The sequence below is a fragment of the Scytonema hofmannii PCC 7110 genome (assembly GCF_000346485.2).
GTDB lineage: Bacteria > Cyanobacteriota > Cyanobacteriia > Cyanobacteriales > Nostocaceae > Scytonema > Scytonema hofmannii.
Genome location: NZ_KQ976354.1, coordinates 10773766 through 11004451 on the forward strand (window position 1 = coordinate 10773766; position 230686 = coordinate 11004451).

General features: G+C 41.3%; 180 protein-coding genes, 2 tRNA genes and 11 pseudogenes (2 of these 193 running past the window's edge). 105 read left to right on the forward strand and 88 right to left on the reverse strand.

Annotation, left to right across the window (positions count from 1 at the left end):
* Nucleotides 1-64: the 5' portion of a hypothetical protein gene (locus tag WA1_RS57780; RefSeq protein ID WP_017744174.1), read on the reverse strand. The gene continues 74 nt to the left of window position 1, outside the view; the window shows 64 of its 138 coding nt (coding positions 1-64); the start codon lies at nt 62-64; its stop codon lies off the left edge, out of view.
* A gap of 132 nt (nt 65-196) precedes the next feature.
* Here WA1_RS57780 and WA1_RS45415 point away from each other — a divergent pair, with 132 nt between their 5' ends.
* A complete protein-coding gene (locus WA1_RS45415; protein ID WP_017744175.1) occupies nt 197-433 on the forward strand; it encodes an AbrB/MazE/SpoVT family DNA-binding domain-containing protein in 237 nt (78 codons plus the stop codon).
* A gap of 201 nt (nt 434-634) precedes the next feature.
* Here WA1_RS45415 and WA1_RS45420 read toward each other — a convergent pair whose 3' ends face one another.
* Nucleotides 635-1597, reverse strand: coding sequence for an ROK family protein (locus WA1_RS45420; RefSeq protein ID WP_017744176.1), 963 nt, complete (start codon nt 1595-1597; stop codon nt 635-637).
* Between the two features lie 65 nt (nt 1598-1662).
* Nucleotides 1663-2406: a Mut7-C RNAse domain-containing protein gene (locus tag WA1_RS45425; protein ID WP_017744177.1), complete on the reverse strand. Its 744-nt coding sequence runs from the start codon at nt 2404-2406 to the stop codon at nt 1663-1665.
* A gap of 946 nt (nt 2407-3352) precedes the next feature.
* Here WA1_RS45425 and WA1_RS45430 point away from each other — a divergent pair.
* The gene (locus WA1_RS45430) at nt 3353-4327 is read left to right on the forward strand and encodes a sucrase ferredoxin (RefSeq protein WP_017744179.1); all 975 of its coding nucleotides are present in this window, start codon (nt 3353-3355) and stop codon (nt 4325-4327) included.
* Nucleotides 4328-4415: 88 nt separating this feature from the next.
* Here WA1_RS45430 and WA1_RS45435 read toward each other — a convergent pair whose 3' ends face one another.
* Both WA1_RS45435 and WA1_RS45440 read right to left on the reverse strand, forming a co-directional pair.
* Nucleotides 4416-6566, reverse strand: coding sequence for a tetratricopeptide repeat protein (locus WA1_RS45435; protein WP_017744180.1), 2151 nt, complete (start codon nt 6564-6566; stop codon nt 4416-4418).
* 105 nt (nt 6567-6671) lie between these two features.
* Complete coding sequence (locus tag WA1_RS45440) at nt 6672-8546, reverse strand: ABC transporter ATP-binding protein (protein ID WP_017744181.1); 1875 nt, start codon at nt 8544-8546, stop codon at nt 6672-6674.
* Between the two features lie 229 nt (nt 8547-8775).
* On the opposite strand from WA1_RS45440, the gene WA1_RS45445 reads away from it, so the two are divergent.
* Nucleotides 8776-9387 carry a hypothetical protein gene (locus tag WA1_RS45445; protein ID WP_017744182.1) on the forward strand — a complete coding sequence of 204 codons (612 nt, stop codon included), beginning with the start codon at nt 8776-8778 and terminating at the stop codon, nt 9385-9387.
* Nucleotides 9388-9415: 28 nt separating this feature from the next.
* Here the strand turns inward: WA1_RS45445 and WA1_RS45450 are convergent, their stop codons facing one another.
* The 3 genes from WA1_RS45450 to WA1_RS45460 form a co-directional block, all read right to left on the reverse strand.
* The gene (locus tag WA1_RS45450) at nt 9416-9763 is read right to left on the reverse strand and encodes a hypothetical protein (RefSeq protein WP_017744183.1); all 348 of its coding nucleotides are present in this window, start codon (nt 9761-9763) and stop codon (nt 9416-9418) included.
* A 192-nt stretch (nt 9764-9955) separates the two neighbouring features.
* A complete protein-coding gene (locus tag WA1_RS45455) occupies nt 9956-10819 on the reverse strand; it encodes a fructosamine kinase family protein (RefSeq protein WP_017744184.1) in 864 nt (287 codons plus the stop codon).
* Nucleotides 10820-10972: 153 nt separating this feature from the next.
* On the reverse strand, nt 10973-12277 hold the full coding sequence (locus WA1_RS45460; RefSeq protein ID WP_017744185.1) for a M16 family metallopeptidase: 1305 nt from the start codon (nt 12275-12277) through the stop codon (nt 10973-10975).
* A gap of 117 nt (nt 12278-12394) precedes the next feature.
* Between WA1_RS45460 and crtD the strand changes: the two genes are divergently transcribed.
* Nucleotides 12395-13915: a C-3',4' desaturase CrtD gene (gene crtD, locus WA1_RS45465; protein ID WP_017744186.1), complete on the forward strand. Its 1521-nt coding sequence runs from the start codon at nt 12395-12397 to the stop codon at nt 13913-13915.
* 285 nt (nt 13916-14200) lie between these two features.
* Here crtD and WA1_RS45470 read toward each other — a convergent pair whose 3' ends face one another.
* The gene (locus tag WA1_RS45470; protein WP_017744188.1) at nt 14201-14713 is read right to left on the reverse strand and encodes a MarR family winged helix-turn-helix transcriptional regulator; all 513 of its coding nucleotides are present in this window, start codon (nt 14711-14713) and stop codon (nt 14201-14203) included.
* Nucleotides 14714-14796: 83 nt separating this feature from the next.
* Here WA1_RS45470 and WA1_RS45475 point away from each other — a divergent pair, with 83 nt between their 5' ends.
* The 6 genes and pseudogenes from WA1_RS45475 to WA1_RS45495 all read left to right on the forward strand — a co-directional run bounded on the left by WA1_RS45475 (nt 14797) and on the right by WA1_RS45495 (nt 19905).
* The gene (locus WA1_RS45475) at nt 14797-15267 is read left to right on the forward strand and encodes a GNAT family N-acetyltransferase (RefSeq protein ID WP_026134732.1); all 471 of its coding nucleotides are present in this window, start codon (nt 14797-14799) and stop codon (nt 15265-15267) included.
* A gap of 187 nt (nt 15268-15454) precedes the next feature.
* Nucleotides 15455-15667: pseudogene (locus WA1_RS54185) on the forward strand (efflux RND transporter periplasmic adaptor subunit); the annotation flags it as partial.
* A 733-nt stretch (nt 15668-16400) separates the two neighbouring features.
* Nucleotides 16401-17657 carry a DUF4912 domain-containing protein gene (locus WA1_RS45480; protein WP_017744191.1) on the forward strand — a complete coding sequence of 419 codons (1257 nt, stop codon included), beginning with the start codon at nt 16401-16403 and terminating at the stop codon, nt 17655-17657.
* 320 nt (nt 17658-17977) lie between these two features.
* A complete protein-coding gene (locus tag WA1_RS45485) occupies nt 17978-18913 on the forward strand; it encodes a phosphodiester glycosidase family protein (RefSeq protein ID WP_017744192.1) in 936 nt (311 codons plus the stop codon).
* A 195-nt stretch (nt 18914-19108) separates the two neighbouring features.
* Nucleotides 19109-19462: a hypothetical protein gene (locus tag WA1_RS45490; RefSeq protein ID WP_017744193.1), complete on the forward strand. Its 354-nt coding sequence runs from the start codon at nt 19109-19111 to the stop codon at nt 19460-19462.
* Nucleotides 19459-19905, forward strand: a complete 447-nt coding sequence (locus tag WA1_RS45495; protein ID WP_017744194.1) for a type II toxin-antitoxin system VapC family toxin — start codon at nt 19459-19461, stop codon at nt 19903-19905. The genes WA1_RS45490 and WA1_RS45495 overlap by 4 nt, the downstream gene beginning before the upstream one ends.
* A gap of 202 nt (nt 19906-20107) precedes the next feature.
* Here the strand turns inward: WA1_RS45495 and WA1_RS45500 are convergent.
* Nucleotides 20108-20399 (reverse strand): annotated as a pseudogene (locus WA1_RS45500) (transposase); the annotation flags it as partial.
* 573 nt (nt 20400-20972) lie between these two features.
* Between WA1_RS45500 and WA1_RS45505 the strand changes: the two are divergent.
* The 17 genes and pseudogenes from WA1_RS45505 (at nt 20973) to WA1_RS60990 (ending at nt 45145) form a co-directional block, all read left to right on the forward strand.
* Nucleotides 20973-21578 (forward strand): Uma2 family endonuclease, encoded by a 606-nt coding sequence (locus tag WA1_RS45505; RefSeq protein WP_033335437.1) that lies wholly within the window; start codon nt 20973-20975, stop codon nt 21576-21578.
* A 270-nt stretch (nt 21579-21848) separates the two neighbouring features.
* Complete coding sequence (locus WA1_RS45510; protein ID WP_017744197.1) at nt 21849-22421, forward strand: helix-turn-helix domain-containing protein; 573 nt, start codon at nt 21849-21851, stop codon at nt 22419-22421.
* Nucleotides 22422-22537: 116 nt separating this feature from the next.
* Nucleotides 22538-22921, forward strand: coding sequence for a C6orf136 family protein (locus tag WA1_RS45515; RefSeq protein ID WP_017744198.1), 384 nt, complete (start codon nt 22538-22540; stop codon nt 22919-22921).
* A 102-nt stretch (nt 22922-23023) separates the two neighbouring features.
* Nucleotides 23024-24199 (forward strand): TRC40/GET3/ArsA family transport-energizing ATPase, encoded by a 1176-nt coding sequence (locus WA1_RS45520; protein ID WP_017744199.1) that lies wholly within the window; start codon nt 23024-23026, stop codon nt 24197-24199.
* A gap of 1084 nt (nt 24200-25283) precedes the next feature.
* Nucleotides 25284-29924, forward strand: a complete 4641-nt coding sequence (locus WA1_RS45525) for a type I polyketide synthase (protein WP_017744200.1) — start codon at nt 25284-25286, stop codon at nt 29922-29924.
* Nucleotides 29925-29945: 21 nt separating this feature from the next.
* The gene (locus WA1_RS45530) at nt 29946-30656 is read left to right on the forward strand and encodes a phthiocerol/phthiodiolone dimycocerosyl transferase family protein (RefSeq protein WP_051077058.1); all 711 of its coding nucleotides are present in this window, start codon (nt 29946-29948) and stop codon (nt 30654-30656) included.
* Nucleotides 30657-30864: 208 nt separating this feature from the next.
* Entirely contained in the window at nt 30865-32997 is a 2133-nt protein-coding gene (locus WA1_RS45535) for an AMP-binding protein (protein WP_017744202.1), read from the forward strand.
* A gap of 34 nt (nt 32998-33031) precedes the next feature.
* The gene (locus WA1_RS45540; RefSeq protein ID WP_066613283.1) at nt 33032-34294 is read left to right on the forward strand and encodes a cytochrome P450; all 1263 of its coding nucleotides are present in this window, start codon (nt 33032-33034) and stop codon (nt 34292-34294) included.
* A 54-nt stretch (nt 34295-34348) separates the two neighbouring features.
* Complete coding sequence (locus WA1_RS45545) at nt 34349-35629, forward strand: cytochrome P450 (protein ID WP_066613286.1); 1281 nt, start codon at nt 34349-34351, stop codon at nt 35627-35629.
* Nucleotides 35630-35703: 74 nt separating this feature from the next.
* Complete coding sequence (locus tag WA1_RS45550; protein WP_017744204.1) at nt 35704-37137, forward strand: pyridoxal phosphate-dependent decarboxylase family protein; 1434 nt, start codon at nt 35704-35706, stop codon at nt 37135-37137.
* 32 nt (nt 37138-37169) lie between these two features.
* Nucleotides 37170-37847, forward strand: coding sequence for a pyridoxal-phosphate dependent enzyme (locus tag WA1_RS45555; RefSeq protein WP_017744205.1), 678 nt, complete (start codon nt 37170-37172; stop codon nt 37845-37847).
* 383 nt (nt 37848-38230) lie between these two features.
* Nucleotides 38231-39529 (forward strand): annotated as a pseudogene (locus tag WA1_RS45560) (GAF domain-containing protein); the annotation flags it as partial.
* A gap of 26 nt (nt 39530-39555) precedes the next feature.
* Nucleotides 39556-42324 carry a GAF domain-containing sensor histidine kinase gene (locus WA1_RS45565; RefSeq protein ID WP_017744207.1) on the forward strand — a complete coding sequence of 923 codons (2769 nt, stop codon included), beginning with the start codon at nt 39556-39558 and terminating at the stop codon, nt 42322-42324.
* Nucleotides 42325-42666: 342 nt separating this feature from the next.
* The gene (locus WA1_RS45570; RefSeq protein ID WP_017750196.1) at nt 42667-43311 is read left to right on the forward strand and encodes an IS607 family transposase; all 645 of its coding nucleotides are present in this window, start codon (nt 42667-42669) and stop codon (nt 43309-43311) included.
* Nucleotides 43312-43315: 4 nt separating this feature from the next.
* Nucleotides 43316-44467: an RNA-guided endonuclease InsQ/TnpB family protein gene (locus WA1_RS45575; protein WP_272819113.1), complete on the forward strand. Its 1152-nt coding sequence runs from the start codon at nt 43316-43318 to the stop codon at nt 44465-44467.
* Nucleotides 44468-44656: 189 nt separating this feature from the next.
* The gene (locus tag WA1_RS45580; protein ID WP_017744208.1) at nt 44657-44956 is read left to right on the forward strand and encodes a hypothetical protein; all 300 of its coding nucleotides are present in this window, start codon (nt 44657-44659) and stop codon (nt 44954-44956) included.
* Complete coding sequence (locus WA1_RS60990) at nt 44957-45145, forward strand: hypothetical protein (RefSeq protein WP_017744209.1); 189 nt, start codon at nt 44957-44959, stop codon at nt 45143-45145.
* A 233-nt stretch (nt 45146-45378) separates the two neighbouring features.
* On the opposite strand, the gene WA1_RS45590 is transcribed toward WA1_RS60990, so the two are convergent.
* Nucleotides 45379-45930 (reverse strand): substrate binding domain-containing protein, encoded by a 552-nt coding sequence (locus tag WA1_RS45590; protein ID WP_081403070.1) that lies wholly within the window; start codon nt 45928-45930, stop codon nt 45379-45381.
* 45 nt (nt 45931-45975) lie between these two features.
* Between WA1_RS45590 and WA1_RS45595 the strand changes: the two genes are divergently transcribed.
* Together WA1_RS45595 and WA1_RS45600 are read left to right on the forward strand one after the other, a co-directional pair.
* Entirely contained in the window at nt 45976-46311 is a 336-nt protein-coding gene (locus WA1_RS45595) for a hypothetical protein (protein ID WP_017744211.1), read from the forward strand.
* Nucleotides 46312-46348: 37 nt separating this feature from the next.
* Nucleotides 46349-46774 (forward strand): type II toxin-antitoxin system VapC family toxin, encoded by a 426-nt coding sequence (locus WA1_RS45600; RefSeq protein ID WP_017744212.1) that lies wholly within the window; start codon nt 46349-46351, stop codon nt 46772-46774.
* Between the two features lie 278 nt (nt 46775-47052).
* On the opposite strand, the gene WA1_RS45605 is transcribed toward WA1_RS45600, so the two are convergent.
* Nucleotides 47053-50982 (reverse strand): calcium-binding protein, encoded by a 3930-nt coding sequence (locus WA1_RS45605; protein WP_017744213.1) that lies wholly within the window; start codon nt 50980-50982, stop codon nt 47053-47055.
* A 201-nt stretch (nt 50983-51183) separates the two neighbouring features.
* On the opposite strand from WA1_RS45605, the pseudogene WA1_RS45615 reads away from it, so the two are divergent.
* Nucleotides 51184-52562: pseudogene (locus tag WA1_RS45615) on the forward strand (IS701 family transposase).
* On the opposite strand, the gene WA1_RS45620 reads toward WA1_RS45615, so the two are convergent.
* The 5 genes and pseudogenes from WA1_RS45620 to WA1_RS45635 all read right to left on the reverse strand — a co-directional run.
* Complete coding sequence (locus WA1_RS45620; RefSeq protein ID WP_148662899.1) at nt 52542-53027, reverse strand: hypothetical protein; 486 nt, start codon at nt 53025-53027, stop codon at nt 52542-52544. The pseudogene WA1_RS45615 and the gene WA1_RS45620 overlap by 21 nt on opposite strands.
* Nucleotides 53028-53624: 597 nt before the next feature.
* Complete coding sequence (locus WA1_RS60995) at nt 53625-53750, reverse strand: hypothetical protein (RefSeq protein ID WP_272819365.1); 126 nt, start codon at nt 53748-53750, stop codon at nt 53625-53627.
* Between the two features lie 391 nt (nt 53751-54141).
* Nucleotides 54142-54681, reverse strand: coding sequence for an N-acetylmuramoyl-L-alanine amidase family protein (locus WA1_RS45625; RefSeq protein ID WP_017744218.1), 540 nt, complete (start codon nt 54679-54681; stop codon nt 54142-54144).
* A gap of 20 nt (nt 54682-54701) precedes the next feature.
* Nucleotides 54702-55442, reverse strand: a complete 741-nt coding sequence (locus tag WA1_RS54190) for a D-Ala-D-Ala carboxypeptidase family metallohydrolase (protein ID WP_017744219.1) — start codon at nt 55440-55442, stop codon at nt 54702-54704.
* A gap of 45 nt (nt 55443-55487) precedes the next feature.
* Nucleotides 55488-55856, reverse strand: a pseudogene (locus WA1_RS45635) (glucosaminidase domain-containing protein); the annotation flags it as partial.
* Between the two features lie 486 nt (nt 55857-56342).
* Between WA1_RS45635 and WA1_RS45640 the strand changes: the two are divergent.
* From WA1_RS45640 to WA1_RS45660, 5 genes are all read left to right on the forward strand, one after another.
* Nucleotides 56343-57671 (forward strand): WD40 repeat domain-containing protein, encoded by a 1329-nt coding sequence (locus WA1_RS45640; RefSeq protein ID WP_272819472.1) that lies wholly within the window; start codon nt 56343-56345, stop codon nt 57669-57671.
* Between the two features lie 74 nt (nt 57672-57745).
* Nucleotides 57746-58387: an IS607 family transposase gene (locus tag WA1_RS45645; protein ID WP_017744221.1), complete on the forward strand. Its 642-nt coding sequence runs from the start codon at nt 57746-57748 to the stop codon at nt 58385-58387.
* Nucleotides 58388-58394: 7 nt separating this feature from the next.
* Complete coding sequence (locus tag WA1_RS45650; RefSeq protein WP_272819366.1) at nt 58395-59528, forward strand: RNA-guided endonuclease InsQ/TnpB family protein; 1134 nt, start codon at nt 58395-58397, stop codon at nt 59526-59528.
* A 5-nt stretch (nt 59529-59533) separates the two neighbouring features.
* Nucleotides 59534-60283: a WD40 repeat domain-containing protein gene (locus WA1_RS45655; RefSeq protein ID WP_026134739.1), complete on the forward strand. Its 750-nt coding sequence runs from the start codon at nt 59534-59536 to the stop codon at nt 60281-60283.
* 109 nt (nt 60284-60392) lie between these two features.
* Nucleotides 60393-62597 (forward strand): carotenoid oxygenase family protein, encoded by a 2205-nt coding sequence (locus tag WA1_RS45660; RefSeq protein WP_017744223.1) that lies wholly within the window; start codon nt 60393-60395, stop codon nt 62595-62597.
* 190 nt (nt 62598-62787) lie between these two features.
* On the opposite strand, the gene dnaN is transcribed toward WA1_RS45660, so the two are convergent.
* The 3 genes from dnaN to WA1_RS54195 form a co-directional block, all read right to left on the reverse strand.
* Nucleotides 62788-63954 (reverse strand): DNA polymerase III subunit beta, encoded by a 1167-nt coding sequence (gene dnaN / locus WA1_RS45665; protein ID WP_026134740.1) that lies wholly within the window; start codon nt 63952-63954, stop codon nt 62788-62790.
* A gap of 503 nt (nt 63955-64457) precedes the next feature.
* Nucleotides 64458-65819 carry a chromosomal replication initiator protein DnaA gene (gene dnaA / locus WA1_RS45670; RefSeq protein ID WP_017744226.1) on the reverse strand — a complete coding sequence of 454 codons (1362 nt, stop codon included), beginning with the start codon at nt 65817-65819 and terminating at the stop codon, nt 64458-64460.
* Nucleotides 65804-66088, reverse strand: a complete 285-nt coding sequence (locus WA1_RS54195) for a hypothetical protein (RefSeq protein WP_201789250.1) — start codon at nt 66086-66088, stop codon at nt 65804-65806. Before WA1_RS54195 ends, dnaA begins: the two co-directional genes overlap by 16 nt.
* On the opposite strand from WA1_RS54195, the gene WA1_RS45675 reads away from it, so the two are divergent.
* Both WA1_RS45675 and def read left to right on the forward strand, forming a co-directional pair.
* Nucleotides 66016-67293 carry an HhoA/HhoB/HtrA family serine endopeptidase gene (locus WA1_RS45675; RefSeq protein ID WP_017744227.1) on the forward strand — a complete coding sequence of 426 codons (1278 nt, stop codon included), beginning with the start codon at nt 66016-66018 and terminating at the stop codon, nt 67291-67293. The genes WA1_RS54195 and WA1_RS45675 overlap by 73 nt on opposite strands.
* Before the next feature lie 141 nt (nt 67294-67434).
* Nucleotides 67435-67995: a peptide deformylase gene (def, locus tag WA1_RS45680; RefSeq protein WP_017744228.1), complete on the forward strand. Its 561-nt coding sequence runs from the start codon at nt 67435-67437 to the stop codon at nt 67993-67995.
* On the opposite strand, the gene WA1_RS45685 is transcribed toward def, so the two are convergent.
* Nucleotides 67953-69341 (reverse strand): glycosyltransferase family 4 protein, encoded by a 1389-nt coding sequence (locus WA1_RS45685; protein ID WP_017744229.1) that lies wholly within the window; start codon nt 69339-69341, stop codon nt 67953-67955. The genes def and WA1_RS45685 overlap by 43 nt on opposite strands.
* A gap of 729 nt (nt 69342-70070) precedes the next feature.
* Here WA1_RS45685 and WA1_RS57785 point away from each other — a divergent pair.
* Both WA1_RS57785 and WA1_RS45690 read left to right on the forward strand, forming a co-directional pair.
* A complete protein-coding gene (locus WA1_RS57785; protein ID WP_158516779.1) occupies nt 70071-70214 on the forward strand; it encodes a hypothetical protein in 144 nt (47 codons plus the stop codon).
* A 98-nt stretch (nt 70215-70312) separates the two neighbouring features.
* On the forward strand, nt 70313-72055 hold the full coding sequence (locus WA1_RS45690) for a putative bifunctional diguanylate cyclase/phosphodiesterase (protein WP_017744230.1): 1743 nt from the start codon (nt 70313-70315) through the stop codon (nt 72053-72055).
* 133 nt (nt 72056-72188) lie between these two features.
* On the opposite strand, the gene WA1_RS45695 is transcribed toward WA1_RS45690, so the two are convergent.
* From WA1_RS45695 to WA1_RS45715, 5 genes are all read right to left on the reverse strand, one after another.
* The gene (locus tag WA1_RS45695) at nt 72189-73385 is read right to left on the reverse strand and encodes an ATP-binding protein (RefSeq protein WP_017744231.1); all 1197 of its coding nucleotides are present in this window, start codon (nt 73383-73385) and stop codon (nt 72189-72191) included.
* Nucleotides 73382-79948 carry a hybrid sensor histidine kinase/response regulator gene (locus WA1_RS45700; protein WP_272819367.1) on the reverse strand — a complete coding sequence of 2189 codons (6567 nt, stop codon included), beginning with the start codon at nt 79946-79948 and terminating at the stop codon, nt 73382-73384. The genes WA1_RS45695 and WA1_RS45700 overlap by 4 nt, the downstream gene beginning before the upstream one ends.
* A 51-nt stretch (nt 79949-79999) precedes the next feature.
* Nucleotides 80000-83488, reverse strand: a complete 3489-nt coding sequence (locus tag WA1_RS45705; protein ID WP_017744233.1) for a response regulator — start codon at nt 83486-83488, stop codon at nt 80000-80002.
* Between the two features lie 102 nt (nt 83489-83590).
* The gene (locus WA1_RS45710) at nt 83591-86590 is read right to left on the reverse strand and encodes a response regulator (protein ID WP_017744234.1); all 3000 of its coding nucleotides are present in this window, start codon (nt 86588-86590) and stop codon (nt 83591-83593) included.
* Nucleotides 86591-87169: 579 nt separating this feature from the next.
* Nucleotides 87170-89836, reverse strand: a complete 2667-nt coding sequence (locus WA1_RS45715; protein WP_017744235.1) for a M1 family metallopeptidase — start codon at nt 89834-89836, stop codon at nt 87170-87172.
* Nucleotides 89837-90269: 433 nt separating this feature from the next.
* Between WA1_RS45715 and WA1_RS45720 the strand changes: the two genes are divergently transcribed.
* Nucleotides 90270-91943 carry a DUF3352 domain-containing protein gene (locus WA1_RS45720; protein ID WP_017744236.1) on the forward strand — a complete coding sequence of 558 codons (1674 nt, stop codon included), beginning with the start codon at nt 90270-90272 and terminating at the stop codon, nt 91941-91943.
* Here the strand turns inward: WA1_RS45720 and WA1_RS59040 are convergent.
* Nucleotides 91920-92087 carry a hypothetical protein gene (locus WA1_RS59040; RefSeq protein WP_201789171.1) on the reverse strand — a complete coding sequence of 56 codons (168 nt, stop codon included), beginning with the start codon at nt 92085-92087 and terminating at the stop codon, nt 91920-91922. The two genes, WA1_RS45720 and WA1_RS59040, sit on opposite strands and share 24 nt — an antisense overlap.
* Before the next feature lie 137 nt (nt 92088-92224).
* On the opposite strand from WA1_RS59040, the gene WA1_RS45725 reads away from it, so the two are divergent.
* The 5 genes from WA1_RS45725 (at nt 92225) to WA1_RS45740 (ending at nt 95242) form a co-directional block, all read left to right on the forward strand.
* The gene (locus tag WA1_RS45725) at nt 92225-92572 is read left to right on the forward strand and encodes a hypothetical protein (RefSeq protein WP_017744237.1); all 348 of its coding nucleotides are present in this window, start codon (nt 92225-92227) and stop codon (nt 92570-92572) included.
* On the forward strand, nt 92569-92976 hold the full coding sequence (locus WA1_RS45730) for an HNH endonuclease (protein WP_017744238.1): 408 nt from the start codon (nt 92569-92571) through the stop codon (nt 92974-92976). Before WA1_RS45725 ends, WA1_RS45730 begins: the two co-directional genes overlap by 4 nt.
* 96 nt (nt 92977-93072) lie before the next feature.
* Nucleotides 93073-93210, forward strand: coding sequence for a hypothetical protein (locus WA1_RS57790; RefSeq protein WP_158516780.1), 138 nt, complete (start codon nt 93073-93075; stop codon nt 93208-93210).
* Nucleotides 93211-93348: 138 nt separating this feature from the next.
* Nucleotides 93349-94269, forward strand: a complete 921-nt coding sequence (locus WA1_RS45735; RefSeq protein ID WP_017744239.1) for a class I SAM-dependent methyltransferase — start codon at nt 93349-93351, stop codon at nt 94267-94269.
* Nucleotides 94262-95242, forward strand: coding sequence for a PrsW family intramembrane metalloprotease (locus tag WA1_RS45740; RefSeq protein ID WP_017744240.1), 981 nt, complete (start codon nt 94262-94264; stop codon nt 95240-95242). The genes WA1_RS45735 and WA1_RS45740 overlap by 8 nt, the downstream gene beginning before the upstream one ends.
* A gap of 7 nt (nt 95243-95249) precedes the next feature.
* Here WA1_RS45740 and WA1_RS45745 read toward each other — a convergent pair whose 3' ends face one another.
* From WA1_RS45745 to psbD, 8 genes are all read right to left on the reverse strand, one after another.
* Nucleotides 95250-96239: a glycosyltransferase family 2 protein gene (locus tag WA1_RS45745; RefSeq protein ID WP_017744241.1), complete on the reverse strand. Its 990-nt coding sequence runs from the start codon at nt 96237-96239 to the stop codon at nt 95250-95252.
* A 914-nt stretch (nt 96240-97153) separates the two neighbouring features.
* The gene (locus WA1_RS45750) at nt 97154-98023 is read right to left on the reverse strand and encodes a 6-carboxytetrahydropterin synthase (RefSeq protein WP_017744242.1); all 870 of its coding nucleotides are present in this window, start codon (nt 98021-98023) and stop codon (nt 97154-97156) included.
* A gap of 179 nt (nt 98024-98202) precedes the next feature.
* Nucleotides 98203-98907 (reverse strand): J domain-containing protein, encoded by a 705-nt coding sequence (locus WA1_RS45755; protein WP_017744243.1) that lies wholly within the window; start codon nt 98905-98907, stop codon nt 98203-98205.
* 54 nt (nt 98908-98961) lie between these two features.
* Nucleotides 98962-99924, reverse strand: a complete 963-nt coding sequence (gene cysK, locus WA1_RS45760; RefSeq protein WP_017744244.1) for a cysteine synthase A — start codon at nt 99922-99924, stop codon at nt 98962-98964.
* A 109-nt stretch (nt 99925-100033) separates the two neighbouring features.
* Nucleotides 100034-100471, reverse strand: a complete 438-nt coding sequence (locus tag WA1_RS45765; RefSeq protein WP_017744245.1) for an RrF2 family transcriptional regulator — start codon at nt 100469-100471, stop codon at nt 100034-100036.
* Nucleotides 100472-100714: 243 nt separating this feature from the next.
* Nucleotides 100715-102496 carry an iron uptake porin gene (locus tag WA1_RS45770; RefSeq protein ID WP_017744246.1) on the reverse strand — a complete coding sequence of 594 codons (1782 nt, stop codon included), beginning with the start codon at nt 102494-102496 and terminating at the stop codon, nt 100715-100717.
* A 391-nt stretch (nt 102497-102887) separates the two neighbouring features.
* Complete coding sequence (locus tag WA1_RS45775; protein ID WP_017744247.1) at nt 102888-103169, reverse strand: 4a-hydroxytetrahydrobiopterin dehydratase; 282 nt, start codon at nt 103167-103169, stop codon at nt 102888-102890.
* An 898-nt stretch (nt 103170-104067) separates the two neighbouring features.
* Nucleotides 104068-105126, reverse strand: coding sequence for a photosystem II D2 protein (photosystem q(a) protein) (gene psbD, locus WA1_RS45780; protein WP_066612834.1), 1059 nt, complete (start codon nt 105124-105126; stop codon nt 104068-104070).
* A gap of 306 nt (nt 105127-105432) precedes the next feature.
* Between psbD and WA1_RS45785 the strand changes: the two genes are divergently transcribed.
* From WA1_RS45785 to WA1_RS45820, 8 genes are all read left to right on the forward strand, one after another.
* Nucleotides 105433-105705 carry a UPF0367 protein family gene (locus WA1_RS45785; protein ID WP_017744249.1) on the forward strand — a complete coding sequence of 91 codons (273 nt, stop codon included), beginning with the start codon at nt 105433-105435 and terminating at the stop codon, nt 105703-105705.
* A 129-nt stretch (nt 105706-105834) separates the two neighbouring features.
* Nucleotides 105835-106512, forward strand: a complete 678-nt coding sequence (locus tag WA1_RS45790) for an energy-coupling factor ABC transporter ATP-binding protein (protein ID WP_026134742.1) — start codon at nt 105835-105837, stop codon at nt 106510-106512.
* A 194-nt stretch (nt 106513-106706) separates the two neighbouring features.
* Nucleotides 106707-107264, forward strand: a complete 558-nt coding sequence (locus tag WA1_RS45795) for an NYN domain-containing protein (protein WP_017744252.1) — start codon at nt 106707-106709, stop codon at nt 107262-107264.
* A 217-nt stretch (nt 107265-107481) separates the two neighbouring features.
* Nucleotides 107482-107553: transfer RNA gene (locus tag WA1_RS45800), tRNA-Asn, on the forward strand.
* Between the two features lie 630 nt (nt 107554-108183).
* Entirely contained in the window at nt 108184-110466 is a 2283-nt protein-coding gene (locus WA1_RS45805; RefSeq protein WP_017744253.1) for a glycoside hydrolase family 65 protein, read from the forward strand.
* Nucleotides 110467-110785: 319 nt separating this feature from the next.
* Nucleotides 110786-111574 carry an ergothioneine biosynthesis protein EgtC gene (egtC, locus tag WA1_RS45810; protein WP_017744254.1) on the forward strand — a complete coding sequence of 263 codons (789 nt, stop codon included), beginning with the start codon at nt 110786-110788 and terminating at the stop codon, nt 111572-111574.
* Complete coding sequence (gene egtB, locus WA1_RS45815; RefSeq protein ID WP_017744255.1) at nt 111549-112844, forward strand: ergothioneine biosynthesis protein EgtB; 1296 nt, start codon at nt 111549-111551, stop codon at nt 112842-112844. Before egtC ends, egtB begins: the two co-directional genes overlap by 26 nt.
* A gap of 129 nt (nt 112845-112973) precedes the next feature.
* Nucleotides 112974-113264, forward strand: coding sequence for an MFS transporter (locus WA1_RS45820; protein ID WP_026134743.1), 291 nt, complete (start codon nt 112974-112976; stop codon nt 113262-113264).
* 270 nt (nt 113265-113534) lie between these two features.
* On the opposite strand, the gene WA1_RS45825 is transcribed toward WA1_RS45820, so the two are convergent.
* The gene (locus WA1_RS45825) at nt 113535-114947 is read right to left on the reverse strand and encodes a site-specific integrase (protein WP_017744257.1); all 1413 of its coding nucleotides are present in this window, start codon (nt 114945-114947) and stop codon (nt 113535-113537) included.
* On the opposite strand from WA1_RS45825, the gene WA1_RS45830 reads away from it, so the two are divergent.
* Together WA1_RS45830 and egtD are read left to right on the forward strand one after the other, a co-directional pair.
* Nucleotides 114942-115619 (forward strand): MFS transporter, encoded by a 678-nt coding sequence (locus WA1_RS45830; protein WP_272819368.1) that lies wholly within the window; start codon nt 114942-114944, stop codon nt 115617-115619. The two genes, WA1_RS45825 and WA1_RS45830, sit on opposite strands and share 6 nt — an antisense overlap.
* Nucleotides 115620-115844: 225 nt before the next feature.
* Entirely contained in the window at nt 115845-116882 is a 1038-nt protein-coding gene (gene egtD, locus WA1_RS45835; RefSeq protein WP_017744258.1) for an L-histidine N(alpha)-methyltransferase, read from the forward strand.
* A gap of 641 nt (nt 116883-117523) precedes the next feature.
* On the opposite strand, the gene WA1_RS45840 is transcribed toward egtD, so the two are convergent.
* From WA1_RS45840 to WA1_RS45870, 7 genes are all read right to left on the reverse strand, one after another.
* Nucleotides 117524-118141 (reverse strand): hypothetical protein, encoded by a 618-nt coding sequence (locus WA1_RS45840; RefSeq protein ID WP_017744259.1) that lies wholly within the window; start codon nt 118139-118141, stop codon nt 117524-117526.
* A 408-nt stretch (nt 118142-118549) separates the two neighbouring features.
* A complete protein-coding gene (locus WA1_RS62015) occupies nt 118550-118651 on the reverse strand; it encodes a DUF6887 family protein (protein WP_419183605.1) in 102 nt (33 codons plus the stop codon).
* Nucleotides 118652-118655: 4 nt separating this feature from the next.
* The gene (locus WA1_RS45845) at nt 118656-119297 is read right to left on the reverse strand and encodes a Uma2 family endonuclease (protein ID WP_017744260.1); all 642 of its coding nucleotides are present in this window, start codon (nt 119295-119297) and stop codon (nt 118656-118658) included.
* Nucleotides 119298-120069: 772 nt separating this feature from the next.
* Nucleotides 120070-120291 carry a type II toxin-antitoxin system HicB family antitoxin gene (locus tag WA1_RS45855; protein ID WP_017744262.1) on the reverse strand — a complete coding sequence of 74 codons (222 nt, stop codon included), beginning with the start codon at nt 120289-120291 and terminating at the stop codon, nt 120070-120072.
* Nucleotides 120291-120482 (reverse strand): type II toxin-antitoxin system HicA family toxin, encoded by a 192-nt coding sequence (locus WA1_RS45860; RefSeq protein WP_017744263.1) that lies wholly within the window; start codon nt 120480-120482, stop codon nt 120291-120293. Before WA1_RS45860 ends, WA1_RS45855 begins: the two co-directional genes overlap by 1 nt.
* Before the next feature lie 129 nt (nt 120483-120611).
* Nucleotides 120612-121220 carry a hypothetical protein gene (locus tag WA1_RS45865; protein WP_017744264.1) on the reverse strand — a complete coding sequence of 203 codons (609 nt, stop codon included), beginning with the start codon at nt 121218-121220 and terminating at the stop codon, nt 120612-120614.
* A gap of 138 nt (nt 121221-121358) precedes the next feature.
* The gene (locus tag WA1_RS45870; RefSeq protein ID WP_017744265.1) at nt 121359-121946 is read right to left on the reverse strand and encodes a thylakoid membrane photosystem I accumulation factor; all 588 of its coding nucleotides are present in this window, start codon (nt 121944-121946) and stop codon (nt 121359-121361) included.
* Nucleotides 121947-122079: 133 nt separating this feature from the next.
* Between WA1_RS45870 and WA1_RS62020 the strand changes: the two genes are divergently transcribed.
* The 4 genes from WA1_RS62020 to WA1_RS45890 all read left to right on the forward strand — a co-directional run bounded on the left by WA1_RS62020 (nt 122080) and on the right by WA1_RS45890 (nt 126735).
* Nucleotides 122080-122304: a hypothetical protein gene (locus tag WA1_RS62020; protein ID WP_017744266.1), complete on the forward strand. Its 225-nt coding sequence runs from the start codon at nt 122080-122082 to the stop codon at nt 122302-122304.
* A gap of 432 nt (nt 122305-122736) precedes the next feature.
* Nucleotides 122737-124074 (forward strand): Mur ligase family protein, encoded by a 1338-nt coding sequence (locus tag WA1_RS45880; protein ID WP_017744267.1) that lies wholly within the window; start codon nt 122737-122739, stop codon nt 124072-124074.
* A gap of 74 nt (nt 124075-124148) precedes the next feature.
* A complete protein-coding gene (locus WA1_RS45885) occupies nt 124149-124967 on the forward strand; it encodes a type 1 glutamine amidotransferase (RefSeq protein WP_017744268.1) in 819 nt (272 codons plus the stop codon).
* Nucleotides 124968-125055: 88 nt separating this feature from the next.
* Nucleotides 125056-126735: a GH3 auxin-responsive promoter family protein gene (locus WA1_RS45890; RefSeq protein ID WP_017744269.1), complete on the forward strand. Its 1680-nt coding sequence runs from the start codon at nt 125056-125058 to the stop codon at nt 126733-126735.
* Nucleotides 126736-126850: 115 nt separating this feature from the next.
* Here WA1_RS45890 and WA1_RS45895 read toward each other — a convergent pair whose 3' ends face one another.
* Nucleotides 126851-128041 carry an MFS transporter gene (locus WA1_RS45895; protein ID WP_066613289.1) on the reverse strand — a complete coding sequence of 397 codons (1191 nt, stop codon included), beginning with the start codon at nt 128039-128041 and terminating at the stop codon, nt 126851-126853.
* Nucleotides 128042-128526: 485 nt separating this feature from the next.
* Between WA1_RS45895 and WA1_RS45900 the strand changes: the two genes are divergently transcribed.
* Both WA1_RS45900 and WA1_RS45905 read left to right on the forward strand, forming a co-directional pair.
* Nucleotides 128527-129807 carry an aminotransferase class I/II-fold pyridoxal phosphate-dependent enzyme gene (locus WA1_RS45900; protein WP_017744271.1) on the forward strand — a complete coding sequence of 427 codons (1281 nt, stop codon included), beginning with the start codon at nt 128527-128529 and terminating at the stop codon, nt 129805-129807.
* 231 nt (nt 129808-130038) lie between these two features.
* Nucleotides 130039-130296 (forward strand): hypothetical protein, encoded by a 258-nt coding sequence (locus WA1_RS45905; protein WP_017744272.1) that lies wholly within the window; start codon nt 130039-130041, stop codon nt 130294-130296.
* A 425-nt stretch (nt 130297-130721) separates the two neighbouring features.
* On the opposite strand, the gene WA1_RS56235 is transcribed toward WA1_RS45905, so the two are convergent.
* The 3 genes from WA1_RS56235 to WA1_RS45915 all read right to left on the reverse strand — a co-directional run bounded on the left by WA1_RS56235 (nt 130722) and on the right by WA1_RS45915 (nt 133483).
* On the reverse strand, nt 130722-130973 hold the full coding sequence (locus WA1_RS56235; protein ID WP_272819369.1) for a hypothetical protein: 252 nt from the start codon (nt 130971-130973) through the stop codon (nt 130722-130724).
* Nucleotides 130974-131079: 106 nt separating this feature from the next.
* Nucleotides 131080-131301, reverse strand: coding sequence for a hypothetical protein (locus tag WA1_RS45910; RefSeq protein ID WP_017744273.1), 222 nt, complete (start codon nt 131299-131301; stop codon nt 131080-131082).
* 637 nt (nt 131302-131938) lie between these two features.
* Complete coding sequence (locus WA1_RS45915) at nt 131939-133483, reverse strand: mercuric reductase (protein ID WP_017744274.1); 1545 nt, start codon at nt 133481-133483, stop codon at nt 131939-131941.
* Nucleotides 133484-133650: 167 nt separating this feature from the next.
* Here WA1_RS45915 and ttcA point away from each other — a divergent pair, with 167 nt between their 5' ends.
* From ttcA to mtnC, 5 genes are all read left to right on the forward strand, one after another.
* Nucleotides 133651-134460, forward strand: coding sequence for a tRNA 2-thiocytidine(32) synthetase TtcA (gene ttcA / locus WA1_RS45920; RefSeq protein WP_017744275.1), 810 nt, complete (start codon nt 133651-133653; stop codon nt 134458-134460).
* Nucleotides 134461-134478: 18 nt separating this feature from the next.
* Nucleotides 134479-134673, forward strand: a complete 195-nt coding sequence (locus WA1_RS45925; protein WP_017744276.1) for a hypothetical protein — start codon at nt 134479-134481, stop codon at nt 134671-134673.
* A gap of 31 nt (nt 134674-134704) precedes the next feature.
* Nucleotides 134705-135049, forward strand: coding sequence for a type II toxin-antitoxin system VapC family toxin (locus WA1_RS45930; RefSeq protein WP_017744277.1), 345 nt, complete (start codon nt 134705-134707; stop codon nt 135047-135049).
* Between the two features lie 44 nt (nt 135050-135093).
* A complete protein-coding gene (locus WA1_RS45935) occupies nt 135094-135612 on the forward strand; it encodes a pentapeptide repeat-containing protein (RefSeq protein ID WP_017744278.1) in 519 nt (172 codons plus the stop codon).
* Nucleotides 135613-135705: 93 nt separating this feature from the next.
* On the forward strand, nt 135706-136410 hold the full coding sequence (gene mtnC, locus WA1_RS45940; protein ID WP_017744279.1) for an acireductone synthase: 705 nt from the start codon (nt 135706-135708) through the stop codon (nt 136408-136410).
* Here the strand turns inward: mtnC and WA1_RS54205 are convergent.
* The 3 genes from WA1_RS54205 to WA1_RS45955 all read right to left on the reverse strand — a co-directional run bounded on the left by WA1_RS54205 (nt 136385) and on the right by WA1_RS45955 (nt 138075).
* Nucleotides 136385-137011, reverse strand: a complete 627-nt coding sequence (locus tag WA1_RS54205; RefSeq protein WP_081403074.1) for a hypothetical protein — start codon at nt 137009-137011, stop codon at nt 136385-136387. The genes mtnC and WA1_RS54205 overlap by 26 nt on opposite strands.
* A gap of 42 nt (nt 137012-137053) precedes the next feature.
* Nucleotides 137054-137383, reverse strand: a complete 330-nt coding sequence (locus WA1_RS45950) for a cell wall anchor protein (RefSeq protein ID WP_148662901.1) — start codon at nt 137381-137383, stop codon at nt 137054-137056.
* A gap of 77 nt (nt 137384-137460) precedes the next feature.
* Nucleotides 137461-138075: a Uma2 family endonuclease gene (locus WA1_RS45955; protein ID WP_017744281.1), complete on the reverse strand. Its 615-nt coding sequence runs from the start codon at nt 138073-138075 to the stop codon at nt 137461-137463.
* A gap of 176 nt (nt 138076-138251) precedes the next feature.
* Between WA1_RS45955 and WA1_RS45960 the strand changes: the two genes are divergently transcribed.
* The 4 genes from WA1_RS45960 to WA1_RS57800 all read left to right on the forward strand — a co-directional run bounded on the left by WA1_RS45960 (nt 138252) and on the right by WA1_RS57800 (nt 141196).
* On the forward strand, nt 138252-139487 hold the full coding sequence (locus WA1_RS45960) for an LL-diaminopimelate aminotransferase (RefSeq protein WP_017744282.1): 1236 nt from the start codon (nt 138252-138254) through the stop codon (nt 139485-139487).
* Between the two features lie 255 nt (nt 139488-139742).
* Complete coding sequence (locus WA1_RS45965; protein ID WP_017744283.1) at nt 139743-140129, forward strand: AAA family ATPase; 387 nt, start codon at nt 139743-139745, stop codon at nt 140127-140129.
* Between the two features lie 129 nt (nt 140130-140258).
* A complete protein-coding gene (locus WA1_RS45970; protein WP_017744284.1) occupies nt 140259-140882 on the forward strand; it encodes a hypothetical protein in 624 nt (207 codons plus the stop codon).
* A 137-nt stretch (nt 140883-141019) separates the two neighbouring features.
* Nucleotides 141020-141196, forward strand: a complete 177-nt coding sequence (locus WA1_RS57800; RefSeq protein ID WP_158516606.1) for a hypothetical protein — start codon at nt 141020-141022, stop codon at nt 141194-141196.
* 203 nt (nt 141197-141399) lie between these two features.
* On the opposite strand, the pseudogene WA1_RS45975 reads toward WA1_RS57800, so the two are convergent.
* From WA1_RS45975 to WA1_RS46005, 7 genes and pseudogenes are all read right to left on the reverse strand, one after another.
* Nucleotides 141400-141831, reverse strand: a pseudogene (locus WA1_RS45975) (IS1634 family transposase); the annotation flags it as partial.
* Nucleotides 141832-142309: 478 nt separating this feature from the next.
* Nucleotides 142310-144127: an aspartate kinase gene (locus tag WA1_RS45980; RefSeq protein ID WP_066613294.1), complete on the reverse strand. Its 1818-nt coding sequence runs from the start codon at nt 144125-144127 to the stop codon at nt 142310-142312.
* A 452-nt stretch (nt 144128-144579) separates the two neighbouring features.
* Nucleotides 144580-145377 (reverse strand): GUN4 domain-containing protein, encoded by a 798-nt coding sequence (locus tag WA1_RS45985; RefSeq protein WP_017744285.1) that lies wholly within the window; start codon nt 145375-145377, stop codon nt 144580-144582.
* Between the two features lie 214 nt (nt 145378-145591).
* Complete coding sequence (locus tag WA1_RS59045; RefSeq protein ID WP_201789173.1) at nt 145592-146275, reverse strand: effector-associated domain EAD1-containing protein; 684 nt, start codon at nt 146273-146275, stop codon at nt 145592-145594.
* An 82-nt stretch (nt 146276-146357) separates the two neighbouring features.
* The gene (locus WA1_RS45995; protein WP_066613295.1) at nt 146358-147659 is read right to left on the reverse strand and encodes a 5'-methylthioadenosine/S-adenosylhomocysteine nucleosidase family protein; all 1302 of its coding nucleotides are present in this window, start codon (nt 147657-147659) and stop codon (nt 146358-146360) included.
* A gap of 219 nt (nt 147660-147878) precedes the next feature.
* A complete protein-coding gene (locus WA1_RS46000; RefSeq protein WP_017744287.1) occupies nt 147879-148271 on the reverse strand; it encodes an S-layer family protein in 393 nt (130 codons plus the stop codon).
* A gap of 55 nt (nt 148272-148326) precedes the next feature.
* Nucleotides 148327-148773, reverse strand: a pseudogene (locus WA1_RS46005) (two-partner secretion domain-containing protein); the annotation flags it as partial.
* Between the two features lie 401 nt (nt 148774-149174).
* Between WA1_RS46005 and WA1_RS46010 the strand changes: the two are divergent.
* The 3 genes from WA1_RS46010 to WA1_RS46020 are packed head-to-tail and all read left to right on the forward strand — an operon-like array spanning nt 149175 to nt 153913.
* Nucleotides 149175-151403, forward strand: coding sequence for a CHAT domain-containing protein (locus tag WA1_RS46010; protein WP_017744289.1), 2229 nt, complete (start codon nt 149175-149177; stop codon nt 151401-151403).
* Complete coding sequence (locus WA1_RS46015; RefSeq protein ID WP_017744290.1) at nt 151403-153655, forward strand: 5'-methylthioadenosine/S-adenosylhomocysteine nucleosidase family protein; 2253 nt, start codon at nt 151403-151405, stop codon at nt 153653-153655. The genes WA1_RS46010 and WA1_RS46015 overlap by 1 nt, the downstream gene beginning before the upstream one ends.
* A gap of 27 nt (nt 153656-153682) precedes the next feature.
* On the forward strand, nt 153683-153913 hold the full coding sequence (locus WA1_RS46020; protein ID WP_017744291.1) for a hypothetical protein: 231 nt from the start codon (nt 153683-153685) through the stop codon (nt 153911-153913).
* Nucleotides 153914-154050: 137 nt separating this feature from the next.
* On the opposite strand, the gene WA1_RS46025 is transcribed toward WA1_RS46020, so the two are convergent.
* On the reverse strand, nt 154051-155031 hold the full coding sequence (locus WA1_RS46025; protein ID WP_066613297.1) for an effector-associated domain EAD1-containing protein: 981 nt from the start codon (nt 155029-155031) through the stop codon (nt 154051-154053).
* 277 nt (nt 155032-155308) lie between these two features.
* Nucleotides 155309-156193 (reverse strand): formylglycine-generating enzyme family protein, encoded by an 885-nt coding sequence (locus tag WA1_RS46030; protein WP_017744293.1) that lies wholly within the window; start codon nt 156191-156193, stop codon nt 155309-155311.
* A 220-nt stretch (nt 156194-156413) separates the two neighbouring features.
* On the opposite strand from WA1_RS46030, the gene WA1_RS46035 reads away from it, so the two are divergent.
* Together WA1_RS46035 and WA1_RS46040 are read left to right on the forward strand one after the other, a co-directional pair.
* Complete coding sequence (locus WA1_RS46035; protein ID WP_017744294.1) at nt 156414-157157, forward strand: CHAT domain-containing protein; 744 nt, start codon at nt 156414-156416, stop codon at nt 157155-157157.
* A 10-nt stretch (nt 157158-157167) separates the two neighbouring features.
* Nucleotides 157168-160035 (forward strand): P-loop NTPase family protein, encoded by a 2868-nt coding sequence (locus tag WA1_RS46040; RefSeq protein WP_017744295.1) that lies wholly within the window; start codon nt 157168-157170, stop codon nt 160033-160035.
* 2 nt (nt 160036-160037) lie between these two features.
* Here the strand turns inward: WA1_RS46040 and WA1_RS46045 are convergent, their stop codons facing one another.
* Both WA1_RS46045 and WA1_RS46050 read right to left on the reverse strand, forming a co-directional pair.
* Nucleotides 160038-161615 carry a mucoidy inhibitor MuiA family protein gene (locus WA1_RS46045; protein WP_017744296.1) on the reverse strand — a complete coding sequence of 526 codons (1578 nt, stop codon included), beginning with the start codon at nt 161613-161615 and terminating at the stop codon, nt 160038-160040.
* Nucleotides 161616-161719: 104 nt separating this feature from the next.
* Nucleotides 161720-164071 carry a mucoidy inhibitor MuiA family protein gene (locus WA1_RS46050; RefSeq protein WP_017744297.1) on the reverse strand — a complete coding sequence of 784 codons (2352 nt, stop codon included), beginning with the start codon at nt 164069-164071 and terminating at the stop codon, nt 161720-161722.
* 505 nt (nt 164072-164576) lie between these two features.
* On the opposite strand from WA1_RS46050, the gene WA1_RS46055 reads away from it, so the two are divergent.
* Nucleotides 164577-167132: a vWA domain-containing protein gene (locus tag WA1_RS46055; protein ID WP_017744298.1), complete on the forward strand. Its 2556-nt coding sequence runs from the start codon at nt 164577-164579 to the stop codon at nt 167130-167132.
* A 128-nt stretch (nt 167133-167260) separates the two neighbouring features.
* Here WA1_RS46055 and WA1_RS46060 read toward each other — a convergent pair whose 3' ends face one another.
* Nucleotides 167261-167494 (reverse strand): bacteriocin, encoded by a 234-nt coding sequence (locus WA1_RS46060; protein ID WP_017744299.1) that lies wholly within the window; start codon nt 167492-167494, stop codon nt 167261-167263.
* A gap of 427 nt (nt 167495-167921) precedes the next feature.
* Here WA1_RS46060 and mltA point away from each other — a divergent pair, with 427 nt between their 5' ends.
* The 5 genes from mltA to WA1_RS46085 all read left to right on the forward strand — a co-directional run bounded on the left by mltA (nt 167922) and on the right by WA1_RS46085 (nt 175322).
* The gene (gene mltA / locus WA1_RS46065) at nt 167922-169175 is read left to right on the forward strand and encodes a murein transglycosylase A (RefSeq protein WP_017744300.1); all 1254 of its coding nucleotides are present in this window, start codon (nt 167922-167924) and stop codon (nt 169173-169175) included.
* 190 nt (nt 169176-169365) lie between these two features.
* Nucleotides 169366-171822 carry a diguanylate cyclase domain-containing protein gene (locus tag WA1_RS46070; RefSeq protein WP_017744301.1) on the forward strand — a complete coding sequence of 819 codons (2457 nt, stop codon included), beginning with the start codon at nt 169366-169368 and terminating at the stop codon, nt 171820-171822.
* A 124-nt stretch (nt 171823-171946) separates the two neighbouring features.
* On the forward strand, nt 171947-173071 hold the full coding sequence (locus tag WA1_RS46075; protein ID WP_017744302.1) for an AAA family ATPase: 1125 nt from the start codon (nt 171947-171949) through the stop codon (nt 173069-173071).
* 5 nt (nt 173072-173076) lie between these two features.
* Complete coding sequence (locus WA1_RS46080; protein ID WP_026134745.1) at nt 173077-173712, forward strand: DUF3226 domain-containing protein; 636 nt, start codon at nt 173077-173079, stop codon at nt 173710-173712.
* Between the two features lie 431 nt (nt 173713-174143).
* Entirely contained in the window at nt 174144-175322 is a 1179-nt protein-coding gene (locus WA1_RS46085; protein WP_017744304.1) for a type I restriction endonuclease, read from the forward strand.
* 174 nt (nt 175323-175496) lie between these two features.
* Here WA1_RS46085 and dpdE read toward each other — a convergent pair whose 3' ends face one another.
* Nucleotides 175497-178832, reverse strand: a complete 3336-nt coding sequence (dpdE, locus tag WA1_RS46090) for a protein DpdE (protein WP_017744305.1) — start codon at nt 178830-178832, stop codon at nt 175497-175499.
* 221 nt (nt 178833-179053) lie between these two features.
* Between dpdE and WA1_RS46095 the strand changes: the two genes are divergently transcribed.
* The 4 genes and pseudogenes from WA1_RS46095 (at nt 179054) to WA1_RS46110 (ending at nt 180515) form a co-directional block, all read left to right on the forward strand.
* The gene (locus WA1_RS46095; RefSeq protein WP_017744306.1) at nt 179054-179689 is read left to right on the forward strand and encodes a DUF938 domain-containing protein; all 636 of its coding nucleotides are present in this window, start codon (nt 179054-179056) and stop codon (nt 179687-179689) included.
* A 119-nt stretch (nt 179690-179808) separates the two neighbouring features.
* Nucleotides 179809-180024: pseudogene (locus WA1_RS46100) on the forward strand (Uma2 family endonuclease); the annotation flags it as partial.
* Between the two features lie 43 nt (nt 180025-180067).
* Nucleotides 180068-180361: a DUF6887 family protein gene (locus WA1_RS46105; protein ID WP_017744308.1), complete on the forward strand. Its 294-nt coding sequence runs from the start codon at nt 180068-180070 to the stop codon at nt 180359-180361.
* Between the two features lie 28 nt (nt 180362-180389).
* Nucleotides 180390-180515 carry a hypothetical protein gene (locus tag WA1_RS46110; protein WP_017744309.1) on the forward strand — a complete coding sequence of 42 codons (126 nt, stop codon included), beginning with the start codon at nt 180390-180392 and terminating at the stop codon, nt 180513-180515.
* Between the two features lie 99 nt (nt 180516-180614).
* Here WA1_RS46110 and WA1_RS46115 read toward each other — a convergent pair whose 3' ends face one another.
* The 3 genes and pseudogenes from WA1_RS46115 to WA1_RS46125 all read right to left on the reverse strand — a co-directional run.
* Complete coding sequence (locus WA1_RS46115; RefSeq protein WP_272819113.1) at nt 180615-181766, reverse strand: RNA-guided endonuclease InsQ/TnpB family protein; 1152 nt, start codon at nt 181764-181766, stop codon at nt 180615-180617.
* 4 nt (nt 181767-181770) lie between these two features.
* Entirely contained in the window at nt 181771-182415 is a 645-nt protein-coding gene (locus WA1_RS46120; RefSeq protein WP_017750196.1) for an IS607 family transposase, read from the reverse strand.
* Nucleotides 182416-183215: 800 nt separating this feature from the next.
* Nucleotides 183216-183767 (reverse strand): annotated as a pseudogene (locus WA1_RS46125) (formylglycine-generating enzyme family protein); the annotation flags it as partial.
* A gap of 413 nt (nt 183768-184180) precedes the next feature.
* On the opposite strand from WA1_RS46125, the gene WA1_RS46130 reads away from it, so the two are divergent.
* Nucleotides 184181-185722 carry an RNA-guided endonuclease InsQ/TnpB family protein gene (locus WA1_RS46130; protein WP_017750194.1) on the forward strand — a complete coding sequence of 514 codons (1542 nt, stop codon included), beginning with the start codon at nt 184181-184183 and terminating at the stop codon, nt 185720-185722.
* Here the strand turns inward: WA1_RS46130 and WA1_RS46135 are convergent.
* Together WA1_RS46135 and WA1_RS46140 are read right to left on the reverse strand one after the other, a co-directional pair.
* A complete protein-coding gene (locus tag WA1_RS46135; RefSeq protein ID WP_066613303.1) occupies nt 185716-187170 on the reverse strand; it encodes a caspase, EACC1-associated type in 1455 nt (484 codons plus the stop codon). The genes WA1_RS46130 and WA1_RS46135 overlap by 7 nt on opposite strands.
* Nucleotides 187171-187212: 42 nt before the next feature.
* Nucleotides 187213-187593, reverse strand: coding sequence for a hypothetical protein (locus WA1_RS46140; protein ID WP_017744848.1), 381 nt, complete (start codon nt 187591-187593; stop codon nt 187213-187215).
* A gap of 273 nt (nt 187594-187866) precedes the next feature.
* On the opposite strand from WA1_RS46140, the gene WA1_RS46145 reads away from it, so the two are divergent.
* The gene (locus WA1_RS46145; RefSeq protein ID WP_017744849.1) at nt 187867-188184 is read left to right on the forward strand and encodes a hypothetical protein; all 318 of its coding nucleotides are present in this window, start codon (nt 187867-187869) and stop codon (nt 188182-188184) included.
* Complete coding sequence (locus WA1_RS46150) at nt 188184-188630, forward strand: type II toxin-antitoxin system VapC family toxin (protein WP_017744850.1); 447 nt, start codon at nt 188184-188186, stop codon at nt 188628-188630. The genes WA1_RS46145 and WA1_RS46150 overlap by 1 nt, the downstream gene beginning before the upstream one ends.
* Before the next feature lie 112 nt (nt 188631-188742).
* On the opposite strand, the gene WA1_RS46155 is transcribed toward WA1_RS46150, so the two are convergent.
* The 3 genes and pseudogenes from WA1_RS46155 to WA1_RS46170 all read right to left on the reverse strand — a co-directional run.
* Nucleotides 188743-190803: a caspase, EACC1-associated type gene (locus WA1_RS46155; RefSeq protein ID WP_017744851.1), complete on the reverse strand. Its 2061-nt coding sequence runs from the start codon at nt 190801-190803 to the stop codon at nt 188743-188745.
* Between the two features lie 238 nt (nt 190804-191041).
* A complete protein-coding gene (locus WA1_RS46160) occupies nt 191042-192880 on the reverse strand; it encodes a bifunctional serine/threonine-protein kinase/formylglycine-generating enzyme family protein (RefSeq protein WP_017744852.1) in 1839 nt (612 codons plus the stop codon).
* Between the two features lie 294 nt (nt 192881-193174).
* Nucleotides 193175-193495: pseudogene (locus WA1_RS46170) on the reverse strand (transposase); the annotation flags it as partial.
* A 136-nt stretch (nt 193496-193631) separates the two neighbouring features.
* On the opposite strand from WA1_RS46170, the gene WA1_RS46175 reads away from it, so the two are divergent.
* A complete protein-coding gene (locus tag WA1_RS46175; RefSeq protein WP_017744855.1) occupies nt 193632-193967 on the forward strand; it encodes a hypothetical protein in 336 nt (111 codons plus the stop codon).
* A gap of 136 nt (nt 193968-194103) precedes the next feature.
* Here the strand turns inward: WA1_RS46175 and WA1_RS46180 are convergent, their stop codons facing one another.
* Nucleotides 194104-194985, reverse strand: a complete 882-nt coding sequence (locus WA1_RS46180; protein ID WP_017744856.1) for an RpnC/YadD family protein — start codon at nt 194983-194985, stop codon at nt 194104-194106.
* 760 nt (nt 194986-195745) lie between these two features.
* Between WA1_RS46180 and WA1_RS46185 the strand changes: the two genes are divergently transcribed.
* Nucleotides 195746-197410, forward strand: a complete 1665-nt coding sequence (locus tag WA1_RS46185) for an MBL fold metallo-hydrolase (RefSeq protein ID WP_017744857.1) — start codon at nt 195746-195748, stop codon at nt 197408-197410.
* Nucleotides 197411-197515: 105 nt separating this feature from the next.
* On the opposite strand, the gene WA1_RS46190 is transcribed toward WA1_RS46185, so the two are convergent.
* From WA1_RS46190 to WA1_RS46225, 8 genes are all read right to left on the reverse strand, one after another.
* Nucleotides 197516-197827 (reverse strand): DUF6679 family protein, encoded by a 312-nt coding sequence (locus tag WA1_RS46190; RefSeq protein WP_017744858.1) that lies wholly within the window; start codon nt 197825-197827, stop codon nt 197516-197518.
* Between the two features lie 566 nt (nt 197828-198393).
* Nucleotides 198394-198615, reverse strand: a complete 222-nt coding sequence (locus tag WA1_RS46195) for a hypothetical protein (protein ID WP_017744860.1) — start codon at nt 198613-198615, stop codon at nt 198394-198396.
* 713 nt (nt 198616-199328) lie between these two features.
* On the reverse strand, nt 199329-200129 hold the full coding sequence (locus tag WA1_RS46200) for a Nif3-like dinuclear metal center hexameric protein (RefSeq protein WP_017744861.1): 801 nt from the start codon (nt 200127-200129) through the stop codon (nt 199329-199331).
* Between the two features lie 89 nt (nt 200130-200218).
* Nucleotides 200219-200632 carry a secondary thiamine-phosphate synthase enzyme YjbQ gene (locus WA1_RS46205; RefSeq protein ID WP_017744862.1) on the reverse strand — a complete coding sequence of 138 codons (414 nt, stop codon included), beginning with the start codon at nt 200630-200632 and terminating at the stop codon, nt 200219-200221.
* Between the two features lie 51 nt (nt 200633-200683).
* Nucleotides 200684-200869, reverse strand: coding sequence for a hypothetical protein (locus WA1_RS57805; protein ID WP_017744863.1), 186 nt, complete (start codon nt 200867-200869; stop codon nt 200684-200686).
* Nucleotides 200866-201159 (reverse strand): hypothetical protein, encoded by a 294-nt coding sequence (locus WA1_RS46215; protein WP_026134819.1) that lies wholly within the window; start codon nt 201157-201159, stop codon nt 200866-200868. Before WA1_RS46215 ends, WA1_RS57805 begins: the two co-directional genes overlap by 4 nt.
* Before the next feature lie 126 nt (nt 201160-201285).
* Entirely contained in the window at nt 201286-202359 is a 1074-nt protein-coding gene (locus WA1_RS46220; RefSeq protein ID WP_017744865.1) for a glycosyltransferase family protein, read from the reverse strand.
* Complete coding sequence (locus WA1_RS46225) at nt 202335-203513, reverse strand: aminotransferase class V-fold PLP-dependent enzyme (protein WP_017744866.1); 1179 nt, start codon at nt 203511-203513, stop codon at nt 202335-202337. Before WA1_RS46225 ends, WA1_RS46220 begins: the two co-directional genes overlap by 25 nt.
* 115 nt (nt 203514-203628) lie before the next feature.
* On the opposite strand from WA1_RS46225, the gene WA1_RS46230 reads away from it, so the two are divergent.
* From WA1_RS46230 to WA1_RS46245, 4 genes are all read left to right on the forward strand, one after another.
* The gene (locus WA1_RS46230; RefSeq protein ID WP_017744867.1) at nt 203629-205170 is read left to right on the forward strand and encodes a TM0106 family RecB-like putative nuclease; all 1542 of its coding nucleotides are present in this window, start codon (nt 203629-203631) and stop codon (nt 205168-205170) included.
* A gap of 265 nt (nt 205171-205435) precedes the next feature.
* Nucleotides 205436-206611 carry an esterase-like activity of phytase family protein gene (locus WA1_RS46235; protein WP_017744868.1) on the forward strand — a complete coding sequence of 392 codons (1176 nt, stop codon included), beginning with the start codon at nt 205436-205438 and terminating at the stop codon, nt 206609-206611.
* Between the two features lie 318 nt (nt 206612-206929).
* Nucleotides 206930-208516 carry a serine/threonine protein kinase gene (locus WA1_RS46240; protein ID WP_017744869.1) on the forward strand — a complete coding sequence of 529 codons (1587 nt, stop codon included), beginning with the start codon at nt 206930-206932 and terminating at the stop codon, nt 208514-208516.
* Nucleotides 208517-208593: 77 nt separating this feature from the next.
* Entirely contained in the window at nt 208594-210087 is a 1494-nt protein-coding gene (locus tag WA1_RS46245; protein WP_017744870.1) for a serine/threonine protein kinase, read from the forward strand.
* Between the two features lie 405 nt (nt 210088-210492).
* Here WA1_RS46245 and WA1_RS46250 read toward each other — a convergent pair.
* From WA1_RS46250 to WA1_RS57810, 3 genes and pseudogenes are all read right to left on the reverse strand, one after another.
* Nucleotides 210493-210795: pseudogene (locus WA1_RS46250) on the reverse strand (DUF1822 family protein); the annotation flags it as partial.
* A 140-nt stretch (nt 210796-210935) separates the two neighbouring features.
* Entirely contained in the window at nt 210936-211562 is a 627-nt protein-coding gene (locus WA1_RS46255; protein ID WP_017744872.1) for a COP23 domain-containing protein, read from the reverse strand.
* A gap of 121 nt (nt 211563-211683) precedes the next feature.
* Nucleotides 211684-211860 carry a hypothetical protein gene (locus WA1_RS57810; RefSeq protein ID WP_017744873.1) on the reverse strand — a complete coding sequence of 59 codons (177 nt, stop codon included), beginning with the start codon at nt 211858-211860 and terminating at the stop codon, nt 211684-211686.
* 297 nt (nt 211861-212157) lie between these two features.
* Between WA1_RS57810 and WA1_RS46260 the strand changes: the two genes are divergently transcribed.
* The 8 genes from WA1_RS46260 to WA1_RS46295 all read left to right on the forward strand — a co-directional run bounded on the left by WA1_RS46260 (nt 212158) and on the right by WA1_RS46295 (nt 222529).
* On the forward strand, nt 212158-212499 hold the full coding sequence (locus WA1_RS46260) for a hypothetical protein (RefSeq protein ID WP_017744874.1): 342 nt from the start codon (nt 212158-212160) through the stop codon (nt 212497-212499).
* A 118-nt stretch (nt 212500-212617) separates the two neighbouring features.
* Complete coding sequence (locus WA1_RS46265) at nt 212618-213304, forward strand: hypothetical protein (RefSeq protein ID WP_017744875.1); 687 nt, start codon at nt 212618-212620, stop codon at nt 213302-213304.
* A 324-nt stretch (nt 213305-213628) separates the two neighbouring features.
* Nucleotides 213629-215077: a DUF4407 domain-containing protein gene (locus WA1_RS46270; RefSeq protein WP_017744876.1), complete on the forward strand. Its 1449-nt coding sequence runs from the start codon at nt 213629-213631 to the stop codon at nt 215075-215077.
* A 561-nt stretch (nt 215078-215638) separates the two neighbouring features.
* A tRNA-Asp gene (locus WA1_RS46275) sits at nt 215639-215712 on the forward strand.
* Nucleotides 215713-215830: 118 nt separating this feature from the next.
* Nucleotides 215831-217276 (forward strand): glutamate--tRNA ligase, encoded by a 1446-nt coding sequence (gene gltX, locus WA1_RS46280; RefSeq protein ID WP_017744877.1) that lies wholly within the window; start codon nt 215831-215833, stop codon nt 217274-217276.
* A 198-nt stretch (nt 217277-217474) separates the two neighbouring features.
* Nucleotides 217475-217996 carry a hypothetical protein gene (locus tag WA1_RS46285; RefSeq protein ID WP_017744878.1) on the forward strand — a complete coding sequence of 174 codons (522 nt, stop codon included), beginning with the start codon at nt 217475-217477 and terminating at the stop codon, nt 217994-217996.
* A gap of 310 nt (nt 217997-218306) precedes the next feature.
* On the forward strand, nt 218307-220193 hold the full coding sequence (gene ftsH2, locus WA1_RS46290) for an ATP-dependent zinc metalloprotease FtsH2 (protein ID WP_017744879.1): 1887 nt from the start codon (nt 218307-218309) through the stop codon (nt 220191-220193).
* A gap of 1094 nt (nt 220194-221287) precedes the next feature.
* Nucleotides 221288-222529: an FG-GAP repeat domain-containing protein gene (locus WA1_RS46295; protein WP_017744880.1), complete on the forward strand. Its 1242-nt coding sequence runs from the start codon at nt 221288-221290 to the stop codon at nt 222527-222529.
* 178 nt (nt 222530-222707) lie between these two features.
* On the opposite strand, the gene WA1_RS46300 is transcribed toward WA1_RS46295, so the two are convergent.
* The 4 genes from WA1_RS46300 to WA1_RS46315 form a co-directional block, all read right to left on the reverse strand.
* A complete protein-coding gene (locus WA1_RS46300; protein ID WP_017744881.1) occupies nt 222708-223340 on the reverse strand; it encodes a Uma2 family endonuclease in 633 nt (210 codons plus the stop codon).
* A 411-nt stretch (nt 223341-223751) separates the two neighbouring features.
* Complete coding sequence (gene coaBC, locus WA1_RS46305; protein WP_017744882.1) at nt 223752-224990, reverse strand: bifunctional phosphopantothenoylcysteine decarboxylase/phosphopantothenate--cysteine ligase CoaBC; 1239 nt, start codon at nt 224988-224990, stop codon at nt 223752-223754.
* 150 nt (nt 224991-225140) lie between these two features.
* Nucleotides 225141-225353 carry a protein IsiD gene (gene isiD, locus WA1_RS46310; protein WP_017744883.1) on the reverse strand — a complete coding sequence of 71 codons (213 nt, stop codon included), beginning with the start codon at nt 225351-225353 and terminating at the stop codon, nt 225141-225143.
* A 207-nt stretch (nt 225354-225560) separates the two neighbouring features.
* On the reverse strand, nt 225561-226217 hold the full coding sequence (locus tag WA1_RS46315; RefSeq protein ID WP_017744884.1) for an alpha/beta hydrolase: 657 nt from the start codon (nt 226215-226217) through the stop codon (nt 225561-225563).
* A gap of 198 nt (nt 226218-226415) precedes the next feature.
* On the opposite strand from WA1_RS46315, the gene purH reads away from it, so the two are divergent.
* The gene (gene purH / locus WA1_RS46320; protein ID WP_017744885.1) at nt 226416-227966 is read left to right on the forward strand and encodes a bifunctional phosphoribosylaminoimidazolecarboxamide formyltransferase/IMP cyclohydrolase; all 1551 of its coding nucleotides are present in this window, start codon (nt 226416-226418) and stop codon (nt 227964-227966) included.
* A 498-nt stretch (nt 227967-228464) separates the two neighbouring features.
* On the opposite strand, the gene WA1_RS46325 is transcribed toward purH, so the two are convergent.
* Nucleotides 228465-229103: a transaldolase family protein gene (locus WA1_RS46325; RefSeq protein WP_017744886.1), complete on the reverse strand. Its 639-nt coding sequence runs from the start codon at nt 229101-229103 to the stop codon at nt 228465-228467.
* A 473-nt stretch (nt 229104-229576) separates the two neighbouring features.
* Here WA1_RS46325 and WA1_RS57815 point away from each other — a divergent pair, with 473 nt between their 5' ends.
* Both WA1_RS57815 and WA1_RS46330 read left to right on the forward strand, forming a co-directional pair.
* The gene (locus tag WA1_RS57815) at nt 229577-229714 is read left to right on the forward strand and encodes a hypothetical protein (protein ID WP_158516782.1); all 138 of its coding nucleotides are present in this window, start codon (nt 229577-229579) and stop codon (nt 229712-229714) included.
* A gap of 65 nt (nt 229715-229779) precedes the next feature.
* Nucleotides 229780-230686, forward strand: the beginning of a protein-coding gene (locus WA1_RS46330; protein ID WP_017744887.1) for a diguanylate cyclase. 1898 nt of this gene lie beyond the right edge of the window; 907 of the gene's 2805 nt are visible here — the first part of the coding sequence; it begins with the start codon at nt 229780-229782; the stop codon falls past the right edge of the window.

Consider the following 230686-nt stretch of genomic DNA (forward strand, 5'->3'; position numbering starts at 1 on the left):
CAAAAAGAGAATTATCTTTATACATTCCGGCAAATTTCATCCAAGGATGTTCGGATTTTGGCATCCTTCAATCGATTGCAGCATGAGCGAGCTTAATTCATATCATATAATTGTAAATGATTTTGCAACATTAGCATCATTTATCCACACTGCTTCCTATAATTAAGGAGATAGCAATAATCAAAGCAAGTTAAAGATGTTTACCCAGAAGCTAACATTGGAAATTCCAGAATCACTATTTGAAGAGTTAAATCACCTGTCTGAGTTAACTGGTCAATCAGTACAATCCTTGGCATTGCAAAGTATCACGAGTAGCTTACCTCGCTTTCGTGACAAAGTACATAACTTAGATGAGCTACTATCACGGGTAACAACGGATAATTTACATGGTGAAATTGATAGTGGAGAACCTGTAGGTCGTGAAGTCAACTGATTCTGAGTTATATATTACTAAGCAAGGCGACATCATTAAAATAGAATAAAACTACTGCTATAGCTAGAATACTCTATGCAAATCACGGTTAAAATTCCTGATGAACTTCAGTAATATCTACCTTTAAATCAGCTTATTGCATTTTCCAAGACGCTTCATTCAGATCCCCGACTTCTTAGAGAAGTCGGGGATCTAGGGAGTTTACAACCCCACCATAGCAAGCGCCACAGCCCCCCATAAAGGCGCATCATCCCCTAGCACAGCCGGAACAATCTCAAAATTTACCTCTGGTAAAGCAGTCTCCCGCGCCACCTTTTGCAAAACAGCCCAAAAATTCTCCCCAGCTTTCGTCACACCACCACCCAACACAAATCGCTGCGGATTCATCAAATTCGCCACATTCCCAATCCCTATACCCAAAGCCCAACTAGCCCTATACAAAAGTTCCCCAGCCAATTCATCCCCAGCCGTCGCCGCCTCACTTACCACCTTCCCCGTAATCAACTCCAAATTATCTCCCACCAACTCCCTCAAAATCTCTCCTCTGCGTCCTCTGCGACTCTGCGGTTCATTCAACAAAGCCTCCCTTGCATCCTGCGCCATATAAGGTCCCGACGCCAACCTTTCCACACACCCCCGCTTCCCACACAAACAAACTGGTCCAGAAGGATCTACAACCATGTGTCCAATTTCACCAGCCATCCCTTCCGCACCCCACCAGGGCTGACCTTTAATTATCCAACCACCGCCCACACCAGTACTGACAGTCATATAAAACAAGCTATCGTATCCCTGACCCGCACCAAAGCGATACTCGCCCAAAGCCGCAACATTAGCATCATTATCCACACTACACGGAACGCCAAATTCTTCCTCTAACAACGTCCTTAAAGGTATAGCCTCCCATCCAGGGACATGATGAGACAACCGCACTATCCCAGTTGTTGCATCCACTGGTCCCCCAAAGCTAACACTGATCGCATCCGGTTTTTTCCCTTGTAGCACCGAAGCAATGAGCGATCGCATAATCTTCAAATCGGTATCAGCATTGGTATTTGTAGGTGACAAGCGGCGTTCATAACCCAACCATTCTTGAGAGCCTGCATTAACAGTCGCTGCTGCTAGCTTTGTACCACCAAAATCAAGGGCTAAGATTAATGTCATGGATAGTGGATATTGGATAGTGGATAGTGGTTAGTGGTTAGTGGTTGGCAATTAACAACTAACCACTAACGATTATGAATAACTGAATCAATAAACTGTTGCAATTTTTCATAATGAGACCCTTTCCAGTACACCTGTTTGCAGTTTTGACAGCGATAAAATTCGTTAACGTACAAACGAATGCTTTCTGGCAATTGGTCAACAATCGCTTCCTTTGGGACAGGTTCAAGCAACCCATTACAGCGCAAACATCTTTGAAAGGGCGATACTAATTGATACAAGTTAAAGCGTTGCATCACTTCCACAATTTGCTGCTGTGGATCGGTGTTTCTCACGTAATATCCATGTAACACAATGCGTCTCATCAACAAACCGCAATCGCGAGTTAACAAAATCCGTTCTTGGGTACTGGAGATCTGAGCTAGTTCTTCGTCTGCGTAATCGTTGCGGTACAAAGTATCAAAGCCCAATAAGCGTAAATATGTTGCCAATTTACCTAAATGAATATCTAAAACAAACCGAATAACAGTTGGGAGTTGAGGTCTTGTTGAAATGTTGGATACAGTGGAACCTTTAGCAGAAATTGGATAGACACTAATTGTATCTCCATTTTGGACTATGTAGGAAAAATCTACATACATACCATTCACTTCAATACAGTCCACTTCTGGATGAGGGACACCTAAAGCTTCAATCATATCTTTTATCGAGGCTCGTTCGGTGAAGGAATGTTCTATGCTAACCTCCCTTTTCTGGGTGGACAAGAAATCATTTAACTCTGCATAAAAGCGGAAAGAAGCTACAGCCATAAGCAATTTAAAGTCATTATTTTAAAATTACTGGGTTACCAACCTAGAGAGCCAGCCACTGACCGAGAGTCTTAGCTTTTTTATCCAAGCAGAGAATATTGAATATATTATATCCAAATAATAAAACTCGCTTTCAGTGGGCTTTTCAGCTAATCAATGCCAGTTCATATTAGATTAACTTGTACGATTCCATTTAAAACTTAAGTAAAGATTAGAAAAATTAGCAAATACTTGCTTTTGTTATTAACTTCAGTTAGAGTCGTAGCAGAACCACTGCTCTGACTGTTGAGATCATTTTCAGACAGTTAGATGGTGTGAAAAAATGACTGAGAGTGTCTCAGACAAAGTATGTCTCAGGATATTGCAATATCTGCCTAACACCAGTCAGAAGGCAAAAGGTTTTGCCTTAAAATTAAGTCAATTATCCTGAAACCGCTAAGTAGAAGTACCTCTTCAGGCATTAAATGCTAATGCTGAAGAAACTGACATTAACGGTCAGTAGTTGCTATTATTTAGTATTAAGCATAGGAAGTGCGATAGTTAGCTAGGTAACCAGCTAACTAATAAAAGTTAGTGTTTTCTTTTTTTTGTCACACAATTGAGAATATTTAGCAATATGTACCTATTAACAGACAGACTAAAACCATTTTTTCTCAAACAATTTCTTAAAGAAAATTGTACAAAAAAAGCTATTTTTGACACTCGACAACTTGTTTTTCAGCAGGACTTACGCAAAAATTGCTAGAAACCTTGATTTATCGAACCGCCAAGACGCCAAGAGCGCCAAGAATTCGTAGAGCGTGCGTAAGTCCTGTTCAGGAAGAATATGGGTATTTTTTGCAATCTCTCTGTTTAAAATATTTCAATTTAACCGTAAAAAACTTCCAATTTCAAAGCAAATACTAATATCCTTAGTCCGTTAAAACACATTAACTAGTAGAGGTAGATGAATACTTTCTTTTGTTCTGATAATTCACGAGAAGTGGGAGAAGATCTTATTGGTAGTGCTAGCAATTACCAAACTTATATATTGGTTGAATGTCCTCCTCCTTGGTCACCAGAAGCAGTAGATTCCAGATGGATTCCTGAGAGTTTACAGATGTTGATTAAGGATATAAAACGACAGAAGCTGCCAATTTCGTTTCTTTTAATTAGCAATAACTCATCACATAAAATTGAACAAACAACCCTTCTGATTTACCAAAAAAAGGAGGGGCTGAGCAATGGGTATCACAAGCAAGAATTTTGTTTGACAAATATTGAACAAGTTGCAACTGTTATCAAAAATTTGCTGAGCGGCAGTATCGATTATGAAGTAGAAACAAGTACAACTAGAGATATACTAATCTGTACCCATGGGAATCGCGATCGCTGTTGTGCTCGATATGGAAATCCTTTTTACTTTCATGCAACAACCTCCGTTTTTAGCTTGGGATTGGACAACACTCGAATCTGGAAATCCAGCCACATTGGCGGACATCGGTTTGCACCAACAGCTATAGACTTCCCTGAAGGAAGATACTATGGTGGTTTAGATCAAGAATCATTTAAGTCAATTTTGACACGTAGTGGTGATATTAATTCCTTGACAAAAGTCTACCGAGGCTGGGGAATTCTACCAAATGCAATTCAGGTTTTAGAGAGAGAACTCATCTTGCGTCACGGATGGGATTGGTTTGACTACAAAGTAACAGGTAAAATTATCCAGCAATATTCAGAGGGAAAAATGGTGCTGGGTGAGATAACTTTTGAAAAACCAGATGGCTCTGTGTGCTGTTATCAAGCTAAGCTTGTAAAAGATGAAACCAAAGCTGTAAAAATTAAAACTTCTTGTAGCTCTCCACAAGAAACAGTTGTTGTCAACTATGCAGTTGATAGTCTCTGGCTTGCTTCTACTAAGCTTGCAACTTGTAGTAAGTAGTTAGTGGTTAGTGGTTAGTGGTTAGTGGTTGTAGAGGTGCTTCAAACAACACATCTGTACCACTAACTATTTAATTCTTACTAAGACATTAAATTTCTAAAGCTTTGAAAAGTGGATGTTCCCGAATCGCATCAAATATTGGATCGGTTTTAGCCTCATTGAGAACTTCTTCTGAATTGAGATTGATAGCTTGTTGTAGGTTTTGAATTACCAGTGGTACATTACCCTCTAAAGCATAACAACAAGCTTTGTTATACCAAACATCATAGAGGTCAGATTTTAGTTGAATAGCTTTATCAAAAGCTGCGTGAGCTTCCTCGTAGCGTTGTAAATTCATTAAAGCAATACCAAAACCCCCCCAAGCGCAGGGATAGTCAGATTTCAGTTCAATGGATTGCTCGTAAGCTAAAAGTGCATCTTCATACTGTTGTAATTTCTCAAGTACAGCGCCGCGCCAAAACCAAAAATTATAAAATTCCGAATAAATTGCAATTGCCTTGTTGAAGGACTCAAGTGCAGCTTCATACTGCTGTTGTAACACTAAAGCCCGCCCCTTCTGAAACCATGAATTGCAATCATCTGGTCTGATGTCAATAACCTTATCATAAGCTGCGATCGCTTCTTCATAATGCTGTAATTTTTCTAAAATCATGCCTTGGTTATACCAAGCTTGATAAAAATCTGGTTCAATTTCAACCACCTTACCATAAGCAGATAGCGCCTCTTTATCCCGTTGCAGTTTTTCCAACAAAACCCCTTTTTCATACCACGTGTTAGCGTCTTTTGGTTGGCGTTTTAGCAAGCGATCGTAGCAGATTATAGTTTGCTCAAATGAAGCCAAAGCCTCATCTTGACGTTGCAATTTTTCTAAAATCAATCCGCGACGATACCAGATATTTGCATCTTCTGGTTGGTACTTAATTTTTTCGTTATAGACAGCCAGAACCTTTTCGTACTGCTGTAATTTATTTTCTAAGACTCTGACTTTGCTCATCCAAGCTGAAGAATTTGGTTGCAATTTTGTTGCTTGCTCATAAGCGCTAACGGCTTGTTCATAGCGATGCAATTTGACTAACACATCACCTTTACCTACCCAAGCATCTGCATAGGTTTTCTGATATTGGATTGCCATGTCAAAATCAGCAAGCGCTTCTTCATAGCGTTTTAAATCTGTTAAAATATAACCTCTATTACTTAAAGCTTCTGGAAAATCTGGGTTGAGTTGCACTGCTTCGGTATAGACAGCCAAAGCTTCTTCTATCTTTCCTAAATCCTTGAACACAATTCCTTGGTAATACCTAACATTCGCATTGTCGGGTTGGATTGCTGCTGCTTTATCGTAAGAATTGAGCGCTTCTTCATATTTTTGCATACAGTACAGTGCATATCCACGCAAAAACCAAGAATCAAAGTCCTTGGATTCCTTTTCAATAGCTTTATCAAAAGCTGCGACTGCCTCTTGATACCGATTGTTAGAAAGAAATTGTTTCCCTTTGTGATATAAATCTTTTTTCTTATCTCGAAATAGCCATAATATAAAGATTAATCCTAAGATAATAAAAAAGGAATATTGGCTAAATATTGCCCCTCCTTCCGATGCCAAATCTGGCGCAACACCAAGCAATCCACTAATTTTATGTGTGATATCCCATAAAAACTTATTAAACGGACGGGCGAACCATAGCAATCCAATCAAAATCCAAATACCATACTTGCCTACTCTGTTTAGTTCAACTTGAATGTTACGGGGTAACCAAGGTTCAATAATGCCATAACCATCAAGAGAGGGAATAGGCAATAAATTAATAAAAACAACATAGACATTCAGGACAATAACATAAGCCAAACAGGTCATTAGATAAAACAAAGACCTGCTGTCATTTTGTAATAATTGAGTATGCCAACCCGAGAGAAAAGGCAGCGATAGTAATACCACAACAAACATATTGGCAATGGGACCCGCCGCCGAAACAGCACTTTGCCACCAACGATTGCGTAATCGATGGTGGTTAATGTAAACTGCACCGCCTGGGAGAGCAATACCACCAAGAAGGAGAAAAAAGAGTGGCATGACTAAGCTTAAACCCGGATCGGTATATTTGAGAGGATTAAGGGTGAGATATCCCTTTTCCTTGACTGAAGTATCTCCACCCCAATATGCCACTACTGCATGACCAAACTCGTGCAAACATAAAGACACCATCCAACAGAAACAGATGAAGACGGCAAACAGCCACATTGATTTTTCTCCAAAAGGGTTGGTTGTTGGTTGTTAGTTGTTAGTTGTTGGTTGTTAGTTGTTAGTTGTCAACCACTAACCACTAACCACTAACTATTAACTAACTCAACTTCCCAACATTTGCAAATTATGGAGAGTTGCGTACATTCCTCCTTGACGCAGTAACTCTTCATGGCTTCCTTGTTCTATGAGTTCTCCTTGCTTCAGTACAAAAATCCGATCCACATTGCGGATGGTAGACAGGCGGTGAGCAATGATAATGGCGGTACGTCCTGACAAAAGCTTGTGTAGCGCTTCCTGAACTAAAGCTTCTGTGACCACATCTAAACTCGCAGTGGCTTCGTCTAAAACCAAAACTTCTGGACTGCGAATTGCTGCACGGGCAAAAGCTAAGAGTTGTTTTTGACCACTTGAAAGATTGGTGCCTCGTTCTCGCAGTTGGGTATCATATCCTTGAGGCAATTGCTCAATAAACGAGGCTACGTTTGTCTTTTCTGCTGCTTGCTGAATTTCCTCAACACTGTAACTGTCTCCCAAGCTAATGTTGCTCTTAACATCACCAGCAAATAAAAAGCCATCTTGCAAAATGACTGCCATGTAACGTCGCAGATCTGCTTGGGGTACTTCTCGAATATCTACACCGTCCACAAAAATACGCCCTTTACTAGGTTCGTAAAGACGACATAAAAGACGAATGATGGAACTTTTCCCCGCACCTGTCGGACCTACCAATGCAATTTTTTCTCCAGGATTGATGGTGAAGTCTAAATCTTTGATGACGTATTCATCATCTTTGTAGGCAAACCAAACATGTTCAAAGCGGATTTCTCCTAGTTTAGGTTGCAAATTAGGAAATGCAAGTTGATCTGTGATTTCGTCAATGTACCCCAATCTGGAATCTAAAATAGAAAATCTGGGATTTGCGCGATCGCGAATTTCTATCGGTTCATTCAAAACTTCGCTGACACGTTCAACTGCAGTAAAACCAGCTTGAATGACAGTAAATTTTTCAGCAAATTGTTGTAGGGGTTGGAACAACCGTTCGGCATACAATATAAAAGCAGATAAAATCCCGAAAGTCAAGTTTTGCTGTAATAGCAAATAACTTCCTACCCATAAAACCACCCCAATGGCAATCAACGCAGTCCATTCAAGTGTTGCTGAAACAGCAGAATCGAAAAAGATACTGTTATCAACTTCACGAATGTAACGGTTGTTTGTCGAGCGAAACAACTCTGCGTTAAATTTTTCCCGCCGAAACAGTTGCACGACATTGATACCAATAATATTTTCTTGTAGCTGAGAATTCAGTGCCGAAATTTCTTCCCTTGTTTTGTAATTGGCTTTCCGGTATTGCTGCTGAAAATAAATAATGACTCCTGATACTGGTACGAGCATCAACAGTAGCAACAAAGCAAGCTGCCAATTGATAGAAAACATAAAACTAATAATCACAAGCATGGAAAATAAATCTGACACAATGCCAATTGCGCCAGTCGCAAATACATCTCCCAACACTTCCACATCGCTGGTGAGTCTGGTAATAATTTTACCTACAGGCGTCCGATCAAAAAAACGCACTGCTAAAGATGTTACGTGATGGAATAAGTCTTTTCGGATTTCTGCCGTGATTTTTTGTCCTACCGTCTGTACTAAATAACCCTGAAAACCAGTTAATGTCAGTCTGATAGCTACTGTTATCAGTAGCACAACTTCGATAATCTGTAGCCCCTGTAACATAGGGCGATTTCTGAAAAACTCGTAGGTATTGGGTTCATTGCGAATGAGAGAAATTGCCTGTCCGATAAGCAGGGGTTGCAAAGCGTTGCTGAGGGCTATAGGTACGAGTAACAGCATTGACAGCGCTAGCAATTTTCCATGACGACGGGCATAAGGTACTAAACGCAAAAATAACCGCCAGTCATTTTCACGCCGACGGTACTTTGTATCAGAATTTGTTAGAGTTGTAGAATTATTCATAATATAGAGATTATATTAATTTTTACAATAATAAAGGTAGTCCCTTATCAATGTAGTGTTTCCATTTCTACCTTGACACCATGCCAGAGATTGAGACCTTGGTTTTTGGTGAGTCCGCTCAGGCGGTGACATCCTTAATAAGGCTGAGTGTTTTTTTACATTGAGGTTAAAGCCTTTGACTGAAAAGGGGAAAACTATTATTACCTATCCTGTCAGTCACAAACAAAAAATGCTACAAAAATCTCTACCTAAGTTTTTAATATTACCTTTTTCCCTTATTTCCTGGTTTTCTTGCGGCATTATCTTTAATTCAACAGCTTCTGCTTTACCAGGACAGTCTACAGAGAATGTTGCTGCTTGGATTAAAGCACATCCCACACTCCGCCCATCAAGCGCAGAGCGATTTTTTGTACAAAAGAGCGACACAGCTGCTCAAAGATTCTCTTTTCAAGCATCAGTGCTAGCAGCTGGGAAAGTGGGATTTACAAGAGACCGTAGTAAAATTCGCAACGAACGGATTGCAATGTTCGATGCTGTTAATGGCATGACATTCGATCGCCTTCAAGAATCTTTACGAGCCATTTATGGGTTAGAAATCTACCAAGACTTCAAAAATGCTCGCGTTGTGTACGAATATCCCAATCAAAGTACAGTTAATGCTTCGCGCTTTGCAAAAACTCCAATCAAAGAAGCTTTGCAGGGACAGTTACGTGTAGGCGATCGCTATGCTTACTGGATAGAAGTCGCGCAACCCAGGGATGGGAAAGCATTTACAGGTCAAATGACCGTTTTACTGAAATCCGATTTAGATAAGTTAGAGTCAGAGTTAAAAGTTCGTTAGTTCTGGTCACTGGTCATTGGTCACAGGTTTAATGTAAACTTTGCCACACACCTGAAAAAATACTTTCAGTTGCGATCGCAATTCTCAGCAAATCTTCCTTTAGCAGTGGCGGCCATTCAACCCCCGCTTTACGCCCTGCTGCAAATAATTGTTGAGTTTTAATAGCCAACTGGTACAAGGCATACACTATCTCCCTGTCCATCATGGTGGCATCCTTCAGACCTTCAAACACCACCTTCATTGCCAGCAAAATTGAGGTGATTTGACCGGGTACTGGAGGCTTTCCCTGTTGGAGACGAGTCAACAGAGCATCTGGGCTATCCTCATTTGTTACCGTTTGGTCAATCAGGAATTTGCGAGCAGTTTCGTAATTCATTTCTTAGGATATCCATTACACCTGTGCTGACCTGTTACTTAACCAAGTTTTTAAACCAGTATATAGTAGTGTACCTCACTCAAATCCTGTGGTCTTGCCATTTCAGCGATCGCATCTTAAATATGTCTGGTTTACTTACCTCAGAAACTGAGAGTGTTTAGGTGCTAACGCTTTTATATTTCTGTAGAAAATCTATCTCAAAATTTCAGCTATCATCCGGTTGGCTTGGGACGAGTAACTACCACCAAATAAAATGAAATGATTGAGGATGTGATACAAATTGTATAAAATTTTTCGCTTCTCGTATCCTTTATCTAGAGACCATACTTCGTTATATCCTTTATAGAAAGCAGCAGGGAAACCGCCAAAAAGTTCCGTCATGGCAATATCGACTTCGCGATCGCCATAATATGTTGCTGGATCGAAAATCACTGGTTCTCCCGATACAGTACACCCAGCATTCCCAGACCACAAATCGCCATGTACGAGTGAAGGTTGGGGTTTATAATTTGCCAATAACTCAGGAATCGCCTCAAGCAACTCTTTTTCTTGAGGAAAATGACCGTGTCGCCGCCGAGCCAATTGAAATTGATAACCCAAGCGATGCTGAGTATAAAATTCTAACCAATCTGCTGTCCAAGTATTAATTTGAGGCGTAGAACCAATAGTATTGTTCATGTCCCAACCAAAACCTTGGTTACTGGTAGATTTATGCATTGCTGCTAGTTTCCGTCCCATTTCTTCCCAAGATTTGGTATTCCCCGAATTCATTTCCAACCATTCCAACACCAAATAGCTGTGGTTTCCAGCGACACCAGAGCATATTGGTTTGGGAACGCGGATTGTTGCTGTTTGATACATTTGCTGTAAGCCTAGGGACTCCGCCTGAAACATATCAAGTTTCAATGCTTGGTTGAGCTTAACAAAGTAGGTGCGCTTACCATCAGAGACTGCATAACCTTGGTTGATGCATCCGCCACTGATTGAGCGTTGCTGTGAAGACTTAAATTGTTCGCCTGTCGCTTGACTAATATAAGCATCTATTTCAGTCCACATAAGAATGGGGAGTGGGGAGTGGGGAGTGGGGAATGGGGAAGGTGGGGCCCCCTCTGGGGATAAGGGGTAATGGGGGTTAAGGGTTAGAGGTTAGGAAAGAGTTTGTAATTTCTTTACTCTTATCCCTACTCCCTACTCCCTACTCCCTACTCCCTAATTTATCGGTTTAAGCACGACAACACCATAAGCATCTGGAGAAAGATAATCTTGGGAAGCTTGCATTAAGTCAGTTGCATCTAGGGTTTGAATGATATTGGGGTAATTAAATGCAGGCTCCAAGTCACCTACCATGGATTGGTAATAGCCGTATAAATTAGCGCGATCGCTTGGCGTTTCATTGCCAAAAATAAACCTGTTAGCAACTTTTGTCCGAATTCGGTCAATTTCCGCTTTTTTTACCATCTCCAATTGTAGATGGCGAATATGTTGGATGATTCCTACTTCTACATCTGGTAAATTTTCTACCGGACAATGAGCCAAAATATAAAAAGTTCCTTGTAACTGTTGGGTAATATTGCTAACAGAAATATGAGAAACCAGTCCTCGTTCTTCTCGTAAATCTTGTACTAGTCTTGATGTCAAACCGTGTCCGAGAATCCCCGCCAAAACATCTAACGCATAAGTACGCTCTAGTTGAGCTAACCCTGGAACCCGCCAAACGATCGCCAATCGTGCTTGTTGAAGACTTTCATCAACAAATTCTCTACGAACAATGTCTGTAAATGGAGGTTCAGGGTTCAATAGGGAGTAGGGAGTAGGGAGTGGGGAGTGGGGTGTAGGGGCGCAATGCCTTGCGCCCGTATAGGAGGAGTATCCTTCAGCAACAATTGCGATTAACTCATCCACAGGCAAATTACCAACAGCCACAGCAGCGATCGATCTTGGCTGATACCAAGTTTTATGAAAATCCCTCATTTGCTGGGGCTGAAGTTGCGAAATGACTGATTCCAGTCCCAAGACTGAACGTCGATAAGGTAGTTTATCAAACGCTGTCTCCATTGAGCGTTGAAAAGTGCGACGACGTGGATTATCTACGGATCGCCGAATTTCTTCTAAAACGACCAATCGCTCTCGTTCAAAGGCTGCATCAGGTATACTAGCATTGAGTACCACATCAATTTGCAGTGGTGCAAGCTCCGCAAAATCTTTCGGAGCAGTGGTTATGTAGTAGTGAGTGTAATCCTGGCTGGTAGCGGCGTTTGTCACAGCGCCTCGCTCTTCAATTCGGCGTTCAAACTCGCCGCTCACCAGTTGCTCGGTTCCCTTAAACACCATATGCTCTAGAAAGTGAGCCACACCATTAATTTCGTCAGATTCTATGGCTGAACCAACATTAATCCACAAGCTCAGGTTTACAGCTTCAATTGGCATCTGCTCGGCAACTATTGTTAAACCGTTGGGCAATTGGTGCAGTTTGGGAGCGTTAAGGCGAGGAAACTTCAGCAGGGTTGATGTCATTGGGACTACTTAAGATGAGCCTGTACTCTTCTATCTTACTAGTCGTCAAATCTACTATTTTTGATACATATTTTATAGTTTATGATAGAAGTATTAAGAAATATGTAGCAGATATCAATGCCCGGTCATATTGTGAGCAATAGCAAATCTCGTGTCGCAGTTATCGGAGCCGGAATAGGCGGGCTAACTGCTGGTGCATTATTGGCACGCAAAGGGTACAGTGTTTTAATTCTGGATCAAGCCCTTGTCCCTGGGGGATGTGCTTCGACCTTCAAACGCAAAGGATTTACCTTTGATGTGGGAGCAACTCAGGTTGCTGGTTTAGAACCGGGAGGAATTCACCACCGCATTTTTTCAGAGTTAGAGATTGACTTACCAGAAGCAACACCCTGCGATCCGGCGTGTGCGGTGTACTTACCCGGTGAGAAAACGCCAATTAATGTTTGGCGCGATCGGTCGAAATGGATTGAAGAACGACAACGGCAATTTCCTGGTAGCGAACGGTTTTGGCAGTTGATGGCTACTTTGTTTAAAGCTAGCTGGAAATTTCAAGGGCGAGATCCAGTATTACCGCCGCGTAATTTATGGGATTTGTGGAATTTGACTAAGGCAGTACGTCCCGATACACTTATAACCGTTCCTTACACGTTATTTACTGTAGGGGATGCTTTGTTTGCATATGGGCTGGGACATGACTACCGATTGAGAACTTTTTTGGATTTGCAACTCAAGTTGTACTCTCAAGTTGATGCTCAAGAGACAGCTTTACTTTATGCAGCAACAGCGTTGAGTGTATCCCAAGAACCCCAAGGGCTTTACCATCTTCATGGAAGCATGCAGGTTTTGAGCGATCGCTTGGTAGAAGCTTTGGAAAGATATGGCGGTCAGTTGCTCATGCGCCACACCGTAGAGCATATTAAAGTCGAGAACGGCAAAGCAACTCATATCGTCATTCGCAATCAAAGAACTGGAGAGGTATGGACAGAACCCGTTGACCATGTTGTTGCTAATGTGACAGTGCAAAACCTGGTGCAGTTGTTAGGAGAAAAAGCGCCCAAAGGATACAAACAACGAGTGGAAAAATTACTCCCTTCATCCGGTGCATTTGTAGTGTATTTGGGTGTTGATGAAAGTGCTATTCCCTCGGAATGTCCTCCCCATCTTCAGTTTTTATACGATTCTAACGGTCCTATTGGTGACAATAATTCCCTATTTGTATCCGTAAGCCGTCCTGGAGATGGTCGCGCCCGAGAAGGACAAGCTACAATTATTGCTTCTTCTTTTGTCGATCCAGAGCAATGGTGGCGTACTGAAGATTACGAAGGTTTAAAACAGCACTATACACGAGATGCGATCGCGCATCTTGCCAAATTCTTCTACTTAAAACCAGAAACGATCGTTCACGTAGAAGCAGCAACTCCTCGTACTTTTGCCCATTACACAGCGAGAGATAAAGGCATTGTTGGCGGTATCGGTCAAAGAATACCCACTTTCGGTCCTTTCGGTTTTGCCAATCGTACACCGATCGAGCATTTATGGCTTGTAGGCGACTCTACCCATCCAGGGGAAGGTACTGCTGGGGTGAGTTACTCGGCGTTAACTGTGGTAAGGCAAATTCTAGCAGAGTCATTAATATGAGCAAGAAGTTTTAATTTGGATTGAGCAACTTTATCATCAAAAAACTTTAGCTTCTAACAAACATAGATGGTAAAGCAAAGCCTAAGTTGAATATTTAGTTCTACGGAGATTAGTTATGAGAATAATACCCAGTAAATTTTTTGATGATTTTCAAACTTACCAAAAACAAGAATGGACACCTTCAGATATTTCTGATGGATTTAGACCTCAAAGAGAACATGATTCCAGGGTGGCAATAATTTCGGTTTAGCCTACGATTTTTTCCGAATTCTGCATTCACTCGTGTTAAGTCAATTCACTGTAACGGTTACCCACTGGACAATTCAGACAGTTTGTTTCATCACATAAGCGGCAGATAGTTAAGGCGTTATCCTTCGTTTTTGTCAGGGAAAATAAGATTTGGTTACTGATGCGGCACAAATGTAGGCGGTCTTTTGAAGATAGAGAAGCGATCGCTTCCTCAATTGCCAAGAGCCGCGCTTGATGGATCTTACTCACCAGAGCTTCCCCTTCTGGGGTCAATTTCAACTCCACAGCTCTGCGATCAACAGAGCAACGTTCACGGAGCATCAATCCTTGTTTCTCCAGTCGCTCTACAAGCCTCACTGCACCTGGATGCGACATCCCAAGGGCGCGGCGCAATTGTTCAATTGGTATCCCAGGTGCATGTCTTACCAAGCAAAGAGCCTCAGCAGTCGGCCCTGCATCATCGATCATTCGCTCCGCTGACTGGGCAACCAAATCCGTCAAGGCAAGGGCTAAAGCCCCCACTAAATTCGCAAGGTTAGAGTTTTCCATAACTCAATTATATGCGTCATGCATATTGACATCAAGCAAATCTGATAGTTATTATATGCGTCATGCATACAATTAAGTTTTCCATGATCCGACCTACAAAACCCGAAGATGCAGCGGCGCTGATTGCCGTAGCCAACACAATCGGTTTCGAGCCGAACGAACTTGAGGAGCTCGGTAAAATGCTAGCTGACTACTTCGGTGGTAACACCGACAGCGATCCCTTCTGGATCACCGACTACGATGACAAAGACGGACCGGTGGGAGTCGCCTACTGTGAGCCTGAACGGATGACCGATCGGACATGGAATCTACAATTGATCGCCATTCGCCCCGATCACCAAGGACAAGGACGCGGTGGAAAATTGGTGCGTTACGTTGAAGAAACTTTGAAGGCGCGTGGTGGACGAATGCTATTGGTGGAAACCTTAGCAAGCTTAGAGCGCACACGGACGTTCTACGCGAAGTGCGGCTACAAGGAGGAGGCTTGCATCCGGGACTTCTACACGGCCGGCGCTGATAAGATTGTGTTTCGTAAAGTCTTGAATGCGGACTAGACTACAATAAGCGGCTTACTATCTGGTTGGGAAATAAAGCCTGATGATTCTCATTCCACTATTTGTCCAATTATTGAAACTATAGTTAGTAAACAGTACGACCAGTTAGCTGCTGTTTACGATCTACGTTGGAAAAGTTATATAGCTAACACACTATCTTTCCTGAAAACCTGGGCAGAGATATCAACAAGCAAGCACAGTTGAACAAAGTTCAAATTTTATTGCTAACCTGCGATCGCATCGTTCAGTTACTCTGCGTCCCAGAATTCAAGGACAGATCAGTCAGATTTTTGTGAGATCCGGCGATGAGGTAAAAACAGGTACACCAATTTTGCAAATCGATGCGGAAGAACAAAAAGCAGCTGTTAGCAGTGTGGATGCAGCTGCAATGGCGGCGCGGTACTTTTCCATAATGTCATCAAAAATTGATATTTGAACGACCATTTAGATACTAACAACGCTCCTCAAGAGTGCAAATGTCAGGATATGTTAACATACTGATCCCCAAATGGCTGATAAATCCGTGGAAAACGTAAAAGTGTATAGTGAACCCCCTTGATCCCTACTGAGGTTTATTGGTTAATATTTACTTAACAAAGGTTCCTCTACTCCCAAAGAAAAAAGTGCTAATTTTGGCACAATTAGGGAATTAAAAGGGAGTCTTTAGACCCTGGTCGAGAACCTTACGACTAAGGTCGGGGGCTAAGTGAAATCCTGAATCTGGCAAGCCTATCTCTTTGCAAGATTGTGTTTGAAAGGTGTAGAAATATGCCGCAACGTATCTGTGCATTCCGGGCTATTAAATCAGGTTTAGAGTAGCGTCAGAGCGAAAAGTAAAGCCCTAGAATTTTGGCACATTGCACTTAATTCTCATACAAGAGAAAAAGTGACAGTATCAACACTAGGGAAAAGAAGGATCCACCTTCTCCTTGTACTTTCCTTTCCACATACCAAGTGTGGGTTATCTGGGAAAAATTTTTGACCTGCAATTTAAAAAAACACTAAAAAAGTTAGAAAACTCGGCAAAACCAGGAGTCAAGAATAAGAAGTTCATCTGGATTTTGATGGCATAACACAGCCACGTATTAACCAGGGGATATTAAGAACCTTTCAAACGACTGGAGGCCAAATTCATGGCAAAAGAACGCCCACCGCTAGAAGAGATGACATTGCGGCAGCTACGTAAGGTAGCTAGCGAGTATGGCATCTCTCGATATAGCAGAATGAGGAAATCGCAATTGCTGGCAGCGATTCAAGAAGTCCAGCGCAGTAAAGTTTCTCTCAGCCAATCTCGTTCATTGGAGGCACAGGAAACCGTGGAAGCAGCAAAATTTGAGTTAGGTCAGGTAGATCGTACTGGTGGAACTCTCTCTGATGTTGATGAAGGACTCGCGGATCTGCCTGCAGGTTATGGAGACAGCCGGATTGTCCTCATGCCTCGCGATCCTCAGTGGGCTTACACCTACTGGGATGTCCCCAACGAGCACAAAGAAGAACTGCGTCGCCAAGGGGGACAACAACTGGCTCTGCGTATCTACGATGTCACTGATATCAACTTGGAATATCAAAGCCCTCACAGCATTCAAGAATATCCTAGTGATGAACTGGCAAGGGAATGGTATCTTCCAGTTCCTGTCAGCGATCGCGACTATGTCATCGACATCGGTTATCGTTGTGCTGATGGTCGTTGGTTAGTCCTAGCTCGTTCTGCGCCCGTCCATGTTCCTCCTGTGTATCCTTCTGACTGGATTGAGGATGTTTTCATCACTGTCAACTTTGAGGAAGAGCTGCGCGGCAAAACCCTTTACGAACTCGTTCCTCCTGCCAAGAAAGTTGCTCCTGCTACTGCTAGTAGTACTACTAATGGCAACGCAATTTACGATCAAATATTTGGCATGGCAGAGTCTGCGGAAGCATTGCGGGTTGCTGGTTCTCTGTTTGGTTCCATGCAACACGTTCCCGGATCTGTGGTTCCACAGCAAGCCATCAGTTCCTACGTCTTCCCATCTGGTGTCGGTATGTGGGCAGTTCCCACTGTGTCCGGCTTGACAGAATCCGGTATCGGTATGTTTGCATCTGGTGCTGGCTTCTCTGGCGATGTACCCATGCGCCCACGCAAGTTCTGGTTAATTGCTGATGCCGAGTTGATTGTTTACGGTGCAACCGAACCCGATGCTACTGTAACAATTGGCGGTCGTCCAATTAAACTGAATCCGGATGGGACTTTCCGCTTCCAGATGTCCTTCCAAGATGGTTTAATTGACTATCCAATCATGGCTGTCGCTGCTGATGGCGAGCAAACGCGATCGATTCACATGAAGTTTAATCGTGAAACCCCATCTCGCAATACCAATACTAAGGAAGAAGCTGTTTTAGAATGGCTCTCTTAATGCCTGGATTTTAGATTTTGGATTGACCGAAATCTTTGAAAAGTTGATTCTCCGCTACAATTGTGCTGTGGCGGAGTTTTTATAGTTTACTCCCACCTCGCAATCTCGATCCGGTGGCTCCACCTGGGAATGCTTTCTTTAGAGCTTAGGCTCCAAAAACTTCCTAATAAGTTTTACTGTGAGATACTTTACTCCTCTCCCGCGTGAAGATTACCTATTTAAATGAACCGCAAAGACGCAAAGAGCAAGGGAGCAAAGAGGAGAAGAAATCAGTCATCTTATAGCACTGAAGAGAGTAATTATATAGTGTTTACTTTGTGATGTCATATACCAAAAAATTCCCAAAAATCTTGATATTTTCTGTATTGATTATTATTTTGTGTAACTGTAAAATTTTAAATCAATCTTCCTCAAGAGCAGCTACAACCTGTATCGGTCAGGATAAAAGTTTTAGTATAAGTTTTTTCAAAACGAATAATCAAGGTAAGAAATATGAGAAAGGAATAAATCATATTATTATATTTAATCCTAAAGCCAAAGAGCTAGATTTTAAAGTCAATGTCGGTCTATCTCATAAACTATATGCTAAGGATAGTAAAGGCAATATACGTCGAGACTACGTACCAAAAGTTTTTCGTGAAATTATTGCTGATGAAAACTCCAAATTAAACGGACAAAAACCCATCTTAGCAATTAACGCTGACTACATAGATACTGATGATCAACCTCAAGGCTTAAATGTTTCTCTTGGAGTGGAGTATTCAGGAGCATTTAAAAACAAACGTTCTTCCTTTGGAATTTCAGGTGGGAACTCAAGCCAACGTCAGGCTACTATCGGGGTAGGAAGGAGAACGAATAATATTCTGAATTACAACTTGGTAGGAGGTAATGGGAGATTTTATCGGAACGGCAAATTTAAAGATATTTGTAAAGATTTGGGAGAACTTGCTTGCAAACAAGCTACAAATCGCTCTATGGTGGCTGTTAGCGATCGCGGTTATGTCATTTTGTTAGTGAATGATGCTAAAGCTAATTCAGAAATAGATTTGTCGCAAAGCAATCAAGAACTTTTGCCAAATATGTTTGATGATGTCCTTGAGGGTATTGCTCGAAATAGTTGCTTGGGGAAAATTCAAGAAGGAATGTTATTTGATGGTGGTATGTCTCCGGGGTTATACTACAACAACAAAATATATGTGGAGAACTTAGGACCAATTGGTTCAGTATTTTTGATATATAAAGCTTCTCAGAAGTAAAAGCTTTATGTGGTGGACTTTAGCTCTACCTATGTATATAGTAGTCAGATTTGATAGATAAAAATTATTAACCGCAAAGACGCAAAGAGCGCAAAGAAAAGAGAGAAGAGAGAATTTTACAAATGCTCTAGGATGGCTATATTATCAGCTAAGATCGTAAGACAATGATTGGGAGTACAAGAAAGGATTTGTGAAATGACAGAGCAACGAATATCAGAACTGACAGTTGAAGAACTAAAAGACTTAGTGACTTCAGCGATTGATGAACGGCTAAGTGCCATGAAAGCTAGCTTGTTGCAGGAAATAGCTAATTTAATTGAAAGCAAGGGGAAGAGCCAAACAGTAGCTATCAATGGACAAAGTAACTCAGACGTATTGCCTAAACTTACTGAGGCTGAAAGACAACAGAGATTAAAAGACTTGCAAGAAATGTTTCGCAGGTGGGACGAAGAGTATGATGAAGAGGAACAACGAGAAACTTTTGAATATTTGCAACAGGTTTTAGATGAAGATCGCCTTTCCAATAGACCCCTGTTTCCACACACATGATAGTTGTATTAGATTCTGGACCACTGGGAATTTTAACAAATCCTAAAGCTTCATCTTTCAACTTGGAGTGTCGAAGTTGGTTGTTGTCTTTACAGTCGAAGGGTTATGAAATTATTTTGCCAGAGATTGTTGATTATGAAGTGCGTCGGGAGTTAATACGAGTCAATAAGCTGGCTGGTATCAAAAGACTTAACGACTTGAAAATGCAACTTAAATATTTGCCGATAGATACAGCAACGATGCTTCAAGCTGCTGAATTTTGGGCGGAAGCAAGACGCAGGGGAATTCCTACAGCAGATCCGAAGGCGCTGGATGGAGATGTTATGTTGGCGGCGCAAGCTAAACAGATAGAAGTCAATGATGATATAGTAGTAATTGCTACAACTAATGTAAACCATTTATCTCAATTTGTAGATGCTCGTATATGGCAAGAAATTGAGTGAGATGGAGGTGAGCGATCGCGATCGTCAACACGACTACATTCTCATAGAGAATAATTACACAGCGTCTTTATTGTCTAAAATAGCGGCAATCAACCTTCGTAGGATTGCTAGGTTATTATTGAAGAAAAGCTTTCTCTACCGTAGAAGGCACAGGGTAAATCATGAAGATAGACAAAATTCAATGAATCCGACAAATTATACCTTAAACGGTCATAAATTGAGCTTTATCAAAAGTCTGGAATCGCAGAGTAAGTAAAGAATTCAATTCTTTTTTATGTGTTTGGTGTTGCTGTATTTGGAAAATTAGAAATGACTGCTTTAAATTCAGAAAACTCTGGATAATATTTTGAGTATAAACATTGTTTCTTAACCAACTTCCACAATCGCTCTATCAAGTTCAAATTAGGAGAATAAGAAGGTAGATATAGTAATTCTATCTCCAGCATATCTGCTAATTCTTGCACTAATTTACATTTTTGGTATCTATAGGAATCCTATCTGAATTCTGAAAATTTTAATGAACCGCAGAGGGCGCAGAGGGCGCAGAGGTAAGATATAGAATTTCAAAAATCAAACCGGATTCCTATAGCATTATCACAAACTATTACTTTGGGTAAATTTTTGCATGAACCTTATGCACGATTTGGCACAGTATATGTAAACATTTTTGGTAGCCTTGCTATGTGTCAATTTAGTTTGACTGAACACGCAAGGCATTTTCTACAGCAATATATACGTAATTTTTGATGCTATTTTATAGATAGAGCACTGATATACAATTATCCTCTGCATCCAGTTTAAAACTCAATCAGGAAACTCATCGCTTTCAGCAATTATTTATACCTATCTATCTTTTATTGTCCATTTTTCTGGCTCGTACTCCGCGTAACTAATTGACTTAATATTTCTTCACAACGCCGATCTAATTCTAAAGCTTCTTCTTGACTTACATAACAGCATCTCAAAGAAATTTCTACCCAAGGCGCGAGTTTCTGCTAGCGACAAAGTAGGCACTATCGCTTACAATGAAGATGGAAGATGCAACGTCCCAAATCGGTGTTTTGCTCATGCTTGCTACCCATGAACTTCCCCGCCTAACCCCACAGGAATATTTTGAGTGGGAAGCCCAGCAAGATCTACGCTATGAGTATTTTGATGGGCAAGTCTTCGCGATGACGGGTGGATCGTTGCCCCATGCTGACATTGCTCTGAACGTTGCCAGTGCCCTGCGGCAACCTCTACAAAGACGCTGCAAGGTGAGGAACTCAGATGCAAAGGTTGGAATCACAGAGAAGGGTCCCTTTGTTTATCCTGATGTCAGCGTCACCTGCGACGATCGAGACCGCACTGCCCAACAATTCTCTCGTTATCCCTGCTTGATTATTGAAGTCTTGTCTCCCAGCACTGAAGCCTATGATCGAGGAGCGAAATTTGCCCTCTACCGCCGTTTGCAGAGTTTGCAAGAGTATGTTCTGGTCGGATCTGAAACTAAGTCAGTGGATCTCTTTCGGCGGAGTCAATCGGGGGAATGGACGTTTATTCCCTATGCCGAAGGCGATGATATTGAGCTGACGAGCGTGGGTTTGACGATTTCGGTCAATCTGATCTATGAAGAGGTGTTGATGCTGCAACCCGAAAACTCAGCCAGTGCTCTACCAAATGATTCAGAGTAACTGTAGATTCACGACCATTGCCTCGCTAGTATCGTTAACTGAAACGGTTGATCGAGCTACTTAGCAATGTATTAAAAATTCGATTTTCTGTCACTAACAAAAAGATAAGTTGCGAACTCGACGATAGTAGTGGAGTCGGTAGTGTCTTACATCTTGGAATCAAGGAGGAACCGGATTGGGGGTCTAGCCGCACTGCGTGCAAAATGGCACACGATGCTACGATTGCTTTTAATTTATGTAATCAATTAAGCTGAAGATCAAAAAATCAATATGATACCTTCAGAAATCGCGGATACGCTCACGGAACTGTTTGGTACTGAAACTGTCGGCGCTATTGCACCCGGTTCCTGGCAAGTCGAAACTACAACTTTTCGCCTTCTTGTGATGCTTTCAGACGATGAAAGTTGGTTGCGGGTGTTGTTGCCTATTATGCCCGCATCAGAAGCCCAACCTTTTTTAGAACAATTTTTGGAAGCAAATTTCGATGATACCCAAGAAGTTCGCTATGCCTTACAGCAAGGTGTCGTTTGGGGAGTCTTTCAGCACAGTTCTGGTAGCTTAACTGCGGAAGATCTTCGGGATGCGATCGCTCGACTCATTTCTTTATATCAAACTGGTTTAGACAATGTCTTCAATCGGTTGATAGAAAGGCGCATCCGGCAAATTATCCAAGCGGCGAAACAGCAAGGACAATCTTTAGAAGCCACCATGCAAAACCTCGACCGTTTTTATGCCGAAGGATTGATGGGAGAGATCGACCAATCTGCACAAGCGCGAGAGGAAGTGCTCGCTGTATGGCGGTATCAGTTAGAAAGACTTTGGACTGAAATAGGTGACCAGTGACCAGTGACCAGTGACCAGTGAACAGTGACCAGTGACCAGTGAACAGTGACCAGTGACCAGTGACCAGTGACCAGTGACCACCAACAACTAACCACTAACCACTAACAACTAACTAAATGGAAATTATTCAAATTCTTCAACAGGACTATCAAAGATTTCCAGTTAATCAAACATACGACATTTACGCTGAGGACGTTTATTTTCAAGACCCTCTCAATAAATTTCACGGTATTGAGCGATACAAGCAAATGATTAAATTCATGGGGACTTGGTTTTTAAACATAAAAATGGACTTGCACGCCATTTACCCTGTAGGAGACATAATCAAAACGGAGTGGACACTCAGCTGGAACACACCCCTTCCCTGGAAACCTCGGATTGCTATTTCTGGCTGGAGTGAGTTGGGTCTCAATTCTCAAGGTTTGATTGCTTCCCACGTTGACTACTGGAAGTGTTCCCGACTGGATGTATTGAAACAGCATTTTTCTACTGGTCATTAGTCATTGGTCACTGGTCACTGGTCACTGGTCACTGGTCACTGGTCACTGGTCACTGTTAATGTAAATATATGTAAACATTTCTCAGCTAGGACAAAACTATCAATGCGCGTAATTCTAATGACAGGTAAAGGAGGAGTGGGAAAAACTTCAGTAGCCGCCGCCACTGGACTCCGTTGTGCAGAACTAGGTTATCGCACATTAGTTTTGAGTACAGATCCTGCCCACTCACTAGCAGACAGTTTTGACTTAGAACTGGGACACGCACCAAAACAAATCCGCCCCAATTTGTGGGGTGCAGAACTGGATGCGCTACTAGAGTTGGAGGCAAATTGGGGTTCTGTGAAACGTTACATCACCCAAGTCCTGCAAGCGCGGGGTTTAGACGGTGTGCAGGCAGAAGAATTGGCTATTCTACCAGGTATGGATGAGATTTTTGGCTTGGTGAGGATGAAGCGTCATTATGATGAAGGTGAGTATGATGTTTTGATTATTGACTCCGCCCCCACTGGCACTGCATTGCGCCTGTTAAGTTTACCAGAGGTTAGTGGCTGGTATATGCGTCGCTTTTACAAACCGTTTCAAAATATTTCAGTGGCACTTCGACCTCTTGTTGAACCGATTTTTAAACCCATCGCGGGTTTCTCATTACCTGATAAAGAGGTGATGGACGCACCTTACGAGTTTTATCAACAAATTGAAGCGTTGGAAAAAGTCCTGACTGATAACACCCAAACGTCAGTACGCCTTGTCACCAATCCAGAAAAGATGGTGATTAAGGAGTCTCTTCGCGCTCATGCCTATCTCAGCTTGTATAATGTTGCCACTGACTTAGTCGTAGCTAACCGCATTATTCCGGAAGAAGTGCAAGATCCCTTTTTCCAACGTTGGAAAGAGAATCAAAAGCAGTATCGTCAGGAAATTCATGACAACTTCCACCCACTACCTGTCAAGGAAGTTCCTCTTTTCTCTGAAGAGATGTGTGGCTTAGATGCTTTGGAACGTCTAAAAAACACGCTTTACACGGATGAAGACCCCACTCAAGTGTATTATAAAGAAACCACAATCAAAGTTGTCCAAGAAAACAATCAATACAGTTTAGAATTGTATTTACCCGGTATTCCTAAAGATAAAATTCAATTGAGTAAATCTGGCGATGAACTCAACATTACAATAGGTAATCATCGCCGAAATTTAGTGTTACCTCAGTCTTTGGCTGCACTCCAACCTGCAGGAGCAAAAATGGAAGAAGATTATCTCAAAATCCGTTTTGCTGCTTGATGATTGTTATATAAAATTTACCGCTGGAGAAACCTGGTTTCTAGATTTTGGTCTGCCTATACCATTTCTCCAAATGTTGCCAACAGATGATCCCCCCTAGAGCAATACTGCTCGGTTAATGAGAATTGAGGTGTCAGAACTCCGGTTTCGCAAAAGTTACCGGGGTTCTAATTTGCGCTTATCCGAGTTGCCCTCTAGAGCGCCGATACAGAAATCAAAATTGGGCATAAAAAACCCAGTTTCTGTGCTTGAAAGTACTAGTTTTTCGTTGTCCCAATTCAAAGAAACCGGGTTTATGGCATTACTGTACCGACGCTCTAGATGGTAAACTTTACCATTGTAAGGAATTACACCGAGAGTTGATGCGGTAAATAACCCCCTCTAATCGATCCATGTATTACATGAGACAGTTGGTGTTAGCAATATTGGTCAAATAGACATTTCCAGTGATTATGGTTTATTTAAACTTGAAGAGATTAGTTTTGGGACTGAACAGGCAGCTTTTGGTGCTTTTAGTGCTGCTATTACAACATTCCAAGGCACAATGATTTTAAATTTCATTTTTTATGAGCCCAAGTTGCTAGTACAAGACGTGTCCTTTTCTGAACTGTCTTATCTGTCCTTTATTTTTCTGTGCAAAGACGATAATTAGGGACTTCCAAGAAATAAATTATCCATCTTGTGGGATGGGCGTCCTCGCCCGTCCTATGCTAGTGGCGGGCGGGGACGCCCGCACCACAAGAAATTTTGGGAGATTTTTTTATTTGGAAGTCCCTTAGGTAAATTAAACCATTTGCTAACATCTATGCTCGGATATGGATCTATTAATTATCTTGGCTGTCAGCCAAGTCATCTTTGATCGGGATGTTACCTTGAGGACTGTTCGCGTAGGTTGTCCGTATCAGGTAAGATAAAGTACTAGTAAAAATACTGTTGAATATAGGAAGAAAATTTATTATAAAATAATAATTAAGTAAAATTACTAATAAACAGGGTGATGTCAACTACTGTATAGAACAGTAGGGACATTAAGATACAAATGCCATGTCAACCAATTTGAGTAATTAATACTACATTTATTTCTATGGATGTTGAAGCCATTGCAATTATTGGGCTCGGATGCCGTTTTCCGGGAGCAATAAATCCAGAGGAATTTTGGCATCTCATCTGTAATCAGGTTGACGCGATCGCCCCCATTCCTTCTGCTCGTCAAAATCTACATTCCTGCTTTATTCCCGATTCCACTTCACCGAACCCGCAACTTATCCAGGGTGGTTTTCTAGAGCAGATCGATCAGTTCGATCCGCAATTCTTTGGCATTGCCCCTCAAGAAGCTGCCAGCATCGATCCTCAACAACGGCTGCTACTGGAAGTCACTTGGGAAGCTTTGGAAGATGCTGGGTTAGTCCCTCAAAAACTCTCAGGAAGCGCAACGGGAGTTTTTGTTGGTATTACCGGCTCCGATTACTACGAAATGATGGCAACAGAGCGCACGACAAATGGCTATGCAGTTACTGGCAACCTTAGCAGTGTGACTGCCAACCGCATTTCCTACATATTTAACTTTACAGGACCGAGTTTGGCAATTAATACGGCTTGTTCCTCCTCTCTAGTGGCGGTTCATCTTGCAATTCAGAGTTTGTGTCGCAAAGAATCTAGTTTAGCAATAGCTGCAGGCGTGAATATCATGCTGTTACCTGAGAACACAGCAAGCCTGAGAAATGCAGGGATGATCTCGACGACAGGACGTTGCAGAGCATTTGATGGTCAAGCCGATGGCTTTGTTCGTGGTGAGGGAGTTGGTGTTGTAGTGCTGAAACTGCTGTCTCAAGCATTGGCAGACTGTGACCCCATTTATGCGGTCATTCGAGGTAGTGCAGTCAACCAGGATGGACGCAGTAATGGGCTAGCTGCTCCGAATCTACAAGCACAAGAGGCATTATTACGACAAGCTTATCAATATGCTGAAATTTCACCAAGTTCAGTACAGTATGTTGAGGCACAAGGGACTGGAAGTTTGTTGGGGGATGCGATCGAACTCAAAGCCCTAGCAACTGTTTTAGGAGAAAATCGCTTTTTTGGAGATAAATGTCGTGTTGGTTCCGTCAAAACTAATATCGGACACTTAGAGGCAGCCAGTGGAATTGCCGGATTGATTAAAGTAGCGTTGTCTCTCAAGTATGGACAGATCCCGCCTTCCTTGCATTTTCAGCAGCCAAATCCGAATGTGGCATTAGATAAACTGCCTCTGCAAGTGCAGCAAAACTTGGAGGCTTGCAAGAGCGATCGCCCTTACATCGCAGGCGTGAGTGCGTTCGGCTTTGGCGGCACAAACGCTCATATAGTGATGGAAGCTTCCCCCGATTTAGTTGTGGAGTCTTCTGGGATTGAACGTCCCTTACATGTGCTGACTCTATCTGCCAAAACTGAAACAGCATTGCGAGCGCTAGCCCACCGTTATCACGAGTTTTTAGTTAATCATCCTGATGAGTCAATTGCCGATGTTTGTTTTAGTGCCAATACTGGCAGAACTCACTTTAACCATCGGCTAGCCGTGACTGGTGACTCTACAGCACAATTTGCAGAACGTTTGGAGGCGTTTGCTGTAACTGGGCAATCGGCTGAGTTGGTAAGTGGCTTGGTAAAGCCAAAGAAGTTTCCAAAAATCGGATTTTTATTCACTGGCTTGATTTACGACAAACTAGAACTGGATCGTCAACTGTACGAAACCCAGCCTGTCTTTCGCCAAGTTATCGATCGCTGTAATGCGATCGCCGAGCCGTTACTCGGAAAGTCTCTTATCGACATTCTTTATATCTCCGCAGCTGAGGAAACTGCCACTGCCAGCGATAGGGTTGGTAACTCAACGGCAGTATTTGCCCTGCAAATAGCGCTTTGCGAGTTGTGGAAATCTTGGGGGCTCGAACCGTCGGTTGTGATGGGAGTAAGCTTAGGAGAATGGCCTGCTGCCTGTATTGCTGGTATTTTGAGTCTGGAAGATGCGCTCAAGCTCTTAATCTCCGCACAGCGGCAAGTCCAATCTCAAAGCCAGAAGGGGAAGGTAAGCTTCGTATTTGCAGATGAAGAGCGAGTGGCAGCTGCAATTCAACCCTACGCTGACAAAGTTGTTATTGGTATGTTCGCAAGACCACTGCTGATGATCTCTGGTGAGCAACAGGCAGTTGATGCAGTTATAGCTGCCCTGAAAGCAAAAGGAATCAAGACGATTCAGCCGGATGTTTCATACCCCTCTCATTCTCCTCTGATGAAATTGCTGGAAGCAGATTTTGCTTTTGCTCTTTCTTCTCCCCAAATCCCGATAATTTCTGGTATCACAGGGCAACTGTCTCCTGATGCAATGACCAACATTGAGTATTGGAAGACTATCCTCCAAGAACCCGTGAGGTTTTCAACAGCGATGCAAACCATGCATTCGCTTGGAGTCACGATATTTGTCGAGATCGGACCAAAGTCCAATCTATTGTCAATGGGTATCCGTTGCCTGCCTAAAGGAGTTGGGGTTTGGCTGCCCAGTTTGCGTGCAGGGCAATCCAGCTGGAAGCAGTTGTTGTCCAGTTTGGCACAACTTTATATTTTAGGAGCACCTGTTAATTGGTCAGGATTTGAGCAGGGCGATCGCCGCGATCGTCTACGACTACCCACTTATCCTTTTGAACGACAACACTATTGGTTCAGCAGTAGTCGTTCGTCTCCACATGGCGATCTATCCCCACTACCTCACCGCTCTTTGATTTCTAGCTTACTTGACCGGGGAGATTCGGCGGAACAGATTGTTCAACTTCTTGCCCAAACCGAATCATTTTCACGAGAAGAAGTGCAACTCCTACCAAAACTTATCACCGCTTTAGTTCGACATCACCAGGAAACTGCATTCTCAACCGATGAACATGAATCTTCTTTGACCAACCCAACCACAAATCTAGACTTACGCATCCCTGAAGTTATTGCCCCTGAATTGACTATTCCGTTAAGGCGATGGCAACTTGCGGCATCTGTAAAAGAACAGCAGCAACTGCTTGAAGAATATTTGAAACAACAGATTGCTAAAGTGTTGGGATTGGCTCCATATCAATTAGATGTTGAACAACCGCTTAATACCTTGGGGTTGGACTCGTTGATGTTAATTCAACTGGTAAACCGCATTAAAACAGACTTTGCTTTAGAGTTGTCAATAGAGGCGTTATTTGAAGATATGACCTCGATCGATCTGGTTCAACAATTACAAACCCAGTTGGGCTTGTTTAAAAGTGAATCTGATGATGCTCCCATGATGGCTACGAGGACAGGGGCTGTTGCTTTGCCTTTGTCTTTTGCTCAGGAGTCATTTTGGTCGCAACTAAAACTTGACCCAAGTAATCCCTTTGCCAATCTACCCTTCATCCTGCACTTTACCGGTGAACTCGACATTCCAGCTTTAGAACGCAGTCTCAATGAGTTGGTGCATCGTCACGCTGCTCTGAGAACCACTTTTGATATTGCCGCAGAGCAACCCACTCAAATCATTCATCCGACCATGAATCTGCCGTTGTCGGTAGTGGATTTGCGATCGCGAAGCGGGCGATCTGCGCCATCGCGTAGTGTGTCCGTTCCCGGAGTTCCGACAGTAGAAGGACAATCGCTCTGTGAACCAGAACAGCAAATAGCAGTGCAACAGCTATCTCAACAAGAAGCTCAGCAACCATTTGATATTGTCCGGGGACCACTGGTGCGAACCACACTGCTGAACCTCTCGGAAAATCAACACATTCTGCTGATTACCAAGCACCACCTGATTACAGATGGCACCTCTATGGTTATCTTTCTTCAGGAACTCGCGTGCCTCTACCAAGCATTTTCCCAAGGTCAACCCTCGCCCCTTCTGGAATTACCGATGCAGTATGCAGACTTTATTGTTTGGCAGCGTCAGTGGCTGCAAAAAGAGGTGCTGACGACACTGCAAAGCTACTGGCAGCAAAAACTTGCACCACATCTGGTCGTTCCTGAAATCAAAACAGATCTGCCTCGTCCTGCTATACCAAGATTGAAAGCAGCAATTTACCCCTTCCAAATATCTGAAGCCTTATCAGCACAACTCAAAGCACTTAGCAAACAGGAAGGGTGTACTTTATTCATGCTTTTATTAGCAGCTTTACAGATATTAGTGCATCACTATACAGGTCAGCTGAACTTCTGTATTGGCACTACCGTTGCCAATCGCAATCGAGCGGAGTTTGAAGCCTTGATTGGTTGCTTTATTAACCAGATTCCCATAAAAGCGAATTTAGAAGACAATCCCACATTCCGGCAAGTGCTTTATCTTGTTCGCAAAACTACTTTAGAAGCACATAGTTACAGCGCTCTTCCCTTGAAACATATTTTGGAAACTGTACCTGTGTCTAAAACAGATAATATTCACTCATCTCCTTTACCAGTGCTTCTACTTTTCCACAATGAAATTCCCTTACTGACTGAGAATGTCAAACTCTGCGATCGTCTTTATGTTCGGGTAGAAAATAGAAAATTCAGGGGAGCAAGACGGGATCTAACTTTGCATATGGGAGAAAGTAAAAAAGGCATTTGGGGCGAGATGGAATACGATGTCGATCTGTTTTTTGAAAGTACAATTAATACAATTTTAGAAGATTTTATGATTTTACTTCAAAACATTGCCATTAATCCAGATATCCAGATTTCAGAGGTACTGAGAAAACTGAGAAAAATTTAGACTTTACAGCTAAAACTGAGCTTGTATCGTCCTAAAACTCTAAAGCTTGAAAAGTCTGTTTCTCTAGATTTACGTCGCTGTAATATGCTTCAAAAAAAGCTTAATAAAGAAATTACTGCACAATTTGTGAAACTTTGTCGAAAAGAAAGAACAACGGTGCAGGGTGCTTTATGTGCAGCAATGATGTTGGCAGTAGCTAGACAACTTCAAAATAGAAATAAAGCAAATTTGCACCTTAGTTGCCGCTCTTTTGTTGATTTGAGAAAGCACCTCGAACCAGAAGTTCATCGAGAAAACTTAGGGACATTAGCTTCAGCTATCACTACATTACATAATATAGATATAAACACATCTTTCTGGAATTTAGCGCGAGATGTTAGAGAACAATTAAAAGTAGGGTTACGAAAAGAATATCTCTTTAGTATAGTATTGATGTCGAAGAAAATTTTTGAGTGGCTTATGTATTTATCAAAGAAACCAATCGTCACAGTAGGTGTTACTAATATTGGTCGAGTAGACATTTTCAGCGATTATGGCAGATTTAAACTTGAAGAGATTAGTTTTGTACCTGCACAGGTATTTTTCAGTGGTAATTTTAATACGGCTGTTACAACATTTGAAGACACAATGATTTTAAACTTTATGTTTGTTGAACCTTCTATTAGTAAGGAAACAATCGAAACTTTAGTTAAGGATACAATCGATTGTATTATTAATGCTTGTAACGCATAGAATATACTTGAGTTTACTAGTATAATCCATATTCTAACAGACCTAGAACACTTATACCAATTTAATGTGAAGCTGCACATTATTTTTACCCCGCCTAACCTCCCCGATACCTTGGGGAGGTGCTGCAGGAGGTGGGGTTCTTTCTATGCATCTTCATATGAAAACGGTATTAGAGTAAATTTGCAACGAGTTCAAGTACAAAACAGTAATGCAGCACGATTTTTTTTCAGTACATTCTCCCCAAGAAGCGACTTCAGTTAACCTGTTACGTTATCGAACGCTACAACAACCAAACCAAGTACCATATACCTTTTTGGTAGATGGAGAAACAGAAGAAGTTAGTTTCACTTATGAAACATTAGACCGAAAAGCACGCGCCATTGCAGCATTACTTCAAAGTATGAAAGCTTTTGGAGAAAGAGTGCTACTTCTCTACCCACCTGGACTGGAATTCATTGCTGCTTTTTTTGCGAGTTTGTATGCAGGTGTGACTGCTGTACCTGTGTATCCACCACGAGGTAAACAGCGGATGACAAGGTTGCAAGCTATTGCACAAGATGCACAGGCAACTAAAGCACTCACCACTTCATCTGTAATTACTAATTTGGCACAAAGCTTTAAAGAAGAACCAGAATTAGCAGCTTTGCAATGTATAGCAACTGATGAAATTGCCATAGATTTGGCAGATGATTGGTTTTTTCCTGAGATTGCTAACAACTCACTGGCACTTCTCCAGTACACGTCTGGTACGACAGGAAACCCCAAAGGGGTGATGGTGAATCATGACAATTTACTGTATAATTCCGCTTTAATTTATCAATCTTTTGAGCATACACCTGACAGTCGAGGTGTCATTTGGCTTCCTCCTTACCACGATATGGGGTTGATTGGCGGAGTGCTACAGCCTTTATATGGTGGTTTCTCGGTTACGCTGATGTCGCCAGAGTCTTTCCTACAAAAACCCTTTCGCTGGCTAAAAGCTATTTCGGACTATCAGGCGACTACCACCGGCGGACCCAATTTTGCTTACGATCTATGTGTTGACAAGATTACGGACGAACAACGCAAACACCTCGATTTAAGTAGTTGGGAGGTTGCTTTCAATGGTGCTGAACCTGTACGGGCAGAAACTATTGAGAGGTTTTCAGTAACCTTTGCAGATTGTGGCTTTAGAAGAAGTGCTTTTTACCCCTGCTATGGAATGGCAGAAACGACTTTGATTGTGTCTGGGGGTTGGAAAAAAGATCCACCAGTGATTCGCTTTGTGAAAGAGCAAGCTTTTAAGCAGAATCTGATTGTGACTACGAACAGCGAGTCAGAAAATGCTAGGGCGATTGTTGGTGTTGGTCATAGTAGCTTAGACCAAAAAATTGTGATCGCCAACCCAGAATCATTAACTCGCTGTCTGGATGGACAAATCGGAGAAATTTGGGTTGCAGGATCAAGTGTGGCTGGTGGCTACTGGAAGAAACCCGAAGAGACACAACAGATTTTCAATGCACAACTGCAAGACACACAAGAAGGGCCATTTTTACGCACTGGAGATTTAGGATTTTTGCTTGATGGCGAACTATTTATCACGGGTCGCCTCAAAGATATGATGATTATTCGAGGGCAAAATCATTATCCCCAGGATATTGAATTGACAGTTCAGAATAGTCATCCAGCGCTACGACCGAATTGTGGGGCAGCATTTTCTGTAGAGGTAGAAGGTGTTGAGCAGTTAGTTATTACTCAAGAGGTAGAGCGTACTTACTTACGTCAGTTGGATGTAGATGAAGTCGTTAAAGCCATTCGGCAGGCAGTGTCAGAGCAGCACCAGTTACAAGTTTATGCCATTGTGCTACTGAAGACAGCGAGCATTCCGAAAACTTCTAGTGGTAAAATTCAGCGTCACGCTTGTCGAGTTGGGTTTCTAGATGGAAGTTTGGATGTTGTCGGAGATTGGACAGCGAATCTTGAACAAACAGACTTACTGCAACTTCAAGCAGAAGTAAAAGACTTTTGGGAACAAGCGCATTCTTCAGATGTTAATAAATCTGAGGTTGAGCAGAAATCGTTAAAGCCAACTTTTACAGAAAAAGAGATCCAAACCTGGTTGATTTCTCATCTTGCCTTGTACCTGAACATACCTCCTGATGAAATAGACATTCAAGAACCTTTTACTGCATATGGTTTAGATTCAGCAGTGGCAGTCAGCATGACAGGTGAATTAGGTCAATGGATTGGCTGTGAACTTGCAATTATTCTTTTCTGGGAATACCCTAGCATCGAAATACTAGCGCAGTATTTAGCAGAGGAATATAATTCATTGCCATCAATCCAATCTAATGTCAGTTAGTGTTTGAAACCAATGAAATTGCCGAAACATAAATATGAACAAAAAAGCACTTAGTACTACAAATACCAAAAAAAAAGAGTCAGCAAAAGCATTCAAATTCAATCTTTTTGACCCTAAGTTTAACGCTAATCCTTATCCAACTTACCATCGCATCCGAGAAGAAGATCCGGTACATAGATACTTTGTTGGAGGTGATTGGATCGTTACCCGCTATGCCGATGTCAAAGCAGTTTTAAAAAGTGGTTGTGTTCGTACTGATGATAGACCAAAATCAATACAAGAAAGAAACAAATATCTCCAAGACAAGGAAAAGAATCTAAATACTCTTGCTTATACCACCAGCCGATTTTTATTTTATATGAATCCACCAGACCATACTAGATTACGTGCATTGGTGGGCAAAGGTTTTTCTCCTGTAGTTGTTGAGCGTATGCGTCCCCATATTCAGGAAATTGTGGATGAATTGCTTGACAAAGTTCGACATAAGGGGAGTATGGACATTGTTGCCGATCTTGCCAGTCCACTGTCTGTTAGTGTAATTAGTAAGCTGTTGGGAATACCAAAAGAAGCTCAACAGCAGCTTCATCAGTGGGCTAATGTTTTGTCCCGTATTTTAGATCCACTGGTGTCACTAGAAGAATATCAAGCGATGAATAAAGCTACAGAAGAGATTCAGGAATATTTACGTACTCTGATTGCCGAACGAGAAAAAACACCACAAGAAGATTTGATTAGTAATTTGATTGCAGCTCAAGAGCAAAACGATCGGTTAAGTCAAAAGGAAATATTAGCAGTTTGCACATTGTTATTCGCCGCTGGTGAAGAAACTACAGGTAATACAATAGGCAATGGAATGCTAGCATTGCTACAACACCCTCACCAAATGGAACAGATCAAAAGAGAACCGACAATGATTCAAAGTGCTGTAGAAGAATTAATTCGCTACGATAGTGCAGTTCAGATGTTAACCCGTATTGCTACTGATAATTTAGAAATAGGCAACCAAACAATTAAAGCAGGCGAAAAGATAGTTCTTTGCTTAGGAGCAGCTAATCGAGATCCAGCGCAGTTTCCCGAACCCGATCAATTAAATATTCATCGGAACCCGAATCACCACGTTGCTTTTGCTGATAGTATTCATTATTGCTTGGGAGCTGCACTAGCGCGGGTGGAGACTCAACTTGCTATTAACACATTGATGCAACAATTTCCTGATTTAAAGTTAGCTTCAAACCAACTGGAGTGGCGTCATAGCATCGTCTTGCGTGGCTTAAAAGCTCTACCTATAAGTTTTTAAAATTCATCTTTCTCAAGTAGTGTTTGAAACCAATGAAATTGCCGAAACATAAATATGAACAAAGAAGCACCTAGTACTACAAATACCAAAAAAATAGCGTCAGCAAAAGCATTCAAATTCAATCTTTTTGACTCTAAGTTTAACGCTAATCCTTATCCAACCTACCATCGCCTCCGAGAAGAAGATCCGGTACATAAATACTTTGTTGGAGGTGATTGGATCGTTACCCGCTATGCCGATGTCAAAGCAGTTTTAAAAAGTGGTTGTGTTCGTACTGATGATAGACCAAAATCAATACAAGAAAGAAACAAATATCTCCAAGACAAGGAAAAGAATCTAAATACTCTTGCTTATACCACCAGCCGATTTTTATTTTATACGAATCCACCAGACCATACTAGATTACGTGCATTGGTGGGTAAAGGTTTTTCTCCTGTAGTTGTTGAGCGTATGCGTCCCCATATTCAGGAAATTGTGGATGAATTGCTTGACAAAATTCGGCACAAGGGGAGTATGGACATTGTTGCCGATCTTGCCAGTCCACTGTCTGTTAGTGTAATTAGTAAGCTGTTGGGAATACCAAAAGAAGCTCAACAGCAGCTTCATCAGTGGGCTAATGTTTTGTCCCGTATTTTAGATCCACTGGTGTCACTAGAAGAATATCAAGCGATGAATAAAGCTACAGAAGAGATTCAGGAATATTTACGTACTCTGATTGCCGAACGAGAAAAAACACCACAAGAAGATTTGATTAGTAATTTGATTGCAGCTCAAGAGCAAAACGATCGGTTAAGTCAAAAGGAAATATTAGCAGTTTGCACATTGTTATTCGCCGCTGGTGAAGAAACTACAGGTAATACAATAGGCAATGGAATGCTAGCATTGCTACAACACCCTCACCAAATGGAACAGATCAAAAGAGAACCGACAATGATTCAAAGTGCTGTAGAAGAATTAATTCGCTACGATAGTGCAGTTCAGATGTTAACCCGTATTGCTACTGATAATTTAGAAATAGGCAACCAAACAATTAAAGCAGGCGAAAAGATAGTTCTTTGCTTAGGAGCAGCTAATCGAGATCCAGCGCAGTTTCCCGAACCCGATCAATTAAATATTCATCGGAACCCGAATCACCACGTTGCTTTTGCTGATAGTATTCATTATTGCTTGGGAGCTGCACTAGCGCGGGTGGAGACTCAACTTGCTATTAACACATTGATGCAACAATTTCCTGATTTAAAGTTAGCTTCAAACCAACTGGAGTGGCGTCATAGCATCGTCTTGCGTGGCTTAAAGGCTCTCCCCGTTACCTTTAAATCATCAACGGCAACATAAGGAATTCAAGGTTTTGCCTATGGTGGCAAGAATTAAACTTTTACAGTACCAGTTCATTATTAATAAGTCTAGACATGAGTAGTTGTATAACAGAGGATCAAAAAATACTCCTTCAAGTCGTTCAAATGATCCTAAATTACTTACAGGAACAGCAAATAGGCACGAAGGTAGTCGATTATCAAAGCCCTGATATACTTAAGAAAAAACTCGATTTAAGTTTACCAGAGGAGGGTGTTTCTTTATCAGAGCTATTCGGTGTGATTCAATCGTACCTCCAGTATAGTACCCGGACTAGTAGCTCGAATTTTTTCAATCTACTCTTCGCCGGTTTCCAGCCAGAAGGACTACTGAGTGAAATGGTTACGAGCGTAACTAACAATACTATGCACACCTACGAGAGTTCGCCAGTTGCCACACTTATGGAGATGGCTTTGATTGATGCTCTCAATAGTATGGTAGGTTTCGACTCTGGTGAGGGTTTGATGGTTACAGGTGGCAGCAACGCAAATGCGATCGCGATGCTACTAGCGCGACATAAATTACTACCTGAGACTAAACATACTGGGTTGGGCGGCTCAAAGCTTGTAGCGTTCATTTCAGAACAGGCGCATTATTCCTTTCTTAAAGCAGCAAATCTGTTAGGAATTGGAATGGAAAATGTTGTCAAAGTAAAGACCGATCGCTTAGGCTGCATGATTCCACAGGAATTAGAAGCTGCAATTATCCAGAGCTTGAATGACGGGAAAACGCCAATATTTGTTGGTGCCACTGCCGGGACGACTGTTCTTGGGGCTTTTGACCCTTTCCCATCTATTGCACAAATAACCCGTAAATACGAACTTTGGCTACATGTGGATGGTGCTTGGGGCTGTCCTGTCTTATTCAGTCGCAAGCACAAGCACTTGTTGGCGGGAAGTGAGCTAGCGGATTCTTTTACTTGGGACGCCCATAAATTAATGGGAGTACCCTTAATTTGCTCGGCTATTTTGGTGAAACAAAAAGGAACGTTGAGCGATGCTTGTTCTAGTGGGGATACTGATTACCTGTTCCACGAGGACGAAAATGCGGCTTACGATCTGGGAAGAATGTCACTGCAATGTGGTCGAAAAGTAGATGCACTCAAGTTCTGGCTATCTTGGAAACGACACGGGAAAAATGGGTACGAGCAAAGAGTAGACCGCCTTTTTGAACTTGCCAGCTACGCTACGGAATTTATCCGAACTTGCAAGCATCTAGAACTGATGGTTCAGCCACAATTTTTGAATATCTGTTTTCGTTATATCCCCGACGGTGTTGACCCGAACACGGATGTCGATCGCATTAATTTGGCAATTCGCAAGCAATTGCTCCAATCTGGTCAAGCTGCTATCAACTATGCTCATTACCAAGGTCGGATCGGAATTCGCTTGATCCTCGCTAATCCAGAAATTCACGAAGCCGAGCTAAACAGATTATTTCACAACATTATTACTACAGGTAAGAGCTGTGAATCTGTTATGAAATTATAAAAATTTTTAATTTAAAAAAATTTGAAATTAAGATGCTAAACCAAATAACACAAAATACTTATAGTGCGCTTTCTCACCTTGAATGTGCCAAATCCCACAAAATTTACGATGCTGACAAACTTAACAATGTTTCTGCCGTGGGTTCCCCCCTTCTAGCACGCTACGATCTTAAGAAAGTCCAGCGTTCTATAACCAAGTTTGAGATCTCAACAAGACCACCAAATATGTGGCGTTACCGCGAATTGCTTCCGGTGCGCGAACATCGCCATATTGTTTCAATGGCAGAAGGCTACACGCCTATGTATGAATTGCCCAAACTCGCTCAATTTCTTGGATTAGGGCAATTACTGCTCAAGGACGAAAGTACCAATCCTGGTGATACATTCAAAGCGCGAGGAGCTTCAGTAGCAGTCTCTCGGGCAGTAGAACTTGGAGCGAAAACTTTAGCGATTGCTACTAACGGTAATGCTGGTGAGGCATTAGCTATGTATGGAGCGCGAGCGGGTATACCTACCGTAGTCATTATGCCCGCTGATGCTCAACAAGTATCTCAGAAGATGTGTGCGATTTTGGGTGCTCGTACCTACTTGGTTCAGGGACAGATATCTGATGCGGCAAAAATCGTTCAACGTGGTGTCGAAGATGTTGGAAGGTGTCTTGCTATGTCCGGAAGCAGCAGCAGTTGTACCTGGTGTGCGAAAACTGCTTGAGGAAGGTGCAATCAAAAGCGATCGCCAGGTTGTCTTGATGGGTACAGGAAGCAGCCTAAAGTACATATTATGAAAGCGTATTTTTCATATTCCTATTGAAGAATTCAGTAGTAAGTTATTCCACCTCATGAAAAGATGTTGGAAGTTCTCAGGACAGAATTGGAACAACAAGATCCCAACCATATTTCCCAGAAACGTAAGTCGGGATTTTAGTTAAGCAACGTACTTAAGTATAGAAAACTATAAAATTATTTTGCAAAACTTTGTCAGTATTTTTGCTGAAGACAAACAGTACAATTAAAATTCACAATATTTTTAGATAAATAATTATCCTTTGAAATTTATTTCTCTTTATTTCAGCCGACTTTATTTGACTAAAAGCTATGACTCTCAGCATTGAACAAGATTTACAATTGCGTCTAGACCAAGAAAATTTGCTACGCCGCATAATAAACAGCATTCATCAAACTTTAGATTTAAACGATATTCTTAGAGCAACAGTAGAGGAAATTCGTTCTTTACTGAGAACAGATCGAGTCATGCTCTATAAATTCCATGATGATAGTAGCGGTCAAGTGATTGCAGAGTCTATAGATAACAATCGGTTACCATCGTTGTTGGGATTAAATTTTCCTGCTGATGACATTCCGCTTCATGCTCGGAAAATGTTTATGAAAGCACGATCGCGTTCTGTTGTGAATGTTGACACGCGACAGATAGGTCAAAGCCCTTTGCGTAATTTAGTAACTGGAGAAGCTACATCAGGAGACATAACATACCGCCCTGTCGATCCTTGCCATGTCGAGTATTTAACGGCAATGGGGGTGAAGTCTTCTCTCATCATGCCAATTTTTCATCAAGAAGAACTCTGGGGATTGTTAGCTTCCCATCACTCAGAACCGCGTTCAGTACCTGAGTCGGAAATTGAAGCCGTGCAGATAGTGGTAGATCAGTTGTCTGTCGCGATCGCACAAAGTCACATTCTCACCAAAGCCCAAGCAAGAGCGCAAAGGGAAGCAGTACTCGATCGCATAACAACCCTACTGCATTCAATGCCAAGTCTTGAATTACAGTCAGCGTTAAAAGAAACTGTTGAGGCGTTTTCTGGGACTGGCGGTCGGCTTTGCATCAGACATCAAGCCTTTAGCTTGCAAAATGACACTGTGAAAAGTTTGGCAGACTGTCTGAACGAAGAAAACCCTTCCATTGAACTTTATACCTGTGGTTGGCAACCCGTGATGCCAGAGGTGGCAAAATATCAATATATGGAGCAATACAGTGTCTGGCAAGAACGCCACAAATCTCGTAACTCTGATGTTTGGGCGATTACAGACATTTACCAAACATCCGAATTGCGAAATCTGCAAATTGCTTTTCAACCCACTAAAATTCGCAGCATCATAATGATACCACTGCAATATCGTCAGCAGTTGCTTGGATATTTAAGTGTTTTCCGGAACGAAATTGATACCGAAACTCTATGGGCTGGTCAGTTTGACCCCGATCAACGGCAATTATATCCCCGTTTGTCATTTGAGGTGTGGAGAGAATCTAAAAAGGCGCAAGCTTGTGAATGGACTGTTGAAGAAATTGAACTAGCCCAAGCCATAGGTAAGCAATTTACTCTCTTCATTCAGCAACACGAGATTTACCAACAAGTGCAAGCCTTTAATGCCAACTTATTTCAGAATTTATTTGGCTAAAAGCAATGCCCTCTAGCGCCGAAGATAATTTGCAGGTTCGTTTAGAACAAGAAAATTTGTTGCGCCGGATTGTCAACAATATTCGGCGAACACTTTCTTTAGAAGAGATTTTGACAACAACAGTTGCAGAAGTACGTTCTTTGCTCTTAATTGACCGCGTACTGATTTACAAATTTCATCCCGATAGTAGCGGTCAAGTGATTGCTGAAGCGATTCATAACTATCGTCTCCCATCGTTATTGGGGCTTAATTTTCCTGCGGATGATATTCCTCCCCATGCCCGCGAACTTTTTATTAAGGCGCGAGTACGTTCTGTAGCCCATGTTGAAAGTCGGCAAATAGGTCACAGCCCGTTACATAATTTGGAAACGGGAGAGACGGCATCAGGAAATATACGATATCGACCTATAGATCCTTGTCATTTGGAATACTTGAGCGCAATGGGAGTTACGTCCTCTTTAGTCACTCCCATTTTCCATCAAGACCAACTTTGGGGACTATTGGTGTCTCATGACTCAGGCTTCCATGTGTTTGGGGAAGATGATGTTGAGGCGGTGCAGAGAGTTGTAGACCAGTTGTCAGTTGCGATCGCGCAAAGTAACATCCTTACCCAAGCACATGAAAAGTCACAACGGGAAGCCATTGTCAACCGTGTTGCCACTTTGTTACATTCAATGCCCACAGTTGAATTGCAGCCAGCTTTAGAAGCAGCAGTGACGGCATTTGGGGGGTCTGGTGGCAGGCTTTGCATCAGGAATCGAGCCTTTGATGTTAAGAATAACACCGTAAGAAGTTTGGCAGAATGTCTGGAATCCGGTGAAAATTTTGTCAAAATTTATATTTATGGTCACCAACCCATTGTCCCGGAGATTGCCAGATATCAATTGATGGAGCAATATAGCGTTTGGCAGGAACACTATAATGAATCTGGGGACTGTGACATATGGGTTATTCCAGATATCTACAAAACACCACAGCTGCGAAATCTACAAGTTGCTTTCCGACCTACCAAGATTCGCAGCATTTTGATGCTACCACTCCAGTACCGTCAGCAATTGCTGGGTTATTTAAGTATTTTTCGAGATGAAGTTGATACAGAAACTCTTTGGGCTGGACGATTCGATCGCGACGAACGGCAATTATATCCCCGTTTGTCATTTGAAGTATGGCGCGAATACAAAAAAGCACAACCTCGTGAATGGACTGCAGAAGAACTTGAATTAGCCCAAGCATTAGGCAAGCAGTTTAGCTTGGCAATTCAGCAGCGCGAGATTTACCAACAAGTGAATGCTCTAAATGCCAACTTAGAAAATCAAGTTAAAGAACGTACAGCCAAATTACAACAAGCCACCGAACAACAACAAGCCTTGTTTAGCGTTGTCACCAAGATTCGCGAATCTCTTGACCTTGATACCATTTTTCACATCACAACAAAGGAAGTCTGTCAACTCCTACAAACAGATCGGGTTGCTGTTTACCGCTTTAATTCTGATTGGGGTGGAGAATTTGTAGGCAATTTTGAGGTTTTCAACCAAGATTGGTCTGATATTTCTAAATTAAGCATCAACACGATTTGGAACGATACCTATTTACAAGAAACTCAGGGAGGGCGGTATCGCAACAATGAAACTTCTGCTGTAGATGATATTTATCAAGCAGGTTTCGATCGCTGTCACATCGATATATTAGAACAGTTTTATATCAAATCTTATATTCTTGCTCCTATTTTTGTTGGTTCTAACCTTTGGGGTTTGCTAGCAACGTATCAACACTCTCAACCCCGCCAATGGGAAACCACTGAAATTCAATTTATGAGCCAAGTTGCCGCCCAACTTGGGGTAGCGCTTCAACAGGCTGAGTTACTAACTCAAACTCAACGACAAGCAGAACTATTGACCAATGCACTGCACGAACTACAGGAAGCCCAGACTCAACTGATTCAAACTGAGAAAATGTCCTCACTGGGTCAGCTTGTTGCAGGTGTTGCTCACGAGATTAACAATCCAGTCAACTTCATTTATGGCAACATTAGCCATGTGAATGAATACACTGAAGATTTGCTCACAATGTTAGAACTTTACCAGCGATATTATCCAAATCCCAACCCTGAAATTATTGAGCGGGCAGAAGAAATCGAATTTGATTTTATTGTAGAGGATTTGCCCAAGATACTTGCTTCTATTAGGATAGGAACCGATCGCATCCGTCAAATTGTTCTCTCGTTAAGAAATTTCTCCAGACTTGACCAAGCTGAAATGAAACCTGTGGATATTCACGAGGGAATTGACAGTACATTGCTGATTTTACACTATCGGTTAAAGCCCAGACCTGACAGCCCTGGGATTGACATTATCAAAGAGTATGGCGATTTACCTTTGGTAGAGTGCTATGCAGGACAACTCAATCAGGTTTTTATGAATGTTGTCAGCAATGCTATTGATGCTTTGGATCAACATAGGGCGTCTGTAGCAGAAGCGCCAAAGGGTAGAATTGCGATCGCAACATTTGTAAGTCAAATAGAAGGTCATATTCCCAGTGTTGTGATTCGCATTTCTGACAACGGTTCGGGAATACCCCAAGATTTGCTCCAACGAGTCTTTGACCCATTTTTCACAACTAAGCCAGTCGGTAAAGGGACTGGTTTGGGGTTGTCAATTAGTTACCAAATTATCGTGGATAAACACGGTGGAGTTTTTAAATGCAATTCTCAGATAGGGTTGGGGACTGAGTTTTGGATTGAAATTCCGATGAAGCAAAAAATTTCTAGTTCTTAGTACTACAACGGTAGGTCAGATCCCCGACTTCTTCAAGGATACAGCTGGCGATTAGGGGGTGACACCCCCCAATGACGAGAAATAAGCTATTTCAGCGCTATTTCAGGACGCGATCGCATTCCGAGTATCGTCTCGAAACGCCTATAAAATCGTTGGGGTGAGGGGTCAAACCCATCATTCGCCAGCTGTATCCTTCAAGAAGTCGGGGATCTGAGTAAAATTAACCATCAAATTTTATGAGACAGAGCATTGACTAGATAGCCAATTTCTTGATTGTACCTAACATAGTTGCTTAAATCTAATATATAAGATATATTAGGGATGGTTAAGTAAAGGTTGCTTATGGATGAGTACATCACCCCAGGGGAAGCAGCCCGAATACTCGGAGTTCATCCCCAATCCCTCAGAAGATGGGAAAAAGAAGAAAAGATTACCGCGTACCGCACACCAGGAAATCAACGAAGATTTAAGCAATCAGAAATTGAAGAATTCGCCGGAAAGCGCAAACCTCTCATTACAGTCTGTTATGCAAGAGTTAGTACATCGTCACAACGAGACGACCTTGAACGACAACTTGCGTTCTTGGGCGAACGATTCCCGGAGGCTGAACTTGTTTCAGAAGTTGGAAGCGGACTCAATTTTAAGAGGAAAAAGCTGCGATCCGTTCTGGAGCGAGTTCTGCGGGGAAATATTCAAAAACTTGTCGTTGCCCACCCAGACAGACTGTGTAGATTTGGGTTTGAATTGGTTAAGTGGTTATGCGAAACAAATAGATGTGAACTCTTGGTTCTCGATAACCGCCAACTCAGTCCTGAACAGGAGCTGGTTTCAGATATGCTGTCCATCATCCACTGTTTCAGTTCACGGCTTTACGGACTTAGAAAATACAGAAAAGAAATTGGACAAGACTTACGGCAAGAATCCCTACAAGAAGAGTCAAAACACACCGCCGAACAGTCTTGTCAAGATTCCGATATTTCCCTGTAAAAAATTGCACGCTATTTGGAAACAATGGTTAGCTGCGTATAGATGGGTGTATAACCAATGCATTCAATTATTTAATGCTGGGACTGTATTGCCTAAAGGTACTAGCCTGGATCAATATATACAATTCCTGCAAAAGCGTCCAGAATATGAATGGACACAGTGTTTAGGTAAAACTAGGCAAGAATCTGTGTGTGAAGCTGAAAGTGCAAAACGGCAAGCTTTAAAGGCGTGGAAAGCTAAACCAAAGACTGAACGCGGTAAATTTGAAATGCGATTTCGTTCTTGTCGGGATAAGTCCCAAGTCATTCAATTTAAGAATGATGCTTACAAGAATGGTACATGGTTTCCTAGTAAAGCAAAAGGATTGCTGTTTTGTTCTGCAATTGGGTACGAAGTGCCACAAAGTTGTGTCTATGGAACAGAGTTAGTTTATCAGAGAGGTCAATGGTTTGCGTGCTTTCCAGAGGTGCGAGAAGTAGTAGCGACCAGAAGCGATAAAGTGATTGCTCTTGACCCTGGTAATCGCTGTTTTTTGACTGGGTATGACGGGGAAAACATCTTAGAGATTGGCAAGGGAGATATCGGGCGCATCACTAGATTGTGCCTGCACCTTGACAGTTTAATCAGTCAAAAAGGCTCTTGCAAAGGTAAACAAAACAAACGTAAAAGATATAAGCTATCTCTAGCTATAGAACGTTTGAGAGAAAGAATTCGTAACCTAGTGAATGATTTACACCACAAAGCGTCCAGCCTGCTAACCAGTACGTATAAACTCATATTTCTCCCCACCTATGAAACCAGTCAAATGGTTTTGAAAACTGCCCGAAAGATTAATAGGAAGTCAGTCAGAAATATGCTATCTTGGGCGACCAGGCGATTTGCCAAGCACTTAGAGCAGGCTGCTAAAAGAAACGGTGTGATCGTGGTTAGGATTAACGAATCATATACCTCAAAAACCTGCCCACACTGTGGAGAAATTCACCGTAAACTAGGTGGCAACAAAGTATTTTCATGCCCTAAATGTAAGTTTACGGCTCCCAGGGATTGGGTAGGCGCAGTTAACATTATGTTGGCTGCTTTGCAGGCTACCGCCTTCCAGGTTAAGGGAACACAACTGTCTATTGAGTCCTTAACCCAGGATGTTGTAGTTTCATAATCTCGTGAGAGATGTGAGGCTTAAAGGTAGCACTACTAGTTCCAGATAAACTACTGATTTGACTCCTGCCCTCTAACGAGCGTTTTGACTTGTAAAGTCAACAACATCAATTTTATTGTGTCTGCGTTGTTCAGTGAAAAAGTAAAAATTGAGTTATAATTATTGTCGTATATTTTAAAAAATTTAACAATGATAATTACCAATCAAAATTTTTCTATAATTAAAGAAGCTATTCTAACAAATGAGCAAGGTGATTTAACATTAGGAGAAGCAGCCAAGGCAAAAGTTTATCGAGTATTGAGCAATGATGCAGGACAAATTCTACTAGACCCTGTGGATATCGAAAAAATTCCTGAAGACCAACGGTGGTTGTGGCAAAATTCAAAAGCTTTAGCGATGGTGCTACAGGGTCTGCAAGAAGCTACAGAAGGAAAAGGACGTTCCCTCGGCTCATTTGCTCAATATGCGGACTTGGAGATCGATGATTAAATGCAATTCGAGCTCATCTACCAGCCTTCGGCAGAAGCAACTTTAGCCAATATCGAGCAAACTGACCTCAAAAAGTACCGAAAAATTTTGAAAACACTGGCATTGATGGAAACTAATCTCCGTCATCCCAGTTTGCAAACTCACAAAGCGCGATGGTTTATCCGGTCCCAATGGCGAAGAAGTATTTGAGGCATACGTAGAAAATAAAACGCCTGCTGCATTCAGAGTTTTTTGGTACTACGGTCCAGAGCAAGGAATGATAACAATCTTAGCAATTACTCCTCATCCTTAAAATCCAAATTGTTATAAATTGTCCGCTCGAGTCTCTCTTGCAAAGTAAAAGTTGACGATCCAATTATTCCTTTACTATTTGCTTGACTTGTGAGGTATATTGACATAAAATATGTTTTCTAAAGTCCTGGTTACACTAAAACTTTGGTGCAGTAAGTTGTCAAAAATTCCAGGAAAATCCGGACTCGTGGAGATAGATTGCGCTGATGAGTAAACACTGCCTGAACCACCAAGCCTGGGGGTAATTGCTCTGGAAAGAGTAGCTCTAATTGCTTTTGTTGAACTTCTTCTTGTACCTGAAAACTCAATAACCTCGTGATTCCCAACCCTGCAATCGCTGCATTTTTCAATGCACCCCCGTTATCAGAATTGAATGTGCCACTCACCGAAACAGTTTGCCAAGTTTTGTCAATAAGGAAGTCCCAAGGAACGGGCTGTCCATCAAAGACATATCGCAGGCAATTGTGATGCACTAAATCGTGCGGTGTGCTCGGGGTACTATAAGCCTTTAGATAGGCGGGCGAAGCACAAAGCACAAATCGGGTCTGCCCTAAATACCTGCGAATCAAACTAGAGTCTTTGAGATCTCCCAACCGAATTGCTATATCAATTCCCTCTGCAACGAGATCGACGAAGCGATCACTCAGTCGCAAATCAATCTGAATTTCCGGATATTGGGCTATTTCTTTGGAAAAATGTTATCATGAAGCTTTATAATAGTGAAACATATGACTACAAATATCTCTACATTTACCCTACCCCAGTCTGGAACTCTAAAGCTGCATATAGTATTAGAGCGTAAAAATATAGACTTGGTGAAAGCTTCCTTTTTGGAATTTCCTAGTATTCACATTGAAGCTCCTACTAAAAAACAAGCTCTAGAAGAACTGAATCAGTTACTGTATGCGCGTCTTGAAAATCTAGAAATTATTCCCGTAGAAATAAAATTGTCTCAAGGTGAAACTGGTAATCACTGGATGAAGTTTGCAGGAGTGTTTAAGGACGATCCGGATTTTGCGGAAATTGCTGAAAGTATCAGAGCAGAACGTAATATAGATGACTAGCAAGGAGAAGTTTTGAGAGTCTGATTAAGAGAAATTAATGATTTATATACTTGATACCGACCATGTTTCACTTTTTTTGCAAAGTAATCAGGCTGTCGTCTCTAGAGTTGCTCTAGTTGCGCCTAACTTAGCAGTAACAATTATTACTGTTCAGGAAGCTTTTAATGGATGGGTTGTTAAGATTAACGCTCGTTCTGAATCTGAGAATTTAGTGAGACTTTATACACAGTTGTGGACTACCCAGGAATTTTTCAAAGGAGTTAGAATACTGAATTTTGATACGACTGCTTACAACTGCTACGATCGCTTGCTTAGGGAATACCCGCAACTCAATAAAAAAAGACTACTCAAGGATTTGCGTATAGCATCAATTGCGCTCTCTGTAAATGCTGTGATGGTAACTCGTAACCAAAAAGATTTTTCTCAAATTCCAGATTTGAGGTTGGAAGATTGGACGCATTAAATACGCAATTTCTTGTACTGATTATAAAGGGCGAGTTATGTCTCGACAATGAATTAGTGTCGCGCCTTTAGTTGGTTTAGGAGATCCAAGATGGTAGGTACAAATTTCTTGAAACTTAAGTAAAAAGACGAACAACAGGTTGTTGTATTCTTCAAAACGGTTATCGGCGTCCGCATTTCATCATTTTTTCTAGAATCTGCTTAGAGCAATTGCAGTGTTACTTTAAGGGGGAAGTCATAATTTCTTCCCCTTGTAAATAAACGAACGAGCAGTAGTTGCTATCCTAGAGGGGTAACGTCCCAGAAACTAAGGGTGTTAGCTTCTATCCCCTTAAGTGTGGCTAAGAGTTCACCACTCTTCTGATTAGTGATGAATGTATCGCTAGCATTATTGCCAGTACCTTGTGCAATGGTGAGTTGTTCAAAAGTTAGACTATTCATCAATCCCAAGTAGTCGCTACCGACTTCAAAGTTGAAAATGGTGTCGCTTCCTGCACCAACAGCGAGTACAAACATATCGCGACCGCTACCACCGGATAATGTGTCTCGATCGGTTCCACCATTCAGAACACTGTCACCGTCGCCACCTGTGAGATAGTCGTTACCAGCACCACCCTCTAGAGAATTGTTACCAGCACCGCCGTATAGCTGGTCGTTACCGTCATTACCAAAGAGGTAATCGTCACCATCCTGACCTTGCAAAATGTCGTCATTGTCACCACCCTGAAGATCGTCATTACCACTACCTCCTTCTAGCGTGTCGTTACCTTCCTGACCTGAGAGTTGGTCGTCACCGTCGCCGCCCATGAGTTGGTCATCGCCAAATCCGCCTTCCAAGTAGTCATTACCAGCATCACCATTCAGGAGGTCATTGCCTTCCTGACCGTAGATCTTGTCATTGCCTAATCCAGCAGTCAGTTGGTCATTGCCAGAACCTCCTTCGAGATAGTCATCACCCGCACCGCCATCAAGCGTGTCATTACCTTCTTGACCGGAAAGAAGATCGTTACCATCGCCTCCCAAGAGCTGGTCATCACCAATGCCACCATAGAGATTGTCATTGTCCGCACCGCCATTAAGGGAGTCGCTACCTTCCTGACCGTAGAGGAAATCATTACCGTTGCTTCCAATCAATTGATCGTTGCCGTTTCCACCTTCAAGGTAATCATTACCAGCATTGCCATCCAGGGTGTCATAGCCATCCCGACCATAGAGTTGGTCATTGCCCTCGTTACCTGAGAGTTGGTCATCACCAGTACCGCCATCTAAGTAGTCGTTGCCAGCCTGTCCTAGCAGTCGATCGCTATCATCACCTCCATACAAGAAGTCATCGCCAGTACCGCCATCTAAGTAGTCACGTCCCTGCTGTCCGAAGAGTTGGTCATCACCAGTACCGCCCTCAAGCCGATCGTCACCAGTACCTCCATCAAGGTAGTCTTGACCAGCTTGACCGTAAAGGCGATCGCTACCTTCTTTTCCATAAAGCCAGTCATCATCCAATCCACCATCTAAGAAATCACTTCCTGCGCCGCCATCTAAAATGTCGTAGCCCTGGTAACCGTAAATACGATCGTTGCCATTATCGCCATTAAGTTTGTCATTTTCCGCGCCACCATCTAGATAGTCATCACCAGCGCTACCGGCAAGCTTATCATTTCCTTGCTGACCGTAGAGGCGATCGTTACCTTCGCCACCATCCAGTACATCATTGTCTGCTCCGCCATCCAGATAATCATCACCAGCTTGACCTAAAAGAATATCTGCTTCAGTACCGCCGTAGAGAGCATCATTTCCTGTGCCACCTTCAAGTTTGTCTTCACCAGCCTGACCGTAAAGTCGATCGTTGTCTTCAGCGCCTAATAAATGGTCATTACCATCACCTCCATCTAAAAGGTCATCACCAGTACTACCATTCAAGGTGTCTTCACCGATTTGACCGTAAAGGCGATCGCTACCTTCACCACCTAAGAGTTGGTCGTTACCGTCACCTCCATCCAAGAGATCGTTACCCGCGTCACCATTAAGAGTATCTTCGCCGACTTGACCATAAAGTTGGTCATCCCCGTCACCGCCATTAAGGGCGTCATTGCCCAACCCACCATCAAGAAGGTCATCACCTGTTCCTCCATTCAGGATGTCGTAGCCGTCTTGACCGTAGAGTTGGTCGTTGCCATCATTACCATTGAGGAGGTCATCGCCAGTTCCACCTTCGAGATAATCATTGCCAGCATCTCCATTTAAGGTGTCATTGCCGTCTTGACCGTAGAGTTGGTCGTTACCGTCATTGCCATTGAGGAGGTCATTGCCAGCTTCACCTTTAAGAAGGTCTTCACCTGCTTGAGCATCTAACTTGTCGTTGCCATCTCCACCGTAAAGGCGATCTCTTCCTGTTCCGCCATCAAGCCAATCTTCACCTGCTTCACCGTAGATTAAGTCATGACCGCCCAACCCACTGAGGATATTATTTCCACTGTCGCCGATAAGCAGATCCTCAAATTGCGAACCTTCCAAGTTTTCAATAGCTTCGAGGCGATCATCTTCAGCATCTCCAGTCCAACCCGTACCAGTTGTGAGGCTGACGGCTACAGCAGTTTCTGAGGTGAAATAGGAAGCCGTGTCGTTACCTGTACCACCATTGAGGCGATCGGCATCCGTACCCCCTACTAAGAAATCATCACCGCGCTCGCCGGAGAGAGTATCTTTGCCTCCTTCGCCAAAAATGATGTCATTGCCATCTCTGGCTTGAACAATATCATCACCATCACCAGCATGGATGACATTGGTTTTGGCATCGCCGATGATTTCATCATTAAAAGCAGAGCCGACAACATTTTCAACATTATATATTTGGTCTTTGCCAGCATAATTGTATCTGCCATAATAGTTATAGCCGCCAATGCTAAAACCATCAGTAGCTTGATTTTGCTCTAAGTTAACTTTAACTGAACCAGGATCGCGGCGATAACTAACAGTATCAGTGCCATCACCTCCGTCAAAGTAGTCATTCCCCGCATTGCCAACGAACAGATCGTTCCCGGCTAAGCCCAAAATGCGGTTATTTAGACCGTTACCAATCAAAACGTCATTAAATCCAGAACCAGTAATATTTTCCAGATTTCGTAGGATATCTGTAGTGCCAAAACCATCCGTAGCCGTGCCTGCGTTAATGGTAAAGTTTGGTTCTGTATCGGTAGGTATGAGGCTGGTAGAAACTATGATTGAGTGGAAAGAGCCGCCGAGATTGTGATAGTTTTGTACTTCATCAATATTAACAACTACACCATTTGGTGAATTGTCGTAGCTAACCGTATCAACTTCAGTACCACCGTCAATTAGGTCATTACCTGCTTCTCCTAGCAGCAAGTCATTGCCAGCATCCCCAGATAGTTTGTCATCGCCAGCCCCACCGTAGAGAGTGTCAGCATTAGCACCGCCTGCTAGCTCATCATTATCAGCCTCACCTTTGAGAATGTCATCGCCGTCTTCACCAAAGAGTTGGTCGTTATCATTACCGCCATTGAGAGTGTCATTGCCTATCCCTCCGTAGAGTTGGTCACTATCAGCACCACCTGCTAGTTCGTCATTGCCAGCATCGCCTTTGAGAATGTCATCACCGTCTTCACCGAAGAGTTTGTCATTCCCTTCACCACCATTGAGAGTGTCATTGCCTATACCTCCGTAGAGTTGGTCATCGCCAGCACCACCTGCTGACTTAGTGCGGAAAAGTTCGCGTGTAAATTCCTTGGAGAAAGGGGGATAGCCAATTCTAAATTCTGCACTACCTATCAGGTCAACATTCCCACCTTCAACATTAAAGCCAGAGAAACTATTAACTTCTGAGAAACGAAATTTTTCTGGTTTTCCTGGTAAGAAGAAATTAACATTTCCCTCAATCGTGATTTTCCCTCCTGCTGTTGCAATAGCAGCATTTGCTAGAAGTTCGGCACTTAATTTAGGATTTACTAGAAAAATAGGTTTTTCAGTATTAATAAATAATCCTTTAAGTGGATTGTTCTGCTCTATGCCAAAAGTATCAAACCCAAACTTTAGCCCAGAAGTTCCTAAAGTGGCACCACCAGAAAAAGTAACAGTTAGAGGTATTGGTGAAGGAGGAATCGGAATAAAAATTGGTGGAGTTTTATATTCAAAATCAAAATTGGGAACACTAGTAATCTCGAAATTGAGTAAATTGACACCTTCTTTGCCCAAAAGTAAGTCAAAAGCAGTTTCAGGTGTTTCTAAAATCGGAAATGTTAGACCACCGCCAGGAAGTTTCTTCGCAGCATCTAAAAAACTTACAAGTCCTGAGTTTGATTTACTTAATTCACCTAATGGGACTTAAACAAAAAAGTCAAGAAAAATAGGGTATAATGCCTGACAAGCATAGATTTCACGTCAAAAGAAAATTCCATGAAAGAGACAACCCCTGCAGCCATGCCACCGTGTTTTGAAAAATGGTGTCAACGGTTTGATGAAGCTTTTAGTCATAAAGCCCAAAAAAAAGGGTTTAGAGATTATTTAGGGGGATTATTAGGGGAAAGTGAAAGAAAAAACCTGTCTCAGATGGCTGATAACGCTATAGGGGTCGAATACCATCAATTACACCACTTTTTAACGTCAGCACCATGGTCTGATGTCAAGGTAAATGAGCTGAGATTAGAAACGATGAACAAGTGTAGTCAAACGAAAATTAGTAGAGGATTTAGCTTGATAATTGATGATTCAGGTCACGCATTGTCCCCTAGAAAACGGGAAGCCTTATTAACAACTTGTACCATCTGTATTTGAGCACGACTCGACCTATAAAGGCTTCCCGTTTTCTTCGTGTAAGACCCTCGTGTCATAGAAAAAGTGGGAATTTTACGGATGGAGTGGGAAGGCAGTACATTGGAGAAATTGGGAAAACAGATAACGGGATAGTAGTGGTAACAACGCATTTATACGATGTCCGAAAAAGCTTACCATTAGATATAGAGTTATACCAGCACGCCGATTCTTTACCCTCAGGCAAACAAGACCCAGAATTTGAGAAAAAAACCGAACTAGCAATTAAGTTAATAGACAAAACATTGGCACGAAAATATCAACCGGGAATTGTACTGATAGATGCTGGATATGGCAATAATACAACCTTCTTATTAGAGTTAGAAAAAAGAGAACTAAAGTATGTGGGAGGATTAGCCAAAAATCGAAAAATAACTCTTGATATATCAGACAATGTTCAACAAACAATGAGGTTAGATGAATTAGCACAAAGCTTGTCTAAAGAGGCTTTCACAAAAGTTCAACTAAACTTAGATAAACCGAAAACAGTATGGGTAGTAACTAGAGAAGTAGAGATATCACAACTCAAAGGAAAGCGAAATATTGCTATCGTCATGAATGCTGAAACTTTCTCCGAGGCAACTGATATTGACTACTTTATCACTAATGTTTCTACATCAATTGTTTCACCTGAGTGGATAGTTAATACCTATTCTCAAAGAAATTGGGTAGAAGTGTTTTATAGGGAAGCAAAGGGTTGGCTAGGGCTAAAAGAATATCAAGTTCGAGATAAAATAAGTCTACTTCGACATTTTATCTTGGTTTTTTGTGCATACACTTTTATTCTTTGGCATCAGATGACTGGGGGTTTGAGACGAAGGTGGGCAAACAAACCTTTGAATACCTTTCCTGAAGCTTTATCAGCGTTTAGAACAGCTATGTCTTACCGTTTCTTTGAGTGGTTGAATCATAATCGTGACGTATTTGCCGCTTACAAAGCTAGTTTAGGCTACATTTGGGCTTAATTTTTGTTTAAGTCCCACTAACATATTTTTGTTAGGTAATGGGTTCATACCACTTGTATTCAGCGTAAACTTTCCTAATGTAATGGTAGCTCCATTATTAGAAATATTATTTGCTGTTTTAACAAGCGAAGAAACTCGATCGATAGTATTGAAGAATGTAACCAAACCAGATGCTTCACTAGAAGCAAATTCTTTAGCAAGTCCTAACAGATTGATTTTAATACCAATTTGATCTAACCCAGGAAGATTAGTAGTGAGTGCGCGCTTAATTGGTTCTAATGGTTTAATAACCTTATTAATTTCACCCAAAACTGGCTTAGTGAAATTTTGTACAAAGGAGCCTGTATCTAATCCAACGTTAAAATCAATACTGGAGTTGGGATCGTCCAGGGAGAAATCTGAACCGATAACTGTAAATTGTGGTAAACCTTTTCCAAAATTTGTTTTTAAAGAAAGATTATCCAAATTCACTTTACCATTTACAACCCAATCCTTTTCACCTAGTTTATCATCAAAGACTTTTTCTACCCTCTGAAAAATTTCATCTTGTGTGGCAGCACCTTGTATGTCTACTTTTGATCCGAAGGAAGAAGTTTGAAGGAAGGACCGAAGTTGGAATTTCTATGCCGTTCGCGAAGCGTGCCGTATTCGGCATAGACGGCACGCTTCGCGAACAAACTTCTTTCTATAGGGGTTTAAAACCCCATCCCCTTAGGGTTGCCCGTTTTGAGTTGGGGTCAGAATCCACATATAAAAACAAAACAACTTCGGTCTTTCTTCTTTCTTCTTCCTTCGTTCAATGATTGATACTCTCTTGTAGTTTATTAAATTCGGCATTGAAAATACTGGGAGTTTTGAACTGACTTAGAATCTTGCTAAGTTGTGATAAATTACCTTGAGCTTTTTCTACTGTTATCATGTGAATCAAGTCCTATTGAAACTAAAATTTGTTGAAGAAGACGGAAATATACTTGTCAGACAGGAGCTATGTATTAGATGACAATTAATGATAACCATCTAAAAGAGTGTCTATCAGGAGAATGGCGATGTAGAACTCACCGCTTACTTGCAAATTTGTTCTAAGCTGCACAGCGCGATCGCACTTTTACTGAAAAAGACTTTCTTCTCTAGAATTTGTCCTTGAAACTGTGATAATTTGAGTGCGATCGCATCACTGTTCAAAGCCACGACTCTCGTTACGTCAAAATTTTAAAAATCGGTAAGATCTACAAGCCATCTCACAGTTGAAACAAGCTAAGAAATTGTGCGATCGCATCTTTCAACGAAAAATACTTTTCTCTCTACGATCGTCTCTTTAAGATCCTGATAATTTGACTGAAAGTACATCACTATTCATAGCAATGACTCTCGCTTCACTATTTAAAAAATTGGTAAGACGCAATTAGCGAGCAAATAAGTATCATCATTCACGATTACCAAAATGTTTGGTAAAAATTTGGATAAACACTTTACCTGTGTTTTCAATTGGGTAGATTGCTGCGTTAAAACTGAATCTTCTCTAACAGATAGTAAAGCAGCAATCATTTGTAAGGGAGCTATGCCTGGTACTAAAGATCCTTTATTTGTTGTACTCTTCTATACCCGACGTAATTGCTTTTGCAATTTTTTCTTGATTGTTATTGTCTGACAAGAATTGGAGTTGTGTCGGATTACTAAGAAATTCACATTCTACTAAAATAGCTGGCATTTCTGTCTCCCTTAAGACTTGAAAATTTCCTTCTTTAATTCCTCGATTCTTGTTACCTGGAAAATTTAGAGCCAAACTCTTTTGTACAGATTCTCCTAGTTTTCGCCCTTCAGTTGAACCTGGGAATATCCATGTTTCGATACCTTCAGATGCTTGACTAGTAAACGAATTACAGTGGATACTAATAAAAATGTCTACTTTTTTTTCATTTGCCAATATAGCTCTGTTACTTAACGACACAAAAATATCTGTATCTCTTGTTAGAAAAACTGTATGTCCTTTTGCTTCTAGTTCTTTTTTCAATAACAAAGAAATAGATAAAGTAACATCTTTTTCATTCAATACAAATGGCTTTTTACCAATGGCTCCGGGATCTATTCCACCGTGTCCTGGATCGATACATATTTTCATTGTTTACTTCTCCGTCAGATTTAAATTTGAATGTTAGTATAGACAGTGCTTCCACCTTCAGAGGTAGCTCTGAGAACCTGCTTGCGATTTCTTGGTTCAGCGCTAAGATGAATCCAACTCGGATTGTCTAAAGTACCAAATTCTAAAATAATTTGGTCGAACTCACAATTATCATTTACCCATTTTGCCAATTGTTTTGTTCCTACGTTTACTGGAATGACATCAGCAGCAAAGCCTTGACGATGGTCACTATTGCTAACACCTCCTACGACCCTGTTAAGTTCTTCTGAACGAAAACCAGAGTTAATTTTTAATGGTCCCAAGGCATCTCGTGCAGGTTGTAAGATTTGCTGGCAGAGTCTTTTTAGATTTTGGATTTCTCCAGATGTTGGTGTGTTATCAATTCCCCGCAAATCAGCTGTCGTAGATTTGACAAATTCCCAAAGTTTAAAATTTTTGCTCAAATTCATGTCAAAATTAACTTTGGTTAAAGCTTTTAAAAACAACCAATTGTTGTCACTAGCAATTAACTGATTATTAGTATCAAATCCCTTGGCAACAATTTGCCGAGTACCACCACTGTTGAAACTATATGAAAGTGACCATTTGCCATTATTTGCTGAAGTTTTACCTAATAACCAACGGTCATCAGTCCATAATTCTACTTGAAGAATATTCGGATCACTTGTACCTTCAAAAAGAATTGTATCTTCCAGTTCTAACTCTGCATTCTTTTGAGGCTTATCAATTGTAATTCCCATTTATACCTCCAATTCTCTTCTTTTCTTCGTGCCTGTATTTGTAAATTAAACAATTTCAAGAAGCCGTTTAGTGAGGGCTAGAATTTTAGTACCATATTCAGGATCTCTCGCCCAGCGTCCACTTAAGTTAGTGGCTAAAGGAGCAATGCCTCTTTCAACGAGGCTAAAACGAGGATCGACGATCTTGGAATACTTTACAGACTCGGTAGATGCGTAAGCTTTAAGGTGTTGAATATGAGCTTTGATTCCCGTTTGAATGTCAGGGAAAGAAGCTCCTTTAACCCCACCGCCTATTGCACCAAGACCACAAAAGTTGTTCTGGCTTGGTTGGACGTCTCCATGAAAACGTAAGAAACCTGTTTCAAGGCACATTTGACAGAAAGCAATATCGTGATTAACTCCCTCAAGGGCAGACTACAGCAGGGAAAGTTACAGTTTGAAGATATCAACGACTTGCTCCAACAACAATTTAACCGTCTGTCACCATTAGAACAGCAAGTCATGTACTGGTTAGCTGTTAATCGAGAACCTGTTTCCCTAGCAGAATTAGAAGCAGATTTTGTCTCTGAAACAGTTGTGGGACAGTTACTTGATGCAGTACAGTCACTGAGACGCCGTGCATTTGTCGAACAACAGGAACAGCAACTTGCATTGCAACCTGTAGTACTGGAGTACGTTACCCATCGAATAATTACTGGAGTGTGTGAAGAGATCGCAAATCAACGCTATCAATTTCTCAACGATTACGCTCTAACTAAAGCCCAAAGTAAAGAATACATTCGACAAGCGCAAATACGTTTGATTGTGCGACCTATTATAAATAGATTAGTTGAAATGTTGGGTAGTATCAACAGTATTGAGCGCCAACTCAAACAGATGTTAGCCCTTCTGCAACAAGAAATGCCTTTAAAACCTGGATATGCAGCAGGTAACATCCTCAATATATTATGCGAAATCAATGCTGACTTGAGCCATCTTGATTGTTCGCATCTAGCGATTTGGCAGGTATATTTAGCAGATGCAACTCTACATAACGTCAATTTCGCCCGATCGCAGTTTGTTAAATCTGTCTTCAAACAAACCTTTGGTGCTGTTTTATGCTTGGCATTTAGTCCGGACGGTGAAGTACTTGCAAGCAGCGATGCTAAAGGCGAGATTAATCTGTGGCGAGTTGCAGATGAACAATGCCTTTTAACAATGCGCGGACACACTAACTGGGTACGACGAATCGCTTTTAGCCCTGACGGTTGCAGCATAGCAAGTACCAGCACGGATGGCACTATTAGAATTTGGGATGTACGGGATGGCAGATGCTTGCAAATTATTCGGGAATATTCTTGTATCTCGTATTCAGTCTGTTTTAGTTCAGATGGCAAGTTGCTTGCTAGCAGTAGCGAGGATTGTAAGGTTCGGATTTGGGATGTGGAAAATCGCAAGTGCTTGCAAGTCATGGAGGGACACGCTCATTGGGCTTTGTCTGCAAGTTTTAGTCCAGATGGCAAGTTACTTGCTAGCGGTAGCAGTGACAAAACGATTCGGATTTGGAATGTACGGGATGGCAAATGTGTAAGAGCGATCGCAGGACATGAAGGTTGGGTAGTTCCTGTCAGCTTTAGCCCAGATGGTCGGCAAATTGCTAGTGGTAGTTTTGACTCCACCGTAAGGATTTGGAACGTTGATAATGGCAAATGCTTGACTATTTTACAAGGACATACTAAATGGGTGTGGTCTGTAGCATGGAGTCCTGATGGACAACAAATTGCCAGTGCTGGGATAGACCAAATAATCCGATTTTGGGAAGCAAAAAGTGGCAAGTGTCTCCACGCTATTCCAGGACATACATCACAAATTTGGTCTGTGGCGTTTCATCCTGATGGTACAAAAGTTGCAAGTTCCGGTGATGACCAAACAATTCGATTTTGGGATGCACGCAATGGCAAATGTTTGGGTTTTATGGGCGGACACACCAACTGGGTTAGATCTGTGGCATTTAGCGCGGACGGTCAAACACTGATTAGCGCTCATAAAGATTGTAGTGTGAGGATTTGGGATGTTAGCAGCCGTAACTGTTTGTATACTTTGAACAAACATAAAGATTCAGTACTGACCGTAGCGTTTGCAACCAATTGCCAAATCTTTGCTAGTGGTAGCACGGACAAAACTGTGAAAATTTGGAATTTATTACATCATAGTTGTCTGCACACCCTTACAGGACTTGTAATTAGTTAGCAATTTGCTATTCAAAGGAACCAAACCTATTTAACTCAGTCTAGGATAGTAATGGCTGAGTTAAATAGGTTTAAATGAATCATGTCACCCCCAAAGAAGCCGCGAAAATCCTTGGAGTCAGCATCTCCAGCCTTAGAAGATGGGAAAACGAAGGCAAGCTCAAAGCCATCCGTACCCCAGGTGGGCAAAGAAGGTTTGTGCTCGACGAAATCCAGGAAGCCGCAGGGATGCCCAGGGCAACTAGAACTGTTTGCTACGGACGAGTTTCGACTCATTCCCAGCAAGACGATTTGCAACGCCAACTTGAGCATCTACGTGCAAGATATCCAGAAGCAGAAATCATTTCAGAGGTTGGAAGCGGACTTAATTTTAGAAGGAAAAAATTCCTTACTATTTTGGAACGAATCATCGACAGCGATATCCAACGTCTTGTCGTTGCCCACCCTGACAGACTTGTCCGATTTGGATACGAATTGGTTAAATGGTTATGCCAAAAATTTGAGTGCGAACTCTTGGTTCTCAATGACCGCAAGTTGTCTCCAGAACAAGAACTCGTTCAAGATATGCTGTCCATCATCCACTGCTTTTCTAGCAGGTTGTACGGACTTAGAAAATACAAATCCCAACTCAAAGAAGAGTTACAAAAAGAAGGCACGGCACAAGAAATCGACAAAGCCTCAGCCCAACAGTGTGTTAAAAATCAGGCTGTATCCTAGCAAGGAGTTGCACAAAGTTTGGAAACGTTGGTTGGCGGGATATCGTTATTATTACAACGAAACTATTGTCTTGTTGCGTTGTTATGATGGCGTGATGAAAGTTAGTGCCGAACAACTTGACAAGTTGTTACAACGGATTGAAACTATTCCTGATTGGGTAAAAACAATTCCCGGTCATCAGCGCCAAGAAGCGTGTTTTGAAGCGTATGATGCGTTTAACCGAGCCAAAAAAGATGGAGGGGAGGCAGAGTTTAAATCAGTAAAAGCAACAAGCCAAACTATTCAATTCAAAGCTGGTAATTTCAAGAATGGAACGTGGTACTGCAACACAACTAAAGGGTTAAAGTTTACTGCTTTCGGGCAAACTATACCCTATCAATGCGAATACGGTACAGAGCTTGTATACCGCCATGGTAAATGGTTTGGCTGTTTTCCTAAGCATGACTTGGTTGTACCGACTGGAAGTGATAGGGTAATAGCTTTAGACCCAGGAAATCGCACTTTCTTGACTGGCTTTGATGGCGAGAACGTCTTAGAGATTGGAAAGGGAGACATTGGGCGCATACAAAGATTGTGCTCACACCTTGACAAGTTAATAAGTCGGAGCACCAAAACCACTTGCCGTAAGCGTAGAAAGATGCGTGTTGCTGCTAACCGGATAAGAGAAAGAATCCAAAATCTGATTAAAGATTTACACAACAAAGCTGTTAATCTGCTTGTTAAATCTTACAAAGTTATCTTCTTGCCAACTTTTGATTCTAGTCAAATGGTAATTAAGAAACGTAATGGTAAGAAGCGCAGAATTAACAACAAGTCAGTGCGTCAAATGTTAACTCTTTCTCATTACCGATTTGAGCAACATCTCAAACAAGCTGCATCTCGATGTGGTGTAATAGTCGTTCTTTGCAACGAGTCTTACACCTCCAAAACTTGTGGTAATTGTGGTCATATCCACCACGGTTTGGGTGGGAACAAAGTTTTTAAATGTCCACATTGCGGAATTCAAATTTCCCGCGATGTGAACGGCGCACGTAATATTTTATTGCGTGCTTTGCAAGCAACTGCCTTCACCGTGACGCATGATTCTATCGTGCTTTCCGATTCGTCGGAATTGACGGATGCCGTAGTTAATCAGGTTTAGCCACTTTGATTAGCTTAAAAGTTGCACATACAGACTCAGTTTGGTCTGTGGCATTTAGCCCCAACGGTCAACTCCTCGCTAGTTGTAGTTTAGATCGAACGATCCGAATTTGGGATGTCAGTAATGGGAACTGCTTGCATATACTGGTAGGGCATAGCGATCGCATTGGATGTGTGAGGTTTAGTCCTAATGGTTCCCAAATAGCAAGTGCAAGTGAAGACCAAACCGTAAAACTTTGGGACGTGAATAGTGGCGAGTGTCTGAAAACTTTGCAGTATCAGCAGCGAATGTGGTCAGTTGCGTTTAGCCCTGATGGGAAAAGCATTGCTAGTGGTTGCATGAACAACACAATTCAAATTTGGGATGTACAAAGTAGCGAATGCTTACAAACTTTAGTTGGACATACTGGCTGGGTACTGTCAGTTAGTTTCAGCCATGACAGCCATCAGTTGATTAGCGGTAGTTCCGACCAAACTATCAAGGTTTGGGATGTTAATAGCGGTCAGTCCTTATATAATTTACGGCAACACAAGAATTGGGTGTGGTCTGTTGCATTGAGCAGCAATCATCATGCGATCGCAAGTGCTAGCGAAGATGAAGCCATTCATCTTTGGAACAAGGAAACAGGAGAATGGGAAGCAACGCTGCAAGCACAAAGACCCTATGAAGGAACAAACATCACGGATGTTACAGGTTTAACTAATGCACAAGAAGCCGCCCTCCGAGCATTGGGAGCAGTCGAAATACTTAAATAAAACTAAAGAATGACATCTTTATCCCGTAAGCACAATTTATACTTTGTAAAATTGAGCAACTCCAATACCCGTAATAACCCTAGTTAATAGCATTTACAATTAAAAATTTATGGCAAAGTATAAGTCTGAGGATCGCAATTCTTCCAAAGCGATTCCCCAATCGGTTGTAGCTCCAATTAACCATGGAGATTCTACGATTCTACCAAAATCAAAAATTGATACGAGTCGAGCAGAAATTGAAATTGATGAACTTGATATTCAGATTTACAAGCCAGGTAGCCAGGAAAGACAAACAGACTTATTTAATGTAGAACAGCCGCATAACAAAAAAATCCAGTTACCACAAGATTTATACGGTTATACTTTTATTTGTGCGCCCTTGTCTCCTGGTGATGGAACTCAAGTTTATAACGGCGATGGCATGATTTATCGCTTGGGATTTGAAGCAGGAAAAGCAAACATTAAAACTCGAATTGCTAAAACTCCCTGTTATTATGCCGACCAAGCCACAAAAAATGATTCGCTACTATACCAGTTTCATGATGGAGGAGTTGCGCGTACTAGCTTGGCGTTAGGTTCTCGCAATCAATTAAATACTGCCTTTGCCCAAACTAGAGAACGTCTCGTGGTTACTTTTGATGCAGGGCGACCGTATGAAATCGATCCAGATACAATGGAGCTGCTGGAACCTGTGGGAAGCACAAAAGATTGGTTATCTATATTTCCTATCATTCCTTGGATTTTTCCAACTTACTCCAATCCCGCACATCCAGTGGCAGATGTGACTAAGGATTCTTCTGGCATTTCTTCTACTGATGATTCTGAGTTCTTGTATTCAGTTAACTATTCAACAGGCTACAACGGTAAATTTCAAAAAATAGTTAATCAAAGTTTGAATATTATTTACTGGATAAATTATTTCAAGGAAATTTGGAAAAAATTAGAGAAGAGTAAGATAACTTATGAAGATGTTTTTGGAAGCTTTACCGATTTAGTTCGATATAACTTTACAACTAAAAAAATGGAACGATGGCGGCTTTACCTTGATGGTAAACCTCTATATATATCACAAGCAGTTCATCAAATTGCAATTACCAAAGATTACATTATTATTCCAGATGTTCCATTCATGGTGGAATTATCACAAATCTTTTCGCCTTTTCTTATTGATTTAATTAGAAAAAATCCATTTGTAGGAGATCTAGGAAAGTGGATTTCTTCAGTTTTCCTTCAATTAATTAAACAAAAGTCATTTACCAATTTTTATATTGTACGTCGTCAAGCGTTAGCTGCTTCGGGTAATCAGTGCAACGAACCGATTAACGAGCTACCAGTTACAAAATTCAGCGTTCCATATGGAGTGTCACATTTTACTGTCGATTACGAAAATTCGGAAGATAAAATTACTCTTCACGTAGGACATCGAAATGGTTGGGATGTGACAGAGTGGATTAGCCGCTTCGATGAACCCGTACTAGAGGAAGGAAAAAACCAATTACGTCAAGATTTGGAAGGTATGGTAGTCGGACCGATGGATTTAGGTTTGTTAGGTCGCTACGTTATTGATGGAAAAACTGGAAACTTACTAGATGCAAAACTTGTGAGCGATCCTGAGAGTACATGGTCGTTATCTGTCTATACTCACCGCGAATTGTGTCGCGATCGTCAGAGTGAAACAGAGACAAAAATAAAAAATATTTACTGGATGTCCTGGGGATTTTCTTGGGAACTGATACCTAAGCGTATTGACGATGCTTATAAAGAAAGCGATTATCGTACAATATCATATCAAGAGTTACCCACTGAGGACAAACCATCCACCTTACTACGTTTAGATACAGAGTCAATGAAAATTGCTGATTCATTTCAGTTTCCAAATGGTTATTTAGGTTGTTCCCCGCAATTTATACCAAGTTCTCAACCTCTCCCAGAAGGAAAAGATAAATCAACACATGGATATATTGTTTGCGTTGTTTTATCTGACGATAAGCCCAAGGGTGAGTTTTGGATATTTGATGCCAATGATTTTAATGATAAACCTATATATCGTCTGAGTCATCAAGACCTTCACTTAAGATTTACCATTCATTCGACTTGGTTACCAGAAATAAAAAAATCTAACAATTCAGAAACTACTGACAGAGAAAAAAGAAGAGAAGATTCTCTAAAATTAGATTGTGATGTTTTAGTGCGAAAAGGAAGTGCAAAGCTCCAGAAAATCTTTGATCGTGTAGTTTACCCACATTTTATTCAGCAAACTCCTGAAGATGAACTACTAAAATCTTTAAGAGAAGCAGATAAAAATAACTTATAACCTAGTAGATACATTAATCTTCCCTAAGAGAAGATTTATAAAGTAAACATTAAGACATCGTGGGTGGGATTGAGGAACGAAACCTAACAATTTGATTCAATGTTGGGTTTCGTTCCTCAACCCAACCTACGTAATATCTGATGTTGGCAATTTAAGATTGACTTTCCGCGCTCGCAAACCCCCTAAGCCGTTAATTCCTAATCTGAACTGGCATAGCCAAATAAGTCATTTTCACACCACTGATAGGTGTAAAAATCACTGGTGTCAGATTTGAATTCAGTTGCATTTGAATTTCTGTAGAGGGCAATGCTTTTAAACCTTCCATCAGATACTTAATATTAAAAGCAATATCTATTTCCTCACCCAATATCTGTGCTGCTAAGGACTCTCTCCCACTCCCCACATCTTGAGCTTCACAAGATAAGGTAATTTCTTGCGCTTCACTGTCTATACTAACTTTAACTATATTATTCTTCTGGTCTGCCAATACCGCAATTCGCTCTAGGGTGCTCAGAAATTGTTTTCTATCTAAAGTTAATTCTCGCTCAAATTGTCGGGGGATAAGTTGACGGTAAGACGGATATTGTCCTTCCAAAGTACGGCTAGTCAAGCGTTGATTTTGCCATTCAAAAATAACTTGTCCTTGATCCAGGGACATAGCGATCGACTCATCTGATGATGCACTATGACCCAGCATCCGTTCGAGTTCTCGCAAAGCTCTAGCTGGTAGTGTTACCTCTAGGCTGGTTTCACTACTTGTATCTGAACTCTCATTTGTAGTTTGTACTACAGCTAAACGATGTCCGTCGGTAGCAGCAAATTCGAGCGAGTCTTGTTGAACTGTGAGATGAACTCCAGTCAGTACTTGTTTGGTTTCATCACTACTAGTTGCAAACAAAGAACCCTTCAATCCGTCAATTAATGCACTAGCAGTAATCTGAAGCAATCTGTCATTTTCGATCGCAGGTAGTTCTGGAAAATCTTCTGCTCCCATTGCTCTTACTTCATAACGCCCGCTTTTTGGCGTTAGGGATACAATTAAGCCTTCCCCGGTGATGTTATCTCCTTTAGCAGCTGATTCTTCCTCTAGAGTGATTTCTCCTTCCGGAAGACGAGCCGTAATATCATTCAACAACTTAGCAGGAATTGCAATTGCTCCCCCCTGCAATACCTCAGCTTTGAAACTAGTACGGATACCCAAGTTAAGGTCAAAAGCTGTGAGGCTGACTTGGTTTGTTTCCGCATCTGCTTGTAAAAGCACGTTAGCAAGTATCGGATGAGTCGGACGGGAAGGTACAGCGCGGCTTGTGAGTGAGAGGTTAGTACTGAGATCGCTTTGGGTGCAAACTAGTTTCATAGTCAAAATTGGCAAGTGTGTTGGATATCGTAACACCTTGTTGCGAATGTAAGGAGTGGTAAAAAAAGAAATTAATTTATTATTCAAATCCCCCACTTTTTAAGTATAAGGATTCACTGGTCACTGGTCACTGGTCACTGATTACTGGTCACTGTTGTGGATAACTTGTGGAAAACAGAGGGGAGTTTTCCACAGAGTAGTTATACTTAAAATAAAGTTTTCCACTAAAGGTATGAAGTTTTCCACAGATTTTGTCTTAGTTTTCCACAAAAAATAATAAACTTTCCACAATCTAATATTAGCTTAAAGATTTTTTATACTTTGCTTAACATTTACAAAAAAAAAGGCAGTCTTGATGAAAAAATTTCATCACCAATTGTGAAAATACCTCTTCCCCACTCCCCATTGCCCCTTATCCCCAGAGGGGGCCCCGAGTTCCCCACTCCCTACTCCCCATTGCCCCTTATCCCCAGAGGGGGCCCCGAGTTCCCCACTCCCTACTTTCATTTTGCTCCACGCAACCGATCGCTCAACTGACGTAGAGTTTGTACCAAATTATGGTCGGTTTCTTTGAGTTGAGTAATTTTTTCACAACTATAGATCACCGTTGTATGGTCTTTACCGCCAAACTCTTCTCCTATTCTCGGCAAACTCAAATCGGTATGTTGGCGCATGAGATACATTCCAATCTGACGCGCCCAGCTAATTTCTCGCCGTCGCGAATTTCCTTTCAAGTCTTCTATTGATATATCAAAAGTATCCACAATAGCTGATAGAATTGCTTCTGGAGTTGATGCTACCTTCTCAGTTGGTGGTTCTAAAATGGGAGTAATACTTTCTACTGTCATGGGTAAGCCCCAAATGGAAATGTACGCCACTGCACGAATTAATGCTCCTTCTAATTCTCGAATATTAGAAGTGTAGTGTGAGGCGATATACTCAATGACATCCCTTGGTAGGCGAATATTTTCATACTCAGCTTTTTTTTGTAGAATCGCCATCCGCGTCTCTAAATCTGGAGTTTGGATGTCAGCTATCAATCCCATAGAGAATCGGGAACACAACCGTTCTTGCAAGCGAGGAATTTGGTTGGGAGGGCGATCGGATGCCAAGACGACTTGTTTGCCTGCTTCATGTAAAGTATTAAAGGTGTGGAAAAACTCTTCTTGGGTGTACTCCTTACCTTCAATAAACTGAATGTCATCCACTAAAAGTACATCCGCAGCACGATAATGCTCGCGAAAACTTTGCATGCTATCTTTACGGATAGCAGTGATGAGATCGTTTGTAAATTGTTCCGTGGAGACATAAAATATGCTGGAATCAGGATGAATCGACCATCGATAGTGTCCGATCGCTTGCATAAGGTGCGTTTTCCCCAAGCCTACCCCACCACATAAAAATAAGGGGTTAAATTCTCTTCCTGGAGATTCAGCAACCGCCAGGGAAGCCGCATGCGCCATCCGATTGTTAGCACCAACCACAAATCGTGAAAAGACGTACTTTGGATTTAATTCTGCTGTTTTGGTTCGTTTGGAGACTTTTTCAGGAGTGGTATATTGGGTTGGTATTTCCCAAGAACCTTCTGTGTCTTCGAGATTGGGAACTTCTTCCCCTTCCTCAACCGTTATATATATATCTACGCGATAACCAAGAATATCTTGTACTACATTAGCAATAGTTCTTATGTAATATTTTTGTAACCAATTGCGAGCAAATGGGTTGGGAGTGCGAATCACTAAGCAATTATTTTCAAATTGCACCGCACTGGCAGTTTTAATCCAGGTTTCAAACGTGGGGCGGGATAGCTCTAGTTGCAAGCGTTCCAGTACCTGATTCCACAGACTGTCTATGGGCATTTCCATAATTTACCACCAATAGGGGTGCGATCGTCACAATAATGAAGATATAAGCAACTCACAAATTTGACCAGTGACCAATGACCAATGACCAGTGACCAGTGACCAGTGACCAGTGACCAATGACCAATGACCAGTGACCAATGACCAGTGACCAGTGACCAGTGATATCCACCGATCTCCCAGGAGAAAACAACAACAGATGAAGACAAAAGACCATGAATTTCAATCCAAAGACGGCGACAAGCAACGTTTTTCGCCTCAACTTTCCTCAACCACCAAAATTGTATTTATGCTATTGTGCAGCATAACAGCGGCATTTCTTGGGGGTTGTTCCATACCTGCTGTCACTCTTGAGGAACAAAAACCTAATCAAGAGTCACAAGCTCAAGCTGAAAACACAGCCCAAAACACCAACGAGAACACCGTCCCAGTTGTCGCACCAATATTTTCGGGGTCTGACAATCCTAACTTCGTAGTCGGAGTGGTCAAAAAGGTAGGACCAGCTGTGGTTCGTATTAATGCAGCCAGGAAAATTTCGCAGCAGTTACCAGAAGAATTCGACGATCCATTTTTCCGAAGGTTTTTTGGGGATATGCGACCATCAGAACCAAGACAAAGAGTAGAACAGGGAAGTGGTTCTGGGTTTATTATTAACTCCGCAGGGCAAATTCTGACCAATTCTCACGTGGTTAATGGTGCCGATCGCGTGACAGTAAAATTAAAAGATGGTCGTGAATTTGAAGGACGTGTTCTTGGTGAAGATCCGGTGACGGATGTGGCGGTTATCAAGATAGATGCTGGCAAATTACCCACAGTTCCTCTTGGTAATTCAGAGAACTTGCAACCGGGAGAAGCAGTGATTGCCATTGGTAATCCTTTGGGTTTGGACAACACTGTCACTTCGGGAATTCTCAGTGCTACAGGACGTTCTAGCAGTGATATCGGCGCTACCGATAAGCGAGTGGATTACATTCAAACCGATGCAGCTATTAATCCCGGTAACTCTGGCGGACCATTATTAAATGTTCGCGGTGAAGTCATTGGTATGAACACTGCTATTATCCGAGGTGCTCAAGGGTTAGGATTTGCCATTCCCATTAACACGGCGCAGCGAATAGCTCAAGAATTGATTTCCCAGGGAAAAGTCGAACATCCTTATTTGGGTATTCAGATGGTAACGCTAACACCAGAACTCAGAGACAAAATCAACTCTAGCTCTGAGGTTAATATTACTGCTAGCAAAGGAGTTTTGTTAGTTGATATTGTTCCCCGTTCTCCAGCAGCCACTGCAGGTCTCAGACAAGGTGATATTATTCAAGGTATTAACAACCAACCTGTTACGAAAATAGAAGAAGTCCAAAAAATAGTCGAAGGTAGCAAGATCGGAGTTTCAATACAAGTACAAGTGCAACGTGATGGACAAACCACACAAATAACAGTGCGTCCCGCAGCATTACCAGTTCGTCGTTATAGTTAATGAGGGAGTAGGGAGTAGGGAGTAGGGAGTAGGGGGACAAGGAAGAAAGACCAATCCTCAATCTACGCATCCCCTAATCCAAAATCTAAAATCTACGCATCCCCTAATCCAAAATCTAAAATCCAAAATCTAAAATCCAAAATGGTATCACTTCCAATCATTCAATTAGGCGATCGCAGACTGCGTCAAAAAGCTTCAGCAATTGAAAATATCCATGACGATCGCATTCAAAAACTGATAGATGATTTAATCGCAACAGTTGCTAAAGCGAGTGGTGTAGGAATCGCTGCACCCCAAGTTGCAGAATCCTTACGCTTATTTATTGTGGCATCTCATCCCAATCCCAGATACCCAAATGCTCCAGAAATGGAACCAACTGCTATGATAAATCCCAAAATTATTGCACATTCCACTGAGGTGGTGAAAGGGTGGGAAGGTTGTTTGTGTGTTCCGGGAATTCGAGGTTTAGTTCCCAGATATCAAGCAATTGAAGTAGAGTATATGGATAAAAATGGCAAGCTGCAAAAGCAAGAACTTACAGATTTTGTAGCTCGAATTTTTCAACACGAGTCCGATCACCTTGATGGTATAATCTTCCTCGATAGACTGGAAAGCACCCTAGATATTATGACCGAGGAGGAGTATCAAAAGCAAATCGCTCAACCTAGAAAATGGGAGTGGGGAGTAGGGAGTAGGGAGTAGGTGGAAGAAGGATTTTCATGATGAGTTGTGGGATTTTCTCGTAAATGACTTTCTAGAAAATCTTGACTGGCAGATTCATCGACATTAATTGTTGGCAAGATACTTAAATTTTGTTCTTGACGTGCCATAACTCTAGAAAACAGTGCTTCATAATTTCTTAAAGCTTGCTCAAAAGAATAACGTTCAATAGCAAATTGTCTGCCTTTATCGCCAAGTTGAGTTGCAACGTCAGGATTGTTATACAAGTATAGTATCGCTTTGGCTAAAGCATCTGGTGACTCTGGCGTCACGACTATACCTCCACCACTTTCGACTACGGATCGCGCTGCTGTACCTGTAGCAGGAACGCTAGCTAATATAGGGCGACCAGAAGCTAGTAGGAGTGGAATTTTAGAAGGCATATTGAAAGAAATTACATTGCTCTTTTGCACGACTAACCCAATATCGGCGGCGGCTAACATTTCAGGCAATTTTTCCCTGGGCTGTAACGGTACAAGCAAAACATTATTTACCTCAGATGCCAAACAGTATTTTTGCAGCCACTGGAGGGCTTTTGATTCACCTGCGATCACAAAAACAATTTCTGGAATGTGGCGCAAAGAAATTGCTGCTTCGATGACTGTTTCTAAACCTTGGGTCAGTGCTATATTGCCTGAGTACATCACCACAAATTTTCCTTCAAGCTGATGTTCCGCCCGAAAATAGTTCTTCTCTTTTGGTAAGGGGCGGATGAAATTGACATTCACCCAATTGGGGATACAAACTATTTTCTGGATGGGGACTCCCTTACTGACTAAATTCTCTAAAAAGCCTTGGGCAATTACGCTAATGGTATGGGCGCGTCTGTAGGCAAACTTTTCTAAAGCCTCTAGGGCGCGAATCATCAATTTGTTTTTCACTAGCCCAACACGTACAGCCGCTTCTGGAAGGATATCTTGTACATTTAGTACTACCGGACAGTTATACAGCCAACTCAGTAGGCTAGCTGGTAATGATACCAGTAACGGAGGTACTGTCAGAAGAATTACATCAGGTCTCCAGCCGTTTAGTGCTTGCGGTATGCTTGTAAATACAAAACTCAATTCTAGTAACAGTCGATCCAGCAAATTTGGTTTGGATTTAATGCGTAAGTAAGAACGCTGAATAGTGACACCATTTTTCTGTTCTGTTACGTACCACTTACCACGATAACCCGGATAGATTTCTCGCTGTGGGTAATTGGGCATACCCGTAATAACTCTGACTTGATGACCTTGTTTGACAAGCCCCTCGGCGAGTTCAGTCATCAATGGGGCTATTCCAATCGGTTCTGGATAGTAGTTGTAGGAGTAAATCAGAATGTGCATTATTTATGAGTCAGTTCTGTGTGTACTACAAAAAATTAATGTTCCGCTTTATTTATTACGGCATCACCCTGACTGTTAATTGGTGTTAGCTAAAACAACTGAGGTAGGTAATGGTGCTAGCACACTATGCCTCTTCTACAATACTACTCAGTACATAGTTGTTAATCTACACAACGGTCTATTTTAAAAATACGTGAGGTTTGGGTTTTATCCGTAAACTTTTGCGATAGCTTTGCTGCTGCCTTTAGGCAGAGCGCAATGGGAAAATCAACTATAAATAAGTGCTTCTTTCGATGATTTTTTACAATTAAGTTTTTTGTCCACACTAGGTAGATACATAAGAAATATTACCATCAGCGTGGTGATAGATCTCATACTTTAGTCGTTCTTTCATAAAATCTTTATAGTATCAATCTCAGCGATCGCATTGTGTCAGTGGTGTAAGTCCTGAGTCATTGACATTGTGGAAAATTATGATGGTTTTGTAAATATTGATAGCGTTCTGGAAGTTTATACTTGGTTTAATGTGTATTAAATATAACTTCTTAATTCGATACAAAGCTTAAGTGGATAGAATCCAGCCCAGAATAATATAATCATTTTAAAGCAAGAAAAATAATTGTTCCCTACTCTAAAACAACAATCCTCCAATCCCGATCGTTGACGATGACAAGGCTATGGAAAAAGAAGGATACCGGGTTGTTAAGACATCAAGAGGGATAAGAGTGTTTGGATATCTATCAAAAGCAGTTACCAGAGATTATTTTGCTGAATGCTGTCATACCTGGAATAGATGGCTTGGCTTGCTGCAATCGGTTACAAGCTCGTTTGGGTAATAATTGCCCTTTCATTTTAAGGGCGGGATCGCATTAATATCTAGGAAAAACTAACTGTAAACAAAATTTCTTTTGAACATAATATGTAGTTTTCAAACATAACACAATCTCTAATTTAAGAAATCAACAAAATATATGATTTTGACAAATGAGCAACACTTTCGTGACGTATTCCATTCTGCATCTATCGGTATTGCATATGTAGGATTAACAGGTCAGTGGTTGCAAGTTAACCAACAGATCTGCGAGATTGTAGGATATACTCAACAGGAGTTATTAGAGCGGACTTTCCAAGACATCACCCATCCTGAAGATTTAGAAGCTGACCTTGAATATATGCGTCGCTTGTTGATATCAGAGATTCAAACCTACTCAATGGAAAAGCGGTACATCCGCAAAAATGGCTCCCATGTTTGGATTTACTTGACTGTTGCACTTGTGCGTTCCCCCAAAGGAGAACCTGAGTATTTTATTTCTGTTATTAAAGATATTAGCGAGCGCAAACAAATACAAGAAAAGTTAAATTTATTAGCTTATTATGATGTTTTAACAGGTTTACCTAATCGCTTCAAATTTTTGGAGACCCTGCATCAATGTATTGAATCTACCAGAGCCAATCCCGATAATTTATTTTCAGTCCTCTATTTAAGCCTTGACCAATACCGGGTTATTAAATACAGTCTCGGTCACAGCCAAAGCGATAAACTTTTAATTGAGGTTGTTCGCCGATTCTTGAGTTGTTTGAACCATAGCCATGTTTTAGCACGGGTAGGAGAAGATGAGTTTGCTATTTTAATTAGGAATGAAAGAAATGCTGAGAATATAACAACCATTGCAAATCGCCTTCGAGAGCAAGTCATGAAATCACCTTTTAAGCTCAACCCTCCTTTTGAATCATTTACGATCAATATTGGTATTGTTAATAGCACCATTGGATCTGACCAACCTGAAGACTTTTTGCGAGCAGCAGATACTGCTATGCATTATGCAAAATTACAAGGACGAGACAGTACAGTTGTGTTTGAGAAAGCCATGCAACAAAGCGCTCTTGAGCTTTTGCAGTTGGAAACCGACTTGCAACAAGCAATCAAAAGTCAACAGTTATATTTGAGCTATCAACCGATAGTCTCACTAAAAACTGGTTCGATCGCAGGGTTTGAAGCACTTATTAGATGGCAGCATCCTACCAGAGGGATTGTTCTTCCTACAGAGTTCATTCCATTAGTAGAAGAAACGGGATTAATTGTATCTATTACTGAATGGGTATTAGAAACGGCTAACCGACAGTTAAGTTTGTGGCAAAAAGAGTTTTTTAACCAGTCATCTCTCTCCATGAGTGTTAATTTGCCTGGAATTCAATTCACGCAACCAAATTTAATTGAGTTTATCGATCGACTTCTTTTAAAATTTGGACTGAAAGGAGAAAATCTGAAAATAGAAATTACTGAGAGTATGCTTGTAGACAATACAAAACAAGTGATTGTCGTACTCGAAAAATTAAAAGCTAGAAACATTCAGTTATCCATTGATGATTTTGGAACAGGATATTCATGTTTCAGCTATTTACACAGTCTTCCTATTGATAATTTAAAGATTGACCGTTCTTTTATTAACCAAATTACAGGAAATCGGAAAAAATTAGGTATTGTTCGAGCAATAGTTACCCTAGCACGAGACTTAGGATTGAATGTCATAGCAGAAGGAGTGGAAACCGCAGAACAGTTAAATATTCTTCGAGAGTTAGGATGCGATTATGCACAAGGGTACTTTTTTTCTAAACCATTAGATACGAAAGAAGTTGATAATTTTATGAGGAATAGTTTGGGAAAGAAGGCAGAGGTTAGAAATCAAAAGGTTGGAAGTCTCAGTAGACAGTGAGCAGTGACCAGTGACCAGTGACCAGTGACCAGTGACCAGTGACCAGTGACCAGTGACCAGTGACCAGTGACCAGTGACCAGTGAGTAGTGACAAGTGACCAGTGACCAATGACCAGTGACCAGTGACCAAGAGTCAGCTACACTTAGGAATCGTAAAGTAAAATGTAGTTCCTTCTCCTAGCTGTGATTCAGCCCAGATACGTCCCTGGTGACGTTCCACAATCTTCTTACAAATAGCCAAACCAATGCCAGTACCGGGAAATTCTGTGCGGGTGTGAAGACGTTTGAAAATTTCAAAAATACGGTCAAGATATTGAGGTTTGATCCCAATACCGTTATCTCGCACTGAAAACAACCAATGCCCATCTTTTAACTTAGCAGCAATGTGAATTTCAGGAGGTTCTTTTTGACGAAATTTAATAGCGTTACCAATAAGATTTTGAAATAACTGGACTAACTGGGTCTTGTCACCAGCAATTGTGGGTAAGGGATCGTGGGAAATGTTAGCGTTGCTCTCGGCGATCGCAACCTGCAAATTTTTCATTACCTGATGCAATACGCCATTAAGGTCTATGGGTGTAAATTCTTGACCGCGAGAACTCACGCGAGAGTAAGCAAGCAAGTCTTTAATCAATTGTTGCATCCGAGTTGCCCCATCCGCAACCAAATCCATGTATTCTAGGGCTGTCCCATCTAAACGGTCTTGATATTCATCGATTAAAAGTTGGGTGTAACCCGTCACCGCCCTTAATGGTTCTTGCAAATCGTGAGCAGCTACATAAGCAAAAGTTTCTAACTCTTGATTTGAGCGTTTCAACTCAGTTGTGAGTTGTTCGAGTTTGCGTTCTGCTTCCAATCGCTCAGCAATTTCCTGTTGGCGTTTGTAGTTTTCTTTTTGCAGTAAACCGTTTTGCTCAATTAATTTCTTGTGTAACAATTGGATAGCCAGTTGGTTTTTGACGCGAACTAAAACTTCTTCCACCTGAAACGGTTTGGTGATGTAATCTACTCCACCAACATTAAAGGCTTTTACCTTATTAAGAGTCTGATTCAGGGCGCTTAAAAAAATCACTGGGATATCACAAGTTTGTGCATTAGCTTTGAACTGTTGGCAAACCTCATATCCATCCATTTCTGGCATTGTGATATCGAGCAAAATTAAATCGGGTGGGTTTGTTTGTGCTGAGAGTAAAGCCAATTCACCATTTTTGGCACATCTTACTTCATAGCCCTCTTGAGCCAAAGTCATAGATAAAAGACGCAGGTTAGTGGGTTCATCATCTACAACTAAAATTTTAGCTCGGAGTTCATCAACAGATATGCCCTTCATAAAAAACTAGCTTGTTGAGTTAAATTCATGATTTGGTCGAAATCAAAGTTATCCACTTTCTGAGTGAGTGCTCGAGCAAGCAAGGCATTTGACTGAGGAATTTGCGTTAGGAGTTCGATCATTTGCTTATCATCAAGTCGAACAGCTGCCTGATGTAACTGTGCTATCCAATCTGCAGGCATGACATTTAAACTTTCTGCTTTTAGCACGTAGATTTTATCTTCTTCCTCTTGCCGATCGCTAGGTGCGGAAGACAGATTGCTCTCGTCGTAAACATAGCCCACACCTAAATGTTGAGCCATTTTTTCCAAAATCACCTCTTCTCGAAACGGTTTCAGGACAAGATCGTCACAACCTGCAGCTAAAATAGCCGTTCGTTCTTCCTCAAATGCATTAGCCGTGAGGGCAATAATCACAGTTGACTGACCCTTTGGCTGTGCTTTGATCTGTTTGGTGGCTTGGTAACCGTCCATAACTGGCATTCGCATATCCATCCAAATCAAATGCGGTTCCCATCTCTCCCATAGAGCCAGCCCTTCTCGACCATTTTCGGCTTCTCGCACCTTAAATCCCAGAGGTTCTAGCAGTTGAACGAGCAGTTGGCGGTTTGTCCATTGATCCTCAACTATGAGAATACGGTACTGTGGTTGGTCTGGTGCTAAAGTGAGGACTCGCCCTCTGTGGATGGGTTGTTCGCTTTGAACGTCTGTGGCTTCAGCTAGCGTTATTGAAATGTCAAACTTAAAAATTGTACCTTGACCGAGAATGCTATTAACAGTAATGTCTCCTCCCATTAACTGCACAAATTGACGGCTAATTGCCAATCCCAAACCCGTTCCTTGGCTTGCTTTTCGCCCCGCTTGAGTCTGTACAAAGGCATCAAACAAAGTATCAAGTTCATTTGGGGCAATACCGAGTCCGGTGTCTTCTACCTCAAAGGTTAGGGATTGGGGACTGAGAAGTGGAGATTGGAGAGGCGTTTTATCAGTCTCTAGACTTACGCGTAGAATCACATGACCCTGGCGAGTAAACTTGAGTGAGTTGCCAAGTAAATTAATCAAAACTTGGCGCAATTTCTGTTCATCTGTCTGCACGTATTGAGGGAGATTTGATGCCCGTTCAAAGAATAACTGCAAATTTTTGTATTTGGCTTGCAATCGTAACATTTCTTCTAAATTATTCAGAAGTTGATGTAGATTGAAGCCACTGGGATTAAAAGACATTCGACCCGCTTCGATTTTCGACATTTCCAGAACATCATTAATTAACTGTAGGAGATGTTCGCCTGCACGATTGATAATTGCCAAAAACTGCTTGTGTTCTGTAGATAGAGAATTATCGCGATTCATGATTTGGCTGTAGCCAAGAATAGCATTGAGGGGAGTTCGTAGTTCGTGACTCATATTTGCCAAGAACTCGCTCTTTGCTCGGCTGGCTGCATCTGCTACATGAACTGCATGTAGTAGTACGGTTTCTGCTTCCTTGCGAGCGCTTATATTTTGGATTTGAGAAACAAAATAAAGTGGTGTTTGCTGGGAATCGCGCACTAAGGAAACACTAAGCAAACCCCAGACAATTTGTCCGTTTTTTTGGATGTAGCGCTTCTCTAGATGGTAGTAAGATATATTACCAGCCAAGAGTTCCTGTACGTTGTTTAGATCGACTTCCAAGTCATCTGGATAAGTAATTTCCTGAAATGTGAGAGACAATAATTCTGCTTCTGGGTAGCCAAACATTTTGCAAACTGAAGGATTTACCGCCAAGAATCGCCCTTCTAAAGAAACAATACACATTCCAACTGCTGTCGTTTCAAAAGCATTTTTAAACTGTTGTTCGCTGCAGCGTAATGCTTCTGTCTGTTCGGCAACTAATTGTGTTAATTTATGCTCGTTTTGGCATACATTAGCATAAAGTTGGGCATTTTTGATAGAAATAGCTGCTTGGGATGCTAATAAATTTAAAACTTCCAATCTGTCGGGAGTAAAAGCACCCGTTGTCAAATTATTTTCCAGATATAAGATAGCAGTTAGTTGTCCCTGATTCAATAGTGGCGCACACAGCACAGATTTTGGCTGTTGTTGAATTATATAAGGATCGTGAGTAAAATTTCCTTGATGAGCGGCGTCATGCAAAACCACACTCTCTTGGGTACGAATGACATAATTAGCGATCGCAGCAGAAATTAACGGAGTTATACTGTTCTCATTTACCGATGTCATCGGAATAGATTGCAAAACCACAGCTTCATCTAAGTTCATATTTCCTACTGCTTCAATATTCCATTGAGATTGCTCCTTTAGAATCAAATATCCCTTTTCTGCACCAGCATTTTCCAGCACAAATCTCATAATTTTTGCTAACAAGACATCCAGTACTATTTCACCTGCCAGAGTTTGTGAAGCTTTGAGAATGCTAGTTAAATCGAGATTTTTTGATTCACTTTTATGAGTAGTAGAAGTAGAAAAAGTTAAAGTAGTATTTTTAGATTTTGTTGGGTTTGTAGTCAAAAAATCAGGATATTGTGCTGCTAAATGCTTGACTTTTGTCAAAGCTTGCCAACGAACATAACCATAATAAGCTCTGGTGATATAAGTTTGAGCGATTTCCTCCATACCTCGGTCTAAGTAAAACTTAGCGGCTAGTTCATAAGCCAAGGCTTCTTCTTGAAAATAACCGTGATTTCTTGCACCTTTAATTGCTGTTTCATAACCATCCATTGCTGCGACTGTTTGAGCCAAAACTCGTGCTTTCTCTGCTTCTATCAAGTCATACTTGTGTTGAAAATTCATGGGAGCATGCATTGCCCAATGATGCATTTTTTCTTGATTTCTATTGACTCGATTCATTAAAGCTGTTTTGTCAGAATTGGGATGCTCAGCAAAAATAGCTAGCTGAGTTAATGAATCATAGAAATGGAATATAGAGTTAACTAACAGTGACAACGCCGCTTGTAAATATTGTTGTGCCATATCCGCATTTTTTTGCGCTTGGCTCAATTCTCCAAATAAATAACAGAGAATCAGTTTATTTAAATAGAATATATGCAACCCTACCTTGTCATCTGCTACCATCAGTATGGGAAGTGCTTGGTTCTCATCATAAGCAGAACCGACTAATTGTATGGGATTTTCCGAGCGTTCTAGCAAGTTCTGAACTGTTTGCCAATAGATAGCTGTCCAATGAAAAGGCATTTCCTGTTTGAGTTTACCAATTGCCTGATTGTAATTAGCTATCTGTTTTTCTAGCTCAAGCAAATCTTGCCCGATAAAAAATGAAAATTGACACCAACCATAAGCACTATAAGCAGCAAATTCAAAATCTCCAGTTTCTAATGTTCCTTTATAAGCCTCAGACAACATGACTAGTGCTTTTTTGATATGTTCTTTCCAGTGGAGAACTTGAGCAAATATAGCAAGAGACTTAGCTATAACTTTTTTATCGGAAAATTTTTGAGCTAAGGTTAAAGATAAATGTCCAAATCTATGACCTAGCTCGATTTTTTGAAGCCCGCCACATAAAGCAACAGCATAAAAAGCATAAGCAAATGCTGACTCTGAGCTATTACCATATTGAATTGATAGATTAACTTTTACTAAAATAATTAGAAAGAAAAGTTCTGGAGCACCTATATATGCAACAGCAGATATACTCTCCAGCATCATTAAAACAGCTGATTTTTCCGGTTGAGTCATTTCGGGTAGGTGAATTAAATCTTCAACTTCCCTATCTGCTAAAAGTAAATCGTTTTCTGAGAGTGCTTGTTGAATATCTAACTGGCTTGGTTTCTCTGGTATAATTACACCTAACCACTGTAGAAATTCTAGAGCTATATGAATTGCACCTTTAAGATCGCTCTGTGCAGTTAAAGCTTTAATTTTGACTTCACAAACTTTTAATTTTTCTAGGTTGGTTTTGGCACAATTGAGAACTGCTAGTGTCAATTGCTCCATCTGCTCAAAATGACAGGATAAATAAGCAGTTTGGGCAGCTTGTGAGTAGAGATTTAATGTAAGATTATACTGTTGTTGCCAACTATCTGCATTGAGAAGCTTGATGCCAATTTGGAAATATTTAAATGATGGCTCATATGCCATAGTAGCTAAAGCTTTTTCACCTGCAATTAAATTCAATTCAGCTATTTTAATTTTTTCTGGTTGTAGATTAATTAGGTCAATAGCTTGATTAAATTGGTCAACAATATCAAAAATCTTTTCTTCTAAATCCTCCTGAGTGGAATTAGCGAGTAGCAAACGACCAATTTGTAAATGAGTCGATTGCTTTTGCGTTTCCTCAATTAAAGAATAAGCTGCTTGTTGGACTCTATCATGTAAAAATTGCAGCCTCACTTCACTAACAAAGCTATCATCTCCGAGTCCCAATAATTTATACTTTTTATTTAAGGAGAACACCAAACCTTCTTGTAAGCCAGGAAAAAGTTCAGTAAAAACTTGACTGGGGTCTTGTTGAGATATTGTTGCCAATGTTAACAAATCGAAGCTATGACCAATACAAGCTGCTAACTTTAAAACAGTCTGAGTTTTTTCTGGCAATTTGTTGATTTTGCCTACCATTAATTCTACTACATTCGCAGTGATGTTTTTGAGTTGGATTTGCCCTATATCCCATTGCCATTGTCGTAATTTATAGTTGAATTTTAACACTTTTTCAACGTAAAGACACTTGAAAAACTCAATTGTGAAAAAAGCATTTCCTTGTGTTTTCTTATAAACTAATTCGGTTAATTGTTGGCAGGATGATTGGGAACAAGCTAAAGTTTCAGCAATTAAAGTGTTGATATCGAGTTTTGTCAGGTTATTCAAGTGAATGAATGAAATCAGCCCTTCTTCTTGTGCGATCTCCTCTAAAGTCATCATCAATGGATGAGTTGCATCAACTTCATTATCTCGATAAGCACCAAGAATGAGGATGTGTTCTAGAGTGCGATCGCTCATAATAATTTTTAGCAAGCTTAATGATGCTCCATCCGCCCATTGCAAGTCATCTATAAATAAAACAAGCGGATGTTCGGCTTGGCTAATCGCTCTGATAAAATTTTGGCAAACTAAATTAAACCGATTTTGGGCTTCAACTGCGCCAACTTGAGCAACAGGAGGCTGTGAACCAAGAATAAATTCCAAGCTAGGAATCACATCAATCAAGATCTGTCCGTTATCACCCACTGCAGCTAAAATTTTCTCTTTCCACTCGTTGAAAACAGAACTGCTTTCACTAAGCAGTTGATTGCACAATTCATTAAACGCCTGACTGATAGCAGAATAAGGAATATTGCGTTGGAACTGGTCAAACTTACCGGAAATAAAATTTCCTCGACGTGCGGTAATGGGTTTGTAAATTTCTCGAACTAAAGCCGATTTACCCACACCAGAGTAACCACCTACCAAGACCATCTCGATTTTGGATTTTGGATTTTGGATTTTGGATTTTAGATTTTGGATTTTGGATTGGTGAGTTGGGGACAACGCAACAGAAACCCGGTTTCTTGGAGAAACCCGGTTTCTCTGTGCAAAATTTTCATCCCTTGCATCCCTTGTATTCCCTGCAACTCCTACTTTCCCTGCATCCCCTGCAACTCTTGCAAATGCTGCGAGTAATTTTGCTATTTCTTGTTCTCTGCCATATAATTTTTGTGGAATTTGAAACTTGTCTGCAATATCTTGCTGACCCAAAGAAAAGGAAACTATTTCACCAGTCGTTTGTAATTGATGCAGACATTGTTCTAAATCTGCCTTCAATCCATAAGCTGATTGATATCGATTCTCAGGGTTTTTTGCCATTAACTTCATGACAATCTCTGAGATGATTGGGGGTATAGGCGCACAGGTATATTCCCCTACCAGTTCGTGCGGTGGTACTGCTTGTTTAGCAATATGACTGTGTACCAATTCAAGAGCATCACTTTTAGGAAAGGGCAATTGTCCTGTCAGAAGTTCATAAAAAGTTACACCCAAAGCATAAAAATCAGTGCGATAATCTATCGAACGATTCATCCGTCCTGTTTGTTCGGGAGACATATAGGCGAGGGTACCTTCTAAGATATTGGGATGGCGAAATGTTTGGTTTTCCCGTGAAAGTACGCTTGAAATGCCAAAGTCAATAATTTTGACTTGTTTAGTAGCTCGGTTGAAGACAATATTGCTGGGGTTAATATCTTTATGAATAACGTTAGCTGCATGAATTGCACCCAAGATTTCGGTAATATCAATTGCCAACCGGAGAAACTCTGATAATGGCATTTGACCGGCAACTTGTAACATGGCTAAGGAGTCGCCACCAAAATCTTCTAAAACTATGATTAAATGTTTTTGCTCATCTAAAAATTTGTAAGCCTCTACCACCCCGGATATTTTCAAGGTGCGAGTTACTTCATATTCCCGCTTAAACCAAGCCAATTGTTCCGGGTTGGGATAAGTCTCTTTAAGCATTTTAAAAATGACAGGTTGTTGATCGGATATCTTATAACCACGATAAATCAATGAATGGCTACTTTCGTACAATTGTTTGGTGATTTGATAACCGGAAATGTTTATCATTTTAAAGGTCACTGGTCACTGGTCACTGGTCACTGGTCACTGATCCTGGTCACTGGTCACTGGTCACTGGTCACTGGTCAAAGACGCTTTGACTCGTTCATATTCTGCCTTAAGTTGTGAACCGAGTGCTGAGGTTCCAACTGTTGTACCATCACGACCGATCGCTTCCAGTTTTTGACAGAGTGTCGCAAGCTGCATTGCGCCAACGCTACCACTTAACGATCGCAAAGAATGGGCTGTACGATGTAAGGTAGCCGCGTCTTCTGATGCGATCGCCTCCCTTATTTTTTGCACTTTTTGCTGTGAATCTTCCAAGTAATTCTCTAGTAACTCTGCCAAAAGGTCATCGTCTCCTATCATCTCTTTTAAAGATTGAAATGCTTGCGCGTCAATGGCAGGGGTGAGAATTTCTGTTGGAGTTGATTCCTCTTCCTCGGTTGTGGGGGTAGAGTTGCGCTTGCGTCTGTAGTTTTCAAACGCTTGGGGGAGACTTTCAGGTCGAATGGGTTTGCTCATATAATCATTCATTCCAGCGTTTAAACATTCTTCCCTATCCCCTTGCATTGCATGAGCAGTCATGGCGATAATCCAAGGGCGTTGAGAAGCTGACCATTCTTGGCAAATCTGGCGAGTTGCTTGCAACCCATCCATTTCCGGCATTTGTACGTCCATAAAGACGATATCATAAGGATGGGAGCGCAAAGCTGACAGCGCCTCTAGTCCATTATTAGCTACGTCAGCCCGGTAGCCCAGCCGCTTTAACATTTGTAAAGCTACCTTTTGATTTAAAGCAACATCCTCTACCAGTAAAATACGTAGCGGTAACTCTTGACTTAACTGTGAATTAAATATAGGTGCTGAGGCATGAGTTGGACGCGTCTTCAGCTGTTGTCCGTTTAAAACACCCACTAATGTATTGTAAAGATGCCATTGTTTGATTGGTTTACTGAGAACAGCAGCAAAGTTCGATTTAGCTTCTAAGTCTTTAGGCGGTAAGCATACGGAAGTTAGCAAAACTAAGGGCAGTTCTTTACAGTTTGGGAGGGAATTAATTTGGGACGCCAAACGGATGCCATCCATTTGTGGCATATACATATCTACGACTGCAAGATCGAATCGGTCTTGTTGCAACAGTTGCAGTGCTTGCAAACCGGACTCAGCACAGGAAACCACCATTCCCCAATTTGAAGCCGCTACGGTGAGAATTTGTCGATTAGTGGCATTGTCATCCACCACCAAAAGCCGTTTTCCTGCAAGATTTGACTGTTGTCCCTGAATGTTATTAGTTTCTAAATCGGGTTTTGAGGGTACTACCAGGGTAAAATAAAATGTTGAGCCAACACCCAAAGTACTTTCTACCCACATTGTGCCGCCCATAATTTCGCTCAAGCGTTTGCTGATGGCTAAACCCAATCCAGTTCCGCCATAGCTGCGATTGATCGAAGCATCCACCTGGCTAAATGGCTTAAACAATCGCTCCATCTGGTCTTGAGAAATGCCAATGCCTGTATCTCTGATAGCAAACTGAATTTCGTATTCTCCGTTCTCAAGTTGTTTTGCCGTCAGAGAAACAACAACTTCTCCCGATGAAGTGAATTTAACCGCATTCCCAAGTAAATTCACTAAAATTTGCCGCACTCGCGTCACATCTCCCACAATCACCGTTGGTGTTTGGGAATCGATGAGGTAGCCCAAGTCTAACTTTTTAGCTTGTGCTTGAGGAACGAGCAAGTCTAAAGCTTCTTCAATGCAATTGTGCAAGTGGAAGGGGTATGCTTCCAAGTCCAATTTGCCAGACTCAATCTTGGAAAAGTCTAAAATATCGTTAATGATAGCTAACAAGGCATCACTGCTGTTGCGGATGGTTTCCACAAAGTCTTGTTGTTGAGCAGTCAGTTCCATACCTAGCAAAAGCCCTGTCATGCCAATGACTGCATTCATCGGTGTACGGATTTCATGGCTCATCATGGCTAAAAACTCGCTTTTTGCTCGGTTAGCAGTATCCGCGTCTCTTTTTGCTCGTTCTAGGGCAAAATTTTTCTGGGTGAGTTCTTTGCTCTGCTTTCTTTCCTGTTCTAAGAGATAGGCGTGTGCTAAAGCAATTCCAACTTGAGTGGCGACAGATTCTAAAAACTCAATCTCATCCTTTGTCCATTTACGGACGCGATCACACTGATGCAATACAATAGCTCCATTGGGTTGTCCCCGATCCGAAGTCCGAATCGCCAGCATTGATTTTAATCCCAATTTTTGAGCAAGAGGTTGAATGGCTGTTAATAATGGGTCAGTAAAAACATCTGAAGAAGCAATGGCTCGATCTTGAGCCAGCATCTGTTGTGCGTGCAGGTTGTTAATGACTGGAACCTCAAGACGCAATGTCGATGTATAGCCCGGTTCTAAATACTCTGCTACGATAGGAATTTGAATTGGTTCTGCAATATAGTTGTGAATTAAACAGCGATTTACACTAAAGTAATTTCCAATTTGAATAGCTGTAGTTTGAAAAATCTGTTTGACATCCAGCGTTTGGCGAATTTCCTGAGTCATTTGTTTCAGCAGCAAAGCACGCTGATACTGTAGTTCCATGGCTATTTGCGATAGCTTGCGCTCAATCTCTCCCCCAGCCCACTGCGCCATTAACTTTAATAATTCTTTGTCTGCCGACTTAAACAGTTTATCTCGCGGAAGCAGAGAACAAAAGCACAGACTCCCGTAAATTTGACCCGCCACTCGAATCCGAGTTCCAATGTAGCATTCCATGCCAAAAGCTTTGTAAGCAGGGTGATTCTGCCAAGAAGAAGCACTTGTATGCTCTATGCTCAAAGGTTCATCACTTGTAAGTGTTTCAAAACAAAAGGTTTCCCTGGGGTTAAAAGAATCTCCCGGTGAAAGAGAATTATCAAATGATTTTGCGACAATGACCTCATAGCGATCGCTATCTATTTGAGACAAAACTGCAAAATCCATCTCAAATGCCTGACAACCCATTACCAATAGATGATAAATACGTTGTTCAAAGTTGAGGTTGCTATTAGCAGCCACCTCGTAAAGCGCCCGCATAGAAGCCTCACTTTTTTGCAATTCTGCCTCTACCTGTTGGCGTTCTCTAATTTCTAGTTCTAGCTGTTGGTTTTGTGCAAGTAGTTGTTTTTGTTGCTGGTGAATGAGGAGTTGATTGGTAATTCGTGCCAAGACTTCTGCTTCTTCAAACGGTTTGATAATGTAATCCACACCACCATGTTCAAATGCCTTAACTTTATCTCCTGTTTCATTTAAAGCACTAATAAAAATGATAGGAATATGAGCAGTTTTGGTATGAGATTTCAAGACTTGACAAACCTCATAGCCATCCATTTCCGGCATAGTAATATCAAGTAGAATCAAGTTAGGAGGTTCTATTTGAGCAGATTGAATTGCCATTTTTCCACTAATGGTCTTTCTGACTTTATATCCTGCTGCCTCTAGCATTCTAGATAGCAAACGTAAGTTATCTGGATTATCATCCACTAGCAAAATATAATTATTTTTATTAGACTCTTGAAATTTTGACATATTTTTCTGTTAGTTGTTAGTTGTTAGTTGTTAGTTGTTATCATCTCTACTCCCTACTCCCTACTCCCTACTCCCTACTCCCTACTCTCTACTCCCTACTCCCTACTCCCTACTCCCTAATTTTGTAATTTTAATAATTGTTTCTATTTGAAAATTATCAACTAAATTTTTTAAAGCAACAGCAAGTTCAAATTGCTCTTGAGGAACTTGATTAAATAATTCCAAGAGTTTGACTTCATCAATCAAAAGTGCGGCTTGATGGACTTCCGCAATCCAGTCAAGAGGCATAACCTCTAAATCCGACGCCGTCAGTTGTTTGTATTGACTGTTAGATTGAGGCGTTGGCTGTTGATTCTCTTCTGCATAAACATAACGCAGATTCAGATACTCCGCCATTTTTTCAAAGACAACACTTTCTTCAAAAGGTTTGGTAACAAAATCATCACAGCCATTCTGTAAACTAGCTTGTCTGTCTTCCTCAAAAGCACTTGCAGTCAGGGCAATGATCGTTGGACTCTTTCCTTGAGTCATCGCTCGAATTTTTCGAGTGGCTTCATATCCGTTCATCACAGGCATTTGCATATCCATCCAAATCAGGTGAGGTTCCCACTCTTTATAAAAAGCCAGGGCTTGCAATCCATTTTCCGCAGAGTACACCTCAAAACCAACAGACTCCAGTAGTTTCACCAAAAGTTGTCTATTTTCTGGGTTATCCTCTACAACAAGAATCCGGAAGATGGGCTGTTCTGGTTCCAAGCTTATGACCTGTTTTGCAATGGTTTTGGAAGGGAGAACATCCACTTCTTTAATTAAAGTTAGTTGAACGCAACAAGTAAAAGTTGCGCCCTGACCTAAAACACTCCGAACAGTCACATCACCTCCCATCAGTCTAGCAAACTGACGGCTAATAGGCAGCCCTAAACCCGTACCTTGCATAAACTGTCGCCCATGTTTAGCCTGTACAAATGGTTCAAAAATAAACGCTAGTTCTTCAGCAGCAATTCCAGATCCGGTATCCTCTACTTTAAATTCAAAAGTAGCCTTATTTTTTCCTATCAAAGAAGAATTTTGGCAAAATACTCTTAACACAACACCGCCCATAGCAGTAAATTTAATAGCATTCCCTACAAGATTTATGAGTATTTGTCTCAGCTTACCTTCATCTCCACACACATATCGAGGAACTTCTGACCCTATCTCAATCGTCATCTTCAACCCTTTATCGGAAGCCTTCAGAGCAAACATTTCTTGTAAAGAATGAATGAAGCGATGTAAATCAAAAACGACTTCATTTAAAGTCAGATGACCAGCCTCAATCTTCGCCATTTCCAAAACATCATTAATTAATGAAAGCAAATACTCACCGCTACGACTGATAATTCCTAAACTTTCTTGGTCTTCTTTTGAAAGACAGCTATTGCGATTCATGAGTCGGGTAAAGCCCAAGATAGCATTTAAGGGAGTTCGCAACTCGTGACTCATCTTAGCTAAGAATTGACTTTTAGCCTGATTAGCAATCTCTGCTTGTTCAGCCGCTTTCTGAAGTGCTGCATGAGAAAACTCAAGTGCCACAAGCATAAGAAGATTCTTCATTTCTTGAGCAACTTCTATATCAAAAGGTTGCCAAGGAAGAGACTTTTCTCGAACCGTTTCTTTCCACAATTCAAATGATTTACGGGGAGATAAGTACAAACTACCATCTAAGTCAGAAGATACAGGCTTATTAGGATAACCCGCCCAATGAACAGTTTGAATTTGCTCTGGTCTAAACCAAATAATATGATAAGACCTCTGATTGAGAAAAATGGAAATAATTAAAATACCGCTAATACCATAACTGAATTTTCTAGCATTAGAATAGATATTGCTTAAAGAATTTGTATAAAAAAGCTCTTGACGATGAGAATTTATCAACCAATTAACAAGTTTTTGCGTCTCAGCCTTAGAAGGAGTTTGACCAAGTAAAGTAATTTTATCTTCTAATAAAATAGCAGCCCCTTGAGCCTGAAATAACTTTAATAAGTTTGACTCATGACGTTGAAAGATATTTCCCAAGTAATTTGACTCATTTGCCAACGCTTGCCTGAGTTGCTCTTGAACAAATTTCACTTTTTGACGATAAAAACTTAAAGTTTTTTCTTGCTGATTAAGGATTTCAATAGAAGCAAATTGTCCGACAAATTCACAAGCTTTGCGAATCTCATAATCAACATATTTAGGAGAATAATTATGGCAAGCAATCAAACCCCAAAGCTTGTTTTCATTGATAATTGAGATAGACATCGAAGCAGCAACACCCATGTTATGTAAATACTCTATATGCATGGGCGATACACTTCTCAATACAGAACCACTCAAGTCAAGCGGTTTATTGGTCAGAGAATTAATAACTGGAAATAATTTTACAGGTTGATAATTAACATCAACAATAACACGCAACCAATTTTCATAGTAAAGTTTTCTAGCTGGAGATGGAATATCTGAAGCTGGATAATGCAGCCCCAAATAACTGTCTAAATCGCTTTGCTTATCTTCAGCAATCACAACACCGCTATAATCTGCTTCAAATTTGTAGAGCATAACCCTGTCAAACTGAGTTATTCTTCTAATTTCTCGTACTATTCTTTGAGATAATTCTGAAAAATCTGATGCACTGCGGATGTGAGAAACTGCACCCTGTAAAATATGATAATAACCTAAAGACGAGACTTTTTCTGTTGGTGAATAAGGTTCCAAATCCAGAATTAAAATTCCATCAGAACGATGAATTGAACTCAAAAAAACTACCGAACCTTGACCATCCTTATCAATTTTTAAGTCGAACAAGTGAACGTCTGCTAAGTTATTCTCTGCCAAAGATTTAGCTATAATATTCACCTGTTCTTCAGGGAATATGTAATTTAAGTTTTGACCAATTAAAGATTCAGCAGAAATCCCAAAAAATTCATCCGTATTTTGGCTGGCTTGCAAAATTTCCAGATGTGGTTCCTGAAGAGCCAAAAGTATCCCATGTGGCTGTATCTGACCGGGAATATGGATGGGTTCGCGATCGCAGTTTGTTAGATTAACTGGTTCTGATGGAATAACTTCGTCAATTTCCATAAAGATGAATTATGAATTAATTTAAGTAAATAAATTTTCTGTCTATTTTAGTTAGACAAATTAACAAAAATTGGTCTTCGATCCTTTATCCTTCATATTTCTTTACATAACGGCTTCGATCTCCACCCATTTACTTAATTTAAAGATTAAATTCAAGATTAGCTGTAAATAAAACTAATATTAGTATTTTTTAAAATTTTTATATAAAATCTCACAACATCTCTGCTCAGCAGTACCGTAGAATTACTGAAAATATCCTCCCTACGCAATACTGTTCGGTTAAAGATCGTTGAGGTGTCAGAACCCCGGTATCTTTAAGATACCGGGGTTCTAATTTCCGCTTAGGAGAGTAGTACAGTACCAAAACTTCATATGGTGGGCTTGTGGTACGGGCGTCCTCGCCCGCCCGCTCATCCAGTACCGCCCGCCCGCTCATCCAGTACCGCCCGCCCGCTCCGGAGTGTACGGGCGGGGACGCCCGTACCACAAGAGCAGAGTGTGGTTATAGACCTTGAAAACTGCGGTAAAATTTTGGTATATAGTAAAGACTAGCCATGCTAGTCTCTACACAGGATATTGCTAGGCAGATTTGCTTGACTGAGATTTTGCTTCCAAGTTCTCTAAACGACTTCTCAGTTCCTGATTTTGTTGCCTGAGTTGATCGACTTCAGACCGCAACTGACGCAACGCATTATCGGAACCAACACTATTTTGAACTCTAGAAATCTCTTCTTCAGCATAGCGACGCACTCGCCCATCTGGTGTTTGATCGGCTATGGCTTGCAGTGGTGCGATCGCTTTTGGTGTTTCCATTTGTCCCAAAGCCGCGACCACTGCCAATTCAGTCAAAAAGAACGTTTCCCTTGATATCTCTGTCAATCGCTCTAAAATTCGTTCTAAATTTGTCGTATTTTGACCAACTGAAATCTTTCCTAAAGCACGGATTGCAGCTAAACGAAGCGGTTGCGGGACTCCCAGCTTTGTATACTCCATCACTAAGTTTAGTGCATCTTCCGAGGTTTTGAGTTGTGATAAACCTGCGATCGCACCACTCCGCACAACTTCATTCCAACCTGCTTTGTCCTCCAGAACAGATTTCAGCAACTTGATAACTTTGTCTTCCTTTATTTTCAAAGATGCCGATGCTGTTGCAATTGTACCTACAGCACGAGCAGTTACCGACTCCACATAATAACTAGGATCGCCCCTTACCAGCAAATCCTTCAGTGCTTTGTAACTGTCGGAAATCTTAATTTCACTTAATGATTCTACAATAGCACGGCGCACGTGAGCATTTTTGTCTTTCAATCCAACAACTAAAGCATCAAAAGCTTGATCTAACTTGATTTCGGCGATTTGTTTTGCCACCTCAGTACGGACGCCCCAGAAAGGTTCCTTAGTTAACGCTGCAGACAGTGCCTTCAAAGCCTCCAAACCACCTTTCTTTGCCAAAGCCTCAGCCGCATAAATACGGGAGATGGGATTGGGGTCGAATTCCAACTGTGCTTTCAACTCCGGTATCGGGTACTCCAAAGATACCGTTTTCAAGAAATGATTCCCCACATCAAAGCTGACAAATTGAGGTTTTTCTTCTAATGGGAAATAAAAACTTTGTTCTCGTTCATTGACACGCACGGTGAAAGTCTTTAAGTAGGGAGTAGGGAGTAGGGAGTGGGGAGTGGGGGGGAGGGGGGGAGGGGGGGAAACTTCACCTTTGTCTTCTTCTTTAACATATCCAAAACCGATAGGAATTCTCAAGTCAAACAAACTGTTACTGCTACCGTTGTTTCCCAACTCAGCCTGGGTTTGGGTGACTGTCACCTTAGCCAACTTGGAATCTCCATCCCAGGAGTAAACTACTTTAAAATCAGGATGACCGCCACGATAAACGTACTGGTCAAACAGGAACAGGAGATTGCGCCCGGTTGCTTTTTCAATCGCCCGCAGCAAATCCACTGTTTCTACAGTATTGTGAGCATTATCCCGCACAAATGTCTGGATTGCTTTCCAGAACAACTCATCTCCCAATTCTGCCCGCATCATGTGATAAACACACGATCCTTTCTCGTAGATGTGGCGATCGTAAAGTTCAATGGCTTCTCGATAAACGTGGGTTACCATGGGGCGGCGGTAGCGTCCGCTATCCTCAGCTAGATAACTCCGGGCTTCTAACAATCGATAATATGCTGCTTCTTCTGCACCATATTCTCGTTCTGTCCATATGACCTCTGAATAAGAAGCCATACCTTCTTTAATCCAAGCATGAGACCAATGCTTGATCACCACCAAATCCCCAAACCACTGGTGCGCCAATTCGTGGACAACCAAGCTTTCCGTGTTGCGGTTGTCCAGTGCGGCTCTTGCATCCAGCAAACACCTATCTGTCAACAGCGTTGTTGAAGTGTTTTCCATTCCCCCAAAGATGAAATCATCAACACACACTTGAGCGTATTTGGGATAGGGGTAGGGATAACCGTACTTCTCACTCAAAAACTCTATCATTTGAGGAGTTTTGCCCATACTGCGCTTGGCATCTTCCTCGCGCCCTTTTTCTACGTAGTATGTTACGGGAATGCCATTCCATTCATCGCCAATTTCTGCAAAATCACCGACAGCAAGAGTCATTAAGTAAGTTGGATGGACTTGCTTTTGCAACCAGTGATAAATTTTGTAATTGCCGTCTTCATCTGTAGCTATGAGTTCGCCATTAGAAATCGCGATGAGAGGTTTGGGAACACGAAGGCGAATTTCCGAAGTCGATAGTTGTCCCGGATAGTCAAAACACGGGAACCAAAAACGAGAATCTTCGTCTTCTCCTTGAGTCCAAACTTGGGTGGGCTTGTTGGGGTAGTGTTTGTCTGCTTCTACAAAGTAAAGACCCCGTTGTGGTTTTTCTGCTGAGTAGGCGATCGCGATCGCTATCTGCTTGTTAATCTCAGTTGGTATATTGAGGGCGATCGACAACTGCTTTCCGTCGTACTCAAACTGTTGTGGATTGCCATCCACTTGAACCGACTTAATGTTGAGATTAATGGCATCCAGAAGCAAGCGCTCCAGACCATTACGGATAGGTGTTAAAGTAATGCTACAAGTACCGTGGTAACTTTTGTTAGGAATATCTAAGCTGAGGTCAAGAAAAATATGCTCTACCTGTCCGGGCTTATCTGGATTGTAGTGCGGTTTTGCCCCCGGTAACTCAAAAGACTTGTATCGGTTACTCTCTGTATCAAAATAATACTGCGACATCGATGTTTACTGACCTTAGAAACCCTGAAAACTCTTAAATTGAAAAATTTAGGCGACAACGCGATCGTTTCGTGCTGTTCCTTAATTCATTCCATACACCCTAATACTTTGCACCCTGTTATCTCTATACAGGCATTTTGTACCAAGAAAGTTTAACATTCTGTAAAAATATCATAAATATATATAGATTAGAATAGCTTGCCACTATCTAAAGGAATATATTTTTCAGATAAAGAACTTTCTTTTGCGGATTGGCATTTAAAACTGGTGTAGTTCCTCTAGAATCGCTAGAAGACCCGCCGTGTATAGAAGTAATAATTCTATCAGTAATTACCGAAAAGTTAACATCAAATAAGTCAAGGATTCCGAAAACTCCACAATGACGTTTTTACTAACCTCTAAGACAATTTGAAGAAAATAGGACATTTTAACAATGCCAGAAAGTAAATCTAAGAATAATTTTTTAATTCCCGCTATTGGTACTGCCATAGTTATAGCAGGGGGTGTAGCTGCCTATATGTACTTTAAAGGTGGCCCCCAAGGAAACGTCTCCGACGCTCTCAATGCTGCCAAAATTGTACCAGATGAAGCATTGATGGCAACCTATATTTCCACCGATCCAACAGTTTGGGCAAAGTTAGAACAGTTTGGTACGCCAGAAGCCCAGAAGATAGTTGCCAAAGGGCTAGAGGACTTCAACAAAGGCCTCTCAACTGACAGCAGCATTTCTTATGAAAAAGATCTAAAACCTTGGGTAGGCGGCGTGATGATTGCCGTACTTCCACCTAACCCAGTCAAACCCGCACAGAATACCCCGCAAGCTTCCCAGCAATCCAACGTCCTGATGGTAGTGGGGATCAAAGACAAGATGCAAGCTTTGAACTTTGCCACCAAATTAAAAGGACAAAAAGACTTAAAAATCACAGAAACTGACTATAAAGGCGAAAAAATTATAGAAACTGCTGGAAAAAGCTCACCAACATACACTTCTATTTTAAATAATACATATGTAGTATATGCAACAGAAAAACCAGCTATAGAAAGTGCTATTGACACATTTAAAGGACAGCCTTCCTTTGCCAACAAAGAAGGTGCAAACAGCTTGCTAACTCAAGGTGTCAACGTCGAAAACACCGTCGCACAAATCTATGTGCCTGATTATGCTGGTATGGTACAGCAACTTATTGCCACTAATCCACAATCAGCACAATTACCACCACAAACACTATCACAATTGAAACAAGTAAAATCACTGGTTGCGGGCGTTGGGATTGATAATGTAGGTGTACGGATGAAGGCAACTGCTAAATTAGATCCCCAACTCGTTAAATTCCAGTACCAAAATACTGGATCTAAAGTTGTGTCGGAATTTCCGGCAGATACAATGGCGATCGTGAGCGGACAGGGAATCAGCAGTTGGTGGACAACAGTTGTCGAACAATCAAAAGAGGTTCCTGAATTAAAGCAAACTCTTGAAACAGCCCGCCAGCAACTGAAATTCGTCAATATTGACCTAGATAAAGAGGTTTTTAGCTGGATGGATCGGGAATTTGGAATTGCAGCCATTCCATCCAATCAAGGCGTGTTGGCACAAACTGGCTTTGGAGGAGCATTTGTATTTCAGACAGGCGATCGCAAAACTGCAGAAGGTACTCTCAGCAAATTAGACACCCTTGTCAAAACACAATCTTTAAACATTGCCAAAAGAAATATTGGTGGCAAAGAAATCACTGAATGGCAAATTCCCAAACAAGGAGCATTGTTAGCACACGGTTGGCTCAATCAAGACACCTTATTTGTAGCGATCGGCGGTCCCATAGCAGAAATGTTAGCAGATCGTAAAGGTCCAAGCTTAGACGGCAGCGCGAACTTCCAAGCAGTCACCAACACCTTACAAAAACCCAACGGCGGTTACTTCTATATAGATATGGATAAAACCGCATCTGTAATCAATCGCTTCGCCACCGCACAACAGCAACCAATTTCACCAGAAGCCAGTGCCATCATGAGTTCCATTCGCGGTTTAGGTATGACAGCCACTAGCCCTGACAAATCAACCTCTCAAGTCGAGATGTTACTAGCATTAAAACCCAAATCTGGCAATTAAAATTTGTGGTGCGGGCGTCCCCGCCCGCCCTGCATTCATCAATCTTGTGGTGCGGGCGTCCCCGCCCGCCTTGCATTCATCAATCTTGTGGTGCGGGCGTCCCCGCCCGCCTTCGATGACTAACGGGCGAGACGCCCGTACCACAAGAGATTTGGTCACTGGTCATGAAACAAGATCCCCGACTTCTTCAAGAAGTCGGGGATCTGAGTCTTTGAATTCTGACAAATTTAGATAGGATTGCTATAAATTGGAGATAAGAATCTTCACTCAAAGCTTGCATTGTGGCAAAAATTACTCTTGAAGTACCCGATGAATTATCAGAACAACTAGTGCAACTAGGCGATCGCCTTCCAGAATTGCTTGCACTTAGTCTTCAACAACCACCCCTTCCAGCTAGAATATACCGATACATTCTTGATTTCCTGGCTAGTAAACCGACATCAGAGCAAATTCTTGCTTTCCGTCCCACATCAGAAATGCAACAACGATTGCAAACCCTGGTGAAGCGAAGCCACGCAGGAGAACTGACTGCTACAGAACAAGCAGAATTAATTGAGTACGAACGCATAGAACATTTGGTAATTATGCTGAAAACTGGTAACTTAGCCAATCTAAGCAAGATCTCATGAGTGTTACTTATATTCCAGCTGCACTGCGTCGCTTGGTTGAAGAACGAGCAAGATACCGATGCGAGTACTGTTTACTACCTCAAAATATTTCATTCTTTCCTCACGAAATTGACCATGTTATTCCTGAAAAACATGGCGGTAAAACTGATGCAGGGAATCTCGCTTTCACTTGTTGGCGTTGCAATCGATATAAAGGTACCGATCTTGGTTCCTTTGACCCTCAAACAGGTGAATTTAGCTTTTTATTTAATCCTCGCATACAGCAGTGGACTGAACATTTCGCTTTTGAAAAACTTAAAATCGTTGGGTTAACTCCTGAAGGACGCACAACCGCAAAATTGCTTCAATATAACAATGATGAAAGGCTTGCAGAAAGAGAAAGATTAGGCGAACACCCCTCATAAGAATCTTACAAAAAATAAATCATCCAATCTTGTGGGGTGGGCGTCCTCGCCCGCCCTTGTATTAATCCAGCCCTCCATCACTAACGCCCGCCTTCGATGACTAACGGGCGAGACGCCCGTACCACAAGAGATTTAGTTACTGGTCACTGGTCACTGGTCACTGGTCACTGGTCACTGGTCACTGGTCACTGGTTACTGGTCACTGGTTACTGGTCACTGGTCACTGGTCACTGATTACTGGTCACTGATTACTGGTCACTGGTCACTGATTACTGGTCACTGTTAAGAAGTTGATTTGGGAGTGAAGATTGGATCGCTTCGAGCTTTATCATATTTGATAGACAAGCTCATTCCAAAGGTAGATCGAGATTAATGAACACGGCTGTCAAAAATACTCCGGGATTAGCTTCACGCTTCATAAATGGAGTCCTCGCTATCAAGCCTCTCGCTAACCTAGCCAAACACCAAGCTAGGCAAATGATGATTAAACGTGCTGAGAAAATCGGTGTCAATTGGACACAAGAAGTCCGCACGCTACAAGCACGAGATTGGACACAAGATTTTGCGAAAGTACAAAATCCTCAAGTCACCTACCCAGACTATTACTTGCAATCTTTCCACGCTTATGATCAAGGAGATCTTTGCTGGGAAGCCGCTCTAGAGGTAGAAGTGGCTGCTCAAACCGTTCACGCAACTCTTTGGGGCAATGCTACAGTACAAGGAGATGCTCAGCTACGCCAAAGTTATCATAATATCCTGGCTAAGCAACTCCCCAAACAGCCACAAGCTATCTTAGATATTGGGTGTAGTGTGGGCATGAGCACATTTGCACTACAAGAAATTTATCCTCACGCCAAAATTACTGGGTTAGACTTGTCTCCTTACTTTCTCGCCGTTGCTGAATACCGCAGCCAGCAGCGCAGTGTCAATATCGATTGGGTTCATGCATCTGCGGAATCAACCAGGCTGCCAAGTGCCTCGTTTGATTTTATCTCCATGTTCTTGATTTGTCACGAGTTACCTCAAGTCGCAACTAGAAAAATTTTTGCAGAAGCCAAGCGTCTGCTGCGTCCGGGCGGTTGCATAGGAATCATGGATATGAATCCAAAATCAGAAGTGTATCAAAAGATGCCGACTTATATTATGACTTTGCTCAAAAGTACGGAACCACTGATGGATGAGTATTTTTCATTCGACATTGAGCAAGCGTTAGTGGATGCTGGTTTCAATACTCCTACCATCACTCCCAACAGTCCGCGCCATCGCACGGTCATTGCTCAAGTGCGTGGTTGATGTACTGCTAGTCTTGTTGGCAGTGCTACCACCACTGCTCCTTTTGGTGTATTACTACAGCCGCATTCCAACAACTATCTCTTTCATGCGGCTGCTGTTATTCTTTGCTCTTGGGGCAATATCTGGGTTTGTTGCTCTTCACTTAGAACTGATTTTTGAAACAGTTGCCCAATGGATTGTGAATTGGCGCATCATTCAGCGATCGCTATTTGGTGTTGCCTTGCGACAATTGATTGCAGTGGGTCCAATTGAGGAAGGTTGTAAGTTAGTCACAGTCATTGCTTTAACTAACTATTTTCAACGTCGGTATCGGTTACGTCATAGCACAGTTTTTCTTTTTTGTCTAGCCGTTTCACTGGGTTTCACGGCTAAGGAAAACTGGGTTTATCTTTTTCACGGCTTTCAAGGTACACCATCAATTGTAGAACGAGTGATTAGCACTCCCGTACACGCCATGTTTTCTGCACCTTGGGGATACGCCTTGGGGATGCTTGTGAACACTAGTATTTACTCAAACCGACATAGAGGTCAAGTTTCTCAAGCATGGCTAAATTCTGTGATTTGCCATGCTTTAGTAAATGTTTTATCTATCAGTGGTCGCTACCCTTTTCCCTTGCGCTTGCTCAATTACGGATTGTTTCCGTTCCTGTTATGGATGTTTTGGCGACTGGAAAAATACTTACAAAAGATGCAAGGTCAAGAGCCAAGGACTCTTATCTCTGGTTCTACACTCAAGCAACACCTGTGGAGACGGTTTTTGATGCTATTAACCCTGATGCTTGGTGGAAATGTTATCTTCGTGCTGTTTACCTTAACCAGAGATTTGAGTTTCCTCAATCGATTGCAACTTTTTGACATTAACGTTGCATTGTCTGTTGTGAGTCGCTTATCTCTTAGCTTGATTCTTGGGCTTTCAGCGTGGGCTATCTACCGCTACTTGCGTCGCTTAGCTAGCCGCCGCCGATATTTTTAAATGTTTTCTAGATAGTCAGAAATTTACGTGCTAGAGGGCGAGGAATTATGGACAGAGCAAACGCAGCAACTGTTCTCAAGTTAAACTTTTGCCACCGTAGTGCGTGCAAAAGATAGGGTCGTGCTTCTTGGGTTTGTTCGGCTTTCAGTAAGCCTATAGCCAAGGTTGTGTGTGCTTGCAACCATTTTTCTTGGAAGTAAGCCTTGAACTCTTGCAACCGTTCATCCTCCATAAATTGTCGGTAGCAGTAAATTCCTGCTTTTCCGGCTCGAATTTTTGACTGAATACTTAGAGTCCCATTCACAAAGGTTTCTGATTGAGTGTGTACGCGATACTTACTCAATTTTTCAGGAGAGTAATATGCTCCTCGTCCAGTACGACAAGCAAGATAAGTTAGATACAAATCCCAATAAGAACCCATTTGGGGTGGAAAATCATCCCAGTCAATGGCATCTTTGCGAATTATAGTAGCTACCGCACTTGGAACAGCTTGATGGACTAGTCCAATTTCATAAAAAGGCTGGTAAACTCCTTCCTGTAGCTGGTCTCGCTTCCAACGTACAGTATTTTCCTCTGTAGCTACAGCATCAACCTTGCCTTTTGAATCTATTATGTAGTGGTCGCTGAATGCGATCGCTAAATTCGCATTTGCCTCTAGATGTGGAATTAGCTTTTCCAAAAAGTCCTGATTCCAAACATCATCATCGTTCAAACTGGCAACATATTTTCCTCGTGCTGCCTTAAATGCATTTATCACATTCAAAGCTATGCCTGAATTCTTTGTATGGCGCTGGAAACGAATTCGCGAGTCTTGAAAAGAATCCACAATATCTTGCGGGTTCTCTACACTACCGTCATCCGACACAATAATCTCTACATTTTTATAGGTCTGGTTGACAGCGCTTTCTATGGCTTCTCTAAGATATTTGGGACGATTGTAAGTAGGAATTACCACACTAACTAGTGGTTCTCCTAATTGGTTCTGTGCTTGTAGCATTTTTACTCCTTTCGGTTAGCTCAGCTTTTGCCAACAGATGCAACTTTCATTTTGACTGAAAACTAAAATTTTATGAAAAATCAAGAATCAACAAACCTCGCTTTAAATGATAGCATCTACTCCATTGCTGTGTACGTTCTCTTGAAGTTTGTAGTCCTTATCTACTTGAATTCTTATTTTTTTACAAAAATCATGAATTAAATTTGGAGATGAAATTATGAATGTTTCACGACCTAACCTCCTTGTCTATCAAGCATTTCTAAATTTTTTCTCCTCTTGTGCTAACATCTAAAGTCCTCATTTGGATTTTTGCTATTTTTCTTTCACACCTATTTGTAATTCATATGACAAAAAAATCAGAATTTGTGTTTTACAAAACCATACTAGTGCTTACACAGTATAAATATAAACTTATTCTATTTTATTAAATCCTTATAATATCTGCCTTAAGGAAGAATTATTTTTAAATTAAAGTTAAATCAAGGTTAATAAACTAGCGACTGACCTCGCCTAGAAAAAGTTCCAGAATTTAGATTTTTATATACAAAAATCTTTTTCTTTGGCTGTATTACTACTATTTAAAAAAAACACTCTATGGGTATAAGATCTTCACAACCATATAAGGATGTAAAAAATCAAAAAATGTCCTATTAAGTGAAAAACAGACTGCGAACGAGATTGGAATAACAATAAATCTAGAAGGTCGGTACAGGAGTTAAAATCGGGGCAATAAACCCGGTTTCTCTTTGTCGGACACCTTGATATCTCGTATGCTCAACTTGAAGAAACCGGGTTTTTATAATTACTGTACCGGCGCTCTAGATGATTGCCAAAAGCTTATAAAATTACAAAAGCCTATCGCAATGAAAAATCTTTGGATAGGCTTGATAATTTTTTTGTTGTTTGTATGAACTCTATACTCGTACTAAAACAGACTCGTTATGTACAATGTTGGTACTCAACTCATATTCAGTACAGTAGATTTCACAAGAATTGTTGGGGCTTTCGATTAATTTAACTTTGTAGAGCTTTGCGCCTAATTCTTGAATAGGCGATCGCAACAAATGACTGATGTGAAGTGCAATGTTCTCAGCAGTGGGAACCACTTCAGCAAAATAAGGTATATCTTTATTGAGGAAGGTATGGTCAAATGGCTCAACCACGTAGTCTTCAATTGCTTGATTAAGAGCTACCAAATCCGCAATCATACCAGTGCGGGGATTAATTTCCCCGACTACAGTCACTTCTAAGTGGTAGTTATGCCCGTGTCCGTTAGGGCGAGCACATTTCCCATAAATCTCGAAGTTAGCTTCATTGCTGATATCGGGATGAGCAAGTCGATGAGCAGCGCTAAAGTGAGTGCTAAGAGTGAGGTAAGCTTCCATTGCGTTTCCTAAATAATCAGCCCAAAGTTCGGGGTGTTCAAAAAGCTGCACGCGAACAACAGGCAAATAGGGTGCCAGTTTGTGCCATATAACCCGTGCAATATTTTCTGTGGTAGGCAGAGTTTGTTGAAATTCTGACCACACATCGTTAAGATAGGAGAAATCCAATTGGCTAGTGACTTCGCGCTTGATAACGTGTTTCACGTCAGACAAGTTTAGTACCATACCATATTTGTCTAGTTCCCCAGCAAGGGAGACAAATAAAACATAGTTATGTCCGTGTCCGGGAAATTTAGAGCAAGCACCAAATTTCTCAAGATTTTCTGCATCGCTCAGTTCTGGTAACCAGTAGCGATGGCTTGCCGAAAATTGAGCGCGGCGATTTACAATGCATTTCATGAGTGTTTGGAAGCAAAACTTAAAATTTCTTAAATTTTTCTGCTTCCAGCATAAACTAATTTTTACTAAAGTTACAGCAAGTCGGCGGGAAAGCCCACATATAACTAGGGGTGGGATGAACTATTGCCCACCCCATGCCCCATGCCCCACTCTCCACTCCCTACTCCCCACTCCCCATACTAAACGTATGCACCCATAGAGTCGTGTGCTTCACGATACAAACGATTCGCAATGCGGAACATTTCTTGTCCGGTATGCAAATAATTCTCGTCATAGCTCAGAGGGTAGTATTTGAGCTCATCTAGTCCATCGCCAATTTGATTCAGGCAATAATAGAGATGGGCGGCGGCTCTTGCTAAGGTTGGAGGATTGGGTAAGGATCGAAATTTGGTTTGGGCTTGCTTGAGGTCATCACGACAGGCGTCCAAGTAATCTTGAAATTCATCTAATAGGACATCATCAAAGGGATCGGCAGAGAGTTTCTCTACTTGCTCTTTTAAAGAATAAAGAATGCGGGAAACCAAACGATTCACAGGCTGATAAACAAAGTGCAACCACTCTTCAATTTGCTCATCTGCTTCTTTTCCTGTTTGCCGGGTAGCCGGGTATTGCTTTTGTGCTGAGGCTGTACGCTGTTGGCGACTTCGACTTGCGCGATCGGAAAGCTGGCGCAGTTTGTGGTCGTAATTTTGGCGATTTTGAGCATCCCCTAAAACCTCATAAGCTGCGTTAATACGTATAATAGCGTCTGAGTCTGAGGATTCCTGTTTGCTATCTGGATGAAACAATTTTACCAAGCGACGGTAAGCTTGCTTGATCTCAGATTGGCTAGCGTCAGGACGAACTTTAAGTGTTTCGTAGTGATTGCTTTGGTCACTGGTCATTGGTCAGGTGGTCACTGGTCATTGGTCAGGTGGTCACTGGTCACTGGTCAGGTGTTAACTTATGCTAGCGGCTATTTTGGGTTCCAAGTCTTGGAACAATGGTGTACTTAAATACCTTTCGCCAAAGCTAGGCTGAACCATGACAATCAAGCGCCCTTCGTTTTCTTGACGTTTGGCAACCTGAATTGCCGCGCACAACGCAGCACCACTAGAAATTCCCGAGAGAAGCCCTTCTTCTCTTGCCAAACGACGACCGTAGGCAATAGCTTCATCATCCGTCACAGAAATGACTTCATCTATTACGTTTACATTCAGAACTTGAGGAACAAACCCCGCCCCAATTCCCTGAATTTTGTGAGGTCCGGGTCTTCCCCCAGCTAAAACTTGGCTGTTGGTGGGTTCAACTGCGATCGCTTGAAAACTGGGCTTGCGTGCTTTAATCACCTCTGCCACACCTGTAATAGTACCACCAGTACCCACCCCAGCAACAATGATATCAACTTGTCCTTCCGTATCTTCCCAAATTTCTTCAGCTGTGGTTTCCCTGTGTATTTTAGAGTTAGCCGGGTTGCGGAACTGTTGCAACATATAAGTATGAGGTGTTGTGTCAACAATTTCCTGTGCTCGCCGAATTGCCCCACTCATACCTTCAATTCCCGGTGTGAGTTCAAGTTCAGCGCCAAAAGCCCTTAGCATAGCCCTTCTTTCAGAGCTCATTGTTTCAGGCATAGTCAAAACTAAGCGGTAACCCTTTGCAGCCGCAACCATTGCCAAAGCAATTCCCGTATTTCCAGAAGTCGGTTCCACCAGCACTGTCTTACCTGGAGAAATCAAACCTTCCTCCTCAGCATTATTAATCATGCTCACGCCAATGCGGTCTTTAACTGACGCAGCTGGGTTCATGCTTTCCAACTTCACGACAATTCGAGCAATACAACCTTCCGCTTGAGGAATGCGGTTAAGTTGTACTAGAGGAGTTCGTCCAACAAGTTCTGTAATATCACGTGCTATCCGCATATTTTTATCCTTAGTTAGTTGTGAGTTGTGAGTTGTTAGTGGTTAGTGGTCAACGACTAACGATGACAGGCGAGACGCCTGTCCTACACCACTAACCACCAACAATTAATTAAATGTAGTACATTATGTCCAATTGCCGACGAGAATCTCGCTTTTCACATAAATCAGCAAGTGTATACTTTTGCAAAACTGAATTTGCTGCGTGCATTGCTTCAAGCCAGACGTCTTCTATAACAGCGTTATCTACAGTTTTAGGGTTAACGTCCTCTTCAGCAGTCCGCACGTCCAACCCTTCCAAACAACCTAAAATCTCAAATAGCGTTATTTTCCAAGGGTCTCGCGCCAACAAGTAGCCACCTTTCGCTCCGCGTTGGCTTTTAACCAAACCGCCACGTCTTAAAGTTGCTAGGAGTTGTTCTAGATAGCGATCTGGTATATTTTGCTGTGCTGCAATCTGTCGAATTTGTAGCGGTTCCCCGCTTTGGTGATGGGTTGCGAGCTCCAGTAAAGCAAGAATTGCGTATTCTGACTTACACGATAGTTCCACAGGTGACAAATAAAGGATGAAGGATATACGGATGAAGGATAACTATTGTTTATGCTTTATCTTATATCCTTCATCCTTTTTCTATTATACTCCGGTTATCCACTAGGGTTTGTTCTTTTTAAAGTAAATTTTCAACAAAAAACCCCACCTTGTGGTGGGGTTGTTGGTTAGCCGTTAGTCGTTAGTCGTTAGTTGTTGGTTGTTGGTTATTACTGCTACTAACCACTAACCACTAACAAAACTCTAGAAAGTAAATGTTGTTCTCAAAGTACCAATGAAAGCATCATCATTGTCGCTGTTCTGACCGGGTGCTGTTAGCCAGATAACACCAGGGGTAATGGAGATGTTTTCGTTGACTTGATACTTGTAGAAGCCTTCAACGTGGTATGGGGTATCGTTACCAGTGAAACCAGGACGGTTGCGGGAATAGGGTTCTGCACCAGCAAAAACACCTAAAACGTTACCTTTCTTACCAAAGTCAGGTAGGGCAACGCCTACTCCATAACCCCAAGCTTCAAAGTCATCATTGGCACCAAAGCCAGTGACATCATGGTAAGAAATAAAGCCACTGATGGAGAATTTGTCGCTTGGTCTGATAGCTGCAGATAGACCGTAGGAGTTACTCGAAGATGCTTCTATAGCACTCAAGGTGTTGGCTTGTGCAGTACCTACCACAGGAAGGTTTGTACCGCCAACGTTACCTGCTAATCCACCAGCATCGAATAGATTGCTACCGGAACCGTGATAACCGTGAACGTAGGTTGCAGCTAATGCAAATCTTTGACCGAGGTTAAAGTTCAATTGTCCTAAAGCAGCATAGTTACCGTTGAAGACACCTGAACCCAAACCAGGATTATTTGGTTCTGATGCCAAGTAACCTACAGTTAGAGAACTCGGTCTGAGGATACCGCCACCTTTACCAAAGTTAATATTGAGCGCTCCACCTGCGCCACCACCAATCCGGTAGATGGGGTTTTCAGAAGCGAAGGTAGACAGTGCGCCATTACCACCGTCGTAGTCTTCAAAATAGGGGTTGTTGGTAGCAGCATAGTCGCTGTGAATACCACCAGTTGCTGCAACATAGAGTTGAGCAGGTCCAATGGGAACGTAGTAAGCCAACCAATCTAGCTGGACATCATTACCATTGTTGTTGAGGTTGAAGGTCTGCAAGCCTTCGCCACTGGTGTTATTGTTAACACCACCAACGTTGAACCTATTACCATTACCAGCCGCAAGACGAGTATGCAAAACGTCTTTACCTGTAAAGCTGGTTTGTAAGTCCAAACGAACTCTGTTTTGGAAGACAGTGTTGTTGTTGTCACCGGTGCTGTCTCCAAAAGCATCAGTGAGAGCGAAGATGGCTTCACCAACGAGTTTGGTTGTGGTTGAGAACTGGTTAGCTTCCAATTCTGCAGCCCGTGCTTCTAGTGCATCAACGCGACCGCGTAGGGTTGCTAGTTCCGCCGCAAATTCTTCTTGCAACCTCTGTAAGGTTGCCAAATCTTCTTTTCTAACCAAGTCAGCTGTTGCTGTTGCAATCAATTCATTGACTCTATCCAAACAAGCGTTTAAACCAGCCGCAAATTCATAACGGGTTAAAGCCCTGTTACCGCGATAGGTTCCGTTAGGATAACCAGCAATACAACCATAACGTTCAACCAAGGACTGCAATGCTTGGAATGCCCAATCTGTTGGTTGTACATCAGAAAACTGAGAAACAGATGTCACTTGAGCTTGGGTTTGACCTCTGCCCTCATTAGTGTACTGATTCACTTGGTCTAACACATTGACCTGTGTTGTAGACTCTGCTTGAGCCACTATTTCTTGCTTTTTGGCAACTTCCGCAACACTAGAAGTTGTTGATACTGATGTGAAAGCCTCTTGAGTTCCTACTTGTGAAACTCCTGCTGTCACAAATTCACTCTCTGTGGGGTTTTGAGCAGCCATCGCAGCTGCGGACATCAGCAATGTTGCTCCCAAAACTGCTGGACTTACCACTAGAGATTTCCACAAGATATTAGCCATTGTTCCTCTTCTCCTCACACCTTAGATAGATAACTTTGTTCGTTACAACTATTCCGGATTTGCCTGTTTGTGTTGATACTTGTGGATTAGGCATATACGCCCTCTACACACCATTTTAGTTTTTGCCAAGCTAACGATTAGTTAATTTTAGGTAAAGAATTAATGTAATTAACTTATGCAAAAACATAGCTGCATAGTTTGTAATTATAGTTCACCATTACTGGATGGCAAGATATAAGCGTTCGCCTTCTGAACTGTCACATAACTTGTCTCAGTACGCAGATACAAATCAATCACAATTTGCACAGGGATTCTCTCTAAACGCTATCCAAAATAGACAACACTTTTACACAAGTAACTTTTAGGCAAATGACATAAGCGCTAGTAACACTTATTTGATTTGAGAAATCACTTTTGCCAAATCAAAGTCTTTTTGTGTTAACCTACCTGCATCGTGAGTGGTTAGTGAAATTTTGACTCGGTTGTAAGAAATTTCTATATCTGGATGGTGTCCTGCTGTTTCAGCAGGTTCGACAAGCTTGTTGACGAACTCAATCGCTTCAACAAAGCCATGAAACCTGCGGGTACACCCTAATTGTGTCCCAGATACAGTCCAACCTGTCAAATGGGTTGTCTGTTCTTGAATTTCCGTCTCTGAGAGTAGCTGCGCCATATCAAATCATCCCAACAACTCAGACTAGATCCTTTGTAACACTTTGTACTGAAAATGTCTTGTTATTTTACTCACGTACTTGTGCCTCCCCTACTACGGAATACGATCGAAAAGGATTTAAGTATAGACGATAAAAGAAATACACTCGCTTTTTCTGTATGTACAACCTACAGGTTAAACCTGAGCCACCTCTCTTCATCCTTGATACTTCACACCTCATCCTTTAGACATGGTTCCCTGGTATGACTTTATTCTTATCAAGATGCACTGGTTTTCTAGATTGAGATATCAGGTTAATTCTAGTTTATAAAAAAAAAGACGTTATCTGTCTTGAGACGTTCCCTAATAAACAGTGACCAGTGACCAGTGACCAGTGACCGCTGTACGGGCGCAAAGCCTTGCGCCTAACCAAACATAAAACTATCCGCTCTAAATTAGATTAGGGAACCTAACTTAGAGCGGTGTAGCGGGTCTTCAGGTTGCAACCAGACTGCCGGAAGGAACTCCAACTAGTCTAGCTGCTTAGTTTTTAGCAGAGCTAAAGAACTAAGGCTAGCTCTTAGAGAACAGCCCCGGCACACAGCCGATATTCAGCAACCTGATGACCCATGCATTTACTACTTTCTATCATGGGCATCACCTCCTTGTTGCCTAAACGGTCTTAGTCTCAAAGACAGAGGATTGAACCCCTGTGTTGTTCACTTTAGCTAATATAACACAAGTTTTTGAGAATAGGGAGTTGGGAGTTGGGAGTTGGGAGTTGGGAGTTGGGATTGAAGACAAGGGAAAAATAACGATTGTTCTAACTTCTACCCCCTAACCCCTACCCCCTAAATTAAAAAACCCCGCTTGAGGGCGGGGCAAAGTTATCTATATAAGGTGTTGAAATAGCGCACTATTACAACGCATTACCACGAGGCAGAACTTCCTCAGGGAAGACAAATTTTTCGTGAGGCTGGTCTTGAGGAGCCATCCAAGCGCGGATACCCTCGTTTAGCAAAATGTTTTTGGTATAGAAGGTTTCAAATTCTGGGTCTTCTGCCGCACGCAATTCTTGCGACACGAAGTCATATGCTCGCAGGTTGAGTGCCAAACCCACAATCCCAACTGCGCTCATCCACAGCCCGGTCACTGGTACAAACAACATGAAGAAGTGTAACCAGCGCTTGTTGGAGAAAGCAATCCCGAAAATCTGTGACCAGAAACGGTTCGCTGTCACCATGGAGTAGGTTTCTTCTGCTTGGGTGGGGTTGAACGCACGGAAGGTGTTTGACCCTTCACCGTCTTCAAACAGGGTGTTTTCTACTGTTGCTCCGTGGATCGCACACAGCAACGCTCCACCTAGTACACCTGCAACTCCCATCATGTGGAAGGGGTTGAGTGTCCAGTTGTGGAACCCTTGCAAGAACAGCAAGAAGCGGAAGATTGCTGCCACTCCAAAGCTGGGTGCAAAGAACCAGGATGATTGTCCCAAGGGGTACATCAAGAATACGCTCACGAACACTGCAATTGGTGCCGAAAACGCGATCGCATTGTATGGACGTATCCCTACGAGTCTGGCGATTTCAAACTGTCTGAGCATAAACCCGATCAGCGCAAAGGCTCCATGCAGCGCTACAAAAGGCCACAATCCGCCTAATTGAAACCAACGGGTGAAATCTCCTTGTGCTTCTGGTCCCCACAACAGCAACAACGAATGTCCCATGCTGTCTGCTGGTGTGGATACTGCTACTGTCAGGAAGTTACACCCTTCCAAGTAGGAGGACGCCAAGCCGTGTGTATACCAGCTTGTTACGAATGTTGTACCGGTCAGCCAACCGCCGAGGGCTAGGAAAGCACAGGGAAACAACAGTATCCCCGACCAACCTACGAATACGAAACGGTCGCGCTTCAACCAGTCGTCTAGTACGTCAAACCACCCTCTTGTACTGGGGGCGCGTCCAACTGCGATGGTCATTGCAACAAATCTCCAAACTTTTATGATTACAGGTTTCCTATCCCTGCCTACAGACAGACGTTTAACCGTTGCCTACAAGCAGAAAGTTAACAGGTTTATCCGTCAAGTTAACAATTTTTAACTGACGTTAATTTAAATTCTATGTATAAATCGTGAATTTTTCCAGTCTTTTTTCAAAAATATTTAACTTCTTAATCTAATGTATAATTCTGTCACCTCGCCCTCCTCCCCTCATGTCCCACTTTTCACATCCCGGCTTTGCTAACGCTAAAATGAGACCTGAGCCTGAAATTTGATGAGTAATAGATGTATACCATTGACTTAACAGTAAAAAACACAGCCTTCCCCATATCAGTGGAACGTAAGTCAGCTGAAGAGGCTGAAGAACTGTATCAACTTATTTTGAAAGCAATGCGATCGGGTAACCCTGATATTGTGGAATTGCAAAGTGAGGGGAAAACAGACAAAAAAATTGCAGTCAGAGCCAGTGAAATTTCAGGAGTACAAGTGATTCAGAAAGATGGTTCAGCAGCTGGATCTGGCAGACCACCAGGTTTCTTTGCGATCGCATCTGAGTGAATATCAGTGACCAGTGACCAGTGACCAGTGACCAGTGACCAAGGGAGACAAGGAAGAAGTGCCATTATTCCCTACTCCCTACTCGCTACTCCCTACTCCCTACTCGCTACTCCCTACTCCCCACTTTCCATGACAGAACTAGGCATTGAGGTCAAAGATTTAAACTTTAGCTGGTCATCTGGAAACAACATTATAGATGGTTGTTCGCTCGAAGTGCCTAAGGGAGAATTTTGGATGCTCTTGGGTACTAATGGCAGTGGTAAATCCACTTTACTCAGACTGCTAGCAGGAACATTAATTCCTCAGTCAGGGGAAGTTAAACTTTCCCATCCTGTAGGCTTTGTTTTCCAAAACCCAGATCACCAACTGGTAATGCCAACAGTTGGGGCTGATGTTGCTTTTGGGCTAGTGGAAGAAAAACTCCCTTTAACTGCTGTCAGGACAAGGGTTGAAGAAGCTTTAGAGGCTGTCAATTTGCTGTCACTGCAAAAGCGCCCCATTTATGCTTTGAGTGGAGGACAAAAACAGCGAATTGCGATCGCAGGTGCTTTAGCTCGTCGCTGTGAAGTCCTTTTATTGGATGAACCCACTGCCTTACTCGATCCAGATAGCCAATTGGAATTAGTAGATGGTGTCCGCCGTCTGGTAAAAGGTCGTGGGATTACAGCCCTTTGGGTAACCCATCGTCTAGAAGAGTTAAATTATTGTGACGGTGCTTTTTTATTAGAAAAAGGTTCTTTGGTAGATCGAGGTGAACCCGAACGCTTAAAACAACGTTTAATGGAGTTACACGAAGAAAATCCTTGAACATAGGGCAATCGGCAATTCCCTATGCCCAATTCCCAATTCCCTCTTAATACTTTGTAACACCCTGTCAGAGCCGCTTTGGAGTGGCTGCTGCATTTTTTTGAATTTGTAACATAATGTTACAAGGCATGATTGAAGTACTATAAAAGTTATGAATGAATTTGGTTAACTTTTGAAGACTGTGAATAAAAATCATGCTGCGTTCCTCATCCCAAGCCGTCTTATTAGTAGACGGCTACAACATAATAGGCGCTTGGCCTTGTTTAAGGAAAACCCGCGATAAAACAGGCTTGGAACCTGCACGCTGGGAACTCATAGAAGCTTTGACCAGTTACACTGCGTTTCAAGGCTACGAAACCCAAATCGTGTTTGATGCTCAATACCAAAACGGTTGCAGCAACAGAGAAACGATTACCGAACATCTATCGGTTTATTATACTGATTTTGGGCAAACTGCAGACACATATATAGAAAAACTCTGTGCATCTTTAAGACATCAAGTGGCTCAATCTATTATATCTCGTGTGATTGTTGCCACATCAGACAGAGCACAGCAGTTAATGATCATGGGATACGGGGCAGAATGGCTGTCAGCACAGCAGTTGTGTTATGAGGTAGAAGCTAGCGTTTGTCGAGCGCGGCAGAAGTACCAACCCCGAAAACAATCTCACAAAAGATTTTTAGCAAACTCTATTGATGATAAAGCACGTCAACGATTGGCCGAATTGCGAATGGGGTTCACAAAATCTTGAGAACTCGTGCTAAATCCTGAGATCAACAAATATAGAGGTTGTTTCAATCCAAAATATGTTTGGGCCTTTTGGGGCAAAGTGAAAGTTTAGAGACAAGCGTCATCTAGACGATAAGTGCCATGGGACGCATAGGTTCAAAAGAATTTCCCAAAAATTTTCCAAAAGTACTTGCCATTTCCTTCTTTCTACTTTACTATAAGTAATTGTTGACTGACGTTCCTCAGTAGCTCAGTGGTAGAGCGATCGGCTGTTAACCGATTGGTCGCAGGTTCGAATCCCGCCTGGGGAGTTTAAATGAATCATTGATTGTGAAGTCAAAGTTCTTGGCTTCATAGTTAATAAAAGTGCTTCCAAATGAAAAAATGTTATAAAGCCCATTGTTTAATGTTGGTAAGCGACTGGATTTCTTTGTAGAGACTAAGCACGGCTAGTCTGTACGCATACTAAACTACACAGAAACCAGATTTTTGCCCCCATTTTAACGCGGAAATTAGAACCCCGGTTTCTTCAAGAAACCGGGGTTCTGACATCTCAATTGGGGTTCCAACACCTCAATTATCGTATCCTTTGCAGTATCAGTATCGTTCTCTTCCCAACTCCCCACTCCCCATTCCCTACTCCCTCTTTTCTGTGACAGTGCATGCAAAGCACTATTAGTTGACAACAATTTATTAAAAAATAATGAAGAATATGTATTTCTAATGAATTTGTGTTTCTACCTTTAAAATTTCCAATTGAAAAACTTCATAATATCTTTCTATTAAGTACTAAAAGTGGGAACCATACTTTTTCAGAGGGTGTCACTCTCCGTAACTATACAGCGGTCTTATAAAGCAAACTGTCTGTAATTAATTGCTATTTGACCCCTAAAACTTCTATTTCAGTCTGCCAACAATAGCACTATAGGTTTTATTAAGTAATGCTTTACCTCTCAAATCAAACTAGCCAAAACAATCAACAGCTCATTGACTCCAATGGTTGGAATGTTATTGAAACTGAGTTCAACCCTGCTCAACTGCACCACAAAGAAACAGTCTTCACCACAGGTAATGGTTACTTGGGAACGCGGGGTACTTTTGAAGAAGGATATCCTAACGAATTAAGCGCAACACTCATTCACGGTATTTATGATGACGTTGCGATCGCGACTACAGAACTTGTGAACTGTCCCAACTGGCTCACTTTAGTTGTGAACGTAGAAGGAGAACGCTTTCGACTTGATACTGGTGAACTTATATATTATGAGCGTCGGTTGGATATGCGTTTGGGTATAGTTAATCGTGAAGTGCGGTGGCGTTCCCCAAAAGGTCACACCATAGACTTCCATTTTGAGAGGTTTGCCAATCTTGCAGATCGACACGTTTTAGCGATCAGATGTCAAATCACCTCACAAGACTTCGAGGGAGAAGTTTCTGTAGAAATTGAATTTGACCCCAATCCCCACAACCAAGGTGTCAAACACTGGAAAACCCTCAATCAAGGAAGTGCAGACAATATAATTTGGCTCCACAGCCAAACCCTCCATTCTGCAATGCAACTTGGCATCGCCGCTAAGCTTTCAGTAGCAGGGGATTTTGAAGACAAGGTAGAATTGTCCTCCCCCCTCCCTCACTCCCTCACTCCCTCACTTCCTCACTCCTCCATCTCCTTCCACTGTTCGCCACAACAAACGGTGATAGTAGAAAAAATTATCACCGTCTTTACGTCACGGGAAACAGAAACTCCTATAGCTACAGCCTTAAATAGATTGGCTGAAGTACCCAGTTACAGCACTTTGCTAGCTGCTCACATTGCAGCCTGGGAGAAAGTGTGGCAAGACAGCGATATTGTTATTGAAGGTGATATCAAAGCTCAGATTGCCGTTCGCTACAATCTGTTCCAGTTACTTGCTGTTGCACCCCGTCATGACGATCGCGTCAGCATCCCTCCAAAAACACTTTCTGGTTTTCCCTACAGGGGACATATTTTTTGGGACACAGACATTTTTATCCTTCCCTTCATGACTCTGACTCAACCTGCACTGGCGCGGAACTTGCTGACATATCGCTACCACACTCTTGAAGGAGCAAGACGCAAGGCAAAAGAAGCTGGATATGCAGGAGCCATGTATGCTTGGGAAAGTGCTGCAACTGGCGATGAAGTCACGCCTCGTTGGGTACCCGGTCCAAATGGTGAGTCCATCCGTATTTGGTGCGGTGATATTGAAGTGCATATCAGCACTGACGTAGCTTATGCTGTTTGGCACTACTGGTTGCACGCGGGTGATGATGAATGGATGCGCGATCGCGGTGCTGAAATAATTTTAGATACAGCTACGTTTTGGGAAAGTCGAGTTGAGTGGAACCCAGAGGGCAATTGTTATGATATCCGCGATGTCATTGGACCCGATGAAAATCACGATCGCGTAGATAATAACGCCTTTACCAATTTGATGGTGCAGTGGCATTTACAATCGGCTTTAGCTCTGTGGGATTGGTTGTGTCAAGCTTATCCTGACAAATCAGCACAATTAAAAATCAAACTTAATTTGGAAGCAGAACGGTTTGAAAAGTGGGCGTTGATTGCCAATAAACTCTATGTCAACCAAGATCCACACACTGGTTTGATGGAACAATTTGAGGGCTTCTTCCAACTAGAAGATGTCAATTTAGCTGAATACGAACCTCGGTCAAAATCAATGCAGGGTCTTTTGGGAATTGAAGCCACAAGTCAAAAGCAAATTCTCAAACAGCCAGATGTGTTGATGCTCATGTATTTATTGCGCGACCGCTACGACCAAAAAATATTGCAAACCAACTGGAACTACTACAGCCCCCGTACCGATCACAGCTACGGTTCTTCCCTTGGTCCTGCAATTCATGCCATTCTAGCTTGCGACTTGAATCAAACAACAGAAGCTTATACCCATTTTATGCGAGCAGCGTTAGTTGATTTAGAAGATGTGCGCCGTAACGCAGCTGAAGGAATTCATGCTGCAAGTGCGGGTGGAGTTTGGCAAGCAGTTATCTTTGGGTTTGGAGGCGTTCGCATGACTCAATTTGGTCCTGTTGCTTGTCCCAATCTTCCCCAAGGTTGGACTCGTCTCAAGTTTCGCTTGAACTGGCGCAATGAATGGTATGAGTTTGATTTAACGAGTGGCGATCGAGTTGGGGAAACAACGGTACAAGAAGAACAAGAAGCAGTCTTGGTAGAGGCTGCTTAATTTCACCTCAATAAGTCATCGCAATCACTAGTTTGTAGTTGCGCTGTCTTCGCTCTTGTATAAAATTCACAAGTGAAAACCTGGTTTTGCACAAACCGGGTTTTTTATAAGCATTTTGAACATTTTCCGCTCCATTTAGTGAAATTTAAAGATGACGTTGCTACAATGTTAAATTATGTTAAACTTTAACATAATTTAGACTTTGTCATGCTAAGAGAGTATTCCCAAAGGACTATCGCACTGTAAATTTATGGCAAATTCAGGAAATTCTCAGTAAATCAACTTAATTTCTAAAATATGGAGAACAAATTCCCCTCTTATGTGCCGATTACTTGCTTATCTTGGTTCCCCCACTTCTCTAGAACCCCTATTATATCAACCCGACCATTCACTCATAGTTCAAAGCTATAAACCACGTGAAATGCTCTCTGGTGTGGTGAATGCCGATGGCTTTGGTGTTGGTTGGTATCATTCTCGCCAAGAGACCGAACCATTCATCTACAAAAATACACTACCGATTTGGAATGATATTAACCTACCAAGTCTCAGCCGTTACGTAGAATCCGGATGCGCGATCGCTTATATTCGCAGTGCTACCCCCGGTCAAGCATTAGATTTTAGTAACTCTCAGCCGTTTCAGTATCAGAATCTGTTATTTATTCACAATGGTCGAATTGACAAGTTCCGGCAAACGCTTTACAGACCCATACGCAGTCAGTTAAGTGATGAAATTTATAAATGGATTGGTGGAGCTACAGATTCAGAACATATTTTTGCTTTAGTGCTCAACCAGTGGTTAACTCATCCTGGTAAAAGTCTAGAGCAAGCTTTACACACAACATTGCTCAAGCTAACAGAGTTAGCCCAAAGCCATCAAACCTATGTCCTTGCCAATATCGTCATCAGTGATGGAAAACGCCTAATTGCGTCTCGCTTTGGCACACAATCACCTGCACCTTCCCTTTACTGGTTATGTAACGATCCAACTTTTCCCAACTCTACGATTGTTGCATCTGAACCGCTATTTACTGGTAACTGGATTCCTTTTGAAGAAAATAGCATCCTCAGCGTCGGAGAAAATTGTGATATCAGAATTGAGCAAATCTAATTTAAAAGAAACAATTTATAACGCATACCATCAATGTCGCTCTAAAACCCTCACCTTATTTGAAGATATTGATGAAGTTAGCTTTTGTCAGCAAGCTCATGCGGACTTTAGCCCTGTTGGGTGGCATTTAGGGCATATTGCTTACACCGAGTCCTTTTGGCTGTTAGAACGCACGGCTGGTTTTCCCTGCTTATTTCCACAGTACCGAAAGTTGTTTGCAGCTGATGGCTTACCAAAAACAGAGCGAGTCAAATTACCCAGCTTAGAAGAAACTCGCGATTACTTAGAGACTGTTAGAGGCAAAGTTCTGCATTATTTGGAAGTTGCCAATTTAGAGAAGCAAGACCGTCTTTGGCGTTTTATGCTGCAGCACGAAAGTCAACACAGCGAAATTGCTACCTTTGTGTTGGAAATCCTGAAGAGAGAAAAGGGAGTGGGGAATGGTGAGTGGGGAGTGGGGATTGGAGACAAGGAGGACAAGGAAGTAATCCAAAATCCAAAATCCAAAATCCAAAATCCAAAATCCCCTGAAATGATTGAGATTCCTGCAGGCGAGTTTGAGATGGGAAACAACTCAGTGGATGCGCTAGATAATGAACGTTCAGCACATCGAGTTTATCTAGATACATATTGGATTGACCGCTATCCCGTGACTTGCGGGCAGTATCGGGTATTTATGGAGGCAGGAGGGTATCAAAATTCACAATGGTGGTCAAAAGCGGGTTGGGAATGGCTGCAAACAGAGCAAGTGACACAACCACTTTACTGGTATAGCGATCGCCATCAAGAAAATCACCCAGTTTGTGGTGTCAGTTGGTACGAAGCAGAAGCTTATTCACTGTTTGTAGGGAAACGATTACCAACTGAAGCAGAGTGGGAAAAGGCAGCTAGTTGGGATACCCAGTTTAATCGTCGTTTATTATACCCTTGGGGAAATCAAGAACCCATGCGACAACTTTGCAATCACAACAGTTTCAACAAAGGAACAACCCCTATAGATGCCTTTCCTGATGGGCAAAGTGCATATGGTTTGTACGATACTCTAGGTAATGTTTGGGAATGGACATCGACTTGGTTTGATAGTTATCCTGGTTTCCAAAGCTATCCGTATATAGGATATTCGCAAGTTTATTTTGATCAACAGCATCGCGTTTTAAAAGGTGGCAGTTGGGCAACACGCCCTTGGGCATTACGCTGTAGTTTTCGTAACTGGTATTATCCTCATATGCGCCAAATTCTTGCAGGATTTCGCTGTGCTCGTGGTTTGTAAGAAGCGTCCAGGGCAGAGGGCAGGAGGCAGAGGGCACAAGGCGATAATATAGAATTATGGGATTTTGCTCTTCAAACATCCCATAAGTTAAAATTTTCTGTGATTTTCGCTACGCAAAGAAAAGCAATCATGGTCGAAGCAACGCTGGTTCAGCAGGAAAATGCACCAAGTTCTGTGCAACATAAAGTCGGGCATTGGGTGCTATTATCAACGATTCTTGCCTCAAGCATGGCTTTTATCGACGCTTCAGCGCTAAACGTCGCCCTCCCTGCTTTACAGAGCAATTTTGGAGCCACTGGTGTAGAACTGCTGTGGATTGTTAATGCCTACCTACTCATGCTCGCTGCTCTCATCTTAGTTGGCGGTTCGCTTGGCGATCGACTAGGGCGGAAAAAGGTGTTTGCAATTGGCATTAGGTAAATTAGATAGAACATATAAACGAATAAAAATTGTGAAGAGAGTAGAGACACAAGAGATAGATGAAAGTAAAAAGCTAGAACTAGAAAACAAGATTAGGAACTACCATTATCCATATGAGAAGCTAGAGTTCACAATCAAATAGTTTCTCTAAGTTATCGCACAAATTTATCTGATAACTTTCAGGATATTAGTTATATAAAAAGCTAGGTTAACAGCCTAGCTTTCATATTACTTGATTTGTGAGTGTGCCACTAGTGTGCTATCAGTGTGCTACTTATTTTTTAACTGTTCTTGCAAGCTTGCTATTACTTCAGACTGTGTTTTTAACTGTTCTTGCAATGACTTAATGATGTTTCTCATTTCATCCATCTCATTACTCACTTGTTGTACCTGTTGATTGTTAACTGGTAACTCAGGATTGATTTGTGATGCCCTATCAGCTATGTCCTGATAGTGTTTACTGCTCACTGCTTCACTATGTCCGCACCATGCACTTACTATTTTTTCATCACGACCTAAATCAAATATTTGATGAGTAACAAAAGTATGACGTGTGTTATATGGTGGTAGATATTTACTCAGCTTACCTTGCTCTATGAGCGTTGGGATTATTCCTTTATTTCTTTTGCTTTCACGACCTCTCCATGCTGTACCAAATATATCAATATGAATCATTTTCTCATTTTTACTTTTAAACACAGGTTCACTAGGATTACCCTGTGGTAATGACTTAAGTAAATTCCATAGTTCACCGTCTACTGGCATAGGAAATACTCTTTTCTCTTTTTCTGTTTTAGTTGGTTTATAGAATTTTAATCGAGTCCATGTTTTAGAAATTACAACACATTGTCCATCCCATTTAACATCCATCCAACATAGCCCTATGGCTTCACCTGTTCTGCATCCCGTGAGAAATTTAAATGCTACAAAATGATACCAGTGTCCATAACTAGGCGAATCTTTCAAGTATTCCATTATCACTTGCGCTTCATCCCATGTGTAAGCTTTTGACTTGTTTAGTAAGTCTTCATCCGATTCTTTAGTAACATCAATTTCTGTCTCTCTTTTTATTCTGCTAACATCTTCCATTATCCCTTCATAAGGATTAAAGCTAACTAATTTTTGTCGCAATGCTACTTTGTAAGCTTGTTCTAAACCAGATAGAATCTTGCATACTATTTCTCTATTCCTATTTTCAAGCAACCAGTTTTTGATTTTGATAGCATCTTCACCGCCATTAGCTTCCATGGCTGAAATTAAATAGTTTCGGTACTGACTTTTGTATTGCCCATAGGTTGTTTTAGCTAATTTCCCGTTTTTAAACTTGTGCTCACAGTACATATCCCATACATCAAGCAATGACATTTGAGGCTTAGGTGGTATCTCATCACTAGGTAAACCACCAGTGATTAACTTTAAGTCCGTTCTGAGATTACCTTCAATGTTGTACTCAGCAAGCACTTTGTTGTAATGCTCTTTATTGAATGCAGTAGAACCATCTGGTAGTGCGACCGTTAACTTACCGTCCTGAAAGTCCATCTCTAACCTGCGTGCTACTCTACTGGCAAGTGCCATATTTACTTCAGTAGCTTCTAACTTCAAGTTCCATTGTTGTTGTTTACCACCAAACCATTGGCGTGGTAGGTTAAAACGAATGCGTCCTTTGAAGGTAACTATGTGCAAGCACAGGGTTACAGCCAGTCAATCGCTGGATTGGCAGATACGCAGTTTGCATTGCTACTGAGCGGGTTGTCTCCTTGGGCGGGTCAGTGGGCAGATCGTTGCGGTCCCCGCATACCACTAATTGTTGGTCCTTTTCTCGTTGGGCTTGGGTTTCTGTTGATGGCTTTCGTAGGTTTGACACGTGGTGCTTCCGAATATTGGACAACATTCTTTCCGGGCATTGTAGTCTTTGGGCTGGGGATGGCAATTACAGTTGCACCATTGACGACTGCTGTGATGGGTTCAGTTGGTACAGAATATGCAGGAACTGCATCGGGAATTAACAATGCTGTCTCTCGGACGGCTGGAGTTCTGGCGATCGCAATTGTTGGTTCGCTGGCGCTGTCTACCTATTCGCTTTCGTTACAAGAGCATACAACCTGTATTCACCTGTCCAATGCTGCACGTCTTCTGCTACAATCCCAAGCCAGACAACTCGGTCAGATATCACCGATTGTTGGGATTGCACCGGAAAATGTGGATGCTGTAGCAACAGCAGTCAAACTTGCTTTTGTTGACACTTTTCGATTGGTAATGATAATTTGTGCCGGATTAGCTTGGTTGAGCGCAATCATGGCAGCACTTTTAGTAGGGAGTGGGGAGTGGGGAACTCGGGGCCCCCTCTGGGGATAAGGGGCAATGGGGAGTGGGAAGTAGGGTTGCAACAGCTTCTAAGGAATCACACGGATATAGTAAGGATTTTTGCTGAAAGATCTGCCCTTGTGTTCAAGCGCTAGGCAATTTCGTTATTCTAACATCAAATAGAAAGGGTTAGCTTTCTGCTTAAATTTTTGTTAAGATCTACTCTTAACACGAATTCAAGTTGAGAGTCCCAACCGCCAAGTCAACGGAGGATGAATGTCTAGATCTCAGGCTGTCGGTAGCAAAGAGACTTCCCAAAACACTCATGAAGAACGCTTGCAAATACAGCGTTTGCAGGAACCAACTATGGTTGTTTCTTCTAGTGCAGGAAGTGATGTCGTTAAGGGATTAACTCAAACAACTAAGTCCTTACCCCCTCGTTACTTCTATGATGACCGTGGTTCTGAGCTATTTGAGCAAATTTGTGAATTACCAGAATATTATGTAACGCGAACAGAAACAGCAATTTTACAAGAGTGTGCTGGTGAAATTGCTCAGATAACTGGTTCGTGTGAATTGGTGGAACTTGGCAGTGGCAGTTCTACCAAAACCCGTATTCTACTTGATGCCTATAATCAGGCTGGTTATCCTTTACACTACCTTCCAATTGATGTTAGCGCTGGAATGTTAGAAAGCACTGCTCTACAACTTTTAGCAGAGTACCCCACACTGAAGGTTCAAGCACTAGCGGGAACCTATGAATTGGCGTTGGTACAGCTTGAACCTACCAAATTACCAACCAGAATGGTTTGTTTTATTGGTAGCACGTTGGGTAATTTAAATCCTCAAGAATGCGAGGAATTCTTTTCTCAAATCATAGATGCTTTACAAGTAGGAGAATATTTCCTACTTGGTGTAGATTTACAAAAGGCCAAACATTTGTTAGAAGCTGCTTATGACGATCGCCAAGGAGTCACCGCAGCATTTAACCTAAATATGCTAGAACATCTCAATCGGCTGTATGAAGGAAATTTTGACACAACACAATTTGAACATTGGGCTTTTTACAATGAAACTAAGAGTCAGATAGAAATGCATTTACGCAGTTTGCGATCGCAAACCATCCAATTGCAAGCTTTAAACCTCACAGTTTCTGTTGACCAAGACGAAACTATTCTCACGGAAATTTCTCGCAAATTTGACCTCAATGCTATTCAGCAAGAATTGAAAGCAAAAGGTTTAGTACTGCAAAAGGTGTGGACTGACAAAAATAAGTGGTTTGGATTGATATTGTGTCAATTGCAAGCTCATTGATTTTGAGGAGTTAGGTTACTCAGCTCCCTCAGATACCCGACTTCTTAAAGAAGTCGGGGGTCTTGCCGCCCTTAATGTTTTATACTGTAATTTTTGTTCCGTCAAATTTGGTAAACGTATAACAAAACTTTAATTAGAATATAGTAAAATCTGCTTCCTCGCCGTCTTCTGTGAATCTTCATGAAGTGTCCACGTTGCGGTTCAAATCATATCCGTAAAAATGGAAAACCAGAAAATCCTGAGACAACAGAAATACCAGAGATAACGGAAATTGATAACTAGAAACTTAATCTCCAAGATGTTGAATTAAATAGGTTGCTTCAAAACCAGCTATTTAACGCACTCAATGCCAATCATAGGCGCACATGTCACCCAGACGATAATTTGTCTGGGTGACAAAATTATCGTCTGGGTGACAGCAAATAACGCTTGCAATTACCGCTAAAACTCGAAATGGTGCCGCGACTTTGTACACTATTAGTCTGCTACTTTGTATGCTAGTAGGCGATCGCTAATGCCGTTCTACCAAAAACTTCATGCAGCTGGTGATATTTCCACGGCTGGATATCGTAATTCAGCAACGCCAGGTATTTTATCTAACAGAGATAGACCGTGTAATTTTAAAATTCAACAATTGGATGTTACGCACTCTCGTTAGGAATTGATGTGATGGCGACAAGAATTCCCAAAAGCTCATTTAAAGGTGTTAAATAACGTTCATTAAGGTCAACTTTTACTTGCTGATTTTTATCAATTGAAAGAAATCTCCATACTTGTCCAGTTGTTACACTACCATAAACAGCTTTAATATTTTCTTCGAGATTTTTTTGATTGATTATTTGTGCTGCATACATGGACGCGATACACTGTGCAAGTCCATCGTTAATATTCTCATTTTTTGCTTCTACAATAACTACTACTGGTGCTTTAATCACCAGCTTATTTGGATTGTGAGTGAGAATAAAATCACAAAATCCTGTTAATCCTCTGCTTGCGTCTACATTAAAATTACGTCCCGAAAATAAACTTACCTGAGAATTAATGAACGCAATTTCACTGACAATTGGAGCAATTATATATTCTGATCGTGCTTTTTCTGTATTGATAGCAGTTGCTAGAGGTACGAATCTTTTCAATGCTTCAATAAGAAATAAGCTCGGTTCAATCGGTTCGGAAGCTATTAAATTTTGCACTGATTCAATCGTTGTAATTCCTAAAGATTTTAGGCTATCTAAGTCTTTAAAATCACTATAGGACATTGCTCATTACCAAAAAAATAATATCTTTATGTTTACTATACCAAAAGCGCTTGCGCCTGTACTTACTCCTTTTTGTGGTTTCGTGAGAATGTTGCTATCATAAAATATGCTTCAAATGAAAACAATACGGGCTAATAGATTACACTTGATCTGTCGCGTTAAGATATGCCGAACCCATTTCCACCGAATGAACCCCTATCTCGAACAGTCGGATTACGGTACTGAAAAGCTATTGTGCTAAAAAGCAATAGGTGCCACTAAGCGCGACGAGTTTTTTTAGCTAAGTAGCGCATCATTCAACAGCCAGCATCTACTGAGAAGCAGATATTTTCAGTAACATTAACTACGACATTGGATAGAGGTTGTGTTACAAAAACTCTCCTTTTTCAGTAGATTTTATATGTAACATTAACTGCAACTCTTAGGGGTTGTCTCTTCATCCTCCCTGTGCTCAAGAAGATATTGACGAAACTCGGGGCGGGTCATTGTTGCGAAATCGAGTGTGTTCATCTAATTACAAAGCCAAGTTAAAAATCTGTTGCGCGGTGAGGTTAAATTGTGGGAAAGTAGGGGAGATGATCGCATCACTGTCTCTAAATGTTGTTTTTACATATTCCCCGTCAATTAGTTCGTATACAAAGATGGTGCGTTGTTTTGGATAGCCGATAAATTCACGCCCTCCCAAGGCGGCATAATCTACAATCCAGTATTCGGGAATGCTCATAGCTTCATAATCACGACGTTTGTCGTAGTAGTCGTCTTGCCAATTGGTACTAACAACTTCTACTATCAATTTGACCGAAGTCGCGTTTTGAATAACTGACTCACTTTCCCAGCGTGTCTCAGTACCAATAGTTTCTTGATTCAAAACAATGATGTCCGGTTCGTACCCTGATTTGTCACGGTACGGTTTTACAATCGATTCTCTGGGTATTGTCCAAATGTCGGTTTTACCCATTTTATCAATGGTTGTAAGTAACCGTCCACCGAGAGAACCCGTTAAATTTGAATGCTTCCCCCTAGGCTTAGGCATCTCGACAATTACTCCATCATATAATTCATACCGAACTTCCGAGTTTTCTGGATACCATTCAATAAATTCATCAAAAGTGTATAATTTGGGGTCGGTTTGTGCTTGTGTTTGGGCTTGGGTCATAGTTACAACCTCCGCATAATATTTGACTTTAACATCTGTCTAGAAAATAGGGAGTAGGGAGTAGAGAGTGGGGAGTAGGGGGTAAGAAATTTTTCATTACCTCGTTGTGGGCAATTGCCCGTGGGGGTCTAGCTTGAAAATAGGGAGTGGGGAGTAGGGGGAAGAAATTTTCATTACCTCGTTTTGGACAATTTGCCAGTGGGGGTCTAGTTTGAAATTTCGGTTTTGGTTGCATCAAGAAGGCGACACTAGTGTAAGCACGATCAAACTCTTCTGTAAGAAACTGTCCGGCGTCCTGTTGCTGGATCGTTAAGGTAGACGTAGTTTTTGGCGAACCCTTTCACCACCTCAACCCAGCAACCTTGCCTTTCATACTGGCGAAAAAGCACCATTGAGCATTCGGTCTATTCTGTCAAGGCACAGTATGAGTGTAAATTTTTTGAGCAAACAACAGATTTACAAAGTTGATATGCTCCCATTATCAATTCTGTTTGAGCATCCAAGGGTGAGAGCATCACGCTTCGCTTTGGTGATACTCTTGACACAAAAATTTTATTTATTGTGGCGCTACCAGTTTTTAGTTACTATTTTTTGCAAACTTTGAGCAAGTACCCGACTTTGCAATTATAGATTGGACAATTATCGTTTATTGAGTCCGAGTCAAAGAGCAAAATTTGGTTTCAATGCCTCAGTTGCAAGTGGAACGGACTTTATAAGCTGAATAAAGTTAAAGAGGCTGGATTTGTAAATCCTTATCATTAATTGCACGTAGTTATGCAGTCTTGACCAAAACCTCAACTTCATGAGCAATGCTTATAGGGTTAGGTATGGTTTCCCCACCTTCAAGCATACCTTCTATATGAAATTCGATAGCCTCGGCAATTAGTGCTTTAACTTCATCTATGGTTTCACCTACAGCTACACAGCCTGGTAAGTCAGGGATATAGGCACCGTAGCTAGTTTCTCCCTTTTCGATTACAACTAAATAATGCATCAGCGTTCATCCAATTGAGCTTGTCTCCATATATTTTTTAGCGTACCAATTGGTACGTCAACATTCAACTTACCGGATACTGTAACGGTACCAGGTTTATCGGGATGTTTAAATTGCCGATGACTGCCCTTAGTTCTGTCATGATACCATCCATCAGCTTCGAGTCGCTTGATAACTTCACGTACTTTCATGCTTCTATTCTGTACAGTTGAAATCTCTGTTACAAATAGAGTACATTTTTGAAAAACAAGCAATAAGTACAGTTTTTGCTCTTAAATGACAGATTGTATCAGTATAACCTACCTTGACATCTGTATAAATTAACCAATAGGGAGATTTCCCGGATTGACTGCATGAATGTACTCGCTCCCTGAAGCAGGAAATCCTCGCTTGTAAGAAGCTTCTTCTGGCTTACCCCATCCTAACTGTAAAATTATTTCCAAAAAGTTAGAATTTTCCCACTTCCATATACTTGCCCATTCTGTTCTTTGAGTCATTCTATCTACATCAGATATCGTTATTTGTCGGTGTTCTTTATTATTATTAATGCTTAAGTACAAATCTAAGCCCAAAGAGACATTTCTCCAGAACTCTAATACGGAATTCTTTGCAGCTTTTAGGATTTCTATATCATTGGATAAAGCTATGAGCTGTGCATCTACTTCTGGATAGCATAAGGTTTTTTCTCTAACAGTTATCTCACGCCATACAATTCCCGAAACTTGATGTTCTCTTTGGTATTCGTGGATAGCGGCTTTGAAATCTTGATAAGCAGTAAACTTTTGCAATCCGTCGGTTTGGATAAATTGATCTATGACAGGATTGCCGGAGACAGGGACTGCTAACTTTAGACGCTTTCCTTCTAGACACGCTTGGCGTTCGGAACGCACAATTTGGATCAGTTCTTCTGTGGTGTAAACCTTTGACATATAAATTATGAATTATGAATTATGAATTGAAGGTTTCATCATTCAGCATTCTCTTAATATATTATCTCTAAATATCTATTTTTAGATGTATTTAATATTACTAAAATTTAGGGCAGACAATTTTGCCTGCCCCAAATTTTACTGAGTGGTTAGCTCGCTGTTCAACTCGTTAAAGGAGCGTCTCTTTAACTGCACTGATTTAGAACGAGGTAATAAATCAAACACAATTCTAAATTGGTCGTCTATGTCTTCATAGGGGATTTGACCCTTTTTATTGAGAACGACTTGACCGGCGCGATCGAAGACAACGACTTGGGGAACAGCTCCAGAATAGTAATAACCAGCCTCTGTAGGGCTATAAGTTTCTTTAACTGGTAAGGTGTCTACATTGACAGGGATAATTTCTGTTACCCGACCATAAAATTCCTGTACTCTTGAAACAACAAGGGCATATTCCTTGCAATCACTGCTGTCATCTACGTAAAAGAATAGCAGGGCAGGTTTTTGCTCTGATAAAGCTTGGGAGAGTGTTTCTTTAGGGGGAACTAATGAGCCGTTACCAGCATAAACCACAAAAATGTTGCCATCGTATCTGTCATCTTTTAGACCTGCAAATGCTGACTGCGTATCAATAAATAACAAGCAGGAAAGCAGGATTAATACTGACAAAACCCGTTGCCAGTCTGGAATGAGATTGTGTAAAAATTGCCACTTGATGCCATTCATCTAAAAGAACCTGTTAATGTTTGTTTTTCCTGAGTTTGTGCTGAATGTCGCAAACTGGGGTGGAATTATAATGACACCTGACTGGAAAAAGGGAGTTGGGAATAGGGAGTAGGGAGTAGGGAGGAAAAGTTTCATGATTGGTGATGAAATTTCATCGGGACTGCTACCAAGTTTTAGCTTAAACCAAAAGAAGCCCCACGTCCTACACGAAGTGAGGCGTGGGATGAATTTTGGGGAAGTCAAGGTACGTCCCCCGACCAATTTTTCTCGTCGAGAAAAGAGGGAGTGGGGACAGTACCTTGACTTCCTATCTCTGTGTTGGGGAGACGATCAATCCAATCCTCAACTATTTGTGTGATTGTTTTCTCTTTGCTTGCTGCATATAATCGCAACTTATTCAATCTACGGGTTGATATTCTCAAACTTAATCTCGATTCTTTCATAATAATGGATAGCCAATAACCACCCACTATGCTATCATAAATATAACGCCCAGCTTGCTGGAGTCACTGCCGGAGGGTTCCCCGGTACCGCGAGTGGAGTCTGCGTAAGACCGAATATCCGTAAGGAGAAGGGGCAGCGGCCTATGAAGCTCGAAGCCAAGACTTACGGCTTGCAGAAGTGTTGGTAGTTCACAATAACTTCTTTTGGGGATTGGGTGTTGGGCATTGGGCAAAAGTTATTCTTCCTTATCCCCCTTGTCCCTACCCCTCCCTACTCCCTACTCCCTACTCCCCACTCCCCTTCCATAGGTTATAAGTTATTAACGTTAACAAATTAGGGTACTGATGTGGGCAACAAAATTCAACTTATAGATAGATTGCGACTGGGTTTGGCTGTCTCAGTAGCAAAAAGTGTAACTTTTATGGTGCGATCGCTACGCCTGGGTGCAGCAAGTGTTTTACCGGGTTCCATCGCCCGTCGCATCGAACCGCGCCTCTTGCAATTATTGAGCAAGCAAGTGAAAAATGGAGTGATTCTCATTGGCGGGACAAATGGCAAAACCACGACATCGCTGCTTCTACGCACAATACTGGAACGCAAGGGGTATCGGGTTGCTCACAACTCCACAGGTGCTAACTTAGAAAATGGTTTGATAACTGCCATGTTGGAAATTACCAACATAGTAGGTTCACTAGATGTTGATTACGCAATACTAGAAGTAGACGAGAATATCATACCGAAGGTTTTAGCACCGATTCAGCCTCGGATTGTTCTTTGCTTAAACCTATTTCGGGACCAATTGGATAGATATGGAGAAGTCGATGTCATTAGCAAGCGCTGGACAAAAGTGATTTCTACCTTACCACTAGAAACAGTCGTTATTCCCAACGCTGACGATCCCACACTATCGCTTCTCGGTCAGCAATTACCCCAAAAGGTTTTATTCTTTGGCTTGAATGAACCGGAGAATTATCTAGAAGAGATTCCTCACGCTGTCGATTCTATCTTTTGTCCTAGCTGCGGACATTCCCTCGACTACAAAGGAGTTTATTTGTCTCACTTGGGAGATTTCCACTGTCCCAACTGTGGATTTCAGAGAAGTCAACCGGAACTTAATAGCAATGATTGGTCGCAAATTCTCGTTGGTTTGTACAACAAATACAACACATTAGCTGCTGCTACTGCTGCGATTGAATTGGGGGTAGATGAAGCAACTATTCGAGAGACAATTAGTAACTTTCAAGCGGCTTTTGGTCGTGCTGAAGAGTTAGAAATAAACGGTAAGCGAGTCCGAATTTTACTATCAAAAAATCCTGTAGGAACAAATGAAACAATTCGGGTTGTGACTCAAAGCAGTGACAAAACCACATTGTTTGTATTAAATGACCGAATACCCGATGGTACAGATGTATCTTGGATTTGGGATGTTGATACAGAAAAATTAGTAGAAAGAGGAGGGACTTTAGTTGTCAGTGGCGATCGCGTTTACGACATGGCATTACGCCTCCGCTATAGCGAAAAGACACCGGAAAGTCATTTTAAACTCATTGTAGAAGAAGATTTGCGGCAAGCGATCGCAACAGCACTGGAAAACACTCCAGATAATGAAACATTACACATTCTCCCTACCTATTCCGCCATGCTAGAAGTGCGAGAAGTTCTCATTGGTAGGAAGATATTATAAACCAGTGACCAGTGACCAGTGACCAGTGACCAGTGACCAGTGACCAGTGACCAGTGACTTATTTAAGGAATTTTATGAATCATCAACAATATGAATTAACAATTGGTTGGCTGTATCCAAAACTGATGAGTACTTATGGCGATCGCGGTAATGTTATTTGTATAGAACATCGTAGTCAGTGGCGGGGATATAGTGTCCGCGTATTGCCTCTAGATCAAAGTTCTACTGCAGATGATATACGTTCGGTTGATGTCATTGTGGGTGGTGGCGCACAGGATCGTCAACAAGAAATTGTCATGCGCGATTTACAAGGTGCGAAAGCAGAAGCTATGCGGGAGAAGATAGAAAATGGGACTCCAGGAGTATTTACTTGTGGTTCACCTCAGTTATTGGGACATTACTATGAACCTGGATTTGGACAGCGGATTGAAGGTTTGGGCATATTAGATATGGTGTCCGTGCATCCAGGAGAAAATGTCCGGCGTTGTATCGGTAATTTGGTTATAAAAGTCAGTGCAACTCGTTTAGCACGAGACTTGGAGGAGATGACAGGTAGCAAGCCATATTTGATTGGGTTTGAAAATCACGGTGGACGTACCAAGCTCGGAAAGGTGGAAGCACTCGGGCGTGTCGTTTATGGATTGGGTAATAATGGTGAAGATGGAACAGAAGGGGCATTTTATCAGAATGCGATCGCAACTTATTCTCACGGTCCTCTGTTACCAAAAAATCCTTTTGTGGCTGATTGGTTGATTCAAACTGCTTTGCGGTTGAAGTATCAACGGCCTATTACACTGTCACCTCTAGATGATACCTTGGCTATGCAGGCGAGGGAGGCTATGTTTAAGCGATTGAAGGTAAATTCGCCAACTGTTGCTGCGGCTCAAGTATAAATTTTATGCCCAAAACCTCTAAGAAGAAACTTAATTTTTACAAAATTAAGTTTTTTTGCCTTAATCAGTAACCTAGTCAGATAGTTTCATGACAAACTTCTTGCTACCAATTTTGACATTTGTCGCTGAACGTGCTAAAGAAAATTTTGTTAAGAACATCCGTCAAACTGATGCCGTACAGGAACAGTTTTTACGCAAGCTGTTGCAAACCCACAAAGATACTGAATTAGGTCGTAAATATGGGTTAAGAGATATCAAAACCATTGACCAGTTTCGACAACAGGTTCCAATTTTACCTTACAGTGGTTACGAAGCTTACGTTGAGCGTATTGCCAAAGGCGAAAAAAACCTCCTTACACCAGACCCGGTTGTCTATCTAAATACGACTAGTGGATCTACAGGAAACCAGAAATTAATTCCCGTTACTAAACGATTTCAGAACTCTTTGGGATGGGCTAACCTGACTTGCATCGGTTTTTTGAATGAAGCACTGCGATCGCGGCAAAAAAATTTTGGCAAACTGCTAGTCACCAACACAGCGCAAATAACAGGGCGTACCAGTGGGGGTATTGATTACGGACCGGGAAGTGCGGGAGTTTTGCGTATGGGAAAATTCCTCTACGAACAACTCTTTGCTCATCCCTATGAAACCTTAAAGGCAGAGGATAGCATAACACGGCACTATTTGTGCTTTTTATTTTCCCTGAATGATCCCTCCATGCGAGGAGCGATCGCTAACTTTCCCATGCTGATCCTCAGAACTTGCAACTACCTTGAGCGATACGCAGAAGATTTAATCCGAGATATAGACAAAGGGACAATAGCCGATTGGTTGAAACTCGAACCCGAATTGCGGTTCCAATTAGAACGGAGATGGTCAGCCAATCCGAATCGCGCCGCACAACTGCGAGAAATTTTACACTCAGAAGGACGCCTTACCCCAAAATTAGCTTGGTCCAATCTGTCTTACATTGCCACTGCAAGAGGAGGAACTTCAGATTTTTACTTTGAAAGATTTCCTCACTACTTGGGAGACACTCCCGTATTTGGTGCAGTGTTTGCCACAGCAGAAGGCACACTGAGTATTTATAATGACTTCAACAACGATGGCAGCATCCTTGCTATAGAAACTGGCTTTTTTGAATTTATTCCAGAAGACCAATGGGAGGAAGAACATCCGAAAACCCTACTCGCTACAGAAGTTCAACCAGGAAAACTCTACCGCATCCTGATGACTAACTACAGTGGCTTCTACCGTTACGATATTGGTGATGTTGTTGAAGTTTTAGGATTTTACGAGCAAGCCCCCCTGATCGTCTTTCGTTACCGTCGTGGCGGAATACTTTCTTCTACCACAGAAAAAACAACTGAATTTCATGCCACTCAAGTGATGCAAGTTTTGCAGCAAGAATTTGGCTTACCCCTTGAGGATTTTTGTATCACTTTGTCAGAGAATGAGTTTCCCGCTCACTACCTGGTAAACATTGAACTTGCTCCCAGTGTAAAATTGAGCGATCCCCAAGCTTTCCTTACTAGCTTTGACCGCAGGCTCAAAGAGATTAACGTCTATTACGGTTCCAAACGCAAGAATCAGGTACCTCCTCCAAGACTGCGGATTTTAGGAGCGGGAAGCTTTGCTATTGTTCGGAAACGCCAGTTGCAAAAAGGAATTCCCGATTCTCAACTGAAATTTCCTCACATCAGCGAAGATCGCAGTTTTTTGGGAGGGTTAACAATAGAACAGGAGGTTAGGTTACCTGAAGAGTAGGGGGTGGGGAGTGGGGAGTGGGGTGGGCGTCAAGGCCCGCCCTCTCGGAGTGTACGAGCAAGGACGAACTTTAGTATGAAATGGTATAACAAGGAAAATCCCTACTCCCTACTCCCTACTCCCTACTCCCTAATCCCTGTTTTTTTGCCAATTTACCATTTGTAGAAAAAAATATCAGCAGCACTGCAGATGCGAGAGATAAACTTGCCGAAGTATAAAATATTGCTTCAATTCCACCATAATTAAGCGCCTGTCCAAGCAGGATGGGACAAAGGAACTGACCCAGGAAGCCTGCGCCTGTTCCGGCGGCGAGTACGCTCGCTCGCAGTTCTACAGGAGCCAGATTTGCCAGAATGCTGTAGATATTGGGCATGACGATACCAAAACCAACACCAAAAAGCACCGCTGTTATCAGAATTAAGCTGAGTTCTCGGAGTAAGGGAATTGTTGCCAGTGTCAGCGCCATTAATCCAAATCCGACTGCGATGGAACGTTCTGTACCGATATTTTTGGCGAGTTGTCGAGCACCAAATGCTGAGATGGCTGCAGCCCCAACTGCCCGTGATGCTAAAACAACTCCATTGAGGACTGCTCCAACTCCTATGGTTTGTTTCAGGTAAAGAGGTGTGTAAATAACTACAGAATACATCACAATGGAAGCCAACCCAAGGGTTAGTAACAACCACAGTACAGATTGATTGCTAAAAACTTGGCGGAGTTTATCGCGAGTTGAAACTACATTTGCTTTTTTATGTACCGACTGCTTTGTCCTTAAAGTTAAGGCGACAAAAATTGCCAGTGGCAATCCCAAACCATATAAATAAAAGGTAAAGTGCCAGTTAGATGAGCCTACCCAACCACCTAATAGAGGAAAGAAAATACCAGCGATTGTTAGAGTACTCGTTGCTTGACCCAGGGCTTGACTTCGCGCCTGACCTTCATACATACCAGCTAATAAGCCCAGACTCGCCGCAGCAATTCCACCACTTGCAATGCCAAGCAAACTTCGTGTCACTAACAATAGCTCTATCGATCGCATAAAACCCCCCGCCGTACCAGACAGAGCATAGAGGAGCAATGAAGCTATCAAAACACGCAAGCGACCGACTCGATCTGCCAAGATACCCAATAAAGGACTAAACACAGCATTTGTCAAGCAGTGGATGCTGACTAAGTGAGCTGCTAACCCCGGATTGAGGTTGAGTTGTTGCGCCATTTCTGGCAACACAGGGGCAACAATCCCCCCCGCCATTGTTGTCAAAGAACCTGCTAAAAGCAACACTAACAGCTTGCGATCGCGTAACATCGATAAAATGTGAGATATTTTTGATAACTCTGAAATTTAAACAGAATATTGAGGTGAATAAGTTCACAGAATAAAAATATACCGTACTGCTAAATTAGACGGTTACTGAGACGAATAGGTTCACACAGAGGAATTACACAGTTATGTATTCTAGCAGCAATAAACAACACAAGCACAAAAATATGGGAACCAACTACGCTATTCTGGTGGTCATTGAACAGCAGGTAAACACTATACCTAAGTCATGTCTATAACTTAAGTCATGTCCATAGAGGAAAATAGCTGATAATCCAGTAATATCAAAAATTCATGTAAAAATGTATTAAATCACAACCCAAGGCACACTTAACCCCAAAATTTGGGGGGGCGATAACGCCAACAAATCAGGAATACGGTAGAAGACAGCGATCGTTGCCTCTTTCTTTTCATAGATAAAAGGCACCTGTCTTGCGAGACAAACGATGTTTGGTGAGAGGAGTAGAAGAGTGCAAATTGTCAAAGAGTATGTCCAGCGTTGGTACGAGAGTGGACTCGAACCAGACGAGTTTATTTGTCATCAAAAGCAGGGGAATTTGGTAGAGATTACAGAAGTGGCAACTGGTGAACATCGGACTGTTCTCAGCTTCTGTAGTAACGACATCTTAGGGCTAGTTCAAGAAGAAGCAGTCAAGCAAGCGGCTATTGATTCTATTCTTAAGTACGGTACATCTAACAGTTCTTGCTCAGTTTTAAGCGGTCGTATCGATTTACATCAACAGCTAGAGGACGAAATTTCAGCTTTTAAACATTTGCCTCATACGCAACTGTTTTTAAATGCTTGGATGGCAATGCAAGCTTTTATGGATGCCTTCTGTCACTTGGCAATCCCAGTACCGGGATTCCAGAATACCAGAGAGACTGTTATTTTTACAGACGTCCTCAATCATGGCTGTATTGTCTCAGCAATCGTCAATGCTGGAACTCGTTCAGGTAAGGTGTTTGGTCACAGCCCACGCGTCCGAGTCAAAGCTTATCGCCACTGTGATGTAGAAGACTTGGCTCGTAAAATGTATCGCCACGTCCGCCCCAACGATCGCATTGTAGTGGTTTCTGATGCGGTCTTTTCCATGGATGGCGATATTGCTCCCCTGCCAGAAATGATCGAAGTCATGCGTAAGTATGAAGGTAGCGTCCTCCTGATGGATGAAGCCCATGCAAGTGGTGCTCTTGGTTCTACAGGAAGAGGAATATACGAACACTTTGGTATTTTACCGTCTTACGCAATTGAGCGTGGAGTTATACCTTTAATTATGACAACGTTCTCGAAATTTGCTGCCTCAGCAGGCGCTGCAATCAGCACTCATATTTCAGAGTTAAAACCACTGTTAAATGTCTCCCCAACCTCTATTGGGACAATTTCTTTATCGCCACCACTCGCAGCAGCGGCTTTAGAGAGTATCCGCCAAGTACGGCAATTTCCAGAACGAGTGAAAAAACTTCAGGAGAATACTCGCTACTTGCGATCGCGCTTGCTCGAGCAAGGCTTTATGGCAATTGGCGAAACTAATGTTGTTCCAGTTGTTTTACCACCAGATATCGATCCCAAGATTTTTGGTAGACAAATTATGACAAACCATGGTGTTTGGGTGTCTCCCATTTGGTTTGTTGCTAAACCCCGGATTCGCATTACTGTGAATGCCCTCCATACCCAAGAAGATATGGATCTTTTAGTATCAAGCATGGTAGCCACTCGCAACCTATTGTATAAACCAACAATTAGTGCTTAGAAGATGTTTTAAAAAACGTGGGCGAGTAAAATTCGCAACTACACAAACGCTCATCCGCCGACGCGGACTAACAGAAAGTTAGGAATTTTGAACCCGCGCAGGCGGGTTTTGCCTGTATGGCAGCGAATTCCATTCGCTAGAAAGAGACATAGTCCACCGTTTGAAGGATGAGTCTCTAGCAAGTAATTGATAACCTAAACAAGAGGCAATAAGTAACAAACAACTAAGAGTATGGCATCCCCTACACCATTAAAAGGCACTGAACTAGTCGATTGTGCAAGAGCGAATGCCAAGCAGGGAATTGAAACTGCTGCTTACCAGTGTGGCTATGGAGATGACCTTAACCGATTCGCACAAGAATTACAAAAAGCGTGTGAGGATATGAATTTGCAAGTTAAGGAACTCTCAGATTTAATCACAGACCAAGATCTGGTCTTAAATATAGGTACTGGGGAAACTGTCGCCCCAAATACGCCCTCAGAACTATAAAAGTGGTAAGTGGTTAGTAGGGGCGTAAAGCCTTGCGCCCCTACTAACCACTAATTAGTAATTAGATATACTGAGCGATGTGAGCTTTGGAGCGGGTTATTCCAGTGAATATATTAGACAAGATATCAAATGACTTGATATTGGTATAAATTACAGCTTCTAAATGAGTAAAAATACGCTTGCGCCGATTTTGACAGTCAGGAGTGTGGAATATTGGTTAAAACTTTGCGCCCAAAGCATTGTCATCGCCTCGCTACTATCTTCTTCCTTCGGATAATGAATCTTTAAGAATCACTACTAAATAATTGGCTTTCCTAGCGCTCTTTCATCACTCTGGCTAGAGTATAATAATCAAAAAATTACTTGATTCTAGAGTTTATCCATGATAGTGCCCAGAAAACCAGTCACGACTGTCCGCTTCGTGCTTAAGGTAGGATTTTTTCACGGGTGAGAGACATTCCTTTGAAACTGAGCGACCACCAAACCAGATGGGTGAATTGAGCGCACTCAAACCACGTGAAGGTGAACGCGAGGTAGGCGATCGCCACTGCCTCTATGCCACGATAGGGTGACTGGATGACCTGCCACATACAAAATGCTAACAAGGCAAAGTATGGCAGCATCCCCAGTAAACCTACAGATAGAGTTGTGTCTAAAATCAGATTGTGTGCTTTCACTGTAGGTAGCTGTGGAACAGTTTTTTAGCAGCATTTTTATATCCTCTGTACAATAATACCTTGCAAGAAAATAGTCTTTCTGTATCCAGAATGATTCAAAGTCAGTTTAGGGTTGGAAGAGGCGAAACTCAATTGGAGGTGTAGAAACATCACCTACCCAGACATCTTCCATTTTGATAATGTCACCTCTCGAGTTATTGTAAATTGCCTCCTTCCAAACTGGCTTAAAATCAATAGGAACATTCTGAGTAGTTCTTTCTTCCCATGCAGAGTAATGCAATGTGCGACTGCGAGAGAAGTCAAAGAATGTTTTTCGCTTAATAATCAATTCTTTGCTATTTTTTATTTTTGGTAAATCCCAAAATTTACTGAATTGATAAAACCAGTATCTCTCGAATTATTGATGAATATTTATTGAAACTTCATAAAGTCAATTTAAAGGAGATGATCGTCAAAGAAGTTGAATAAAAAAACATAAAGACACAGAGAGCACCTCGTAGTGTACCGACGCGGCTACCTCTGCTATTAGATTGTCGTCAATTTTGATATCAACCCATCTAAATGTGGAGTACTTTTGAGGTATGTCACGAGTAGGGAATTTGACTTCACGATACGCGCTCGCTAAGAAGAAGCGGGTGCTGAAGTACTATAGCTGCGTTTGGGGCTTAATAACTCCAGGCTTAAACGATATAGAGCATAGTTACCATCAACTAATATAGAGCGGTTATGGTCGAATTGAGTCCCACAACATAGCACAATCGCTTGCATCACAATTAAATTGCGTTCTAGCAATTGTAATTTTTTTTACTATACTCAACTCGATTTCATTATATACAGATTTTTGTCAAGCTCATTCTTGGCAAATTTTAGATGCGTTTGCCCTAGGGGAGTTTCTGAGTGAGGGAGCAGAGGTGATAACTAATACTCAATCCCCTTTTGCCTAATGCCCAATCTCCTAACCCCTATCAAGAAAACTGTTTCACCCAAGCTAACAATCGTTTAATGTTTGGTGTCAAAGTCTTAGAAAGATAGTACGTATCTGCTGCTTTTTTAATAGCTTCAGATTGTGTTGGATACGGATAAATAACTTGATTTAACTGGCTTAAAGTTATCTTGTTAACAATAGCTATGGTGAGTTGAGAAATCATTTCGCCTGCATGACGAGCAACAATTGTCGCACCGAGAATGCGATCGCTCTTTTTGGGATGAAGAATTTTGATAAATCCTTCTTCTTCACCATCAGTCACGGCTCGATCAACATCAGTAAAAGGAATTTTAATCGTCGCAACATCAATCCCCATTTCTTGCGCTTCACGTTCGTACATTCCCACATGGGCAATTTCGGGATCGGTGTAAGTGACCCAGGGCATAACGAGGTTGCTGAGTTTTTGACGCCCCAATCCAAAAGGAGAAAAGAGTGCATTTCTGATGACTATTCGTGCGGCGGCATCAGCCGCGTGAGTAAATTTCCAGTTCATGCATATATCACCAGCTGCATAAATTTTGGGATTTGTGGTTTGAAGATAATCATTGACCTTCACACCTTGTTTGGGATCGTATTCCACACCAATGGCATCTAAATTCAACCCTTCCACATTTGGGACGCGTCCCGTACCTACTAAAATATCATCAACTGAGAGAACATCTGTCTTGCCATTGTGGCTGAAGTAAAGCGTTTTGCCTTCTTTGGTTTTTTCGAATTGTTGTATTTTTCCCCCCAAGACCAAGCGAATTCCTTCTCTAGCAAAAACCTTTTGGATAATCTCAGCAGCATCAGTATCTTCTTTATTAAGGATATGAGTTCCTTGATGAAAGAGTGTGACTTCACAATCAAAACGTCGAAAAGTTTGTGCTAATTCACAGCCAATAGGACCAGCACCAATGACTGCTATACTTTGGGGTTTTTGGATCAGAGAAAAAACAGTTTCATTAGTTAGATATCCTGCTTCTTCAATTCCTGAAATTGAGGGTTGTGCAGCTCTTGCTCCTGTAGCAATGACTGCTTTTCTAAAGCGGAGAGTTTTGTCTCCAACCTCTACAGTATCATCGCTAGCAAACCGCGCACTACCCAAAAAGACATCCACGCCCATTTTTTGGAACCGTTCAGCTGAGTCATGAGGGCTAATTTTTGCCCTTACGCGTCGCATCCTTTCCATAACAGAGGAAAAGTCTACGTCAACATATTTGGGCGCATTAATGCCAAATTTTTTTGCATTCCACATTTCTCCTACCACACGGGATGACCGGATGATAGATTTGGATGGTACGCAGCCAAAATTTAAACAGTCCCCTCCCATGAGGTGTTTTTCAATTAAGGCAACTTTTAAACCTATATTTAAAAGTGCTGCACCTCCGGCTACGACTAATCCTGCTGTACCGGCACCAATGACTACTAAGTCGTAACGCTCGGCAGGCTGAGGATTTACCCAAGCAGGTGGATGCACGTAGGATACCAATGTCTGGTTATACTCGTCCATTGGGCGAAGTGAGACTCTCTGGAATTCTGACATTGGCGATCGCTCCTTGATTCAAAAATGCAAAGTTAACTACTTGAGTTTTGCTTTTGCAGGGGCAAAAATAAGAATCCTTCCTTAAGGAATACCAATTTTTTGCCAGTAAGAAAATGGTTCATGCTACCTGATTAAAATAAATAAGATCGTTCTTTGGAGAATAACCTATGGAAGCAACGGAGGTTCATAGCTCAAAAAGCTTTAGAAAACTGGAAGCACATTTACGTACTTTAGTAGGAAAAGCCATTCGTGACTACAACATGATTGAGGATGGCGATCGCATTCTGGTGTGCGTATCTGGTGGTAAAGATTCATACACCATGCTAGACCTGCTGCTGACTCTCCAGCGTAAAGCTCCAGTGAAATTTGATATTCTTGCTGTTAACTTAGACCAGAAGCAGCCCGGATTTCCAGAACACCTACTGCCAGAGTATTTAGAATCTCTAGGAGTAGCTTACAGGATAGTAGAAGAAGACACATACAGTATTGTAAAACGTGTTATCCCTGAGGGAAAGAAAATGTGCAGTTTATGTTCTCGCCTGCGACGAGCCATTCTCTACAGAGTCGCAAGTGAAGAAGGCGCGACTAAAGTTGCTTTGGGACACCATCGGGATGATATTTTGGAAACTTTGTTTCTCAATATGTTTTATGCAGGCAAACTCAAAGCCATGCCTCCAAAACTTTTGAGTGATGACGGACAACATATCGTTATCCGACCATTAGCTTACTGCGCTGAGTCCGACATTGAGCAGTACGCGAACTTAAAAAGATTTCCAATTATACCATGCAGTCTTTGTGGTTCCCAGGAAAATTTGCAAAGAGCACAAATAAAACAGATGCTGCAAGCTTGGGAAAAATCATACCCCGGAAGAGTGGAGAGTTTGCTCTGTAGCGTTCAAAATGTTTGCCCATCTCATCTTGCTGATACTCAGTTGTTTGACTTTGCCAGTTTAAGTAATAATGGGTTTATGAAGTAAGAATCGGGAGTGCTGGTTATGCCCTTGGTGACTATTCCTAGGCGTTATGTTGTTTCTGAAAATGAGGAATCGCTTGTACTAGATTTACCAGAATCAATTCTAGTGTCATGGCAACGGGATTATGGCAAGGTTGCTAAGGCTAAAGGGATTCTTCAGCATCAGAAAGAGGCAATGTTAGCTCATCTAGATACGGTGCGAGAGGAATGGGAATAAACTCTATGATACAAATATTTTTATTTACTATTTGACGGGAGATGAAACGGTTTCTGAATATTTCTCAAATGCTTTTCTCAATAATAATTATGTTGAAACATCGCCAATTGTACGAATAGAGCTACTTTGTTTTTCTGGTTTGTCGAATAAAGAGAAAGAGGTTATTGAGGATTTATTAAGTCAGTTTGATTCAATACCAATTTCAAGGAAAGTTGAGAATCGGACAATAGCTCTAAAGCGGAAACACAAAATCAAATTACCAGATGCTGTGATTGCTGCAACATCTCTATGCCAGAAAGCAGCGTTGGTGACTCGCAATGTACGTGATTTTCGCGCTTATTGCAGAATTAAAATTAGAGAATCCTTTTGGGGATAAATGAAAAGTTTTGGGACATGAAATATACGTTCTGGATAGTATTAATGAAGCGTCAGATAAAGGCTTGGTTAAAATTTATTGTCAGCGTACTGTTTTTTCTGTTGCTGACAGGGTGCTGGTTACTCTTAGATATTTCTCCAGCCATGGCACAGGAAAATACCGTTAACTATACACTTGCCGATTTACGATACCAAGACTTTTCCAACAAAAATTTAGAAGGAACGTCCCTTGCAGGAGCAAATATGCAGGAGGCAAAGTTCCGAAGAACAAATCTGAGAGCAACCATTATGAGTAAGGGATCATTACTGAAAGCAGATTTGGAAGAAGCCAATCTCTCAGGAACATTTGCCGATCGCGTCATCTTTAGTGAAGCCAATTTAACGAACGCCATTTTTACTGATGCGATTTTAACAAGCAGTCGCTTCTACGGTGCAAAAATTACAGGAGCCGATTTTTCTGGTGCAATCCTAGACACTTACGAAGCGAAGTTGATGTGCGAACGAGCTGATGGGGTTAATCCCGTGACAGGTGTAGCAACTCGCGATAGTTTGGGGTGTCGGTAATGGCTAATGTTTATTAACTACCACCATGTACGGGCGCGGCGGCCTTGCGCCCCTACCAACCATTAACAACTAACAACTAACAACTAACCATTAATGGAAGTGATTCTTCTCGATATTGAAGGGACAACTACCCCAGTTGATTATGTTTTTGGAGTGTTATTTCCGTTTGCTCGCGATCGCGTGACTGATTTTCTCACAACCCATCAGCAAGATACCGAGGTTCAAACCGATCTGCAATTGTTGAGAAAAGAGTATGAAACGGATCTCGCACAGGGGGTGTCAGTACCTAGTTGGCAAGAAACAGAGGTAACTCTTGCTGTTCCTTACATTCATTATCTGATTTCTATTGACCGTAAATCGACTGGTTTGAAATCGTTACAAGGCAAGATTTGGGAGCAAGGGTATCGAGATGGTAGACTGCGATCACAAATATTCCCAGATGTCAAGCCTGCTTTTCAACGTTGGACAAGTGCTGGCAAACGTTTGTATATTTTCTCATCTGGAAGTGTTCAAGCACAACAACTTCTCTTTCGTTATAGCGAAGAAGGAGACCTCACGGGTTTTATTAGTGGTTACTTTGATACTCAAACTGGTTCCAAGCGTGAAGCCCAGAGCTATGCTAAGATATCATCTGCCATTGGAACGGTGCCAGAAAAAATTCTTTTTATTTCAGATGTCACTGCTGAGTTGAAAGCATCTCAAGCAGCCCGAATGCAAACGCTGTTTTCTATCAGACCGGGAAATCATTCATTAGAACCAGAAGGCTTCCCCTCTATTCAGAGTTTTGAAGAGGTTTAGGTAGGTTGGGTTGAGGAACGAAACCCAACATTGAACCGAATCGTTGGGTTTCGTTCCCAGGAGGTTCTTGCGATCGCAAACCCAACACGGAACCGAATTGTTGAGTTTGGTTCCCAGGAGGTTCTTGCGATCGCAAACCCAACACGGAACCGAATTGTTGAGTTTGGTTCCCAGAAGGTTCTTGCGATCGCAAACCCAACACAGAACCGAATTGTTGAGTTTGGTTCCCAGGAGGTTCTTGCGATCGCAAACCCAACACGGAACCGAATTGTTGAGTTTGGTTCCCAGGAGGTTCTTGCGATCGCAAACCCAACACAGAACCGAATTGTTGAGTTTGGTTCCCAGGAGGTTCTTGCGATCGCAAACCCAACACGGAACCGAATTGTTGAGTTTGGTTCCCAGAAGGTTCTTGCGATCGCAAACCCAACACAGAACCGAATTGTTGAGTTTGGTTCCCAGGAGGTTCTTGCGATCGCAAACCCAACACGGAACCGAATTGTTGAGTTTCGTTCCCAGAAGGTTCTTGCGATCGCAAACCCAACACGGAACCGAGTTGTTGGGTTTGGTTCCCAGGAGGTTCTTGCGATCGCAAACCCAACACGGAACCGAATTGTTGAGTTTCGTTCCCAGAAGGTTCTTGCGATCAGAAACCCAACACGGAACCGAATTGTTGAGTTTCGTTCCCAGAAGGTTCTTGCGATCGCAAACCCAACACGGAACCGAGTTGTTGGGTTTGGTTCCCAGGAGGTTCTTGCGATCGCAAACCCAACACGGAACCGAGTTGTTGGGTTTGGTTCCCAGGAGGTTCTTGCGATCGCAAACCCAACACGGAACCGAGTTGTTGGGTTTGGTTCCCAGGAGGTTCTTGCGATCGCAAACCCAACACGGAACCGAGTTGTTGGGTTTGGTTCCCAGGAGGTTCTTGCGATCGCAAACCCAACACGGAACTGAATCGTTGGGTTTCGTTCCTCAACCCAACCTACGTAATATATTACGCTTGGCGATTTTCTCAATCCAAAATCTTAATTCTAAAATCCAAAATGGTACAACCTACAACGCTGCATCAAAAACCTGTTGTGGGGTGAGGTTCAGTTCGGGAAAGGTGGGGGAAACAATGAGACTACTCCCAGTGAACTTGGTGATTTGGTATTCATCTCCCACAAGCTGACACACTGACACTGTAGGTTGTTTTGGGTTGCCAATAAACCGTTTACCTCCCAAGGCAGCATAATCCGCAATCCAGTATTCGGGAATACCCATTTCTTCGTAGTCTCTTAACTTGTCGTAGTAGTCATCGCGCCAATTTGTACTTACGACTTCAACAATTAAGGGAACTGATGCGCTAGAGCATACAGTTGATTGCTTTTTCCACAAGGGTTCATTGATGAGATTGTCATGGTTGAGCAACAAAATATCTGGGGAATAACTTGTCTCATTATTAGGAGTTTTGACAAGTCCAGTTTTTGGAATGCGGTAGGGTAACTGAAGACGCGCATACTCTAAGGTAAATTTTTGGGCTAAAAATCCAATGACATTTTCATGGTCGCCCGTTGGAGGTGGCATCTCTACAATAACTCCTTTGTGCAATTCATAGCGTCCCCCATCATTGGGGTACCACTCAATAAATTCGTTGTAAGTAACTAGCTTAGGTAGGGCTTGAGTCATAAAATGGTCTGCTCTAAATTTTGCTCTACTTTCTTAAAGTATATGATTTGCAACGCCTAAAACCTTTATCAATGACAAATGACAAATGACAAATGACAAATGACAAATTGTTCTTGTAATCGTGTGTGACAATTAGCAGTAAGCTGTTTATTTATGGCGTTTTTCACGATTTACCTATGGCAACTATTAACGATCACTACCTTAAGCTAAAAGCTGGTTACTTGTTCCCCGAAATTGCACGGCGAGTTAATACCTTTGCAGAAGCCAATCCCGATGCTAAGGTGATTCGCTTGGGTATTGGTGATGTGACGGAACCTTTACCAGAAGCTTGTCGTACAGCTATGATTAAAGCTGTGGAAGAAATGGGCGATCGCTCTACTTTCAAAGGTTACGGACCAGAGCAAGGTTATGCTTGGTTGCGGGAGAAAATTGCTGCTAAGGATTTCCAAGCACGGGGATGCGAAGTTGATGCTAGTGAAATTTTTATCTCTGATGGTTCTAAGTGCGATAACGGCAACATTCTAGATATTTTAGGCAATGACAACGTTATTGCAGTGACTGACCCAGTGTATCCTGTATATGTAGATACTAACGTTATGGCAGGGCATACTGGCCCAGCTAACGATAAGGGTGAGTTTGAGGGCTTGGTTTATTTACCAATTACTGCTGAAAACAATTTCACTGCTGAAATTCCCTCACAAAAAGTCGATTTGATTTATCTTTGTTTTCCTAACAATCCCACAGGAGCAACTGCTACTAGAGAACATCTTCAGGCATGGGTGGACTATGCTAAAGCACATGGATCTATCATTTTCTTTGATGCAGCATATGAAGCCTTCATTACAGATCCAGAACTTCCACACTCCATCTATGAGATTGAAGGAGCAAGAGATTGTGCGATCGAATTTCGTTCCTTTTCCAAGAATGCAGGCTTCACCGGGACACGTTGTGCGCTTACTGTCTTACCCAAAACACTCAAAGGTAAAGCAAGCGATGGTTCTGATGTAGAACTGTGGAAGTTGTGGAATCGCAGACAGTCCACCAAGTTTAATGGAGTCTCTTACATCGTACAACGTGGAGCCGAAGCAGTTTACTCAGAAGAAGGACAGGCGCAAACAAAGCAGTTGGTAAGCTTCTACATGGAGAATGCCAGAATTATTCGCGAGAAACTGACAGCAGGAGGGTTAGCAGTTTACGGTGGTGTGAATGCGCCCTACGTTTGGGTAAAAACGCCCAATGGTTTATCCAGTTGGGACTTCTTCGATAAATTGCTGCACACCTGTAACGTTGTAGGTACACCTGGTTCTGGTTTTGGTGCAGCAGGCGAAGGTTACTTCCGCATTTCCGCTTTCAACAGTCGGGAGAATGTTGAGGAAGCAATGAAGCGCATTACTGAAAAGTTTAAGGTCTAGAGAGGGTTTTTGAGTCACAACCCTTGCTGCACTAGTTAAACTCGATTAGTAGAGTCAAAAGTTTGTGGTGGGCAATACCCACCTGCTTAGGGACTTCCAAACAAAATAATAAACTTTTTCTTGTGGTGCGGTGCTCACAGCCCGCCACTGGCATGGGACGGGCGAGGACGCCCGTACCACAAGATTGGATAATTTATTTCTTGGACATCCCTTAATCGATTACAAAAGAGATACAGTTGCTAGTAGGAGACTTGTATGCACTTACTACAAGTTCAAGTTCCCAATTTCCGTGTCTTAAAAAACGTTGACATTACTTTTGAAAAAGAATTTATTCCTCGTATTTTTCCTCTTGGTAGCCAGAATGGGGGCGGAAAAAGTACACTTTTACAATTAATTTTTCTCCTGTTACATTGTTCTGTTGATTCTGAAAGAAAAAGTTATTTGAGAAATATGCTTCAAGGATTTAGAATTTCTCAAAATTCTGATAGTAGAGTCTTAGCTAATATAGACATATTGCATGATGATAAGAACGTATCCCTCAATTTCTTTTCTTACAAAGATTCTTATATTCAAGACTTATTAAAATTTAAAATAGATGGCTCTAATAATAATTTCACATTTTCTACAGCTACTAAATTATAAGAAAATAGCAAAAAAATATATAATTTAGAGCAAGAAATTAGAGATATAGAGAAAAGTATTAATCGATTAGAAAGTATTAAAAAAATAGAGAATATTGAAGAAAGAGAGCGTATTTTAAAAAGAGAAGTAATGAATTTATTACCAAGACCGAATTTAAAATTATTGAATAGCTCTTTAGGAAATTCAGTAGAAGAACTGCAAGAACAGTCTCAATCAATTTTAGAAGTATCTAAACTCAATTTAGCAGAAGCTTATAAAGTAAAGAAACAGCTTGAAGATATTTTACAAAAAATTATAAGTTATCTAGAATCACAAAATTTAGTATACGTATGTAATTATTCAACAGATAGTAATAAAGGTGAAGATGAGGCATTACTTTGTCAAGTTTCTAATATAGATATAACTGAAGCAAATAATTTTTTCAGGGAATTGTCGCAAAGAATTTTCCTTGCAGCTCTCATGACTCAAGTTTTTCTTTTTATTCCTCAAGAATCTAGAACTGTCTTATTTAGAGAACAGAGAGGGCAAAATGACTATTACCCATTAATTAAATTAGCAAAATCAAAAATGCCTGGTTTTTTTACTTATGACTTTTTAGCAGTGAATTTACTCATTGAATCCTTTAAATCCGCGAGGGATCGAGATTTTATAGCAGCATTAGAAACAGGCGAATATGGAAATAGCTATAAAGAATTATTACAGGATTTGAATTTGATATTAGTTCTGTGTGTAGGACTTTATTGTCTGGGGTAAGGGTTTATTGCCAAGAGTTGAACTTTATTGTTTTTATACAGAAGGGAAGACAGCGATTTAGGGTTAAACTAAACAATGTAATACACGGAGGAGGCTAATGTCAGCTTTATCGAAAACTTTTGTCAGGGAACGCAAGAATGAGGGTTTCAGCCGATGTTTCTAGATCGGGTGAGAGCGATTGCAAGCGATCGCAAAATATGCCACATACAACCCTATTGCTCAAAAAGCGAATTTTGAGGGGATTTCAGCCAATGGTGTACAACCGCTTAAATAAAGGTCTAGTAAGAGTTCTGGAAAACTTTGCGCTCTACTGACTGTTGAAACGGGACATTCAATATCATTGGACTTTAGATAAAAGGAGATGATTCTTGTCAAAAAGCGCTGATTTATCGGGGGAAGACGTAATTAGGTCTTGTGTAACACCGAATTTACCTGATAAAGAGACTCAGGCATCTTCATTAAGGAAAGAATTTGTTTTTGTAGCTCAGACAGAGGCGAGATGAAGATGGTAGAGTCATTCGTGCCACCGTACCCACTTATTGATTTCTGGATTGAACCAAAACTTCCCTAACTCTACTTCAAAGCCCTTTCCCACAGCAGGTTCTTCTTCATCTTGTCGCGGTAAACGAATCTCAAATGTCTCTGGTGGTGGGTCGAGTACCCATTGCTTAAGATATTGCGGATGTTGACCACTCATGGGTACAGGAACGCAATAGATTCCTCCACTACCTGCGATGGTGGCACGGGTTGCAATTGACCCGGCTTTACAATCGGCAATGAAGATCAACTTTTTGTGCCCAATCACTTTGACCATTTTTTGCCATGTTGGTAAATATAACGGGTCATCGGCCCCATTACCTTCAACAGTGGCGCTGACCAACGGCATACCCATCGGGTCGAGAGTTGCCAGTAATTGACGATACTGTAACAAGTCTGGACGAAAATCTTTATCGCTTGCAATCGCTCTCACCCGATCTAGAAACGTCGGCTGAAACCCTCATTCTTGCGTTCCCTGACAAAAGTTTTCGATAAAGCTGACATTAGCCTCCTCCGTGTATTACATTGTCTAGTTTAACCCTAAATCGCTGTCTTCCCTTCAGCCGAATGCCGAGCGCACGCTCATTGGTGATTCTCTACCCACAACTGGCATACGCCTTCGTCAAAGTTTCGTTGTAGTACCAGATCGTGTTGAGTCCGAACAACACAACCTATAAATAAATTCAATGCTTAACCATGTATTACACCGAAGAATTCGACACGGGAGCGACCATGTATTACACCGTTAATCTCTGACCTCTTTTCCAAGTATTACATGGTATCACTACCATCAGATCTAGAATTAAGTTTTTGCCTTACCCAGTCAGGCTTTAATTCCTCTCACCCTTCAAAAATGAGGAACGTACAGCAGTCAGCAGCCCATCGCACAATTATGCTGGCACTTGAATTCTTTCAGTACCCGCAAGCTCAAACGCTGCATGGATAGCTTGCAAAGCTTTTACACCTTCCTCACGTGCTACAACACAGCTAATTTTAATTTCTGAGGTAGTAATCATTTGGATGTTAATTCTATGCTCTGCTAATGCTTCAAACATTTTAGCGGCAACACCTGGTTGACCTACCATACCAGCACCCACAACACTCACCTTGGCAATGTCGCTATCTAAAACGACTTCACCCCAACCATGTTCGGCTGCACTGTGCTGAAGCATTTTTTGTGCTGCTTCTGCATCGGGTCGGGCGACGGTGAAGGCAATATCTCGTGTAGGAATGCCATCGATCGCGTGACAGCGCTGGGACTGAATAATCATGTCTACGCTGACATTATGTTGTGCCAACAGCCCAAAAATCTTTGCTGCTGTTCCCGGACGATCTTGGACTTGGCGAATTGCCAATCGTGCTTGGTTCATATCCAAAGCAACGCCTCTGACTTGAGGCGGGGGAGAGGGGGGGACAGAGAGAGGGGGGGACAGGAGAGGAGTGGAAGAACTGTAGATCTCGAATGTTTGACAAAGTGCTGTTACGGCGCGATCGCAATCTGTGTTAGCAATGACACAGCTTACCTTCACTTCACTGGTAGAAATCATGCGGATATTAACACCTGCTTCCGCAAGAGCCGCAAACATCTGAGCAGCAACACCGGGACGCCCAATCATTCCCGCCCCTGCAATGCTAACTTTGGCGATATCTTGCTGTACCATCACCTCAGCTTCTTCTGGATTAGTGCTGTTGTGACGAAGAACTGGAGCGATCGCAGCCGCTACAGCTTCTGCTCGATTTAATATTGATGTCACCACAGTAAAGGCAATATCGTTTGTATTCCCTTCGTGAATCGACTGAATAATCAAATCCACATCCACATCTTGACGGGAAATTTCGCCAAATAACCGTGCTGCTACACCTGGTTTATCGGGTACGCGCAACAGAGCAACCCTTGCCTGGTTGGTATCAAATTCTACCTTATCTACCGGACGGGCAATTTCTAGATTAATTAATGGTCGTGGCTGCGGTTTGGGTGAAATCACCCAAGTACCGGGATCTTCTGTCCAGCTAGAACGCACTACCAAAGGAACGCCGTAGTTTCGGGCAATTTCTACAGCACGGGGATGTAATACTTTTGCCCCCAAACTGGCTAGTTCCAGCATTTCATCACTGGTAATTTCATCCATCAACCTTGCGTCTGGAACCAAACGGGGGTCAGTGGTTAAAATTCCCGGTACATCGGTATAAATCTCACAAAAATTAGCTTGTAATGCAGCTGCCAACGCCACGGCTGAAGTATCCGAACCACCACGTCCTAAAGTGGTAATTTCCAATTCCTCAGTACTTGTAATACCTTGAAATCCAGCAACTATCACAACTTTACCCTGATTGAGATGGCGCTGAATGCGTTCTGTTTCAATATGTAAAATTCGGGCGCGGGTGTGTTCGCCTTCAGTCACAATTCCCACTTGAGCACCTGTGAGGGAAATAGCAGGCTGTCCGAGTTCCTGAACTGCCATGCTAAGTAAAGCAATGGATACTTGCTCTCCAGTTGAAAGCAGCATATCCATTTCTCGACGGTTAGGGGTTTTTGCCAATTCGTAAGCTAGTTTAACGAGTCCATCGGTGGTTTTTCCCATTGCGGAAACTACAACTACCAGCGAGTTTCCTGCTTTCACAGCTTTACACACACGCTGTGCCACAGATTGGATGCGTTCTACAGAACCAACTGACGTACCACCGTATTTTTGAACAATGAGAGCCATAACCTTAATATAGTATTAAATATGCCTGTGTTATCAGTGTCCGTGCCGACTAAAAAGCCTTGAAGGCAATGTCATTCCCGATCAGGATCTATACAGAACTACGGGCAGATGATAACGTAGGAGCCTAATTTATATTAAATGTAATTATACACCAGGCATATGAGACTTTTTTGATTTTACCCTCGAAAGAATTCCTGTAGGTTGGGTTGAGGAACGAAACCCAACATTTACAGGCATTTGTTGAGTTTCTCCAAGGGTTTTCCCAACCCACAAAAATTCTCAGCCCTTGTAGTATTGGCACCGAAGAGAGTAGCAATTGGAAGAGATGTAACTTAAGCAGTATCTAGAAATGTAGCTAATATGGAACAAGTGAAGTGTCAACCCAAAGGGAAAGGTCTTGTGGTGTGTTAAACATAAAGTTTTTTGTAGTATGTTGTTCCTTAATTTTTTATTTAAAAATAAAAATTGCGTAATTTAGGATTACCAGGATTAGCTCTTTTTGCAGCTTCTAAAAGTTCTATGAGTTGTCCCTGAGCTTCAGCATAGTCAATTAAACTAAACACAACTTCTTCATAATTGTCTCCACCAGATATTTGATTTAATTTCCAATCTAACTCATAACTTATCATTATCTCTAAAGCTTTTTCACTACGGAAAGCATCCATTAAAGCTTCACAAAACTGTTTTCTTTGAGAACCTACTAATTTGACAGATTGAGAGTTTTCACCCGTTGAGCTATGACAATCTGCCAGTTTTTGAGAGAGAACAGAGATAAGAGTAGGGTCATTTATAACGGCGTTACCAAAAGCAACATCGCCCAGATTCAATACAAATGAATTTAACCGCAGACTTGTCATGATTCCTTCTGCAGGAAACAAATACCTTCCTTGCATATGAGGAAGATGTCCCACGGGAGCATTCAAAGTCCAATTGAGCTGATTGTAACCGATCCATTCCCCATTAACTCGCCAACCAACACGTTCGCAAAAGTTATAGTAAACTTTTCTCTCTTCCTGGAAAAGACGTGCTTGAGTTGAAAAACCAAAGCGTCCATAACTGTAATTTCTCCAGAGTTCATCAATCGTATGCAAGTCTTCACAAGATAATTGTAGAAGATCGGCTGATGATAGAAGGTTTTGTATGTCAACAGCTTTTAGCATCACCTTAATGGTTTCTTGATCTGCATCTTTCCACTTACCCGCCGCCAGTAGTTTATCTAACCGAGTATAATCAATCTCTTGTCTAGTCACTTTTAACTCTCCTGAAATAATTTTCTCATGCAATGGAAGAGACCTCAAAACTTTCTACTCTGTTCCAATACTGCTTGGTAATTTATGATTTATTAAATGATAATTTTCCTGAAAAAGATTTGACACTTTTTTTTATTAAAGTCTTATAAAAAACTTCAAGTTTGAATTATATTTGACTCGATTTCCATTGCTTATATTAGTAATATAAGTATTATTAAAAATAAAAATTACGTAACTTAGAGTTCCTAGGATTAGCTCTTTTTGCAGCTTCTAAAAGTTCTATGAGTTGTCCCTGAGCTTCAGCATAGTCTATTAAATTAAACACAATTTCTCTGTAATTGTCTCCACCAGCTATTTGATGCAATTTCCAATCTAACTCATAACTCAGCATCATCTCTAAAGCTTTTTCACTACGGAAAGCATCCATTAAAGTCTCACAAAATTGTTTCTTTTGAGAACCTATTAAATTAACTATTTCTAGGAAATCTGGTAGTTGCGATCCTTGTATTGTTTCTTCTAATGTAGGTCGGTGCTTATCTTGTCTTATCTCATTTGTCTTGGACTGAGGTTCAGATTTCTTAATGAGATAAAGTTCTGCTTTCCTAATGCATTCATTAAGCTCCTCATGCAATGCATTTTCCTCTGGGTAGCGATCGCGCAGTACTTCTAGGAAAATAAGAAGTATAGATTCTCCACTGCGGTGACGGTTCTGAAGCAGATAGTTCAAACACAAATCCACTCGTTCCGTTCTGCTTGTGGCTTCTGGTAGTCCTGAGGAGAAAGGACTAAGCTGTTCGGTGACGAAGATTGTTTGTAGCGATCTGTGAGTATCAAATTCGCTACACTTCTTAAGAACATTTCGACAAAGAGTATAGATATCATTGGGTATACCGATCATAATCTATCTTAAAAATAGGGAGTAGGGAGTAGGGAGTAGGGAGTAGGGAGTAGGAGTTTTGCCACATTATATATCAGTTGCCTCAGGACTTTTTAATAGAATTCAGTACAGTTTTTTGAGACAACACGTGATGTACAAGTGAAGCCGCTACCGCCGCCGCCAAAGGTTGATGTTTTTTGTGTTTTTTGCCATCACCCCAATCGCAGATGGACTTGACTAAAATCCATGCTGTACCTACACGCCCTGATGCAGCACAGAGTCCAGCCCCTTCCATTTCTCCTCCCACTGCTTGGGGAAACTGCTGAAACAAGGCGGCTTTGAACTCTGGATTGTCAACTAACTTTTCTCCTGACAAAATGGGACCAACAATCAGGTTGGAATGTAAACCATCGGGACGAGTGAACTTCCAGTTTTGAACGTTTTCAAAACGATTTAGCAATGTTGTGTGACTTGGTGGAATGCTACTGCGATAAACAATTTCTTCCCCAATGCGCTGTTGTTCGTAGGAGATAATCTGGGAAGCAACCAGCACATCTGCTATCTTTTGCTTGTTTGGGTCTTTTCCAAAAGCAATCCCAACCATAATCACTGCTCTAGGACTCCACAAACGTTGAGCTTGCTCGGTTGCTAGAATAACTGAACCCTCGCCAATCGATCCCATGCGACATTTGGTAACAACAGTATTGTACTCGCCGAATTTTCCTAAATAGTAAGTTTCCGGTCCAACGTATGCCAATAAAACTTTTTTCCTACGAGGATATGGCTTGAGCAACTTCGCCACTGCTTTCAGTTCTACATCTGTGGCAGTCATAATAACAACATCAATTTCTTGTTTGAGCGACTGACATTGATTTTCATCAATTTCTTGGGTTTCTGGAAGATTGGGTGCATACCAAGGTTGGTCTTCGATCGCATATTCAATTTCTTCTTCAGGGGAAATAGATGGATTGATTATTTCTTGGCGAGGGAGCAAACTCCTTTTGTCCTCTTTCCAGATTTGCTTTGCTTCCTCCATACACTGAGTGAGTTCTTCACGTAATGCGTTTCCTTCAAGGTAGCGATCGCGTAATACTTCTAGAAAAATGGGAAATACAGGTTCTCCACTACTGTGGCGTTTCTGGAGCAAATAGTTCAAACACAAATCGACGCGCTCCGTAATGTTTGTGGCTTCCGGTAGCCCCAATGAGAAGGGATTTAGCTTTTCGGTTATGAAGATTGCACGCAGCTTGGCATTGGTATCGAATTCTTCGCACTGCAAAAGAACATTTCGACAACGAGTGTAAAAGTGATTGGGTATACCTATTATCATAATATGCTTTTTGGCAAGAGGCATTTTGGGGAGGTTTTTTAAGGCTAATATCATGTCCGGTAAATCACTTATCATAAAAAGACCCTTCCCCAACCCTCCCCTTGGCAAGGGGAGGGTGCCGTCAGGCGGGTGGGGTAGAATCGGTATCATAAGTAATTAGTCGGACATGATATAAGGCATCGAAAATTAACTTGGCGATCGCCTATCCATGTTTTCATGCCAATGGTCAGCACAGCATTCCCATAAAGTAGATAGAGTTGTTGAGTTTTCGCTCAATTAAAACCGGGTCAATTTTTAACTAGCGCTACAAAATACGGGTTTCTGCCATAATTGATGTGAAGTGGTATTGTCATTAGCTGTCAATAACACCTCGCCTTTTTCGTTTATCAACCACTCAGTAGCTTCCACAATGCGTTCTAATGTAACAGTAGTTGGTTGAGCAGTGACAGATGAACGCAAATGTTTTTCTGCTATTGGTTGGAGAGCCACCAAATCTACTATTACCGCGTCAGGTGTTAACCGATCGTAGGGAGCAGGTGGTAAACCGCCATGTCCGGTGACGGTAAATTTACTTCCAACACTCTGTTGACAAGGATTTTGAGCAATCAGCCGTGTCGGGTCTATGACAGAGTTTGGTAATTCAACTAAACCTTGGCTTGGATTGACGTTCGGGTTATTCAGTTGCACCTGACCGCTATAGTGTAGACCAAGATTGGATGTGGCAGTGATTTGGGTGTCTGGTGACTAAACTGTTAGCTGTACTTGCCAAAAATGAACCACCCACATCCAACCGGGTGTTTTGTCCAAAGATAATACCATTGGGATTGATGAAAAATAGGTTAGCATTGCCTAATACACCAAGTGTTCCCAGAATTTTCGAGGGATTACTCCCAGTGATACGACTGAGGATGTTCGCAATTCCTGGTGGATTGGAAAAATAAGCTCCTCTAGCTGTATTAATATTAAAGTCTTGAAAACTGTGGAATAGGTTCGCACCGCGAACTGCGCCCCCACCAATCTCCTCGCTAAGAATGCCTTTAATGACGACATTGGGAGTGATAATGGAACTTTCTGCACCGAGAGTATTATCGGGAATGACTTCCGCTATGGCGACGGTGAAAAAAGTAAAACTTAATATGGTTGCTATGGGTAAGGTGAAGAAAAAAAGTGTGTAATGCACCTGTTTCATTTTTAGTATTTTTGTAAAAATTAGTTAAAAAAAGATCCTGTAAAAAAACTCCATAACTTAATTTTATCGTCTGACTTTGTTTTTCTGTCTGATTGCGATCGCCACGCCAATTTGAATGAATGTATGGTGCGATCACTATTCCAATTCTTCAGGAGGAGTATATGGATTCACTGTTTCTTGATTTAAAGGTATTTGCATTCCGGAATTATAGCTTATCTAGATGAAGTCCTTTATGGAAAATAGACTAAATGCACGAGCAATATTAGTATTATTGAGATAATAAGATGACAGCAAGTATATTGATACAAACTGTTAAGACCGAAAGCAAGTTTACAGTTCTCAGTTCGTATTAAAAAGATTCTAATATTCAAAGCCCTCAAGAAATTAAATAATTAAGTTTTATGACTCAAAAAAAATCCCTAAAAATTCTCCTTTTAGCGGCTAATCCTAAAAACACTCTACGCCTAGAGGAAGAAGTACACGCAATTAAAGCTGTACTGAAACGAGATAAAAACCGAGAGAGATTTGAAATCATTACTAAGTTGATTGTACGTGTGGATGACTTGCGCCGCGCCTTGTTGGACTATGCGCCAAAGATTGTTCATGTTTTCGGACATGGAGCAGGAGAGCATGGACTTGCTCTTGAGGATTCTACAGGAGTCACACAGTTTGTGAGTCATAAATCTTTGGCAAGGCTATTTGAATTGTTTGCTAACTTAGTAGAGTGCGTGCTACTTGATGGTTGTTATTCTGAAATACAAGCTAATGCGATCGCTCAAAATATTTCCTACGTGATTGGGATTAGCCGAGAAAGAGATTTTGCGGCTTTAGATTTTGCAGCTAGTTTTTATGATGCTTTGGCTACCGGGCGTTCAATTGAGGAAGCTTATCAATTTGGTAGTGCGGCGATCTCACTTAGAAGAGGAGATGTTTCAGAATGCTTAACCCCAATACTTGTAAAGAGGGGTCAACTGAAATTACAAGAATATGACCGAGCTACAAAGCGCTATGAAGAAGAATTTTCACAAGCGATACAGCAAGAATGTCCTCTGAGTGAGGAAAGCCGTCTGAGATTAAATCGTTTGCGATCGCTTTTAAGAATTCGGGACGAAGATGCAGAAGCAATTGAAACAAGAGTAAATGATCTTCAAGAGATGTGCCTATCTCTGCAGTCTCAATCTATTAGAAATTATCAACGTCTAGCACAAGCAATTCTACGGCGGATAGGTGCTACAGATATAACTCCCATTTCATCTCCACAATTTCCTGAAGGTAGTCTTTGGGATATGACTCTCCCCTCCACTGGTTTGCAACTCCCAACACAAAGCGCTATTTTTTATTTGAATCAAGAAACTGACTCTATACCCAATGACCAACTTCAACAAATTACTCAACAACGAGAAGGAGCTTTCTTAATTTGTGCCTCAGTAACTAATAATTGTCCTCATCGACTAACGCCATTACCAGTCATCTGGTTGAGTTCCTCATCTTTAATCGAAATGATTGCAACTCCAGACAACGACCTTCTTGTTTGGTTAGCTAGGTTTTTGTTTGGACAAATTAACGTAGTTGCCTTACCTGGTATGCTACCGTATAAAACCAGGGGGATTGCTAAACTGTTTTTTGGACGAGAGAATGAATTGGCACGCATAACGAGTGGCGATCAAAGAGGGGGAATTATTATTGGTGCTCACCGTAGTGGCAAAACCTCTTTTTTGGAGAAGCTAAAGGAAAAATTACAACAACGGTTCTGTAAGGTCATTGGTCCTCTAACATTTTTCGAGTTCCAGTCTTTTTTTAAAGACACATTAGATCCCGTAGGAAAAAGCTATTTTACAGGGATGAGCATACAAGATTGGTCTTCAGCTTTGAAAATCTTTAGTATAAATAACCCAGATTGTCGCCTCATCTTTCTCTTAGATGAAGTAGACAAAATGATTCAAGAGGATATCAAAATTGACTCAAGTTTAGGACAAATGATGCGAGCGTTGCAAAACGGAGGTTTCTGTGAGTTCTTTCTTGCTGGTCATGCAAAATTGCGCGAAGCAATTGCCATAGAAGGTGGACCATTTCGCAACTTTGCAGAAGAAATTACACTGACAGGACTCACACAAGAATCTGCAATAGACTTGATTCAGAGACCTATGAAATTATTGGGATTTGAGGTTTCCGATCTTCAAGCTAATCGTATTTATCAAGGAACTGCAGGTGTAGCAGTCTTAATTCAAGAGTTTTGTCTCCAACTATTAGATGCTCTTCGTCAAAGTGGTGTATCGGAAATCAGTGATGCGATGATTGAAGAGGTTGAGCAATGTCCTGGGTTTCTGGATATTGTGTTCGAGCATTACAGATACGCTCAAACATGGGATTCTATGGCAATTACTCTCTTTACTGCTATGAAGGGAGAGGTACAAAGAAAAGATATTACAGAAGTTTTCCAACAGTATGGAATTGATTTAAAAAGAGATCGACTCGATAGAGCACTGGATTTTCTTAGCCGATTTGGGGTCTTGCAAAAATTCAGATATAGTTTTTACCGCGTGTTATCCGGTTATTTAATAGATGCCATAAAAGCGAATGACCCCGAATCTCTTTTGGAATCAGAATTAGACAAAGGGAGGGTAGCCTAATGCCAACCCTGATTGAGCGTCTACAGTTGAGAAAAGATTTATGCGAAATTTTAAAATCCGATTATGTTGCGTTATTAGGTCAACGTGGTAGTGGTAGTCGAACACTGATTCATTTGATGACCACACATACTTCTCCTTTACCTAGTATGAAATTCCTTGCTGTTGCTCTCCCTCAAGGGGTACAAAACAGCGAACAATTCATGGAGAGATTCCTCAATAACTTGATTGATGCATCTACCCAAATTCCTCCACAACCAGAATTAACCGACAAAGTTAGGCAAACTCTCAAGCAAGAGGCAGAATTTTCTGTTGTCTTTCGCTTGAGAAGTGTTTTGGATGTTTTGGGCAAAAATTCTGCTACTAATTATTTGGTTATTGTTTTACACGCTTTAGCTGATATCTCAGAGCAACCATTAAAAGACTTGCTCATCTTACTACGTGAATATCACAAGCAGATAGGAATTCCTAACTTAGGTGGTGAAAAATTACGTTTTTTGGTAGTAGGAGGTGTTCGTTTATGGAATCTTTGCTGTCATAAACCTTCTGATTTTGAATCTCCTTTCAATATTGCCAAACGATATTTTATTGGGGGTCTTTCTTACAAGGAGGTTCAAAGTCAATTTAACGATATGAAAATTGAGCAAGCCATAAAGTTAACCGATTTGACTGATGGAGTTCCTTCATTGATTGACTTGATTAGTCAGGAAGCAGAAGATTTTGAAGATTTATCTAGTTGTTTTGGTCCTCTAGAAAATAGTTGGAACTCATTGTCAGATGCTGCTCAAGCGGCTTTAATAAACTTAGCAAAAATTGCTCAAATTTTTCCTGGCTGTCAACTGGATTTTGAATGTCCGCAAATTCCCAAGTTTTCCGAGCTAACAGTTTGGCAAGAAGCATTTTGGGGAGGTTTTTTAAGGCTAAGACATCGGAAATTAACATGGCGATCGCCCATCCATAAAGCATTTATCATGACTCAAGCAGAGATCGAGGAAGATATTTGTAAATCTACCCTACTTAGAAATCATTTGCTAGAAAGAGTCACGAGCTTAGAAAATGCTTTCAGAAGTTCGATGAATACAAAAGCGTTAGCTGAATGTATCGAAGAATTAGTTTCTCTTTCTTTACACTCAGGCAATGTTGAATTAGTTTCTTTGCTAGAGATGATGCTAGAACGAAAGCCAAGAGATGCGATCTTAATGGAGTTAAAAAATATAGCCGCCAAATCTTTTAACCCATGGATTAAAGATTTAACAAAATTGATAGCAGAGTCTCCAGAATTTTTTAACAAACGGCTTATTGAGGCTGTAATGCGCGGCTCTACTTGTGACATGAGGATGGGTACTAAGCAACAGGTCTTTATGCCGATTTTTGACGATAGTATTATCCCATATGATTCCGAGCAAGAACTATTAGAGTATCAAGAAGAAGAGCAACCTTGGTTTATTCAAGATCTTCCAAAAACTACAGCGATCGCTTCAGAAGAGTCAGAAATTTATCAAGAAAAAATTGAAGTGGTGATTATTACAGCAACAGATGTAGAACTTAAGGCGGTAACACGCTATCTCAAACCTTTTCCACCTCGGAAGAGAGTACTGCTACTATATTCGGGGGCTGAGACATATTATCTAGGAAAATTTGGAGCTTTTCCCACCGTAGTTACCAAGTGTCGTATGGGTGCAATTGGAGAAGGGTCAGTTATTCTAGCTACAGAACAAGCTCAACGTCTATGGCACCCGAAGGCAGTTATTATGGTTGGGATTGCATTTGGTAAAGATGCAACAACACAAAAGATTGCAGATGTATTAGTAGCTTCTGAAATAATTTCTTACGAACAGCAACGCATTGGAGAGGAGATAATTTATCGGGGCAGCATTCCCCCTAGTAATACTATACTACTTAATCGGTTTGAAAATTCACAAAATTGGAAATTCTCACGTCCTGATGGCTCATATTCTGAGGTAATTTTTGGTTCTATTTTGTCGGGTGAAAAATTGGTAGATAACCCGGAATTCAAAGCAAAGCTTTTTCAGACCTTTCCAGACGCAATTGGTGGAGAAATGGAAGGAGCAGGTCTTTGTGCTGCTTCAGGACGTATGGGTACAGCATGGATTTTAGTTAAATCTATTTATGACTGGGCGGATGGAAAAAAAGATGATAAGCATCAAGCTTTAGCTGCAGCCGCCGCCGCTTCATTAGTTCATTACGTATTATCTCAATCAACTGTCTTAAATGGTTTGAACAAAATTTATTGACTAAAATACTCTAGTAAGGAGATTCTTATGAAAGAATTAATGAAGCAGCCTTCGTCTTGGTTACCAGATGGAATAAAACTTAATCTTGCAGATCAATTCCGTCCTTTTTCTTTTAGCGAAGAATTGCAAATTCGTTTAGAGGAACTTTTAGAAAAGAATAAAGAACGTTTACTAAATGCTGATGAACAAGCAGAATTAGCTGGTTTATTAGAATTAGAAAAAATTTTCAGTTTTATCAATGCTAAACTTGCTTCTTAGTTGTGGATATCAATAATTTTATTCGCTTACAAGTTCGTAAAAGAGCAAAGTACTTGTGTGGTTAACGGCAGGTTGGCATCCACCTATTGACGAGCTATGTCAAGATTAATAAAGATTGGATTGGCTACACGAAATTGTTAAGAATTTACTAAATCTACATAAAAATTGCGTAATTTAGGGTTATCAGGATTAGCTCTTTTTGCAGCTTCTAAAAGTTCTATGAGTTTTTCCCGATCTTCTGCATAATCAATTAAACTAAACACAATGTCTTCATAATTGTTTCCACCAACTATTTGATTTAAATTCCAATCTAACTTATCACTCAGCATCATCTCTAAAGAGTTTTTACTACGAAAAGCATCCATCAAAGCATCAATAAATTGTTTCTTTTGAGACCCTAATAAATGAAATGGTTCTAGTAAATTTGGTGAGGACGCTCCTTGACTTTCAGACTTTTTAATAGAATTCAGTACAGTTTTTTGAGACAACACATGATGTACAAGTGAAGTCGCCGCCGCCGCCGCTAAAGGTTGATGTTGTTTGTGTTTTTTGCCATCACCCCAATTGCAGATAGACTTGACTAAAATCCATGCTGTACCTATGCGCCCAGATGCAGCACAAAGTCCAGCCCCTTCCATTTCTCCTCCCACTGCTTGGGGAAACTGCTGAAACAGGGCGGCTTTGAATTCTGGATTGTCAACTAATTTTTCTCCAGATAAAATCGGATTAACAATCAGGTTGCAATGTGAACCGTCAGGACGAGTGAACTTCCAATTTTGAACGTTTTCAAAACGATTCAGCAATGTTGTGTTACTTGGTGGAATGCTACCGCGATAAACAATTTCTTCCCCTATGCGCTGTTGTTCGTAGAAGATAATTTTGGAAGCAACCAACACATCTGCTATCTTTTGCTGTAAAACTTTTTTCCGGCGAGGATATGGCTGGAGTAACTTTGCTACCGCTTTCAGTTCAACTTCTGTTGCAGTGATGATGACAACATCAATTTTGTCTTTGAGTGACTTACATCCCTCTTGATTGATTTCTTCTGTTTCCGGAAGATTAGGTGCATACCAAGATTGTCTCTCAATCTCATAGTTTTGCTCTCCGTGACTCATCATCCTCACTAAGCTGAAAGAATCAAAACTTTCCTATGACTTACACAACTGGCATAAAGTGCGAGTGGGCAGACAGCCATGCGGCAATTAAAATTAGACCAAACACATATGAATTTTATAAGTGTTGTGCTAAGTGAGTAAGAGTATAGTTGATTTGACTGCTCAAGTAAATATTGGCAATAATCTAACTTTGTAAAGTTCATCAACACGTTAAGCCTTACGCAAAGAAACCGGGTTTCTCGACTCTTACAAATCATTCAAGATTGCTATACTTCCGGAATTATGACTGACTCAGGTGAGGTAAGTTTATCGGGAATTGCACAACTCGAAACCCAATGTTATTACCCTTGTCGTCTGGCTCGAGATGGAAGCGAAATGCCGAACGACAAAACCACGGGGTAAAGTCCCAAGAACCACCACGCAGTACTACTCTACTACGATCCCTAGAATTTAACCAAGCACTACCATCTGTAGGTGCTCCTTCATAGTTTTCATGCCAATGGTCAGCACACCATTCCCACAGTAACCCATGCATATCGTACAATCCAAAGGCGTTTGCTACCCCAAAACTGCCTACAGGTGTTGTCTCTCCACGATATTTCCCTTTAGGACTATCACCATAAGTATTAACACCGTTATAATTCACTAAATCGGTAGTAATTGTGTCACCAAAGTGGAACGGAGTTGTTGTGTTAGCACGGCATGCGTATTCCCACTCTGACTCACTTGGAAGACGGTAAGTACGTCCGGTGTATTTTGATAGTCTGTCACAAAATTCCACGGCTTCATACCATGATATTGTTTCTACAGGGCGATCGCTCGTTTTAAATCTAGATGGATCGGGATCGAGTTCGCAATTGACTCGTTCAAAAGTTGCAACCATTTGCCATTGTTCTTGGGTAATATGATACTTCCCCATGAAAAAAGGTTGAATTGTGACCTGGTGTAAGGGTCGCTCGGAGTCTTCGCTGCTACATTCTGCTTCAGAAGCACCCATTGTGAATGTACCGCCAGGAATAGCAACCATGTCTAGAGTAACGCCATTACCAAAGTCTTCCGTTAAAGACTGAACTTGACGCTGTTCTTGGTTAACGATCTCGCCCTTAGCATTAACGGTAGCGACATCAAATGAAAAAGAGGTGACTTGCTTCGACCTTAAATCCATTATTAATCTTTAGGTGAGTTAAGATTTTACTTGAAATGGCTAAATCATAACCAAACACCATCATAATTTAACTGAGGGGCTTCTAAGAAATCAATTCCTGCATAGGGGGTGGCTATCCCTGTCTGAACCTTTTATAAATTTTTGTAAATAAATAGAAAACTGTGCGTAAATCTGAGCGTGTATACCGAAAAGTAAGATAAATTTTCTACGCGAGCAGCTAATGATCAAAAAAATCCTTATCCTATCAGCAAATCCAAAGAACACAAGCAAGCTGCGTTTAGATGAAGAGGTACGGGAAATACAAGCGGGTTTGGAACGTGCCAAAGCTAGAGAACAGTTTGAAATTATTACGAGATGGGCAGTTCGCATTGAAGACTTGTATCGAGCTTTGTTAGATTACCAACCACAGATTGTCCATTTTTCCGGACATGGGGTAGGAAGTGATGGCTTGGCTTTAGAAAATAACTCTGGAGAACTGCAATTAGTTAGCACGCAATCTCTAGCAGGATTATTTGAATTGTTTAAGGAAACTATTGAGTGTGTTTTCTTGAATGCTTGCTATTCTGAAACGCAAGCTGAAGCAATTCACCAACATATAAATTATGTAGTTGGTATGAGCCAGACTATTAACGATCGCGCAGCCATTGATTTTGCTAAAGGGTTTTATGATGCACTTGGAGCAGGGAAATCCTATGAGTTTGCTTACAAATTTGGCTGTCATGCGATCGCTCTACAAGGAATTTCGGAGTTAGAAGCCCCAGTCTTAAAAAGTAGGGAAAGTGCAGTTTCTGTTAACAGTGCAACAAATTCCAACCAAGAATCTAATTTAGGGAATACAAAAGAGCGATCGACACAAGAAAATCAGCAAGAATCAGCTTTACCAAATATCAACCAACAGGCTGGAGATAACGCGATTCAATTTGGACACATCGGACAAGCTGGAAATCTGAACTTTCATCGCTAGAATTAAGATTATGCAGGGTACTATTTCACAGTCGGCTGGCAACCATGCTATTCAGTTTGGATACGTTGGACAGATAGAATCCTTGTCTGTTGATAATAGAAGTCAGCAAGCAACTGGTAATGGTATCCTTCAAGTTCAAATTGGCTCGATTACAGGAAGTACCGTCAATGTCTCCCATGGGGAACAGCAACAATCTCCACAACTTCGTTCTCTTCCTGTCCTTTTAGTTCCCCGTTCTTTTCCCTTATTGTTAGGTCGTCGGGAAGAAGTGAAAGTTGCAGTGAATGCTCTACCCTATGACCAACCAGTAGAATTCTATGGTTCCCCAGGGATAGGAAAAACAGCATTACTGAGACATCTAGCTCATCATCCCTCAATAACTCCTGCTTTCTCCGATGGGATTGTTTACCATCACTCAACTCGTCACCAACCAGTTTCCGATTTGCTCCAAATTCTTTTCAATGCTTTTCATGAAAGTAGCGTTCCTTTTAAATCAACAGATATTCAAATACGTCATGCTTTCCAGGAAAAAAGAATTCTTATTATATTAGAAGTTGCAAAGCTCAATGGAGAAGAATTAGAAAATCTACTCAATAGCTTACCGAGTTGTACTTTTCTTGTCACTTCACAAGAACGCCAATTGTGGGGAGAAGGACACTCTGTAGGACTCCACGGACTGCACTTAAATGATGCGGTGTCTCTTGTTGCAAGAGAACTGGGGCGCACTCTTAGCCCGGAAGAACGCCTTGTTGCAGAAAAACTTTGCACTGCTTTACAGGGACATCCATTGCGAATCCTGCAAACAGTCGCGCTTGTCAGAGAGGACAATATTTCGCTAGCACTTATGCAAGAGCGAATACAATCTACCACTTCAACTCTAGGCTGGGTTGAACAACTTCTGGCTTCCTTACAAAAACCACAGAAGTTAATTGTCACGGCATTAGCAGCTTTGGGTGGTGTAGCCTTGGGAGTAGAATTGCTAGAAAATTTAACTGAAATTCCACAAGTCAAGCTTGTGCTAGAAACATTAACACGGCGTAACTTATTGCAAGTTGATGGTTCGCGTTACAGTTTAAGTAACAACTTGATTGAGTACATTCAACAACACTGGAACTTAACACCTTTTTTGGAGAAGGCTACAACATACTTCACCACTTGGATTCAACAACAAACAACTCCACAAAGTTTATTAGAAGAATGTGATGCCATTCTCCAAGTTTTAGAGTGGGCTGTCAAAGTTGGTCGCTGGTCTGACGTGATTTGCTTGGGAAGAGGTATAGAAGGTACACTTGCTTTGAGTGGGCAATGGGGTACGTGGCAAATAGTGCTGCAGCATCTGCTTCAGGCGGCGCGTGTTCTTGGAGACCCAGCAGTTGAAGCTTTTGCCTTACATCAATTAGGAACTCGTTCTCTTTGTCTGAGTGAAGTCACGCAAGCACGAGATTATTTAACACAAGCGCTTCGTATTAGAGAATCTCTGAATGACCAAATTGGAGCGGAAGTCACCCGTCACAATCTGGAATTTCTTTTGGAACCCCCTTTACCACCTCAGACCAAGCCACAATCTGAATCCGCCGTTAGTCCACCACGTACACGCGATCCATTGTTGTTTAAAGGTAGTCTTGCTGTTTTACTCTTAACACTAGGGGGATTGCTGTTCCTCATTCTATGGTTTTTGTACTCAAAGCCACAAGCCCAAGACTACTCAACAACTCAGATTCCCATCCCAAGCAAAACTCCCGTCCCAACTGAGACTCCTATCCAAACAACACCTCCTACCACAACTCCCGTCCCAACTGAGACTCCTATCCAAACAACACCTCCTACTGAAACTCCCGTCCCAACTCCAACTCACAGCCCAACAATAACTCAGCCTGAAACTCCAACCCTCCAATCTTTATCTCTCAATCAAAGCAGTGTCATTGGGGGTGCAACTGTGGAGGGAAGAGTCATTCTCAGCCATCCAGCACCAGAAAGTGGTGTTATAGTCAATCTCAATAGTCGCAATTCATCTCTTGCTAGAGTTGCACCGTCATCTTTGAAAGTTGAGGCTGGGAATAAAGAAGCTTCATTTGAAATCTTCACGTCTTCTGATGGCAATAACTCCTTAAATGCTGGCATTGTTGAAATTACAGCTACCTATGCAGGAGTAACTAGAATAACATCGCTGATGATTGAATCCGAAAAGCTTCCAAAACCAGAAATCAGCTCTATAAGGCTAGAACAAGGACGCATACCTTGGGGTAAAAAGGTGAAGGGAGCAGTCACTCTCAAGAGCACAGCACCAGATGATGGCGTTATCATTATTTTTACCAGTGATGAGCCATCTCTTGCCACAATCTTACCGTCATCGCTGAAAATTGAAGCTGGAAACACAACAGCTCCTTTTGAGGTCTTAACTTCTATGAACGATCGCAATTTCCTAAAAGATAAAATTGTTGAAATTGCAGCATCTTTGGAAGGAGGAGAGTCCCGTCAGACGGAAAAACTGTCTATTTATACAGAGAATATTTCCCCTAGACTTCAATCGTTACACGTAGAGAATGGTAATGGAGTTAAAATTGAGAGTCTAACTTGGAGTCGAAGAATAACGACCGTGCAAGGAAAACTGACTCTCAATCAACCAGATCCTAACAGAGATATTGCGATCGCACTCACTGGCAGAAATGTGAAAGTGCAGGAAACCGTGACAGTGAAAGCAGGTGAAACTACGGCAATATTTCCAATTAGAATCTTAGGATTTGATGAAAATCAGCAACCCATCAACTTTGTAGAAATCAAAGCTTCCTATAAGAAAATGACTGTAACCGCAACTTTGAAAGTTGTGAAGATAGTACCGAAAATTCCTTTAATCAAAGTCCCTCTTCGATCCCCTTAGACCTACAGTCCTTGCACTTCTGGCGCAGCTGATATCCTATGAACAAGAGTGGCTGACATTTGGGAATAAGGCTCAAGAGTAAAGCTCCAAGTACAAAAACCGTTGTTATCGGGTTGGACACCATTTGTAGTTTCCTCTGCAATCACCTCAACCTTCACTTGCTCCAATTCTGAGACGGGAATGCGTTCAATTGTTTTTATAAACCTTGCCTCTGCTCCTATATTAGAGAGAAATAATGTTCTTGTTTCTGTCAGCTGATTCCACTGAGTGAGATGGTCTTGTTCTTTTTTCTCCTTGGTTGTACGCTGTACCCGCATTGCTGCATCAGGACCCCATCCTAGGGCAAACTTTTCACCAGGAGCAATAAACCCTACAGATGTCTTACCCACAAACTCTGTAGAACGAACTAAATCCACAGGTCCCGCAAGAATAGGTAAATTTGCTGTGTTCGTCTGTTCGCTCTTTAAAACAACTTGACAGGCAACTTCTGGCATCAAAATATACTCTACCAAAGCATCCGAGGAGAAAGAAAAAATTGGCACGCGATAGGGGCGACCATCAGAAGGAATTGTCGCCTTTTTGCGAGAGCGGAGATTGCGAACTTCGCCACCATCATCAACACCGGGTATCTCAACAGTCGCCGGAGTAGCTGGAGAAGAGGTTGTTGTACCCGTTCCCAAACCTGTTGTCTGAATCTTCTGATTTCTGGCTTCAATAACAATGCGCTGAGATTTTTCCTGCACTTTTAACTGGTCATCCCTGAGTAGAGGAGGCTCAGTTCCCAGAGACGCCCGTGCTGTGGAAAATACTAAATCAATATTGTGCCAATCTTCACCCGTGCGCTGCCATACACAGCCATCCATCCGAAAAGAAACACTCGACTGTTCTTCTAATAATAAATGCGCTTGGTGCCAAGGACGCCACATTGCATTAGGAACTACGTAGTCAAAAGCAATTTCGTATTCACCAGATCGAGCGATCGCTAAATCTGCTTCTATATAAGCAGAATAGATCCTATCAGGACGAGACAAAGCATTTACTCTGGCAATTAAATCATCAATCTGCTGGCTTAAACGCTCCTGAGTATGGTAGCTGCTTAAAATTTCTCCACGCAGATCCCGTAACTGCTTAAACAGGATAGATAGCTGTTCCCGCCAAGATTTGGGATCGATTTGTCCCCAAATAGCATCCACAGGTAATTCCTGCAAACTCTTACTCAGAATCGTATTCACCCGTTCAAAACAAGACTCCAAGTGTTGGCGATCTTCAGAAGTATTGTTAAAAAACTGCAACAGCGATCTGAATTCTGCGTGCAAAGCTTGAAATTCTACAGGTCTTTCCGCTTCCTTAACAAGCATTTGACGACGGACACGTACATCATCAATACGCGATTCCCAAGACTCACCGCAATACTCAGCACGGAGAGACTTATCCGAAAGCACGGGAGCAACGTGCTCAACTCTAACGCGCCACAATCCCTGACTTAAATTAACTTTACCAATTCGCCGCACTTGTGCTCGGTCTTCTAACAGAGTTACTGAAGAAACGGGTGCGTCTATTGTTAATTTCTGTAATTGCATACTTAGCTATCCAAATATTTATGTTTTGTAACCGCAGATGAACGCAGATGCACGCAGATAGTGATTCTCTTACATCCGCGTTCGTCTGCGTTCATCTGCGGTTATTATTCCTCTCTTCGATTTCCGCCAATCAGTTCACTATCTACAAAAGTCTTAATAGTATACTCAACTGATAAATTTTTTTGTTCTTTTGCTGGAACTTCCACTAACCAACGGTAACCTCCAACTATAGGTGCAGAACGCTCCTCCTGTTTGTACTTCTCCCAATCAGGTATGACCTGCTCGACTTGAACATCAACTTTAGCACCTTCAGCTGGAACAGGAAGGCGTTCTCGCACTTCTATTCTTGCACTTCTCGGCATCAAGTTAGTAATATCAATTTTGATACAATGACGCAATTCGTTAAAAGCAACTATTGTTTCACCCGATCGCACTTCCTGATAAGATGTATTCCGAGCCACCTTAATGCTTTGTTCAACCCCAAGCCCTAGTTCCATGTGTCCTTGAGGTGGAACGGTAGCAATATGAGTGGATAAAATATACTCATCATCTACGTAAACATCCGCAGAACCAGCTAGTAGCGGTGCGAGTAGGGGATTGCGAAGTTGGGCAATCCGGAAGACATTGGTATCTTCACGAGGAACCACGATATACCGTAAGTCTACATCTGTTGTTTTACCAGTCAATGCCACAGAATGAAATTGCCCATCAGAAGGAACATCGACCCGTCCATCAGCGCAGTAAGCATAATCAAAAGATCCAGCGACGGTTCGCACGTTAATACCACCGGGAGGAAGTGTTGTCCTAAGACAACTTTGAGCATTATTGACTGCTTGTTGTACGACTTCCAAAACATCAAAATTCACCACAACTTGTTGGCGCTTGAGGCTTTCTATATAAACTTCCTGTTGTTGCTCAATCGATAATTTACCGCGTTTTGCACGGTTATTAGCTTCGCCCAATCGCATCATATTATATGCTAGGAGTGAATCAAACACTTCGCGATCGCTTTTACTTTGAGTCGTTCCGGTACTAAGCCCCCGTTTAAGAGTTAAAAATTGTGGTGCTGGTGCTGGTATACTTCGCGTCACTAAAGAACGGACGGATGCAATTTCTTCATTTTTTTCTGATGATAGGGTGATGCCAAAACGTTGTTGTAAGGCGTTAGTCAACTCTTGAGCAGACTGCTGACTCAAATACTGGATTTGTTGTAAATCTTCTTGCGTTAAGTTCAACAAATCTGCCACACTATGAATTTGAGCGCGTTTCAAAGCTTTATAAGCTGCTGTACTGAGTTGTAATTCTTCTAGAGGAATCAGGCTTGTTGGATCTTGAGGCTCTTCGTCTGCGTAAGATGCACCGTATGCAGCACCTGCAGCAGGAAAGCCCCGCTCGAATTCTTCTTCAATTTCTAACTGCGACTTTAAAGGGTGAACTGCTGTCAGAGGAGGAACATAAACTGATGAGAATTGCTCTGCGATCGCATTTTCAGGCATACTAGCAAGGAGTGCAGCTTCCTGTTGTCGGTCATAATCCTCAAAAAGTACTTCAACACCAATTGGGGGTCTGCGCCATCCCGATTTTTTACTGACAGGTTGAGCTTTACCAAGTCGTAAAGACGGTAACTCTGGTAGCGCACACCAAGCCAATGGTTCTGCAGTAGAAAGTTCCAAACGCACCCCAGACCAATCTTCACCCGTGCGCTGACATAAGAGCGATCGCACTGCAATAGACGCGCTAGACTCAGCACTATTTAACCGACACACATAAGTTGGTGTCCAACGTGCGCCAGGAACAAAATATTCGACAATTAACCGTCCGACCTCAGCATCAGGAGCGTCACCTTCATAACTCAAGCTAACAATAGCTGTTTTGCGAAGCTCATTTGGTCGAGCATCCTTTGCACTTGAAGCCAGACGCTGCTTTTGTTCCAAATCTGCCAAGTTTTCACGAGCTAACCGCAGTTTTTCCCGATTTTCTCGCGCTTCTTGAAGGCGGAGGCGAATTTGCTCGTCACTGAAATTTGCTAGTGCAAGGCGGGCGCTTGTTGGAGAAGGCGGAGGAGCTTTACCCGGTTCTTCTTTAGGTCGGTTTGGTACGTGCAATTTATCTAACACCTCAATTTCATTCTCAATTAGAGTGATGAGGTTTTCTAGCTGTTGGACTTGAGCAGTTGCAGCACGTATTTCTTCATCAAGAGGCGGACTGGGTATCTCAGGCGGTGGAGGAACAGCTAAACCAATACGAACATCGTTAGCCAAGGGCGCAGTTCCCCTTTCTACTTCCACTTTTACCCTCACACTGCGATCGTCAAGACTTAGAGGTAGCTCGGCGATTTCTACCTGTTCTGGCAATTTTCCATGTGTCAGAGATAACTCAGCAAACCGGGTGACTGTCGCTCCAGCAGAGTAGACCTTCACACTTTCAATTCTGGATGTTAGTTGCACTATTGTCATGATGAAAACAATGACTGCTGATAATTCACTCGTTTATAGCACACTCAGTTTTTGTAGAAGAATTTCTTGATTTGGCATTTTTATGGTACAATAGTACTATAAATGAGAAACTTTCATCCCCAACCCTTCTCCCTCACAGGAGTTGGGAGTAGATTCTCCCTTGAGAAGATGACTAAACTTCCTTCCCTCTTTCTTCGTGTCCTTTGCGTCTTTGCGGTTCATTCAAATAAGTAATAGTCGTTCGCACAAGGAGTAACATCACAAATCTCTGCATTTCCGCCCAAAGATTACCTATCTAAATGAACCGCAAAGACGCGAAGAGCGCGAAGAAAGAAGACAAGAAGTTCGGTAGTCTTATAGCACTGAAGGGAGTAGCATAGCTTTTCGTACAAAAATTACGTGTTTACCCTGACAATCTCAGGTTTTCAAGACTCGTATTATCCAGGGTGACCGTAGGAAAGGATGAAGGATAAAGTGTGAAGGATGAAATGGGGTAAGAATAAATATGGCAAAGAAATCATCAAAAAACAACAGTGCAAAACTTCCTAACAACAGGACATCCACACAAAATACGAGAACAAAATTTACTCTTTACAATTTTGCAGGCAAAGAAAAAGCTTACTACTTAGTCGATAAAGTCCACTTAGAAAGAGAGCCTGGTGATATTCCGGACAAATCTGTAGCCCATAGCATTATTATCATCGATCGCTCTGGTTCGATGTGTGGTGACATTCAGGCATTAAAAGACACTTTGATTAAACTTTTGACTCTTGATGAATACATCAATTTCCAGTTAGTTATCACCTTAATATCCTATTCCTCTAAAGGCGATGTCTCTTGTCACTTCCAACGGATTCCCATTCAAGAAGTGATGAAACAAAATTCTCCATACCTAGAAGCCATTAGACAAATTCGCGCAACTTATGCAACGTGTATCTCCCAATCAATGGAGATGGCGAAATCGATGATACAAGAGGGAGAATTAACTGCTATCACTCTCCACAGTGATGGTTATGCGAACGATACCAGCCCCAGTGCAGAAGCCAAAGCCCTTGAGATAATTTGTCAAGAACTCAAAGGCAAAGATGTTTTTGTGAATACTATTGCTTATTCCTACTCCTCTGACTTCAAACTTCTTTCAAAGATTGCCAATATTGTCTCTGGTGTATGTATTAAAGCGGGTGATGTCAAAGAAGTTTATAACGCTATTTACAGCACTTCCAAGTTATTGGGTAGTTCAGTAGCACCAGCCATAGAAGAACCTTTAGCTGCTGATTACAGCTATCAAATTCTCTTCTCTAAAAGTGCCAAAAAAATTAACGGGACAACAGGGACTTTAAAAATTTGTGGTTTAAAGTCAGATGATGAAGCGCTCGTCTACAAATATAAACAAATTACCAAAGAGGCTTACGAGCAATTAGATGTTCCTGTGGCTCAAAATGATGAATCAGTGTACGCCTTTGCAAAAGCAAACTTAGCAGAAGGAAACTTAAATACAGCTAAGTATGCGATCGCGAGTACCTTTAATGCTACTTTAACTGAAAGACACGCTAAAGCACTAACAAACGAACACGTCGCCGACTTTGCACAAGATATTGACATTGCACTGTTCTATCCCAACGTCTTGAGCGAGCATGAAATCCTAGATAAAGTGAAAGTTAATGAGAAAACTTCCCTCTTAGAACTCATCAAAGTTTTGGAAGAACATCGTAGCAGCATCATTATTAACTTCAAGCACTTACAGGAAAACTATCAAAGAAAGGGAATCAAAAGAGTTAACGGTTCCAGAGATGAAAATGGCAATCTTGTCAAGCCTTGGTTAACAACCGAGTATATAGATAAAACTGACTATATTGGTATGGGGTCGTTTGAGATTAATCACAACACCGCCACGGTCAATATGCTTGTCACTCGTAAAGTCAGACTGGTTAAAGCAGAAGACAAAACTCCCATTATTGAAGTCGCAGGATTGTTAGTTAATGACCTAGCTAGTTTTAATAATTACACTATCGTCAGTGATGGTGACCTCAACGTGAAATCATTGCGCGTGAAAATCAGCAGCAAGAAAGCTTTTGAAGCCTTGAAAGAACAAGGCGTACTAGAAAAAGATGGTTCTCCTGCAAAAGAATTTGATTTCCACGACGAGTACACTATTAAGCTAGACAATTTACCTTTAGTACCTTTTGAAGGACATTACAGCAGTATCGATAGTTTATTCAACCAGTTAGCAGAAATCAAAGTTCTTTCCAGTATCATTTCTGCTCATTTAAAAGAAGAGTCAGATCTCTTTTTACCAGAACAGTTGGAAGAGTTGAAAAAGCATTATCTTTCAAAGAGCCTTTACATTAACTTTCCAACCACGAACGAATACACAGACATCAATGAAGCCCTAACAACTGGCATTATTGATTCTAGAGTCAGCTATAAAATTGATATTGGTAGCAAAGAGATTCTCAACCTCAGTAAACTACATTCTGCAAACAAGTTTCTTGACAGAATGTATCAGGTATATGACAAAGAAACTGGAGAAATTTTCCAAAAGCCTACTTTTGAACTCGCTTTCAATGAAAATGTCGCTTACAACCACAAGCAACTGTCCTCCCGTACAAAAATCACCAAAGTGGATGAATTTATGAAACCTATTTTCGAGGATTTTTTAGGATTAGAGAAAAATGGTGTTGTGACAGCTATCCTTGTTAGAGTTGGGGCTGATAATTTGGTGCGAGTCTTACAAGATAAGTGGGATAGTAAACCAGTTAATAAAGAAGAGATGGTAACGGCTTTAACAGCAGCAGATAAAAAATTAGAAGCGTATGTGGAAAGAATTTACCGCGATAAAATCTGTCCTTTGATATTTTACATAGGTTCTACAGGACTGTTACCAGATGAGATGCAAGCCAAAGCATCAACAGCAGATGAACTAGCTGCAAAATATCCAAACTTGCTATTTTCTAAAGATGAACAAGAAGGGACATTTTTTGAAGTAGGTGACAGCATTCTTAGCGTATATGCGAAGACTGAGTACTATACAAAGAAGATTACTGTTGGTGTAGAAGAGTAGAAAACCGATAAAGGATAAAGAATGAAAAAAATCCTCTTTCATTCTTTATCCAAAAATGAAGACAAGCCAACCTCCGATTTTCCTCAACTAAACTAAATTTAATTCTCTTGGCAGATTGCTCAAACCGACTATGGAGCCTCTGGTGGCTCTGGAGCTTCTGGTGGCTCTGGAGCTTCTGGTGGCTCGTTATCTTGTATACCTCCTTTGAACAGATCGTTAAAAGTGAAGCCGAATAAGAGACTGGTTAAAATTCCAAAAAGTCCGACGTTAGCCAGTCCGCCGACTACAGACTTTAAATCTTCATCGCTCAGTTCTTGAATTTGGTTGACGGATTGTAATTCCGTGATTTTGACGATAGACATAATTTTTCTTTGTTATCACAACAAGAATTCTTTTCAGAATATCTACTTAGACTATTCCGCTCAAAGGTTTAACAACAGGCAAATTGAGTGATTTTAGTTTGACAAAAGTGTAACTATTTTGTCTGGAAGGGAACACTTTGTCTAAGCATCCACTGCAGATGAACTAGCTGCAAAATAATAACAAAATAATTTTCTTGCAGACCTCATAAAGGGAAAAATTTTAGATACTTTTTTCCCATTGCTTGTACCAGTGCATCTAGGGGTGCAATAGTAATTTTGATGGGGATCGAGAATCCTGGTTTCTTTAACAATACGGGATTCTGAAGAACGCAGCCCATCAGAATTTATGTGGTGGAGTACTAGTGACAATTTATAACAATGAGCAGAGAATTGTTATGCCGATCAACCAATTAGATTGATAGAAATTATGAAAAAAACCCTTGCTTTACTTTCTTTGAGTCTAGGTATTACCCTCATTAACCCTATCTGGTCAGCGATCGCTCAGATCCCCACTATACCGCCATTACCATTTCCTAACAACTCAACCGAACCGCTACCTCCACCACTTACAGTAACAGATGTAGGAACGTGTAAATCTCCAGCGCGATGCTTGGGTTGGGATGAGCAAATTTGGGGACAAAAGGGTAAACAGGGTGATAAACAAGCATTACTAGCTTCTATTGATAACAGCTTGCGTTATTTACAAACTGATAAGGCAGTTTTAGCTTATCAAAATTATCCCATTAAAGAAATTACCCTAGATCGTGTCCGTCGTAGTTTGATACGTTTTCGCCAATTGGTCGTTAACTCCAAATCCCCAGCACAATTACAAGCTGCTGTCCGTCGGGAATTTGTTTTTTATAAGTCCGTTGGTAGTGATGGTAAAGGTACTGTTAAATTTACTGCCTACTACGAACCAGTTTATACTGCCAGTCGTACCCAAACTGCTGTCTATAAATATCCGCTTTACCGACTTCCGCCAAATTTTGACCAATGGGCAAAACCGCATCCCAAGCGTATTGATTTAGAGGGGAAAAATGGTTTGCTAGGAGAGAAAAGCCCGTTGCGCGGTTTGGAAATGTTTTGGTTTCGCAATCGATTGGATGCATATCTGATTCACATTCAAGGTTCTGCTCAACTCAAACTGACTGATGGCACTACAACCTCTGTTGGTTTTGCAGGTGGCACAGACTACCCTTGGACAAGTATTGGAAAAGAACTTGTTAAAAATGGTAAACTTAAGCGTGAAAACGCTACTATGCCGAGTATTATATCATATTTTAACCGCAATCCCCAAGATTTAAATGAATATTTACCTCTGTGGGAACGCTTTGTTTTCTTTCAGGAAACTAATGGCGAGTCTGCTTCCGGCAGTACGGGTGTACCTGTAACTGCAGAGCGTAGCATTGCTACAGATAAATCTCTCATGCCTCCTGGAGCGTTGGCACTGATTTATGCCTCATTTCCCTATCCTAAAAAAGGTGGTGGGCTGGAATCGCGTCAGGTCAATCGCTTTGTACTTGACCAAGATACAGGTAGTGCTATCAAAAGTCCGGGACGTGTCGATTATTTTATGGGAACAGGTTCTTTAGCTGGTTATCGGGCTGGTATCACGGGTAGTACTGGGAATTTATACTACTTGCTTTTAAAAGAAGAAAAAATTAACGGTAAGCATTTTTAGCGCCTCAACGTTTGATTTTTTGATCAATGAGAACCATCATCACCCACAGTAGGGGCGCAATGCCTTGCGCCCCTACAAATCTGAAATGACCATTATCTATAGATTTATATAATGATCAATTTGTACAGTACGTAAGTTCTCATTGATTAGAGTAAACTTGAACTCTCAGAAATTGCTTTCCTAAAGCGAGGTGGTTATTCTGCATCAAATAACATTATTTTTGATAGCCACATTATCTATTGCCCATGAGCATTGCTATTCTCAACAACCGGAATTGGCAGTGCTTGAGTTAATTTCTAATGTGTTGGTTATTTTAGCTGTCTACTCTATTGCAGCAACATTAATATATTTAGTTTGTAAGCGAAAAGACTTGCCTGACAATCGAGTTTTTGTATTATTTGGAGTTTTATTAATCGCCTGTGGTACAAGTTATCTAATAGAGATTTGGACGCTTTGGCATACGCAGTACTGGCTTTCAGGAGGGATTGAAGCCCTAGCTGTGTGTGTTGTATTGTATGCAGCTATTCGATTGATTGGAGTCATTTCTCAAGTACTTGGCGATGCTCCTTCCGGGAGCCGCTCAAAGGGCGATCGCAAACGACTTGAACAAGCACTGCAAGAGTCCGAAGCAAAATTCAGCGATATCTTGAATGGAGCAAGAGCAGCAATTTGCTGCTACCGAATATTTTCCAATAGAGATTGGGAGTATGAATATTGCTCTGCAGGTACTGAGTCTGTCCTTGGCTACACTGCTGAGGAAATCATGGCAGATAAAAATCTTTGGAGGTCAACAATACTTCCAGAAGACTGGGAAACAGTGATTACTCCATTGTACGAGGATATGTTCGCCGAACGCACGAGAAACATAGAATATCGGTTTCGGCATCAAGATGGTTCTGTACGGTGGATTTTGGGTATATGTTGCTCGAGACGCGATGAAGTTGGCGATAGCTGGATAGTAACGTCTGTATGTGTGGATATTACTTCTCTTAAGCAAGCAGAAATAGCTTTGCGACAACAGGCAGAACGAGAACGTCTGATTTCGCAATTGACTCAACGCATTCGCCAATCTTTAAGCATAGAGGAGGTTTTGAATACTGCTGTTGCAGAAGTCCGGCAATTGCTGCAAGCAGACCGAGCTTTAGTTTATCAGGTTATGGATGATGGTACGGGTACTGTGATTGGTGAAGCGGTTGCCAAGGATATTCCAATGATTACCGGACAACCATTGCCAGAAGAAATTTTTCCTAGAGATAATTATTTACTTTATTATGAAGGACGTGTCAAAAGTATCACGGATATTGAACGAGATGAAATGGCTCCATGCCTTGCAGAAACACTCAAACAACTGGGTGTTAGGTCTAAAATCGTGATTCCTATTCTCGGACAGGCTAAGCTTTGGGGTTTGTTAATCGCTCATCAATGTCAAGCCCCGCGATACTGGCAACAGTGGGAAGCAGATTTGCTCAGCCAGATTTCAGGACAGTTAGCGATCGCAATCCACCAAGCCGATCTTTACCGCCAGATACAAACAGATCTAGCAGAACGTCAACAAACAGAGTTAGCTCTCAGACGAGCATTAGAACGGGAACAGCAGGCAATACATCGGGAGAGATTGATTGGGGTTATTGCTCAAAACATCCGTCAGTTTCTGCATTTAGACTCTATCCTAACTACCACTGTAGAAGAAGTGCGGCAGTTTCTTCAAATTGACAGAGTTGTCATCTACCAATTTGACTCGGACTGGTATGGAACAGTGATAGCGGAATCAATATCAGATCCATCCTTTTCTATTCTCGGCCAGAGCATTCAAGATCCTTGCTTTCAAAAAACAATTTCCCATTCCTACTTTCAAGGACGCATTCATGCAGTTAATGACATTTTAAAAGCCAATTTAGATCCATGTTACGTCAACTTGCTGAAGATGTTGCAAGTCAGAGCCATTCTAGTTGTTCCCATTATAATTCATCAGAACCTTTGGGGATTATTAATTGCTCACCATTGTTCTATGCCATATCATTGGCAACAAGCAACTTGGCATTTATTGCGGCAGTTAAGTACTCAATTGGCGATCGCAATTCAACAGTCAGAACTCTATCAACAGTTGGAAAGAGCCAATCAAGAACTACAGCGTCTTGCCACTTTAGATGGATTAACTCAGATTGCCAATCGTCGCAGCTTTGATGAATTTCTCGATCGCGAATGGCAACGTTCAAAACGAGAACAGTCTCCCATAAGTTTGCTTCTTTGCGATATCGATCACTTCAAACTCTACAACGATTACTACGGTCATCAAGCAGGGGATCGGTGTTTGCAACAATTTGCCCAAACGCTAGATACAGTTGTGAAACGACCTACCGATTTAGTTGCTCGTTATGGAGGAGAAGAGTTTGCCATCCTTCTCCCCAGTACGGATACGGTAGGAGCAGTACAGATTGCAGAGCAAATTCAACAAGCAGTAGCCCAACTTCAAATTCCTCACGTTCGCTCTTATGTCAGTCAGTGTATAACTGTCAGCATCGGTATTGCCTGCTTGAGCCCCACACCAGAATTATTACCCGAAGATGTCATTGCGATCGCAGATCGAGCTTTGTATCAAGCCAAAGCCAACGGGCGCAATGGCTATAACATAGGGAGTGGGGAGTAGGGAGTAGGGAGTAGGGAATGGGGAGTGGAGAGTAGGGGATTATTCCTTTTTCATGATTGGTTGTGGCATTTTTCCGTGAATGACTATCTTGTAAGTTAGAGGAAAGGCAAAACAGGAAGTTTATATGCTAAAGTCTTTTGAAGTACGTAACTTTAGGCTCTTTCGAGACCTTAAGGTTGAAAGACTAGGTCACGTTAACCTAATTGTTGGCAAGAATAATGCTGGCAAGAGTACATTTTTGGAAGCAATAGAACTGTATGCTAGCAATGCTTCACCCATAATTCTTCTCGATCTTGTGGACTCCAGGCAACAAAATTGGTTTAGTGAAGCTCAACCATATCCGAAAAATTTTCTTGATAATCCTGTGCGTCACCTCTTCTTTGGTCATAGATTGCCCCAAATAGGAGAAGAGGGCATTACCCTTGGCGAAATTTCCTCAAAAACACAACTTCATATAAGTGTTGCTCCATACCAAAGTAGATATAATAGCGAAGGAGTCATGAGACGAATTCGTATTTCCGATGTAGTTTTTGGAGAAGAACTATCAAATATTGAAGTTTTTCTTGTGGTGGAAGAAGACAAAAAAACTAGAACACTTTTTAGATTAGATAAAGATGTTAGAGAAATTAGACGTGGTTCAAGGGTAGTGTATGAACGACAAGATTCCGAATTTAAATATACATGGCAAGTGGTCTCGACAGATAATATGCCTACTCGAAAATTAGCTGCTCTTTGGGATCTAACAAGTTTAACTAATTTGGAATCGGAAGTTATCTCTGCTCTGACAATTATTGATGACCGAGTGTCTGGAGTTGCTTTTGTAGAAGACATTAGCAAGGGACGTGGAAGCGATAATCGGATTCCATTAGTCAAAATTGAAGGAATAGATGAGCCATTACCTCTTAAAAGCGTGGGGGATGGTATGACTCGTTTATTCCATATTATTGTTGCTCTTGTCAATTCTCGCAACGGGCTTCTCTTAATAGATGAATTTGAAAATGGATTGCACTGGAGTATACAACCTAAAGTTTGGGACATTGTTTTTTATTTATCAGAGAAACTTAATGTTCAAATTTTTGCAACCACACACAGTCGGGATTGTGTTAAGAGTTTTGACAGTGCATGGAATAAATATCCTTCACTTGGTGCTTTCTTTCGGCTTGAAGCTAAAGAGCATTTGGTCAAGGTAACAGAGTATACATCTGAAGTGCTGAGTGATGCTATTGATGTGGATGTTGAAGTGCGCTAAGTGATATGAGCCATATCTGTAAGCAGGATACCGATAGAGTGTTGCTTGTTGAAGGAACAGACGATTGCCATGTTGTTATGGCTTTGTGTGCTACTCACCAAGTTCCTGAAACTTTTGGATTATATGAGTGCAACGGAGATACGAAAGTTCTAAAACGTCTCAACGCTTTAATTATTCGACCCAATCCTCCGCAAGTTATAGGAGTCATGCTTGATGCTGATAGTCCTTCGCTTGAAGGCAGATGGGAAAGTATCAAAAGTAAGTTAAAACACTACAGTTATAAATTTCCTGATATTCCTGATATTGATGGAACGATAGTTGACGGAACTGCAGATGAACCTAAACTTGGATTTTGGCTAATGCCAAATAATCAAGATTCTGGTAAGTTGGAAGATTTTTGTGCCGAACTAGCAGAACCAACATCTCTAGCGTTTGCGAGAGAATGTGTTGAAGAAGCTCAAGCACAGGGAGCTACAACTTTTAAAGCTGTAGATTTTAGTAAAGCTGTTATTCACACGTATCTTGCTTGGCAAGATGAACCAGGTCGTCCTTTGGGACAAGCAATTACTAAGCAAGCTCTTCGTCCTCATACAGATATTGCCATCAGATTTACTAACTGGTTAACACGTCTGTTCACGTAAATGTCTATGATTTCTTGTTTCGTCACAAATAAGTAAGTCGGCATAATTCAAGGTAAAACTGATTATCTACGATATTCAATTACAGCAAATTGTACAATGGAAAATCTAACAGATAAATTAAGAATTTACTTGATATTATCTAATACTGTCTGTAATCACTTCAACAGTAAGCCAATCCATTTTGACGATTAAAACAGGTTTACTAGAGCATCGGTACAGAAATCACAAAAACCCGGTTTCTTCGAGTTGAGCATATGATCTATCAAGCTTTAGACCAAAGAGGAACCGGCTTTTTTGCCTCCTTTTTGACTACTGTATCGGCGCTCTAGTTAAGAGTTTCTAAGCTCATACAACCGTACCAGAATGCATGGTGAGATCTTCCCTCAAATTGGGAACACTGATGAAAGGTGATTATCACACAGGAGATTAAGATGGGATTTACGGAAGACATTACCAGAGTGGCTGATAGAGTTCGTAATAATTCAGGGAAAGCTGTGAGCGAGGAGGCTACTAAGTTTGCGCTCATTCTCCCTTTTCTCAGCGCTCTTGGTTATGATGTGCATGAGCCTGCTGAAGTCATGCCAGAGTACATAGCCGACTTTGCAGTTAAAGGTACAACCAAGCCAAAGAAAGTCGATTTTGCTCTTGCCATCAACGGTAACATAGTTATGCTTATTGAAGCCAAGGCTTGTGGAGAGAAACCAGAAGCACATGATGGACAGTTGAGAGCATATTTTAATACTTTGATAACAGCAAGGGTTGGTGTCGTGACTAACGGGATTGAGTACCGCTTCTTCACTGACCTACGTGAACCTAATATTATGGATAATGAGCCTTTTTTTAGTTTCAATGTTCTTGACTATGAGTCGAAAGACGTTGAAAATCTAAAGCTCTTTCATCGAGACAATTTTGATGCTACTGCTATTAGCAAACAAGCATCAGAAATGGTGTATGTACAAGGAATGACCCAGCTAGTAAGTAATCTTTTACGTTCTCCATCTGATGAATTTGTTCATTTTTTGATTGGTAAACTTGCTTCAGTAGCCTCTAAATATGAATATAAAGGAGTTAAAAATGCTAGAGTTATTCAGCAATTTAGACCAATTGTGAAAAAATCTATTCAAGAAAGCTTACTAGAATTAATGACTCGTTCATTAAGTCAAGAAATGGCTAACACTTCTCCAGTATTTACCAAGGAGATTGAACCGTCTATTATCGAAAATGATGACGATCCCGATACTGACCCTTCAAAAGTAGTGACAACTGAAGAAGAACTTTCAGCTTTTGAGAAGATTAAAGCTATTGTAAAAACTTCAAATAAATATAAGTATGAAGTACAATACAAAGATACTGTTTCGTATTTTGGTTTAAATCTTGGTAAAAAAACTTGGTGGTTTTTGCGACTCTACTTGTCTTCTCCAACTAAAAAATCATTTATTGTTCGGTTAGGTGTTGATGAGGCAAAATCATTAGCTCCAAGCTTTTCTGTCCAAGAAGTCCCATCAACTGGAGAAATATTGTCAAAAGTAACAATTTCTTCTATTGCTGATTTAAATAACCTTACTCCATTAATTCTGAAATGCTATGAGATTGAAGCTGCAAAACATTAAATTGCAGATAGAATACTCCTATTACAGCAGTTTTCACCTAAATGAACCACACCGTTGGTAGGGGCGTAATGCCTTGCGCCCCTACGGCTGTGGTCTATTTACCTGAAAATAGCTGTAAAGAGAAGCCAGAAACCTCTAACTTCTAGTTAGGGGTATGGCTCAATGTCATTCTACCTATTTATCTCTCCAATCAGATGTTACGGGCGCTCGCCCAGACACAATGATGAAGCCGACAGAATCAAGCCTGAGGAGGGGTTTGCGAATTCCTTCTAAAATGGCTGCACTTAAAGCATTTTCTATCTCCAATTCTTCAGCTAGGACGCGATCGCCACTCTGTTGGTTCAGACGCAGGCGTAACTGTTCTTCTCGATTCTCTAACTTCTTCTGTGCAGTTTTCGCATATCGTTTGCACAAGTCTATAAAATCAGGACGACTGGCGAGTAATTCCGAAGATGTCTTATATGCTTGATAGCAAAACTTTTGCCATTGACTTGCATCTACAAAATCGTCAATAATTTCGACATCTTCCTTTGCCAGATTGTAATCTCGGTACGGATGATTGCTTTTATTATTGTAAGGACGTTGCAGTATATTTAAAAGCTTTTCATCTTTAACAATACTTATTGGCTGGTTGCGACCATCAATAAATATGGTTTCGATAATTGGCGGAAATAAAGCATCAGCACGTCGCTGCAAGATTTTGTACTTAGAAGTCCCTACATCGTACTCTTTTAAAACTTGTTTGGCTGGTTTTAAATTGGCTTCCACTACATAATTGCATCGAAACCCGAACCATTCCATCCCAAGAGCCGCATTCCAAGATGCATCCGCACGCCACATAGCAAAGGCTTGACCTCGGTCATCCCATTCTACATAACTTAAGAGCGAGTTTACCAATCCTTCTCCTATACGGAAGAGTTTAATTCCGGGATTTTGATTGGCTACCCTACGGTTATAAGTGCCAAATTGGTCTAGATAACTCTTAGCAAAGCGAGTTTTCAAATCATCCACAGGAACTAGCGTGCGAGTTGTGGGTTGATAGCGCCGCACTTCTGATGAATTTGAGTTATTGATTGGCTGAAATCCTAACGCGTCACAAATCCAAGCTTCAATAGCTCGTTTCATGTCTAGATGTTTTGCATCATAATTATCTAGCTCTTGAAAATACTCAGTTGCACCTTCATCACCAGCATCAATTTCATCTAAAGCATTCTGTTCGCTAATTTTTACGATTTCGGCTTGAATTTGTTCTTGAATTGGTTCAATCGTTTTTAACAATCCAGCCGCACTTGATTGAAACAAAACTGTTTCTAACTCTGCCACTTTTTCATCGACATAAAACTGTAGACTGGCAATTGATTGCTGGAAAATCCCAAATCCATCTTTCAGTATTTGATACCAAGCATTGTGAGGACTATCCTCTAAATAGGGACCTAGCAACACACAGGATTGAACGCCTATTTTGCTACCAATACGGTCAATTCTACCAATTCTTTGCTCTAATTGATTGGGCAACCAAGGAAGGTCAAAGTGAATTAACCAGTCAGCAAATTGGAGATTGCGTCCTTCTTCTCCAGAGCGATCGCATACCAAGATAAAGCAGTTTGGGTTATTCTTGAACCTATTGATATTTTCCTCAATCTTTTCTCTCGATTCTCCAAATTGATGGCTAGCCACTGTCCCCGCGCCAAAGGTATCCGATAAAGACCGCACAATTTCTGCACAACTTTGGACAAAACTGGTAAAGACAACAAATTTGGGTAAAGTGTCTTCAGTCAGTGGTCTGCTAATTCTCTGCTGTATCCTTGTGAGTAATTCATCTTTATTTCTACGAACTGCGTTGGGAATTTTAAAGTACGCAGCTAGCTGATTCAACAGCACTGTTTTCAAATTTTCCGTCCGTTCTCCCTCCTCTACAGGTTGACGAATAATTTTGAGTAAAGACTCTAAAATCGCTTCTTCTCCTGAAAATTTAGGTGTTGCAGTTAATAAGCGAACATTTTCTTCACCAAACTCCTGAATGAGTTTAGCATGAGTTTTACTGCTTAAACGTGCAGCGATCGCTTGTTCTAAAATACCCAACCAAGTACCAGCCGCCTGGAATAACAGCAGAAAAATTCGTTGATACTGCTCCTCATGAGGGGCGACAGTACGCCATTTATCGAGCAGTTCGTGGATTTCGGGCGATCGCTCATCTAAGTCATACTCTACTTTAGGCGTAATATTGCGGTCAAAAATCGCATCTTCTACGGAAGCGCGGCGGTTGCGTAGCATGCGGCGGTGAAGTCTGTAGGTATCGCTGATGTGGGTGCGAATCGCTCGAACTATCTTATCTCGCTCATCATCCTTTGCTTCCAAACAATTTTGCAATTCGTCTACCAGATTCAGTAAATACTTATCTTCAGCAAACAGACTGCGAAGTTGTTGGAGGTTAGTTTTGAGGACAACGGGGTTTGCGCCTTCTTTAAAAGACAGCAGCACTTTTCCAATATCTTGGCGTTTTTGTACGCGATCGCAAAAACCTGCTAAATCATCAAGTTGATAAGCTGTTGGGTCTAGCAAGTGAAGCATTGCGAGAAAATCTTGTTCGCGATTGACAACAGGAGTCGCAGAGAGTAACAGCAAGCGATCGCTTTTATGAGCGAGGAGTTTGCAACGTTCAAAGCACTTGCGTTGCAAAGAGTCCGAAGACTTTGCCATAGCAGCAATGTTGTGAGCTTCATCTAAAATGAGGAAACCCAATTTAGCATTTGGACTCACCTGGGTAATATCCTCAACAGCAAGTACCTTCACCCTATTGGGAAAGTGAGAAATGTAAAACCTTTCCAACTCAGTGCGCCATTGTTCCACTAAATACTGCGGAACTATGATTACCGCGTCTCCAGAAGGCTCATCCAACAGGTATTGACGAAGAATAGCACCAGCCTCAATCGTTTTTCCTAAGCCCACCTCATCAGCCAACAGATAACGTTGAACCGGATCTTCCAGTACCCGCCGAACCACTTCCACCTGATGGGGAAAAAGCTCAATATTCGCGCTCAACAATCCAGTCATCCCGCGACTCACAGCACGTTGCTGAATCAAGCATTTGTAGAAAGCCAATCTTCGATCGTGGAAATAGGGCGTTTCATGACCCTTTATCCCCAAGATTTCAATAGGATTCGTCTTCAAGCGATTGCAACGGACATAAAGTTCCTGTTCAGTCGCAAAGATAGTTTTCTTGTCAGGTAAGTCAATTTGATAATGTTCGCTCTCTTCATCCCAGGTGCAAATTCTACCAATTATCCAAGTTTCCTGGGTTGACGACATTGTATAACATCGAGTCTGAGGCTGTAGCCTGACTTCATGCAACGAACTTAAGTGTAAAGTTTTTTCGATCCGTTGTCCTACTGAGCAGAAATACTCAACATTTGCATCAGCATTAGGTAATATTTCCGTAACTTTTCCTATCCCCAAATCATTGTTGCGGGACTGTACCAGTGAACCAAGCTTAATCATATCCTTTGTCATTTGTCATTGGTCATTTGTCATTGGTAAGGGTTTCAGGCGTATTATTATTTTTTAATTCTGTTGATATCCGCCTACCTACTGAGTCCCTTAAATGTACTTTCCAGATTTTGAGTCTTTTAAATGTTACACTTTACTCACTCTACGTCATTAAAGTAATCATTATATACTGACAAACAGGTTTTACCTGTGCCTCAGTTTTCATAACCAATGACAAATGACCAATGACAAATGACGATCCTCGAAAATACGCACCTGCAACGCAGCGTAACCGCGAACCAATTTTAGAAGTTCTTTTGAACGTACTGCCCCCTCAAGGTACTATTTTAGAAGTAGCAAGCGGTACTGGAGAACACGCCGTCTTTTTTGCTCCACGCCTGAGACCCCGTAAATGGCTACCCTCCGAACCCAATCCACAACTACGCGCCAGTATTGCTGCATGGTCTGCAAACCTTCCATCCGAAAATCTCTATCCACCCATTGACATTGATGTTTGTGCGCCAGTGTGGTCAGTAGAATCTTATACTGATGACTTAAATAACTCACCCATAACAGCCATAGTCAACATTAACATGATACACATTGCACCCTGGTCTGCTTGCCTGGGACTCATGGCAGGTGCCAATCGTATCCTACCACCTGAAGGCATCTTATATATGTACGGCCCATTTAAAATCGATAGAAAACATACAGCCCCAAGCAATGCAGCTTTTGACGAATCATTGCGATCGCAAAATCCAGAATGGGGAGTGCGCGACTTCAACGACGTTGTAGACGCAGCACGCACGCAAAATCTGACTTTAGTACAAACCTACCAAATGCCAGCAAACAATCTTTCCGTCATTTTTCAACGAACTTAGAAAAATGCCCCTCTCCTTTATCCGCGTCCATCAGCGTTCATCTGCGGTTCAAAAAGAATCAATTTCCCCAATACTGTACTATATAAATAGTACACATACATAATTCAGGTAAATTATATATGGTCTTACAAACAGAAAAACGCTATTACACACCACAAGAATATTTGAAATTAGAAGAGCGAGCAGAATTCAGAAGTGAATATATAGATGGAGAAATTATCCCAAGACCAGGAGGAACAACTAACCACAATAAAATTGCAGGTAATTTTTGTAAAAAATTTCCGCTGACACTGCAAGAGCAAGATTACGAGCTATATATAGTTGACGTAAAATTATGTGCAATACATTAAAGAGTTAAGGAACCGCAGATGAACGCTGATGGACGCAGATAATTGCTTTAAAGATATTTACGCTGGAATTCCAAATTGCACTAAACGGGGATGTGTTTTGATGAGTCATGTTAACTATGAAGCTATGTCTGATACAGAGTTGCGACAATATTTTATGAGTCATTGTGAAGATAGAGTAGCCATGGATATATATTTAGATAGACTTAGTAAGCGATCGCGTAAAATTATTACGACTTCCGACGATCCTGAATTTGATGCTAAAATTCAAGCAGCAATTCTTCAGCAGTTACAGGCTAAGAAGAGTAAAAGTGATATGTGTTAAGACTAAAAAGTAGTTGAGGAAAGGAGTTATGACTGCTTCAGTACAAGAGTTGTTAAGTACTTTTGATAGCTTAAGTGAACGAGAAAGGCTAGAGATTGTTTCAGAGATTTTGAAACGAGTGACTCATTTAGATTTTCCGCCTTTGTTCAGATGAAGACTTAGCCTGGAATGCTGAAGAACTTTTTTTAGAGCTAGATAAGCAGGAATCTGCTTATGAGTAGTGCTACCTTTAAGCCTCACATCTCTCACGAGATTATGAAACTACAACATCCTGGGTTAAGGACTCAATAGACAGTTGTGTTCCCTTAACCTGGAAGGCGGTAGCCTGCAAAGCAGCCAACATAATGTTAACTGCGCCTACCCAATCCCTGGGAGCCGTAAACTTACATTTAGGGCATGAAAATACTTTGTTGCCACCTAGTTTACGGTGAATTTCTCCACAGTGTGGGCAGGTTTTTGAGGTATATGATTCGTTAATCCTAACCACGATCACACCGTTTCTTTTAGCAGCCTGCTCTAAGTGCTTGGCAAATCGCCTGGTCGCCCAAGATAGCATATTTCTGACTGACTTCCTATTAATCTTTCGGGCAGTTTTCAAAACCATTTGACTGGTTTCATAGGTGGGGAGAAATATGAGTTTATACGTACTGGTTAGCAGGCTGGACGCTTTGTGGTGTAAATCATTCACTAGGTTACGAATTCTTTCTCTCAAACGTTCTATAGCTAGAGATAGCTTATATCTTTTACGTTTGTTTTGTTTACCTTTGCAAGAGCCTTTTTGACTGATTAAACTGTCAAGGTGCAGGCACAATCTAGTGATGCGCCCGATATCTCCCTTGCCAATCTCTAAGATGTTTTCCCCGTCATACCCAGTCAAAAAACAGCGATTACCAGGGTCAAGAGCAATCACTTTATCGCTTCTGGTCGCTACTACTTCTCGCACCTCTGGAAAGCACGCAAACCATTGACCTCTCTGATAAACTAACTCTGTTCCATAGACACAACTTTGTGGCACTTCGTACCCAATTGCAGAACAAAACAGCAATCCTTTTGCTTTACTAGGAAACCATGTACCATTCTTGTAAGCATCATTCTTAAATTGAATGACTTGGGACTTATCCCGACAAGAACGAAATCGCATTTCAAATTTACCGCGTTCAGTCTTTGGTTTAGCTTTCCACGCCTTTAAAGCTTGCCGTTTTGCACTTTCAGCTTCACACACAGATTCTTGCCTAGTTTTACCTAAACACTGTGTCCATTCATATTCTGGACGCTTTTGCAGGAATTGTATATATTGATCCAGGCTAGTACCTTTAGGCAATACAGTCCCAGCATTAAATAATTGAATGCATTGGTTATACACCCATCTATACGCAGCTAACCATTGTTTCCAAATAGCGTGCAATTTTTTACAGGGAAATATCGGAATCTTGACAAGACTGTTCGGCGGTGTGTTTTGACTCTTCTTGTAGGGATTCTTGCCGTAAGTCTTGTCCAATTTCTTTTCTGTATTTTCTAAGTCCGTAAAGCCGTGAACTGAAACAGTGGATGATGGACAGCATATCTGAAACCAGCTCCTGTTCAGGACTGAGTTGGCGGTTATCGAGAACCAAGAGTTCACATCTATTTGTTTCGCATAACCACTTAACCAATTCAAACCCAAATCTACACAGTCTGTCTGGGTGGGCAACGACAAGTTTTTGAATATTTCCCCGCAGAACTCGCTCCAGAACGGATCGCAGCTTTTTCCTCTTAAAATTGAGTCCGCTTCCAACTTCTGAAACAAGTTCAGCCTCCGGGAATCGTTCGCCCAAGAACGCAAGTTGTCGTTCAAGGTCGTCTCGTTGTGACGATGTACTAACTCTTGCATAACAGACTGTAATGAGAGGTTTGCGCTTTCCGGCGAATTCTTCAATTTCTGATTGCTTAAATCTTCGTTGATTTCCTGGTGTGCGGTACGCGGTAATCTTTTCTTCTTTTTCCCATCTTCTGAGGGATTGGGGATGAACTCCGAGTATTCGGGCTGCTTCCCCTGGGGTGATGTACTCATCCATAAGCAACCTTTACTTAACCATCCCTAATATATCTTATATATTAGATTTAAGCAACTATGTTAGGTACAATCAAGAAATTGGCTATCTAGTCAATGCTCCTTCACGGGGAGAAGTTTGGCTTGTTGATTTGGGTTACGCAGCAAAAGTGAGACCATGTTTAGTTTTAAAATATTGTAAGCCGAACAACTCTTCGACTTTACAGCCTACCAAGATATCCGGCTTAGCTTTATATTTGGAAGCCGTTACCAACTTCACTGGAGCAGGTTTGGACTCTTCAAAATACACCTGATAAATTCCCACCTATCAGTTCCAATGTAGAAGAGTACTCGGCACCGGGACAGCCACGCGCACACCAAAGTTGTGGTTGCGGTTGTCACGCGAGTTCCTGTTGCGATACGCCGAACGGCAATTCCTCGGATCGTTGATCCACGAGCCGCCACGCAGCAATTGGAATTCCTACCCCATACTTAAATGTAGCACACTCGGTGCCAAAACTCTATTTTTTTGTTGGTTTGCTCTGACACTTCCTTCAAAAACCGGGTTTCTTTCCCCTCGTATAACCTGTAACTCTTGATTTTTTGTTCAGAAACCCGGCTTTTTGAGTCTGTTGAGAATAGGATAAGATGTGAATCGAAAAAAAGATTGAAAAATAGACCTAAACCTCTTGATTAAATGAGCCGTTTTGTATATGATTTAAATGGTATTATCTATCCATTCCAAAAGAAGTCAAAAAAAATTTGATCGCGCTCTGCGCGAAAACCGGGAAGAGAGAAAAGAGTAAAAGGGTAAAGTGTAAAGAATTATAAAGCCCTCGGCACCGGGACAGCCACGCGCACACCAAAGTTGTGGCTGCGGAAGGCACGCGAGTCCCTGTAGCGATACGCCGAACGGCAATACCACGGAACGTAGATTTCCGAGCCGCCACGCAGCAATTTTATTTGATTCTCATTATCTTCCATCCAAGCAGTGCCATCTACGGGCGCATTTTTATAACTATCATGCCACGCATCTTGACACCACTCCCATATATTACCATGCATATCGTATAAACCAAACACATTTGGCAAAAATTTTCCGACATCCGTTGTTTGCTCTCGATATTCTCCCTTCACTCCATTTGCGTAAGTGGAATTTCCATCGTAATTAGCCAAATCTGTCGAAATCGTCTCGCCAAAATAAAAAGGAGTGGTCGTTCCCGCTCGACAAGCATACTCCCATTCTGATTCACTAGGTAAACGATAGGGTTTTCCAGTCTTCTGAGATAACCGGGCGCAAAACTCAACAGCATCATCCCAAGATACACATTCAACAGGTCTTTTGGCTCCTTTAAAGTAAGAAGGATCGGGATTTAACATATTCGCGGAATTCCCCATCCGCCATGCGGTGGGGATGGATAGCGCGACAACTACGAGGTACACCCTTTATGGGTGTCCGAGTGGTTGTCAACCTCTAAGCTCGGCAATCTATCAATCCAATTTTCAACCAATTGAGTCATAGTTTTCTCCTTGCTTGCGGCATATAACCTTAGCTTATTCAGCCTCCGCTCAGATATCCGTAAGTTCAATCCTTTTTTGGTCACGAATTTTGCGAAAGAAAAAAGGGGAATGCCATTACGGGATATCCTGCACTACCCCTCGATTAATCTAGGGGCTTGGGCATTCCCCTTTTTTCAGAGCTTGGTCTCCGGTCATAGCTATCTACACAACGTCTACATGAATGTCAGAATAAAAGGGTAACGACAAAACGGCAAGGTGGTGGTTCAAATATGTCATTCAAAAGTAAGGAACAAAAAGAGCAGGATAAAGAAAAGAATAAAAATACTCACATTTCAACTGTTGTGCAGCATCTGAAATTGTCCAATCTTGGGTATGCTGTAATATCAGACATATTGTCACACGCAAACAGTTTATACAATACTTTAACCTTCAATCTGAGGCAAGGATTTTTTGTACACAAAATTCTGAATTTTCAATCTCTAACTATTGATTTACAAACTGACTTCAAAGAAAACTATCATTACAAAATGCTGCATTCTCAAGCAGCACAATCCGTGTGTCACAAGGTAACTGAGAATTTCAAATCATTCAAACAGCTTTTAGACAAACATTTTAGAGAGGGGACAAAGAAACCATTATTACCAGGTTATCGTCAAAAAGGTGGTATGTTTGAAGTGACATATCCCAGTCAATCAGTCAATATATCACAAGAGCATGGCATTATATTTGCTACTGTTTCTACTGGCATTATGTTCAAGAAGCAGCACAAAGAAGATGTCATGGGAACAAGTTTAAATGAGAGATTGAGATTCAGAGTTCCCGATGACATTGACCCCTCTAACCTCGTTGAGCTAGTGATTACATCAAAGCATAGAGAGATTTATCTACATTGGGTATGCAGAAAGAAAAATGAAATTGTTGCCACATTAAATAAGTCAAGTGTTTTAGGAATTGACATCGGATTGAACAACTTTGTTACCTGTATTCCGAACACAGGTGAAGAAGGATTTCTCATAAATGGGCGACCATTAAAGGCAATAAATCAGTTTTATAACAAGACTGTATCTAAGCTAAAAAAGGGTAAGGATGAGAATTTCTGGAGTGGTAGTTTAGCTAGGGCAACGCAGTCTAGGAATAACCAAGTCCGCGATTTTATCAAGAAATCTGCACGGACAATAATCAATAAATGTTTAGAATCAGGAATAAGTAAAATTGTATTTGGTTGGAACCAAGGAATTAAGAATGAAATAGATAACGGACGTGTCAATAATCAAAATTTTGTACAGGTTCCATTCACCGCATTACGTGATACACTCAAGTATCTCTGTGAGAGATCTGGTATAGAATTTGTAGTTGTAGAAGAATCATACACCTCAAAAATGTCATTTTTTGACGGTGATGAATTACCCGTTTACGGTCAAGAAACCGAAGAACAGAAGAATCTTAAGCCTTCTGGAAGAAGAACAAAACGCGGGGAATACAAAACAGGAAATAACACAATTATCAACGCGGATGCCAATGGGGCTTCCAATATTTTGAGAAAGGCCAAAATTGATACATCAAAAATTACTTTTCGGGTGTGTCAAATTCTCAAGACAATCAATATTTGGATAGGTCACGCACAGGGCAAGAAAAAAAGGGGGAATGCCATTAATGGATATCCTGCACTACCCCTCAATAAATCAAGGGGCTTGGGCATTCCCCCTTTTTTTAAAGGCTTAATCCTCGGTAAAAAATTCCCATCACGTAAAGGTACGGCAGCAGGCTTGTCTTGTTGTACGACTATAGGACTCACTGAACCGGGTCAGTAAATTAGAAACCCCATCCGCCATGCGGTGGGGTGGTTCATATCTATCTTCACTTTAGGAAAATTAGCGACAGCTTGCCACTGAGCTTGGGTGATGGGATACTTCCCCATACAGAAGGGTTGAATAGTTACGGTATGCTGTGGGCTTTCATCTTCTGAACGTTCTAGTTCACTTTCAGGCGAACCCATCAAAAACTGACCTCCAGGAATTGACACCATCTCCAGCAACACACCATTCCCCAAGTCCTCTGTGAAGAACTCGGCTCGATGAGAAGTGCGATCGCTAATTTGACCTTGGGAATTAACTCTCACCACTTCAAACTCAAACTGCTGGAATTGATTTCCTTTAGTAGGTGCTGGTTGAACGACTTGAGTCGCTTTTTGCTGACTGAGAATTTGTTCTTCAATCAGTGCAACATCTTCATCAGTTAAGTTTAGATGTTGTTGATAATCTCTCAAGTCGTTCAGTGTTGTTTCACTCAGGGTTTCCTCCGCTCGAATTGCCTCTAGTAGAGTAGTCTCGTACTCTTTTAACTTACGCTGATATTCTTGGTAAGGTTGTTGAACTTCAGCTTCTATTGCGGTTGCAACCTCAGTAGTAATATTCCATTGAAGACGCAGTGAATTGAGCAAGCGACGGGCTGGAATAGAAAATTGACCGCGATTGATACGAAGTTCCACTGCTTTACGATACTTGACTTTTGGGTCATCCTTTGGCGACTTTGCAAGCAGAATTTTGTAGCCTTCCTCAACAGGAAAGAACTTGGGTGTCATTGCTGGAGCCGCTTCTTGCACTTTGCTACTCGCATACGCGTGTAACTCATCAACGGAAATCCACCCATCACTGTCTCGATCTGCTGCACCCTTTTCAATCCCTTCTACTAAGTAACGCGTATAAATTGAAAGTTCTGAACCTTCCTGCTCAAAGGAATACTGCGTAGAACTCGAAGATGTCAGAATTGCTCTACCTTTACCACCTAGCTGCTGTTGGATATTGACAGTCCCATCGTCTTTCACAGTCAAACCTTGAGCGATCGCACCGCTAAAGCAGCAGTCTAAGATAATCACTTGACTTTGAGACCGACTCCTATTCATCCTGTCATGCAGATAACCTGCTGCTACTGCTGATGGTATTACCAAAGAGCCATTCTGTTTGCGTGTCCTACGGGTTGACAAGTACAATTTCCCGCTGTCATCTGTAATTCCATGACCAGAAAAATAAAACAGCAACAAGTCATCTTTTTGACCGTGAGAAAATAGCTCGTAGATGGCTTCCTCCATTTCTTGGCGTTGAGGATTTTTGAGCACAGTGATATCCGCCTCAGCAAAACCACCCATTTCTGGATTTGCCAAAACTCTTTGCATTGCGTCAACATCTTTAACCGCCGCAGGTAGAGGATTCAATCCCGGCTCATATTCACTCACTCCAATTAGCAGTGCTATTTTCCTCATGCTAGACAACCTACATCTGAAAAAATTTGGCTCCTATCTAATCTACCGAGGAGTATTGAGAAATTCCTGTGCTTTTTCAAATGCAAAGGTAAACTTTTCTTCATTCTCTGCTTTAATTCTCAGTTCTCTACCATCTGGCGCTTTCACCGTCAGTTCTATCGGTTTACCACTCAAGCGTTCTTTCAGAAAATCAAACAAAGCCTTACTACCTGCAACAATTACTGCTTTTACTGTCCCTACAACAAAGCCATCACCCTTCGCATACTCTGGCGCTGCTTGTACTTCTACTAGACTTGCTTCTTCGACTCCATCCACTTCTCGGATCTGTGGTAGCAAATTTTGCACTTTTTCTTGTAACTCTTGCTCATCTAAATCTGGATCGAACAGGGAAATCGTGACCTCTACAGTGGATGGTGTTGTCATGGGAGTGATTTAAGTATTGTCAAGCATCTTTAGTAATGATTATACAGGTTATTATCGTTAATATCAGGAGAAAAAATCTTAACGTTGTCCTCGTCTTGCTCTTTACCGCCTATTTGCGTTCGGATATCAACTGTATCATCTTTCCTGGCTCATATTCACTCACTCTAATTAGCATTTTTGGAAAGTTTTTGTACTATAATAAATAATCTCTTAACCCTATAGATTCTGCATCTTAACTAGGTGACAAAGTTTAAATAATTATTGATGACAAATATGTCTACTAATGAGAAGAGCCACTCTGCTCAAACACTTGATACATTACAGGAGTCGCACAAAGAGGATCTAGAAACTGTTATTCAGGTTTTAGCAAAGGTAACAAGTCTTTCTCCTGAAGCAATTAAGCCCCACCTCAATACAATGCTCGCTCAGTTGGTAAAGTCGAAAGAGCGTCCATTCTATGAAACCGCCACGCCTGAAGAGTGGGTTAAAGCATTTCGTGAATGGGCAGATAGCCACAAGCGAAATACTCCCTTATTATCAGATTATGCTTTGAGTCGAGCAGGAATATACGAGGAGGATGAAGAGATTTAGTGTCTTACCTTGTAGATACCAATTTGCTACTACTCAGTGTAGAGCCACATCATCCTATGTATAGGGACACTGTGAATGCGATCGCAATACTGCGCTCAACAGGACAAGAACTTTTTACTACATCCCAAAACCTCATAGAGTTTTGGCGGAGTGCAACACGCCCTGCTGAAAAAAATGGCTTAGGGTTAAGCATAGCTGAAGCTGAGATAGAACTGCAACGTTTAGAAGAGCTTTTCCCAGTACTACCAGATGTACCTGAAATTTACCCAGAGTGGAGACGACTGATTATAGAGTATGGGGTCATAGGTGTAAATGTGCATGATGCAAGGCTGGTCGCTGTTATGTTAGTAAATAGACTAACTCACATCCTAACTTTCAACACAAAGGACTTTACCCGCTATTCTACTGAGATCGCTCCAGTGCATCCAGCTTCAATTGGACTCTAAAAAAAGAAAATCGGTTTTTGGCAAAAACTGGGTTGCTTGCAACTCGTATAACTTGTAACTCTTGATTTTACATTTAGAAACCTGGTTTTTTTGAGATGGTTGAGAATGTTCTCTACCATCTGCTGACCACGCGGAAACCCACGCTCATATCCCGGTAGTCACGCGAGTGGCGATAGCGATACGCCGAGCGACAATTCCACGAAGCACCGTTCCACGAGCCGCCACGTGGTAGTCTTGCTTGATTACCAGGATCTTTCGTCCAAACAGTGCCGTCTACAGGTGCGTTCTCATAGTTATCATGCCACGCATCTTGACACCATTCTAAGACGTTACCATGCATATCGTATAAACCAAACCCATTTGGCAAAAATTTGCCGACATCGGTTGTTTGCTCTCGATATTCCCCCTTCACTCCATTTGCGTAAGTGAAATTACCATTGTAATTAGCCAAATCTGTTGTAATCGTTTCGCCACAATGAAAGGGGGTCGTCGTTCCTGCTCGACAAGCATACTCCCATTCTGATTCACTGGGCAAACGATAATTCTTTTCAGTCTTTTGAGATAACCGAGCGCAGAACTCAACAGCATCATCCCAGGATACCTGCTCCACAGGTTTGTTTGCTCCTTTGAAGTGAGAGGGATTGGGATTTAAATCTATCTCTATTTTAGGAAAAGCAGCGACAGCTTGCCATTGAGCTTGGGTGATGGGGTACTTCCCCATATTGAAGGGTTGAATGGTCACAGTGTGCTGTGGACTTTCCCAATCATAACGTCCTAGTTCACTTTCAGGTGAACCCATCAAAAACTGACCTCCAGGAATTGCTACCATCTCCAGCAACACACCATTCCCCAAGTCTTCTGTAAAGAACTCTGCTCGATGAGAAGTGTGGTTAATATCGCAAGTTTTCTTTCCTATCCCCAAAAATCCCGATCGCACTGTAATAGTGGCAAACTTGAACTCAAACTGCTGAGTTTGAGTTGCAGAGGATTTTGGCTGAGAAACTGTTGCTCCTTGTCCTTTGTCTTGCTCTTGTGATTTTATTTGTTGTTCTGGCTGCAACAACTTTTCTTTTTGTTGGCGATCGCGCTCATATTCTGCTTTGTTAGAACTTAGCACTCGTTGTTCTATTGAAGCAATATCTTCATCGCGCAACCCCAAATATTGCTGATATTCTTTTAAATCTTCTTGTACTCTTGGTCTAAACGGGTATTCTTGTTTAATTGCTTCAACCAACGCTTGCTCATATTCATTGCACTTGCGTTCGTACTCTCGATACGGTTGGAGTACTTCCTCTTCAATAGCTGTTCCCTCTTCTAGAGATAACCCCCACTCATCCCGCTTCGAGTCTAACATCCTCCGAACAAAGACAGAAAACTTACCCTGTCCTTGCTGTGCTCGACTTTCCACTTCCTTGCGATACTTCAGCTTGGGATCGTCTTTTGGCGACTTTGCTAGTAAAATTCTGTAGCCTTCCTCAACAGGAAAGAAATTAGGAGTCATAGCAGGGGATGCTTCTTGCACCTTGCTGCTCGCATATTCGTGGAGTTCATCTACAGAAATCCAACCATCTCCGTCTTTATCAGCTACACCCTTTTCAATCCCTTCTACTAAGTAACGGGTGTAAATCGAAAGTTCCGATCCTTCCTGCTCAAAGGAAAGCTGGGTAGAACTGGAAGATGTGAGGATAGCCCGCCCCTTACCACCGAGTTGTGTTCGGATATCAACTGTGCCATCATCTTTCACAGTCAAACCTTTGGCGATCGCACCACTAAAACAGCAGTCTAATACAATCACCTGTCGTTGAGATCTACTCCCATTTATGCTTTCATGTATAAAAGTTGCTGCTACTGCGGATGGTGTCACCAATTTTCCATTCTGTTTGCGAGTTACACGGGTTGATAAATACAATCTTCCGCTTTCATCTGTAATTCCATGACCGGAGAAATAAAATAGCAACAAGTCCTCTTTTTGACCGTGAGAAAATAGCTCGTAGATAGCATCCTCCATTTCTTGGCGTTGAGGATTTTTGAGCATTGCAATCTCCGTAAAACCACCCATTTCCGGATTTGCCAACACTCTTTGCATTGCTTCAACATCTTTAACCGCCGCAGGTAACGGATTCAATCCCGGCTCATATTCACTCACTCCAATTAGCAGTGCTATTTTCCTCATGTTAGACAACCCACATCTCGAAAAATTTGGCTCCTCTGTAATCTACGGAGGAAGATTGAGAAATTCCTGTGCTTTTTCAAATGCATAGTTAAACTTTTCGTTATGCTCTGCTTTTATTGTCAGGTTTTTTTGAGATGGTTGAGAATAGTGCAAGATGTGAATTGAAAAAAAGACTGAAAAATAGGTCTAAACCTCTTGATTAAATGAGCCGTTTTGTATATGATTTAAATGGTATTATCTATCCATCCCCAAAAAAGCCAAAAAAATTTGATCGCGCACAGCGCGAAAACAGATAAAAGTGAAAAGAGTAAAAGAGTAAAGTGTAAAGAATTATAAAGTCCTCGGCACCGGGACAGCCACGCGCACACCAAAGTATGTGGGAGCGGAAGTCACGCGAGAACCTGCCGCGATACGCCGAACGGCAATTCCTCGGATCCTTGATCCACGAGCCGCCACGCAGCAATCTTGTTTGATTCTCATTATCTCCCATCCAAGCAGTGCCATCTACGGGCGCATTTTTATAACTATCATGCCACGCATCTTGACACCACTCCCATATATTACCATGCATATCGTATAAACCAAATCCATTTGGCAAAAATTTTCCGACATCCGTTGTTTGCTCTCGATATTCTCCCTTCACTGCATTCGCATAAGTGTAATTACCATCGTAATTAGCCAAATTTGTTGTAATCGTCTCGCCAAAATGAAAGGGGGTCGTCGTTCCTGCTCGACAAGCATACTCCCATTGTGCTTCTGTTGGTAAGCTATAAGTCTTACCTATTTTTTGTGAAAGTCGTTTACAAAACTCTACAGCATCATTCCAAGAGACTTGCTCAACAGGTCGCCTCGCCCCTTTAAAATAAGATGGATTGTTCCCCATCACAGTTTCCCACTGTTGTTGTGTAACAGCATACTTACCGATAAAAAAACTTTGAATGGTAACTGTGTGCTGTGGTCCTTCATCCGATGCTCGCCCCAGTTCTGTTGTCGGTGAACCCATCAAAAACTTGCCACTCGGAATTTCTACCATTTCCAGGCTAATACCGTTACCCAAGTCTTCAGCAAAGAAATTCGCCTTACCAGGGCGGCGCTTGGTAATCTTTCCTTTTGCATCCACTGTCACTACTTCAAATGGAAAGCTTTTGAGAGTTAAATTCCCTGTGTTTGTGCTTCTTTGACCCACAACTGCGGCTGTCAAACCAACACCTACAAATCCGACGGTTTGAATAACTTTACGCCGTGACCATTGAGTTGATTGTGACGATCCAGACAGTGATTGTGGCGGTGATATCAATTCTTGCAGTGCTTCTACCGCAGACAAGTAGCGGTACTTGTAGTGACGCCGCACCATTTTCGTTAAAACACTGGTAAGATAGTTACTCACCTGTGCTTCTTGTACCCAAATGACTTCACCCGTACCGGGGTGTTCTTCTAAACTCGAAGGCAAAATACCCGTTAGGGCTTGAATCGCAGTCATTCCCAAAGCATAAACATCACTACCCAGACAAGGTTTGCCATTCTTCTGCTCATTTGGCATATAGCCAGCTGTACCAATGACAAAGCTGGAAGTGATTTCACCTTGAGCATTCACCATCAAGCTGCCAATTTCCTTAACAGCCCCAAAATCAATTAGGAAAATCTTACCATCTTGATGGCGTCGCATGAGATTTTGAGGTTTGATATCGCGGTGAATGACTCCTTGCTGATGCACAAACGACAAAACTTCTAAAACGTCCTGCAATAACTTGGTGACATAACCTTCACTCAGTCGCTTACCAAGTACGATTTCTTGACTTAAATCTTGTCCTTCAATAAATTCTTGAACGATATAAAGATTTTGGTTCTCACAAAAGTGTGCTAAGAGTTGGGGAATTTGCGGGTGTTTACCCAGTCTTTCGAGAATTGCGGCTTCTTTTTCAAAAAACTCTACGACACGGGGGTGGGTATGGTTGGGACGCAGTTGTTTAACAACACACAAAGGCTTACTGGGTTGCAAATGGTCTCTTGCCAAATAGGTAATGGCAAAGCCGCCTCCGCCCAATTGGCAAGTGATTTCATAGCGTCCAGCTAGCATAGTCACAATCTAAATTGTTCTACATTATAGTAGAAATTACCACGATTATCTCAAGAGATTCTACACATTCTGCAACCTAATTGCCAAAAATCTGAGAATGGGGAGTGGGGAGTAGGGAGTGGGGAGTAGGGGAAGAGGGGTTTTCATTTATTTTGGTGACGAATTCTTCATGGCGATCGCTGAGGTGTCAGAACCCCGGTTTCTTAAAGAAACCGGGGTTCTAATGTCCATCCGAGTTGTCTTGGAGGTGGAACAACTCACACCATATAAATGGCTCTCAATTTTTCTAAAAACTCAGAATAACTGACGCAAATCATCTGGACTATTCACAGTTTTAATAGCTTGCTGAATGGTCTTCAACTGCTCTAAATTGGTAATTTGAGAAATTTCTGGCATCATTTGTAATGCTTGTGTACCAAATTTCATTTCTAGAAGCATTTCAATGCTTAATAACCTCTCCTCTCGCCGTCCGCGTGCTTCCCCCTCTTTTAATATTTCCTGATACCATGAAGACTCTCTCAAAACTGCCATGTTCTACCTCATGATTTGTTGAACTAAAGCACTGTCTAATACAAAACTAGCAAAAAACGCTAAAACCGTTTCTAACTGACTTAATCATTACCTGATGTTTGCAAGAGCCTTTGTACTATAATCCTAAATCATTTGTAAAATTTTCTCTTCTCTCATTTCTTTGTGCTCTTTGCGTCTTTGCGGTTAATAAACAGGAATAATAATTTTAGGATAGCTCAATATGTTCAAATCAGACACAATTATCCGACCAGTATATTATCGAATTATTGAAAGACGTGGAAAGATTTGGGCATTTAAAGAAGGTACACCTTTCATCAATCTTTTCAATGCACCCGATCTTGATATGGAGGACTTGTTTGCCCTTTTCGATACTTCTATGGAAAAAATCGCCACCGAACTGCGACGCATTAATGGTGGTAAACAAGGTTATTACCTAGCAAATATTTTGGATAAAAAATACTATTACTGCGGATTGAAGTGGAAAGATGTCAAAACCAAGCTTCAAGAATTGGGGATTGGTAGACCAGACTCAATGGGAAATTACGAGAATGTTTGATTCGTATAAATAGATCGTTCAGGTGTCAGAACCCCAGTTTTTTTAAGAAACCGGGGTTCTAATGTCCGCTTATCTGAGTCATATTGGTGATGGAACAACTCACACCATATAAATGGCTCCCAATTTTTGTAAAAACTCAGAATAACTGACGCAAATCATCTGGACTATTCACAGTTTTAATAGCTTGCTGAATGGTCTTTAACTGCTCTAAATTGGTAATTTGAGAAATTTCTGGCATCATTTGTAATGCTTGTGTACCAAATTTCATTTCTAGAAGCATTTCAATACTTGATAATCTCTCCTCTCGCCGTCCGCGTTCCTCGCCGCGTACTTCCCCACGTGCTTCCCCACGTGCTTCCCCCTCTTTTAATATTTCCTGATACCATGGAGACTCTCTCAAAACTGCCATGTCCCACCTCATGATTTGTTGAACTAATGCACTGTCTAATACAAAACTAGCAAAAAACGCTAAAACCGTTTCTAACTGACTTAACCGTTCATCAGTACGCAGAATTTGCAAAGCTTTTTGTATGGTGGCTCGTTCTGCACCACCTTTGAGTATTGGTACAAAGGGAAGTAAAGATACCAAAGATTGTTGAAATACAATTTCCACATCCACTTCCCACAGATTTATCACCTGATAATCTTGTCGCGCTTGTAAACCTGCAAAGTTGGATTGAAAGCTTGTGGGAATTTTCACATTACCTTCTTTGAGAATGTTGATGAGTACCGGATATGTCGGAAGATCGTATTTTTCTTCCGCTAACGCCGCATAAGCCCGTATTCGTTTGGGCAGATTTGTTTTGTAGCGCAATTGTAACTCATTGAGAACGAGAAATTCTCCATACTCAGGACTTTGAACGCGGATTAAGACATCATTTTCCCGACTAATCCATTGAAATTCTGAGTTAATAATCTCTTTGACTTCAAGGTTGGGAAGTTGAGTCACCCATTTGACCCAATTATCAGATGCAAGGCTTATTAGTTTCTTGGTGCTGATGTCAGCAGATTGTGCCATGGAGAAAACTCACGTATTATTTTAATCACACATTTTAGTGATTATAAGTAATAATTCGCAAAGCTGACGAAAATGCGATCGCCTTGTCCGCAATATTCCCTTTCTAAGGGGAGGGTTAGGGTGGGGTATGAATTTCCAGTTCCCTCCCCCCTACTCCCCACTCCCCACTCCCCACTCCCTATTTTCAAGCTAGTAGACAGTATCGCCCAAAGAACCTACAATACTAGTATTTGGAGTAGATTTACTCATTGCTGAATTTTCCCCAGCATAGTAAAGACATTCAGGTGATTTCCCCAAGAGCGGGAATCGCTACTATTAAAATCAGAAAGTCTTTAGAGTAGAGGGTAACAAACACATGGATGTCAAGCTGATTTTAGCCGCTTTAACAGTTGTTTTCACAATTTCGTGCTTGATCTTTGGTACGAAGAATGGATTTTATGACTCAGATAACTATCATGGCAACGGCTCTGCTCATTAATTTTTCCATCGCATTAAGACCATCGCTAACCGTCTTAAGCTTAAAATTTGATTAAGTTTCATTACCGATTTTTTTTGAACCTAGGGCAAGTTTGGTATAGACTCTATAGGCGAGTAAAAGCCATTTCAATGGGATGGGCATGTCTAACTGAGCTTGCAAGTGACTCTCTGTGGATGGGTTTACCTTCCACAGTTTCTGTCTATAAAGCACCTAAGTGTCTTCCCCTACAAATATTGGCTTTTGGCGATTGGCTAAAAACACGAAATTAGAGGGGAGGCAAAAATGAGCGATCGCCTATCACCATCCTCTGGATCTGACACAAGGGGTACAGCGAGTGAGTTGGAATGTTTGCCATATGGCGTCCACCATGATAATGAAGGCGTTTGCTTGTTGGTGCGAATGGGACCACACCGCATTCTGCTTGATTGTGGCTTGACGGATATCTCTCCCCTAGCAAAATCGTTGAAAAAACCAGCACGTCGGGGTAGCACGCCTCTACCAGCAGATTTAGTTCTCATCAGTCACGCCCATCCAGACCATACTAGGGGGTTGTTGGCACTTCATAAAGCATTTCCACTTTTACCGATATACGCCAGCGAAGTCACCAGTAAATTACTACCCCTGAGTTGGCTAGACCAAGATACTGAGGATATTCCTGCTTTTTGTCAGGCATTACCCCTACGTTCACCTGTGGAATTTAAAGATGGTTTGGTAGCAGAGTTGTTCCCCGCAGGTCATCTTCCTGGGGCTGTAGCAATTCTTCTTACATACACGACTGCACAGCGTTCTTACAAACTTTTGTATACGGGAGATTTTTTCCTATCTAACTCTCGATTAGTCGAAGGTTTGCGTTTGGAGGAATTGCGGGGTTTAGAGTTGGATGTCCTGATTGTTGAAGGGAGTTATGGAACTTCCCGCCACCCTCACCGGCGCAGCCAAGAGAACCAGCTAGCCGAAAGAATCAATCGAGCGATCGCAGAGCGAACCTCAGTGATTATACCGACCTCAACTTTGGGATTGGGTCAAGAATTACTCATGCTATTACGCAGCCATCATCATTTTACCGGACGGGATTTAGATATTTGGGTTGATGGAACTGTTGCTCTTGGGTGTGACGCTTACCTGGAACTTCTACCTCATTTTCCCGCCTCAGTCCAAAACTTTGCTCGCCATCAACCACTGTTTTGGGATGAACGAATACGTCCTCGCGTGCGTCGCTTGCAGTCAGAACAGCGTTCCCATATTGGTCATTCTCCTTGTATTATCCTGACAGACGCTGATGCCGATTTACAAGAGTACTGCTTTCCTGGAACAGGTCCTTGGTTAACTCTCTTCCCAGAAAAAACCAATATAAAAATTGATAACCGATTCTCGGAACTCACCAATATAGAAACTTACCTACTGGCTCAACACAGTGATGGTCCGGGTACTACCCAACTCATTCACAATTTGCGACCGCAACACGTTGTTTTTGTCCACGGTTCCTCGGCATACCTAGCCGATTTAACCAGTTTAGAAGAGTTGCAAAACCGCTACCATCTCCATTCGCCAAATCCGGGGATTTTGGTAGAGTTACCAATTGGCGAAACTTTTTTACAGCCAGCACCTCCAGAAACTAATTATGAAGGCGAACTGACCGAACTAGCATCTGTTGTTACAATAACCCTTCCCGATGCGATCGCCGCCGATCCCCGTTGGCGACAATTTGCCGACACAGGTTTAATTGAAGCCCGTTGGCAAGGAGAAGAACTTGTGTTGCGAGGGCTAACACAAAGAGAACTCCTCAATCAGAATAGCGATCGGCCTACATGGTCTGATGTTGATTGCTGTGGTACCTGCCGACATCAAAGGGGACAGAGGTGTTGGAATCCCTCGTCCCCGTTATACAACTTCAAGGTAACTCTTGAAGGTTATTGCCCCGCCTTTGAGCGAAATAATGATGGTTAGTTGTTAGTTGTTAGTTGTTAGTTGTTAGTTGTTAGTTGTTAGTTGTTAGTTGTTAGTTGTTAGTTGTGGACTACTAACCGCCAACCACTAACCACTAACCACTAACTAATCTGGATTTGAATCAGTAAAGCGATTGCGGATGCGTTCTGCTTCTGGACAGTCTTCTGTTAGAAGAGGTTCGACATTCCCACGGGGGACTGATGCTAGCTTTTGAGTAACAGCACCAATGCTTTCAAGGCGAACCATTTCTTCCCAAGAGCAGACCTCATCTTCTTCTTCTGTTTCGTAACGGAGGGTGACTAAATCTCCCTCAATATCGATGATACGGGCGCGTTCAATCCAGCGTTGCTGGTCCCGCAAGAACACGCATACCTCCCGCCCATCACAACAAAGCTGATAAATCTTGCGGTGTAGCATCTATTGCTTCTGCCTTTTTAAATCTAGTTAAATCTGTCAACATTTGGGTTTTCCCGAGTTTGTGACACCTTTTTTAGGTTCGTACAACGTTCCCAATTTGAAGTGTCTTTCCTGACCCAAGCCAAAGACTGATTTGTAGTTTTTTAGCTATGTGGGCTTTATGGGTCATAAAGTTTGCTGTTACTGTACCAGCTAAACTCAATCCTAGTCGGGGTGATTCAAAAAATGTTTACTTCATAGAAGTCACATAATTCCGGATTTACCCCAATTTGGTTAAAAGACTCAGGGGAGCCCTGTTTACCATTATGTAATAAAAGATACTCCACAACAAAAGGTAATTGCGGTTGCTTTAGTTGCCTACTTGTAATCATTGGCATCCTTAGGAACTCTAGGGACTTTGCTTTACTTTTACCCCTATATAGTTGATCTTAGCTTATTCTCTTGTAACCTTCACGCCTTTTCACCAAACAACACCTTGAATAGTTCTTTTTTTTTACTTGCTACCCAATCTAAATTATGTTTCCTATTCTCAACAATTCATCACCCACTCGTCTCCCCAGCAATAATTAGCTGATTGCATTGTACACGAGAAACTCTAAAGGCATAGCTTTATGCGAGGACGATTCTCGTTTAATCCGACCAACGCGAACTGCATCATATAAATCTGATAGGGCTATCAAATCTTTTGATTGATAACTTCTTGTTGTTAGCACCTGGTAAAGAAGACCTTCAGATTCAACACTAAGGCATCCGGTTTGGAAAGCAGATTCAACGAGTGTGCGGATCATGTGATTGGAGTAGGTGTTGGTGAATTCTTCCCTCCACTGTGGCTTATTTTAGTTTCTTGCGATTTGATGCAGATCTGCCTATCTTTGTGATTTTTTATGGAGTTTTTTTGTGATTAAAATCACACTAAGTTGATATTCAGGCTAATTCTCATTATACCTCATTTTATTTCAATCATCATAAGCAAAGCATACACAACCCTACAGCTATACACTGTAATATTTCTGATTTTTTAATTATTTATTTATACTACACCATTTAAAGTTTTTACTGATAAAATCTGTTTTTACATTACCAGAGCGCCAGTACATTAGTCAGCGTGGAGGCAAAAAACTTATTTTCCAATTCTGCTGGGTTATTTGTTATGACTGTACTGGCGATCTAGAAGCTCAAATATTGCTCCTCGTTGTCCGAGTTCTAGTAGAATTGCCTCAGTAAGCCCCCAACACAACTAGAATTGAGCATTTTTTACTTCTGATAAATTAGAATACCAAGAAATATAAGATAATTCTCTTTAAATAAGAATAAAGTATTTTCTTATTAGTGTGTTATTTACATGAATTAAATAACTGGGTCTATTTTTATCTAAAAGCCTGCGATCGCAAGTACTTAAGTTGTTATAGATATTAACGTAAAAACAAATCATTTTTTTCAAGATATTGTAAACCGCAGTTAAAGTTTGTTAAAAACGGAACACATATTTTTACGACATTTATCAAAGAAATAAGCGAAAATCCTCATCTTTATGACTCAACTGCACCCACTCTATGTTTAAAGCTTGTAACTTTTGTACCAAGCGATCGCATGCAGGGCGTTCTGTTGCGTAATGTCCGGCATCAATTAAAATGAGATTGCGATCGCGACTTTCTTGGAACTGGTGAAACTTACAATCAGAAGTTAAGTAAGCTTGAGCACCTGTTTTAAGAACCGCCGAAATAAAACTAGCACCCGAACCACCTAAAACCGCAACTCTTGAAATCACCTGCTCTAAATCTTCTGTAGGCGAGAAAATCAGATGAGGTGGTGCTAGTTTAGATTGGATTGTTGTCAGTAAATTCTTTAAAGTAAGAGATGGGATAAGATTTCCCACGCGTCCATATCCCAGACTTGATTGAGTTGTGACGACAGGAGAGACGTGCTGAAGGTCTAAAATTTGAGCCAAAACATCAGCCGTTCCATCCTCGACCTGATCAAAGTTGGTATGGGCGCTATAAATACCAACATTATGAGTAAATGCTAATCGCACCATTTCACTGACAGCATCGCCAGTGCGTAGGGACTTAGGTGGAGTAAAAATCAAAGGATGGTGAGCAAAAATCAGATTCACAGGGATACCCGCATTGCGTAAAGCGAGTGCTTCTTGCATTACCGCCAAAGTAGGTGTTAAACACACTAGAACTCGTGCGCTTTCCTGCAACACCCCAGGCTCAACTTGCCAACCGCAATTATCCCAATTTTCCTGCCAAGCTGGATTTGCCCATTCTTCAAACCAAGCTATTAAGTCTGTAATTTTCATTAGTTGTTAGTTGTTAGTTGTTAGTTGTTAGTTGTTGTTCAACAATACTACTATCTACGATCTACTAACCACTATCTACTAACCACTATCTACCCAAAAACATGAACAACCAACTCTCTGACATGACTTCTTTGTCTGTGTTCCCATACATAAATTCCTTGCCAAGTACCCAAGACCAAATGACCATTATTTATAGGTATATTTTCTGAAGTGTGAGTTATGGCTGTGCGGATGTGTGCTGGCATATCATCGGGACCTTCAGTATCATGGATGTAACGAGCAGATTCTGGCGCAAGTTTTGCCATAAAGTTTTCTAAATCCTTAAGTACATCAGGATCTGCGTTTTCTTGAATAAGCAAACTGGCTGAGGTGTGGCGTAAAAACAAGGTACATAGACCTGTTTCAACGCCTGATTCGGCAACTATAGCTTCAATTTTAGACGTGATGTTGTGTAAAGATTTACCAGTAGTAGATACTCTAAGTAGCTTTTGGTAATGTGGCATTGTTATTAGTCACTGATCGCTGGTCACTGGTCACTGGTCACTGGTCACTGGTCACTGGTCACTGGTCACTGGTTCGACTTCGCTATCTAGCCATGGAGAGTTAAAGTGAGTCCACGGAAGGATAGGCTTATTTGGTAAGTTGGGGGTTAAGACTGTGATATTTGCTGGATCGGGTTTTGGCAAACGCAAGCCTCTAACCTTAGACTCCTTATCATTAAATTGTTGAGATGAACTCATAAATTTTGTTGTAGATTGGGTATAAAATAAACAGCTACTACGTGTAGCAAAGCAACTAAGGCAAGTCCCCAAGTAACACCAGCAGCATAGAACAAAGATAGAGAGATGTCATTCAATGGCTGCTTGTTAGCATTATATGTCTCTACCAAGTTAACTATCATCTGTAATTGATATTCTTCAGGCTGCATTGTTAGCAAAATTTGCCGTTCTTCCTTCTGCTTATCCAAAACTCGACGCACATCTTGAGAGGCTAAGCTCAAAGTCAAGGTTGATAGATGTTGTGGTTCCATTAGATTTTGGATTTTGGATTTTGGATTTTGGATTTTGGATTGGGTAATAAGCATCAGCGATTGCCTCTACACCCCCCACTCCCTCCCTCACTCCCCCCCCACTCCCTACTCCCTACTCCCTACTCCCTAGAAATAATCAATCACAGCATTGGCTATAACTTCATTCCCATCCTTGGCAATGGGTTGAGATTGCTTTGGTGGGTGAGGTGGTTGGTTGAGAAAATCCCAAGTTCCTTGGAAAAATTTTGATGGAGTCAGAATCTGATGATGGTTGTAGTTAGCAATACCATCGATTAGAAAAGCAGCCTCTGCAAAATCATCACGGGTGACTGAAACAATAGGCAATCCCAATTTGGTTGCTTCCGCAAAAGTACTGAAGCCCGGTTTGGAAACAACTCGCCCGCAAACAGGCATAAAATCCACGGGACGGTACTTTCGGTCACTGACTGGAATTATGTTAGGCAATTGGGGAGCTAATTTATCAAAGATAATAAATTGCCAATCGGGGAACTGTTGCAGATTGTCATAGGGAATTTGTTGCAAACCCAATCCGCCGAAGGTGAGTAGGATAGTTTTTTCTGTTGGGGCTGTAATTCCCCAGGTAGAACGCACTTCTTCTGGGGTATAACGGGGAGAACCGCCTGTTAATCCTGTATCTATGATGTTTCTAAAGGCACTCATTGGTTCATTGAATGGAAGACGATACAAGCGATCGCATTTTGAGTAACAATCACTTATCCAATCAGCAATTTCTGTAAAGCTTCCACCCCAATCTCTATAAACAAAATCCCATCCAAAGTTACTGACTGTCCAGCAAGGTATACCTGCGGCTTTGGCGATTTCACTTGCAAGGAAGGGAACATCTGCCAAGACTAGCTGAACGCGATTTTGGCGGATAAAATTCACTTCAGAAGCAATGATGGAATTTTTGTTTTTTTTGATCTCCAGTAATTTTTCCAAAGTAGCGACTTTATCCATCTGCAAACTATCCGCCTGCACTACACCTAAATCTAACGCACGGGGACGCTGGATAAAGTCGCCTTCAATATAGCAATCTAACAACCACCGTGGAGCCGTTGTCACCATAATCAGCAGAACTTCCGAGTATAACTTCTGAATGGTGGCGGCTACGGATGCAGTGCGGGTTGCATGGCCAAAGCCGTGATTGGTGATTGCTACGTATAAAGTGGGTCTTTCCATCTTTGAATTGCTTCTACTAGCCCATCGATTTCTGATTCTAATGTAAAATAATGCACACAAGCACGCACGCATTCGGGATCGGCTATTCTTCGGGTTAGGTATCCAAGAGATTCTAGGAACTCCACAAGTTTCTGACTGGTTTGAGGCGTGTGATGAGTCAGTTGAAAGGAGACTAAACCACTTTTTGGTGGAGAAGTACGCAAACATTCTATTTCTGGTAGCGCTTGTAGACGTTGCCAAAGATACTGACTCTTATGACAGATTTGCTGAAACCTTTCTGTTGCTGTTCCCCATTGTTGATGAAAAGAAATTGCCTCTCTTAACCCCGTATATAACGGATAATTTGATGTTGCCACTTCGTAGCGTCGCCCATCTGGATACCAGTTCACTGATTTGGCTTGACTATTAGAAATGATTCCACGCCAACCAATAAATGTGGGATGGTGATTTTCTCTTGTTTCCGGCTTTATATACAAACCTCCCACTCCACCCGGTCCGCACAACCACTTGTGACCTGTAAAGGCGTAAAAATCAGCTCCCAATTCTGTTAAATTTAAAGGCAGTAAGCCAACAGATTGAGCTGCATCTATCATAAGCCTGGTGTTGTTCTCATTGCATACTTTTGCTATTTTGTCAATAGGCAAGATTTGACCGGTATTCCAAAGAACATGACTGAGTATTACAAGGCGAGTTGTTGGGCGTAAATGCTGAACGATCGCGTCTACGGGATCGCCCCCATTTAAAGTTGCCATAACAGGACAAACAGTAACTTCAACCGCTTCTCTACGACAAATTTCCCGTGCGATCGCTATAATACCAGGGTGTTCGCAATCAGATAACAGCAGGTGGTCGCCAGAGTGCCATTCAATACCCCACATAGCAATATTGCAACCCACAGTCACATCTTCTGTCAAAGTTATAGTCTCCGGTGGTGCATTTAACTCAGATGCGATCGCAACTCTAGTAGCTTCTATTTCTTCCTCTATCCAGCAATTGACTTTAGTACCGAAAGGACCGACTTGCTGAATGTAAGCTTGAGCCTCAGTCATAGCATTCATAGCAGATTGAGGCATTGGTCCTTGACCGCCATAGTTAAAATAAAATTTGTTTGCTAAAGCAGGGATTTGCTCTCGATGGTGATGCAGTGTACTCATTAGTAAAGTATGTAGGATAAAGGATGAAGGATAAAATACCAGTCTTTCATACTTCTAACTTTAATAGTTACCTGTATCACTGCCATAACGCGCTCATTCTTGTTAGGCTAGGGAAATGCTAATTAATGCTGAATCACTGCTGCAATATCAACGTTGCAAGCGCCGACCTTTTTTAGACCGTCGTGCTGACAAAAGTCAGCGCGACCCAGCGAATGACTTACTGCTGAAACTGCAACAAGACAAAATTGCTCACAAGCGGAGTGTTTTGGCACAGTTTAATTATCAACGCCCGGACTACCGCTTTGGAGATTGGGAGACAGGTGAAACTGCAACATTAGAGTTGATGCAGCAAGGTGTAGAGTGCGTTTCTCAAGGAGTGCTGATTGCCAATAACTCCCTGGGGTACACTCTCGTCAGTCGTCCCGATATTCTTCTTAAACAAGCAGGAATGTCTCGCTTTGGAGATTGGATATACGTTCCGGTAAATATTGAACTGGGTAAACGTCCCAAACAGGAATATCAAATTACAGCAGCATTTCACGCTTACGTATTAGCGACAGTACAGCAAGTAGAGTTGAAAACAGCTTGGCTTATCTTGCGTGGGAAAGAAGCGAGTTATCCTGTAGATATTTCAAGATGGGAACCGCAAATGCATGCGGTTATGGGGGAGTTTATTCAAACACTAGAACAAGACGAACCACCAGAGGTATTTATCTCTCGTCAGAAGTGCAGTCTTTGCCCTTGGTACAGTAACTGTTATGCTGTAGCCCAAAATCAAAAACATCTTTCTTTACTGCCGGGAGTGACACCTGTTCGCTATAAACAATTAAAAGCACTAGATATAACAACTGTAGAGTCTCTAGCTGAAACTCATCCAACACAATTAGAACACTTACCTGGTTTTGACCGTGCAGTGGCTCCCAAACTTATTTTACAAGCTCAATCTATAGTTGAAAACCGACCCATTTTTTTACCTTACTTATCATCAGTCAAAGACAAAGATGTAAATTTCTATACTTCAAGTGGTTCTGTTTATCTTGAAGAAACAGAACGAAGCGACTTGAATAATCTTAACGCAACTTATCCTTTGCAAGAGATTTTGTCTACAGCCCCTGTGGAAATATTTTTTGATATTGAGGCACAACCCGATTTACATTTAGATTATTTATTGGGAGTTTTGATTGTTGATAGACAAGCTAATACGGAAACGTTTTACTCCTTACTTGCAGAAAAGCAAGAAGATGAAAGATTAATTTGGGAGCAATTTTTAGATTTGGTTGGACAGTATCCAGATGCACCTATTTATCACTTTTGTGTTTATGAATCTGATACAGTTCAACGGTTAGCTAAACTTTACCAAACTCCATATAGCTCTGTACTCCCCGTACTGAACCGATTTGTGGATGTTTATGAGATCTTAACGCAAAACGTAGCTTTACCAGTAGAGAGCTACGCTTTGAAAACCATTGCTCGCTGGTTGGGCTTTGAATGGCGAGACTCAGAAGCAAGTGGTGCTAAGTGTATTTACTGGTATGACCAGTGGTTACAAACAGGCGATCGCGCTTTGTTAGAAGTTATTCAACGTTACAATGAAGACGATTGCCGTGCAACCCGCAGCGTAAAAGATTGGCTTGTTAATTTTTTTTATAATAGCTAATAGATGTAACAATGTAGGGTGCGCATTGCTAGTCCTGTCAGGGTGATTCAAAAAACAGGAAAATTATGCCCAATCTTCGACATCTTACCTTCGTGCTCTTTGCGTCTTTGTGGTTAAAAAATCTTTTTAAACCGCAAAGACGCAAAGAGAAGAGCAGAGGTTGTATTATTTGGAACTTGAATGACGTTAGCCACCTTGACAGGGCTACACCCTACCTAATATTGCAATAATCGAATAGAATTCTTATAACTAAAAGCCATTAACCATGACGCAATTTGTTAAGAAATTATTTAAATTTCCAACAATTCTTTTTCTGATTATTCCAATTCTCATTATTGCTATATTTTTCATAGATTTTCCCGCACCATTTGTTCCAATAACAGGAATAGATTTTATAGGTTCTGCTAGTTTTCCCACGAGCTTCTCTTTCCAAAAGACTCCGATGGGAGGGTTTTCAGGTATCACTTACGATCCTAAAAAGCAACTCTTCTACACTATATCTGATGACCGTAGCGATAAAGCACCTGCTCGCTTTTACACATTAAAAATCGAGCTTGGTAATGGACTGTTAAAAAATGGAGGTGTAGTTCCTGTTGGTGTCACCACACTCTTAAATGAAGCCAAACAAACTTTTTCGAATGGAAGCCTGGATACAGAAGGAATTACTTTAAGTAGTAATGATACTGTATTTATTTCTTCTGAAGGCGATGTCAGGCAACAAATAAACCCTTTTATTAAAGAATTTTCACTATCTTCCGGTCAAGAACTGACATCTCTACCCATTCCCAATAAATTTTTACCAGAAAAAAGTGGTAAACGAGGAATCCGGAATAACTTAGCTTTTGAGTCTCTTACCATGACCCCAGATGCGAAGTACTTGTTTACCGCAACTGAAAATGCTCTTTTTCAAGATGGTTCAGAGCCTAAACCAAAAATCAGCAGTCCTTGCCGAATTTTACAATACAATCTTCTAACGAAAAAACCCGACAAAGAATTTCTTTACCTAACTGAAGCGATCGCACCTCTTTTTAATCTTTCTCCCAGATTTGATAGTGGTTTAACAGATTTAATTGCTCTGGATAATTATGGAAACTTCCTCAGTATCGAAAGAACTTTTACTGGCTTGGGTTTTTCTATTGCAATATACCAAGTTTCCATAGAAGGTGCTGATGATATTAGCAAGACAGAGAGCCTTGCAACTGTTGACATTAAAAATATCAAACCTGTTCAGAAAAAACTGCTTTTTGATTTAAGAAAACTAAATTTAGCTTTAGATAATATTGAAGGTTTAACCCTTGGTTCCAAATTACCAGATGGACAGCGATCGCTTATTTTAGTCAGCGACAATAATTTTAATCCGCTTCAACAAACCCAGATACTAGCCTTCAAGCTAAAAATGGAAGCACCCATCGTTAGGCTCATCCGCCGTCTTTTTCAGTGACCAGTGACCAGTACTTTTACTGAGCGGCTGAATAACGTCAATATATTCTATCTTTTGTTTCCGTGTATCTTCTTATATGCATTTTTTTCTAAATATGTTAAATAAGAATTAAAAGATTTTTACTGAGTATTTTACAAAAATTTATCATTTTTTTATCTTAATCTTTATGAAATTTTATCTATGTTTAGAGTTTCTATAAAAACTTTTAACATTACTTTAAATACAATTGATGATTAAGAGAGGCTCTGCCATTTTCAAACTGACTCTTTTTTAAAAATATTATTTTGATAGGAACAAATCAAGGTTAAAAAAGTGGTAATGACCAAAACAGATGTAGATGGATATATCGGACATTTTTTAAACAATCGCTATCTCATCAAAGATGTGATCGGTAGAGGCGGTATGGGCAAAGTTTACCTTGCGGAGGATGCAGCAAAAGGCGGTATGCCAGTTGCGGTGAAAGTTTTATCTTTAAGTTTGGTAAATCAGCAAATGTCTCAACGCTTTGCTAGAGAAATTTTTATTGGTGCTCAATTAGGGCGTAAAAGTAAACATATTGTGCGTGTATTAAGTTATGGTGTTACCGATAATCAAGTACCATTTTATGTAATGGAGTATCTCCAAGGTAAAAATTTAAAGGATATTTTAAAAACTAAAAAATTGATGATAGCAGATTTTGTAGAACTTTGTTATCAAATATGTTTGGGTTTGCAATGTGCTCATCAAGGAGTGAGTTATAAAGGAGATATTTATCCTGTTATCCATCGAGATATTAAACCTGAAAATATATTTATTACTGAAGATGCAAAATCTAACTTAATCGTAAAAATTCTTGATTTTGGCATTGCAAAGTTTTTAACAGAGCGTTCTGGGCTAACGCTGACTGATTCATTTGTTGGAAGTCTTCCTTACTGTTCCCCAGAACATATGGAAGGACGCAAACTACTAGATGTGCGTTCAGATATTTACAGTTTGGGAGTTTTGATGTACGAGATGCTTACGGGAAAACACCCGTTTAGCACAAAGGCTCAATCGTTTGGCAATTGGTATCAAGCTCATCGGTTTCAACCACCGCCACCTTTTGAGGAGATGCTTCCTCAGGTCAAAATACCACCAGAATTAAAAAAATTAGTGATGAATTGTTTGGCGAAAGAGGTTAATGCTCGTCCCCAAAGTATCAATCAAGTATTAGAAGCTTTAGAGAAGATTCAACGAAAGATAAATGATGGTATCGAGCAAGATAAAACGCCTAAATCTCCTTCTCCAGTACAATTAATACCCGTAACATCATTGTCAGAAAAAGCTTGCTTGGAGAAAACATGGCCTAAAAACAAACCAATAGCAGCTATTTGTTTTCCTCATCTCCTCCAAACTCAGCAAGGAAGTATAGCAACTTTTTGGGCAATGCTACCTAAGAAAGAGATAACAAAGTTTTTAAATGAAATAAATGGTACGGAATTTATTTATTCCAAAGATTTACATCCCATGCTGTTATGGGTAACAGTCTTATGCGATGGGAAGTTTGAACTAACACGTTGGTTATCTTATTGTTTAGATTTTAAGGATAATAGAAGTCAAAAGATAATACGGCTTTTAGCTGATACTGGCTATTATCATTTACTATTTTTTTCTCTAGAAGAACCCTCTGTTTGTTCTTATGTTATGACTTTATCAATCTCCGCTTCCCAACGTCAGCAGTTGATAGATTGGTTAGAAAACGCTCAAAAATTAACTTTAGGATTTTCCTGTCAAGAGAATAAAAAGGAATTGAAATTACAATATGAAAAAATGAAGCCCGATATACTGCAAAGATTAGCTGTCAATCGACAAGAACAAAAATTAGATGTAAAAAAATGGATGATTAAGTTATTTGATAAATTTTTACATTTTTTAGTATGCCGTTAAATATATGACTTTCATAAAGTGGGTAATATGAATATATCACATAGTTATATATATCGTATGTTTCGGAGGTTGTAAGAGTGAAAAAAAGCGCATTTGCATCTCCAGCCAATATAGGGTTGCTCGCCAATCGTTATCAATTAAAACATTTTATTGGCAGAGGAGGTATGGGTGAAGTTTTTCTAGCAGATGATGTTTTGCTAGGAGGAATACCGGTTGCTATTAAGTTTTTGTCTCAAACTGTTTCAGAGCCAAAGATGGAACAGGATTTTGCACGTGAAGCTCGTATTTGTGCTGCTTTAAGTCAAAAAACCATACATATTGTAAGAGTCACAGACTATGGAGTGAATAAGGATGGGAAGCCCTTTTATGTCATGGAGTATCTATTAGGCAATACATTAAAGGATTTAATTCCCATGTCTTTGCCAATGTTTCTTGCACTTTGCCGTCAAATTTGTTTGGGCTTGCAGTGCGCTCATAATGGCATGGAAATTGATGGTAAAGTTTACCCTTTGGTACATAGAGACATTAAGCCAGCAAATATATTAGTTCTTCCAGATCCTATCTTGGGTCAATTGGTAAAAATTCTGGATTTTGGTATTGCTAAATTTTTAAACTATTCAAATTCAATACGTACAACAACGAAGGGATTTCATGGGACTTTACCTTATTGCTCTCCCGAACAATTAGAGGCTGATGAGTTAGATAATCGCTCTGATATTTACAGTTTAGGAGTGATGATGTTTGAGATGCTTACAGGTGAAAAACCTTGGCAACCAGAAAGTGACTTTTTTGGTGCTTGGTATAAAGCTCATCACTTTGAAAAACCGCGAAACATCACAGATATTAAGCCCAATCTAAAACTGCCAAAAGAACTGAATAGTTTAATTATGGGTTGTCTTGCGAAAGCACCAAGCGATCGCCCTCAAAATCTGACGGCTGTTATTAAAGTCTTGGACAGTCTCGAAGTAGCAGGAATCGGAGACAAGGTGAAACACTCCCCCCCTCACGCCCCCACCTCCAGTTCTGGATTAACTCCAGCAGTAGAACAAGCTTGTAAAATACTTGAGTGGCCCAAAGACAAACCGATTCAGGAAATTGTTTTTCCCCATCTTCTCGAGACTGGAGCGGGAATTGTAACCGCCCTGTTGCTGATGATGCCCAAACACCAAATCAACAGCTATGCATTTTCGACTCGTTACAACCAATTTATCTTTGTTAGATCTCCTCACCCAATGCTTTTATGGGTGACACTGCTTCATAACAAAGAACTGGGTCCAAAATGGCTACCGTGCTATTTGGATATGCAAAAGGTGCAAAATTATAAAATAGTCAATTCCTTAGCCGATCGCGAACGCTATCCTTTGATTTTCTTTACTTTGGAAGCGCCCTACTCATGTGCAAGTGTTATTAGTTGTCATATTGAGACTCTCCAGAGACAGTTACTCAAAAACTGGACAGAGCAGAGTCAGTGCTTACCCCCTTCTTCTGCTGCTGCGCTAAGTAAAGAGTTGCTGAAACAACAGTACAAACTGATGCAACCCCAAATCCTGCATCGCTTAACATTGGATTAGGTAAGTCCTCGTCCAATACTGCGTAGGTTTTGCGTAAAAATCAGAAAATACGTAGGTTGGGTTGAGGAACGAAACCCAACATTTACAAGCATTTGTTGAGTTTCTCCAAGAGTTTTCCCAACCCACAAAAATTCTTATCCGAGTAATATTGAGTCCTCGTCTACTCATAGAACCTACTTTCAACGGGAGTGTATCTGTTGATGGCAATAGTAATACACGAATTGGAGATTGGCATAACTATTTTTGTCTGTAGATGACGAGGGATAATTATGTTAGGACTTACGCACAAGTGAAGGAAAAATAAAACCGCAGAGGCGCAGAGGACACGGAGGAATAGGAGTTGGGGAGGTATTTTGCGTAAGTCCTGTATTATACTCTATTGAGAACTGCTATAACTAAAAAAGTTTAGATAGCAAATTTTTTCACGACTTCTGCCTCTCCTAAACTGACTGTAGCGCTAAATTCTTCGTCAAATACTGCCGTAAAATTCAATTGAATCCAATTATCTCCCAATCTAGAAGTAGCTGTCATTGCTGTTTCTGTATCGTCACTAATGGTTAATCTTACTCCATCGGGCAACTCATTATGTTCGTAAGGATAAACTTGAATGAGAACATCTACTTCTTGGGGAATTTTGGTTGATTTGACATCAAGAACTAGAATTAAAGATGTTATTCCACTTGGCATGGGAAAATCGATTTTTTGACCTCGATTGACTGCTCCGCGATAAAATAAACGTTGTTGTGCTGGATTTAGTACGAGATCGAGTGATCAAACTATTAGTATCATAGGTTCTGCCAGCAATAATTGATAGCAATCGCTCGGACTTGATATCACCCCGTTACCTTCTACTCAAGCCTCGGCGCATTCTTCCAGATTTCTTTCAAATCAATTTCAATATATATTTGAGTTTCACCAGAATTATGTTGGATCGGACCTGCGGAACGACCATTGAAGATATCTTTAAGTTCAGTTAAAAACAATAATGCTTTGTCCTGGGGGCGAAGAGTCATTACTAGATTTTTACAATCACCATTAACTTCAATAGCCGTACAAATGACCTTTTGACCATTCATCTTGCCATTAGTTAAAAATTTTAAAGTTCCTGCTTCATCTGCTTCTTGCATTCGCCGTGAAACTTCATTGCAACGTTTTTCTGGTGTCCAATAATTGTCCATCGGTTTTACCCATTGGACAATCGCACGTTTATCTGAGGATTTCCACGCGATCGTGGTTGGTACTTTTTGCTTTAATTGCTCGTTAAAAGTAGTACCACAAGTAAACTGAGTCTTTTCTGCTGTCTCGGTTGGGGGATCGGGTGATGCTTCTATCTTTGATAACTGACTGCTGGAGACAATAGTAGGTTGTTCTGATTCAGCAACACTTGAACCGAGTAGGTTATTATTGCAACTAGAAATTGTTAAGGAAATAGCTGAAAAAATTGAAACAGAGGTTAACAAAATATATTTATTCATGGTAAGTCAATCGGCGTTAATAAACACAACTTGGCATTAGGGCTGTTAGTCGTTATACCCGTCTCAACATTCGTTTACATTGCTAGGCTTATCTGCGATCGCCTATTTATACACTGTGATATTATTCAATGGTGGCTTTGATTTGGTAGTCGCCAGTTTCTCCGGGTTGAAAAGTTTTGGCTTTGACTACGTAAACCCCATCTTTGGGAAGAGCGATCGCGAGCTTAGCATTAGTATCTTGAGGGGAGATGTCGTTATTTTCGTAAACCTTTTCCGGTTCTTGACCTTCACCATTCAATTGTGGTAAGCAGTATTAGATTTTACATTGAGTTTAGATAAACTTTTGTAGTCTAATTAAAAACCGCTATTTTTTCCAGCCATTTATGTATAAATAATCTCTATTTAAAGAGGATTGGGCGGTAGGAAGAGTGAGCGAAGTCGAAGTCCACTCAGTCAACCTATTAGGGGTTCAGGTCAGACTTTAGCCTTTTATGCCAAGAGAGAGATTTGTTATATTTCTTTACATTTAACTGGGATTGCATAAAACCTCTGTCTCGCTAATGAAGCAATAACAGAAATCTAAATCAACGCGATCGTGAAAATACTACTCGTACTCAAACTCGATGGAGATTTTGCTACTGGATTTGATGTCAATTGGGAAATCAGTCCAGATGGTCAACGCCCTGTTGCTAGCGGAATCAGCAAATTAGCACTAGCACCCACTCTTGATTTAGTACATATATATCAAATTTGGCACGATACCTGTCATCGTTTGGGCGGAAGTAGAATTCAATACATACCCAATCAAATAACTAATGTTCGATATGCTGCTCTAGTGTCAGAGTACAAACAAGCCGCCGCTACTTTATCAAAGTTTGTGAACGATTGGTTAAATCGATCTGCTTTAAGTAAAATTTTGAACATGGATAGAAATTGACGGAGATTTTCGTAAATGGCAAGAACAGTTAAGACATTCTGTCAACCAATGGGTAAAAAGCGATCGAGATGAAGGCGGATTAATTCGAGGTAAAGCTTTAGATAAAGCTCTAGATTGGTTGCAAACAACCTATTCCTCCCAAGTTACTCCCTTAGAGAAAGATTTTATTCGCTGTAGTTTAGCAAAACAAGAACAGGATGTGAGAGCTAAAAAATATTTACAGCTATCGATTTTAGGTGGTTTAACAGTCGTTATAGTTATTGTTTCTACACTCTGGAAGCAAGCAGAAAGTCAAAGACAATTAGCAGTAAGTCATAATATTAAATCCTTGACTAATCATGCAGAATTATTGTTGAGGGCTGGGAGCCAATTAGAGGTATTAAAACAAGCCCAAACAGCCGTAAACCAAATAATGAAAGAAGGTCAATTAAGTAGTCAAATCACTCTTCCTGCGATCGCTAGTAAGACTAAAGATAAGCTATCAAAAGTTACACTTTGGTCGTATCATGGTAAATTCATCCGTACTTTGGATGCAGCAACTGGTATAGCCACCCTAACATTTAGTCAAGATGGAGAAGTCTTATTAACTGGAAATGAAACAGGAGAATTGCAATTTTGGAATCTAGCTGGTGAGTTATTAAAGACTATGAAATATTCTCATCATGGACTCTATGAAATCTTCAAGGTCAAGTTTAGATCTGGCGATCGAGAACTTACTGCAGTCGATATTTTTTCGGCTCGCGCCATCAGTCTTAACTTGAATTTACAACAACTACAAGAACAAGCCAACAATTGGCAAAAATAGATTGAAATTAACTTAAACAATAGATTCTAATCTTATGCATTATAGATTGAGGTTATTGTAGTATTGTCTTTAATTGTAGCTTGTCAATCTCCAAGTTAAAAATTAAATCTTTGTTTTGCAGAATTTATTGCTCTTCTTTCAGATAACTAAATATAGCAATCCTTAATTAACCAGAAACTATTCTTGGAATGGACAGAAAGCACCACTCCTACTAAATCATGTAGTTGTTTGTAACTTAAATAGGATTGCTATAACAGTCATTCTATTTCTGAAACAGAATAGCAAATTAACAAATTCAATTTGTGTAGAATTTTGAGTTTACCTATGAATATCTATCACCGTAGCAACTTTGGACGCAAATCTGCTCGCTCTATATATCGTAAATCTCAACAGCAGCAAACATCAAGCATAATTAATCCTCAATCATTTAAAGATAAAAAAGATAAAGTTGAGGAATTTTTGATTAGTTTCTGTGCGGCTGCGGATTTCAAGCTCCTTAAAAAACCTGAATTTGAGCGAGAACGTAAAAAATACGTCAGTATCGGTACTTCCGTTATTTTTACCGCTCTACTAGCTAGTTGTTCTGGTGGCTACGCCTTTTTTACCGCTGTTAAGGCAATTAATTTGTCAGTTGGTTTTGGTATTCTCTGGGGAGCCATGATTTTAAATATTGATCGAGCGATGTTAATCAATATGTCTCCTAAATCTGGTAAGCAACCTAATTTCTTTCAAAAATTAGTTGTTGCATCCCCTCGATTATTACTCTCGATTGCGATTGGTGTGATAATTAGTACACCGTTAACTTTAAAAATATTCGAGAAAGAAATTAATGCCCAAATCGAACAAGATTTTGTCAAGGTAGAAAAAGTACAACAAGAAGCGAAAAAAAATGAAATCAACAAAGTTAAAGTCGAGCTAGAAAAAATTGAAAGTAGAATTCAAGAACTAAAGAAAAATAAGACTGCTAAACAAGATGAATTGATTGAGGAAATTCAAGGAAAAATTGGCTCTGGTAAAGAAGGTGAAGGTGCTGCAGCGAAATCTATCAAAGAAAGTATTAAGAAAATTGAAGATGATATTGCCAAAGAAGAAGTCGCTAAAGTAAAAGAGGAGCAAAGAATTCAGCCAGAGATAGAGCAGATCAACCAAAAATACGATCGCGAATCAAATATTCGCAAAGATAGCGATGGTTTTTTGAATCGATTTGCTACCAGAGAAAAAATAAAACATCATAATCCTACAGCGGGTTTAGCTATTCATGGTGTTGAATTTTTATTAATCGCGATTGAGGTTTTTCCCCTACTCATAAAACTCATGTCAAAAGATGGGAACTATGAAGAAGCTATCAAATTAGAACAAGAAAATACTCTGAAAAACATAAAAAAACAGGCAGAAAATAATGTTGAAATTCAAGAAAGACAGCAATTGATTGACTATGAATACCAAACTAACGATCTTGATCGACAAGTCCTTTTAGCTAAAAGTGCTAAAGACCCTCAAAGCTTTAATATATTATTGAAAATGTTTGAATTAGATTCACTCAAGCTAGATCTTTACAATAAATTGCTGGATAAACTGATTGAATCTATTAATCGGCATAACACCAGCCAACAAGACTTTGACTCCATCATCTCAATCTATGGTAACAGTTTAAGCGATCACGAGCGAGCCACCTATGCCGATCTTTTCGCACAGTTACAGAAACTGAGTCAAAAAGATTTACAACGCACGATTACTTTACTCAAATCGGTATCACCCCAACAAACCGCTTGATTGTTACAATCATTGTTTACGAATGCTACTTACATCTTGCACTCTTTGGGGATCTCCTTACGGAGACGCTCTCGTTGCTATCGCGACACGCTTTGCAAATGCGATACTGAAGACTATGCCTCTCATGCTACTTTCGTCAGGAGCATCCCAATGAGTGTAAAAATATCAAGCGATATTCGTAATTGCGGCTATACAAACAAAATCCGCAAGGCAATCACTACTTCTTAGCCTGCGCAGGCAGGCTTTGTTTGTATAGCCCTAGAATTCTATTCTAAGGGCAATTTACAAAAACGAGATACATCCCTTTCGTGCTACGCACACGCGAGATCACCATATCTTAACAAGTAAAAAACCGAGTTTCTGAACGAAAAATCAAGGATTACAGATTATACGTTTGCACTCGTACTTGGTTTTTGGAGTTGGTGTAAGATCTAAGTAAGGTTAAAATCAAGTCTATACAAAGCTTTCTCAATCCAAAATCCAAAATCCAAAATCCAAAATCCAAAATCCCTTGACAACTGGCTAGCTGTTAGGCATAATTAATAAAGTGAGAAAAAACAAGGGACTGTAGTTCAATTGGTTAGAGCACCGCCCTGTCACGGCGGAAGTTGCGGGTTCGAGCCCCGTCAGTCCCGTTAAATTATACAAGAAACAAGTGCTGAGTACTAAATTGAAAGTAATTTGGAATCAGCGCTTGTTTTTTATAGTGGTATAAGCTACAAAGTTGTGCGTTAGATAAAGAGAGAAATTCCTGTGACTGTTAGAGTCCGTATTGCTCCCAGCCCAACTGGGAATTTACACATTGGTACAGCAAGGACAGCCGTCTTTAATTGGTTGTTCGCCCGCCACCATGGCGGTCAATTTATCCTGCGGATAGAAGATACAGATGTCGAGCGATCGCGTCCCGAATATACAGATAATATCCTGGAGGGATTGCGCTGGCTGGGGCTGACCTGGGATGAAGGACCATTTTTTCAAACTGAGCGTTTGGAAATATACAAACAAGCAGTCAAAACACTTTTAGATAAGGGATTGGCTTATCGCTGCTATACCACCTCAGAAGAATTGGAAGCACTCAGAGAAGCGCAGAAAGCCAGAGGAGAAGCTCCCCGTTACGATAATCGTCACCGAAATCTCACACCAGAACAAGAAGCAGCTTTTAAAGCAGAAGGGCGCAACTTTGTCATTCGGTTCAAAATTGATGACGATCGCGAAATTGTTTGGAACGACTTAGTCCGTGGCAAGATGGTTTGGCGGGGGAACGATCTGGGCGGTGATATGGTCATTGCTCGTGCAGCCGCAGATGATATCGGTGTAGCCCTGTACAACTTTGCTGTTGTCATTGATGACATGGATATGCAAATCACCCATGTGATTCGAGGCGAAGACCATATTGCTAACACTGCCAAACAAATACTTATATATGAAGCTTTCGGTGCTAAAGTACCAGAGTTTGCTCACGCACCCCTGATTCTTAACCAAGAAGGACGCAAGCTTTCTAAGCGAGATGGAGTGACATCTATTTTTGACTTTAAGCAAATGGGTTTTACATCTGAGGCGCTGGTGAATTACATGACTTTGTTGGGATGGTCTCCCCCAGACTCAACTCAGGAACTTTTCACCTTAGAGGAAGCAGCCAAAGTGTTTGGCTTTGAGCGAGTCAATAAAGCAGGAGCAAAATTTGATTGGGCAAAATTGGACTGGATTAACAGTCAGTACATTCACAATATGCCTGTTGATAAGCTGACAGATCTAGTAATAGCCTGTTGGGAAGAAGCTGGATACCAATTAACGAGAGGACGCGATCGCCCTTGGTTGGAACAGTTAGTCACTTTAATTGGTCCGAGTCTGACTCGCCTTACAGATGCTGTCTCAATTTCGCGACTCTTTTTTGTAGACACAGTTGAATTTAGCGAGGAAGCACAGGCACAATTAAAGCAAGAAGGTTCTGCTGCAACTCTCAAGTGGATTGTAGACGCTTTGGAGAATCAGCAGTTGACAGAAGCTAGCGCTCAAGAACTGATTAAGCAGGTCGTTAAGGAGAAAAACGTCAAAAAAGGTTTGGTCATGCGTTCTCTCAGGGCTGGTTTAACAGGAGATTTGCACGGTCCCGATCTCATCCAATCCTGGTTGCTGCTCAATCAAATTGGTTTAGATAAGTCCCGCTTGCTTCAAGCAGTCTCAATGATGAAGTTTTGATGGGTTAAGTTGGCTAGATCCCCGACTTCTTTGAGAAGTCGGGGATCTGGCAAGTTCATAGTACTTCTTTTGGTTGATTGACAGTCCGGAACGTTTTTATAACTTTTTTGTAAAAAAGTGAGTTACATACCCTCGTATTGGGAACTTCTTATGTAAAATTAACGTCACTTGAAGTACTTAAGAACATATGTAATTCAGATGCTGGCAAAAGTTATAAATCTGGGAATAAGAATTTCTTTGGTACTCGCGACACTAGCGATCGCCTCAGTAAATACTATGACAGCCGATGCTCAACAAGAAACACCACCTCCCATTTTCGGAGATATGATTATTGGAAATAAAGTTTCTCCAGATCCGATGACAGTTCGCGGTATGAGTGGCGGTTCCATATCAGGGAAGCAACTGGTTGGGAAAGGAGAAACTCCCACAGGACCGTGTACGGGATTTTTTGATGAAAAACCAGACCATACGTTAGAGTTAACAAATAAGTTTGACTACTTAAAACTGCAAGTAGAAAGCCCAGAGGATACGACTTTAATCATTCAAGGTCCTGGAGGCGTTTGGTGCAATGACGATTTTGAAAACAAAAATCCCGGTATTCTCGGTGAGTGGTTGCCAGGAAGCTACAATATTTGGATTGGTTCCTATACAAAAGACAAGTATCTTCCTTACACGCTACGCATTACACAGTCAAGTAAATCAGTAACAAATGACAAATGACCAGTGACCAGTGACCAGTAGGCAAGGAATAGATCCTGACGAAATTTAATAAAAAAGGACTTAAGGGACTGAACTTAGCATTGGGTATAGATCTTGTATGGAAATGTCGTGAGTCAAGTGTGGTTTCACGCCATCTCAATATAGGACAAGAGACCAAAATTAAGTTAAATTTAATTAAGATTATTAATGTTGTCTCAGTTCTTGCAACTCACCAAAGTTGGTGGGGAGCTCTCGCTGTGACACATAAATATAAAAACACGATTTAAAAGCTCTATTTTTGGGCTGCTGCACTATCTAGAGGCAAACAAAAATGAAATTTTCCTGGAGAGTTCTAGTACTCTGGACATTGCCAGCATTGGTAATTGGCTTTTTCTTCTGGCAAGGTGCATTTTCCGGTGCTCCAACTGACCTAAGTAAGAACACAGCCAGTACTCGCATGACTTATGGTCGCTTTCTAGAATATTTAGACGCCAATCGGGTGACTGGCGTTGATTTATATGAAGGCGGTAGAACGGCAATTGTGGAAGCTGTCGATCCAGAATTGGATAACCGCGTACAGAGAGTGCGGGTAGACTTACCATCCAATGCTCCTGAGTTGATTAGAAAACTTAAAGATAAAGGAGTGAGTTTTGATGCTCACCCCATGCGAAATGATGGAGCAATTTGGGGACTGTTGGGTAATCTTGTTTTTCCTGTCTTATTGATTACCGGTTTGTTTTTCCTGTTCCGCCGTTCTAGCAACCTACCAGGTGGTCCCGGACAAGCGATGAACTTCGGTAAATCAAGAGCACGCTTCCAAATGGAGGCAAAAACCGGAATCAAATTTGATGATGTTGCCGGTATTGAAGAAGCTAAAGAGGAACTGCAAGAAGTTGTCACCTTCCTGAAACAGCCAGAGAAATTTACTGCAGTTGGCGCACGCATTCCCAAAGGAGTGCTGCTAGTTGGACCTCCAGGAACAGGTAAAACACTGTTGGCAAAAGCGATCGCAGGTGAAGCTGGCGTACCGTTCTTTAGCATTTCTGGTTCGGAATTTGTCGAAATGTTTGTTGGGGTCGGTGCTTCTCGAGTCCGCGATCTGTTTAAAAAAGCCAAAGATAATGCTCCTTGTATCATCTTTATTGATGAAATTGACGCCGTAGGACGTCAGCGAGGTGCGGGAATCGGTGGTGGAAATGATGAACGCGAGCAAACCCTCAACCAATTGCTGACCGAAATGGATGGTTTTGAGGGTAACACTGGTATCATTATTATTGCTGCGACAAACCGTCCTGATGTATTAGACGCAGCCCTGTTGCGTCCAGGACGTTTTGATAGACAAGTGATTGTGGATGCGCCCGACATCAAAGGACGTTTGGAAATTTTAAAAGTCCACGCCCGCAACAAGAAACTAGACCCAAGCGTTTCTTTAGAAGCTATTGCCCGTCGCTGTCCTGGATTTACTGGTGCAGACTTAGCTAACTTGCTCAACGAAGCGGCTATTCTTACCGCAAGACGCCGTAAAGATGCCATCACCAATGCAGAAATTGATGATGCTGTAGACCGGGTTGTAGCTGGTATGGAAGGTACACCATTAGTGGATAGCAAGAGCAAGCGTTTGATTGCCTATCACGAAATAGGACACGCGATCGTAGGTACATTGCTGAAAGACCACGATCCAGTCCAAAAGGTGACCCTGATTCCACGGGGACAAGCACAAGGTTTAACCTGGTTTATTCCTAGTGAAGATCAAGGGCTGATTACGCGATCGCAACTCAAAGCCAGAATTACTGGTGCTCTGGGTGGTCGTGCTGCAGAAGACATCATCTTTGGTGCTGCTGAAGTTACCACTGGTGCAGGCGGCGACTTGCAACAAGTCACCGGAATGGCAAGGCAAATGGTGACACGATTTGGAATGTCTGACTTAGGTCCAGTGTCCTTAGAAAGTCAAACAGGAGAGGTTTTCTTAGGTCGTGATTGGATGACCAGATCTGAATATTCAGAATCCATTGCCGCTCGGATTGATGGTCAAGTTCGCGTCATTGTAGACGAGTGCTACCAATCATCGAAAAAGATTGTACGGGATAATCGTACTGTCATGGATAGATTGGTAGATTTACTGATTGAGAAAGAAACCATTGACGGTGAAGAATTCCGGCAAATTGTAGCTGAATACACAACTGTTCCTGAAAAGCAACAGTATATTCCTACTCTTTAATCTCACTTTCTTCTCAGCTTATCTAATTATAGTAGGGTGGGCACTGCCCACCTTTTAATGTTGGTGGGCAGTGTCCCAATACGGTTCAGTTAAGGCTAAAAGCGTTACATTAATCCCGAAAACCCGGTTTCTTCGAGTTAAGTAGGGCTTGCTGAATTAGATTATAAGCTAGACTAGATAAGGGTTTTCAGCTTTTTTCTCCAAAAAAAGTGCAAGAAAATAGCATTTAGAGTCTGAAAATCCTTGCACTTTTTGTGGAAAATCCTTGGGAAAATTTGAAAACTCAGCGATGAACTGACTATTTTTCAAGCTGAGCAGCTTCTAAATTTACTTTGTAGACTTTTTCAGCAGACCCTAAGTATACGAGATATCAAGCTTTCCGACAGCGAGAAACCGGGTTTTTTGCCTACTTTTTGACTATTGTACCGTCGCTCTAGATAAAGCGCTCACAGAGGAGAAGGAAAACAATCATTTTATGGTTGACTCCGGTAAACTACGTTTTTTGGTTACACGAGAGCAAGTTAGCTAGGGGAGAGTGTCGTTAGGCGGGTGGGGTAAATTTGGGAATTATAATTAATTAAGCGGACATGATATTAGTGATTGTATTGCTATTAAACATTTTTATTATCTTTTAATTGCACAATAAATGGGATCATCCCAAATTTGCAAAAGTCTGCAAGAATAGAATTCTCTTGCTATACAAACAAAGTCCACCTACGTGGATTTCGTATTCAGTCCTTGTCTTGCGGACGAGCGCTTGTATAGCCGTGATTTCCAATCACAAGCGTGTTTTTTCCAAATTGGGATGCTCCCCAATAAATCTGCAATAAATATTTCATATTTAAAAATCTAGGATGGGCAATGCCCACTACATATATTTCAAAATTTAGTGTTTTTATAATATAAAAAATAAACACACTAAAATGTTAACACATAACATTTAAACCATAAAAACTAACTATAATCTTCGTTTTTTACTAACATTTTGAGAACAAAAGAAAAAATGAAAAATACATTGAATCTGTTAACGATTAACATAAGTGATAAAAAAAATGGGTTAAAAAATGGATGAACACTAATAATAACGAAACATCATGACGGGATCTCTCGATACAACTATCAAGACAAATATTTCTAATACCTCCCCTATTAATGACAGCCAAAGCAACCAATATGTTGGCGTAACAAACGATTTAAATACTCAGAGTTTTTATGGCTCTTCAGAATCATCTTTGGAATCAGGATTAATACCCGATAACATTCTTACTCCATCGAAAAACGCCAATCCCCTCATGACCAGTTCCGCAATTTTTGCTGATTTTAATGGTGATGGGAAGAACGATAAGCTCTGGTATAACACTCAGACTGGAGAAACCGCTCTTTGGTTGATGGATGGTAGCAATATTCTTGCTGAAGCTTCTCTTAAAACATTGGTTCCTGGCGCAACATTGAATATTGCTGATTTCAATGCTGATAACAAAACCGATCTCCTCATACACAATTCTCAAACAGGCGAAAGCACTATTTGGGTCATGGATGGGACAACAATTGTCTCCGAGGCTCCTCTAACGCCGTTAACTGGTGGATGGAGTCCTACCCTTGTTGATTTTAACGGCGACAGCAAAACTGATATTTTCTGGCGCAACACTCAAACAGGCGAAAACAAAGCTTGGTTGATGGATGGCACCAGTGTCATATCTGAAGCTGCTTTAGAGACTTTTGATACAAATTGGACAGCTAAAGCAGGCTTTTTCAACGGTGATACCAATACAGACATTTTGTGGCGCAATAATACAACCGGCGAGAATATCATTTGGTCTATGAATGGTACAACTGCCTCTGCATCTGTAGCGCCTACTCTGGGTACAGAATGGGAAATTGCTAGCTTTGGCGATTTTAACTTTGGTCTTCAGACTTTCGAGACTGATATTGTCTGGCGCAATACTGCAACTGGAGAGAACAAAGTTTGGCTATTCGATGATGGAAACGTTGTCACTGATGCTGCCTTACCTACACTTGCTGGTTCTGGTTGGAAGTCTTTAATTGGTGATTTCGACGGCAATGGCAATACCGATATCTTCTGGTACAACGAAGAAACGGGCGAGAATAAAGTTTGGACAATGGATGGTGCAACTGTAACCAGTGACGTTTCTCTACAAACTCAAAGCCCTGGTGCTGCTTGGAAAGCTAGTATTTCTGATGTCAATGGAGATGGCAAATCTGACATCTTCTGGCGGAATTATCAAACAGGCGAGAACAAGGTTTGGACAATGGATGGTACTACCTATAGTGAATCTCCTGTCGCAACACGTTCTCCTGAGTGGTATACCGCTTAATAATTCAGTAGTTTGCTAAATTAATCTTGCGGGTTAAGTTGGCTCAGATACCTCAGATCCCCCACTTCTCAAAGAAGTCGGGGATCTTGCAGCCTATCTGTAGAATCTCTATGGGACATATTAAGAACGCCCACTCCACAAGATGTAGTCTACTACTTCCTTTCAGCTAAAAGATTACTTATCTAAACGTTAATTGCCCTCCAGCTTGAAAAATTTGTTCAGCAGTCACATTCAATTCTGGGAAAGCTAGCGACACAATGCGGTCATTATCTCTAAACAGTCGAACTTGATATTCTTCACCTACTAATTGATAAACAGAAATCGTTGGCTGTTTTGGATTGCCAATAAATTTTTGACCACCTAGCCCCAAATAATCTACTATCCAATATTCTTTTATTCCTATGTCTTCATATTCACCAAGCTTTTTATGATAGTCATCGCGCCAGTTAGTGCTGACAACTTCAATAACTAAAGGAATTGAATCAGCTAGCTCGACGGTTGAATATTGTTCCCATAACTGTTCCAATGCCAAGGCTGGAAGGTTTAACAGTAGTACATCAGGGGAATAACAGGATTCGCTACTAGGGGACTGAATTAATGCTGTTTTAGGAATGAAATAAGGGAAATTTAATCGGTCATATTCAAGCGTTAGCAAACGTATTAAAAAACCTATAATGACTTCATGCTTCCCTATAGGCTGTGCCATTTCAACAATTGCTCCATTGTGTAGTTCATATCGTTTACTTGAGTTTTCTGGATACCATTCCAGAAAATCCCTAATTGTTATTGGCTTTCTTAAAGCTTGTGTCATCTAAAACCTCCTATTTATAAGCTTTTAGTTTTTGTAGAGCTTAGCTATAAATACAACACTTTTTACCACTATATCTCAGAGGATGTTTGTAAAGTTCTAATTTATACTAGTTCTAGCGATTAGAAATCGCACGGCAGGTGCTACAACGGGGGAAACCCCCGCAACGCACTGCCTCGACTATACAAGCGAAACCCACCTACGTGGGTTTCAAAACCTTAATTTCTCGTTAGTCCGCGTAGGCGGACGAGCGTTTGTATAGTCGCGAATTATATGAGACCAAAACTTTTAAAACATCCTCTTATATAGCCGCGAATTCTATTCGCTAGGTATTTTTCCAAAATTGGGATGCTCCTTCCCTACCGATACATCTCTAATAGTTCACCACATTCATTTTAATAAGCTGATAAACTACTAGTTGCTTTGCAATAAATCAAAAATATGATGAGCCATTTGTAATTTGGAACAAGGAGGAATCTCCAACTGTCGTCCTTGCTTATCTAAAAAAATGGCTTGATTGCTGTCACCACCAAACCCACTCCCCGGTTCATCGATTGGATTAGCGACGATCGCATCTAAATTTTTCCTGTTTAATTTCTCTAATGCTGGCTTGACTATATCCCCTGTTTGTGCTGCAAATCCAATTAAACGCTGATGGGGTTGTTTGAGTTGTGCTAATTCAGCAACAATATCCGGTACGGGTTCTAGAGGTAAGGCTTCAGGAAGCTCTTTCTTTGCTAATTTCTCTTGACTGTAATCTCTTGGCTTAACATCTGCTACTGCTGCTGACATAATAATAACATCTGCATTTGGCAAACACCTCACCATATGCGATCGCATTTCTTCGGCACTCACAACAGGAATTGCCTTAACGCCCAAAGGAATATCCCAACTAGCCGAACCGTGTACCAGCGTCACATTTGCGCCTCGGTGAAGTGCTGCTTGTGCTAACGCTAACCCCATTTTTCCAGTAGAAGGATTGCCAATAAATCTGACTGGATCGAGATACTCTCGCGTTCCACCAGCACTAATCAAAACCTGCTTTCCTGCTAAATCTGTTTGCCCTGCAGTATGTAGCAACGATTGGACGTAAGCGGCAATCTCCCAAGGTTCTGCCATTCTACCCGCCCCAACGCGATCGCATGCCAGCAATCCCGATCCTGTTCCGATCCCATGAAATCGTTGCTCTGTTAAAAGTTGCTGCCAGTTCCTCTGTACAACTGTTTGCTCCCACATATCAGTATTCATTGCTGGGGCTAACAGTACCGGACACTTAGAAGCCAAAACAGTGTTTGTCAGCAAATTGTCAGCCAAACCATAAACTAACTTTGCCAACGTATTTGCCGTCAAAGGAGCAATTAAAATCAGATCTGCCCACTCTCCCAAATCTATATGTAATGGGCGAGAGCGATCGGATTGCCAAAAAGCTTCATCTGTGTAAGCTGGATGACGAGAAAGCGTTGCCAGAGTTAAAGGCGTGATAAATTTTTGTGCTGAATTTGTGAGAATAACTTTCACTTCCACACCACTTTTAAACAGTGTAGATACAACCTCACAGATTTTATAAGCTGCTATACCGCCGCCCACGCCTACGATTAATCTTTTCAATTTTGGATTTTGGATGAGTGGATGAGTGGATTTGTCATAAGTCAAGAATCAATAGTTAAGGCTGTTCTGCTTCTTCAATAGACAGATCCAGATATTAATTGTATACAATCCGAATAAAGACGCGCCATGGCGCGTCTCTACATTGTTTTTTGGAGATGTTCAATCCAAAATCATCAATCTAAAATCCACGCATCGTTACGCTTCATCATATGGTTCTAGATCTAACAGATGAATGTATGGTTCGACTAACTCAGGGCGTTGGAAAGCGATCGCCCGGAGGAGATGCCAATCATTCAAACCCTCAAAAGCGCCACTGTAGTTATCTTGTTCTAGACGTGTTGCTAATTCTTCCACCTCTTGTGGAGTCATAGCAGCAATGTCTTTCTTAGAAATGCTTAGAGTTGTCATTGTCCTCGCCCCTCCCTTTTGCAGCATTCGCCAACAGCATGGGTTTTAGTTGCGATCGTCGCAGCCACCCAATATATATTACTCATTCAAAAGAGTAGTTTTCGTGAAATTATTCAGGATTTCTACCCGATTTTGTAAAAATTTTGTAATCTCAACAACACAATCTTTAAATTCAAGCCAAATTGTGGGGTTTAAGAAATCCAGTGCTTAAGTATTAGCAACTATAAAATTGCGTAATAGCTCTAGCATTTCCGGACGGATTTCATGACCTATGTCAAATTCATGGTAGTCAACTGCGAACCCAGAAGATTCTAGAGTTTGCCTTGCTATAACTGCTGCTTGCAGTGGCACAACTGTATCTTGTGTGCCATGCATAATTAAAACTGGAGGTAGAGGTGCATTTGTGGAGATGTTTGAAGAAGAATCATTTTGTGTTTCATCTTTTTTTGCAACCGGATGTAAATATCCACTCATGGAAATTAACCCAGCCAGAGGTAGCGTGACTCCCACATCCAAAGTCATTGCGCCACCTTGAGAAAAACCACTCAAAATTGTGCGAGATAAAGGCACACCCGTGCTACTTTCTAAAGATTTCAACCAATCTATTAGCTGTTGGCGACTTTCTAACAATCCTTGATACAAATTTTCCGTTTGCAGGTCATACCAAGCTCTTCCTATAGCAGAATAAGGATAAGGATACGGCGCATTAGGAAATATGAATTGATACTCAGGTAACCTAAAAAAAGGTAAAAGATATGCCACATCCTCAGCATTTGCTCCCCACCCATGTAAAGTCACAATTAGACCTTTTGGAGGCTGGTCTATTTTTGGAGGTATGTTGATAAATTGTAAAGTAGAAGTCATGAGTCAAGAATTAACGCTCAACAGTCAATAGTTAATAGTCAGTGGTTTAGTGCTCAACAGTCAATAGGTAGGACAAAGGGCATGCAACAAAAGAGAGAAAATTTTGTATCTTTAAACTCTATCTTCGCGTTCTTTGCGCCTTCGTGGTTTATAAAATAGACTTCTGCCCTCATTTTTATACAAACGAGACTTGGAATTATGGCACGTTTAGCACTGCTGAGTGTATCTAACAAAACTGGTATAATTGACCTTGCCCGTAGCTTGGTGGAAGAATTTGACTTTGAAATCATCAGCAGTGGAGGTACAGCTAAAGCTTTGAAAGATGCAGGGATTTCAGTCACAAAAGTTGCTGATTATACAGGTTCACCAGAAATCTTAGGTGGACGAGTCAAAACACTGCATCCTCGGATTCATGGCGGTATTCTGGCTCGGAGAGACATAGCCGAAGATTTAACAGATTTGGAAAATAACCAGATTCGCCCCATTGATTTGGTGGTGGTGAATCTTTATCCTTTCGAGGAAACTATATCTACTGAAGGTGTGACTCTACCTGAGGCGATTGAGCAAATAGATATTGGCGGTCCTGCTATGCTCAGGGCCGCATCAAAAAACTTTGCCCATGTTACGATTTTATGCGATCCAGGGCAGTATGAGGAATATTTACAAGAAATGTGCCATTCGAGTGGCAATCCATCTTTTGAATTTCGTCAAAGATGCGCTTTAAAAGGATTTTTACATACTTCTGGCTACGATCGCGTGATCGCTGAGTATCTCAGTCAGAACCTCTCCCCTACTCAAGAGGAGAAAGTTTTCGACACCTACAATCTTTCTGGCAAACAACTGCAATCCCTTCGCTACGGAGAAAATCCCCATCAAAATGCAGCTTGGTATCAAACAGGGACTCATCCAACTGGATGGGCTGCAGCAACTAAACTGCAAGGCAAAGAACTCAGTTACAATAACCTAGTTGACTTAGAAGCATCTCGAACCCTGATTGCTGAGTTTACCGATTCTCCCGCCGCAGCAATTATCAAACATAACAATCCTTGTGGTGTTGCGCTGGGAAATACTCTCCACGAAGCTTACCAAAAAGCATTCAATGCTGACTCTATGTCTGCTTTTGGTGGAATTGTTGCCTTCAACCGTACCATTGATGCTGAAACTGCAACTGAATTAACAAAGACTTTTCTAGAATGCGTAGTTGCGCCCGATTGTGACACTCAAGCACAAGAGATTTTGGCAACTAAATCAAAGGTGCGGGTATTAACATTACCACAGCTAAGCAACGGACCAAGAGATTTGGTGAAACTTATTGCAGGCGGTTTTCTCGTGCAAGCGGCTGATGATATAGTTGCTGATACAAGTCAATGGCAATTTGTCACGGACAAGAAACCTACACAACAAGAGTTAGAAGAGTTGCTGTTCGCTTGGAAAGTCTGCAAACACGTCAAGTCTAATGCTATTGTTGTTAGTCGCGATCGCACAACCTTGGGTGTAGGTGCAGGTCAAATGAACCGTGTTGGCTCTGTCAAAATAGCCTTAGAACAAGCAGGGGAAAAAACAAAGGGGGCATTCCTAGCGAGTGATGGTTTCTTTCCCTTTGATGATTCGGTCAGAACTGCATCCGCCGCCGGGATCGCTGCTATTATCCAGCCAGGAGGCAGTTTGCGCGACCAAGATTCTATCAAAGCTGCTAATGAATTGGGTTTAGTTATGGTGTTAACAGGTATTCGCCACTTTTTACATTGAGTTAGTAGTTAATAGTGTAGGATAGGCGTCTCGCCTGTCATCGTTAGTTGTTCTCCCTACTCCCTACTCCCTACTCCCTACTCCCTTTTTAAGAAGGTACACTTTCTAAAGTGTCACCGTTCCCACTTGCTCTTAGACAAAGACGGTGATATTCTCTAGTTGTGTGTGAGGAGCAAGTATAAATCAAAAAACGTCTGGGGTGGAAACACGGCAACACTCCCGGACGTTTTTTGCATTAAAGATATTTTAGACAACTGCAAAAAAAACCTGGTTAGTGGTGAGTGGTTCTCCCAATAACAACTAACAACTAACAACTAACCAAGTACAGTTTGTAAAGTGTCACCTTTCCCACTTGCTCTTGGACAAAGACGATGATATTCTCTAGTTGTGTGTGAGGAGCAAGTGTAAATCAAAAAGCGTCTGGGGTGGAAACACGGCAACACTCCCGGATGTTTTTTGTTTTGAGTGTAAACGTGCATGACAAGAACACGCCTACTACTAAAATTTCAAACCAATACCATTGGTATTAAAATCTTCAACAGTTTTTTCCGATAGTTCGTGAGTGGTCATGTCTTGCAACATTGCTAAAGGAAGTGTCAGATGATCCGCTCCTGCTTGGAGAGATGCAGCAGCTTCTTGTGGCGATTTGATGCTAGCTGCCAAAATTTCTACGTTGCTTCCACGAAGTACACTCGCCATATCTCTCACTAAAGCAATTCCGTCACCTAACAATTTGGTGGCACGATTGACATAGGCGATCGCAATCCTAGCACCTGCTTCCCGTGCGACGGCTGCTTGCGCTGTACTGTAAATTGCTGTTACCGAACAAGTTATTTCTGGGGACAAACACGCCACAACTTGAAATCCAAGGGATGTTGCTGGAATCTTTAATATAGTTGGCTCACCAATAATTTCATAAGCTGTTCTTCCCTCTGCCACCATTCCATCAAAATCAGATGTCGTCAACTGATAGTATAAAGGTCCGGTTGTCAACTGTGCTAATTTTTTTAGGGTAATTTCTGGTGGTTCATTGCTTTTCGCTAAAAGCGTTGGATTTGTTGTAATGCCTTTAACCCATCCCATTTTACTGGCAATTTCAGCTTCCGAGACTATTGCCGAGTCTAAATAAAGTGCCATAGATTTCCCAATGCGCCCTAAATACTTGTTGTGCAATACTATAAACTTTGTATTAAGTCCTTTGACAAAAATAGATAAATTTTATAAAATCTCTCTTAAGGAAGAGGTAAAACAAAAAATATTTCTATAATTTGATAGAATTCGACTTAACATTAAATGATAATTCTTTTAAGAGGAACTACTTAATCAGCATTTAGTGCTAATACTCTTGTTTTTCCGTACATATACAATGTTTTATTGTAAAAAAAATCTTTAGAATTATAGATATCAAACATCAAGATTTTATAAAACGTTTAAAAAACAAGGTGAAAGTAACTAAGTTGACACAGTCAGTTATGACAAATGTTAACTGGTATTAGTGAATACTGAGCATTAAATATTAGTCAGAAACAGAGAGCAGTTCTAGGTATTTACGGATAACTGCAAATAGTTGTTTCTTGGTATATTGTTCTCTGTTTATTGATATCAAAACATTGAAACGAAGGGGTGCAAGTAGCAACAAACTACAGAAGTTGTCACAAGCTTCAGGTGGCTATGCTTCCTTAAGGATAGACTCAAAGGGCGATCGCATTTATTTCTATTTCGTTGCTACCTATCAACAAGAAATTTGAGTATTTGATGGTTTAGCGATAAACCAGACAAGTGCTTGCTCAGCATTAGGGTGGAGCGAAATTTTATGATAAACACTGTGGTTGAACTCACTCAAGAATCAGGATGTTATTCAGGTAGTGCGGGTAGTAAATTCCAACAAAAAGTGAATATTCTTCTCGTTGATAACGATTTATCCAATCTAGAGACTCTAGAACAGACACTCAACCAGTTAGGACATAACTTAGTGACAGCTAATTCTCAAGAAGAAGCGTTGTACTCTCTTTCCAAGCATGAATTTGCTGTTATTTTGCTTGATATGCAAATGCTTGGTATTGACGAATTGGCAACACCAGAGTTTTTGAGGAAACATCCAAAGAATCACAATACCCCAATGATTTTGCTGACAACTTTCAGCAATCTCCAACAAGTCCTATTGAAAGGCTCTAAGATGGGTACGGTTGATTACCTGTTGAAGCCAATTGTACCGGAAATTTTGCTGGCAAAGGTATCAGTCTTTATTAGCCTGTTTGTCAAAACATTAGAATTAGCTCAAGCAGAAGAAGCACTACTTGCTTGTGGCGTTCGTTTATCTGGGATTTTAGATAATTCTTCGGATGCTGTTATTTTAGTAAACTCTGCCCAACTCATTACAATATTTAATAGAGAAGCAGAAAGGATTTTTGGCTACACAGCTTCTCAAGTTTTGGGACAATCAATTGATATTCTCTTTCCAGATTGTGCGGCTAATCAGGAATTTCAAAATATTTTTGCATCTTTTCGCTCTGACACATCTTTTTATAAGATGGGAGAACGCTGTGAAATCACCTGTTTTCGCCAAGATGGAACGGAATTTCCCTCGGAAGCTTCCATGTTTCAACTAGAGTTGGTTAACGGTAATTACTTTACTATTATCCTCAGAGATGTCAGCGAGCGCAAAGCAACGGAAGCCGCCTTACGGAAAACAGAAGCCAATTTTCAGGCTTTTATGAATC

Coding starts and splice junctions, on each gene's coding strand:
- WA1_RS45415 (WP_017744175.1), top strand. CDS start 197: ATGTTTACCCAGAAGCTAACATTGGAAATTCCAGAATCACTATTTGAA.
- WA1_RS45420 (WP_017744176.1), bottom strand. CDS start 1,597: ATGACATTAATCTTAGCCCTTGATTTTGGTGGTACAAAGCTAGCAGCA.
- WA1_RS45425 (WP_017744177.1), bottom strand. CDS start 2,406: ATGGCTGTAGCTTCTTTCCGCTTTTATGCAGAGTTAAATGATTTCTTG.
- WA1_RS45430 (WP_017744179.1), top strand. CDS start 3,353: ATGAATACTTTCTTTTGTTCTGATAATTCACGAGAAGTGGGAGAAGAT.
- WA1_RS45435 (WP_017744180.1), bottom strand. CDS start 6,566: ATGTGGCTGTTTGCCGTCTTCATCTGTTTCTGTTGGATGGTGTCTTTA.
- WA1_RS45440 (WP_017744181.1), bottom strand. CDS start 8,546: ATGAATAATTCTACAACTCTAACAAATTCTGATACAAAGTACCGTCGG.
- WA1_RS45445 (WP_017744182.1), top strand. CDS start 8,776: ATGCTACAAAAATCTCTACCTAAGTTTTTAATATTACCTTTTTCCCTT.
- WA1_RS45450 (WP_017744183.1), bottom strand. CDS start 9,763: ATGAATTACGAAACTGCTCGCAAATTCCTGATTGACCAAACGGTAACA.
- WA1_RS45455 (WP_017744184.1), bottom strand. CDS start 10,819: ATGTGGACTGAAATAGATGCTTATATTAGTCAAGCGACAGGCGAACAA.
- WA1_RS45460 (WP_017744185.1), bottom strand. CDS start 12,277: ATGACATCAACCCTGCTGAAGTTTCCTCGCCTTAACGCTCCCAAACTG.
- crtD (WP_017744186.1), top strand. CDS start 12,395: ATGCCCGGTCATATTGTGAGCAATAGCAAATCTCGTGTCGCAGTTATC.
- WA1_RS45470 (WP_017744188.1), bottom strand. CDS start 14,713: ATGGAAAACTCTAACCTTGCGAATTTAGTGGGGGCTTTAGCCCTTGCC.
- WA1_RS45475 (WP_026134732.1), top strand. CDS start 14,797: ATGATCCGACCTACAAAACCCGAAGATGCAGCGGCGCTGATTGCCGTA.
- WA1_RS45480 (WP_017744191.1), top strand. CDS start 16,401: ATGGCAAAAGAACGCCCACCGCTAGAAGAGATGACATTGCGGCAGCTA.
- WA1_RS45485 (WP_017744192.1), top strand. CDS start 17,978: ATGTCATATACCAAAAAATTCCCAAAAATCTTGATATTTTCTGTATTG.
- WA1_RS45490 (WP_017744193.1), top strand. CDS start 19,109: ATGACAGAGCAACGAATATCAGAACTGACAGTTGAAGAACTAAAAGAC.
- WA1_RS45495 (WP_017744194.1), top strand. CDS start 19,459: ATGATAGTTGTATTAGATTCTGGACCACTGGGAATTTTAACAAATCCT.
- WA1_RS45505 (WP_033335437.1), top strand. CDS start 20,973: ATGCTTGCTACCCATGAACTTCCCCGCCTAACCCCACAGGAATATTTT.
- WA1_RS45510 (WP_017744197.1), top strand. CDS start 21,849: ATGATACCTTCAGAAATCGCGGATACGCTCACGGAACTGTTTGGTACT.
- WA1_RS45515 (WP_017744198.1), top strand. CDS start 22,538: ATGGAAATTATTCAAATTCTTCAACAGGACTATCAAAGATTTCCAGTT.
- WA1_RS45520 (WP_017744199.1), top strand. CDS start 23,024: ATGCGCGTAATTCTAATGACAGGTAAAGGAGGAGTGGGAAAAACTTCA.
- WA1_RS45525 (WP_017744200.1), top strand. CDS start 25,284: ATGGATGTTGAAGCCATTGCAATTATTGGGCTCGGATGCCGTTTTCCG.
- WA1_RS45535 (WP_017744202.1), top strand. CDS start 30,865: ATGCAGCACGATTTTTTTTCAGTACATTCTCCCCAAGAAGCGACTTCA.
- WA1_RS45540 (WP_066613283.1), top strand. CDS start 33,032: ATGAACAAAAAAGCACTTAGTACTACAAATACCAAAAAAAAAGAGTCA.
- WA1_RS45545 (WP_066613286.1), top strand. CDS start 34,349: ATGAACAAAGAAGCACCTAGTACTACAAATACCAAAAAAATAGCGTCA.
- WA1_RS45550 (WP_017744204.1), top strand. CDS start 35,704: ATGAGTAGTTGTATAACAGAGGATCAAAAAATACTCCTTCAAGTCGTT.
- WA1_RS45555 (WP_017744205.1), top strand. CDS start 37,170: ATGCTAAACCAAATAACACAAAATACTTATAGTGCGCTTTCTCACCTT.
- WA1_RS45565 (WP_017744207.1), top strand. CDS start 39,556: ATGCCCTCTAGCGCCGAAGATAATTTGCAGGTTCGTTTAGAACAAGAA.
- WA1_RS45570 (WP_017750196.1), top strand. CDS start 42,667: ATGGATGAGTACATCACCCCAGGGGAAGCAGCCCGAATACTCGGAGTT.
- WA1_RS45580 (WP_017744208.1), top strand. CDS start 44,657: ATGATAATTACCAATCAAAATTTTTCTATAATTAAAGAAGCTATTCTA.
- WA1_RS60990 (WP_017744209.1), top strand. CDS start 44,957: ATGCAATTCGAGCTCATCTACCAGCCTTCGGCAGAAGCAACTTTAGCC.
- WA1_RS45595 (WP_017744211.1), top strand. CDS start 45,976: ATGACTACAAATATCTCTACATTTACCCTACCCCAGTCTGGAACTCTA.
- WA1_RS45600 (WP_017744212.1), top strand. CDS start 46,349: ATGATTTATATACTTGATACCGACCATGTTTCACTTTTTTTGCAAAGT.
- WA1_RS45625 (WP_017744218.1), bottom strand. CDS start 54,681: ATGAAAATATGTATCGATCCAGGACACGGTGGAATAGATCCCGGAGCC.
- WA1_RS54190 (WP_017744219.1), bottom strand. CDS start 55,442: ATGGGAATTACAATTGATAAGCCTCAAAAGAATGCAGAGTTAGAACTG.
- WA1_RS45640 (WP_272819472.1), top strand. CDS start 56,343: ATGCCTTTAAAACCTGGATATGCAGCAGGTAACATCCTCAATATATTA.
- WA1_RS45645 (WP_017744221.1), top strand. CDS start 57,746: ATGAATCATGTCACCCCCAAAGAAGCCGCGAAAATCCTTGGAGTCAGC.
- WA1_RS45660 (WP_017744223.1), top strand. CDS start 60,393: ATGGCAAAGTATAAGTCTGAGGATCGCAATTCTTCCAAAGCGATTCCC.
- dnaN (WP_026134740.1), bottom strand. CDS start 63,954: ATGAAACTAGTTTGCACCCAAAGCGATCTCAGTACTAACCTCTCACTC.
- dnaA (WP_017744226.1), bottom strand. CDS start 65,819: ATGGAAATGCCCATAGACAGTCTGTGGAATCAGGTACTGGAACGCTTG.
- WA1_RS45675 (WP_017744227.1), top strand. CDS start 66,016: ATGAAGACAAAAGACCATGAATTTCAATCCAAAGACGGCGACAAGCAA.
- def (WP_017744228.1), top strand. CDS start 67,435: ATGGTATCACTTCCAATCATTCAATTAGGCGATCGCAGACTGCGTCAA.
- WA1_RS45685 (WP_017744229.1), bottom strand. CDS start 69,341: ATGCACATTCTGATTTACTCCTACAACTACTATCCAGAACCGATTGGA.
- WA1_RS45690 (WP_017744230.1), top strand. CDS start 70,313: ATGATTTTGACAAATGAGCAACACTTTCGTGACGTATTCCATTCTGCA.
- WA1_RS45695 (WP_017744231.1), bottom strand. CDS start 73,385: ATGAAGGGCATATCTGTTGATGAACTCCGAGCTAAAATTTTAGTTGTA.
- WA1_RS45705 (WP_017744233.1), bottom strand. CDS start 83,488: ATGTCAAAATTTCAAGAGTCTAATAAAAATAATTATATTTTGCTAGTG.
- WA1_RS45710 (WP_017744234.1), bottom strand. CDS start 86,590: ATGGAAATTGACGAAGTTATTCCATCAGAACCAGTTAATCTAACAAAC.
- WA1_RS45715 (WP_017744235.1), bottom strand. CDS start 89,836: ATGTCGCAGTATTATTTTGATACAGAGAGTAACCGATACAAGTCTTTT.
- WA1_RS45720 (WP_017744236.1), top strand. CDS start 90,270: ATGCCAGAAAGTAAATCTAAGAATAATTTTTTAATTCCCGCTATTGGT.
- WA1_RS45730 (WP_017744238.1), top strand. CDS start 92,569: ATGAGTGTTACTTATATTCCAGCTGCACTGCGTCGCTTGGTTGAAGAA.
- WA1_RS57790 (WP_158516780.1), top strand. CDS start 93,073: ATGACTAACGGGCGAGACGCCCGTACCACAAGAGATTTAGTTACTGGT.
- WA1_RS45735 (WP_017744239.1), top strand. CDS start 93,349: ATGAACACGGCTGTCAAAAATACTCCGGGATTAGCTTCACGCTTCATA.
- WA1_RS45745 (WP_017744241.1), bottom strand. CDS start 96,239: ATGCTACAAGCACAGAACCAATTAGGAGAACCACTAGTTAGTGTGGTA.
- WA1_RS45750 (WP_017744242.1), bottom strand. CDS start 98,023: ATGAAATGCATTGTAAATCGCCGCGCTCAATTTTCGGCAAGCCATCGC.
- WA1_RS45755 (WP_017744243.1), bottom strand. CDS start 98,907: ATGACCAGTGACCAAAGCAATCACTACGAAACACTTAAAGTTCGTCCT.
- cysK (WP_017744244.1), bottom strand. CDS start 99,924: ATGCGGATAGCACGTGATATTACAGAACTTGTTGGACGAACTCCTCTA.
- WA1_RS45770 (WP_017744246.1), bottom strand. CDS start 102,496: ATGGCTAATATCTTGTGGAAATCTCTAGTGGTAAGTCCAGCAGTTTTG.
- WA1_RS45775 (WP_017744247.1), bottom strand. CDS start 103,169: ATGGCGCAGCTACTCTCAGAGACGGAAATTCAAGAACAGACAACCCAT.
- psbD (WP_066612834.1), bottom strand. CDS start 105,126: ATGACCATCGCAGTTGGACGCGCCCCCAGTACAAGAGGGTGGTTTGAC.
- WA1_RS45785 (WP_017744249.1), top strand. CDS start 105,433: ATGTATACCATTGACTTAACAGTAAAAAACACAGCCTTCCCCATATCA.
- WA1_RS45790 (WP_026134742.1), top strand. CDS start 105,835: ATGACAGAACTAGGCATTGAGGTCAAAGATTTAAACTTTAGCTGGTCA.
- WA1_RS45795 (WP_017744252.1), top strand. CDS start 106,707: ATGCTGCGTTCCTCATCCCAAGCCGTCTTATTAGTAGACGGCTACAAC.
- WA1_RS45805 (WP_017744253.1), top strand. CDS start 108,184: ATGCTTTACCTCTCAAATCAAACTAGCCAAAACAATCAACAGCTCATT.
- egtC (WP_017744254.1), top strand. CDS start 110,786: ATGTGCCGATTACTTGCTTATCTTGGTTCCCCCACTTCTCTAGAACCC.
- WA1_RS45820 (WP_026134743.1), top strand. CDS start 112,974: ATGGTCGAAGCAACGCTGGTTCAGCAGGAAAATGCACCAAGTTCTGTG.
- egtD (WP_017744258.1), top strand. CDS start 115,845: ATGTCTAGATCTCAGGCTGTCGGTAGCAAAGAGACTTCCCAAAACACT.
- WA1_RS45840 (WP_017744259.1), bottom strand. CDS start 118,141: ATGTCCTATAGTGATTTTAAAGACTTAGATAGCCTAAAATCTTTAGGA.
- WA1_RS62015 (WP_419183605.1), bottom strand. CDS start 118,651: ATGAACACACTCGATTTCGCAACAATGACCCGCCCCGAGTTTCGTCAA.
- WA1_RS45845 (WP_017744260.1), bottom strand. CDS start 119,297: ATGACCCAAGCCCAAACACAAGCACAAACCGACCCCAAATTATACACT.
- WA1_RS45855 (WP_017744262.1), bottom strand. CDS start 120,291: ATGCATTATTTAGTTGTAATCGAAAAGGGAGAAACTAGCTACGGTGCC.
- WA1_RS45860 (WP_017744263.1), bottom strand. CDS start 120,482: ATGAAAGTACGTGAAGTTATCAAGCGACTCGAAGCTGATGGATGGTAT.
- WA1_RS45865 (WP_017744264.1), bottom strand. CDS start 121,220: ATGTCAAAGGTTTACACCACAGAAGAACTGATCCAAATTGTGCGTTCC.
- WA1_RS45870 (WP_017744265.1), bottom strand. CDS start 121,946: ATGAATGGCATCAAGTGGCAATTTTTACACAATCTCATTCCAGACTGG.
- WA1_RS62020 (WP_017744266.1), top strand. CDS start 122,080: ATGATTGGTGATGAAATTTCATCGGGACTGCTACCAAGTTTTAGCTTA.
- WA1_RS45885 (WP_017744268.1), top strand. CDS start 124,149: ATGAATCATCAACAATATGAATTAACAATTGGTTGGCTGTATCCAAAA.
- WA1_RS45890 (WP_017744269.1), top strand. CDS start 125,056: ATGACAAACTTCTTGCTACCAATTTTGACATTTGTCGCTGAACGTGCT.
- WA1_RS45895 (WP_066613289.1), bottom strand. CDS start 128,041: ATGTTACGCGATCGCAAGCTGTTAGTGTTGCTTTTAGCAGGTTCTTTG.
- WA1_RS45905 (WP_017744272.1), top strand. CDS start 130,039: ATGGCATCCCCTACACCATTAAAAGGCACTGAACTAGTCGATTGTGCA.
- WA1_RS45915 (WP_017744274.1), bottom strand. CDS start 133,483: ATGTCAGAATTCCAGAGAGTCTCACTTCGCCCAATGGACGAGTATAAC.
- ttcA (WP_017744275.1), top strand. CDS start 133,651: ATGGAAGCAACGGAGGTTCATAGCTCAAAAAGCTTTAGAAAACTGGAA.
- WA1_RS45925 (WP_017744276.1), top strand. CDS start 134,479: ATGCCCTTGGTGACTATTCCTAGGCGTTATGTTGTTTCTGAAAATGAG.
- WA1_RS45935 (WP_017744278.1), top strand. CDS start 135,094: ATGAAGCGTCAGATAAAGGCTTGGTTAAAATTTATTGTCAGCGTACTG.
- mtnC (WP_017744279.1), top strand. CDS start 135,706: ATGGAAGTGATTCTTCTCGATATTGAAGGGACAACTACCCCAGTTGAT.
- WA1_RS45955 (WP_017744281.1), bottom strand. CDS start 138,075: ATGACTCAAGCCCTACCTAAGCTAGTTACTTACAACGAATTTATTGAG.
- WA1_RS45960 (WP_017744282.1), top strand. CDS start 138,252: ATGGCAACTATTAACGATCACTACCTTAAGCTAAAAGCTGGTTACTTG.
- WA1_RS45965 (WP_017744283.1), top strand. CDS start 139,743: ATGCACTTACTACAAGTTCAAGTTCCCAATTTCCGTGTCTTAAAAAAC.
- WA1_RS45970 (WP_017744284.1), top strand. CDS start 140,259: ATGAATTTATTACCAAGACCGAATTTAAAATTATTGAATAGCTCTTTA.
- WA1_RS57800 (WP_158516606.1), top strand. CDS start 141,020: ATGAGGGTTTCAGCCGATGTTTCTAGATCGGGTGAGAGCGATTGCAAG.
- WA1_RS45980 (WP_066613294.1), bottom strand. CDS start 144,127: ATGGCTCTCATTGTTCAAAAATACGGTGGTACGTCAGTTGGTTCTGTA.
- WA1_RS59045 (WP_201789173.1), bottom strand. CDS start 146,275: ATGATCGGTATACCCAATGATATCTATACTCTTTGTCGAAATGTTCTT.
- WA1_RS45995 (WP_066613295.1), bottom strand. CDS start 147,659: ATGATAAGTGATTTACCGGACATGATATTAGCCTTAAAAAACCTCCCC.
- WA1_RS46010 (WP_017744289.1), top strand. CDS start 149,175: ATGACTCAAAAAAAATCCCTAAAAATTCTCCTTTTAGCGGCTAATCCT.
- WA1_RS46015 (WP_017744290.1), top strand. CDS start 151,403: ATGCCAACCCTGATTGAGCGTCTACAGTTGAGAAAAGATTTATGCGAA.
- WA1_RS46020 (WP_017744291.1), top strand. CDS start 153,683: ATGAAAGAATTAATGAAGCAGCCTTCGTCTTGGTTACCAGATGGAATA.
- WA1_RS46025 (WP_066613297.1), bottom strand. CDS start 155,031: ATGATGAGTCACGGAGAGCAAAACTATGAGATTGAGAGACAATCTTGG.
- WA1_RS46030 (WP_017744293.1), bottom strand. CDS start 156,193: ATGGATTTAAGGTCGAAGCAAGTCACCTCTTTTTCATTTGATGTCGCT.
- WA1_RS46035 (WP_017744294.1), top strand. CDS start 156,414: ATGATCAAAAAAATCCTTATCCTATCAGCAAATCCAAAGAACACAAGC.
- WA1_RS46040 (WP_017744295.1), top strand. CDS start 157,168: ATGCAGGGTACTATTTCACAGTCGGCTGGCAACCATGCTATTCAGTTT.
- WA1_RS46045 (WP_017744296.1), bottom strand. CDS start 161,615: ATGCAATTACAGAAATTAACAATAGACGCACCCGTTTCTTCAGTAACT.
- WA1_RS46050 (WP_017744297.1), bottom strand. CDS start 164,071: ATGACAATAGTGCAACTAACATCCAGAATTGAAAGTGTGAAGGTCTAC.
- WA1_RS46055 (WP_017744298.1), top strand. CDS start 164,577: ATGGCAAAGAAATCATCAAAAAACAACAGTGCAAAACTTCCTAACAAC.
- WA1_RS46060 (WP_017744299.1), bottom strand. CDS start 167,494: ATGTCTATCGTCAAAATCACGGAATTACAATCCGTCAACCAAATTCAA.
- mltA (WP_017744300.1), top strand. CDS start 167,922: ATGAAAAAAACCCTTGCTTTACTTTCTTTGAGTCTAGGTATTACCCTC.
- WA1_RS46075 (WP_017744302.1), top strand. CDS start 171,947: ATGCTAAAGTCTTTTGAAGTACGTAACTTTAGGCTCTTTCGAGACCTT.
- WA1_RS46080 (WP_026134745.1), top strand. CDS start 173,077: ATGAGCCATATCTGTAAGCAGGATACCGATAGAGTGTTGCTTGTTGAA.
- WA1_RS46085 (WP_017744304.1), top strand. CDS start 174,144: ATGGGATTTACGGAAGACATTACCAGAGTGGCTGATAGAGTTCGTAAT.
- dpdE (WP_017744305.1), bottom strand. CDS start 178,832: ATGACAAAGGATATGATTAAGCTTGGTTCACTGGTACAGTCCCGCAAC.
- WA1_RS46095 (WP_017744306.1), top strand. CDS start 179,054: ATGACAAATGACGATCCTCGAAAATACGCACCTGCAACGCAGCGTAAC.
- WA1_RS46105 (WP_017744308.1), top strand. CDS start 180,068: ATGGACGCAGATAATTGCTTTAAAGATATTTACGCTGGAATTCCAAAT.
- WA1_RS46110 (WP_017744309.1), top strand. CDS start 180,390: ATGACTGCTTCAGTACAAGAGTTGTTAAGTACTTTTGATAGCTTAAGT.
- WA1_RS46120 (WP_017750196.1), bottom strand. CDS start 182,415: ATGGATGAGTACATCACCCCAGGGGAAGCAGCCCGAATACTCGGAGTT.
- WA1_RS46130 (WP_017750194.1), top strand. CDS start 184,181: ATGTCATTCAAAAGTAAGGAACAAAAAGAGCAGGATAAAGAAAAGAAT.
- WA1_RS46135 (WP_066613303.1), bottom strand. CDS start 187,170: ATGAGGAAAATAGCACTGCTAATTGGAGTGAGTGAATATGAGCCGGGA.
- WA1_RS46140 (WP_017744848.1), bottom strand. CDS start 187,593: ATGACAACACCATCCACTGTAGAGGTCACGATTTCCCTGTTCGATCCA.
- WA1_RS46145 (WP_017744849.1), top strand. CDS start 187,867: ATGTCTACTAATGAGAAGAGCCACTCTGCTCAAACACTTGATACATTA.
- WA1_RS46155 (WP_017744851.1), bottom strand. CDS start 190,803: ATGAGGAAAATAGCACTGCTAATTGGAGTGAGTGAATATGAGCCGGGA.
- WA1_RS46160 (WP_017744852.1), bottom strand. CDS start 192,880: ATGCTAGCTGGACGCTATGAAATCACTTGCCAATTGGGCGGAGGCGGC.
- WA1_RS46175 (WP_017744855.1), top strand. CDS start 193,632: ATGTTCAAATCAGACACAATTATCCGACCAGTATATTATCGAATTATT.
- WA1_RS46180 (WP_017744856.1), bottom strand. CDS start 194,985: ATGGCACAATCTGCTGACATCAGCACCAAGAAACTAATAAGCCTTGCA.
- WA1_RS46185 (WP_017744857.1), top strand. CDS start 195,746: ATGAGCGATCGCCTATCACCATCCTCTGGATCTGACACAAGGGGTACA.
- WA1_RS46190 (WP_017744858.1), bottom strand. CDS start 197,827: ATGCTACACCGCAAGATTTATCAGCTTTGTTGTGATGGGCGGGAGGTA.
- WA1_RS46195 (WP_017744860.1), bottom strand. CDS start 198,615: ATGATCCGCACACTCGTTGAATCTGCTTTCCAAACCGGATGCCTTAGT.
- WA1_RS46200 (WP_017744861.1), bottom strand. CDS start 200,129: ATGAAAATTACAGACTTAATAGCTTGGTTTGAAGAATGGGCAAATCCA.
- WA1_RS46205 (WP_017744862.1), bottom strand. CDS start 200,632: ATGCCACATTACCAAAAGCTACTTAGAGTATCTACTACTGGTAAATCT.
- WA1_RS57805 (WP_017744863.1), bottom strand. CDS start 200,869: ATGAGTTCATCTCAACAATTTAATGATAAGGAGTCTAAGGTTAGAGGC.
- WA1_RS46215 (WP_026134819.1), bottom strand. CDS start 201,159: ATGGAACCACAACATCTATCAACCTTGACTTTGAGCTTAGCCTCTCAA.
- WA1_RS46220 (WP_017744865.1), bottom strand. CDS start 202,359: ATGGAAAGACCCACTTTATACGTAGCAATCACCAATCACGGCTTTGGC.
- WA1_RS46225 (WP_017744866.1), bottom strand. CDS start 203,513: ATGAGTACACTGCATCACCATCGAGAGCAAATCCCTGCTTTAGCAAAC.
- WA1_RS46230 (WP_017744867.1), top strand. CDS start 203,629: ATGCTAATTAATGCTGAATCACTGCTGCAATATCAACGTTGCAAGCGC.
- WA1_RS46235 (WP_017744868.1), top strand. CDS start 205,436: ATGACGCAATTTGTTAAGAAATTATTTAAATTTCCAACAATTCTTTTT.
- WA1_RS46240 (WP_017744869.1), top strand. CDS start 206,930: ATGACCAAAACAGATGTAGATGGATATATCGGACATTTTTTAAACAAT.
- WA1_RS46255 (WP_017744872.1), bottom strand. CDS start 211,562: ATGAATAAATATATTTTGTTAACCTCTGTTTCAATTTTTTCAGCTATT.
- WA1_RS46270 (WP_017744876.1), top strand. CDS start 213,629: ATGAATATCTATCACCGTAGCAACTTTGGACGCAAATCTGCTCGCTCT.
- WA1_RS46285 (WP_017744878.1), top strand. CDS start 217,475: ATGCTGGCAAAAGTTATAAATCTGGGAATAAGAATTTCTTTGGTACTC.
- ftsH2 (WP_017744879.1), top strand. CDS start 218,307: ATGAAATTTTCCTGGAGAGTTCTAGTACTCTGGACATTGCCAGCATTG.
- WA1_RS46295 (WP_017744880.1), top strand. CDS start 221,288: ATGACGGGATCTCTCGATACAACTATCAAGACAAATATTTCTAATACC.
- WA1_RS46300 (WP_017744881.1), bottom strand. CDS start 223,340: ATGACACAAGCTTTAAGAAAGCCAATAACAATTAGGGATTTTCTGGAA.
- isiD (WP_017744883.1), bottom strand. CDS start 225,353: ATGACAACTCTAAGCATTTCTAAGAAAGACATTGCTGCTATGACTCCA.
- WA1_RS46315 (WP_017744884.1), bottom strand. CDS start 226,217: ATGACTTCTACTTTACAATTTATCAACATACCTCCAAAAATAGACCAG.
- purH (WP_017744885.1), top strand. CDS start 226,416: ATGGCACGTTTAGCACTGCTGAGTGTATCTAACAAAACTGGTATAATT.
- WA1_RS46325 (WP_017744886.1), bottom strand. CDS start 229,103: ATGGCACTTTATTTAGACTCGGCAATAGTCTCGGAAGCTGAAATTGCC.